This window comes from Streptomyces sp. AHA2, from assembly GCF_036857595.1.
Lineage (GTDB): Bacteria > Actinomycetota > Actinomycetes > Streptomycetales > Streptomycetaceae > Streptomyces.
Map to the genome: position 1 here is coordinate 56873 of NZ_JAUQWJ010000009.1, position 226683 is coordinate 283555.

206 protein-coding genes, 1 tRNA gene and 3 pseudogenes (2 of these 210 only partly in view) are annotated in these 226683 nt (G+C 72.9%); 76 read left to right on the forward strand and 134 right to left on the reverse strand.

Annotated elements, in window-relative coordinates:
* The 9 genes from Q5694_RS19710 to Q5694_RS19750 form a co-directional block, all read right to left on the reverse strand.
* A protein-coding gene (locus Q5694_RS19710) for a TrmH family RNA methyltransferase (RefSeq protein WP_333934485.1) crosses the window boundary here: on the reverse strand, window positions 1-10 show its start. It extends 809 nt beyond the left edge of the window; the window shows 10 of its 819 coding nt (coding positions 1-10); its start codon is at window positions 8-10; its stop codon lies off the left edge, out of view.
* Window positions 11-71: 61 nt separating this feature from the next.
* Window positions 72-1319, reverse strand: coding sequence for a uroporphyrinogen-III C-methyltransferase (gene cobA / locus Q5694_RS19715; RefSeq protein ID WP_333934486.1), 1248 nt, complete (start codon window positions 1317-1319; stop codon window positions 72-74).
* A gap of 157 nt (window positions 1320-1476) precedes the next feature.
* Window positions 1477-5715, reverse strand: a complete 4239-nt coding sequence (gene cobT, locus Q5694_RS19720) for a nicotinate-nucleotide--dimethylbenzimidazole phosphoribosyltransferase (RefSeq protein WP_333934487.1) — start codon at window positions 5713-5715, stop codon at window positions 1477-1479.
* 365 nt (window positions 5716-6080) lie between these two features.
* Complete coding sequence (cbiE, locus tag Q5694_RS19725) at window positions 6081-7301, reverse strand: precorrin-6y C5,15-methyltransferase (decarboxylating) subunit CbiE (RefSeq protein WP_333934488.1); 1221 nt, start codon at window positions 7299-7301, stop codon at window positions 6081-6083.
* Between the two features lie 145 nt (window positions 7302-7446).
* Window positions 7447-8076, reverse strand: a complete 630-nt coding sequence (locus Q5694_RS19730) for a GNAT family N-acetyltransferase (RefSeq protein WP_333934489.1) — start codon at window positions 8074-8076, stop codon at window positions 7447-7449.
* A 140-nt stretch (window positions 8077-8216) separates the two neighbouring features.
* Window positions 8217-9041 (reverse strand): MetQ/NlpA family ABC transporter substrate-binding protein, encoded by an 825-nt coding sequence (locus Q5694_RS19735; protein WP_333934490.1) that lies wholly within the window; start codon window positions 9039-9041, stop codon window positions 8217-8219.
* A gap of 61 nt (window positions 9042-9102) precedes the next feature.
* Entirely contained in the window at window positions 9103-9810 is a 708-nt protein-coding gene (locus Q5694_RS19740; RefSeq protein ID WP_333934491.1) for a methionine ABC transporter permease, read from the reverse strand.
* Window positions 9807-10841, reverse strand: a complete 1035-nt coding sequence (locus Q5694_RS19745) for a methionine ABC transporter ATP-binding protein (protein ID WP_333934492.1) — start codon at window positions 10839-10841, stop codon at window positions 9807-9809. Before Q5694_RS19745 ends, Q5694_RS19740 begins: the two co-directional genes overlap by 4 nt.
* A gap of 384 nt (window positions 10842-11225) precedes the next feature.
* Complete coding sequence (locus tag Q5694_RS19750) at window positions 11226-11876, reverse strand: HAD family hydrolase (RefSeq protein ID WP_333934493.1); 651 nt, start codon at window positions 11874-11876, stop codon at window positions 11226-11228.
* Between the two features lie 68 nt (window positions 11877-11944).
* Between Q5694_RS19750 and Q5694_RS19755 the strand changes: the two genes are divergently transcribed.
* Window positions 11945-12304 carry a hypothetical protein gene (locus tag Q5694_RS19755; RefSeq protein ID WP_333934494.1) on the forward strand — a complete coding sequence of 120 codons (360 nt, stop codon included), beginning with the start codon at window positions 11945-11947 and terminating at the stop codon, window positions 12302-12304.
* Window positions 12285-12716: a hypothetical protein gene (locus Q5694_RS19760; RefSeq protein WP_333934495.1), complete on the forward strand. Its 432-nt coding sequence runs from the start codon at window positions 12285-12287 to the stop codon at window positions 12714-12716. The genes Q5694_RS19755 and Q5694_RS19760 overlap by 20 nt, the downstream gene beginning before the upstream one ends.
* 52 nt (window positions 12717-12768) lie before the next feature.
* On the opposite strand, the gene Q5694_RS19765 is transcribed toward Q5694_RS19760, so the two are convergent.
* From Q5694_RS19765 to Q5694_RS19775, 3 genes are all read right to left on the reverse strand, one after another.
* On the reverse strand, window positions 12769-13266 hold the full coding sequence (locus Q5694_RS19765; protein ID WP_333934496.1) for a GNAT family N-acetyltransferase: 498 nt from the start codon (window positions 13264-13266) through the stop codon (window positions 12769-12771).
* A gap of 57 nt (window positions 13267-13323) precedes the next feature.
* Window positions 13324-13815: a sigma-70 family RNA polymerase sigma factor gene (locus Q5694_RS19770; protein WP_333934497.1), complete on the reverse strand. Its 492-nt coding sequence runs from the start codon at window positions 13813-13815 to the stop codon at window positions 13324-13326.
* A gap of 90 nt (window positions 13816-13905) precedes the next feature.
* Entirely contained in the window at window positions 13906-15072 is a 1167-nt protein-coding gene (locus tag Q5694_RS19775) for a glycerophosphodiester phosphodiesterase (protein WP_333934498.1), read from the reverse strand.
* Between the two features lie 381 nt (window positions 15073-15453).
* Between Q5694_RS19775 and Q5694_RS19780 the strand changes: the two genes are divergently transcribed.
* Window positions 15454-16128, forward strand: a complete 675-nt coding sequence (locus Q5694_RS19780; protein ID WP_333934499.1) for a lysophospholipid acyltransferase family protein — start codon at window positions 15454-15456, stop codon at window positions 16126-16128.
* 82 nt (window positions 16129-16210) lie between these two features.
* Here the strand turns inward: Q5694_RS19780 and Q5694_RS19785 are convergent, their stop codons facing one another.
* From Q5694_RS19785 to argH, 4 genes are all read right to left on the reverse strand, one after another.
* Window positions 16211-17740, reverse strand: coding sequence for an MFS transporter (locus tag Q5694_RS19785; RefSeq protein WP_333934500.1), 1530 nt, complete (start codon window positions 17738-17740; stop codon window positions 16211-16213).
* Window positions 17737-18288, reverse strand: a complete 552-nt coding sequence (locus Q5694_RS19790; RefSeq protein WP_333934501.1) for a TetR/AcrR family transcriptional regulator — start codon at window positions 18286-18288, stop codon at window positions 17737-17739. Before Q5694_RS19790 ends, Q5694_RS19785 begins: the two co-directional genes overlap by 4 nt.
* 89 nt (window positions 18289-18377) lie before the next feature.
* Window positions 18378-19349, reverse strand: a complete 972-nt coding sequence (locus Q5694_RS19795) for an aldo/keto reductase (RefSeq protein ID WP_333934502.1) — start codon at window positions 19347-19349, stop codon at window positions 18378-18380.
* 133 nt (window positions 19350-19482) lie between these two features.
* Window positions 19483-20919 carry an argininosuccinate lyase gene (gene argH, locus Q5694_RS19800; RefSeq protein WP_333934503.1) on the reverse strand — a complete coding sequence of 479 codons (1437 nt, stop codon included), beginning with the start codon at window positions 20917-20919 and terminating at the stop codon, window positions 19483-19485.
* A gap of 342 nt (window positions 20920-21261) precedes the next feature.
* On the opposite strand from argH, the gene Q5694_RS19805 reads away from it, so the two are divergent.
* The 6 genes from Q5694_RS19805 (at window position 21262) to Q5694_RS19830 (ending at window position 26984) form a co-directional block, all read left to right on the forward strand.
* A complete protein-coding gene (locus Q5694_RS19805) occupies window positions 21262-22140 on the forward strand; it encodes a hypothetical protein (RefSeq protein ID WP_333934504.1) in 879 nt (292 codons plus the stop codon).
* 138 nt (window positions 22141-22278) lie between these two features.
* Window positions 22279-22866 carry a pyridoxamine 5'-phosphate oxidase family protein gene (locus tag Q5694_RS19810; protein ID WP_333934505.1) on the forward strand — a complete coding sequence of 196 codons (588 nt, stop codon included), beginning with the start codon at window positions 22279-22281 and terminating at the stop codon, window positions 22864-22866.
* A 3-nt stretch (window positions 22867-22869) separates the two neighbouring features.
* Window positions 22870-23568: a L,D-transpeptidase family protein gene (locus Q5694_RS19815; RefSeq protein WP_333934506.1), complete on the forward strand. Its 699-nt coding sequence runs from the start codon at window positions 22870-22872 to the stop codon at window positions 23566-23568.
* Between the two features lie 126 nt (window positions 23569-23694).
* Window positions 23695-25077, forward strand: a complete 1383-nt coding sequence (locus Q5694_RS19820; protein WP_333934507.1) for a ferredoxin reductase family protein — start codon at window positions 23695-23697, stop codon at window positions 25075-25077.
* A gap of 40 nt (window positions 25078-25117) precedes the next feature.
* The gene (locus Q5694_RS19825) at window positions 25118-26188 is read left to right on the forward strand and encodes an FMN-binding protein (protein WP_333934508.1); all 1071 of its coding nucleotides are present in this window, start codon (window positions 25118-25120) and stop codon (window positions 26186-26188) included.
* Window positions 26181-26984 carry an FAD:protein FMN transferase gene (locus Q5694_RS19830; protein ID WP_333934509.1) on the forward strand — a complete coding sequence of 268 codons (804 nt, stop codon included), beginning with the start codon at window positions 26181-26183 and terminating at the stop codon, window positions 26982-26984. Before Q5694_RS19825 ends, Q5694_RS19830 begins: the two co-directional genes overlap by 8 nt.
* Window positions 26985-27079: 95 nt before the next feature.
* On the opposite strand, the gene Q5694_RS19835 is transcribed toward Q5694_RS19830, so the two are convergent.
* From Q5694_RS19835 to Q5694_RS19860, 6 genes are all read right to left on the reverse strand, one after another.
* Window positions 27080-27625 carry an arginine repressor gene (locus tag Q5694_RS19835; protein ID WP_333934510.1) on the reverse strand — a complete coding sequence of 182 codons (546 nt, stop codon included), beginning with the start codon at window positions 27623-27625 and terminating at the stop codon, window positions 27080-27082.
* 7 nt (window positions 27626-27632) lie between these two features.
* Window positions 27633-28832 carry an acetylornithine transaminase gene (locus Q5694_RS19840; RefSeq protein ID WP_333934511.1) on the reverse strand — a complete coding sequence of 400 codons (1200 nt, stop codon included), beginning with the start codon at window positions 28830-28832 and terminating at the stop codon, window positions 27633-27635.
* Complete coding sequence (gene argB, locus Q5694_RS19845; RefSeq protein WP_333934512.1) at window positions 28829-29740, reverse strand: acetylglutamate kinase; 912 nt, start codon at window positions 29738-29740, stop codon at window positions 28829-28831. Before argB ends, Q5694_RS19840 begins: the two co-directional genes overlap by 4 nt.
* A complete protein-coding gene (gene argJ / locus Q5694_RS19850; protein WP_333934513.1) occupies window positions 29737-30888 on the reverse strand; it encodes a bifunctional glutamate N-acetyltransferase/amino-acid acetyltransferase ArgJ in 1152 nt (383 codons plus the stop codon). The genes argB and argJ overlap by 4 nt, the downstream gene beginning before the upstream one ends.
* Complete coding sequence (argC, locus tag Q5694_RS19855) at window positions 30885-31913, reverse strand: N-acetyl-gamma-glutamyl-phosphate reductase (protein ID WP_333934514.1); 1029 nt, start codon at window positions 31911-31913, stop codon at window positions 30885-30887. The genes argJ and argC overlap by 4 nt, the downstream gene beginning before the upstream one ends.
* Window positions 31914-32371: 458 nt before the next feature.
* A complete protein-coding gene (locus Q5694_RS19860) occupies window positions 32372-34855 on the reverse strand; it encodes an alpha-L-arabinofuranosidase C-terminal domain-containing protein (RefSeq protein WP_333934515.1) in 2484 nt (827 codons plus the stop codon).
* A 128-nt stretch (window positions 34856-34983) separates the two neighbouring features.
* Between Q5694_RS19860 and Q5694_RS19865 the strand changes: the two genes are divergently transcribed.
* A complete protein-coding gene (locus Q5694_RS19865) occupies window positions 34984-35424 on the forward strand; it encodes a DUF6314 family protein (protein WP_333934516.1) in 441 nt (146 codons plus the stop codon).
* On the opposite strand, the gene Q5694_RS19870 is transcribed toward Q5694_RS19865, so the two are convergent.
* The 3 genes from Q5694_RS19870 to Q5694_RS19880 form a co-directional block, all read right to left on the reverse strand.
* Window positions 35406-35999, reverse strand: coding sequence for a histidine phosphatase family protein (locus Q5694_RS19870; protein WP_333934517.1), 594 nt, complete (start codon window positions 35997-35999; stop codon window positions 35406-35408). The genes Q5694_RS19865 and Q5694_RS19870 overlap by 19 nt on opposite strands.
* Window positions 36000-36140: 141 nt before the next feature.
* Entirely contained in the window at window positions 36141-36581 is a 441-nt protein-coding gene (locus tag Q5694_RS19875) for a GNAT family N-acetyltransferase (protein WP_333934518.1), read from the reverse strand.
* Window positions 36582-36621: 40 nt separating this feature from the next.
* Window positions 36622-38058: an aminotransferase-like domain-containing protein gene (locus Q5694_RS19880; RefSeq protein WP_333934519.1), complete on the reverse strand. Its 1437-nt coding sequence runs from the start codon at window positions 38056-38058 to the stop codon at window positions 36622-36624.
* On the opposite strand from Q5694_RS19880, the gene Q5694_RS19885 reads away from it, so the two are divergent.
* Both Q5694_RS19885 and Q5694_RS19890 read left to right on the forward strand, forming a co-directional pair.
* The gene (locus tag Q5694_RS19885; RefSeq protein ID WP_333934520.1) at window positions 38057-39070 is read left to right on the forward strand and encodes a DMT family transporter; all 1014 of its coding nucleotides are present in this window, start codon (window positions 38057-38059) and stop codon (window positions 39068-39070) included. The genes Q5694_RS19880 and Q5694_RS19885 overlap by 2 nt on opposite strands.
* An 89-nt stretch (window positions 39071-39159) precedes the next feature.
* Window positions 39160-39360 (forward strand): DUF1918 domain-containing protein, encoded by a 201-nt coding sequence (locus tag Q5694_RS19890; protein WP_333934521.1) that lies wholly within the window; start codon window positions 39160-39162, stop codon window positions 39358-39360.
* Between the two features lie 9 nt (window positions 39361-39369).
* Here the strand turns inward: Q5694_RS19890 and Q5694_RS19895 are convergent, their stop codons facing one another.
* The gene (locus tag Q5694_RS19895) at window positions 39370-40599 is read right to left on the reverse strand and encodes a glycoside hydrolase family 10 protein (RefSeq protein ID WP_443040904.1); all 1230 of its coding nucleotides are present in this window, start codon (window positions 40597-40599) and stop codon (window positions 39370-39372) included.
* Window positions 40600-40778: 179 nt separating this feature from the next.
* Here Q5694_RS19895 and Q5694_RS19900 point away from each other — a divergent pair, with 179 nt between their 5' ends.
* On the forward strand, window positions 40779-41654 hold the full coding sequence (locus Q5694_RS19900) for a 3-hydroxybutyryl-CoA dehydrogenase (protein ID WP_333934523.1): 876 nt from the start codon (window positions 40779-40781) through the stop codon (window positions 41652-41654).
* Window positions 41655-41894: 240 nt separating this feature from the next.
* A complete protein-coding gene (locus tag Q5694_RS19905) occupies window positions 41895-42152 on the forward strand; it encodes a hypothetical protein (protein ID WP_333934524.1) in 258 nt (85 codons plus the stop codon).
* Between the two features lie 11 nt (window positions 42153-42163).
* Here Q5694_RS19905 and Q5694_RS19910 read toward each other — a convergent pair whose 3' ends face one another.
* From Q5694_RS19910 to infC, 10 genes are all read right to left on the reverse strand, one after another.
* Window positions 42164-42709 (reverse strand): NUDIX hydrolase, encoded by a 546-nt coding sequence (locus tag Q5694_RS19910; RefSeq protein ID WP_333934525.1) that lies wholly within the window; start codon window positions 42707-42709, stop codon window positions 42164-42166.
* Between the two features lie 106 nt (window positions 42710-42815).
* The gene (locus Q5694_RS19915; RefSeq protein WP_333934526.1) at window positions 42816-44156 is read right to left on the reverse strand and encodes a transcriptional regulator; all 1341 of its coding nucleotides are present in this window, start codon (window positions 44154-44156) and stop codon (window positions 42816-42818) included.
* A gap of 253 nt (window positions 44157-44409) precedes the next feature.
* Window positions 44410-45432, reverse strand: a complete 1023-nt coding sequence (locus tag Q5694_RS19920; protein WP_333934527.1) for a PP2C family protein-serine/threonine phosphatase — start codon at window positions 45430-45432, stop codon at window positions 44410-44412.
* A 214-nt stretch (window positions 45433-45646) separates the two neighbouring features.
* Window positions 45647-48160 (reverse strand): phenylalanine--tRNA ligase subunit beta, encoded by a 2514-nt coding sequence (gene pheT, locus Q5694_RS19925; RefSeq protein WP_333934528.1) that lies wholly within the window; start codon window positions 48158-48160, stop codon window positions 45647-45649.
* On the reverse strand, window positions 48160-49281 hold the full coding sequence (gene pheS, locus Q5694_RS19930) for a phenylalanine--tRNA ligase subunit alpha (protein WP_333934529.1): 1122 nt from the start codon (window positions 49279-49281) through the stop codon (window positions 48160-48162). Before pheS ends, pheT begins: the two co-directional genes overlap by 1 nt.
* Before the next feature lie 136 nt (window positions 49282-49417).
* Window positions 49418-50560 (reverse strand): sensor histidine kinase, encoded by a 1143-nt coding sequence (locus tag Q5694_RS19935; protein WP_333934530.1) that lies wholly within the window; start codon window positions 50558-50560, stop codon window positions 49418-49420.
* Between the two features lie 51 nt (window positions 50561-50611).
* Window positions 50612-51475: a TrmH family RNA methyltransferase gene (locus tag Q5694_RS19940; RefSeq protein WP_333934531.1), complete on the reverse strand. Its 864-nt coding sequence runs from the start codon at window positions 51473-51475 to the stop codon at window positions 50612-50614.
* 88 nt (window positions 51476-51563) lie between these two features.
* Entirely contained in the window at window positions 51564-51947 is a 384-nt protein-coding gene (gene rplT, locus Q5694_RS19945) for a 50S ribosomal protein L20 (RefSeq protein WP_003989074.1), read from the reverse strand.
* Between the two features lie 94 nt (window positions 51948-52041).
* Window positions 52042-52236, reverse strand: a complete 195-nt coding sequence (rpmI, locus tag Q5694_RS19950; RefSeq protein WP_003977225.1) for a 50S ribosomal protein L35 — start codon at window positions 52234-52236, stop codon at window positions 52042-52044.
* Between the two features lie 108 nt (window positions 52237-52344).
* Window positions 52345-52983, reverse strand: a complete 639-nt coding sequence (gene infC / locus Q5694_RS19955) for a translation initiation factor IF-3 (protein ID WP_333934710.1) — start codon at window positions 52981-52983, stop codon at window positions 52345-52347.
* A 394-nt stretch (window positions 52984-53377) separates the two neighbouring features.
* Between infC and Q5694_RS19960 the strand changes: the two genes are divergently transcribed.
* The gene (locus Q5694_RS19960; protein ID WP_062925865.1) at window positions 53378-53734 is read left to right on the forward strand and encodes a DUF1844 domain-containing protein; all 357 of its coding nucleotides are present in this window, start codon (window positions 53378-53380) and stop codon (window positions 53732-53734) included.
* Window positions 53735-53756: 22 nt separating this feature from the next.
* Here the strand turns inward: Q5694_RS19960 and Q5694_RS19965 are convergent, their stop codons facing one another.
* The 3 genes from Q5694_RS19965 to Q5694_RS19975 are packed head-to-tail and all read right to left on the reverse strand — an operon-like array spanning window position 53757 to window position 56559.
* The gene (locus Q5694_RS19965; protein ID WP_333934532.1) at window positions 53757-54485 is read right to left on the reverse strand and encodes an SseB family protein; all 729 of its coding nucleotides are present in this window, start codon (window positions 54483-54485) and stop codon (window positions 53757-53759) included.
* Window positions 54486-54529: 44 nt separating this feature from the next.
* A complete protein-coding gene (gene mycP / locus Q5694_RS19970) occupies window positions 54530-55750 on the reverse strand; it encodes a type VII secretion-associated serine protease mycosin (RefSeq protein ID WP_333934533.1) in 1221 nt (406 codons plus the stop codon).
* Complete coding sequence (locus Q5694_RS19975; protein WP_333934534.1) at window positions 55747-56559, reverse strand: hypothetical protein; 813 nt, start codon at window positions 56557-56559, stop codon at window positions 55747-55749. Before Q5694_RS19975 ends, mycP begins: the two co-directional genes overlap by 4 nt.
* A 1314-nt stretch (window positions 56560-57873) precedes the next feature.
* Between Q5694_RS19975 and Q5694_RS19980 the strand changes: the two genes are divergently transcribed.
* The gene (locus Q5694_RS19980; protein ID WP_333934535.1) at window positions 57874-59076 is read left to right on the forward strand and encodes an amino acid deaminase/aldolase; all 1203 of its coding nucleotides are present in this window, start codon (window positions 57874-57876) and stop codon (window positions 59074-59076) included.
* 18 nt (window positions 59077-59094) lie between these two features.
* Here the strand turns inward: Q5694_RS19980 and Q5694_RS19985 are convergent, their stop codons facing one another.
* The 4 genes from Q5694_RS19985 to Q5694_RS20000 are packed head-to-tail and all read right to left on the reverse strand — an operon-like array spanning window position 59095 to window position 63570.
* Window positions 59095-59994: a DUF2510 domain-containing protein gene (locus Q5694_RS19985; RefSeq protein ID WP_333934711.1), complete on the reverse strand. Its 900-nt coding sequence runs from the start codon at window positions 59992-59994 to the stop codon at window positions 59095-59097.
* Window positions 59995-60041: 47 nt separating this feature from the next.
* Window positions 60042-60827, reverse strand: a complete 786-nt coding sequence (locus tag Q5694_RS19990; protein WP_333934536.1) for a 3-oxoacyl-ACP reductase — start codon at window positions 60825-60827, stop codon at window positions 60042-60044.
* On the reverse strand, window positions 60824-62197 hold the full coding sequence (locus Q5694_RS19995) for an aldehyde dehydrogenase family protein (RefSeq protein ID WP_333934537.1): 1374 nt from the start codon (window positions 62195-62197) through the stop codon (window positions 60824-60826). Before Q5694_RS19995 ends, Q5694_RS19990 begins: the two co-directional genes overlap by 4 nt.
* Window positions 62198-62205: 8 nt before the next feature.
* Window positions 62206-63570, reverse strand: a complete 1365-nt coding sequence (locus tag Q5694_RS20000) for a glutamine synthetase family protein (protein ID WP_333934538.1) — start codon at window positions 63568-63570, stop codon at window positions 62206-62208.
* 84 nt (window positions 63571-63654) lie between these two features.
* On the opposite strand from Q5694_RS20000, the gene Q5694_RS20005 reads away from it, so the two are divergent.
* From Q5694_RS20005 to Q5694_RS20015, 3 genes are all read left to right on the forward strand, one after another.
* Window positions 63655-64392: a FadR/GntR family transcriptional regulator gene (locus Q5694_RS20005; protein ID WP_333934539.1), complete on the forward strand. Its 738-nt coding sequence runs from the start codon at window positions 63655-63657 to the stop codon at window positions 64390-64392.
* Window positions 64393-64540: 148 nt separating this feature from the next.
* Window positions 64541-65983, forward strand: a complete 1443-nt coding sequence (gene eat / locus Q5694_RS20010) for an ethanolamine permease (protein ID WP_333934540.1) — start codon at window positions 64541-64543, stop codon at window positions 65981-65983.
* 22 nt (window positions 65984-66005) lie between these two features.
* Window positions 66006-66719 (forward strand): gamma-glutamyl-gamma-aminobutyrate hydrolase family protein, encoded by a 714-nt coding sequence (locus tag Q5694_RS20015; protein WP_333934541.1) that lies wholly within the window; start codon window positions 66006-66008, stop codon window positions 66717-66719.
* Here Q5694_RS20015 and Q5694_RS20020 read toward each other — a convergent pair.
* Entirely contained in the window at window positions 66706-67635 is a 930-nt protein-coding gene (locus Q5694_RS20020; protein WP_333934542.1) for a LysR family transcriptional regulator, read from the reverse strand. The genes Q5694_RS20015 and Q5694_RS20020 overlap by 14 nt on opposite strands.
* 70 nt (window positions 67636-67705) lie before the next feature.
* Between Q5694_RS20020 and Q5694_RS20025 the strand changes: the two genes are divergently transcribed.
* Window positions 67706-68857, forward strand: a complete 1152-nt coding sequence (locus Q5694_RS20025) for a TDT family transporter (protein ID WP_333934543.1) — start codon at window positions 67706-67708, stop codon at window positions 68855-68857.
* On the opposite strand, the gene Q5694_RS20030 is transcribed toward Q5694_RS20025, so the two are convergent.
* From Q5694_RS20030 to Q5694_RS20040, 3 genes are all read right to left on the reverse strand, one after another.
* Entirely contained in the window at window positions 68769-69488 is a 720-nt protein-coding gene (locus tag Q5694_RS20030; RefSeq protein WP_333934544.1) for a helical backbone metal receptor, read from the reverse strand. The two genes, Q5694_RS20025 and Q5694_RS20030, sit on opposite strands and share 89 nt — an antisense overlap.
* Window positions 69485-70054: a helix-turn-helix domain-containing protein gene (locus Q5694_RS20035; RefSeq protein ID WP_333934545.1), complete on the reverse strand. Its 570-nt coding sequence runs from the start codon at window positions 70052-70054 to the stop codon at window positions 69485-69487. The genes Q5694_RS20030 and Q5694_RS20035 overlap by 4 nt, the downstream gene beginning before the upstream one ends.
* A gap of 330 nt (window positions 70055-70384) precedes the next feature.
* On the reverse strand, window positions 70385-70525 hold the full coding sequence (locus Q5694_RS20040; protein WP_333934546.1) for a hypothetical protein: 141 nt from the start codon (window positions 70523-70525) through the stop codon (window positions 70385-70387).
* An 81-nt stretch (window positions 70526-70606) separates the two neighbouring features.
* Here Q5694_RS20040 and Q5694_RS20045 point away from each other — a divergent pair, with 81 nt between their 5' ends.
* The 3 genes from Q5694_RS20045 to Q5694_RS20055 all read left to right on the forward strand — a co-directional run bounded on the left by Q5694_RS20045 (window position 70607) and on the right by Q5694_RS20055 (window position 73610).
* Window positions 70607-71536, forward strand: a complete 930-nt coding sequence (locus Q5694_RS20045) for a 5'-3' exonuclease (RefSeq protein WP_443040909.1) — start codon at window positions 70607-70609, stop codon at window positions 71534-71536.
* Between the two features lie 115 nt (window positions 71537-71651).
* Window positions 71652-72494, forward strand: a complete 843-nt coding sequence (locus tag Q5694_RS20050) for a siderophore-interacting protein (protein ID WP_333934547.1) — start codon at window positions 71652-71654, stop codon at window positions 72492-72494.
* 129 nt (window positions 72495-72623) lie between these two features.
* Complete coding sequence (locus Q5694_RS20055; RefSeq protein ID WP_333934548.1) at window positions 72624-73610, forward strand: RluA family pseudouridine synthase; 987 nt, start codon at window positions 72624-72626, stop codon at window positions 73608-73610.
* Here Q5694_RS20055 and Q5694_RS20060 read toward each other — a convergent pair.
* From Q5694_RS20060 to Q5694_RS20140, 17 genes and pseudogenes are all read right to left on the reverse strand, one after another.
* The gene (locus Q5694_RS20060; protein WP_333934549.1) at window positions 73604-75172 is read right to left on the reverse strand and encodes a cytochrome P450; all 1569 of its coding nucleotides are present in this window, start codon (window positions 75170-75172) and stop codon (window positions 73604-73606) included. The two genes, Q5694_RS20055 and Q5694_RS20060, sit on opposite strands and share 7 nt — an antisense overlap.
* 61 nt (window positions 75173-75233) lie before the next feature.
* A complete protein-coding gene (locus Q5694_RS20065) occupies window positions 75234-75854 on the reverse strand; it encodes a GTP-binding protein (protein ID WP_333934550.1) in 621 nt (206 codons plus the stop codon).
* On the reverse strand, window positions 75835-76233 hold the full coding sequence (locus Q5694_RS20070) for a DUF742 domain-containing protein (protein ID WP_333934551.1): 399 nt from the start codon (window positions 76231-76233) through the stop codon (window positions 75835-75837). Before Q5694_RS20070 ends, Q5694_RS20065 begins: the two co-directional genes overlap by 20 nt.
* Window positions 76230-76637 carry a roadblock/LC7 domain-containing protein gene (locus tag Q5694_RS20075; RefSeq protein WP_333934552.1) on the reverse strand — a complete coding sequence of 136 codons (408 nt, stop codon included), beginning with the start codon at window positions 76635-76637 and terminating at the stop codon, window positions 76230-76232. The genes Q5694_RS20070 and Q5694_RS20075 overlap by 4 nt, the downstream gene beginning before the upstream one ends.
* Window positions 76634-78277 (reverse strand): ATP-binding protein, encoded by a 1644-nt coding sequence (locus tag Q5694_RS20080; RefSeq protein WP_333934553.1) that lies wholly within the window; start codon window positions 78275-78277, stop codon window positions 76634-76636. The genes Q5694_RS20075 and Q5694_RS20080 overlap by 4 nt, the downstream gene beginning before the upstream one ends.
* 348 nt (window positions 78278-78625) lie before the next feature.
* On the reverse strand, window positions 78626-81475 hold the full coding sequence (locus Q5694_RS20085) for a DEAD/DEAH box helicase (protein ID WP_333934554.1): 2850 nt from the start codon (window positions 81473-81475) through the stop codon (window positions 78626-78628).
* A gap of 60 nt (window positions 81476-81535) precedes the next feature.
* Window positions 81536-82378 (reverse strand): annotated as a pseudogene (locus Q5694_RS34845) (sphingosine kinase); the annotation flags it as partial.
* Window positions 82379-82410: 32 nt separating this feature from the next.
* Complete coding sequence (gene tatC, locus Q5694_RS20095) at window positions 82411-83373, reverse strand: twin-arginine translocase subunit TatC (RefSeq protein ID WP_333934556.1); 963 nt, start codon at window positions 83371-83373, stop codon at window positions 82411-82413.
* Between the two features lie 47 nt (window positions 83374-83420).
* Complete coding sequence (gene tatA, locus Q5694_RS20100; protein WP_333934557.1) at window positions 83421-83702, reverse strand: Sec-independent protein translocase subunit TatA; 282 nt, start codon at window positions 83700-83702, stop codon at window positions 83421-83423.
* A gap of 252 nt (window positions 83703-83954) precedes the next feature.
* Window positions 83955-84149 carry a hypothetical protein gene (locus tag Q5694_RS20105; RefSeq protein ID WP_333934558.1) on the reverse strand — a complete coding sequence of 65 codons (195 nt, stop codon included), beginning with the start codon at window positions 84147-84149 and terminating at the stop codon, window positions 83955-83957.
* A 45-nt stretch (window positions 84150-84194) separates the two neighbouring features.
* Complete coding sequence (locus Q5694_RS20110; protein WP_333934713.1) at window positions 84195-84455, reverse strand: hypothetical protein; 261 nt, start codon at window positions 84453-84455, stop codon at window positions 84195-84197.
* 162 nt (window positions 84456-84617) lie between these two features.
* Window positions 84618-85691, reverse strand: coding sequence for a helix-turn-helix transcriptional regulator (locus Q5694_RS20115; RefSeq protein ID WP_333934559.1), 1074 nt, complete (start codon window positions 85689-85691; stop codon window positions 84618-84620).
* A 19-nt stretch (window positions 85692-85710) separates the two neighbouring features.
* On the reverse strand, window positions 85711-86688 hold the full coding sequence (locus Q5694_RS20120) for a helix-turn-helix transcriptional regulator (RefSeq protein WP_333934560.1): 978 nt from the start codon (window positions 86686-86688) through the stop codon (window positions 85711-85713).
* Between the two features lie 127 nt (window positions 86689-86815).
* On the reverse strand, window positions 86816-87187 hold the full coding sequence (locus tag Q5694_RS20125) for an FKBP-type peptidyl-prolyl cis-trans isomerase (RefSeq protein WP_094055282.1): 372 nt from the start codon (window positions 87185-87187) through the stop codon (window positions 86816-86818).
* A gap of 55 nt (window positions 87188-87242) precedes the next feature.
* The gene (locus Q5694_RS20130) at window positions 87243-88223 is read right to left on the reverse strand and encodes an FKBP-type peptidyl-prolyl cis-trans isomerase (RefSeq protein ID WP_333934562.1); all 981 of its coding nucleotides are present in this window, start codon (window positions 88221-88223) and stop codon (window positions 87243-87245) included.
* A 256-nt stretch (window positions 88224-88479) separates the two neighbouring features.
* A complete protein-coding gene (pafA, locus tag Q5694_RS20135) occupies window positions 88480-89841 on the reverse strand; it encodes a Pup--protein ligase (RefSeq protein WP_333934563.1) in 1362 nt (453 codons plus the stop codon).
* A gap of 9 nt (window positions 89842-89850) precedes the next feature.
* Window positions 89851-91110, reverse strand: coding sequence for an MFS transporter (locus Q5694_RS20140; protein WP_333934564.1), 1260 nt, complete (start codon window positions 91108-91110; stop codon window positions 89851-89853).
* Between the two features lie 46 nt (window positions 91111-91156).
* On the opposite strand from Q5694_RS20140, the gene Q5694_RS20145 reads away from it, so the two are divergent.
* Window positions 91157-92215, forward strand: a complete 1059-nt coding sequence (locus tag Q5694_RS20145) for a LacI family DNA-binding transcriptional regulator (protein WP_333934565.1) — start codon at window positions 91157-91159, stop codon at window positions 92213-92215.
* Between the two features lie 82 nt (window positions 92216-92297).
* Here the strand turns inward: Q5694_RS20145 and prcA are convergent, their stop codons facing one another.
* The 5 genes from prcA to arc form a co-directional block, all read right to left on the reverse strand.
* Window positions 92298-93038, reverse strand: coding sequence for a proteasome subunit alpha (gene prcA, locus Q5694_RS20150; RefSeq protein WP_333934566.1), 741 nt, complete (start codon window positions 93036-93038; stop codon window positions 92298-92300).
* Between the two features lie 69 nt (window positions 93039-93107).
* The gene (gene prcB / locus Q5694_RS20155) at window positions 93108-93953 is read right to left on the reverse strand and encodes a proteasome subunit beta (protein WP_333934567.1); all 846 of its coding nucleotides are present in this window, start codon (window positions 93951-93953) and stop codon (window positions 93108-93110) included.
* Between the two features lie 337 nt (window positions 93954-94290).
* Entirely contained in the window at window positions 94291-94509 is a 219-nt protein-coding gene (locus Q5694_RS20160; protein WP_333934568.1) for a ubiquitin-like protein Pup, read from the reverse strand.
* 178 nt (window positions 94510-94687) lie between these two features.
* Window positions 94688-96199, reverse strand: coding sequence for a depupylase/deamidase Dop (gene dop / locus Q5694_RS20165; RefSeq protein WP_443040905.1), 1512 nt, complete (start codon window positions 96197-96199; stop codon window positions 94688-94690).
* A gap of 234 nt (window positions 96200-96433) precedes the next feature.
* Window positions 96434-98200, reverse strand: coding sequence for a proteasome ATPase (arc, locus tag Q5694_RS20170; RefSeq protein ID WP_094055291.1), 1767 nt, complete (start codon window positions 98198-98200; stop codon window positions 96434-96436).
* A gap of 245 nt (window positions 98201-98445) precedes the next feature.
* Here arc and Q5694_RS20175 point away from each other — a divergent pair, with 245 nt between their 5' ends.
* Window positions 98446-98751, forward strand: a complete 306-nt coding sequence (locus Q5694_RS20175) for a ferredoxin (protein WP_333934569.1) — start codon at window positions 98446-98448, stop codon at window positions 98749-98751.
* Window positions 98752-98812: 61 nt separating this feature from the next.
* On the opposite strand, the gene Q5694_RS20180 is transcribed toward Q5694_RS20175, so the two are convergent.
* The 3 genes from Q5694_RS20180 to Q5694_RS20190 all read right to left on the reverse strand — a co-directional run bounded on the left by Q5694_RS20180 (window position 98813) and on the right by Q5694_RS20190 (window position 102307).
* Window positions 98813-99391, reverse strand: coding sequence for a hypothetical protein (locus Q5694_RS20180; protein ID WP_333934570.1), 579 nt, complete (start codon window positions 99389-99391; stop codon window positions 98813-98815).
* 320 nt (window positions 99392-99711) lie between these two features.
* A complete protein-coding gene (locus tag Q5694_RS20185) occupies window positions 99712-100614 on the reverse strand; it encodes a tRNA (adenine-N1)-methyltransferase (protein WP_073933638.1) in 903 nt (300 codons plus the stop codon).
* Between the two features lie 64 nt (window positions 100615-100678).
* A complete protein-coding gene (locus Q5694_RS20190) occupies window positions 100679-102307 on the reverse strand; it encodes a site-2 protease family protein (protein WP_443040910.1) in 1629 nt (542 codons plus the stop codon).
* Between the two features lie 601 nt (window positions 102308-102908).
* On the opposite strand from Q5694_RS20190, the gene Q5694_RS20195 reads away from it, so the two are divergent.
* The gene (locus tag Q5694_RS20195) at window positions 102909-104078 is read left to right on the forward strand and encodes a RecB family exonuclease (RefSeq protein ID WP_443040911.1); all 1170 of its coding nucleotides are present in this window, start codon (window positions 102909-102911) and stop codon (window positions 104076-104078) included.
* A 110-nt stretch (window positions 104079-104188) separates the two neighbouring features.
* On the forward strand, window positions 104189-104860 hold the full coding sequence (locus Q5694_RS20200; protein ID WP_020141342.1) for a response regulator: 672 nt from the start codon (window positions 104189-104191) through the stop codon (window positions 104858-104860).
* 66 nt (window positions 104861-104926) lie between these two features.
* Here the strand turns inward: Q5694_RS20200 and Q5694_RS20205 are convergent, their stop codons facing one another.
* The 4 genes from Q5694_RS20205 to metH all read right to left on the reverse strand — a co-directional run bounded on the left by Q5694_RS20205 (window position 104927) and on the right by metH (window position 113021).
* Window positions 104927-106513, reverse strand: coding sequence for an ABC transporter substrate-binding protein (locus tag Q5694_RS20205; protein ID WP_333934573.1), 1587 nt, complete (start codon window positions 106511-106513; stop codon window positions 104927-104929).
* Window positions 106514-106619: 106 nt separating this feature from the next.
* On the reverse strand, window positions 106620-108224 hold the full coding sequence (locus tag Q5694_RS20210) for an ABC transporter substrate-binding protein (RefSeq protein ID WP_333934574.1): 1605 nt from the start codon (window positions 108222-108224) through the stop codon (window positions 106620-106622).
* 408 nt (window positions 108225-108632) lie between these two features.
* Window positions 108633-109334: an HAD family hydrolase gene (locus Q5694_RS20215; protein ID WP_333934575.1), complete on the reverse strand. Its 702-nt coding sequence runs from the start codon at window positions 109332-109334 to the stop codon at window positions 108633-108635.
* A 171-nt stretch (window positions 109335-109505) separates the two neighbouring features.
* A complete protein-coding gene (gene metH, locus Q5694_RS20220; RefSeq protein ID WP_333934576.1) occupies window positions 109506-113021 on the reverse strand; it encodes a methionine synthase in 3516 nt (1171 codons plus the stop codon).
* A 489-nt stretch (window positions 113022-113510) separates the two neighbouring features.
* Here metH and Q5694_RS20225 point away from each other — a divergent pair, with 489 nt between their 5' ends.
* The 5 genes from Q5694_RS20225 to Q5694_RS20245 all read left to right on the forward strand — a co-directional run bounded on the left by Q5694_RS20225 (window position 113511) and on the right by Q5694_RS20245 (window position 119842).
* The gene (locus tag Q5694_RS20225; RefSeq protein WP_333934577.1) at window positions 113511-114284 is read left to right on the forward strand and encodes an IclR family transcriptional regulator; all 774 of its coding nucleotides are present in this window, start codon (window positions 113511-113513) and stop codon (window positions 114282-114284) included.
* A gap of 266 nt (window positions 114285-114550) precedes the next feature.
* Complete coding sequence (locus Q5694_RS20230) at window positions 114551-115345, forward strand: MIP/aquaporin family protein (RefSeq protein ID WP_333934578.1); 795 nt, start codon at window positions 114551-114553, stop codon at window positions 115343-115345.
* An 81-nt stretch (window positions 115346-115426) separates the two neighbouring features.
* The gene (glpK, locus tag Q5694_RS20235; protein WP_333934579.1) at window positions 115427-116965 is read left to right on the forward strand and encodes a glycerol kinase GlpK; all 1539 of its coding nucleotides are present in this window, start codon (window positions 115427-115429) and stop codon (window positions 116963-116965) included.
* Between the two features lie 6 nt (window positions 116966-116971).
* Window positions 116972-118588, forward strand: a complete 1617-nt coding sequence (locus Q5694_RS20240) for a glycerol-3-phosphate dehydrogenase/oxidase (protein ID WP_333934580.1) — start codon at window positions 116972-116974, stop codon at window positions 118586-118588.
* A gap of 273 nt (window positions 118589-118861) precedes the next feature.
* Window positions 118862-119842, forward strand: coding sequence for a PAC2 family protein (locus Q5694_RS20245; protein ID WP_333934581.1), 981 nt, complete (start codon window positions 118862-118864; stop codon window positions 119840-119842).
* Between the two features lie 73 nt (window positions 119843-119915).
* Here Q5694_RS20245 and mshC read toward each other — a convergent pair whose 3' ends face one another.
* From mshC to Q5694_RS20265, 4 genes are all read right to left on the reverse strand, one after another.
* Window positions 119916-121145: a cysteine--1-D-myo-inosityl 2-amino-2-deoxy-alpha-D-glucopyranoside ligase gene (gene mshC, locus Q5694_RS20250; RefSeq protein WP_333934582.1), complete on the reverse strand. Its 1230-nt coding sequence runs from the start codon at window positions 121143-121145 to the stop codon at window positions 119916-119918.
* Between the two features lie 113 nt (window positions 121146-121258).
* Entirely contained in the window at window positions 121259-122089 is an 831-nt protein-coding gene (locus tag Q5694_RS20255; protein ID WP_333934583.1) for an SCO1664 family protein, read from the reverse strand.
* Window positions 122053-122643 carry a DUF3090 domain-containing protein gene (locus tag Q5694_RS20260; RefSeq protein ID WP_333934584.1) on the reverse strand — a complete coding sequence of 197 codons (591 nt, stop codon included), beginning with the start codon at window positions 122641-122643 and terminating at the stop codon, window positions 122053-122055. The genes Q5694_RS20255 and Q5694_RS20260 overlap by 37 nt, the downstream gene beginning before the upstream one ends.
* A gap of 78 nt (window positions 122644-122721) precedes the next feature.
* A complete protein-coding gene (locus Q5694_RS20265) occupies window positions 122722-123408 on the reverse strand; it encodes a histidine phosphatase family protein (RefSeq protein ID WP_333934585.1) in 687 nt (228 codons plus the stop codon).
* Window positions 123409-123469: 61 nt separating this feature from the next.
* Between Q5694_RS20265 and corA the strand changes: the two genes are divergently transcribed.
* Window positions 123470-124465: a magnesium/cobalt transporter CorA gene (corA, locus tag Q5694_RS20270; protein WP_333934586.1), complete on the forward strand. Its 996-nt coding sequence runs from the start codon at window positions 123470-123472 to the stop codon at window positions 124463-124465.
* Between the two features lie 16 nt (window positions 124466-124481).
* On the opposite strand, the gene Q5694_RS20275 is transcribed toward corA, so the two are convergent.
* Entirely contained in the window at window positions 124482-125270 is a 789-nt protein-coding gene (locus Q5694_RS20275; RefSeq protein WP_333934587.1) for a ferritin-like domain-containing protein, read from the reverse strand.
* 282 nt (window positions 125271-125552) lie between these two features.
* On the reverse strand, window positions 125553-126608 hold the full coding sequence (locus Q5694_RS20280; RefSeq protein ID WP_333934588.1) for an LLM class F420-dependent oxidoreductase: 1056 nt from the start codon (window positions 126606-126608) through the stop codon (window positions 125553-125555).
* A gap of 212 nt (window positions 126609-126820) precedes the next feature.
* Here Q5694_RS20280 and Q5694_RS20285 point away from each other — a divergent pair.
* From Q5694_RS20285 to Q5694_RS20295, 3 genes and pseudogenes are all read left to right on the forward strand, one after another.
* Window positions 126821-127921, forward strand: a pseudogene (locus Q5694_RS20285) (pectate lyase family protein); the annotation flags it as partial.
* 195 nt (window positions 127922-128116) lie between these two features.
* Window positions 128117-129103 (forward strand): aldo/keto reductase, encoded by a 987-nt coding sequence (locus tag Q5694_RS20290; protein ID WP_333934589.1) that lies wholly within the window; start codon window positions 128117-128119, stop codon window positions 129101-129103.
* The gene (locus tag Q5694_RS20295) at window positions 129100-131436 is read left to right on the forward strand and encodes a helix-hairpin-helix domain-containing protein (RefSeq protein ID WP_333934590.1); all 2337 of its coding nucleotides are present in this window, start codon (window positions 129100-129102) and stop codon (window positions 131434-131436) included. The genes Q5694_RS20290 and Q5694_RS20295 overlap by 4 nt, the downstream gene beginning before the upstream one ends.
* 63 nt (window positions 131437-131499) lie before the next feature.
* Here Q5694_RS20295 and Q5694_RS20300 read toward each other — a convergent pair whose 3' ends face one another.
* Window positions 131500-132198, reverse strand: coding sequence for a hypothetical protein (locus Q5694_RS20300; protein ID WP_333934591.1), 699 nt, complete (start codon window positions 132196-132198; stop codon window positions 131500-131502).
* A gap of 47 nt (window positions 132199-132245) precedes the next feature.
* Between Q5694_RS20300 and Q5694_RS20305 the strand changes: the two genes are divergently transcribed.
* Entirely contained in the window at window positions 132246-132434 is a 189-nt protein-coding gene (locus tag Q5694_RS20305) for a DUF5703 family protein (RefSeq protein ID WP_094055315.1), read from the forward strand.
* Between the two features lie 85 nt (window positions 132435-132519).
* On the opposite strand, the gene Q5694_RS20310 is transcribed toward Q5694_RS20305, so the two are convergent.
* From Q5694_RS20310 to Q5694_RS20320, 3 genes are all read right to left on the reverse strand, one after another.
* On the reverse strand, window positions 132520-133407 hold the full coding sequence (locus tag Q5694_RS20310) for a chaplin (protein WP_333934592.1): 888 nt from the start codon (window positions 133405-133407) through the stop codon (window positions 132520-132522).
* A 130-nt stretch (window positions 133408-133537) separates the two neighbouring features.
* The gene (gene chpH / locus Q5694_RS20315; protein ID WP_215122472.1) at window positions 133538-133771 is read right to left on the reverse strand and encodes a chaplin ChpH; all 234 of its coding nucleotides are present in this window, start codon (window positions 133769-133771) and stop codon (window positions 133538-133540) included.
* Between the two features lie 147 nt (window positions 133772-133918).
* On the reverse strand, window positions 133919-135244 hold the full coding sequence (locus Q5694_RS20320) for a M20/M25/M40 family metallo-hydrolase (RefSeq protein WP_333934593.1): 1326 nt from the start codon (window positions 135242-135244) through the stop codon (window positions 133919-133921).
* Between the two features lie 198 nt (window positions 135245-135442).
* On the opposite strand from Q5694_RS20320, the gene Q5694_RS20325 reads away from it, so the two are divergent.
* Both Q5694_RS20325 and Q5694_RS20330 read left to right on the forward strand, forming a co-directional pair.
* Window positions 135443-135527, forward strand: a tRNA-Leu gene (locus Q5694_RS20325).
* 62 nt (window positions 135528-135589) lie between these two features.
* Complete coding sequence (locus Q5694_RS20330) at window positions 135590-135964, forward strand: YchJ family protein (RefSeq protein ID WP_333934594.1); 375 nt, start codon at window positions 135590-135592, stop codon at window positions 135962-135964.
* Window positions 135965-136045: 81 nt separating this feature from the next.
* Here the strand turns inward: Q5694_RS20330 and Q5694_RS20335 are convergent, their stop codons facing one another.
* Window positions 136046-136747, reverse strand: a complete 702-nt coding sequence (locus Q5694_RS20335; RefSeq protein WP_333934595.1) for a FadR/GntR family transcriptional regulator — start codon at window positions 136745-136747, stop codon at window positions 136046-136048.
* Between the two features lie 136 nt (window positions 136748-136883).
* On the opposite strand from Q5694_RS20335, the gene Q5694_RS20340 reads away from it, so the two are divergent.
* Together Q5694_RS20340 and Q5694_RS20345 are read left to right on the forward strand one after the other, a co-directional pair.
* Window positions 136884-137402 carry a gluconokinase gene (locus Q5694_RS20340; RefSeq protein ID WP_333934596.1) on the forward strand — a complete coding sequence of 173 codons (519 nt, stop codon included), beginning with the start codon at window positions 136884-136886 and terminating at the stop codon, window positions 137400-137402.
* 52 nt (window positions 137403-137454) lie between these two features.
* Entirely contained in the window at window positions 137455-138852 is a 1398-nt protein-coding gene (locus Q5694_RS20345) for a GntT/GntP/DsdX family permease (protein ID WP_333934597.1), read from the forward strand.
* 203 nt (window positions 138853-139055) lie between these two features.
* On the opposite strand, the gene Q5694_RS20350 is transcribed toward Q5694_RS20345, so the two are convergent.
* From Q5694_RS20350 to Q5694_RS20365, 4 genes are all read right to left on the reverse strand, one after another.
* Window positions 139056-139679 carry a cytochrome b/b6 domain-containing protein gene (locus tag Q5694_RS20350; protein ID WP_333934598.1) on the reverse strand — a complete coding sequence of 208 codons (624 nt, stop codon included), beginning with the start codon at window positions 139677-139679 and terminating at the stop codon, window positions 139056-139058.
* Window positions 139663-140409 (reverse strand): molybdopterin-dependent oxidoreductase, encoded by a 747-nt coding sequence (locus Q5694_RS20355; protein ID WP_443040906.1) that lies wholly within the window; start codon window positions 140407-140409, stop codon window positions 139663-139665. Before Q5694_RS20355 ends, Q5694_RS20350 begins: the two co-directional genes overlap by 17 nt.
* Window positions 140410-140496: 87 nt before the next feature.
* Window positions 140497-142032, reverse strand: coding sequence for an APC family permease (locus Q5694_RS20360; RefSeq protein WP_333934599.1), 1536 nt, complete (start codon window positions 142030-142032; stop codon window positions 140497-140499).
* 35 nt (window positions 142033-142067) lie between these two features.
* Window positions 142068-143018, reverse strand: a complete 951-nt coding sequence (locus Q5694_RS20365) for a hypothetical protein (RefSeq protein ID WP_333934717.1) — start codon at window positions 143016-143018, stop codon at window positions 142068-142070.
* A gap of 364 nt (window positions 143019-143382) precedes the next feature.
* Between Q5694_RS20365 and Q5694_RS20370 the strand changes: the two genes are divergently transcribed.
* Window positions 143383-144291 (forward strand): DMT family transporter, encoded by a 909-nt coding sequence (locus tag Q5694_RS20370; RefSeq protein ID WP_333934600.1) that lies wholly within the window; start codon window positions 143383-143385, stop codon window positions 144289-144291.
* A gap of 43 nt (window positions 144292-144334) precedes the next feature.
* Entirely contained in the window at window positions 144335-144871 is a 537-nt protein-coding gene (locus tag Q5694_RS20375; protein ID WP_333934602.1) for an NUDIX hydrolase, read from the forward strand.
* Here the strand turns inward: Q5694_RS20375 and Q5694_RS20380 are convergent.
* Window positions 144825-145541: a hypothetical protein gene (locus Q5694_RS20380; protein ID WP_333934603.1), complete on the reverse strand. Its 717-nt coding sequence runs from the start codon at window positions 145539-145541 to the stop codon at window positions 144825-144827. The genes Q5694_RS20375 and Q5694_RS20380 overlap by 47 nt on opposite strands.
* Before the next feature lie 63 nt (window positions 145542-145604).
* Between Q5694_RS20380 and Q5694_RS20385 the strand changes: the two genes are divergently transcribed.
* Window positions 145605-145997, forward strand: coding sequence for a YidH family protein (locus Q5694_RS20385; protein WP_333934604.1), 393 nt, complete (start codon window positions 145605-145607; stop codon window positions 145995-145997).
* Window positions 145985-146329 (forward strand): DUF202 domain-containing protein, encoded by a 345-nt coding sequence (locus Q5694_RS20390; protein ID WP_333934605.1) that lies wholly within the window; start codon window positions 145985-145987, stop codon window positions 146327-146329. Before Q5694_RS20385 ends, Q5694_RS20390 begins: the two co-directional genes overlap by 13 nt.
* Before the next feature lie 121 nt (window positions 146330-146450).
* Here Q5694_RS20390 and Q5694_RS20395 read toward each other — a convergent pair whose 3' ends face one another.
* Entirely contained in the window at window positions 146451-147395 is a 945-nt protein-coding gene (locus tag Q5694_RS20395; RefSeq protein WP_333934606.1) for an NADP-dependent oxidoreductase, read from the reverse strand.
* 200 nt (window positions 147396-147595) lie between these two features.
* Between Q5694_RS20395 and Q5694_RS20400 the strand changes: the two genes are divergently transcribed.
* Window positions 147596-148630 (forward strand): phosphotransferase family protein, encoded by a 1035-nt coding sequence (locus tag Q5694_RS20400; RefSeq protein ID WP_333934607.1) that lies wholly within the window; start codon window positions 147596-147598, stop codon window positions 148628-148630.
* Window positions 148631-148635: 5 nt separating this feature from the next.
* A complete protein-coding gene (locus Q5694_RS20405) occupies window positions 148636-149850 on the forward strand; it encodes an acyl-CoA dehydrogenase family protein (protein WP_333934608.1) in 1215 nt (404 codons plus the stop codon).
* A gap of 100 nt (window positions 149851-149950) precedes the next feature.
* On the opposite strand, the gene Q5694_RS20410 is transcribed toward Q5694_RS20405, so the two are convergent.
* Genes Q5694_RS20410 through Q5694_RS20420 form a run of 3 tightly spaced genes read right to left on the reverse strand, consistent with a single transcriptional unit; the run spans window position 149951 to window position 153007 of the window.
* Window positions 149951-150544, reverse strand: coding sequence for a TetR/AcrR family transcriptional regulator (locus tag Q5694_RS20410; RefSeq protein ID WP_333934609.1), 594 nt, complete (start codon window positions 150542-150544; stop codon window positions 149951-149953).
* 28 nt (window positions 150545-150572) lie between these two features.
* Window positions 150573-152237 carry a class I adenylate-forming enzyme family protein gene (locus Q5694_RS20415; RefSeq protein ID WP_333934610.1) on the reverse strand — a complete coding sequence of 555 codons (1665 nt, stop codon included), beginning with the start codon at window positions 152235-152237 and terminating at the stop codon, window positions 150573-150575.
* The gene (locus Q5694_RS20420) at window positions 152234-153007 is read right to left on the reverse strand and encodes an SDR family oxidoreductase (protein WP_333934611.1); all 774 of its coding nucleotides are present in this window, start codon (window positions 153005-153007) and stop codon (window positions 152234-152236) included. Before Q5694_RS20420 ends, Q5694_RS20415 begins: the two co-directional genes overlap by 4 nt.
* A gap of 218 nt (window positions 153008-153225) precedes the next feature.
* Between Q5694_RS20420 and Q5694_RS20425 the strand changes: the two genes are divergently transcribed.
* Complete coding sequence (locus tag Q5694_RS20425) at window positions 153226-154464, forward strand: exo-beta-N-acetylmuramidase NamZ family protein (RefSeq protein ID WP_333934612.1); 1239 nt, start codon at window positions 153226-153228, stop codon at window positions 154462-154464.
* A gap of 45 nt (window positions 154465-154509) precedes the next feature.
* Here the strand turns inward: Q5694_RS20425 and Q5694_RS20430 are convergent, their stop codons facing one another.
* The gene (locus Q5694_RS20430) at window positions 154510-157308 is read right to left on the reverse strand and encodes a penicillin acylase family protein (RefSeq protein WP_333934613.1); all 2799 of its coding nucleotides are present in this window, start codon (window positions 157306-157308) and stop codon (window positions 154510-154512) included.
* 260 nt (window positions 157309-157568) lie between these two features.
* On the opposite strand from Q5694_RS20430, the gene Q5694_RS20435 reads away from it, so the two are divergent.
* Together Q5694_RS20435 and Q5694_RS20440 are read left to right on the forward strand one after the other, a co-directional pair.
* The gene (locus Q5694_RS20435; protein ID WP_333934614.1) at window positions 157569-158171 is read left to right on the forward strand and encodes a hypothetical protein; all 603 of its coding nucleotides are present in this window, start codon (window positions 157569-157571) and stop codon (window positions 158169-158171) included.
* Window positions 158172-158265: 94 nt separating this feature from the next.
* Window positions 158266-158988 carry a 3-keto-5-aminohexanoate cleavage protein gene (locus Q5694_RS20440; protein ID WP_333934615.1) on the forward strand — a complete coding sequence of 241 codons (723 nt, stop codon included), beginning with the start codon at window positions 158266-158268 and terminating at the stop codon, window positions 158986-158988.
* A 35-nt stretch (window positions 158989-159023) separates the two neighbouring features.
* Here Q5694_RS20440 and soxR read toward each other — a convergent pair whose 3' ends face one another.
* Window positions 159024-159494, reverse strand: a complete 471-nt coding sequence (gene soxR / locus Q5694_RS20445; RefSeq protein WP_333934616.1) for a redox-sensitive transcriptional activator SoxR — start codon at window positions 159492-159494, stop codon at window positions 159024-159026.
* A 118-nt stretch (window positions 159495-159612) separates the two neighbouring features.
* Here soxR and Q5694_RS20450 point away from each other — a divergent pair, with 118 nt between their 5' ends.
* Entirely contained in the window at window positions 159613-160074 is a 462-nt protein-coding gene (locus Q5694_RS20450) for a MaoC family dehydratase (protein ID WP_333934617.1), read from the forward strand.
* Here Q5694_RS20450 and Q5694_RS20455 read toward each other — a convergent pair.
* The 3 genes from Q5694_RS20455 to Q5694_RS20465 form a co-directional block, all read right to left on the reverse strand.
* Entirely contained in the window at window positions 160065-160730 is a 666-nt protein-coding gene (locus tag Q5694_RS20455; RefSeq protein WP_333934618.1) for a TetR/AcrR family transcriptional regulator, read from the reverse strand. The two genes, Q5694_RS20450 and Q5694_RS20455, sit on opposite strands and share 10 nt — an antisense overlap.
* A 94-nt stretch (window positions 160731-160824) precedes the next feature.
* Complete coding sequence (locus Q5694_RS20460) at window positions 160825-161076, reverse strand: YiaA/YiaB family inner membrane protein (protein WP_333934619.1); 252 nt, start codon at window positions 161074-161076, stop codon at window positions 160825-160827.
* 61 nt (window positions 161077-161137) lie between these two features.
* The gene (locus Q5694_RS20465) at window positions 161138-162289 is read right to left on the reverse strand and encodes an acyl-CoA dehydrogenase family protein (RefSeq protein ID WP_333934620.1); all 1152 of its coding nucleotides are present in this window, start codon (window positions 162287-162289) and stop codon (window positions 161138-161140) included.
* Window positions 162290-162366: 77 nt separating this feature from the next.
* Here Q5694_RS20465 and Q5694_RS20470 point away from each other — a divergent pair, with 77 nt between their 5' ends.
* The 3 genes from Q5694_RS20470 (at window position 162367) to Q5694_RS20480 (ending at window position 164944) form a co-directional block, all read left to right on the forward strand.
* Complete coding sequence (locus Q5694_RS20470) at window positions 162367-163041, forward strand: TetR/AcrR family transcriptional regulator (protein ID WP_333934621.1); 675 nt, start codon at window positions 162367-162369, stop codon at window positions 163039-163041.
* 74 nt (window positions 163042-163115) lie between these two features.
* Window positions 163116-163826 (forward strand): ArsR/SmtB family transcription factor, encoded by a 711-nt coding sequence (locus Q5694_RS20475; RefSeq protein WP_333934622.1) that lies wholly within the window; start codon window positions 163116-163118, stop codon window positions 163824-163826.
* A 158-nt stretch (window positions 163827-163984) separates the two neighbouring features.
* Entirely contained in the window at window positions 163985-164944 is a 960-nt protein-coding gene (locus Q5694_RS20480) for a DMT family transporter (protein ID WP_333934623.1), read from the forward strand.
* Here Q5694_RS20480 and Q5694_RS20485 read toward each other — a convergent pair.
* The 13 genes and pseudogenes from Q5694_RS20485 to Q5694_RS20545 form a co-directional block, all read right to left on the reverse strand.
* Window positions 164933-165124, reverse strand: a pseudogene (locus Q5694_RS20485) (MFS transporter); the annotation flags it as partial. The gene Q5694_RS20480 and the pseudogene Q5694_RS20485 sit on opposite strands and share 12 nt — an antisense overlap.
* A 58-nt stretch (window positions 165125-165182) precedes the next feature.
* The gene (locus Q5694_RS20490; RefSeq protein WP_333934624.1) at window positions 165183-166586 is read right to left on the reverse strand and encodes an FG-GAP-like repeat-containing protein; all 1404 of its coding nucleotides are present in this window, start codon (window positions 166584-166586) and stop codon (window positions 165183-165185) included.
* Window positions 166587-167075: 489 nt separating this feature from the next.
* Window positions 167076-167318, reverse strand: coding sequence for a hypothetical protein (locus tag Q5694_RS20495; protein WP_333934625.1), 243 nt, complete (start codon window positions 167316-167318; stop codon window positions 167076-167078).
* A gap of 652 nt (window positions 167319-167970) precedes the next feature.
* A complete protein-coding gene (locus tag Q5694_RS20500) occupies window positions 167971-169053 on the reverse strand; it encodes a Zn-dependent alcohol dehydrogenase (RefSeq protein ID WP_333934626.1) in 1083 nt (360 codons plus the stop codon).
* Window positions 169054-169073: 20 nt separating this feature from the next.
* Complete coding sequence (locus Q5694_RS20505) at window positions 169074-170462, reverse strand: aldehyde dehydrogenase family protein (RefSeq protein ID WP_333934627.1); 1389 nt, start codon at window positions 170460-170462, stop codon at window positions 169074-169076.
* 128 nt (window positions 170463-170590) lie between these two features.
* Window positions 170591-171931, reverse strand: a complete 1341-nt coding sequence (locus Q5694_RS20510) for an ABC transporter ATP-binding protein (protein WP_333934628.1) — start codon at window positions 171929-171931, stop codon at window positions 170591-170593.
* A 189-nt stretch (window positions 171932-172120) separates the two neighbouring features.
* The gene (locus tag Q5694_RS20515; protein WP_333934629.1) at window positions 172121-173095 is read right to left on the reverse strand and encodes a class F sortase; all 975 of its coding nucleotides are present in this window, start codon (window positions 173093-173095) and stop codon (window positions 172121-172123) included.
* 616 nt (window positions 173096-173711) lie between these two features.
* Window positions 173712-174299 (reverse strand): hypothetical protein, encoded by a 588-nt coding sequence (locus tag Q5694_RS20520; RefSeq protein WP_333934630.1) that lies wholly within the window; start codon window positions 174297-174299, stop codon window positions 173712-173714.
* A gap of 98 nt (window positions 174300-174397) precedes the next feature.
* The gene (locus Q5694_RS20525) at window positions 174398-175666 is read right to left on the reverse strand and encodes an MFS transporter (RefSeq protein ID WP_333934631.1); all 1269 of its coding nucleotides are present in this window, start codon (window positions 175664-175666) and stop codon (window positions 174398-174400) included.
* A 22-nt stretch (window positions 175667-175688) separates the two neighbouring features.
* The gene (locus tag Q5694_RS20530; RefSeq protein ID WP_443040907.1) at window positions 175689-177113 is read right to left on the reverse strand and encodes a CitMHS family transporter; all 1425 of its coding nucleotides are present in this window, start codon (window positions 177111-177113) and stop codon (window positions 175689-175691) included.
* 135 nt (window positions 177114-177248) lie between these two features.
* Window positions 177249-179516 carry a molybdopterin oxidoreductase family protein gene (locus Q5694_RS20535; protein WP_333934633.1) on the reverse strand — a complete coding sequence of 756 codons (2268 nt, stop codon included), beginning with the start codon at window positions 179514-179516 and terminating at the stop codon, window positions 177249-177251.
* A 137-nt stretch (window positions 179517-179653) separates the two neighbouring features.
* Window positions 179654-180274, reverse strand: a complete 621-nt coding sequence (locus Q5694_RS20540) for a TetR/AcrR family transcriptional regulator (protein WP_333934718.1) — start codon at window positions 180272-180274, stop codon at window positions 179654-179656.
* A gap of 7 nt (window positions 180275-180281) precedes the next feature.
* A complete protein-coding gene (locus tag Q5694_RS20545) occupies window positions 180282-180998 on the reverse strand; it encodes a hypothetical protein (protein ID WP_333934634.1) in 717 nt (238 codons plus the stop codon).
* A 153-nt stretch (window positions 180999-181151) separates the two neighbouring features.
* On the opposite strand from Q5694_RS20545, the gene hmgA reads away from it, so the two are divergent.
* From hmgA to Q5694_RS20560, 3 genes are all read left to right on the forward strand, one after another.
* On the forward strand, window positions 181152-182504 hold the full coding sequence (gene hmgA, locus Q5694_RS20550; protein ID WP_333934635.1) for a homogentisate 1,2-dioxygenase: 1353 nt from the start codon (window positions 181152-181154) through the stop codon (window positions 182502-182504).
* A 27-nt stretch (window positions 182505-182531) separates the two neighbouring features.
* On the forward strand, window positions 182532-183281 hold the full coding sequence (locus Q5694_RS20555; RefSeq protein WP_333934636.1) for a GntR family transcriptional regulator: 750 nt from the start codon (window positions 182532-182534) through the stop codon (window positions 183279-183281).
* Window positions 183282-183351: 70 nt separating this feature from the next.
* Window positions 183352-184512 carry a type ISP restriction/modification enzyme gene (locus Q5694_RS20560; protein WP_333934637.1) on the forward strand — a complete coding sequence of 387 codons (1161 nt, stop codon included), beginning with the start codon at window positions 183352-183354 and terminating at the stop codon, window positions 184510-184512.
* Here Q5694_RS20560 and Q5694_RS20565 read toward each other — a convergent pair.
* From Q5694_RS20565 to Q5694_RS20580, 4 genes are all read right to left on the reverse strand, one after another.
* Window positions 184509-184955 carry an SRPBCC family protein gene (locus tag Q5694_RS20565; protein ID WP_333934638.1) on the reverse strand — a complete coding sequence of 149 codons (447 nt, stop codon included), beginning with the start codon at window positions 184953-184955 and terminating at the stop codon, window positions 184509-184511. The genes Q5694_RS20560 and Q5694_RS20565 overlap by 4 nt on opposite strands.
* Before the next feature lie 413 nt (window positions 184956-185368).
* The gene (locus tag Q5694_RS20570; protein ID WP_333934639.1) at window positions 185369-185635 is read right to left on the reverse strand and encodes a hypothetical protein; all 267 of its coding nucleotides are present in this window, start codon (window positions 185633-185635) and stop codon (window positions 185369-185371) included.
* 126 nt (window positions 185636-185761) lie between these two features.
* Window positions 185762-186583: an anti-sigma factor gene (locus Q5694_RS20575; RefSeq protein WP_333934640.1), complete on the reverse strand. Its 822-nt coding sequence runs from the start codon at window positions 186581-186583 to the stop codon at window positions 185762-185764.
* Window positions 186580-187122 (reverse strand): sigma-70 family RNA polymerase sigma factor, encoded by a 543-nt coding sequence (locus Q5694_RS20580; protein ID WP_333934641.1) that lies wholly within the window; start codon window positions 187120-187122, stop codon window positions 186580-186582. The genes Q5694_RS20575 and Q5694_RS20580 overlap by 4 nt, the downstream gene beginning before the upstream one ends.
* A gap of 227 nt (window positions 187123-187349) precedes the next feature.
* Here Q5694_RS20580 and Q5694_RS20585 point away from each other — a divergent pair, with 227 nt between their 5' ends.
* The 4 genes from Q5694_RS20585 to Q5694_RS20600 all read left to right on the forward strand — a co-directional run bounded on the left by Q5694_RS20585 (window position 187350) and on the right by Q5694_RS20600 (window position 194209).
* Window positions 187350-188882, forward strand: a complete 1533-nt coding sequence (locus tag Q5694_RS20585; protein WP_333934642.1) for a DUF4331 domain-containing protein — start codon at window positions 187350-187352, stop codon at window positions 188880-188882.
* Window positions 188883-188983: 101 nt separating this feature from the next.
* Window positions 188984-190918: a tetratricopeptide repeat protein gene (locus Q5694_RS20590; protein ID WP_333934643.1), complete on the forward strand. Its 1935-nt coding sequence runs from the start codon at window positions 188984-188986 to the stop codon at window positions 190916-190918.
* Window positions 190915-192501: a nickel transporter gene (locus Q5694_RS20595; RefSeq protein ID WP_333934644.1), complete on the forward strand. Its 1587-nt coding sequence runs from the start codon at window positions 190915-190917 to the stop codon at window positions 192499-192501. Before Q5694_RS20590 ends, Q5694_RS20595 begins: the two co-directional genes overlap by 4 nt.
* 79 nt (window positions 192502-192580) lie before the next feature.
* Entirely contained in the window at window positions 192581-194209 is a 1629-nt protein-coding gene (locus Q5694_RS20600; protein WP_333934645.1) for a serine/threonine-protein kinase, read from the forward strand.
* Window positions 194210-194242: 33 nt separating this feature from the next.
* On the opposite strand, the gene Q5694_RS20605 is transcribed toward Q5694_RS20600, so the two are convergent.
* On the reverse strand, window positions 194243-195049 hold the full coding sequence (locus tag Q5694_RS20605) for an SGNH/GDSL hydrolase family protein (RefSeq protein WP_333934646.1): 807 nt from the start codon (window positions 195047-195049) through the stop codon (window positions 194243-194245).
* Between the two features lie 346 nt (window positions 195050-195395).
* Between Q5694_RS20605 and Q5694_RS20610 the strand changes: the two genes are divergently transcribed.
* The 6 genes from Q5694_RS20610 to Q5694_RS20635 all read left to right on the forward strand — a co-directional run bounded on the left by Q5694_RS20610 (window position 195396) and on the right by Q5694_RS20635 (window position 201756).
* Complete coding sequence (locus tag Q5694_RS20610; protein WP_333934647.1) at window positions 195396-196601, forward strand: S8 family peptidase; 1206 nt, start codon at window positions 195396-195398, stop codon at window positions 196599-196601.
* A 512-nt stretch (window positions 196602-197113) separates the two neighbouring features.
* On the forward strand, window positions 197114-197935 hold the full coding sequence (locus tag Q5694_RS20615; protein ID WP_333934648.1) for a glycosyltransferase family 2 protein: 822 nt from the start codon (window positions 197114-197116) through the stop codon (window positions 197933-197935).
* The gene (locus tag Q5694_RS20620) at window positions 197932-198987 is read left to right on the forward strand and encodes a glycosyltransferase (protein WP_333934649.1); all 1056 of its coding nucleotides are present in this window, start codon (window positions 197932-197934) and stop codon (window positions 198985-198987) included. The genes Q5694_RS20615 and Q5694_RS20620 overlap by 4 nt, the downstream gene beginning before the upstream one ends.
* Complete coding sequence (locus tag Q5694_RS20625; RefSeq protein ID WP_333934650.1) at window positions 198984-199784, forward strand: polysaccharide deacetylase family protein; 801 nt, start codon at window positions 198984-198986, stop codon at window positions 199782-199784. The genes Q5694_RS20620 and Q5694_RS20625 overlap by 4 nt, the downstream gene beginning before the upstream one ends.
* Window positions 199785-199857: 73 nt before the next feature.
* On the forward strand, window positions 199858-200952 hold the full coding sequence (locus tag Q5694_RS20630; RefSeq protein WP_333934651.1) for a DUF5925 domain-containing protein: 1095 nt from the start codon (window positions 199858-199860) through the stop codon (window positions 200950-200952).
* 33 nt (window positions 200953-200985) lie between these two features.
* Window positions 200986-201756 (forward strand): DUF72 domain-containing protein, encoded by a 771-nt coding sequence (locus Q5694_RS20635; protein ID WP_333934652.1) that lies wholly within the window; start codon window positions 200986-200988, stop codon window positions 201754-201756.
* A gap of 25 nt (window positions 201757-201781) precedes the next feature.
* Here Q5694_RS20635 and Q5694_RS20640 read toward each other — a convergent pair whose 3' ends face one another.
* Window positions 201782-202150, reverse strand: a complete 369-nt coding sequence (locus Q5694_RS20640) for a GntR family transcriptional regulator (RefSeq protein WP_333934653.1) — start codon at window positions 202148-202150, stop codon at window positions 201782-201784.
* Between the two features lie 71 nt (window positions 202151-202221).
* Between Q5694_RS20640 and Q5694_RS20645 the strand changes: the two genes are divergently transcribed.
* Both Q5694_RS20645 and Q5694_RS20650 read left to right on the forward strand, forming a co-directional pair.
* Window positions 202222-203151 carry a GNAT family N-acetyltransferase gene (locus tag Q5694_RS20645; RefSeq protein WP_333934654.1) on the forward strand — a complete coding sequence of 310 codons (930 nt, stop codon included), beginning with the start codon at window positions 202222-202224 and terminating at the stop codon, window positions 203149-203151.
* A complete protein-coding gene (locus Q5694_RS20650) occupies window positions 203132-203632 on the forward strand; it encodes a DUF402 domain-containing protein (protein ID WP_333934655.1) in 501 nt (166 codons plus the stop codon). Before Q5694_RS20645 ends, Q5694_RS20650 begins: the two co-directional genes overlap by 20 nt.
* On the opposite strand, the gene Q5694_RS20655 is transcribed toward Q5694_RS20650, so the two are convergent.
* Entirely contained in the window at window positions 203591-204253 is a 663-nt protein-coding gene (locus Q5694_RS20655) for a class I SAM-dependent methyltransferase (RefSeq protein ID WP_333934656.1), read from the reverse strand. The genes Q5694_RS20650 and Q5694_RS20655 overlap by 42 nt on opposite strands.
* Before the next feature lie 139 nt (window positions 204254-204392).
* On the opposite strand from Q5694_RS20655, the gene Q5694_RS20660 reads away from it, so the two are divergent.
* Window positions 204393-204527 (forward strand): hypothetical protein, encoded by a 135-nt coding sequence (locus tag Q5694_RS20660; protein WP_333934657.1) that lies wholly within the window; start codon window positions 204393-204395, stop codon window positions 204525-204527.
* A gap of 30 nt (window positions 204528-204557) precedes the next feature.
* On the opposite strand, the gene Q5694_RS20665 is transcribed toward Q5694_RS20660, so the two are convergent.
* On the reverse strand, window positions 204558-205007 hold the full coding sequence (locus Q5694_RS20665) for a GNAT family N-acetyltransferase (protein WP_333934658.1): 450 nt from the start codon (window positions 205005-205007) through the stop codon (window positions 204558-204560).
* Window positions 205008-205182: 175 nt separating this feature from the next.
* Between Q5694_RS20665 and Q5694_RS20670 the strand changes: the two genes are divergently transcribed.
* Entirely contained in the window at window positions 205183-206262 is a 1080-nt protein-coding gene (locus Q5694_RS20670) for a lytic polysaccharide monooxygenase auxiliary activity family 9 protein (RefSeq protein ID WP_333934659.1), read from the forward strand.
* Between the two features lie 79 nt (window positions 206263-206341).
* On the opposite strand, the gene Q5694_RS20675 is transcribed toward Q5694_RS20670, so the two are convergent.
* Both Q5694_RS20675 and Q5694_RS20680 read right to left on the reverse strand, forming a co-directional pair.
* On the reverse strand, window positions 206342-207202 hold the full coding sequence (locus Q5694_RS20675; RefSeq protein WP_333934660.1) for an esterase/lipase family protein: 861 nt from the start codon (window positions 207200-207202) through the stop codon (window positions 206342-206344).
* A 188-nt stretch (window positions 207203-207390) separates the two neighbouring features.
* Window positions 207391-207837 (reverse strand): MarR family winged helix-turn-helix transcriptional regulator, encoded by a 447-nt coding sequence (locus Q5694_RS20680; protein WP_333934661.1) that lies wholly within the window; start codon window positions 207835-207837, stop codon window positions 207391-207393.
* Between the two features lie 83 nt (window positions 207838-207920).
* Between Q5694_RS20680 and Q5694_RS20685 the strand changes: the two genes are divergently transcribed.
* Window positions 207921-208295, forward strand: a complete 375-nt coding sequence (locus tag Q5694_RS20685) for a cupin domain-containing protein (protein WP_333934662.1) — start codon at window positions 207921-207923, stop codon at window positions 208293-208295.
* Window positions 208296-208310: 15 nt separating this feature from the next.
* Here the strand turns inward: Q5694_RS20685 and Q5694_RS20690 are convergent, their stop codons facing one another.
* Together Q5694_RS20690 and Q5694_RS20695 are read right to left on the reverse strand one after the other, a co-directional pair.
* Window positions 208311-209294 (reverse strand): DNA polymerase Y family protein, encoded by a 984-nt coding sequence (locus tag Q5694_RS20690; protein ID WP_333934663.1) that lies wholly within the window; start codon window positions 209292-209294, stop codon window positions 208311-208313.
* Complete coding sequence (locus Q5694_RS20695) at window positions 209291-212806, reverse strand: DNA polymerase III subunit alpha (RefSeq protein WP_333934664.1); 3516 nt, start codon at window positions 212804-212806, stop codon at window positions 209291-209293. The genes Q5694_RS20690 and Q5694_RS20695 overlap by 4 nt, the downstream gene beginning before the upstream one ends.
* 151 nt (window positions 212807-212957) lie before the next feature.
* Between Q5694_RS20695 and Q5694_RS20700 the strand changes: the two genes are divergently transcribed.
* Window positions 212958-213989 (forward strand): DUF3533 domain-containing protein, encoded by a 1032-nt coding sequence (locus Q5694_RS20700; protein WP_333934665.1) that lies wholly within the window; start codon window positions 212958-212960, stop codon window positions 213987-213989.
* Between the two features lie 62 nt (window positions 213990-214051).
* On the opposite strand, the gene Q5694_RS20705 is transcribed toward Q5694_RS20700, so the two are convergent.
* The 4 genes from Q5694_RS20705 to Q5694_RS20720 form a co-directional block, all read right to left on the reverse strand.
* Window positions 214052-215134, reverse strand: a complete 1083-nt coding sequence (locus Q5694_RS20705) for a S1 family peptidase (protein ID WP_333934666.1) — start codon at window positions 215132-215134, stop codon at window positions 214052-214054.
* A gap of 429 nt (window positions 215135-215563) precedes the next feature.
* The gene (locus Q5694_RS20710; RefSeq protein ID WP_333934667.1) at window positions 215564-216469 is read right to left on the reverse strand and encodes a S1 family peptidase; all 906 of its coding nucleotides are present in this window, start codon (window positions 216467-216469) and stop codon (window positions 215564-215566) included.
* A 211-nt stretch (window positions 216470-216680) separates the two neighbouring features.
* Window positions 216681-217469, reverse strand: a complete 789-nt coding sequence (locus Q5694_RS20715; protein WP_333934668.1) for a DUF1684 domain-containing protein — start codon at window positions 217467-217469, stop codon at window positions 216681-216683.
* A gap of 27 nt (window positions 217470-217496) precedes the next feature.
* Window positions 217497-218729 (reverse strand): DUF5685 family protein, encoded by a 1233-nt coding sequence (locus tag Q5694_RS20720; protein WP_333934669.1) that lies wholly within the window; start codon window positions 218727-218729, stop codon window positions 217497-217499.
* A 290-nt stretch (window positions 218730-219019) separates the two neighbouring features.
* On the opposite strand from Q5694_RS20720, the gene Q5694_RS20725 reads away from it, so the two are divergent.
* The gene (locus Q5694_RS20725; protein WP_333934670.1) at window positions 219020-219457 is read left to right on the forward strand and encodes a cell division protein SepF; all 438 of its coding nucleotides are present in this window, start codon (window positions 219020-219022) and stop codon (window positions 219455-219457) included.
* Between the two features lie 52 nt (window positions 219458-219509).
* Here Q5694_RS20725 and Q5694_RS20730 read toward each other — a convergent pair whose 3' ends face one another.
* Complete coding sequence (locus Q5694_RS20730; RefSeq protein ID WP_333934671.1) at window positions 219510-220700, reverse strand: acyl-CoA dehydrogenase family protein; 1191 nt, start codon at window positions 220698-220700, stop codon at window positions 219510-219512.
* A 146-nt stretch (window positions 220701-220846) separates the two neighbouring features.
* Window positions 220847-222457 (reverse strand): MFS transporter, encoded by a 1611-nt coding sequence (locus Q5694_RS20735; RefSeq protein ID WP_333934672.1) that lies wholly within the window; start codon window positions 222455-222457, stop codon window positions 220847-220849.
* Window positions 222458-222723: 266 nt separating this feature from the next.
* Between Q5694_RS20735 and Q5694_RS20740 the strand changes: the two genes are divergently transcribed.
* Together Q5694_RS20740 and Q5694_RS20745 are read left to right on the forward strand one after the other, a co-directional pair.
* Window positions 222724-223935: a hypothetical protein gene (locus Q5694_RS20740; RefSeq protein ID WP_333934673.1), complete on the forward strand. Its 1212-nt coding sequence runs from the start codon at window positions 222724-222726 to the stop codon at window positions 223933-223935.
* 227 nt (window positions 223936-224162) lie between these two features.
* The gene (locus tag Q5694_RS20745; protein ID WP_333934674.1) at window positions 224163-225158 is read left to right on the forward strand and encodes a phosphatase PAP2 family protein; all 996 of its coding nucleotides are present in this window, start codon (window positions 224163-224165) and stop codon (window positions 225156-225158) included.
* A gap of 76 nt (window positions 225159-225234) precedes the next feature.
* Here Q5694_RS20745 and Q5694_RS20750 read toward each other — a convergent pair whose 3' ends face one another.
* Both Q5694_RS20750 and Q5694_RS20755 read right to left on the reverse strand, forming a co-directional pair.
* Window positions 225235-225450: an I78 family peptidase inhibitor gene (locus Q5694_RS20750; protein WP_333934675.1), complete on the reverse strand. Its 216-nt coding sequence runs from the start codon at window positions 225448-225450 to the stop codon at window positions 225235-225237.
* A gap of 399 nt (window positions 225451-225849) precedes the next feature.
* Window positions 225850-226683 carry the 3' portion of a helix-turn-helix transcriptional regulator gene (locus Q5694_RS20755; RefSeq protein WP_333934676.1) on the reverse strand. 207 nt of this gene lie beyond the right edge of the window, so 834 of the gene's 1041 nt are visible here — the last part of the coding sequence; the start codon falls outside the window, past its right edge; it ends in the stop codon at window positions 225850-225852.

Below are 226683 nucleotides of genomic sequence, written 5' to 3' on the forward strand. Positions count from 1 at the left end.
GTTCGGCCACAGCGGTGTACTGCCTGTCCTGGAAGGGGTGCGAGGGCGCGGGACGGGTGACGTCCCGCTCATCACTGGAGTTGTTCGACGGTCTGGGGGCCGACGGTGACGACCGGTCCGATCACGATCACGGCCGGGGGCTTCACGTTCTCGGTCCGTACGGTCTCCCCGACGGTGGCGAGGGTGGCGTCGACCCGGCGCTGGGCGGCCGTCGTGCCCTCCTGGATGAGAGCGACGGGCGTGTCGGGGGACTTGCCGTGGGCGACGAGCGTCTCGGCGACCTTCCCGATCGTGCCGACGCCCATGAGGATCACGAGCGTGCCGGTGAGCTTCGCGAGCGACGGCCAGTCGACCAGGGACCGCTCGTCGTCGGGGGCGACATGGCCGCTGACCACCGTGAACTCGTGGGCGACCCCGCGGTGGGTGACCGGGATGCCCGCCGCCCCCGGGACCGAGATCGAGCTGGAGATGCCCGGCACGACCGTGCAGGCTATCCCCGCCTCGGCGAGCGCCTGGACCTCCTCCATGCCGCGCCCGTAGACGAACGGGTCACCGCCCTTGAGCCGTACGACGGCCTTGCCCTGCTTGGCGTACTCGATCAGGGCGTTGTTGATGGCCTCCTGCGCCATGAAACGGCCGTACGGCAGCTTCGCCGCGTCGATCACCTCGACGTTGGGGGGCAGCTCGGCGAGCAGGTCGCGCGGGCCGAGGTGATCGGTGATGACCACGTCCGCCCCGGCGAGCAGGCGGCGGCCGCGCACGGTGATCAGGTCCGGGTCGCCGGGGCCGCCGCCGACCAGCGCCACTCCGGGCGTGCGGGTGCGGTGGTGGGGGGCGACGAGCGTGCCGTCGCGCAGGCCCTCGACCACGGCGTCGCGGATGGCGGCGATGTGACGGGGATCGCGCTCGCGCGCGTCGGTGGTGAGGACGGCGACGGTGACGCCCTCGCTCTCGCTGTGCCCGCTGGCCGGTGTCCAGGCCGTGGCCACGTCGGCGTCGTCGGCGCGCACGCACCACACGCGCCGGTGTTCCGCCTCCGCCGAGGCGAGCGTGTTGGCCTGCGGGTCGCTGGTGGCGACGAGGGCGTACCAGGCGCCGTCGAGGTCGCCCTCCTCGTAGCGGCGCCGGTGCCAGGTCAGCTCCCCGGCGTCGGCCATGGCCTGCACCGAGGGGGTGACCTCCGGGGACACCAGGACGAGGTCCGCGCCCGCCGCGATGAGGGCGGGCAGGCGGCGCTGGGCGACCTGGCCACCGCCCAGGACGACCACGCGGCGGCCGGCGAGGCGGAGGCCTACGGGGTAGGCGGGGTGTTCGGCCATGGTGGTGGGGCTCCTGAGGGGGCGGGTTCGGCGGCGGCCCTGACGTGCGGATTTTAAGCCGCGCGGGCCTCCGCGCGGCACGGGTGTCCGGTGGCTGAGCACCCCGGCCGGGCGCAAAGCCACCGGAAACGGTTCGACCCTACTTCTCGGTCATTCCCTACTTCTCGGTCACTCCCGCGGAGTCGAACGTCGCGACCTCGTGCATGGCCCGGGCCGTGCTCTGCACCAGGGGCAGGGCCAGCAGGGCGCCCGTGCCCTCGCCGAGGCGCAGGTCCAGGTCGACCAGGGGGCGCAGACCCAGCTTGTTGAGGGCCGCCACATGGCCCGGCTCGGCACTGCGGTGGCCCGCGATGCACGCGGCCAGGACCTCGGGGGCGATCGCCCGGGCGACCAGGGCGGCGGCACCGGCGCTCACCCCGTCCAGGATCACCGGCGTGCGCAGCGAGGCGCCGCCGAGGAGGAGGCCGACGATGGCGGCGTGCTCGAAGCCGCCGATCGCGGCGAGCGCCCCGATCGGGTCGGCCGGGTCCGGTTGGTGCAGTTCCAGGGCGCGGCGGACGACCTCGGTCTTGCGGGCGAGGGTCTCGTCGTTGATGCCGGTCCCCCGGCCCGTGACCTCGGCCGGGTCGGCGCCCGTGAAGACGGAGATCAGGGCGGCCGACGCGGTCGTGTTGGCGATGCCCATCTCACCGGTGAGCAGGGCCTTGTTCCCGGCGGCGACCAGGTCGCGGGCGGTCTCGATGCCGACCTCGATGGCCTGCCTGGCCTCCTCGCGGCTCATCGCGGGGCCGGTCGTCATGTCGGACGTGCCACCGCGGATCTTGCGGGGCAGCAGCCCCGGGGTGGCCGGGAGGTCGGCGGCGACGCCCACGTCGATGATGCACACCTCGGCGCCCACCTGGGTCGCGAAGGCGTTGCAGACGGCGCCGCCACCGAGGAAGTTGGCCACCATCTGGGCCGTGACCTCCTGCGGCCAGGGGGTGACCCCCTGCGCGTGGACGCCGTGGTCGCCCGCGAAGATCGCCACGGCGGCGGGCTCCGGGATGGGCGGCGGGCACTGGCGGGACAGACCCGACAGCTGCGCGGAGATGATCTCCAGCATGCCGAGCGCTCCGGCCGGCTTGGTCATGCGCTTCTGGCGCTCCCACGCCTCGCCGAGCGCCTTGGCGTCCAGCGGGCGGATCTGCGCCACGGTCTCGGCGAGCAGGTCGTGCGGTTCCTCTCCGGGCAGTGCGCGTCGGCCGTACGTCTCCTCGTGCACGACCCACGACAGCGGGCGGCGCTTGGACCAGCCCGCCTGCAGCAGCTCGGGCTCGTCCGGGAACTCGTCGACGTAACCGACGCACAGATAGGCGATGACCTCGAGGTGCTCGGGCAGCCCGAGCGCGCGCACCATCTCGCGCTCGTCGAAGAAGCTGACCCAGCCGACGCCGAGTCCTTCGGCGCGGGCGGCGAGCCAGAGGTTCTCCACGGCCAGCGCGGCGGAGTACGGGGCCATCTGGGGCTGGGTGTGGCGGCCGAGGGTGTGGCGGCCGCCACGGGTCGGGTCGGCGGTGACGACGATGTTCACCGGCGTGTCGAGGATGGCCTCGATCTTCAGTTCCTTGAACTGCTTGGCCCGGCCCTTGGGGAGGGACTTCGCGTACGCGTCGCGCTGGCGCATGGCCAGTTCGTGCATCGCGCGCCGCGTGTCGGCGGAGCGGATCACGACGAAGTCCCAGGGCTGCGAGTGGCCCACGGAGGGCGCGTGGTGGGCGGCCTCCAGGACGCGCAGCAGCACCTCGTGCGGGATGGGGTCGCTGCGGAAGCCGTTGCGGATGTCGCGGCGTTCGCGCATGACCTTCAGGACGGCCTCGCGCTCGGCGGGGTCGTAGCCCGGGGCGGCGGGGCCGGTGGACGGGCGTGCTTCGGCCACGGCTGCCGCGCTCTCTTCTCTCTGGTTCTCCTGGTCCTCCAGGTCCTCCTGGTCGGCGGCCCGGGTGTCCAGGTCGTCGGCGCTCTGCGCGAGTCCGGCGTCGCCGTCGCCCTCGCGGGGCGCGGGCACCGCGACCACGGCTCCGGGCGTCCCGGGCTGCGACTGCTGCGGTCCCTGCACGGGCTGCGTGCCGTTCCCGTCCGGTACGGGGGCGGGGACGACGACGGTGACGTGCGCGGTGGCCGATACCGTCGGGCCGGCCGGTTCGGGGGCGGGTTCCCCGTCCGCGGGGGCGGGGAATCCGGCGGGTGCCTCGGGCTGCGCCTGCTCGGCTTCGGCGGTCCCCACCGCGCTCGCGTGTTCGGGGGTGGCGGCCGCCTCGACCGGTGCCTCCGGGGCCGCTGCGGTGGGTGCGGGGGCCTCGGAGGTGGCCGGCTGGGGGGCCGTCACCAGCGGTGCCGGCCCGGCTGCTTGGCCGCCGGCCGGTGCTTCGGGCGCAGCGGGGGCCTGAGCGGCCGTCGCCGGCGGTGCCGCGCCGTCGGCCGTCGCGGCCGCGGCCTCCAAAGCACCCTGGGAAACGCCGGCCGGGCCCTCAGCGGCGGCCTCGGGCGGGTTCACGACGGCGGGTTCAGGGGCCAACGGAGCGACGGCTTCCGGGGAGGGGGCGGGCTCGGGAGTCGGGGCGGTCTGCGGGGCCGGGGCGGACTCCGGTGCAGGCGTCGTCTCCGGGGCAGGTGCGGTCTGCGAGGCGGGTGTCACGGCGTCGGAGGTCGCCGTGGCTTCGGGGGCCGCACTGGCCGGCTGGGGCGCGGGAGTCGGCGCCTCGGGAGCCGGGGCCGCCTCGGGAACCGCGGTTGCCGCAGGGGCCGCGGGAGTTGAGGCGTCGGCAGCCGGGGCCGCGGTCTCCGGGACGGGAGTCGTCGCACCGGGAGCGGCAGCCGGGGCTTGTGGAGCTGCGGGCGACGTCTGCCCGGCGGCAGCCGCGGGCTGCTCAACGGCGGTCCGGCCCTGCTCGGCAAGGGCGGGCCCCTGCTCGGCGGCAGCCGCGGGCTGCGCGGCAACGGCAGTGCCCTGGTCGGCGGAAGCCGGGCCCTGGTCGGCGCCGGCAAGGCTCTGCCGGACGCCGGCGAGATCCTCGTGAGCGATCGCCGGGCCCTGGTCGGCAGGGGTCGCGGCCCGGTCGCCCGCCTCGGCGGCAGCGGCGACCGCGCCCGGCTGCACGGCATCCACGGCTCCGGCCACGCCCGCTCCGGCCTGCCCGGTGGCTTCCGCGGCGGCGGCCTGCGACACGACCGGGTCCTGGACGGCCCCGGCTTCCGCGGACGTCACGGCGAACCCGTCCGGACCCCCCTGGGCCGCGTCCGACTCGGGGGCGACGGAGCCGGCTCGGCCCGCCTCGGAAGCGGCCTCAGCACCGGCGGGACCGGCAGCGGCCGGCTGACCGCTCGCCGCGCCGGCCTCCGTGACGGCCGGCCCGGCCGCGTGCGCCCGATCAGCGGCGGCGTCGGCCGCACCGGCGGCGACGGCGTCGTCCGCCGCGGCCCGAGCCGTGTCAGGACCGGTGCTCTCGGCAGCGGCGCCCGCGGGATCGGGCACCTGGCCCGCCTCCCCGGCAGCCGCGTCACCGGTCGTACCGCCCTCCACCGGGCCCACTCCCACCGCGTCGGGGACGTGCCCGGCACCCCGGGCCGTGCCCGCGCCTGCGGGGTCGACGGCCACGGCCTGCGCCGGCACCGGAAGACCCTGCTGAGCGTCGAGGAGCTGGCCCTCCGGCCCACCGGCGACCGGCACCGGCTGCTCCGCGTGCGCGGGCTGTGCGGCCTGAGCCGTGTGCGCGGCCCCGGCCGGCTGCGGTGCCGTGGGGGTCGCGACCGCCTCGACCGTGCCCGCCGGGGCCGTTCCCGGTACAGCGGTTTCCGGAACAGCCGCTTCCGGAACAACCGTTTCCGCAGGCGCCGCCCCGGCAGCCGTCGGGGCCTGGGGCGCGGCCTGCGCACCCCACGGCGCGCCCGCGGGCGTCTCGGCGGCCCGGGGCGCGTCGAGGTACTCGGGGCCCGGGGGCTGGGCGACGGCGGGCTGGCGCACCGGCGCGTCCGCGGGGCCGCGGTCGGCGAGGGAGCGGACCGGGCTGGCGGAGGTGTCGGGCAGGGGCGGGCCGAGGTGGAGCGGCCGGCGCGGGGTGATGGGCGGGATCGGCGGCGGGTCCGGCAGGCGGACGCCGCCGAGGTCCACCGAGCCGCTGTCGCGGCCGGAGAGTTCGTGCGGGCCGGGCTGGTGCACGGTCTCGACGACCGGCTCCGGCGCGGGCGGCGGGACCTCGTTGCCCCACGCGCCCTGGGCACCCGGCAGCAGCAGGTCTTCGTCCTCGGTGGAGTCGTCGGAGAGGTAGGTGTACGGACCGTGCGCGGAGGCGCCCGGCTGCTCCACCATGCCTGCGCTCTCCGGCAGTCCCTCGCCCGGGACCTGGCCGGTGTCGGTCATGCGTACCCCTCGCCCATCGGTTAGTGCTCCTACGACCAGCTCGCCGGAACGGCGCACCGACCGCCCCGCAGTGAAGAACGAGCGTGCGTCCCCAGCGGCACGAACGGCCCGCCGGAAAAGGCGACAAAGCCACTCAGTGGCATTGTTGCGGCCGTACCACCCTCACGGCAGCATGATCCGCGACGGTTCCGCTGTGGACTGCGCCACGTTGCGCGTCCTTCGGTTCTGCCGTACCACACCCCTCCCAAAACGGGCGGGCTTTCCGGACATTGGCCGACGAAGTGCCGGGGGTCCGGGTGCGGTGCAGCGATCGGCCAGCCTACCGCGCGCGGTACGACAAACCGATCACGGGGACGGTCGTCGGGTCAGAGGCCGCGTTTCGGCAGCACGCCGCTGAGCAGGAACGCGACGCTCCGTTCCTTCTCCGTCCAGGCCCGGGTGTCGAGTTCGACGGACTGGAGGAGGGCGCACTCGACGGTGTAGCCGTGCTCGGTCAGGTCGCGGCCGACGAGTTCGGCGGCGTCGCGGGTGGCGGCGTGCGTGACGATGCGCTGGGGGCGGCGGTCGGCGACGGCGGAGACGACGGCCGCTCCCCCGCCGCCGACGCGGACGACGTCCGGCTCGGGAAGGTTCTCCAGGACGTGCGGGGCGGTGCCGTGGACGACCTGGAGCGGGATGCCGAGGCGGCGGGCGGCGGCGTCGGTGCGGGCACAGGCGTCGCGGTCGCTGTCGACGGCGATGACGCCGGCGCCGGCGCGTGCGGCCTCCACGGCGAAGGCGCCGCCGCCGCAGCCGATGTCCCATACGAGGTCGCCGGGGCGCGGTCCCAGGCGGGCGAGTTGGGAGACGCGCAGCAACGGCGTCTCGCCCTCGCCGGGGACGCCGTCGTAGGTGTCGGCGGGCAGGGTCCAGCCGCGCGGTCCGGCGGACGGGTCGCGGCCGGCGATCCAGCCGCCGTTCTCCCCTGCCGTCTCCGGCCGGACGGGGCCGCCCAGGACGATGACGACGTTGGGGTCGCGCCAGGTGTGGTCGGCGGCCTTGTCGGAGGTGACGACGCTGACGCGTTCGCGGTCGGTGCCGAGTTCCTCACAGACGACGAACGAGCGGTGAACTCCTTCGAGGAGCAGGCCGAGTTCGGCGGGTCCGGCGCCGGGTGAGGTGAGGACGGCGACCTTGGTGTGGGCGCGGCATACGTTGACCGCGCGTCGCAGGGTGCGCCGGTGTGCGACGACCACCTGGGCGTCGTCCCAGGGCATTCCGGCCCGGGCGAAGGCGGCGGCCACCGAGGAGACGGCGGGGACGACTTCGACCTCGAGCCCGAACTCCGGTGCGCGCAGGCTGCGTACGACGCCGAAGAAGCCGGGGTCCCCGTCGGCGAGGACGACGGCCGTGCCGCGGTGGGCGGCGATGCGGCGGGCGGCGAGGGCGACGCTGCCGAGGCGGATGCGTTCGGCGCCGGCGGGCACCTCGGGCAGCGCCAAGTGGTGGGCGGCGCCCGCCACGAGCGTGGCGGCGCCGAGGGCGGCGCTCGCCGCGGCGGTCAGCGGCGAACCGTCCCAGCCGATCACCGTGACCCGGTCGGCCATCGTCGTCAGTCTCCAGGGGGTCTCGCAGGTCGTCTGCGTGTCGTCGGGGGAAGCCGCCCGGGGGCGGGCTTGGTGAGGGTACCCGGTGGAGTCGGGGAGGGGGGTGCCGGTGTCGTGGCCGCCGCCCGCCCGTGGGGGGCGGCGTTCAGTTCCAGTCGCCGAACGACGTGAAACCGTCGCGCTGCTCCCCGACGCCTTCGAGGTCCTCCGGGAGCAGGCTCCAGACGATGTAGTCGGTGCGTACGTCGGCCCAGGTGCCGTCCTCGGCCCGGGCGCGGGCTATGCAGGCGTTGCGCAGGACGCCCTCGCTGATGCAGCCGATCTTCTGGGCGACCTGCTGGGAGGCGGTGTTGTCGGCGGCCGTGCGCAGTTCGATGCGTTCGAACTTCTGGTCCGTGAAGAGCCATTGGGCGGTGGCGAGGGCGGCTTCGGAGGCGTAGCCCTCGCCGCGGGCCCAGGGCGCGATGATGTACGACAGTTCGGTGGAGCGCACGTGCCAGTTGGTCTTCCCCAGCTGGACGATGCCGACCAGGCGCTGGGTGAGGAACTCGGTGACGGCGAAGTCGAGGCCGCGTCCCTCGGTGCGGGCGGTGGGGGCGTGCTCGGTGATCCAGGTCCGGGCGCCGGCCTCCGTGAAGGGCTGCGGGACCGAGGTCCAGGCCGCCACCTGCTCGTCGTTCATCATCGCGGCCAGGGCGGGGACGTCGTCCTCGTCGAGGGGACGCAGCACCAACCGCTCCGTGCTGATGGAGACGTTGGGGAAGGTGCTCGTCATGCGCCGCTCCGTAACCTTCGGTGAACCTTCAGGGCCTGCTGAACTGCCCAGCATGCAGCATGAAAGCACTCGTGCGCACCACGGGGCCCCGCCTCGGCCGTGAGGCGGGGCCCCGTGCGCGCGGGTGCCGGGGGCAGGGCTCAGAAGGAGGCGAGCACGGAGCCGGCGTACTTGTCCTGGATGAACTTCTTGACCTCGGGCGAGGTGAGCAGCTTCGCGAGCTTCTTCACGCGCGGGTCGTCCTCGTTGCCCTTCTTCACGGCGAGGAAGTTGCCGTAGGGGTTGTCCTTCGGGGACTCCAGGATCAGGGCGTCCTTCGAGGGCTTGAGGTCGGACTCCAGGGCGTAGTTGCCGTTGACGACGGAGGCGTCCACGTCGTCGAGGGAACGCGGGGTCTGGGCCGCCTCCAGCTCCTTGAACTTGAGGTTCTTGGGGTTCTTGGTGATGTCGGCCGGGGTCGCCGAGTTGCCGACGCCCTCCTTGAGGGTGATCAGCTTGTTGTCCGACAGGAGCTTGAGGGCGCGGGCCTCGTTCACGGTGTCGTTGGGGACGGCGACGGTCGCACCGCTCTTGAGGTCCTCGACCTTGTCGACCTTGTTGGAGTAGAGGCCGAGCGGCTCCAGGTGCACCGTGACGACGGGCACGATGTCGGTGCCGTTCTTCTTGTTGAAGTCGTCGAGGTACGGCTTGTTCTGGAAGTAGTTGGCGCCGACGGAGCCGTCCTGCGTCGCGGTGTTGGGCGTGACGTAGTCGGTGAACTCCTTGACCTCGAGGTCGAGTCCCTCCTTCTTCGCCAGGTTGTCCTTGACGAAGGTGAGGATCTCGGCGTGCGGGGCGGGGCTGGCGGCGACGACGAGGGGCCCGTCGGAGCCGGAACCGGAGTCGCCCGACCCGCACGCGCCGAGCCCGAGGGTGAGGGCTCCGGCGGCGAGGACGGCGGTGGTGATCTTGGCGGTGTTACGCACGAAAAGTGCCTTTCCTTATGACCGTGGGGTGGTGCTGCCCCGTCGTGGGTGGACGGGGAGTTCAGGAGGCGGCTTTGAGGAGCCGCAGTTTCGGGGCGGGACCCGAGCGGGCGCCGCGGCGGTGCAGGGAACGGGCCGCGTAGTCGCCGGCGAACTGGATCAGGGAGATGACGACGGCGAGGATGGCGACGGTGATCCACATCAGCTCGGTCTCGAACCGCTGGTAGCCGTAGCGGATGGCGATGTCGCCGAGGCCGCCGGCGCCGACGGTGCCGGCCATGGCGGAGTAGCCGATGAGGGCGACGACCGTGGTGGTGGTGCTGGCGATCAGCGACGGCAGCGACTCGGGGACGAGGACCTTGCGCACGATGGTCCAGGTGTTGCCGCCCATGGCCTGCACGGCCTCGACCAGGCCGTGGTCCACTTCACGGACGGCCGTCTCGACCAGGCGCGCGAAGAACGGGATGGCGCCGACGGCCAGCGGCACGATGGCGGCCTCCCGGCCGATGGTCGTTCCGGTGATCCACCGGGTGAAGGTCATCAGCGCGACCATCAGGATGATGAACGGCAGCGAGCGGGCGATGTTCACGACCTGCCCGATGACCTTGTTGGCGACGACGTTCTGCAGCAGACCGCCGCGGTCGGTCAGCACCAGCAGGATGCCCAGCGGGAGCCCGCCGACGACGGCGATGAGCGTGGACCAGCCGACCATGTAGAGCGTGTCCCAACACGCCTGGGTCAGCAGGGGCTGCATCTCGGACCAGGTCACTTGGCACCTTCCTTCACCAGTACGGACTCGTGGCCCGGGACGTCGATCTGCAGGCCCTGCTCACGCAGGAAGCCGATCGGCACGACGTTGTCCTCGTAGCGGCCGGGCAGTTCGATGCGCATCCGGCCGACCTGGAGACCGCCGACGGTGTCGATGGCCGCGCCGAGGATCGATATGTCGATGTTGTAGGTGCGGGCGAGCTGCGAGATGACGGGCTGGGTCGCGCTCTCGCCCTGGAAGGTGACGTCGACGACGGTGCGGTCGGCGCCGGAGGCCTCGCCGTCGAGCGGGAACAGCGCGGCGGCCAGCTCGGAGCCGGGGGTGGCCAGCAGCTCGCTGACCGTGCCCGACTCGACGATGCGGCCGTTCTCCATGAGGGCCGCCGAGTCGCAGACCGACTTCACGACGTCCATCTCGTGCGTGATGAGCAGGACGGTGAGGCCGAGCTGCCGGTTCAGGTCGCGCAGCAGTCCCAGGATGGAGCGGGTGGTCTCGGGGTCCAGGGCGCTGGTCGCCTCGTCGGACAGCAGGACCTTGGGGTCGCCGGCGAGGGCGCGGGCGATGCCCACCCGCTGCTTCTGGCCGCCGGACAGCTGGGAGGGGTAGGCGCCCGCCTTGTCGGCGAGGCCGACCAGGTCGAGCAGTTCCAGTGCCTTGCGGGAGCGGTCCCCGCCGGACCGGCCGAGGATCTCCAGCGGCAGCTCGACGTTGTCCTGCACCGTGCGCGAGGACAGCAGGTTGAAGTGCTGGAAGACCATGCCGATCCGGCTGCGCGCCCGCCGCAGTTCCTTTCCGGCGCGGGGTCCGCGGCCCGCCAGGGCGGTCAGGTCCTGCCCGGCGACGGTCACGGTGCCGGAGGTGGGGCGTTCCAGGAGGTTGACGCAGCGGATGAGCGAGGACTTGCCGGCGCCGGACTGGCCGATGACGCCGTACACCTCGCCCTCGCGGACGTGCAGGTCCACACCGTCCAGGGCGGTGACCTCGCGGCCGCGTGAGCGGTAGACCTTGGTGAGGCCCGAAGTGGTGATCACTGGGTTTCCGTCACTGTCGAGTGCGCGGGCGTGGGTGTGCCCGGGCACAGGTGCATTCGGTCAGGGACGCGACACGGTTCTCACGGAAAGGGGAACCGGGGAGAAACATGTGCGCGGGCGGCTTCGCGTCACGCACCGCCCAGGGCGTGCGGACGGGCCGCGGTCTCGCTTCGGGGCGCGAGCTCAGAAGTGGTGCAGGGGCCCTCTAGAAGGCGCACATTCGACACATACAACGAGCACCGGGCGTCGTGGTCGCCTCGGTCGCGGGGATGCGGTCGCTCGTCGTGGTCATGCGGCAAGTAAAACATGTGTACGGTCCTGACCGGCCGCCGCTGTCCGGATGCTGGACACCGATGGACAGCGGCGGTGGACGGGCCGGCCGGGTCAGCCGCGCACGGAGATCTCCACACCCCGGTCGGTGACCAGTGCGGACAAGGCCGACAGGTTCTCCACGACCAGGTCGGCGTGGAGTTCCGCGGCCCGGTGGGTTGTGGCCAACGCCACGGTGGTCATCCCGGCGGCGCGGCCGGAGGCGAGTCCGGCGGGAGCGTCCTCGAAGACGACGCAGTGGGCCGGATCCACGCCGAGTGCGCGGGCGGCCAGCAGGTACGGCTCCGGGTCGGGCTTGCCGCGCGTGATGTCGTCGGCGGCGACCAGCGTCTTGGGGAGGATGCCGACGGCGTCGAGACGGGCCTCGGCCAGGCGCCGGGTCGCGGAGGTGACGACGGCCCAGCGGTCGGCGGGCAGGGCGTCGAGGAAGGTGCGGGTGCCGGGCAGCAGGTGGACGCCGCCGCGCGGCACGTCCTCGACCTCCAGGTCCTCGATCCGCGCCACGGCCCGCGGCACCACCTCGGCGGGCAGCAGGTCGGCGGCTATCTCGGCGGCCGGCCGGCCGTGCAGTTCGACCCGGGCGAACTCCTCCGCCGTGATGCCGTACTCCGCGGCCCACCGTGTCCAGCAGCGGTCCACCGAGGCGAGGGAGGAGACGAGCGTTCCGTCGTTGTCGAAGAGCAGGGCCTGCGCGTGGATCGTCATGCCTCGACCCTACGGTGCAGGCCAGGGCCCGGAGCAGGGGCCCTTTCGGGGCGTAATAAGGTCGCTGCATGCTCACTGTCCTGACGCTGGTGACCGGCGTCGCCGCGCTGCTGCTGGCCGCCTGGTGCGGCTGGGCGGCCTACCGCGACCAGCCGACGAAGGACTGGCACTTCATCGGGATGGCCGTGGTCACCCTGCTGTCGCTGGTCCAGCTCGTCGTGGGGATCGTGCTGCTGGCCCGGGGCGAGAAGCCGGAGCAGGGCACGACGATCTTCGTGGCCTATCTGCTGGGGGCCTTCGCATGCGTCCCGGCGGCGGGGTTCATGTCGCTGGCGGAGCGGACCCGGTGGGGTTCGGTGACGGTGGCGGCCGGTGGTGTGGTGCTGGCGGTGTTGGAGGTGCGGCTCTATGACATCTGGGCGGGCTGAGGCGGGCCGGCGGCGGCTGGCCTCCGGGCCGGGCGCGCTGCTGGTGTGGCTGTACGGCGTGATGGTCGTCGGGGCGGTGTCGCGCTCGGCGTACCAGATCGCCACGGAGTTCGACCGGGCGCCGCTGGCGTACTCGCTGTCGGCGGTGGCCGGGGTGGTGTACGGGTTCATCACGTACACGCTGGTGCGCGGCGGGGAGACGGCGCGCAGGGTCGCGCTGGCGTGCTGTGCCGCCGAGCTGGCCGGGGTGCTGACGGTGGGCACCTGGACCCTGGTCGATCCGTCGGCCTTCCCGGACGCCACGGTGTGGTCGGACTTCGGGATGGGTTACCTCTTCATCCCCGTGCTGCTGCCGCTCACCGCCATCTACTGGCTGCGTGCCTCGCGGGCGCGCGACGGCGACGCCGCCTGAGGTCGCCAGGCGGCGCCGGGCCGTACGGGACGCCTCGCGCCCCCGGGAGGGATCAGGCCGTGGCCGCGTAGGTGGCCGCCGGCTTCTCCAGGACGATCATCGGTACGCCGTCGGCGCCCTGGGAGGTGCCCACCGCCTGGTAGCCGACCTTGCGGTAGAGGCGGAGGGTGCCCTCGCTGCGGTGACCGGTGTGGAGCCGGAAGCGGGTCGCGCCGTGCCGGTCGGTGAGAGCCGCTTCGGCGGCGCGCAGCAGCCGGGCCCCGATGCCGTGGCCCTGCAGGCGCGGGTGGACGCAGAGCTTGCCGATGACGGCGGCGCCGTCCTCGGTGACCGAGCCGCGGACCGAGCCGACGACCTCGTCGCCGAGCCGGGCCACGAAGACGCAGTCGCGGGCGACTTCCTCGCGGACGGAGTCGAGGGTCTGGACGAGCGGGTCGATGCGGTAGTTGCCGTACAGCGCCGCCTCCGGCTGGAAGCACAGGTACTGCAGCCTGAAGATCTGCTCCGCGTCCTGCTCGGTCGCCGCAGAGATGGTCACACTCATGCCCATGTGCGCACGCCTCCCGCTCATCTGATCGCCGGTGGTCCCCCACTCCTATCCCCGTCCTCAGCGGGCCGCAACCTCCGGTGTGAGCAATCTGCGCAGACATCCCAGGCATCTGGAACGTTCTGGCCCAAGACTGCCCTGTGAGATACCCAACTCCCCTGCGATTTCCCGGTAGGTCAGGTCCTCGGGCGCGAGCAGGGCCTCCATCAGCCGGGGGCAGCGACCCGGGAGGCGGCGGACGGCCGCGCGCAGGGCACGCCCACGGGCCGCGGCGAGGGCCAGCTGCTCGGGATCACCGCCGTCGTCCACCGGCTCGGTGGGGTACGGCCGTTCGAGACGGCGCGTGCGACGGGTGCGGCGGGCCTCCGCCCGGACGGCCCGGCGCAGCCACTGCCCGGGGTCGCGCGGGGGCCCGTCGGCGTCCAGGCGCTCCAGCAGGCGAAGCCAGACGGCTTGCTCCAGATCACCCGCCTCGGTTCCGGTGGCATATGCCTCCGCAGCGGCCTCGGCAGTGAGCAGTGGGCGCAGGGCGGTGACCAGGTCGTGCGTCATATGCGGTGCGACGCGGCCGCCCGGGCCGCGGGTTGCCCGGGCGGCGAAAGCTCACCCGACCGGGCGGTGTGAGCCGGGGAGTTGACGAGGTCAGCGGTCGCGGAAGTCCTCGCGCGCCAGCAGCCCGGTGTCGGGCTGGTCGGTGAAGACGCCGTCGATGCCGGTCGCGAAGTAGGCCCGGTAGGCGCCGAAGACGTCACCGTAGGCGTCCGCGTCCGTGCCCTTGCGGAACTCGGCGGGCAGGAAGGGGTTCTCGTTGCGCAAGGTGTAGGGGTGCAGGATCAGGCCCACCCGGTGGGCGTCGGCGACCAGGGTGGTCGGCTGGGTGAGCCTGCCCTGCGCGTCGCGCGGGATGACCAGGTCCAGGGTCGGCCCGATGCCCTGCGCGTACGAGGCGATCTCCCGCAGGCCGGCCGGCTTGACCAGGTCGGCGACGGTGCGCGGGTCGCCGGTCTCGACGAAGTCCCAGGGGCGGGAGCCGGCCGACGACAGCAGCACGACCAGCGGGTTGTCGACGAGCTTGTCGAGCCGCTGGACGCTCGTCGGCTCGAACGACTGCAGGACGACCGGGGAGGTCCGGCGGTCCTTGCGGTGCCGGTGCAGCAGCTTGGCGACGCGCTCCTCCAGCGGCAGGCCCAGCTTGCGGAAGTAGGTGGGGTGCTTGAGTTCGGGGTAGATCCACACCTGCTTGCCGCGCCTGCGGGTCTGTTCGTCCTGCCAGCGCAGGACCTCCTCGAAGGTGGGGATCTCCCAGCGGCCGTCGTAGAGGGTGTTGTGCGGGCGGTTGGCCGGGATGCGCTCGACCGCGCGGAGCCTCTTCAGCTCGGCGAGCGTGAAGTCCTCGGTGAACCATCCGGTGGTGGAGACGCCGTCGAGGACCTTGGTCCTCTTGCGGTCCGCGAACTCCGGGTGGTCGGCGACGTCGGTGGTGCCGCCGATCTCCGGCTCGTGACGGCACACCAGGTGGCCGTCCTTCGTCGGGACCAGGTCGCCCGCCTCGACGATGTCGGCGCCCATGTCGAGGGCCAGCTGGTAGGAGCCGATGGTGTGTTCGGGGCGGTAGCCGCTGGCCCCCCGGTGGCCGATGATCGTCGGCCTGGGCAGGCCGCCCAGTCCCTTGCCGCCGTGCCGGGCCCCTTCGGCTCTCGCCGTTCCGGCCATCCCGAGGACCGCGGTGCCGGTGCCGAGCACCGCCGCGCCGAGCAGCGCCCGCCGTCCGGTGCCGGTCGTTTCCTCGTTCGACTCGCGCGTTCCCATGAGCGCCTCCTGCCGTCGTGCCCGTCAGTGCGGGCCGATCGTAGGGGCGCGTACATGACGGACGGGAGACCGCAGGCGGAACACGCGGGTGACTCGGGATGTCACCGTGGCTGACGGGGCGGGTGAACTGACGGTTCGTAGCATCCGGCCGATTCGTCCGGCCGCTTCCGGGAACGCGAAGGGTGTGCCGCGGGGCGATGTGTGTCACACATTCCGGACGCGCCACGCCCGCACGGTGCTGCTTCACCGCAGGTGAGCCCGTGTCAACAGTGCGTAAGGTCGCGGTCGGGCGTCGTGCCCGATGTGCGCGAGCACGCGCCCCACGAGTATCGTCCTCACCTGCACAGACTCATATCGCATCCCTTGACACCGGAGGGTCCGTTGTCCCGCTTCGCGCTCATCAAGGCAGTGCTCGGCCCGATCATGCGGCTGATGTTCCGCCCCCAGGTGGAGGGCGCGGAGCACATTCCCGGCGACGGTCCGGTCATCCTGGCGGGCAACCACCTCACGTTCATCGACTCGATGATCCTGCCGCTGGTCTGCGACCGGCAGGTCTTCTTCATCGGCAAGGACGAGTACGTGACCGGCAAGGGCTTCAAGGGCCGGCTCATGGCCTGGTTCTTCACCGGCGTCGGCATGATCCCGGTCGACCGCGACGGCGGCCGGGGCGGTGTCGCCGCGCTGATGACCGGGCGCCGCGTGCTGGAGGAGGGCCGGATCTTCGGCATCTACCCGGAGGGCACGCGCTCGCCCGACGGGCGCCTGTACCGCGGGCGGACGGGCATCGCCCGGCTGACGCTGATGACGGGTGCGCCGGTGGTGCCGTTCGCCATGATCGGGACGGACAAGCTCCAGCCGGGCGGGGCCGGCTTGCCCCGGCCGGGCAAGGTCACGGTGCGGTTCGGCGAGGCGATGGAGTTCTCCCGGTACGAGGGGATGGACCGGGACCGGTACGTGCTGCGGGCCGTGACCGACTCGGTGATGACCGAGGTGATGCGGCTGTCCGGGCAGGAGTACGTGGACATGTACGCCAGTAAGGCGAAGGAAGCGGCGTAGTCCGGGCGGCCGTGTTCGCGCGGTTGCCCGCGCCCCCCTGAGGGCGTCTCCCTCGGGGGGGCGGTCGAACGGGGCAGCCGGGTCAGGGGTGGGACGGGGTCGTTTCCAGCTTCTGGTGGCGGAGCAGGAACCACGCCGCCACCGCCGCGGCCAGCAGGACCACCGCGCCGACGCCCGCCGCGAGGGCCAGGCCGTCGACGAAGGACGTGCGGGCCGCGTCCAGCATCACGCCGGCGCTGTGGGGCGGCATGTGCGCCGCCGCCTCCACCGCGCCGCCCAGCGACTCGTGCGCCGCGTCCGGCGTGCCCGCCGGGCCGGTGAAGTCGCGGTAGACGCCCGTCACGATCGAGCCGAGCGCGGCGATGCCCAGGGCGGCGCCGAGTTCGTACGCCGTCTCGGACACGGCCGACGCGGCACCGGCCTGCTCCTTGGGCACGCTGGAGAGGATCACGTCGGCGGTCACGGTGAACGAGAAACCGGCGCCGACACCGACCACCAGCAGCGCGCTGCCGAGCAGCGGGTAGCCGGTGGACTGGCCGATCACGGTCAGGGCGGCCAGCGCGAGGCCGATCGCCGCGAGCCCGCCGGAGACGACGGACCGGACGGAGAAGCGGCGGGCCGCACGGCCGGCGATCAGACCGGCCACCACGGCGCCGACGGCGGCGGGCAGTTCGGCCAGGCCGGCCTCCAACGGGCGCCTGCCCTGCACGAGTTGCAGGTACTGCGACAGGAAGAACACCAGCCCGGACAGGCCGAGGATGGTCAGCAGGTCGGCCAGGACGGCCCCGCTGAAACCGCGGTTGCGGAACAGCCGCATGTCCAGCAGCGGCGCCGGAAGCGTGAGCTGCCGGCGGACGAAGCCGTGGAGGGCGGCGGCGCCCAGCAGGCCGGCGGCCAGAGGGCTCCAGGCGAAGCCGTGCGTCGCGGTCTCCTTGACGGCGTACACCACGCCGATCATGCCGACCAGCGACAGCATGACGCTGACCAGGTCCCAGGGCCCGGGGTTCGCCGTGCGCGACTCGGGCAGCAGCTTGATGCCGACGAGGACCAGGACGGCCATCACGGGCAGGTTGATCAGGAAGACCGAGCCCCACCAGAAGTGCTCCAGCAGGAACCCGCCGACGATCGGGCCGACGGCCGTACCCGCCGAGGCGGTGGCACCCCAGATGCCGACGGCGAGGCTGCGTTCGCGCGGGTCGTGGAAGAGGTTGCGGATCAGGGCGAGCGTGGCCGGCATCAGCGTCGCACCGGCGACACCGAGCAGCGCCCGGGCGGCGATCATCATCTCGGGCGTGGTGGCGTAGGCGTTGACGACGGATATCGCACCGAACGCCGTGGCGCCCACGAGCAGGATCCGCTTGCGGCCGATCCGGTCGCCGAGGCTGCCCATCGAGACGAGCAGGCCGGCGATGACGAACGAGTAGACGTCGCCGATCCACAGCAGCTCCGTGCCGGAGGGCCCGAGGTCCTCGCTGATGTAGGGGGTCGCGAGACCGAGGACGGTCGCGTCGACGGCCACCAGCAGTACGGCGAGCACGAGGACGCCGAGCGCGAGCCACCGGGCCGGACGCTTCACCGCCTCCGTCTCGGCCGCCTGCAGGGTGCTGGTCATGATTCCTCTCTTCTGACTGCGCCGCCGAGCAGCAGCTCGACGATCATGTGCTGGAAGTCCTTGGGCGCGCCCTTGCCGCTCTGCACCAGCCACGCGCCGGAGGCCAGCAGGCCGTAGAGCGCCTCGGTGAGCCAGGCGGGCGTGAGGTCGATGCGGAACTCCCCGCCGAGCTGACCGCGCCGGAACAGGGCGGAGATCCGGTCGTCGATCTCGGTCCAGCCCGCGTTCTGCTCCTCGCCCTCGAACAACTGGTTCTCGGTGTAGAGGAACGCGAGCAGGCCGGCGGCCGGCTCGATCGCGCCGACCAGCCGGCGCACGGCCTCGCTCGCCGTGCCCTCGTCGAGGCGGGCCGCCTTCAGGGCGGCCTCGCACTCGGCGATGCCGAGCGACTCCAGGGCGCGGACCAGGGCGTCGCGTCCGGCGAAGTGCCGGTGCAGGGTGGCGCGGCTGATCCCGGCGGCCTTGGCGACCTCGTCCATGGTCGCGGTGGACTTGCGGGCCAGCAGGGCGGCGGCGGAGCGCAGCACGTGGTCGGGATCGACAGCCATGAGACAACCATACACCGAATGAGACATGAATGTCTCACGCTGGGCGTACGTGACCCAGGCCGGAGGAATCCGTCGGCCGAAAGGAGTGATCAGTGCCAGGGCAGCCGCCCGCGCCGCTCCCAGTACACCCGCGGTTCCTCGGCCAGTGAGGCGAGGCGGTCCAGCTGGTCGTCGTCGAGGTCGACGGCCGCCGCGTGCAGGTTCGAGGCGAGCTGGGCGGTGGTGGCCGCGCCGGACAGCACGACTCCGGCCCAGGGCTGCCGCAGGATCAGCGCCAGCGCGACCGCGTCGCAGCCCAGCCCGGTCCGGCCGGCGATCTCCTTGAGGACGTCCGGCGCCTGTGCGCCCGCGAGGCGGCCGTTGGCCATGCCCTCCTTGACGATCACGGTGAGTCCGGCGGCGTGCGCCTCGGCGAGGGCGGGACCGGCGGAGGTCTCCAGCGCGTTGTAGGTGGACTGCACGGTACGGAACAGGGGCTCGCCGTCGACCGTCACCGCGAGGGCGGCCCGGACGGCGTCGGCCTGGGCGGGCCCGCTGGTGGAGAACCCGACGGTGAGGCCCTGGGCGGCGGCCTCGGCGAGCCTGGCGTGCAGTTCCTTGTCGGTGAGGGCCGGGCTGTCCGGGGTCACCGAGTGGATCTGGTAGAGGTCGAGCCGGTCGCCGAGCAGGGCGTCGCTCTCGGCGCGCTGCCGTTCGTAGGTGGCGAGGGTGTGGTCCTTGACCTCGTGCGTCTCGGCGTCGGTGGACCAGCCGGCGGTGTAGGTGTAGCCCCACTTGCTGCCGATGACGACGTCGTCGACGCCGGGCCGGGCCTGGAGCCAGCCGGCCAGGAACTCCTCGGAGCGGCCGTAGGAGCGGGCGGCGTCGAAGTAGCGGACGCCTTGGGCATAGGCGGCGTCGAGCAGTTCGTGCGTACGGGCGCGGAGCGCTTCGATGCTGCGGTCCTCGCCGAGGTCCTCGTCCCGGCCGAGATTGATGTAGCCGGGGCGCCCGACGGCGGCGAGGCCGAGGCCGATGTGGCAGGTGGGGGTCGTCGCTGTGGCCAGGCGGGCGAAGGGCATCGCGGGGCTCCGTTCGGTCGGCTGCGGCTTTCGACCAACGTAACTCCCGCGATGACCTTCGCTCGTGAGCTCGGGCTCCCTGTGCTGCGGCGACTGCGGGCCGGGTGCGGCTGCTCGCGCAGTTCCCCGGGTCCTACCGGGCGCTGGCCTTGGCCCGGGCCCACTCGTGCTGGGCCGCCACGTCCCGCTTCACCTCGGCCAGCTGGACCGCCACCGCGCTCGGGGCCGTACCGCCCCTGCCGTCGCGGGAGGCCAGGGCGCCCGGGACGTTGAGGACCGTGCGGACCTCCGGGGTGAGGTGGGCGGAGATCTTCGCGAACTGCTCGTCCGTCAGCTCGTCCAGCTCCTTGCCCTCCGCTTCGGCGGCCTTGACGCACTCGCCCGCCACCTCGTGGGCCACCCGGAACGGGACGCCCTGCTTGACCAGCCACTCGGCGATGTCGGTGGCCAGGGAGAAGCCCGCCGGGGCCAGCTCCTCCATGCGCTCGCGGTGGACCGTGAGGGTGGCCATCATGCCGGTGAAGGCGGGCAGGAGGACCTCCAGCTGGTCGATGGAGTCGAAGACGGGCTCCTTGTCCTCCTGCAGGTCGCGGTTGTAGGCGAGCGGGAGGGCCTTGAGCGTGGCCAGCAGACCCGTCAGGTTGCCGATCAGACGGCCGGACTTGCCGCGCGCCAGCTCCGCGATGTCCGGGTTCTTCTTCTGCGGCATGATCGACGAGCCCGTGGAGAAGGCGTCGTGCAGGGTCACGAAGGAGAACTCCTTCGTGTTCCAGATGATGACCTCCTCGGCGATCCGGGAGAGGTTGACCCCGATCATCGCCGTGATGAAGGCGAACTCGGCCACGAAGTCCCGCGAGGCCGTCCCGTCGATGGAGTTGCCGGCGGAGCCGTGCTCGAACCCGAGGTCCTTCGCCACCGCTTCGGGGTCCAGCCCCAGGGAGGAACCGGCCAGGGCGCCCGAGCCGTACGGCGACACGGCCGTACGGGCGTCCCACTGGCGCAGCCGCTCCGCGTCCCGGGAGAGGGACTGCACGTGCGCGAGGACGTGGTGGGCGAACAGGACCGGCTGGGCGTGCTGGAGGTGGGTGCGGCCGGGCATCGCCACGTCGGGGTGCGCCTCGGCCAGGCCGATCAGCGCGTCCTGCAGTTCGGCGATCAGCCCGGCGATGACGCGGGCGTGGTCGCGCAGGTACATGCGGAAGAGGGTGGCGACCTGGTCGTTGCGGGAGCGGCCGGCGCGCAGCTTGCCGCCGAGGTCCGCGCCGAGGCGCTCCAGCAGGCCGCGCTCCAGAGCGGTGTGCACGTCCTCGTCAGCGATCGTGCCGACGAACGCGCCCGACGCGACGTCCGCCTCCAGCCGGTCGAGACCGGCGAGCATGCGCTGCAGCTCGTCCTCGGTCAGCAGGCCCGCCTGGTGCAGGACGCGGGCGTGGGCGCGCGAGCCGGCGATGTCGTAGGGCGCGAGCCGCCAGTCGAAGTGGACGGACGCGGACAGCTTCGCCAGGGCCTCGGCGGGCCCGTCGGCGAAACGGCCGCCCCAGAGCCGGACATCACCGCTGTTGCTGCTCACCTGCTGCGCTCCTCAATGGGTGTCGATGTGCCGCCGCCCCCCGGTTCCGGGGAGGCGGGTCAGCACGCTACTGCGTGCACGAGGTCCCGCCGGTCTCCGCGAGCCGGGGCGGGTGCGCCGCGGATCACGATCCGTATGCATGAGTATGCAGTGCACTGCATGATTCGTCAATCTGCTCCGGAGCGTGCCCGGTGGTCCCGCTCAGGAGCGGGACCACCGGGCACGACTGCCGGAAAATCCGGCGCTCCTTTGAACGCGGGAAACCGCTTACCCGTACCTCTCGCCGGACGCAGGCGCCGCGTCTCCCACACCGACGACACCGACCCCTAGTGAGGCACCCCCATGTCCAGGGCCCTTCCGAAGTACAACAAGCGTCGCGTCGCGTTCATCGGCTCAGCCGCCGCGGTGGCGCTGTCCGGCACGGTGATCGCCGGCTTCGCCCTCGCCGGGGAGACGCCCAGGGGCGACGGGAGCACCGCCCGGACGCTGGCCGGTCCGGGCACGATCACCTGCCCGGACGTGCGCTCGAAGCTCCCCGCCGTGCCCGCCTCCGCCAGGGCAGAGGTCGACCGCAACCTCGCCCTGCTCGACACCCAGCTCCGCGAAGCCGGCACCCGCCTGGCGAACACCGCCGGACAGGGCGGACCGAACTTCGTCCAGAACGCCATCCTCGGCCCCCTGAAGGACAAGCGCGTCGCCACCGTCAACCGCATCGCCACGGCCATCGGCCGCACCGCCGCCAGGCCCCAGGGCCTCGACACCCTGGCCGCCTGCACCCTGAACGGTGCGGGCACCGACGCGGGCAACGGTCGGGCGGGCCGGCCGCAGGCGGGCGGCGGCACACAGAACGCGGGCAACGCCGGCAACGGGGGCAACGCGAACAACGGCGGGAACGGAGGGAACGGCGGCAATGCCGCGAACGGTGGCGCCGGGACCATCACCTGCCCGGACGTGCGCTCGAAGCTCCCCGCCGTGCCCGCCTCCGCCAGGGCAGAGGTCGACCGCAACCTCGCCCTCCTCGACACCCAGCTCCGCGAAGCCGGCACCCGCCTGGCGAACACCGCCGGACAGGGCGGACCGAACTTCGTCCAGAACGCCATCCTCGGCCCCCTGAAGGACAAGCGCGTCGCCACCGTCAACCGCATCGCCACCGCCATCGGCCGCACCGCCGCCAGGCCCCAGGGCCTCGACACCCTGGCCGCCTGCACCCTCACCAAGTGAGGTGACAGGCGCCGTGGCCGCCCCGTGGGAGCGCCGGCCGGGGCGGCCACGGTCGGGGGATCGGCGGGATCCGGCAGAGGTGACCCGATCCCGCAGTTCCTTAGACAGCCGAAACAACCACGCCCATAATGGCTGGACATGGGAAAGACACACGAGCGCATAGACGGCCGGCTCCGCTCGTTCATCGAGGCGCAGCCGGTCTTCTTCACCGCCACCGCTCCCCTGTCCGCCGACGGCACGGTCAACCTCTCCCCCAAGGGCCTCAAGGGCTCGTTCGCGGTGCTGGACGAGCACACCGTGGCCTACCTCGACTTCGCCGGCTCCAACGCCGAGACCATCGCCCATCTGCGGGAGAACGGGCGGATCACCCTGATGTGGTGCGCCTTCCAGGGCCCGCCGAACATCGTCCGGGTGCACGGCCGGGGCGAGCCCGTCTTCCGCGACGACGCCCGTTTCGGGGAACTGCTCGCCCACTTCGCGGACATCGACCCCTCGCGGCACGGGCTGCGGGCGATCATCGTCGTCACCGCCGAACTCGTCCGCGACACCTGCGGCTACGCCGTGCCCTTCATGGCGTACGAGGAGGACCGGGACCTGCACGGCAAGCGGTTCGCCCGTGAGGACGACGCCTCGCTCGACGCCTACTTCACCAAGAAGGAGCACATCGCCACGAGCCTGGACGGACTTCCCGGGCTGCCGCTGCCGCTGCCGCCCTCTACGGTCTGAGGCATGCGCCCCGGTGCCGTCGCCCTCGCCGTCTCCTCCCTCCTCGCCCTGGGCGCCGGGCCGCCCGCCCCCGCTCCGCTGCCGGCCCGGATGGCGGACACCGGCGGCGGCACCCAGCTGATCACCGCCGTGGCCCGGGGCACGGCCTCGACGACGGGCACCGTCACCTGGTGGGACCGCACCGCCGGCGGGCGCTGGGTGCGGGCCGGCTCCGCACCCGCGCGCTTCGGGGCGAACGGCCTCACGGAAGGCGCCTCGCGCAAGCAGGGCACGAACACCACCCCGACCGGGCTGTACGGACTGCCGTACGCGTTCGGCATCGAGGCGGCCCCGCGCGGGACGGGGTACCCCTACCGGCGGGTGCGCCAGGACTCCTGGTGGTGCCAGGACAACGGCTCCCGCTCCTACAACCGCTGGACCGAGCCCCGCCCGGCCGACTGCCGGGCCGCCGAGTCCGAACACCTCGTCACCTACCGCACGCAGTACGCGCACGCGCTCGTCGTCGGCTTCAACTACGACCGTCCCGTGCGGGGCCGCGGGGCGGGCATCTTCCTGCACGTCCACGGGCGCGGGGCGACGGCCGGCTGCGTGTCCGTGCCGAAGGACGCGATGCGCCGGATCCTGCTGTGGGCCGACCCGGCGCGGCGGCCGCACATCGCCGTGGGGACGGTGAGCGGGCCGACGGCGGTCTCCCGCCTGTGACGATCCTGCGGCCGAGCGGGCGTTACCCGCGGTCACAGAGGTGGGCACCCGGCTCCGGGCGCGGCTGAACACTCCCGTGTCCTCGCACGTATCTGTGGGCCAAGGGCCGAGTCCCACGGAGGAACCGTGACCACCACGCTCGCAGGCGGACGTGCCGCCCGCCGCCAGACGATGCGCCGCATCCGCCCGCGCCGCTCCCCGGCCGTCCCGCTGCTGATCGCCCTGTGGGCGGGTGCGGCGGCCGTGCTGTGGCTGTGGTGGGACAACACGCCGTCCCTCGCCGACACCACGAGCAAGATCCTCGCCGCGGGCCGCATCACCGGCCTGCTCGCCGGCTACCTCATGGCGCTGGTGGTGCTCCAGATGGCCCGGGTGCCCGCACTGGAGCGCCGGGTGGGGACGGACCGGGTCGCGCGCTGGCACGCCATGACCGGCCGCTACACGCTCTGCCTGGTCCTCGCCCACGTCTTCCTCATCATGTGGGGCTACGCCCTGCAGGCGGGCAGGGGACTCGGCGACGTCGTCCGGCAGACGACCGACTCCATCGACCAGCTGCCCGACATGGGCAAGGCCGCCATCGGCACGGGTCTGCTGTTCCTCATCGGGATCCTCTCCATCGGCGGGGTGCGCCGGCTGATCGGCTACGACACCTGGTACCACGTGCACCTGCTGACCTACGCGGCCGTCTACCTCACGTTCTGGCACCAGATCACCACCGGCAACGAGTTCGCCGTCGAGCCCGCCGCGAAGACCTTCTGGTACGGGCTGTACGGGGCCGTGGCCGTCCTGGTCGTCTGGTACCGGATCCTCACGCCGATCCGGCTGAACCTGCGGCACCGGATGCGCGTCGAAGCGGTCATCGAGGAGACCCCGGGGATCGTGTCCGTGCTGATCGGCGGCCGCAGGCTGCACCGGATGGGCGCGGAGGCCGGGCATTTCTTCCGCTGGCGGTTCATGGCGCCGGGGATGCGGTTCAGCTCGCACCCGTACTCGCTCTCGGCGGCGCCCCGCCCGGACATGCTGCGGATCACCGTCAAGGCGATCGGCGACCACACCGAGCGGCTGCGGGACCTGACGCCCGGCACCCGGGTGTGGGCGGAGGGCCCCTACGGCGCCATGACCGCGCAGCGCCGCAGCCGCGGCAAGGTGCTGCTGGTCGCGGGCGGCGTGGGCATCACGCCGATGCGGGCCCTGTTCGAGACGCTGCCGGGGGCGTCCGGTGACATCACCCTGCTCTACCGGGCCAACAGCACCCAGGACCTGGCCCTGTGGGGGGAGCTGGCCGCGATCGCCGACGAGCGCGGCGCACGGCTGATGTACGCGGTCAACAGCCCGGACGGGGAGCGCCCCGACATCTCCGCCGAGTCCCTCCAGCGCAAGATCCCGGACATCGGCGAGCACGACGTCTTCATGTGCGGGCCGCCCGGCTTCGCGCAGTCGGTCTACGAGGCACTGCGCGGTGCGGGAGTCCCCGCCCGCCGTATCCATCACGAGTCGTTCGAGATGTGAGCGACGGGACACCAACAGCCCTTCAGGAGTTTGGGAAACCATGAGGAAGAGTCACCCGGTCCGGCGTGCCGTGCTCGCCGGCGCAGCCACCGTCTCCGGGATCGTGCTGCTGCTGTCCCTCAAGCCGGCCACCGACCCGGGTTCCGCCCGGGCGGCAGGCGGGCAGGTCCCCCCGGCCGCCGCCGGGCAGGCCCCGCAGGGCGGGGTCAACGGCGCGGTCACCGGCGACCCGGCGCAGACGCAGTACGGCGCGGTGCAGGTCCGCCTGACCATGAGCAACGGCAAGATCACACAGGCGGAGGCGGTGCAGGCGCCCAAGGGCGGGCGCAGCGACCAGATCACCGCGAGCTCGGTACCGCGCCTGAACCAGGCGGTCGTGGCCGCGCAGAGCGCCGACGTCGACTCCGTCTCCGGAGCGACCTACACCAGCGCCGGGTACAAGAAGTCCCTCCAGTCCGCCCTCGACAAGGCCGAGGCCCAGGGCGGCGCGGGGCAGGGCTCCGGGCAGGCGCGGACGGTCACCGGCGACGTCGCGCAGACCGAGTACGGGCCGGTGCAGGTCCGCATCACCGTCGTGGGCGGGAAGATCGCCAAGGCCGAGGCGGTGCAGGCACCCAAGGGCGGGCGCAGCGACCAGGTCACCTCCTCGTCCGTCCCCCGCCTCAACCAGGCGGCCGTCGCCACCGGCAGCGCCGACATCGACTCCGTCTCCGGAGCGACCTACACCAGCGCCGGGTACAAGCGGTCCCTCCAGTCCGCCCTCGACAAGGCGAAGGCGCAGGGCGGTGCGGGCGGCGGCTCGTCGCAGGCCGCGGGATCGGGGGGCGACCGGGCGCGGACGCAGGTCCTCACCGGCAGCGCCGCGCAGACCGACTACGGGCCGGTGCAGGTCCGGATCACCGTCACCGGTGGGAAGATCACCAAGGCCGAGGCGGTGCAGGCACCCAAGGGCGGGCGCAGCGACCAGATCACCTCCTCCTCCGTCCCCCGCCTCAACCAGGCGGCCGTCGCCACCGGCAGCGCCGCCATCGACTCCGTCTCCGGCGCCACGTACACCAGCGCCGGGTACAAGAAGTCCCTCCAGTCGGCGCTGGACCAGGCCGGTGGCTGACACGGTGGCGGGCTCCGCACAGGCTCCCGCCGCGGTGCGTCACGCCGAGGAGGCGATGGGGACCGTCTTCTCCTTCGACGTCCGCGGCGGGGAACCGGCCGTCGTGGGCGCGGCCCTGGACGAGGCGATCGCCGGGCTGCACCGGGTCGACGAGGTGTTCAGCACGTACCGCGAGGACAGCCAGGTCTCCCGGCTGCGGCGGGACGAGGTGACGGTCGGGGAGTGCGACCCCGAGGTCGCGGAGGTGCTCGCCCTGGCGGCCGAGGCGGAGCGGCTGAGCGACGGCTGGTTCAGTACGACGTACGAGGGCCGGCTCGATCCGACCGGCATCGTCAAGGGCTGGGCCGTCGAGCGGGCGGCGCGGCGGCTGGCCGAGGTGCCCGGGGTGTGCGGCGTGAACCTGAACGGCGGCGGGGACGTGCAGTTGCTCGGTACGCCGGGTGCGCGGCGGCCGTGGCGGGTGGGGGTCGCCGACCCGTTGCGGCCGGGAGGTCTGGCGGCGGTCGTCTCGGCCGCCGGGGCCGAGGAGCTGTCCGTGGCCACCTCGGGCACGGCGGAGCGGGGCGCGCACATCGTCGATCCGCGCACGGGCCGTTCGGCGGTCACGGACCTGGTCGCCGTGACGGTGGTGGCGCCCCGGCTGACCTGGGCGGACTGCTGGGCGACGGCGGCCTTCGCGATGGGCTCGCGCGAGGGTCTGGCCTGGCTGGAGTCCCTGCGGGACGTCGAGGCGCTGCTGATCACGGCCGGGGACGAGGTGCGGTGCACGGGGGGCTTGGCCGCGAGGCTGGGGTGAGGCGAGGCCCGGGGGCGACGCCCTGAGGATGCGGGGAACTGCGCGCCCGGCCACAGCGGACCCGCGCACACCCACTACGCGCCCCCCTGCGGCGCTCAGTGCCCGTTCTGGGCCAGCCTCAGCAGATGGTCGGCCAGGGCCTGCCCGCCCGTCGGCTCCCTGCTGATCAGCAGCAGCGTGTCGTCACCGGCGATCGTGCCCAGGATGTCGTGCAGCTCGGCCTGGTCGATGGCCGAGGCCAGGAACTGGGCGGCCCCCGGCGGGGTGCGCAGGACCACGAGGTTCGCCGAGGCCTCCGCGGAGATCAGCAGCTCCTGCGAGAGCCGCCGCATCCGCTCCTCCTTCGCCGACCCGCCCAGCGGCGCCCGCGGCGTGCGGAAACCGCCCTCGCTGGGCACCGCGTAGATCAGGTCGCCGTCGGTGTTGCGGATCTTCACCGCGTTCAGCTCGTCCAGGTCGCGGCTGAGGGTCGCCTGCGTGACGGTGAGCCCGTCGTCGGCGAGCAGCTTCGCCAGCTGGCTCTGCGAGCGGACCGGCTGCCGGTTGAGGATGTCCACGATCCGGCGGTGGCGTGCGGTGCGGGTCTGCGGCACGGCGGGCCCGTTCGCCCCCGGCTGCTCGTGGTCCTGCGCCTGGCTCATCGTCGTCTCATTCCCCGGATCGTCCGTCCCCGCTGGCTGTCTGCAGGATGCCGGGCAGTGCTCCGAGGAACGCGTCCACCTCGTCGTCGCGCAGGTTCAGCGGCGGCATCAGCCGGACGACGTCGGGGGCGGGCACGTTCACCAGGAATCCGGCCTCCTGAGCCGCCTGGCGCACCTGGGGCGCGAGCGGCTCGGTGAGCACGATACCCAGGAGCAGCCCCGAGCCCCGGACGAAGTCGATCAACCGGTGGCCCAGGCCCTCGATTCCGTCCCGCAACCGCTCGCCCTGCCGCTTGACGTTCTCCAGCAGGCCCTCGTCGTCGATGGTGTCGAGGACGGCGAGCCCGGCCGCGCAGGCCACGGGGTTGCCGCCGAAGGTCGTCCCGTGCTGGCCCGGCTGCAACAGGTCCGCGGCCCGGCCGAAGGCCACGGTCGCGCCGAGCGGCAGCCCGCCGCCGAGCTGCTTGGCGAGGGTGACGACGTCGGGCAGGACGCCCTCGTGGGCCTGGTACTCGAACCAGTGCCCGGTGCGGCCGATGCCGGTCTGCACCTCGTCCAGGACCAGGAGCGCCCCGGTCGCGGCGGTGATGGCCCGGGCGGCCTTGAGGTAGCCGGCGGGCGGGACGACGACACCCAGCTCGCCCTGGATCGGCTCCAGGACGACCAGTGCGGTCTCCTCGGTGACCGCGGCGGCCAGGGCCTGCGCGTCGCCGAACGGCACATGCGTGACGTCGCCCGGCAGCGGCAGGAACGGCTCCCGCTTGCCCTGCTGGCCGGTCAGCGCGAGGGCGCCCATGGTCCGCCCGTGGAAGGCGCCCTCGGTGGCCACGACGTGGGTCCGCCCGGTCAGCCGGCCGATCTTGAAGGCGGCCTCATTGGCCTCGGCGCCGGAGTTGCAGAAGAAGACCTTGCCGTCCCGGCCGAACAGGCGCAGCAGCCGCTCGGCGAGGGCCACGGTGGGTTCGGCCATGAAGAAGTTGGAGATGTGGCCGAGGGAGCCGATCTGCCGGCTGACCGCCTCGACGACCGCCGGGTGGGCGTGGCCGAGGGCGTTGGTGGCGATGCCGCCGACGAAGTCGAGGTACGCGCGGCCGTCGGCGTCCCACACCCGGGTGCCCTCGCCGCGCGCCAGGGGCAGCAGCGGGGTGCCGTAGTTGTTCATGAGGGCGCCCTGCCAGCGCTGGGCGTACTCCTGCCGGGCGGTCATGCGGCGTCCCCCTTCGGCTCGTCGGCCACGACCATCGTGCCGATGCCCTCGTCGGTGAAGATCTCCAGCAGGATCGAGTGCTGGACCCGGCCGTCGATGACGCGGGCGGTGGTGACGCCGCCCCGTACGGCGTGCAGGCAGCCCTCCATCTTCGGCACCATGCCGGAGGACAACTCCGGCAGCAGGCGCTCGAGTTCGGAGGCGGTGAGGCGGCTGATCACCTCGTCGCTGTGCGGCCAGTCCTCGTAGAGTCCCTCGACGTCCGTGAGGACCATGAGGGTTTCGGCGCCCAGTGCAGCAGCGAGTGCCGCAGCCGCCGTATCAGCATTGACGTTGTAGACATGTCCGTCGTCCTGGGAGCGGGCGATCGAGGAGACGACCGGGATGCGGCCGTCGGCGAGCAGGGCCTCGATGGCGCCCGTGTCGATCGCGGTGATCTCGCCGACCCGCCCGATGTCGACCAACTCGCCGTCGATCTCGGGCTGGTGTCTGGTGGCACTGATGGTGTGGGCGTCCTCGCCGGTCAGGCCGACGGCGAGCGGCCCGTGCCGGTTGAGCAGGCCGACCAGCTCGCGCTGCACCTGCCCGGCCAGCACCATGCGGACCACGTCCATGGCGTCCTCGGTGGTCACCCTCAGGCCGGCTTTGAACTCGCTGACGATGCCGTGCCGGTCGAGGGCGGCGCTGATCTGCGGTCCGCCGCCGTGCACGACGACCGGCTTGAGGCCGGCGTGGTGCAGGAAGACGACGTCCTGGGCGAAGGCGGCCTTGAGGTCCTCGTCCACCATGGCGTTGCCGCCGAACTTGATGACGACCGTCTTGCCGTTGTGCCGGACCAGCCAGGGCAGGGCCTCGATGAGGATCTGCGCCTTGGGCAGCGCGGTGTGCTTGCGCGTCGGTGTGCTCATGAGCTGTAGGCGCTGTTCTCGTGGACGTAGTCGGCGGTGAGGTCGTTGGTCCAGATGGTGGCGGTCCGGGACCCGGCGGCCAGGTCGGCGACGATGTGCACCTCGCGGTAGCGCATGTCGACCTTGTCGCGGTCCTCGCCGACACCGCCGTTCTTGCAGACCCAGACGCCGTTGATGGCGACGTTCAGCCGGTCCGGCTCGAAGGCGGCCCGCGTGGTGCCGATCGCGGAGAGCACGCGGCCCCAGTTGGGGTCCTCGCCGTGGACGGCGCACTTGAGGAGGTTGTTGCGGGCGATGGAGCGGCCGACCTCGACGGCGTCGTCCTCGGTCGCGGCGTTGATCACCTCCACCTTGATGTCCTTGCTGGCGCCCTCGGCGTCCCGGATGAGCTGCTGTCCGAGGTCGTCGCAGACCTGCCGTACGGCTTCGGCGAACTCCTCGTGGGCGGGGGTCACCTCGGCGGAGCCGGAGGCCAGGAGCAGGACGGTGTCGTTGGTGGACATGCAGCCGTCGGAGTCCACCCGGTCGAAGGTCGTGCGGGTGGCGGCCCGCAGCGCCTTGTCCAGGCCGGCGTCGTCGACGGCGGCGTCGGTGGTGAGGACGACGAGCATGGTGGCGAGGCCGGGGGCGAGCATGCCCGCGCCCTTGGCCATGCCGCCGACGGTCCAGCCGTCCCGGGTGACGACGGCCGTCTTGTGGACGGTGTCGGTGGTCTTGATGGCGATGGCGGCCTTCTCGCCGCCGTGCTCGGAGAGCTGGGCGGCGGCCGTCTCGACGCCCGGGAGCAGCTTGTCCATGGGCAGCGGCACGCCGATGAGGCCGGTGGAGCAGACGGCGACCTCGACGGCGCCCCGGCCGAGGACCTCGGCGGCCTTCTCGGCGGTGGCGTGGGTGTCCTGGAAGCCCTTGGGTCCGGTACAGGCGTTGGCGCCGCCGGAGTTGAGGACGACGGCGGAGACCTGGCCGCTCTTGAGCACCTGCTCGGACCACAGGACCGGCGCGGCCTTCACACGGTTGGAGGTGAAGACGCCGGCGGCGGCACGGCGGGGCCCGTTGTTGACCACGAGGGCCAGGTCCGGGTTGCCGTTCTCCTTGATCCCGGCGGCGATGCCCGCCGCCGTGAATCCCTTGGCTGCCGTGACGCTCACGGTGCGACTCCGATCGTGGAAAGCCCGGTGGTCTCGTCGAGACCCAGGGCGATGTTCATGCTCTGGACGGCACCGCCCGCGGTGCCCTTGGTGAGGTTGTCGATGGCGCTGATCACGATGATCCGCCCGGCGGCCTCGTCGTGTGCGACCTGCACCTGAACGGCGTTGGAACCGTGGACGGACGCCGTGGCGGGCCATTGCCCCGCGGGCAGCAGGTGCACGAACGGTTCGTCGGCGTAGGCCTTGGCGTACACGGCGCGCAGCGCTTCCTCCGTGACCCCGTCGGCGGCCTTGGCGCTGCAGGTGGCGAGGATGCCGCGGGGCATCGGCGCGAGGGTCGGGGTGAAGGAGACCGTGACCGGCTGCCCGGCGGCCGCGCTGAGGTTCTGGGTGATCTCGGGGGTGTGCCGGTGCACCCCGCCGACCCCGTAGGGGGACATGGAGCCCATGACCTCGCTGCCCAGCAGGTGCGGCTTGGGCGCCTTGCCCGCGCCGGACGTGCCGGACGCGGCGACGATCACCGCCTCGGGCCCGGCGAGCCCGGCGGCGTACGCCGGGAAGAGGGCCAGGGAGACGGCGGTCGGGTAGCAACCGGGTACCGCGATGCGCTTGGACCCCTCCAGCGCGAGGCGGGCACCCGGCAGTTCGGGGAGGCCGTAGGGCCAGGTTCCGGCGTGCGGGGAGCCGTAGAACTTCTCCCAGGCGGCTGCGTCCGTCAGCCGGAAGTCGGCGCCCATGTCGACGACCAGCACGTCGGGGCCGAGCTGCTCGGCGACGGCCGCGGACTGCCCGTGGGGCAGGGCCAGGAAGACGACGTCGTGACCGGCGAGCACCTGCGGAGCGGTCTCCTGGAGCACCCGGTCGGCCAGGGGCAGCAGGTGCGGCTGGAGCGCGCCGAGCCGCTGCCCGGCGTTGGAGTTGCCGGTCAGGGCGCCGATCTCGACCTCGGGGTGTCCCAGCAGCAGACGCAGCAGCTCCCCGCCCGCGTATCCGCTCGCCCCGGCCACTGCCGCTCGTACCGCCATGGATCCTCCTCCTTAGGGAGCATGACTATACGTATTGCCGCAGGTTTATGCAATCCATTCCGGTGATCCCCGTCGATTCCTGCCCGCACGCCCCGGTCCGTACGCTCCGGCCCTGGGCAACGTCTTCCGGACCGGCACACGCCCTGCCCTGTCCGACGGCGGTGCCCAACGGTGGCACCCGAGTCTTCGGCGAGGTGCTGACGCTCGCCGTCGCCCGGTGCGTGCGGCATCGGCCGCCGACGGTGCGCCGCACCGGGAGGGCTGCGTCCGGTGCCACCGGAGGGCACCGGCATGCAACGGGCCGCCTCCGGCCGGGCTCACGCCGGACGTGACCCGGCCGGAGGCGGCCCGCGGGCATCCCTTCCGCCGGGCCGGCCCGGGCGGGACCGGTTCCGGCGGAAGGGCGCCTGACGGCACCGGTCAAGCGGGGACGAGGAGCGCCCCGGCCGGCGCCACGCTCACCTGCGTCCGATCCTCAGGAACGTCACCGAGTTCGGCGGGAAGGTGTGGGTGAACTTGTCGGCCACGCCCCGGAGGGTGGACGTCACCGGGGCCACCGGCGTGTCCGTCTCCGTGTTCGCCGCGTCCTGGTCGGCGGCCAGCATGGTCACTCGGGCCGTGGAGGCGACCCGGGCGCCGCCGAGGTCGACGGCCGTGCGGGCCTCGGCCGGCTGGGCGTTGACGACCTTGACGATCAGGTCACCGGTCCGGTCGTCCCGGGTCACCACCTGACGGAACGGCTCGGCCGGCTTGTCGTCGGTGAAGCGGCCCCACTCCTTGCCGTCGAGGAACAGCGTGACCTGGCGGCCGCGCACCTTGACGTCGACGTCGTAGGCACGGCCCGTCTCGATGGAACCGGGCTTGGTCAGCAGGGTGCTCTTCCCGCCGTCCACGGCCTGCTCGACGGCGGACTGGGTGTTGTTCCAGCCGCCCAGGTTCCACCAGTAGTAGGTGCCGGTGTCCTTGACGCCGAAGGCGATCAGGAAGCCCTCCTTGCCCGACTTCTTGGTGGCCTTGACGTGCAGGTCGTAGTCCTTCCAGGCCGGGTCGCCGGCCGTGACCATGGTGTTCTCGGCGACCGGGTCGGTCTGCACGTACTGGCCGTCCTGGATGCTCCAGCTGCCGGTGCCGTCGTGCCGCCACCGCGAGGCGTCACCGGAGAAGTCCTCGCTCAGCAGGGCCGAGCCGTCGGCCGCGGTGACCTTCACGTCGTCGTACGCGGCGCTGGTCGCCCACGTGGACAGGCCCACGGCGCCGGTGATCGGGCCGCTGACGCCGGGCGTGGCCGTGGCCGCCGACGGCACCACGCGGTCGCCGACGTTGGTCATGAACAGCTTCTGGACCTCGTAGTTGGCCGAGTTCCAGGAGGCGCGGTTGTTGAACCAGATCATGTCGGGGCGCCACTGCACGTAGTCCTCGTTGGCCAGCAGGGGGGCGTACGAGGCGAGCTTGACGACGTCCGCGTTGCGCTCCAGGCCGGTCATGAAGGCCGCTTCAGCGAGGCCGTTCCTCCAGTCGTTGCCCTGGGAGGCGTATTCCCCCAGGAAGACCTTCGGGCCGTTCCTGTCGTAGGAGTCGTAGCGGTCGTTGTTCCGCAGGAACCAGTCCGGGCTGTTGTAGTAGTGCTCGTCGACCATGTCGACCTCGCCCTCGCGGTTGAGCTGCCAGGCGGTGTCGAAGACCGTACCGGCGTCGTCCGGGCCGGAGTTGGAGATGACGGTGATGCCCGGGTGCTTCGCCTCGATGGCGGCCCGGAACCGCTCGAAGCGCGCGAAGAACTCCTTCGGGAGGTTCTCCTCGTTGCCGACGCCGATGTGGGTCAGACGGAAGGGCGCGGGGTGGCCCATCCGCGCACGGACCTTGCCCCACGTCGAGGTCGCCGGGCCGTTGGCGAACTCGATGAGGTCGAGGGTGTCCTGGATGTGCCGCTTCAGCAGGGCGTCGTCGTCGATGGCCTTGTTCTGGCCGCAACCGGTGACCAGGGCGGGGACGACGGGCAGCGGCATGGCGCCGATGTCCTCGGAGAAGCGGAAGTACTCGTAGTAGCCGAGGCCGTAGCTCTGGTTGTAGCCCCAGAAGTTGGCGTTGGTGGCGCGCTCCTCGACCGGCCCGACCGTGTCCTTCCACTGGTAACTGCGCTTGCGCTCCCAGCCGCTCGCCTCGCTGTAGTCCGCCATGGAGCCGGTGTTGACCAGGCAGCCGCCGGGGAAGCGCACGAAGCCGGGCTTCAGCGCGGCGATCTTCTCGGCGAGGTCCTTGCGCAGGCCGTTGGCCTGGTTCTTGTACGTCTCGCGCGGGAAGAGCGACACCATGTCCAGCGCGGCGGCGTTCGAGGCGGCGACGGCGAGGCGGCCGCGGTTGCTGGTGCGGCTCGCGGTGAAGGCGGCCTCGTACTTCGCCCAGCCGCCCCTGACGGCGACCTGCCGGGCGGTGGCCAGGCTGCCCGCGGCGTCCTTCAGGGAGACGGTGAGCGTGCTGCCGCTCCCGGCGCGTGCCCACACGGAGAAGTCGTACCGCTTGCCCTGCTCGACCCGGATCCCGGTGTTGTAGCCCGTGTTGGTGACGGACGAACCGGCGCCCAGGGCGAGGTAGTTGCGGTTGCGTTCGTTGAGCCGGCCCGAGTCGTCGACGACCTCGGCCGTACCGGCGGCCGTCCAGGAGGTCAGGGGCGTGTAGGAGCCGTTGTCGGCCGTGGAGTACTCGAAGGAGCGGTTCTGCACCAGCTCCGCGTACAGGCCGCCGTCGGCGGCGCGGTTGATGTCCTCGAAGAAGACGCCGTACATCGTGTCGTCGATGGCCGCGCCCCGGGCGGAGGGGTCGACGGTGATCGTGTAGTCGGTGACGTCCTCGGCGTGCGCCGGGGCCGGTACGAGGGCTGCTGCCGTCAGGAGGGCGGTGGCCGTGAGGCCCGCTCTCGCTCGCGTGCGGGCGGTGCGTGGCATGGATACTCCGCGGCTCTCGGTGTTCGAAATACCGGACATTGGTCAACACTTCGAACGGCAAGATAGGGAGGGGGCGGAAGCGCGTCAATGGGTCGCGCAGCACCGGACGGGAGGGAGAGCGGTCGGGGATGGGCGAGTTCTGGCCGGTGCCGGACGCACTGGCATATCTGGCCGGGCGGTGGCGGGTGTCGCGGACCGTGCGCGATCTGGCCGGCGGCGCGGAAGGGCAGTTCGCAGGGACCACCGCCTTCGGCGCACTGGAGGGGGGCGGGCTGCTGCATCAGGAGTCCGGCACCTTCACCTGGCAGGGCGTCACCCGGCCCGCGGAGCGGACGCTGCTGTTCCTGCCGGGGCCGGACGGCACGGCACACGTGCGGTTCACGGACGGGCGGCCCTTCCACGACCTCGACCTGAGGCCGGGGCGGCACGTCGCCGACCACCCCTGTTCGGCCGACCTCTACCGCGGCGAGTTCACCGTCCGCGACGCGGACCACTGGCGGACCGTGTGGCGGGTGCGCGGCCCCGCCAAGGACCTGGTGCTGCGTACCGACTACGCGCGCGAGCGCTGAGCCGACGCCCCGTCGAACCGCAGGTTCCAGCGGCCGGCCCGGCCCGCCACGGCCGTCGTCGACAGCGGCCGGACGTCGATGTTCCAGTACGTCGAGGGCGGCGCCTGCAGGACGTACACCAGGGCGGCCCGGATCACGGACGGCTCGGCGACCGCCACCACCCGGCAGCCGTCCTCCACCGGCCGGGTGTCGAGCCAGCCGCCGATCCGGGAGACGAAGTCGACCAGGGACTCCCCGCCGTGCGGTGCGGACCGCGGATCGGTGAGCCACGCGTCGACCGTCTCCGGCTCCCGGGCCATCGCCTCGCCCAGGGTCAGCCCGCGCCAGCGGCCCATGTCGCAGTCGCGCAGCCCCAGTTGGACGAGCGGCGCGTAACCGAGCCCCTCACCCGTCGCCCGGCTGCGCGGGGCAGGTGAGCAGTAGCGCAGGTCGGCGGCGGCGAGGGGCAGCAGCTCCGGGGCCACCCGCTCCACCTCGCCCCAGCCGGCCTGGTCCAGTGGCCGGTCGTCCTCGAAGCGCTCGGCCGGCGGCACGGAGCTGCGCGCGGCGGCGACGAACGTGACCCGAAGTGACATGCGGCGATCGTGAGTGCAGCAAGTGCGCAGGTCAAGAGGTGTTGTCCGCCAGTTACCGAGGGTGCGTAGGCGTTCACGGGGCGACGCCCCTCATCGGGTGAAGGTGGTGATCGCGTGAAGGCCCTGGTGCCGCCGAGGCCGTCATCGGCTGAAGACGAGCGCCATCCAGTGCTCGGGCCGCTCCAGCGGAGCGAAGCCGTGCCGGGCGTACACCTCGTGGGCGTCGTGCGTGGCGAGCAGCACCCGGCGCACGCCGTACTCCCGCGTCTCCTCGCACACGGCACCCACCAGTGCGCCGCCGATGCCCTTCCCGCGCACCGACGGGTCGACGTACACGTCGCAGAGCCAGGCGAAGGTCGCCCGGTCCGTGACGACGCGGGCGTAGGCGACCTGCTCCCCCGACACCGTGTCGTGGACGCCGAAGTTGAGCGACCCCTCGATCGCACGGTCCTGCTTCTCGCGCGGGCGGCCAAGCGCCCAGTACGCGTCGGTGGACAGCCAACGGTGCACCCGCTCGCGGTCGACGCGGGCGGGGTCGGTGGAGATCTCGTAGCCCTCGGGCAGGGGCGGGGTGGCGTTCATGGCGCGATGCTCGCAGGCCGCCCGAGGGCGCGTCGAGAGGTTATCCGAGCACCTCGTCACGGGCGGCCCGCAGCCGCCGGACGCCCTCCGCGATCTCCCCGGTGCCGGCGACGGCGGCGAAGCTGAGCCGCAGGTGGGCGGCCGGGGGCTCGGCACTGAAGTACGGGCGGCCCGGGGTGACCGCGACGCCGGTGCGCAGGGCGGCCGCCACCAGCGCCGGTTCGTCCGTGCCGTCGGGCAGGCGCGGCCACAGGTGGTAACCGCCGGATGGCACGTGCGCCAGGGTCAGTTCGGGCAGGTGCAGGGCGAGCGCGGAGGTCATCGCGTCCCGGCGGGCCTTCAACTCCGCGGAGACGGCCCGCAGGTGGCGGGGCCAGGCGGGCGAGCCGACGAGTTCGAGCGCGGCCTCCTGCAGGGGGCGCGGCACGAAGAACGTGTCGACGACCTGGATGGCCCGCAGCCGTTCCAGCACCGGGCCCCGGGCGGCCAGGGCGCTCACCCGGAAGCTCGGGGAGGTCGCCTTGGTGAGGGAGGAGACGTGGACGACGACGCCGTCGGGGTCGTCGGCCGCCAGCGGGCGCGGCAGCGGCCCGGAGTCCTCGTGCACGAGCCGCCGTACGAAGTCGTCCTCGACGACGAACGCCCCGGCCTCACGGGCGATGCGCAGCACCTCGGCACGCCGCCCGGGCGCGAGGACGGCGCCGGTGGGGTTCTGGAAGAGGGGCTGGCAGACGAAGACCGGGGCGCCGGTGGCCCGGAAGGCGTCGGCCAGCAGCGCCGGGCGGACACCGTCGGCGTCCACCGGGACGGGTACCGGGCGCAGCCCCGCGGCCCGGGCGATGGCGAGCATGCCGGGGTAGGTCGGCGACTCGACCAGGACCGGGGCGCCCGGCGGGGCGAGGGCGCGCAGGGCGGTGGTGAGCGCCGACTGCCCGCCCGAGGTGATCAGCACCTCGGCGGCCGTGACGCAGCCGCCGATGCCGCGCGCGAACCACTCCCGCAGCTCGGGCAGGCCCTCCATGGGCGGCCGGCCCCAGGCCCCCGGGCGGCGGCCGGCCCGCGACAGGGCGGCGGCCATGGCACGCTCGGGCTGCAACGAGGGGTGCAGGTAACCGCCGTTGAACTCGACCACCCCGGGCGGCGGGGCGGCCAGGGACACCAGCACCCCGGAGGCGTCCACCGAGCGCGGCACGAGGTCGGCGGCGCCCTCCGCGCTGAGGGCGACCTCCTGCCAGGAGGTGTCCCCGGCCGGGGCCGGTGCCGTCCTGGCCTGCGCGCGGAACGCCCCGGCGCCGGGGCGGGTGACCACCAGTCCCTCGGCGGCCAGCTGCGCCAGGGCGCGCGAGACGGTCACCGGGCTGACCCGGAACCGCTCCACGAGCGCCCGGCTCGACGGCAGCTTTCCACCGGGTGAGTAGCGGTCGAGCTCCCGTCTGAGCTGTTCCGCCAGTTCGCCTACGCTGCTACGCTCTTGCATGAGAGCACAGAGTAGCGCTACTGCGGGCACCGGGATAGCGGTCGACGCGTCGGCCCCCGGCGCGACGGACGGCGGGGCCACGCCCGGCAGCGGCGTGCGGGACACCGGCCCCGCCGCGGGCGACGGACGGCGAGGGCGGGCTCCGGGTGCGGACCGGGCCGGTTTCGGGACCCTTCAGGCGGCGCTCGGCGTCGTCGCCTTCTCCCTCACCTTCCCCGCCACCGCGTGGGGTCTGGAGGGGTTCGGCCCCTGGTCGCTGGTCGCCGTGCGCAGCGTCCTGGCCGCGGTGATCGCGGGCGGCGCCCTGCTGGCCCTGCGGGTGCCGCCACCCGCCCGCCGCCACTGGCCGGGGCTCGCCGTCGTCGCCGCCGGGGTCGTCCTCGGATTCCCGCTGCTGACCACGCTGGCGCTGCAGACGTCGACCACCGCTCACGCCGCGGTCGTGGTGGGCCTGCTCCCCCTCACCACCGCGGTGTTCTCCGCGTTCCGGGTCGGTGCCCGGCCCTCGCGGACCTTCTGGTGCGCGGCCCTGGCGGGCGCGGCGGCGGTCCTCGCCTTCACCGTGCAGCAGAGCGGCGGTGCCCTGACCACCGCCGACCTGTACCTCTTCGCGGCGCTGCTGGTCTGCGCGGCGGGTTACACCGAGGGCGGCCGGCTGGCCCGGGTCATGCCGGGCTGGCACGTGATCGGATGGGCGCTGGTGCTGTGCCTGCCGCTGACGGTGCCGGTCGCCGCGCTCGCCCTGGCGCGGGAGCCGGTGGACCTCACCGCCCACAGCGTGGCAGGACTGTTGTGGGTCGCGGCCGGTTCCCAGTTCCTCGGGCTGGTCGTCTGGTACCGCGGCATGGGGATCATCGGCATTCCCAAGGCCAGCCAGTTGCAGCTGGCCCAGCCCCTGCTCACACTGGTGTGGTCGGTGCTGCTGCTGGGCGAGCACCTGACGGTGGCCGCCCCGCTGACGGCCGCGGCGGTGCTGGTGTGCATCGCCGTCACACAGCGGGCCCGCGGCTGAGGGACGGCGTCCGGCCCCCGCCCGCGGGGCCCCGCGCCGCGGACTCCAGACCGCGGACCGCCGCTGCAACACCTCGTGAGGAGGTCCCGATGCGCGCAACCGTGGGCGACCGGCTGGTCCAGCACGGCAGGGTGGTCGGTCAGCACGACAAGGTCGGCGAGATCGTCGAAGTCCTCGGCGACGAGGGCAACCCCCCGTACCGCGTCCGGTTCGAGGACGGGCACGAGGGAGTGTGCTCTCCCGGGCCCGACACCGAGATCCGGCACCGGGAGACCACCACCGGCCCCTGACCCGGCGGCTCAGCGCGGAGGGTCGGCCGGCAGCCCGTAGTGGTCGGCCACCACCCTCGCCATCGCCCCGATCCGGTCGGCCGCCACGTCCCTGGCGGCGAAGTAGACGTGCCCGCGCACCGGCGCGTGCTCCGCCGCGAGCGTCAGGTGCCGGGACAGTTCGGCCGGCTGCTGCCAGGCCGCCGGCTGCGCCGGGTCGCCGGCCTTGTACAGCGCCTCCCCCACGTACAGCTGCGTCGAACTGCCGCGCGCGACCTCCGCCCACCAGGGCACCAGCTTGGCGTAGTCGGCGGCGGCGAAGCCGATGTTCCAGTACAGCTGCGGCACGATGTAGTCGATCCAGCCCTCCCGCACCCAGGTGCGGGTGTCCGCGTACAGGTCGTCGTAGGTCTCCACACCGGCCCGGGTGTCCGAACCCGCCGGATCCGTCGAAGCGTTGCGCCACACACCGAAGGGACTGATGCCGAACGCGGTCCCCGGCCGGAGCTCCTTGACCCGGTCCGCCGTCTCGCGCACCAGCCGGTCGATGTTGTCCCGCCGCCACGCGGCCCGGTCCGGGAAACCGCCGCCGTGCTCCTCGTAGGCGTCGTCGTCGTCGAAGTTCTGGCCGGCCACCGGGTACGGGTAGAAGTAGTCGTCGAAGTGGACGCCGTCCACGGGGTACCGGGCCACCGCGTCGAGCATCGCGTCCTCCACGAACGCGCGGACCTCCGGCATCCCCGGGTTGTAGAAGAGCTTCCCGCCGTACGCGACCACCCAGTCGGGGTTCTCCCGTGCCGGATGGGAGGCGACCAGACGGCCGGGATCGGCGTGGGCGGCGACCCGGTACGGGTTGAACCAGGCGTGCAGCTTCAGGCCCCGCGCGTGGGCCTCCTCGACGGCCGTGCCCAGCGGGTCCCAGCCCGGGTCCTTGCCCTGCGTGCCGGTGAGGTACTGCGACCAGGGCTCGTACGGCGAAGGCCACAGGGCGTCCGCGGTGGGCCGGACCTGGAAGAAGACGGTGTTGAGCCGGTTGCGGACGGCCGTGTCGAGGTGGGTGAGCAGCTCGGAGCGCTGCTGCGCGGCGCTGAGGCCGGGCTGGGAGGGCCAGTCCCGGTTGGCCACGGTGGCGAGCCACACCCCGCGCATCTCGATGGCCGGCGCCCCGCCCCTGCGGCCGGACGCGGCCGACGCGGGAGGCATCATCGTGAAAGCCGACAGCGCCGCCACGGCGAACGCCCTGCGTGAGACTCGTCCCATGCGCATGCCCCAAAATGCCGCGGATCCGCACCGTCGCGGATCGCTCCGGGCCCAGCATGCCCGAACCTGAACCGCCCCCGGCGATCGATCATCGATACTTGGCGGTAACGTGCACGAACGGAGCAGGCGCCGGGACCCGGCCGGCCTGCCGGTCGTGGATCAGCAGCGAAAGGGACGATGTGACGGACATCCCAGCGGGAGACATTGCACGCGTCGGAGTCGTGGGCTGCGGTCAGATGGGCGCGGGGATCGCCGAGGTGTGCGCCCGGGCCGGCCTGGACGTCATGGTCGCCGAGACCACCGGCGAAGCCCTGGAGATCGGCCGCACCCGGCTGTTCACCTCCCTGGCCAAGGCAGCCGAGCGCGGCAAGATCACCGAGGAGGAGCAGGAGGCCACGCTGGCCCGCCTGAGCTTCACCACGGACCTCGGCGAGTTCGCCGACCGTGACCTGGTGATCGAGGCGGTCGTGGAGAACGAGCAGGTCAAGACCGAGATCTTCCAGGTCCTGGACCAGGTCGTGACCCGGCCGGACGCCATCTTGGCCTCCAACACCTCCTCCATCCCGCTGGTGAAGCTGGCGGTGGCGACCTCGCGGCCCGACCAGGTCATCGGCATCCACTTCTTCAACCCGGCCCCGGTGCAGAAGCTCGTCGAGCTGATCCCCGCCCTCACCACCTCCGAGGGGACGATCAGCCGCGCCCAGCTGTTCACCGAGAAGCTGCTCGGCAAGCACGCGATCCGTGCCCAGGACCGGTCCGGCTTCGTGGTGAACGCGCTGCTGATCCCGTACCTGCTCTCGGCGATCCGGATGTTCGAGACGGGCATCGCCAGCCGCGAGGACATCGACAACGGCATGGAGATGGGCTGCGCCCACCCCATGGGCCCGCTCAAGCTCTCCGACCTCATCGGCCTGGACACCGTGGCCTCGGTCGCGCAGTCGATGTACGAGGAGTACAAGGAGCCGCTGTACGCCGCTCCGCCGCTGCTGCAGCGCATGGTCGACGCGGGCCGGCTCGGCCGCAAGACGGGCTCGGGCTTCTACACCTACTCCTGAATCCGCGCTCCCGGCCTTCCGCTCCGGAGTCCCGCCCGCGAGGCCGGTTACGGACGGTCAGATTTCGGCCATCCCACGGGCCCGGCACCTCCCTTGGTGCCGGGCCCGCGGCATGCACACACCGTGTGCGCGCCGGGCTCGCATATGCCCTCCGCACACTCTCCCCAGGCGCCCACCAGGGGAGTTGACTCCTCATGCACATGCAAGGGATGGGAAGCGACTACGGAAAGGAGCGGAATCGTGACCGTCGATCCCGAGCATCCCGTCGTCCAAGGAGAACTCGCAGAGTTACGACGCCGCCTCGACGTGGCTTACGCCCGCGTCGAGGGCGGGCTGGCTCTGCTCAGTCACCGCACCGAGGAGACCGCCAAGGAACTCGACGACCTGAACACCCGGATCCACTCGCTCGAACACGCGCGATGGCCGCTGCCGGCGGTCGCCGCCCTCACCTCCGTGGGTGCCCTCGTCGTGACGATCTGGCAGGCGTTCGGGCGCTAGAGCGGGGCGGGTCATGGCAATGTGTCGTGTCCGAGCCTGAGATGGTGCAGCAGGAGTAACGCGGCCGCCATGTTGGCGGCCGGGACCTCGCCGCGGGCGACCATGTCGGGGACGAGTTTGAGGGGCACCCATTCCCGGCGGTCCGACTCGAAGTCGTCCACGGGGTGCCCGACGTACTCGCCCTCGTCGGCCCAGTACACGTGGTGCCGGGCGTCGGTGAGCCCGTTGGACGGCTCCACGCTCATGAGGTGGCGCAGGGGTCCCGGCCGCCAGCCGGTCTCCTCCTCCAGTTCCCTCGCGGCCGCCCGGGCGACGTCCTCGCCGTGCTCGACCACGCCCGCCGCGAGCTCCCACCCCCATGTGTCGGTGATGAAGCGGTGCCGCCACAGCAGCAGCACCTCGTTGGCGTCGTTGACGACCGTGGCCACCGCGACGGGCCTCAGCCGTATGAGGAAGTGGTCCAGATGCCGGCCGTCCGGCAGTTCGACATCCGCGAGATTGACGCTGAACCAACGGTTTGAGTACACAGTTCGTTCGTTGTGTTTCGTCCACTGCACGGTTCTGCCACCTTCCGTCGAGTAAGTGGCAATATCGCAGCAGGGACGGTCCTACAGCAGGCGCACGGGAAGCGGCTCGGAGCGACGCGGGCGGCCGCCGCCCGGGCTACAACGGCACGCGCAGCGCCCCGTCGATCAGTTCGGCCGCCTCGGACGTGCCGGCGCACCCGCTGCGGGCCAGGTGCTCCCGTACCGCGCGCAGCCGGTCGCGCAGCCGCTGGGACTCCATGCCCCTGGCCTGCTCCGCCATCTGCACGGCGATGGCGACGGCCTTGTCGGCGTTGCCCCGGCGCAGCTCGATGGTGCTGAGCATGGCCAGCCGGTGCACCCGGCCGCGGTCGTGCGCCGGGTTGTCGACGGCGGCCGCGGCGTGTTCCCCGGCCGCCGCGATCTCCCCCAGGCTCAGCAGTGCCTCCGCCACCTGGACGTTGACCAGCCCCGGCTGGACATAGCCGGTCTCGTCGGGCTCGTAGCCGCGCCGGATGCGCTCGGCCGCCTGCTCGGCCCGCCGGATGCGGGACAGGGCGCTCGTGCCGTCGCCCAGGTGCGCGTACGCCTTCGCCTGCATCGCGTACAGGTCGGAGGCGAGCGCCGGGGTGATGTGCTTGCCGGCGGCCCGCAGCGCGGCCTCCGCGAAGGCGACGGCCTGCCGGTACTCCCGCATGAACAGCGACTGGTTGACCAGCAGGGCGATGACGTACGCCCCGAGCCCCCGGTCGCCGCTGGCCTTCGCCAGCCGCAGCGCCTGGTGGAAGTAGCGCTGCGCCAGCCCGTGGGCGTCGGAGTCGTAGGCGCAGATGCCGGCGACCGCCACCAAGCCCCCGGTCGCGCGGTGCAGTTGACGGCCCGTCTCGTCGGTGTAGCTGCCGCGCAGCAGCGGCGCGGCCTCGGAGTTGAGGAAGCCGACGATCCGGGCGCGCGTGGCGATGCCGCCGGCCTTGCGGTACATCTGCTCGTAGTGCGTGCGCGCGGCCCGCAGCATCTCCAGGTCGCCGGGGGTGACCCGGTGCCGGCCGCCGCGTGAGACGTCCACGTCCTCGGGCGGGTTCTCCCACTCCCACACCGGCATCACGGCGGGCGTGCCGGTGAGGGCGGGCGCGCCCAGGATGTGGGGCCGTTGCTGCTGGTCGGAGCGCCACAGCGCGGTGGCACGCTCCACGAAGCCGGACAGCGAGCCGGTGTGCGGGGCGGACGGCTCGCCGGGCACGCCGAGCCCGATGTCGTCGAGGGTGACCTGCCGCCGGAGGCGGGCGGCGAGCACCTCGCAGATGAGGTCGGGCACCTGGCCCCGGGGGCGCTGCCCCTTCAGCCAGCGCGCGACCGCGGTGTGCTCGTAACGCAGGGTCAGTCCGCGTGCTCGTCCCGCCTGGTTGACGTGGGCGGCCAGTCCCGCGTGGGAGATGCCGGCCTCGTCCAGGATCGCGTCGAGCAGAGTGTTGGGCTGCATGTGGGCCCCCCGTGTGGCTCGGTGCGGTCAGGTTAGTGGCTCCGGGTTCACACGGGGTGTGAACGGAGTACCCGAATCCGGTCCGTGTGCGCACTGTCGCTCTGCGTCGCGGACCGGTTGACTGAGTTGCCTCGAAAGAGGCCGGCCGGGCCGCCGGCTCCCCCTCGTACAGTGCGGCGGCCCGCTTGAGCCGCCCGCCCCGCCGCCTGCCCGACACTCCGTGGCGGGGCGGGCGGCCTCGCCGGCGCCGTCCTCACCGCGGTGCCAGGGGCGCGTCGCCGGCCGTGGACGCGCGGTCGCCGTTCCCGCTGTCACCGAGGGGTGCGCGCCGGCTGTTGGTGAGGATCAGCAGGGCGATGTCGTCGGCCGGTTCACCCCGGGTGTGGTGGTGCAGGGCGGTGGCGACGCGGGCGAGGACCGAACGCGGGACCGGCGGTTCGTCCCGCGCCGCGCTCTCCAGCACGGCCTGCAGCGGGAAGAACCGGCCACGGGCGTCCCGCGCGTCCTGGGCGCCGTCCGTGTACAGGAACAGTCCGTCGCCGGCGCGCAGCCGCCCCAGGCCGACGGTGGGCAGGTCGGTGCCGGGCAACGGGAACAGCCCCAGGGGCGGGTACGGTTCACCGGCCGCGAGGTGCTCCACCTCGGTGCCGCGCAGCCGGTAGGGCCACGGATGGCCGCAGTTCAGGGCGAGGATCTCGCCGTCGGCCCGGATCTCCACGAGCAGCAGGGTCACGAACTCCTCGAGGTCGCCGGTGGGATGCTCCTGGCGCAGATGCCGCTCCAGGGCGCGCTCCAGCCGGCGCAGCACACCGCCCAGGTCCTTCTCGTCGTGCGCGGCCTCGCGGAAGCAGCCGAGCACGGCGGCGACGGTCCCGAGCGCGCCGATCCCGTGCCCGCGGACGTCGCCCATCACGGCCCTCACGCCGTGCTCGGTGGCGGCGATCTCGTACAGGTCGCCGCCGATCGCCGCACCGCGTTCGGCCGACACCTGGACTGCGGCGACGTCCAGCCCGTCGACGCGGGACGGCGGCGGGCGCAGCAGCGCGTTCTGCGCGGCCCGCGCGACCCGGCGGAGCTGCCGCAGCTCACGCGTCAGCGACCGCCGCGCGTGGAGGATCAGCCCGGCGCCGACCGCGAGGAAGACGGCGCTGGTGAGGATGCGCGCCGGGAGACCGGTCTGCTGGGCGAGCGGACAGGCGAGCTTGTACGTGACGGCTGCCGCGCCCCACACCACCGGCAGTCCGAGGCAACGCACCCGGCCCCTGACGCGGATCATGCCGACGGCCCCCCATCAGGCCCCTGACACACGGAATCGGACCGGCCCGAGAAGGCCGGTCCGATTCTGTGGGACAGTCCGCCCCAAAAGCCGGGATCACCGTGCTCAACCACTCAAACGAGTGAGGTGACCGGTTCCCTTCGACGGGGCGCGGGGAACTGCGCGATCAGCCACGGCGAACCCGCGACCGACACCACCGCACAGCCGTGCGGCGCTAACTCCGCAGTTCGGCCCCCACACGCTCACCCGCGAGGGCGACGGCCGCGTCGCGGGCCGCGGACGCCTCGTCCACGGTCAGCGTCCGGTCGGCGGCCCGGAACCGCAGGGCGTAGGCGAGCGACTTGCGGCCCTCACCGAGCTGCCCGGCGTTCTCGTACACGTCGAACAACCGGACGGACTCCAGGAGTTCACCCGCGCCGTCGCGCAGCGCGGCCTCGACCTCGGCGGCCGGGACGGCCGTGTCGACGACCAGGGCGACGTCCTGCGTGGCCACGGGGAACGTGGAGATCCTCGGCGCCTCCACCGTGGTGTCACCGGCCGCCTGCACCGCGTCGAGGTCGATCTCCATCGCGCAGGCGCGCGCGGGCAGGCCCAGCGCCTTCACGACGCGGGGGTGCAACTCGCCCGCGTGGCCGACCACCCGCTCGGCGCCGTCCACGGTCACCGCCAGTTCGGCGCACCGGCCCGGGTGCCAGGGCCCGTACTGCCCCTTGCGGACGACCAGTTCGGCACCGGCCTCGCGGGCGACGGTCCGGGCCGCCTCCACCGCGTCGGCCCAGTCGGCCGGACGGCCCTTGCCCCACCAGCCGGCCTGCTCGCGCGCTCCGGTGAGGACCACGGCTGCGTGCCGCGGCTGCTCGGGCAGCGCGGCGTTCAGCTCGGCGAGCTCCGCGTCGGACGGACGGCGGTCGACGGGCAGGACGGCGGCGGTGCGCCGCTCCTCGCCGGGCAGGAAGACCAGGCCGGTCTCGAACAGGGCGAGGTCGTGCGAGCCGCGCCCGTCGTTGCGGCGCAGCGCGGCGAGCAGCCCCGGCAGCAGCGAGGTGCGCAGCGCGGGCTCCTCGTCGTTCAGCGGGTTGCTGAGCTTCACGACGCGGCGGGCCGGGTCGTCCGCCTCCAGGCCGAGCTGGTCGAAGACCTGCTCGCTGACGAAGGGGTAGTTCAGCGCCTCGACGTAGCCGGCACCGGCCAGGGCCCTGCCGACGCGGCGGTGCAGCCGCTGCCGGGCCGTCAGGCCGAGGCCGGCCGGCGGCTTGGGCAGCGTGGAGGGCAGGTTCTCGTAGCCCTCCAGCCGGATGACCTCTTCGGCCAGGTCGTTCGGGTCGGTGAGGTCGGGCCGCCAGGACGGCACGGTGACGATGAGCTCGTCCTGCCCGTACACGTCGCAGCCGATCTCCTGGAGCCGCCGGACGACCGTCTCGCGGCCGTAGACGACTCCGGCGACCTTGTCCGGGTGGTCGGCGGGGACGGTGACGGTGTGCGGGGCGCTCGGGGCGAGGACCTCGGTGACACCGGCCTCGGCGGTGCCGCCGGCGAGCAGGACCAGCAGGTCGACGGTGCGCTGCGCGGCCGCGGCGGCGGCCTGCGGGTCGACGCCGCGCTCGAAGCGCCGGGACGCCTCGGACGACAGCTTGTGGCGGCGGGCGGTGCGCGCGATCGACACCGCGTCGAAGTGCGCGGCCTCGATGACCACGTCGGCGGTGGCGTTCTGCACGTCGTCGTGGTCGGCGATCTCCGTGTCGGCACCGCCCATGACACCGGCCAGCCCGATCGGGCCTCGGTCGTCGGTGATCACCAGGTCCTCGGCGTCCAGCGTGCGCTCGACGCCGTCGAGGGTGGTGAGCTTCTCGCCCGGCTCGGCCCGGCGCACCCCGATCGTGCCCTGTACCAGGGAGCGGTCGTAGGCGTGCAGCGGCTGGCCCAGCTCCATCATCACGTAGTTCGTGACGTCGACGGCGAGCGAGATCGGGCGCATGCCGACCTTCTGCAGCCTGCGCCGGAGCCAGATCGGCGAGCGCGCCTCGGGGCTGAGGCCGGTCACCGTGCGGGCGGTGAAGCGGTCGCAGCCGGTGGGCTCGGAGATGCGCACCGGGTAGCCGTACGCGTTCGGCCCGGGCACGTCGATCAGGGCCGGGTCGCGCAGCGGCAGACCGTAGGCGATGGCGGTCTCGCGGGCGACGCCGCGGATGGACAGGCAGTCGCCGCGGTTGGCGGTGACGGCGATGTCGAGGACCTCGTCGACCAGTTCCAGCAGCTCGATGGCGTCGCGGCCGACCTCGGTCTCCGGCGGCAGCACGATGATGCCCTTGGTGCCGTCGTCACCCATGCCCAGCTCGTCGCTGGAGCAGATCATGCCGTGCGAGTTCCGGCCGTAGGTCTTGCGCGCGGAGATGGCGAAGCCGCCCGGCAGGGTGGCGCCGGGCAGGACCACGACGACCTTGTCGCCGACGGCGAAGTTGCGGGCGCCGCAGACGATCTCCTGGGGCTCACCCGTGCCGTTGGCCCGGCCGACGTCGACGGTGCAGAAGCGGATCGGCTTCTTGAAGCCCTCCAGCTCCTCGATGGTCAGCACCCGGCCGACCACCAGGGGGCCCTTGAGGTCGTGGCCGAGCTGCTCGACCGTCTCGACCTCCAGGCCCGCCGAGATCAGCTTGGCCTGGACGTCACGGCCGGTCTCGGTGGCCGGCAGGTCGACGTACTCCCGCAGCCAGGAAAGCGGGACCCGCATCAGATCTCCATCCCGAACGGCCGGGTGAACCGGACGTCACCCTCGACCATGTCTCGCATGTCTTCGACGTTGTGGCGGAACATCAGCATCCGTTCGATGCCGAACCCGAAGGCGAATCCGCTGTACTTCTCGGGGTCGACGCCGCAGGCGCGCAGCACGCGCGGGTTGACCATGCCGCAGCCGCCGAGCTCGATCCAGCCCTCGGAGGAACACGTGCGGCAGGGGCGGTCCGGGTCGCCGACGGACGCGCCGCGGCAGACGTAGCAGACCATGTCCATCTCGGCGGACGGCTCGGTGAAGGGGAAGAAGTTGGGCCGCAGCCGGGTCTTCATGCCCTCGCCGAACAGGGCCTTGACCATGTGGTCCAGCGTGCCCTTGAGGTCCGCCATCGTCAGGCCCTCGTCCACGGCGAGCAGCTCGACCTGGCGGAAGACCGGGGTGTGGGTGGCGTCCAGCTCGTCGGTGCGGTACACGACGCCGGGGCAGATCACGTAGACCGGCAGCTCGCGGTCGAGCAGCGAGCGGATCTGCACGGGCGAGGTGTGGGTGCGCAGGACGACGCCGGAGTCGGGGCCGCCGTCCGGGCCCTGCACGAAGAAGGTGTCCTGCTCGCCGCGGGCCGGGTGGTCGGGGCCGATGTTGAGGGCGTCGAAGTTGAACCACTCGGCCTCGGCCTCGGGCCCCTCGGCGACCTCGTAGCCCATGGCAACGAAGACGTCCTCGATGCGCTCCGACAGCGTGGTCAGCGGGTGGCGGGCACCGGCGGCGACGCGATCGTGGGGCAGGGTGACGTCCACCGCCTCCTCGACCAGTACGCGCGCGTCCCGCTCCGCCTCCAGCTCGGCCTGGCGGGCGGCGAGCCCCTTGTTGACGGCGCCGCGGGCCTGCCCGACGCGCTTGCCGGCGTCGGCCTTGGCGTGCGGGGGCAGGGCGCCGATCTCGCGGTTGGCGAGGGCCAGCGGGGAGGTGCCGCCGGTGTGGGCGACCTTGGCCTTCTGGAGCGCTTCGAGGGAGTCCGCGGCGGCGAAGGCGGCGAGCGCCTCGTCCCGCATGCGCTCGATCTCTTCCGGTTTCAACGCCTCGACCTCTACAGGGTCGTACGACTTATTCGGTGCCGACATCTCTTCCCGTGCTTCCGATTGGCTGGCTGAAGGTCCCCGTCACCGACTCGTGGACGGCTCGTCACGGCTTTCGGGACACAAAGGTGCCAATGGCCGAGTCTAACGGGGTGGAGGTGTACGAATGCGCCCGTGGTCCTCAGGCGAGATACGCCGGAGCCGCCACGGGCAACGTAAAGCGGAACTCCGCCCCGGCGCCCGGGGCGCGGCCGACCGTGATCGTGCCGCCGTGGGCCTCGACGATGCCCTTGACGATGTAGAGCCCGAGGCCCGTGCCACCGCGCTTGCTGCCCCGCCAGAAGCGGGTGAAGACGCGGTTCATGGACTCCTCCGGGATGCCGGGCCCCTCGTCGCTCACCGTGACCGACGTGCCGGTGTCCTCGTCCTCGCGGGGGGACACCGTGGCCGTGATGTCGATCGTGACAGTTCCCTCACCGTGCCGCACGGCGTTTTCCAGCAGGTTGCTGAGGACCTGGTCGATCTTGTCCGGGTCGGCCCACAGGTCGGGCAGCGGTTGCTGGACGCGCAGCAGGAACCGGTCGGCGGGCTGGCCGGAGGCGACGTAGGCCTGGATGTGGCGTCCGACGGCGGCGCCGATGTCGACGGGCTGGCGGCGCACCTCCAGGCGGCCGGAGTCGATGCGCGAGATGTCGAGCAGCTCGGCGATCAGCCGGGTGACGCGGTCGGCGTCGGCGTCGACGGTCTCCAGCATCAGCCGCTTCTGGTCGTCGGTGAAGCGTTCCCACTTGGCGAGCAGGGTGGCGGTGAAGCCCTTCACGGAGGTCAGCGGGGAGCGCAGTTCGTGGGCGACGGTGGCGATCAGCTCGGCGTGGCTGCGCTCGGTGCGGCGGCGGGCCTCGGTGTCGCGCAGGGTGACCACCAGGCGCCGCAGGGGGCCTGTGGGCCGGGTGCGGACGTAGCGCGCGCGGACCAGGACCTCGCGCCCGCCGGGCAGCAGCAGGTTCCGCTCTGGCTGGCCGACGCGGATGGCCAGTCCGCCGTACGGATCGGTCAGCTGCCACCAGCGCCGGCCTTCGAGGTCCTCCAGCGGCAGGGCCTTCTCCAGCGGCTGCCCGAGCACGTCGCGGGCGCGTACGGCGGTGATGCGCTCGGCGGCGGCGTTGAAGCAGACGACGCGGCCCTGTTCGTCGGCGACGACGAGCCCGTCGGGCAGGTGGTCGGGGTCGATGCCGAGGCCCCCGGGGTCACCGGAGGGCAGGGGCGCGGCGGGCGGGCCCCCGGCGCCCCGGGCCCCCGGTGCGCTGCTCGTGCCGACGCTCATCCCCGTACCCCACCTCCAAGGCTCCGCAGAGGGGTCCCCGAGCTGGTCACCCTACTGGTTCCCGGTGACGGAGCGGCACCCTCCGGCGGCACGCTGTGCACGTGCCGACGCATAGAGACATACGGCGGCCGCGGTGGCGAGGTTCAGGCTCTCGGCCTTCCCGTGGATCGGGACGCGCACCACGGCGTCGGTGAGCCTGCGGGTCTCCTCCGGCAGGCCCCAGGCCTCGTTGCCGAACACCCAGGCGGTCGGCCCGCCCATGGTGCCCTTGTCGAGCTCGTCGTCGAGGTCGCGGTCACCGGCCCCGTCGGCGGCCAGCACCCGGACGCCGGCGGCGCGCAGCCGCTCCACGGCGTGCTCCACGGGAACGCCGACGGCGACGGGCAGGTGGAACAGGGAGCCGACGGAGGCGCGGACGGCCTTGGGGTTGTACACGTCGACGGAGGCGTCGGTCAGCACGACGGCCTCGGCGCCGGCGGCGTCGGCGCAGCGCAGGACGGTACCGGCGTTGCCGGGGTCGCGGACGTTGGCGAGGAGGGCGACCAGGCGCGGGCGCGCGGCGAGGACCTCGTCGAAGGGCGTGTCCAGGAACCGGCACACGCCGACGAGTCCCTGGGGGGTGACGGTGGTGGAGATGTCGGCGATGACCTGCTCGGAGGCGAGGTGCACCCGTGCCCCGGCGTCCCGGGCGGCCCCCACGATGTCGGCGTAGCGGTCGGCGGCCTCCGGCGTGGTGAACAGCTCCACCAGCGTGGCCGTGTCCCGGGCCCGGTGCCCGGCCGCCTCCCGCACCGCCTGCGGCCCCTCCGCGAGGAACAGCCGCTCCTTCCCCCGGAAGTTCCGCTTGGCCAGCCGCCGGGCGGCGGAGACGCGGGGCGAACGGGGGGAGATGAGCTCGGGGGTGGCAGGGGACATCCTGTTCGCTTTCTCAGTAGCTGCACAGCAGGACCCGCAGGCCGTTCGGCCTGCGGGTCCTGTCAGTCACATCGGCTCGGAGCCGGCGTCAGGCCGCCTTGGGGGCGTTGACGTCGCTCGGCAGCGCCTTCTGGGCGACCTCGACGAGCGCGGCGAACGCGCCGGCGTCGTTGACGGCCAGCTCGGCCAGGATCTTGCGGTCGACCTCGACGTTCGCGGCCTTCAGACCCTGGATGAAGCGGTTGTAGGTCATGCCGTTGGCGCGGGCAGCGGCGTTGATGCGCTGGATCCACAGCTGACGGAAGTCGCCCTTGCGCTTCTTGCGGTCGTTGTAGTTGTAGACCAGCGAGTGGGTGACCTGCTCCTTGGCCTTGCGGTACAGGCGCGAACGCTGACCGCGGTAGCCGGAGGCCTGCTCGAGGATCGCCCGGCGCTTCTTGTGGGCGTTGACTGCCCGCTTGACGCGTGCCACTTCTTAACTCCTTGTAGCGGGGCCATGGGGGTCCTCACACGGCCCGAAATCGATTGGGTCCCGGTCCTGACGTGCGGCGCTCACGCGCCGGGCGTCACTTGCCGAGAAGCTTCTTGATCTTCGCGGCGTCGCCCGGGGCCATCTCGGCGTTGCCGGTGAGGCGACGCGTCACGCGGGACGACTTGTGCTCGAGCAGGTGGCGCTTGCCGGCGCGCTCGCGCAGCACCTTGCCGGAGCCGGTGATCTTGAAGCGCTTGCTGGCACCGCTGTGCGACTTGTTCTTCGGCATAGCGCCGTTCTCTCCTCGTCGGTGGCGCTCCGGTGCCCGGTCGTGAGAACCGGGCACGGTGGAGCGTCGTCTTGTTTCGGTTGCTTCCTGGGACTCGCGTCCCGGGGGTCACGCCTCGGCGGGCTCCTCGGCCGGCGCCTCGGCGTCCGCGGCGTTCTGCGACTTGCCGGGGTTGGCCTTCGCTTCCGCCTTGCGGGCTTCCTGCGCCTGACGAGCCTCGGCCATCGCCTCGGTCTTCTTCTTGTGCGGACCGAGGACCATGATCATGTTGCGGCCGTCCTGCTTCGGGTTCGACTCGACGAACCCGAGGTCTGCGACGTCCTCCGCGAGGCGCTGCAGCAGTCGGTAGCCCAGCTCGGGCCGGGACTGCTCGCGACCACGGAACATGATCGTGATCTTGACCTTGTCGCCCTGCTTGAGGAACCGGACGACGTGACCCTTCTTGGTGTCATAGTCGTGCGGGTCGATCTTCGGCCGGAGCTTCATCTCCTTGATGACCGTGTGCGCCTGGTTCTTGCGCGCCTCACGGGCCTTCATGGCCGACTCGTACTTGAACTTCCCGTAGTCCATGAGCTTGCACACGGGCGGACGGGCGTTCGCCGCGACCTCGACCAGGTCCAGGTCGTACTCCTGCGCAAGCTCCAGTGCCTTGGCCAGGGGGACGATGCCCACCTGCTCGCCACTGGGACCGACAAGTCGCACCTCGGGAACGCGAATCCGGTCGTTGATGCGGGGCTCGGCGCTGATGGATCCTCCTCGGTAGCACCACGCGACGGTCTGGCGGACGGCCGCGTAACGTCTCTTTTCGACAGACCTAACCGCGCCGAAGCACAAAAAATGCCCCGGACGATTCCCAGGCGGGGCTCCTCGAACTACCGGAGCACCGCCGCGGGATCCGCGGGGCGCGCTTTCGGACGGATCGCCGCCGCAGGGACGGGGCCGTCTGACCGGTGACCCGCCGCCTCGGGGGCGGTCGGGTGGGAGTTCGAAAGCCTCCACTTGTGGGCCGGGCTCGCGGGCCGTGAGGCATGCGGGTCCGACCGGTCGTTACACGAGGTTACCAGCAATGGCCAGGAACGGCTAATTCAGGCGCCCGGGCCCTGGTGCGGCACGCCCCGGTGGTGCGCCTATCGTGTGGGGCATGAGTGAGACCCCTCCTGAGTCCCCCGACTTCGACGCCATGGCCCGCGACATCGCCGAGGTCCCGGCGGTCGAGGTGATCGTGACGGTCGCCGTCAACCTGATGAGCGCCGCGGCCGTCAAGCTCGGTCTGACCGAGGAGGGCGAGAAGCACAAGGACCTGGACGAGGCCCGCAAGCTGGTGCACGCCCTGGCCGGTCTGCTGGACGCCACCGCGACCGAGATCAGCTCCTTCCACGCGGCGCCCCTGCGCGACGGCCTGAAGTCGCTGCAGCTGGCGTTCCGGGAGGCCTCGCTCGTCCCGGACGAGCCGGGCCAGGGCCCGGGTGAGAAGTACACGGGCCCGGTCTACGGCTAGCGGGTCGCTCGGCACACGTCGCTCAGCGTACGAAGAGGGGCTCGCCCGGGGGCGTCGCCTCGGCCGGCAGGAGTGCCAGGTCGAGGCCGCGCACCAGGCGGGCCCTCAGCGTTTCGTCGGCGGCCAGGCGCCCGGCGACGGCGCGGGCGGCTTCGGCGGGGACCGCGGACGGGTCCAGGACCAGGGCCAGGGTGCCGTCGGCCTGCCCGGGGCCGAGGTGGGCGCGCAGCACGGCCGGCTCGGCGGCCACGGCCTCGCGCACGGCGCCGACGACGGCCGGATCGGCGAGCGGGTCGGCCGTGGCGCGGCCCTCGGCGAGGGCCAGCAGCGCGGAGCCGGTCAGCTCGAACGGCACGGGCCCGGCGAGGTCGAGCACGACCGTGTCCGCCTTCTCGTGCGCGGCGGCCTGCAGGGCCTGGTGCAGGGGGACGGCGACGGGCCGGGCGGCGGGGTCCCAACGGGCGAGGGAGTCCGTGGAGGTGAAGGCGGGCAGGGCGGTGCGGTCGCCGGCCTTGAGGGTCGGGACGGCCATGTCGCTGGTCTTCTCGCGGCGCAGCCCGTTCTCGTCCTCCTCGGCCTCGCCGAGCACGGCCACGACGGGCACCAGCAGCCGGGCGCCCCCGAGGGCCTCCAGCACGGGCCCGACGGCGGTGCGGTCCTCGGACCAGGCGGCCAGGGCCGCGCTCAGCCGGGGGTCGGCGGAGCCGTCGTCGTCGGAGAAGCCGGGGTCGGGGATGTTCTTGTTCGCCACGGTCGTCGAGCCTATCGGCCGGACGGCGTGCCGTTCGCGGCGGATCAGCGCTCCGCGCGGCCCGTGCGCCGGCCGCGCCACAGCACGACCGCCGCGACCAGGAGGACGCCCCCCGTGCCGCCCGCGAGGGGACCGGCCCAGGCGGCGGTGGCGACGCCCGGTGCCTCGGCGTCCGGTCCGTCGCCGAAGTACTTCTCGCCGTACGAGGCCGCGCGCAGGCCCTCGGGTTTCAGCCGGGCCGCGGCGCTGATGGCGGCGGCCGGGTCGATGAAGCCGAAGCCGCGCGAGTCGTCGCGGCCGCCCGCCGGGGCGTTGCGGGCGGTCTTCTCCAGCACCGACTTGACCTGGGCGGGGGTCAGGTCCGGGTGGGCCGCCCTGACCAGGGCGGCGGCGCCGGAGACGAAGGCGGCGGCGGCGCTGGTGCCCCAGCCCTCGTAGTACTTGCGGTCCGGGTCGGCGATGACGACGTCGACACCGGGGGCGCTGACGGTGGCGTACCAGCGGCGGGTGGAGAACGAGGCGCGGGTCCCCGCGCGGTCCACGGCGGTGGCGGCGATGACGCCCGGATAGGCGGCCGGGTAGGAGATGTGGTCGCCCTTCTCGCCGCCGTTGCCGGCGGAGGCGACGACCACCACGCCCTTGTCCAGGGCGTACTGGATGGCCTGGTCCTCGGTGGGTTCGGGGTGTGCGGAGGCGGAGTCGTCGCCCAGGGAGAGGTTGATGACGTCGGCGCCGTGGTCGGCGGCCCAGCGGATGCCCTCGGCGAGGGCGTTGCCCCGGGTGGTGCGGGCCTTGGCGCGGGAGGGGTCCCCGTCCTCCAGGATCACGCGGACGGGGAGGATCTTCGCCTCGGGGGCGATGCCGAGGACGCCGTCGGTGTTGCCGGGTCCGTGTCCGTGGCCGGCGATGATCCCGGCCATGGCGGTGCCGTGCCGGGCCCAGGCACGGTCGCCGGGCTTCGCGCCGAAGCCGACCAGGTCCTCGCCGGTGAGGACGTTGCCGGCCAGGTCGGGGTGGTCGGCGTCGACGCCGGTGTCCAGGACGGCGACGGTGACGCCCTCGCCCTTGGTGGTCCGCCAGGCCTCGTCGGTGCGCATGGCCTCCAGGGCCCACTGCTGGGCACGGATGCCGTCGGCGTGCGCCGTGGCCGCGGGCAGGAGGACCAGGGCCGCGGTGAGCAGGGCGCCGAGGGCCGCGGCGCGGCGGTGCCGGGCCGCCCGGGGGACGGGGGCGGTACCCGTCGGCTGCCGGGTCGGGTCCGTCACGACGGCTGCTCCGTGGCCGAGCGGGCGTTCCTGCGCAGGTCGCGTTCGACGCGGTCGGCGAGCCCCTGCGCCTCGTGGCCGAGCCCGGCCTGGCCCGCGGCGGTGCCGGCGTCGGCCGCCATGGCGTCCTCGGCGGGCTGCGGGTCCTCGACGGTGCGGCCGTCGGCCCAGCCGGAGACGGCGTACACGACGACCGGCGCCTCGGTCAGCACGGAGACGGTCCAGGACGCGCGCTGGGCGGCGCCGAAACCGGCGGCGGGGGTGCCCTTCGCCGCGTACGGCAGGGGCATGAGGTCGCTGCGGCGGTCCAGGCGCTCCTTGCGGAAACGGTTCGCGAGAGCGGTCATGCCCGCGGCGTCGGCCGTGGTGAACAGCAGCCCGACGGTGGTCACGTGGCTCTCGGTGGCGTCGGCGTAGGTGGCGCGCAGGAGGCGTTCGCAGCCGGCGGGGGCCAGGGCCTTGCGCAGCAGGGGGTCGAAGGCGTCCTCGCAGCCGCTGTCCGGGGCGACGGCGACGCGGGTCCAGGAGCGGTCGGCTCCGCCGGGACCGGCGCCGCGGCCCCGCACGGTCGGTGGGAACAGCCGGTCGACGGGCACGTTGTGCCACAGACCGGCGGCCGCGCCGAAGGCGCTGCGCGAGCCGGCCGCGTCGGAGTCCCCGACGAGCCAGCTGCCGGTGGCCGCGCCGGAGATGAGACCGAGCCCCAGGACGAGGCACACGGCGGCTGCGGCGGCCTGCGACGCCCCGCGCCGGCGCAACGGCCGGGGCCGCGCGTCCCCGTCGTACCCCTCGGGCTGCCCGAACGACACGACGGGCCGCGTGGCCCCGGGTGCGCCGCCGGGGGTGAGAGGGGCGCTGAAGGACAGGGCGGGGTCGGGGGCGGGCCGGTCTCCGGGGGCGAGGTGCGGATCCTGGGCGGGGTACGGCGGGGTGCCGGTGGGTGTACGGGTGCCGGAACGCGGCGCGCGCGCCGGGCGCGACGCGGCGCCGGCAGCGGTGCGGGGACCGGCATACGACGCGTGGGCGGGACGCGACGGGTCCGTTCCCGTGGTCCGGGGACCCGGGTGCAGCGGCTCGCGGGCGGGGCGCGCGGCGGCCGATTCCGTGGTCCGGGGACCCTGCTGCGGCTCGTGGGCCGGGCGCGGCGGGGCGGACGCGGGGGTGCGGGCGCCCGGACGCGGATCCTGCGCGGGGCGTGGTGGGACGGCAGCGGATGCCGGTACGGCCTCGTCGCGGCGGGGTGACCGCGGTTGCCCGGGGAGAGGGCGCAGGCGCGCGGTGGTTTCGGAGGCGGCCGCGCCGGGGGTGCCGGCGCGGCGGGGCGCGGGGAGGCGGAACGGGCGCGCGGGGGTCTCCACAGGGGCTCCCGCGGGGGCGTCGGGCCGGGCGGGCGGCGCGAGCCGGAACGGCCGCCCGCCCGTCTCCCGACCGCCCGGGACGGCCGAGGCGTCCGGGCGCCCCGCCGTCCCGGACGCCCCCGGGGAGTCCGTACGGTCCGGCTCGGGAAGGCGCCCCGGTCGCGGCGGGACCTGTCCGGGCCGGGTACCGCGACCGGCACCGGGAGGTGAGTCGGGAAAGCGCGCGGAGGCGGGGGGCGGAGGCGGCGAACCCGCCGCGGCCGCCGCATCGCCGCGGCCCGGGCGCGCGGCCGGCGCGCCGCTCGTGTCCGAGGAGCTTGCGCGCGTCGCCCAGGACGGCCGGTGGAGGGCCGGGGTGTCGTCCGGCGGGGTCGTGCCGGGCGGAGCGGTGTCCGGTGCGGGGGATCGCGACGGGGCCGGGGGGTGGGGCTGGCGGGGTGGGGTCGTGGGGCGCGGGGGGAAGGAGGCGCGCTGCGCTTCCGTGCTCATGCACCCCCCGTTTCCTCGTGCCCGGGCCGCTGTCTCGCTCCCGCGGGCCGGTGTCGTCCTGCCCGAGGCCCGGCGCGGACGCGGCCGCCCCGGGCACACCTACCCGTACGGACGGAGCGTCATCCCGGCGCGGATCCCCGGCCGGCCCGGTTCCGCCGTACGTGCGCGTCACTCTACGGCTTGTCGCCGGGCGGGCGGGAACCAGTCCGCGAGGCCGGGGCATCTGCCCGGAACGTCCCCCTACCCTGCGGTAATCCCGTCTGGCAGGCTGCGTTCATGACTGCGCGCGCCGCCGACCGGGCCCGTTACGACCGGGCCACCGCCCATCTCGACGCCCCTCTCGCGATCGTGGACCTGGAGGCGTTCGACGCCAACGCCGACGATCTCGTCCGCCGCGCCGGGGGCAAGCCCATCCGCGTGGCCAGCAAGTCCGTGCGGTGCCGGGCGCTGCTGGAACGCGTCCTGGCCCGGGAGGGCTTCGCGGGGATCATGTCGTTCACCCTGGCCGAGTCGCTGTGGCTGGCGCGGTCCGGGTTCGACGACGTGCTGCTGGCCTACCCGTCCGCCGACCGGGCCGCGTTCGCGGAACTCGCCGGTGATCCGAAGCTGGCCGCGGCCGTGACCGTCATGGTCGACGACGTCGCGCAGCTCGACCTGATCGACGCCTCGCGCGGCGGCGGGCGCGAAGTGGTCCGCGTGTGCCTGGAGTTGGACACCTCGCTGCGGCTTCTCGGGGGGCGCGTGCGGGTCGGGGCGCGGCGTTCGCCGCTGCACTCCCCCGCCGAGGTCGCCGAGACGGCCCGCGCGGTGGCCCGGCGGCCGGGGTTCGAGGTCGTGGGGATCATGGCGTACGAGGGGCACGTCGCCGGGGTCGGGGACGCGGTGGCCGGGCGTCCGCTGCGCTCGCGGGCGATCCGGCTGATGCAGTCGGCCGCCAGGCGCGAACTGGCCGTGCGCCGCGCGGAGGTGGTGCGTGCGGTGCGGGCCGTCGTGCCGGGGCTGGAGTTCGTCAACGGCGGGGGCACCGGGTCGGTGCAGCACACGGCGGCCGAGGACGCGGTGACGGAGATCGCGGCGGGGTCGGGGCTGTACGTGCCGCGCCTGTTCGACAACTACACCTCGTTCCGCGGCCGTCCGGCGGCGCTGTTCGCCCAGCCCGTGGTGCGGCGCCCGGGGGTGGGGGTGGTGACGGTGCTCGGCGGCGGGTATCCCGCGTCGGGCGCGGCCGGGCCCGACCGGTCACCGGTGCCCTATCTGCCCGAGGGGCTGCGCTACGACCCGCAGGAGCAGGCGGGCGAGGTGCAGACGCCGCTGCTCGGTTCCCCCGCGGACGATCTGCTGATCGGCGACAAGGTGTGGTTCCGGCACGCCAAGGCCGGGGAGCTGTGCGAGCGGTTCGACGCGCTGCACCTGATCGAGGGGGACGCGGTGACGGCGACCGTGCCCACCTACCGCGGCGAGGGCCGCACGTTTCTGTAGCGACCGCGCGGCCGGGCGTCAGCCGGACGGGCCGATGCTGCTGCCGACGCCGCCGCTGCCCGCGTCGCCGACCGGGCGGATGCCCTTGGTGATGCGGTCCATGTCGGCGAGCGGCGGTCCGTCGTCGCCGGCGTCGAAGACGTACCGGACGAGGACCGGCGACTCGGTGCCGACGCTCGACGGGAAGACGAGCGACTGGACGTAGCCGCCCGGGCCCTTCGCGGTGTGCACGCGCCAGCGCACGTAGTACCCGGCGCGGCCCGCCACCGCGACCGGCCCGGAGGCGACGGTCTCGTGGGACTCCATGCCGCCGTAGGGCTCGCGGTCGAGCGCGTCGTGGTCGAAGGCGTCCTCGGCCGCGTCGGCGATGTCGCCCTTGGCGAGGGCCTCGGGGGACGTCTCTTCGTTCGCGGTCACCGTGCGGGACACGACCAGGCCGTGGCGGCAGACGCCGCCGTCGCCGGGACAGTCGTAGGTGCCGTCGGTCGTCATGACGACGTCGTCCTCGGCGACGTGCTCGGGGCGGACCCAGCCGTCGAGGAGGGGGAAGGTGATGCCGTTGAGCTGGTCCTCCACGGCGAAAGGGTCGCCGGTGGCCGGCGGGGAGGAGGACTCCCGCGCCGGTTCGGACGGTCCGGGCGCGGTCGGCCCGGACACCGCGGGGGCGGTCCTGGGGCCGGCTTCGTCGTCGCCGGTGCCGAGGACCACGGCTCCGGTGACGATCGCCGCGACCAGCACGGCCACGGTCGCGACGAGGGCGACGGTCCGCCCCCGCCCGGTGCCGCCGCCCGGGGGCGGGGACACCGCCACGGTCGGGGCCCCGGGTGCGCGGCGGTGCTCGGTCCAGGCCGCGCCGTCCCACCAGCGCTCGTGGTGGGGCGGGTGCGGGTCGGGGTACCAGCCGGGCGGGGGCGTCATGCTCATCCCGGCACTGTAGGCCGCCGCCCGGCCCGCGTGGGCACCCCCTACAGCGGTGTGACGTACGCCCCCGAGATGCCGCCGTCGACCAGGAAGTCGGTGGCGTTGACGAAGGAGGAGTCGTCGCTGGCGAGGAAGGCCACGGCGGCGGCGATCTCCTCGGCCTCGGCGAACCGGCCCAGCGGGATGTGCACCAGGCGCCTGGCGGCACGCTCGGGGTCCTTGGCGAACAGCTCCTGCAGCAGCGGGGTGTTGACCGGCCCGGGGCACAGGGCGTTGACGCGGATGCCCTCCCGGGCGAACTGCACGCCCAGTTCCCGGGACATGGCGAGGACGCCGCCCTTGGAGGCCGTGTAGGAGATCTGCGAGGTGGCGGCGCCCATCCGGGCCACGAAGGACGCCGTGTTGATGATCGAGCCCTTGCCCTGGCGCCGCATGTAGGGGATGGCGGCCTTGCAGCACAGGTAGACGGAGGTGAGGTTGACCTCCTGGACGCGCTTCCAGGCCTCCAGGCCGGTGTCCAGGATGGAGTCGTCGTCGGGCGGGGAGATGCCGGCGTTGTTGAAGGCGACGTCGACGCTGCCGTAGGTGTCGTAGGCGGTCCTGAACAGGGCCTCGACCTCCTCGGGGTCGGTCACGTCGACCTTCGCGAAGGTGCCGCCGACCTCCTCGGCGGCGGCCTTGCCGCGGGTCTCGTCGACGTCGCCGCAGACGACGTGCGCGCCTTCGGAGGCGAGCCGGCGGGCGGCGGCGAGTCCGATGCCGCTGCCGGCTCCGGTGACGACGGCGGTGCGGCCGACCAGACGGCGGCAGATGCTTTCCTGGGCAGTCACTGTGCGGGGCCCTCCGTGCTGATGAAGACGTTCTTGGTCTCGGTGAAGGCGGCCAGGGCGTCGGGGCCGAGTTCGCGGCCGACACCGGACTGCTTGTAGCCGCCGAACGGGGTCCAGTAGCGGACGCTGGCGTGGGAGTTGACGGACAGGTTGCCGGCGCGCACGGCCCGGGAGACGCGCAGGGCACGGCCGACGTCGCGGGTCCAGATGGAGCCGGACAGGCCGTAGGGGGTGTCGTTGGCGAGGCGGATCGCGTCCTCCTCGTCCGTGAAGGGGAGCAGGACGGCGACGGGGCCGAAGATCTCCTCGCGTGCCGCGGGCGAGTCGGGCCGCTCCCCGGTGAGGACGGTCGGCGGGAACCAGAAGCCGGGTCCCTCGGGGGCGCCGCCGCGCAGGGCCGGGGCGTCGTCGGGCACGAACCCGCGGACGCGGTCGAGCTGCTGCCGGGAGATCAGCGGGCCCATCTGCGTCTTCTCGTCGGCCGGGTCGCCCACCACCACGGCAGCCAGGGCGTCGGCGAGCAGCGCGCGGACCTCGTCGTACACGGACTCCTGGACGAGGACGCGGGTGCGGGCGCAGCAGTCCTGGCCGGAGTTGTCGAGGAAGGAGAAGGGGTCGACGGCGGTCGGGAGGTCGGCGTCGGCGAAGACGATGTTGGGGCTCTTGCCGCCGAGTTCGAGGGTGACCGGCTTGACCTGCTCGGCGGCGAGTGCGGCGACGCGCGTGCCGGTGCGGGTGGAGCCCGTGAAGACGATCTTGGCGACTCCGGGGTGCCGGACCAGCGCGTCGCCGGTGATGTCGCCGCGGCCCGGCAGGACCTGGAACAGGTGCTCGGGGAGCCCGGCCTCCAGGGCGAGTTCGGCCAGGCGCAGCGCGGTGAGCGGGGTGGTCTCCGCGGGCTTGAGGAGGACCGCGTTGCCGGCCGCGAGCGCCGGGGCGGTGCCCCAGGCGGCGATGGGCAGGGGGAAGTTCCAGGGGGCGATCACGCCGACGACGCCGAGCGGTTCGAGGATCGTGACGTCCAGTCCGCCGGGCACCGGGATCTGCCGGCCGGTGAGCCGCTCCACTCCCCCGGCCGCGTACTCCAGCAGGTCGCGGACGTTGCCGGCCTCCCAGCGGGCGTTGCCGATCAGGTGCCCGGCCTCGCGGACCTCCAGCCCGGCCAGTTCCTCCAGGTGCTCGTCGACGGTGGTGGCGAAGCGGCGCAGCAGCCGGGCGCGGTCGCCGGGGGCGAGGGCGGCCCAGGTGCGGTGCGCCCGCTCGGCGCGGGTCACGGCGTCGTCGACGTCGGCCGGGCCCGCCCCGGTGACGGTGGCGACGACCTCCTCGGTCGCGGGGTTCAGTACGTCCAGCAGGTGCTCGGAAGACAACGGGGGCCTCACAGGCGTTCGAAGGAGCGGCGCAGCTCCCAGTCGGTCACCGCGGCGTCGAAGGCGTCCAGTTCGACGCGCGCCATGTTGCGGTAGTGGTCGACGACCTCGTCGCCGAAGGCGGCCCGGGCGACGGTGCTGTGCTCCCACAGCTCGGCGGCCTCCCGCAGGGTGGTGGGCACGTGGTCGAGACCGGCGGCGTAGGCGTTGCCGGAGCAGGCGTCGGGCAGGTCGAGCTTGTGCTCGATGCCGTGCAGGCCGGCCGCGACCAGTCCGGCGACGGCGAGGTAGGGGTTGACGTCTCCGCCGGGGAGGCGGTTCTCGAAGCGCAGGGAGCGGCCGTGGCCGACGACGCGCAACGCGCAGGTGCGGTTGTCGTGGCCCCAGGCGACGGCGGTCGGGGCGAAGGAGCCGGGCTGGAACCGCTTGTAGGAGTTGATGTTGGGGGCGTAGAGCAGGGAGAACTCGCGCAGGGCGGCGAGCTGGCCGGCGAGGAAGTGCCGCATGACGTCCGACATGCCGTCTTCGCCGTCCCCCGCCATGGCGTTGCCGCCGTCGGCGTCGGCGAGCGAGAGGTGGATGTGGCAGGAGTTGCCCTCGCGCTCGTTGTACTTGGCCATGAAGGTGATCGACATGCCCTCCTGGGCGGCGATCTCCTTGGCGCCGGTCTTGTAGACGGTGTGCTGGTCGCAGGTGACCAGGGCCTCGTCGTAGCGGAAGGCGATCTCGTGCTGGCCGGGGTTGCACTCGCCCTTGGCGGACTCGACGGTCAGGCCGGCACCCGCCATCTCGTTGCGGATGCGGCGCAGCAGGGGCTCGATGCGGCCGGTGCCGAGGACCGAGTAGTCGATGTTGTACTGGTTGGCCGGGGTCAGGCCCTTGTAGCCGGCGTCCCAGGCCTGTTCGTAGGTGTCCTTGAAGACGATGAACTCCAGCTCGGTGCCGACCTGGGCGGTGTAGCCCAGGTCGGCCAGGCGCTCCAGCTGGCGGCGCAGGATCTGGCGGGGCGCGGCGACGACGGGTGAGCCGTCGTGCCAGGCGAGGTCGGCGTGGAGCATGGCCGTGCCCGCGTTCCAGGGGACGCGGCGCAGGGTGGCCGGGTCGGGCACCATGGCGAAGTCGCCGTAGCCGCTCTCCCAGGAGGACATCGCGTAGCCGTCGACGGTGTTCATCTCGGTGTCGACGGCGAGCAGGTAGTTGCAGCCCTCGGTGCCGTTGCGCAGGACCTCGTCGAGGAAGAAGCGCGCGGCGAACCGCTTGCCCTGGAGCCGCCCTTGCATGTCGGGGAAGGCCAGGACGACAGTGTCGATCTCACCGCCCGCGACGAGGGCGTGCAGCTCCTCGACGCTCAGCGGGGGTGTGCGGTCTGCCACGGGAGGGCCTCCTTGGCTCCTTGGGTCCGCCGGGAGCCATAAGGTATTGCGGAGAACCATTGCTTGGGAAGGGGGTACGGCCACATGCCGGAGGAAGACGGCGGCGCCGGGGGGCGGGACGGGCTGACGCCGGTGCTGCGGCCGGTCCGCGCGGGCAACGGTTTCGAGGAGGCCCTGGAGCAGATCCTCCAGGTGGTGCGGCTGGGCCTGGTGCCGGGCGGGGAGCGGCTGCCGGCCGAGCGGGAGCTGGCCGAGCGCCTGGGGATCAGCCGGGTGACGCTGCGCGAGGTGCTGAAGGTCCTCCAGGACCAGGGCCTGGTCGAATCGCGGCGCGGCCGGTACGGCGGCACGTTCGTGCTGCCGCGCCCGGACGCCGGGGGCGAGGACGAGCTGCGGCGCCGGATCGCCGAGGTCGATCTGGAGGACGTGCTGCGCTTCCGCGAGGTGCTGGAGGTGGGCGCGGCCGGGCTGTGCGCGGCACACGGACTGACCGGCCAGCAGGTCGAGCGGCTGCGCGAGGCGCTGACCCGCACGCACGACGCGCCGCTCACGGACTACCGGCGCCTGGACACGCTGCTGCACCTGACCCTCGCCGAGCTGTCCGGCTCCCCCACGCTCACCGCGCAGTACGCGGCCGTGCGCGCGCAGGTCAACGACCTGCTGGACTGCATCCCGCTGCTGGTGCGCAACCTGGATCACTCGCAGCGCCAGCACACGGCGCTGGTGGAGGCCGTGATCGAGGGCGACGCCGACCAGGCGCGGGAGATCATGCGCGAGCACTGCGGGGGCACGGCGGCGCTGCTGAGGGGCTTCCTGGGCTGAGCCGGGACGTGCCGGGGAGCCGCGAGGATTTACGGGCGATTCACGCACGGGTCTTGCCTTCCCCGTTCGGCACCGCAAAGGTATGGGCTCATTCCATTGAGCGCAGCCCGTCCGCCCGTGTTCGCCACCGCCCGTGGGGAGACAGCCCATGTCCCAGGAATCCACTCCGACGCCCGCCCCGGAGGGCGACGACTACCTGGAACGCAGAGCGCTGCGCCGGGGCAGCGCCGGCTGGGTGCTGCTGACCGGTCTCGGCGTCGCCTACGTCGTCTCCGGCGACTACTCGGGCTGGAACTTCGGCCTCGCGGAGGGCGGCTTCGGCGGTCTCGCCATCGCCATGGTGCTCATGGGCACCATGTACGCCTGCATGGTCTTCGCCCTCGCCGAGCTGTCCTCGATCCTGCCGACGGCGGGCGGCGGCTACGGCTTCGCCCGCCGGGCGCTGGGCCCCTGGGGCGGCTTCCTGACCGGTACGGCGATCCTCATCGAGTACGTCCTCGCGCCCGCCGCCATCGTCATCTTCATCGGCGACTACGTCGAGTCGCTGGGCCTGTTCGGCCTGGAGTCCGGCTGGCCGGTGTACCTGGCCTGCTTCGTGATCTTCCTCGGCATCCACCTGTGGGGTGTGGGTGAGGCGCTGCGCTTCAGTTTCGTGGTCACCGGCGTCGCGGTGGCCGCCCTGATCGTGTTCGCGCTGGCCGCGCTGCCCGACTTCTCCTTCGGCTCGCTGGACGACATTCCGGCCGACCCCTCCGCCGCCGGGTCGAGTTCCTGGCTTCCCTTCGGGCTGCTCGGCATCTGGGCGGCGTTCCCCTTCGGCATGTGGTTCTTCCTGGGCGTCGAGGGGGTGCCGCTGGCCGCCGAGGAGACCAGGGAGCCGGCCCGCACACTGCCGAAGGCGATCCGCTGGTCGATGGGCATCCTGGTGGTGCTCGCGGTGGTCACGTTCTTCGCCGCGGCCGGTGCGCGCGGCTCGGCGGCCGTGCAGGAGGCGGGCAACCCGCTGGTGGAGGCGCTGCAGCCGGACGGCGAGGCGACGACCCTCAGCCGGATCGTCAACTATGCGGGCCTGGCCGGCCTGGTGGCTTCCTTCTTCTCCCTGATCTACGCGGGCTCGCGCCAGCTGTTCGCCCTGTCCCGGGCGGGCTACCTGCCGCGCTTCCTGTCCCTGACCAGCCGTCGCAAGGCCCCCTACCTGGGCCTGCTGGTGCCCGGCACGATCGGTTTCCTGCTGGCGGCGGTGACGGGCGACGGGGCGCGGATGCTGAACGTCGCGGTGTTCGGCGCGACCATCTCCTACGCGCTGATGTCCCTGTCCCACATCGTGCTGCGCCGCCGCGAGCCGGAGCTGCCGCGGCCGTACCGCACGCCGGGCGGGGTGCTCACCTCCTCGGTGGCCCTGGTGCTGGCCTGCGCGGCGCTGGTGGCCACGTTCCTGGTGGACGTCACGGCGGCGTGCATCGCGCTGGTGGTGTACGCCGTGGCCGTCGCGTACTTCTGCCTGTACAGCCGCAAGCGGCTGGTGGCGAAGGCGCCGGAGGAGGAGTTCGCGGCGCTGGCGGCGGCCGAGGCGGAGTTGGCGCGGGACTGAACCGCCGAGTGATGAGGGAGTCGTGGTGAGCAGGCCGTTGATCGGGGTCAGCACCTACCTGGAGGCCGGTGCGCGCTGGGGTGTGTGGGAGCTGGAGGCCGCGCTGCTGCCGGTCGGCTACCCGCGCCTGGTGCAGCGGGCGGGCGGCCTGGCCGCGATGCTGCCGCCGGACGACCCGGAACGGGCCGCGGCCACCGTGGCCCGCCTGGACGGGGTGGTCGTCGCGGGCGGACCGGACGTGGAGCCGGTCCGCTACGGCGCGGAGCGCGACCCGCGGACCGGCCCGCCGGCGCCGGAGCGGGACGCCTGGGAGCTGGCGCTGATCGACGCGGCCCTGGCGGCGGGCGTCCCGCTGCTGGGGATCTGCCGGGGCATGCAGCTGCTCAACGTCGCGCTGGGCGGCACGCTGGTGCAGCACATCGACGGGCACGCCGAGGCCGTGGGCGTCTTCGGCGGCCACGCCGTCAAGCCGGTGCCCGGGAGCCTGTACGCCGGGGTCGTACCGGAGGAGACGTTCGTCCCGACGTATCACCACCAGGCCGTGGGCCGGCTGGGCGAGGGCCTGGTGCCGTCGGCGTACGCGGCGGACGGCACGGTGGAGGCCGTGGAACTGCCGTCCGCCCCCTGGGTGCTGGGAGTGCAGTGGCACCCGGAGATGGGGGACGACGCACGGGTGATGCGGGCGCTGGTGGAGGCGGCGGCCGGGCGCCGAGCCCCCGCGGTCACCCCCGGGTGAGCGACAGCAGGTCCCGCGCCGGGCCGGTGGGGCGGTGCCCCGTGGGCCACACCGCCCTCAGGTCGCGGGCCAGGGCGACCCCCTCCACCGGCACCGGGACCAACCGCCGCATACCCAGCTCCTCCCCCACCGCGAGTTCGCTGAGCACCGCCGGCCCGGCCCCGCTCACCGCCGCCGCCTTGACCGCCGTCGTGGACGACAGCTCGATCAGGGGCCGGGCGAGGCCGCCCAGCGCGGCGTCCAGCACCTGCCGCGTCCCCGACCCCTTCTCCCGCAGGATCAGCGGTGTCGAGGCCAGTTCCTCCGCCGCCAGCGCCCGCCGCCGCCGGGCCCAGGTGTGCCCGGGCGCGGTGACCACGATCAGCCGGTCGTGGGCGATGACCACCGAGTCCAGCCCGGTCGGCACGCTGAGGCCCTCGACGAATCCCAGGTCCGCCTCGTCCGCCAGCAGCCGCTGCGCCACCACCGTCGAGTTGCCCGCGTGCAGCGACACCGCCGTGTCCGGCCGCTGCGCCCGCAGCGCGAGCAGCCAGCCCGGCAGCAGGTACTCCGCGATCGTCATGCTCGCCGCCACCCGCAGGCGCGAGTCACGGCGGTCGCGCAGCGCCTGCGCGCCCACGTCGAACGCCTCGGCCGCCTCGACGATCCGTCGCGCCCAGTCCGTGACCAGCGCCCCCGCGTCCGTCAGTCGCGAACCCCGCGGCGAGCGGTCGACCAGCGCCACCCCGAGCTGCCGCTCCATCGACCGGATCCGGCTGCTGGCCGCGGGCTGGGTGATGCCCATCTCCCGCGCGGCCCCGCCGAGGCTGCCGACCCGTGCCACCGCCAGCAGCAGCTCCAGCGCACCGAGGTCCGGGACCCGGTGCGCCAGGGATCCCGCCCCGGAAAGCCCGGCCCGACCGTCTGCGTTGCTCATAAACCCAGCTTATGTCGCCATAGGAACGCACTCCCTGGTGGCCCGGCTCCCCCGCCACCACCGTGGAGGCATGGTCACCGCAGCCCGGCCCCTGGCACTCCGCGTCTCCGTCCGACACCTCGGACCCAACTGGTACGCCACCGTCATGGGCACGGCCGTCGTCGCCACGGCCGGCGCCGGACTGCCGCCGCACGTGCCCGGGTTGCGCGCCGCGCTCACCGCGGTCTGGGTCCTCTCGCTGCTCCTGCTGCTGGTCCTGCTCGGCGCCCGGGCCGCGCACTGGGGCCATCACCGCGACCAGGCGCGCGCCCATCTCCTCGACCCGGCGACGGCTCCCTTCTACGGCTGCCTCGCCATGGCCCTGCTGGCCGTCGGCGCCGGTGCCCTGTCCGTCGGCCGGGACCTCGTCGGCCTGCGGGCCGCGGTCGCCCTGGACGCCGCGCTGTTCACCGCCGGTACGGTGCTCGGAGTGGCCGCCGCCGTCGCCGTCCCGTACCTGATGGCCGTGCGGCACCGGGCGGAGGCGGGGCAGGCCACGCCGGTCTGGTTGCTGCCGCTGGTCGCGCCGATGGTGTCCGCCGCCGTCGGGCCGCACCTGGTGCCGCACCTGCCGGCCGGGCAGCCCCGCCAGACGCTGCTGCTCGTCTGCCTCGCCCTGTTCGGGCTGAGTCTGCTGGCGACCCTGCTGATGCTGCCGCTGGTCTTCGCCCGGCTGCTCACCGGCGGGCCGCTGCCTCTCGCCCTGACCCCGACGCTGTTCCTGGTGCTCGGGCCGCTCGGCCAGTCCACCACCGCCGTCGGCGCGTTCGCGGACGTCGCCCCCGGAGTCGTTCCGGAGCCGTACAGCCAGGGTTTCGGTGTCCTCGCCGTGCTCTACGGGGTGCCCGTCATGGGGTTCGCGCTGCTGTGGTCCTGCCTGGCCGCCGCCCACGTCCGGCGGGCCCGGCGGCAGGGCATGCCGTTCTCCATGACCTGGTGGTCGTTCACCTTCCCGGTCGGCACCTGCGTCACGGGCGCCGAGGCCCTCGGGCGGCACACGGGGCTGGTGGCCTACGCGGGCCCGGCGGTCGTGCTGTACGCGGTGCTGGTGGCGGCGTGGGGCACCGCGGTGGCCGGGACCGTGCGCGGACTGCTCAGCGGCGCGCTGCTCGCAGGGCCCGGCCGAGCACCCGCGGCGCCTCGCACAGTGACGGTCCGTACCACGTCAGGTGCCGTCCGCTGACCAGGGCGCAGGGCAGCGCCGGGAACGCCTCCGGGCCGTCGTCCGCGGTGAAGCGGTAGGGCTCGTCCGGCAGGACCACCAGGTCGGCGCCGCAGTCACGCAGCTCCTCCAGCGGGACGCGCGGGTAGCGGTCGGGATGGTCCGCGTGCACCAGCGCGACGCCCAGGCGGGCCAGGACGTCGCCGGCGAAGGTGTCGCGGCCGAGCACCATCCAGGGGCGCCGCCAGATCGGCACGACCGCCCGCGGCCGGTCCATCGGCACGGGCAGGGCCGCCCAGGTCTCCTCGGCCTCGTCGAGCCAGCGGGGACGGGCCGGCACCCCGCAGGCCTCCAGCACCCGGGCCAGTTCCCGGAAGGCCTGCGGCACGTCCCGCACCTCGGTCACCAGGACGCCGGCACCCGCCGCCCGAAGGGCCTGCAGGTCGGGTGCGCGGTTCTCCTCCTCGTTGGCGATCACCAGGTCCGGTTCGAGGGAGGCGATCAGGTCCACGCGGGGGTTCTTGGTGCCGCCGACGCGGACGGCGTCCAGGGCGGGCGGGTGCGTGCACCAGTCGGTGACGCCCACCAGGACGCCGGGGGCGGAGCGGGCCACGGCCTCGGTCAGTGAGGGGACGAGCGAGACGACCCTCACCGGCGCGGCCGGTCCCGGACCGCCTCGATGTGCTCCGCCACGGCGACGACGATGACGCGGGTGTCCGACTCCGCGGCCCGCCAGCGGTGGCGCACCCCGCCGGTGAGGTACAGGGTGTCGCCGCGCCCGAGGCGGTAGGCGCGGCCCTCCGCCTCGATCTCCACCGCGCCGTCCGCGACGTACATCAACTGGTCGTTGCGGTACTGGAATTCACGACCCGCGTCGTGGTCGCCGGTGAACTCCGAGGCGTGCATCTGGTGGTGCCCGCGCACCAGGGAACGGGTGCGGGGGCGGGGCAGCGGTTCGGGCTCGTCGGCGCGGACCACGTCGACGCTGCACGCGGGGTCGGCCGCGGCGAGGAGTTCCACCGCGGTCGTGCGCAGGGCGTCGGCGACCTTCTCCAGGGAGCTGCGGCTGGGGCGGGCCCGGTCGTTCTCGACCTGGCTGAGGAAGGGGACGGACAGGCCGCTGCGCTCGGCCACGACGGCAAGGGTGAGGTCCAGCGCGCGGCGCCGCCGGCGCACGGCCGCGCCCACCCGAAGGGACTGTTCTTTGTGGTCGCCCATCGCTCCGGCTCCCTCCTTCGCCCGTCGTCCGCTCCCCGTGCCCCGGCGGTCCGGCGCACTCCTTCCGCCGGCCTGTCTGCACCCTACGCATGTTCGGCGGGCCGCATCACGCGCCCGTCGCATCGCCGTCGTACCGGGCGGTGCGCGACCTGACGGTTCGCGCCAGACGATCCGCCGCCCGGGGCGGTGGGGCGGGCGTTCCTCCCGTGGGAGGAACAGGGAGGGGAAAGGGGTTCGGGGGGTGGCGTAGCGCTCTGTGGTTGTCCGGATCCCGCTGGTGGGATCGTGGGGTGGGTGGGACGCGGCGTGTCGCGCGTCCCACCCGGAACCCTACTGCGGCGCCATCCGGTCCACCATCTCCGGGTGCCGCTCCAGCCACGCGGCGACGGCCTGCTTCTCCTTGCCGCGGCCGCGGCCCTCGATCCCGCTGTCCAGGCTGCCGCTTCTCCAGCGCGGGGGGAGGCAGCACACGAGCCGCAGGAGGGCGCTTGTTCGGGCACACGGGCTGCACGGAGGCGACGTGCCGGGTGGCTGTCGGAGCCGTACGGCATGATGCGAGGCGTGACCGGACGACTGATGCTCCTCGACACCGCTTCCCTGTACTTCCGCGCCTACTTCGGGGTGCCCGAGTCGGTCAAGGCACCGGACGGCACGCCGGTGAACGCCGTGCGGGGACTGCTCGACTTCATCGACCGCCTGGTCAAGGACCACCGGCCCGGGCACCTGGTGGCCTGCATGGACGCCGACTGGCGGCCGCACTGGCGCGTGGAGCTGATCCCCTCCTACAAGGCCCACCGCGTCGCCGAGGAGCGCCCGGCCGGCCCGGACGAGGAGGAGGTGCCGGACACCCTGTCGCCGCAGGTGCCGGTCATCGAGGCGGTGCTGGACGCGCTGGGCATCGCGCGCGTGGGCGTCGCGGAGTACGAGGCGGACGACGTGATCGGCACCTTCACCGCGCGGGCGGAGGGTCCGGTCGACATCGTCACGGGCGACCGCGACCTGTACCAGCTGGTGGACGACGCGCGCGGGGTGCGCGTGCTGTACCCGCTCAAGGGCGTGGGCACGCTCCAGCTCACCGATGAGGCGGTGCTGCGTGAGAAGTATGGGGTCGACGGGAAGGGGTACGCGGATCTGGCCCTGCTGCGCGGCGACCCCAGCGACGGGCTGCCGGGCGTGCCGGGCATCGGCGAGAAGACCGCCGCCAAGCTGCTGGCCGAGTTCGGCGACCTGGCCGGGATCATGGCGGCGGTGGAGGACCGGAGGTCGAAGCTGACACCGACGCAGCGCAGGCGGCTGGACGAGGCGCGTCCGTACCTGGCTGTCGCGCCGAAGGTGGTCAGGGTCGCGGACGACGTGCCCCTGCCCGAGGTGGAGACCGCGCTGCCGCGCGGCCCGCGCGATCCGGCGGCCCTCGAGGCCCTGGCGGTCCGCTGGGGTCTGGGCGGATCGCTGGAGCGGCTGCTGGTGACGCTGTCGCAGTGACCGCCGTCGGCCCTCCGGGGCGGGCGGCCTGCCGGAAACCTCGAGCCAGGAGGTGTACGCGGCGGCCGGGGTGCTAACTTAGGTAACCCTAATCGTGCGAGACAGGGAGGTCCTCATGGCAGAGCGACCGGGACGCCAGCCGCGCAGGACGCACTCCGCGCAGGTCGTCCGCACCGAGCGGCTGACCCCGCACATGCAGCGCGTGGTGCTCGGCGGCGAGGGCCTCGCCGACTTCTCGGCGGACACCTGCACCGACCACTATGTGAAGCTGCTGTTCCCGCCGCGGGGCGTGACCTATCCGGAGCCCTTCGACCTCCAGCGCGTCCGTGAGGAACTCCCCCGCGACCAGTGGCCGGTGACCCGTACGTACACGGTGCGCCACTGGGACGCCGAGCACCGCGAGCTGACGCTCGACTTCGTCATCCACGGCGACGAGGGCCTGGCCGGCCCCTGGGCCATGCGCGTCCGGCCGGGCGAGACCGTGCGGTTCATGGGACCCGGCGGGGCGTACACACCCGACCCCGCCGCCGACTGGCATCTGCTCGTCGGTGACGAGAGCGCCCTCCCGGCGATCGCCCGCGCCCTGGAGTCCCTGCCGCCGGGGGCCCGGGCCCACGCCTTCGTGGAGATCTCCGGCCCCGAGGAGGAGCAGAAGATCGACTCCGACGTGGAGGTCGTCTGGTTGCACCGCGGCGGCCGGCCCCAGGGCGAGGCACTGGTCGAGGCCGTGCGGAACCTGGAGTTCCCCGAAGGCCGCGTGCACGCCTTCGTCCACGGCGAGGCGCACTTCGTGAAGGAGCTGCGCAAGCTGCTCCGCGTCGAGCGCGGCGTCCCCCGCGAGGACCTCTCGATCTCCGGCTACTGGCGGCTCGGGCACAACGAGGACGGCTGGCAGGCCTCCAAGCGGGAGTGGAACGCCCGGATCGAGGCCGAGCAGGAGAACGCCCCGGCGGCCTGACCGGTGCCCCGTCGCGCCCGGCCTGCGCCCCACCGGGTCCGGCCCGTGTTCTCGCCCGGGCCCGCCCACCGCCGGCGGTGAACCGGAGCGGTGTCCCGTCTCCCCGCCCGGGCTCGTACGCTGGCGGCGATGAGACGCAAGACCCGCATCCCGCCCTCGCCCCTGCCGCAGCGCCACGGCGTGGACCCGGTGCGCGTGCGGCTGCCCCTCTCGGATGAGTGGCCCACCGTGCGCGACCATCTGGTCGAACGGCTCAGCGGGGCGGGGGACGGCGTCGTCGACGGGATGCTCCGGGCGGGGCTGATCGTGACGGCCGACGGACGGCCGGTCGCCCCGGACGCCCCGTACGCCCCCGGTTCGTTCGTGTGGTTCCACCGGGAGCTGCCCGACGAGGTGCCGGTGCCGTTCCCGCTTCGGGTCGTGCACCGCGACGAGCACATCGTCGTCGTCGACAAGCCGCACTTCCTGGCCACCACCCCGCGCGGCGGTCATGTCGCCGAGACCGCGCTGGCGCGGCTGCGCCGGGAGCTGGACCTCCCCGCGCTCACCGCCGCGCACCGCCTGGACCGGCTCACCGCCGGACTCGTGCTGTTCACGGTGCGCCCCGAGGAGCGCGGCGCCTACCAGACCCTGTTCCGCGACCGGCTGGTCCGCAAGGAGTACGAGGCCGTCGCCCCGTACGACCCCGCGCTCGTCCTGCCCCGGACCGTGCGCAGCCGGATCGTGAAGGAGCGCGGGACGCTCACCGCCCGGGAGGTGCCCGGGGAGCCCAACGCGGTCACCGAGGTGGAACTGCTGCGGCGGCGCCCGGACGGGCCGGACGGGCTCGCCCGGTACCGGCTGCTGCCGCGCACCGGGCAGACGCATCAGCTGCGGGTGCACATGAGCGCGCTGGGCGTGCCGATCCTCGGCGACCCCCTCTATCCCGCGATCACCGCCCCGGCCCCGCCCGGCGACTTCCGGCGCCCCCTGCAACTCCTCGCCCGGGAACTGGAGTTCAAGGACCCCGTCACGGGCCGGGAGCACCGGTTCCGCAGCACCCGGACGCTCGGCGCCTGGACCTCGTACGACCGGTGGGCCGCCGGGACGTACGGCGGCCCGGCGGACGGTCAGTAACCGCGCCACCAGCTGAGGAACCGCTGCCACACCCCCGTGCGGCCGGCCGGTTCTTCTGCCGCCTGCACCGGCGGGACCGGAACCGGCCGGGGCTGCGCCGGGGCCGGCTGCGGCAGCGGTGCGGCGAGTTGCACGGCGACCGGTGCGGGTGCCGCGCCGGCGGCCGCTGCGGGCAGCGGCGCAGCCCCGGCCTGGGCCTGCGGCTGGAGCTGCGGCTGGACGGTACCGATCTGCCAGTCGGAGCGCTGCGCGGGGACCGGCTTGTGGTGGGGCTGCTCGGAGACGTCCTGCGGCGGCTTCGGCGAGAAGGTCACCGGCAGGTCCACCAGGTGGCGGGAGGCGATGGACGCCGTCCAGCGCAGGTCCTCCTCGTCGCAGTCGAGTTCGACGTCCGGCAGCCGCATCAGCAGGGCGTCCACGCCGACGTCGGCGATGGACCGGCCGATGTCCTGCCCCGGGCACTCGTGCGGGCCGCCCCCGAAGGCGAGGTGGGACCGGTTGCCCTGCATGCTGGCCTTCAGGTCCGGCCGCACCCGCGGGTCCACGTTCGCCGGCAGCGGGGCGAAGAGCAGGCCGTCGCCGCGGCGGATGCGCTGGCCGCCCAGTTCGGTCTCCTGCTTGGCGAAGTAGGCGAAGACCGTGCTGAAGGGCGGCTCGTTCCACAGGGACTGCTCCACCGCCTCCGGCACCGTCATCTGGCCGCCGTTGAGCTGTGCCCGGAACCGCGGGTCGATCAGCACCGTCAGCAGCACGTTCGACAGCAGGTTCGTGGTGGCCTCGTAGGCCGCGAACAGCACGAGGCGCAGGTGCTCGCGGACCTCGTCGTCGCTCAGCCGGGCGGGGTGGGTGATCAGGTAGCTGGCGAGGTCCTCCTCCGGCTGGGCGCGGCGCCGGGCGGTGAGCCGGCCGAGGGCGTCCATCACGAAGGCGTGGCTGGCGATCGCGGTCTCGGTGCCCTTGAGCGCGTCCCGGGCGGCCTCCACCAGGCGGTCGCTGTACTCGTCGGGCATGCCGAGGATCTCGCACATCACCGCCATCGGCAGGTGCTCGGTGAACTGGCCCACCAGGTCGGCCTCGCCCACCTCGCAGAACCGGTTGACGATCGCCTGCGTGCTGCGGTTGATGTACCGGCGCAGGCTGCGGAAGTCGATGGTGGAGATGGCACCCATGACGGCACCGCGTAGCCGCTTGTGCTCGTCGCCCTCGGCGTGCGAGGCGATGGGCTGCCAGGCGATGTGCGGCATCAGCGGGTGGTCCGGCTTGACCAGGCCCTCCCGCAGCGGGGTCCAGATCCGGCTGTCCCGGCAGTAGTGCGAGGGCGAGCGCACCATGTGCAGGTTCTCGGCGTGGCCCAGCACGATCCACATCGGCACGTCGTCGTGGAGCAGGACGGGCGCCACGGGGCCGTGCTGCTCCCGCAGTTGCTCGTACAGCGCTCCCAGGTCCTCCGCCTCGTGCAGCCGGTGCAGTCCCCCGGGCCCGAGGCCGTGCGCGGGGCAGCCGGGGGGCGGGCCGGGCCGGGCGTCGTCGGTACCGGTCGGGGCGTGGGATTCAGACGTCACAGTGGTCGCTCCGGAGCTTTCCAGGTGTCACGGGGGGGAGGTGCGGTGCGGTCGCCGCGGATCAGGCGCGCGAGCCCGTCATGGCGAGTGAGTGCAGGAACCGCATGAGGGTCATCAGGACGTCCCGGCTGGAGGCCCGCCGCCGCGCGTCGCACTCCACGATCGGGATGTCCGGTGTCAGGTCGAGGGCCGTGCGCAGCTCCTCGACGGCGTAACGGGGCGCGTCGGGGAAGGAGTTGACGGCGACCACGAACGGCACGCCGCGTTCCTCCAGGCGCCCCATGACGTCGAAGCTGACCTCCAGGCGGCGGGTGTCGACCAGGACGACGGCGCCGAGCGCACCCTCGAACAGGCCGTTCCACAGGAACCAGAAGCGCTGCTGGCCGGGCGTGCCGAAGAGGTACAGCACGAGCTGCTCGGTGATGCTGATGCGGCCGAAGTCCATGGCGACGGTGGTGGCCGTCTTGGACGCGGAGCCGAAGTTGTCGTCGACGCCGATGCCGGCCTGCGTCATGGTCTCCTCGGTGGTCAGCGGGGTGATCTCGCTGACCGAGCCGACCATGGTCGTCTTGCCGACGCCGAAGCCGCCCACGATCACGATCTTGGCCGCGGCCTGCGCCGTCTGGGGCAGCTGGTCCTCGGCCCGGGGGCCCGGGATGGTGTCAGAGCCGTTGAAGTCCATGCATCACCGCTTCGAGGAGGGAACGGTCGGAGCGCGCCTTGCGGACGATCGGGGCGCGCGCCTGCACCAGTTCCGCCGTCAGCAGCTCGGTGAGCAGCGTGCCCATGGCGCTGAACGGCAGGTGGAGGTAGGCCGACAGCTCGGCCACGGACAGGGGGGCGGCGCACAGTCGCAGCAGCGCCGCCTGCTCGGGGGAGGCGGAGGGCGGCGGGTCCGCGGCGCGGGCCACGATCAGCGTCACGAGGTCGAGTTCGGCCCGTTCGCCGTCCGGGCCGGCCACCACGTACATCCGCTCGGGGTTGCGGACCTTGCCCTCACCCTCCTCGGGAGGGGGCGCATCCGGTGCGGGGTCGCGCCTCTGGCGTTGGGGAGGGGTCATACGATCTGCCCGTTCCGCCGGGGCGGGCTGGTGAGGTGCCCGCCGATCCGGACGACCAGGTCGCGCATCATCGCGCTCATCCGGCCGGGTTCGCACCGGACGTCGGAGAGCACCGCGAGGAAGGCGTTGGCGCCGGCGTTCATCAGGTAGAAGTAGCCCCGGTCGATCTCGATCATGACCAGCTTCATCTCCCCGTCGCCGACGGTGAGTTCCTGGCAGATGCTGCTCGCCAGGGACTGCAGGCCGGCGCAGGCCGCGGCGACCCGGTCGGCGGCGTCGGGCTCTCCGCCGTGGCGGGCGATGCGCAGTCCGTCGGCCGAGAGCACCACGATCATCTCGATGCCCGGCACGCCGTCGGCGAGCTGCTTGAGCATCCAGTCGAAGTTGCCTCGCTGCTGGATCACTTGAGGTCCCCCTCGTCATCGGCCTCGGTGGGGGCCGGATCGTTGATCAGGTGCAGGTACTTGGTCGGGTTGCGGATGAAGTCGGTGGGGTGGGTGCCGGGTTCGATGCCCTGCTTGAGTCCCTCCCAGAAGGCCTCCAGGCCCTTGCCGGGGGCGTCGGGCGCGCTCATGTCGCGCAGCGGCTTCTGCTCCGGCTCCTGGATCGTGGCCCAGGGGTTGTACTCGCCGCGCTCCTCGGCCTCCCGGTCGGCCTGCTCGTAGGCGGCCTGCTGGGCCAGGCGTTCGGCGAGCGGCATCTTCACGCGGCTGCGGCGCTGCGGCAGGCCGTTGGCCGTCCACTCGGTGACCTCGGGGACGTCGTCGTCCTCCAGGGAAACCGTGGCGGGGATCTTCGGACTGGTGGGGCGCCGCTTCTTGGGCGTGCGCTTGGGGCCTTCGGGGATGCCGACGGTCATGGGGATGCCGGTGGCGCCGATGCCGTGGGCGAGGCCGACACCGGGCTCGTGGGTGATCATCTCGCTCGGCACGATGAGGATGGCGCGCACGCCGCCGTACGCGGACGCGCGCAGCGAGACCTGCATGTTGTACGCGGTGCACAGACGGCCGACGACGGCGAGGCCCAGTCGCGGGTGCTCACCGATGTCCTGCAGGTCGACGCCCGCCTTGGCGGCCTCCAGCAGGCCCTCGATGCGGGCCCGCGCCTCCTCGTTGAGGTTGACGCCGCCGTCCTCGATCTCGATGCAGACACCGGTCTGCACCTCGGTCGCGGTGACGTGGACCTTGGTCTGCGGCGGCGAGTAGCGCGTGGCGTTGTCGAGGAGTTCGGCGGCGGCGTGGATGACCGGCTCGACGTAGATGCCCTTGACGCTGACCTTGGCGATCGACGACAGCTGGATGCGCCGGTACTCCAGGATGCGGGACATGGCGCCGCGCAGGGTGCTGTAGAGCGACACCGGCTCGGGCCACTGCCGCCCGGGCCGCCCGCCGCCGAGGACGGAGACGGAGTCGGCCAGGCGGCCGATCAGCGCGTTGCCGTGGTCGATGCGCAGCAGGTCGTCGAAGACCTCGGGGTTGCGGCCGTGGTCCTCCTCCATCTCGCGCAGTTCGGCGGCCTGCTGGTGGATGATCGCCTGCACCCGGCGGGCGACACTGACGAAGGAGCGTGCCGCGGCGTCCCGCATGGTCACTTCGCGGTCCACGATCCGCAGCACCGTCAGCAGCGTCTCGACCTGATCCGCGGGGAGGTCGCGGTAGGCCGGGTTGGCGACGCCGAGCTTGCGGATCACCTCCCGTGGCGATTCTCCGGTGCGCAGCAGGTCGAGCGCGGCGGGGATGATCTCCCGGGAGAAGCGGATCAGTTCGTTCTCCAGGGCGGCGACCCGCTGTTCGAGGTACGCGGTGCGCCGGGTGTGCTCGGCGTGCCGGCTGCGCAGCGCACGGCCGCGGCGTACCGCCTCGGCCGCGGTCGCGACCACCAGCACGGTGGCGATGCCACCGCACCAGCCGACGGCGAGCCGGGCCGGTGCCGTCACCAGGGCGACGGCGGCCCCGGTCGCCGCCGCCATCACTATGGCCGGCAGCAACAGGAGGCGCCCGGCGGGCAGTTCACGGCGACCGGGCGGGGACTGGACACTCACCATGTGGGCCTTCTGACAGGAGTCGACTGAGGTTCGCGTGGACGTGCAGAGGGGTAGGTCATCAAACTGTCGGGATCTTCTGCGCATTGGGGAACAAGCGCCCGAATTCACCTCAAGGCGGGGCGCTGCGGGCGAGCTTAGTCCGACCGGATCATCGCCGTGTCATATTCAGCAACTGCCGGAAACCGGTCGCGAAGGGATAGTAGGCTCACGCGGTTGCACGCTGCGACACCGTTCGAATGCAGGGTGTGACGAGGTACAGGCGTACGAAAGCCCGTTCACCGCGACGGGTGAACGGGCCTTCACAGGTCGCCGGTCGGGCCTGCGGGCGTGACCTCGCGGGGCGGGCGATCAGCCCACGGACGAGTAGGCGACCACACCCCGCAGCAGCAGGTCCACGGCCTTGCGCGAGTTCTTCACGACGGACGAACCCTCCGGCGCCGCCGCCGCGATCTGGCCCAGCACGTCGATGACCTGCTTGCACCACCGCACGAAGTCGCCCGCCGGCATCTCGGCCTCGCGCAGCACCTCGTCGAGCCCCTTGTCCGAGGCCCACATGTACGCGGCCCAGGCGAACCCGAGGTCCGGCTCGCGCTGTCCGACCCCTTCGGTCTGGCTGATCCGGAACTCCTCCTCCAGGGCGTCCAGCCGGCCCCAGATCCGCACCATCTCGCCCAGTGCGGCCTTGGCCTTGCCCGTCGGCAGCTTCGGCGCCATCGCGTCGTCGCCGACGCGCGATTCGTACACCAACGCCGAGACGCATCCGGCCAGTTCGGCCGGGCCGAGGCCCTCCCAGACACCCGCGCGCAGGCACTCGCTGGCGAGCAGGTCGAGTTCGCCGTACAGCCGCGCGAGGCGCTTGCCGTGCTCGGTGACCTCGTCACCGCGCAGGTAGTCCAGCTCCGTCAGCAGCGCGACGATCCGGTCGAAGGTCCGCGCGATCGTGTTCGTCCGGCCCTCGATCCGCCGCTCCAGCTGCGAGGTGTCCCGCAGCAGCCGGTGGTAGCGCTCGGCCCAGCGGGCGTGGTCCTCGCGGTCGCTGCACCCGTGGCAGGGGTGGGCCCGCAGGGCGGTCCGCAGCCGGGTGATCTCACGGTCGTCGGCCGCCTGGGAGCGCCGCTTGCGGTGCCGGTCGGCCGGGATGTGCCCCGCCTTGGTGCGCAGCGCGGAGGCGAGGTCCCGGCGGGACTGCGGGGAGCGGGGGTTGAACGACTTCGGGATGCGCATGCGCTCCAGCGGCTCGACCGGCACCGGGAAGTCGATCGACGCCAGCCGCTTGACCTGCCGCTCCGCGGTCAGCACCAGGGGGCGCGGACCGTCGTGGTGCTCGAGGCCGCGATGGCCGTTCGACCGGCCCGCGGGCAGACCCGGGTCCAGCACCAGGGCCAGGCCCGCGTACTTGCCGGTGGGGACGTGGATGACGTCACCGGGCTTGAGCTTCTCCAGCGCGACGGCGGCCTCCGCACGCCGCTGGACGGCGCCCTGGCGGGCCAGCTCGTTCTCCCGGTCCTTCAGCTCGCGGCGCAGCCGCGCGTACTCCTCGAAGTCACCGAGGTGGCAGGTCATGGAGGCCTTGTAGCCCTCCAGGCCCTCCTCGTTGCGCTGCACCTGGCGGGAGATGCCGACGACCGACTTGTCCGCCTGGAACTGCGCGAAGGACGTCTCCAGCAGTTCCCGCGAGCGGTGCCGGCCGAACTGCTCGACCAGGTTGACCGCCATGTTGTACGACGGCTTGAAGCTGGAGCGCAGCGGATACGTGCGTGTGCCGGCCAGGCCCGCGAGGTGCTCGGGGTTCATGCCGCGCTGCCAGAGCACCACGGCGTGGCCCTCGACGTCGATGCCGCGCCGGCCGGCCCGGCCCGTCAGCTGCGTGAACTCGCCCGGGGTGATGTCGGCGTGCTGTTCGCCGTTCCACTTGACGAGCTTCTCCAGCACCACCGAACGGGCGGGCATGTTGATGCCGAGCGCGAGGGTCTCGGTCGCGAAGACGGCCTTGACCAGTCCGCGCACGAACAGCTCCTCGACGACCTCCTTGAAGGTCGGCAGCATGCCCGCGTGGTGGGCGGCGATGCCGCGCTCCAACCCCTCCAGCCACTCGTAGTAGCCGAGGACGTGCAGGTCCTCGCGGGGGATGGACGCCGTGCGCTCCTCGACGAGGGAGCGGACCCTGTGGCGCGCTTCCTCGTCGTTGAGCCGCAGTCCCGCGTACAGGCACTGCTGGACGGCGGCCTCGCAGGCGGCGCGGCTGAAGATGAAGGTGATGGCGGGCAGCAGCCCCTCGGCGTCGAGCCGCTCGATGACCTCGGGCCGGCTCGGTGTCCAGATGCGCGAGCGCTGCCGGCGCTCGCGCTCGCGGTCGGCCTCGCGCATGGACCGCCCGCGCCTGCGGTCCTGGTAGGACGGCCGGCTCGCCTCCATGCGCGCCATGCGCGTGAGGTCGGGGTTGACGGCCTTCTTGTGGCCCTCGCCCTCCTCGAACAGGTCGTACATCCGCCGTCCGGCCAGCACGTGCTGGAACAGCGGCACGGGCCGGTGCTCGGAGACGATCACCTCGGTGTCGCCGCGGACGGTGTCGAGCCAGTCGCCGAACTCCTCGGCGTTCGACACGGTCGCCGACAGCGAGACCAGGGTGACGGACTCGGGGAGGTGGATGATCACCTCTTCCCAGACGGCGCCGCGGAAGCGGTCGGAGAGGTAGTGCACCTCGTCCATGACCACGTAGCCCAGGCCCAGGAGGGTCTGCGAACCGGCGTACAGCATGTTCCGCAGCACCTCGGTGGTCATCACGACCACCGGCGCGTCGGAGTTGACGCTGTTGTCGCCCGTGAGCAGGCCCACCTTGTCCGTGCCGTAGCGGCGGCACAGGTCGGCGTACTTCTGGTTCGACAGGGCCTTGATGGGCGTCGTGTAGAAGCACTTCTTGCCCTGCCGCAGGGCGAGGTGGACGGCGAACTCGCCGACGATCGTCTTGCCGGAGCCGGTGGGCGCGGCGACCAGCACGCCCTTCCCCGCCTCGAGCGCCCGGCAGGCCTCGATCTGGAAGGGGTCGAGGCCGAAGTCGTACATCTCGCGGAAGGAGGCGAGCGCGGTGGCCTGCTCGGCAGCGCGCTTGCGGGCTGCCGCGTACCGCTCGGCCGGTGAGAGGTCCTCTGTCATCGTGCTTTCGAGCGTACCGGGCCGCACTGACAACAGGACGATCATTATCCGGATCCGGGTTTCCCAAACCTCGGATCGGCGCAGCTCAGGGGCCGCCGACGCGCACGCCCCGGGCACGCGGCGCGCACTCGGCGGCAGTGCGCCGAGCGCCTCCCCGTCGGCGTAACCGCCCGCCGCCGCCGGCGGCGATCTCCACGCGGGCCGCACGCAGGACGCTCACCTCCGGGTGCCCGCCGTGGGTCCCGCGGTACACGCCCGGGAAGACGCGCAGCGGCGTCCTGCGGCTGCGGTGCCGGGCCACGGTGACGCCGAGCAGTCCGCCGGTGAGGCCGGCGCCGGGCGGATGCGCACGCCGCCGCCGCAGGAGGGCGGTTGCCGACCGCCACCTGGGTCGTCTCGACGTCCAGGGCCCCGCCGCCGTCGAGCCGGGTCCGGTACGGCACCGGCCGCGGACCGGCCGGGTCGGCGATCGTCGCGAGGCCGTACCGAGGCGGCCGGCGGGCCACCGCACGGGTTGCCCCGGCCGCTGACGCGGGAGCCGAGGCCGGAGGCGAGGACCGCGCCGAACCAGCACTCCCCCAGCCGTCCGAGGCCGATGCCGCGGATCCGGCCGCCCTTGAGCGCGTCGGCCGTCACGCGTCCCGCGGCGGCCGATTGCCCTACGGGCATGCCGAGGACGCGGGCGACGTCGTCGCTCGATCGGCAAGGGCGAGCCACTGAAGGGCCGGTGCAGACGGCGCCCGGGCCCGGTGGGCCCTGTGGGCGGGACGGTTGGCGGCGGGGTGGTGGCGGCGACGGCACGCAGCGCCGGGTCGGCCCTGCCGTCACCGCCGACGGCGGCCGGCGCCCCGGCGCCGCCCGCAACGCGGAAGCGGCCGGCTGCGCCGCGCGGGCGCCCCGGCCGCGGCCCGCGGTGGGGTTGACGAAAGTGGCGATCTCGCTGGTCACGGCAGCGACCGCACGAGTCGTCCGGTGATCCCTCAGGTCACGTCGTCATACCCGTTGACCCGCTCCGCCCGCTCCGCGCCCGCCTGCTCGGGCAGGGCCGCACGGCTGGTGGTCACGGGCTCGATCTCACCGATGTCCTCGGGGGTGAGGTCCAGCTCGGAAGCCTCGTCGTCGGCGGGGCCGAGGGCCTCACGGCGGCTGCGGCGGCGGTCGTTCAGCAGCGAGAAGGCCACGGCGGCGAAGTACAGGATCCAGATCGGCGCCGCCAGCGCGAGCATGGTCAGCGGGTCGGTGCTGGGCGTGGCGATGGCCGCGAACAACGTGATGCCCATGATCATGGCGCGCCACCAGCCGAGCATGCGATTGCCGGTGAGCACCCCGGTGAGGTTGAGCATGACCAGCAGCAGCGGCAGTTCGAAGGAGAGGCCGAAGACGAGCACCATCCGCAGGACCAGGTCGAGCAGGTCGTCCAGCGGGAGCAGGTTGGACGTGCCGCCCGGGGTGAACTCCAGCAGCACCTTCGCCGTGGTGGGCAGGACGGTGTACGCGAAGTAGGCGCCGGCGATGAACAGCGGGGCACCCGTGCCGACGAAGGCGTAGGCGTACTTCTTCTCGTGTCGGTGCAGACCGGGCGCGACGAAGGCCCACAGCTGGTACAGCCAGACCGGCGAGGCCAGGACGACACCGGCCATCAGCGACACCTTCAGGGCCAGCGTGAAGGGGGCGAGCAGACCGTTGATGGTGATCTGTGCACAGGGCTTCGTGCCCGTCTCCGACCTGGCCAGTTCCGCGAAGGTCTTGTCACAGCCGACCGAGTCGAGGATCGGCTTGGTGATCAAGTTGATGATGTCGTTGTAGAAGAAGGCGGCGACGACCGTGACGACGACGATCGCCAGGATGGCCTTGGCGAGCCGGTTGCGGAGCTCGCGAAGGTGCTCCGCGAGGGGCATCCGCCCCTCGGGATCCCTCTCCTGCTTGCGGGCAGACTTCAGCAACCCACGTTCCCATCTCGTGCGGCGGGCCGGAGGTCACCGGCCCTGCGTCAGCGCTTGGTCGTGTCCGTGGGCTCGTTGACCGGGCGCGAGCTGGTCACGTCGCCGGGAGCCGCCTGGATCGTGCGCTGCGAGGGCTCGTCGGTGTTCGGCGGGCCGGCCGGGGTGGTGGACGACTTGTTCTCGTCCTTCATCGCCTTGGCCTCGCTCTTGAGGATGCGGGCGGACTTGCCGAGCGACCGAGCCATGTCCGGAAGCTTCTTCGCGCCGAACAGCAGGATGATGACGACGAGGATGAGAATGATCTCGGGGGCTCCGAGCCTTCCGAACATAAGTCTTTACCTTCTCACCGAGGCGGCTGTGGTGGGGTGCTGTCCGACCGGTCGGACACACGTCCGAACGATCGGGTCGACAGCGATCGTAACGCTCGGGGGTGAACGTGAGGCAATCCCTCTGCGTCCCCTGTGCGTACTCCCGTCCGCGGCCCGCGCCTCGTTAACCGGACCACGATCAGCAGCGTACCTGTCCCGGCCCGCCCGGTGACAGGGCGAACCGGCCCAAAGCGCTCCGCGGGGCCGGACGGTTCACAGGGCGTCGGCCGACCGGGCCGCGCTCTCCGCCGCGCGCTCCAGATCCTCGGCGGCCCGGTTGATCCGGCGCGCCGACTCCGTGACCTGCCTGCCCAGGGCCTGCGCGGCCACGAAGACCCGCACGGCGAACACCGCCAGCACGGCAAGACCCACGAACCCCACGGCAACCGCGAACATCGGCCAGAACATGACGTCGAGCCTAGACCGTCCCGAGGGGCGGAACGTCCCGGCCCGTCAGAGCGTGGAGTGCAGCCGCAGCGTGCGCACCCCGCCGCCGGTGAGCAGTTCCACGATCCGCTCCCCCGCCGGCTTGCGGACCGACGAGCCGCACCGGGGACAGGTGAAGGAGTAGAAGGTGGTGCGGCTGGAGGCGCCGATGGCGAGGCGCAGGGCGCCCGCGGCGAGTTCGAAGCGCTCCCGGCAGTCCGGGCAGCCGGCCCGGAACACCACCGGCGCCACGCTTCTCATCCCGGCGAAGGCGGACTCCACCGTCATGCCCGTCGCTGAGGACGTCACCGACTCGCTCACAGACCTCGCTCCTCTTCCTCGGGTCGTTCGCCTGCGGGGTGCCGCGCCCGGTGCGTCCGGGCGACCCCGCCGGACCGCCGGCTCCCCGGCGGGTCCGGGTCGCCGGGCCGGACCGCCGGCACACCGGGTTCACTCGCCCGCGCCGTCCGGCGCGTCCGCGACCGCGTGCACCGCGTGCGGCCCGGGCGCGGTGCGCTGCGCACCGGCCGCCTCGACCGCCTCGATCCCGTCGTACGCCGCGAGCGCCTCGCGGGCGGCCTGCCGGGCGCTGCCGGCGAGCTCCGGCGGGGACACGATCCGGCCGTCCCGTCCGAGCCGCAGCGCCAGCCGTCTGAGCGACGCGGGTTCGGGGGTCCGCAGGGTGATGCGCAGCCCGCCGTCCGGGAGCTCGTCCGCGCTGTCGTGCGGGTAGTACTCGGCGACCCAGCGGCCGCCGGGTCCGACCTCGATCACGACCTCCGGATCCTCGGCCGCGGGCTGCACCAGCGCCTCGGACAGGTCGCGCAGCTCGATCTCGGGCGGCGCCGACGGCTCGTCGAGAATCTTGATCTCGGCGACCCGGTCGAGCCGGAAGGTACGGCGTGCCTCGGAGCGGCGGCACCACGCCTCGACGTAGGTGTGCCCCACGCTGACCAGCCGGATCGGGTCGATCTCCCGCTCGGTGACCTCGTCCCGGGCGGGCGAGTAGTAGCGGATCCACAGGCGGCGGCGCTCGGCGATCGCCCGGTCGACGTCGGCGAAGACGCCGCCCTCGGACTCGAAGGTCACCGACAGCCGAGAGCTGGCGCCCGCCGCCTCGCCGGCCGCGGTCTCCACCTTGGCCGTGGCCCGCAGCAGCGCCTGCCGGTCGCTCTCGCGCAGTCCGGGCAGGGTGGCCACGGCCCGGGCGGCGACGAGCAGCGCGGTCGCCTCGTCGGCGGCCAGCCTGAGCGGCTCGGCCGCCTCCGCCGCGAGGGCGGCGGGGTTGTGCCACCAGATGCGCTCGCCGTCGGTGTCGATGTCGAGCAGATCGCCCCCGCGGAAGCTGGTGCCGCACATGGGCAGCACGTCCAGGTCGGAGACCAGTTCGTCCTCGGTGATGCCGAAGGCGCGTGCCACGTCCTCGACGCGCGCACCGGGGCGCTCCCGCAGGTACGTCACCAGCGAGAGCATCCGCCGGGTCTGGTCGATGGCGTTCACGGGCCTGACCGGTTTGCCTGCCACTGTCTTGCTCCGCTCCCCCTCAGCCCTTGGCCACGGCACGCAGCCGGTCCACCACGTCGGCCCGCAGCTCGGCGGGCTCCAGGACGACGACGTCGGGCCCGAACTCCACCAGCCAGGCGTCCAGCCCGTGGCCGTACGGAATCTCCAACTCGTCCCAGCCGTCGCCGAGTTCCCGGACCGAGGTGGCCTTCGCCCGAAGGGGGTACCCCGCGTCCGAGCGCAGCCGGATCCGCGCCGAACGGTCGGCGATCTCCCCGGCCCAGCTCGCGACGGTCTCGCGGACGGTGACGACGTCGGGCACGGGGGCCGTGTACCGGCCGCCGCGGGAGCGGACCTTGCCGGTGATCCGGGACAGCCGGAACACCCGCTCCGCGCCCCGGTCGCGGTCCCAGCCCGCCAGGTACCAGTGACCGCGCCAGCACTCCAGCGCCCACGGCTCGACGTGCCGCTGCTCGGGGTGGGCGGCGGTGGCCTTGCGGTAGTCGAAGACGACCGGCCGGCGGTCCCGGCAGGCCAGCATCAGCGGCTCGAACGCCGCCTCGTGCACGGGGATCCGCGGCTCCAGCGCGCCGTGCGACCCGTACGGGTCGACGTCCTCGGGCAGTCCCGCCGCGCGCAGTTTCTGCAGGGCCCCGCTGGCCGCGCCGGCGAGCCGGGCCTGCTGCCACACCTTGGCGGCCAGTCCGAGCGCGGCGGCCTCCTCGGCGTCCAGCGTGATCGGCGGGAGGCGGTTGCTGTCGCGGCGGGCCATGTAGCCCACCTCGCCCTCGAGGCTCTCGACCGTCTCGATCACCAGGCCCAGTTCACGCAGGTCGTCCTTGTCCCGCTCGAACATGCGGTTGAACGAGTCGTCGGAACCGGCCGAGCCGTTGCCCGGCCCGAACGCCTCGACGTAGGCCTCGATGGAGTCGCGCAGCTCGCGCTTGCTGAGCGGCCGCCGGGTCCCGAGCAGACACAGCGCCAGGTTCATCAGCCGCTCGGCCTTGGCAATGGCCATCGACGCGCTTCGCCTCCCTATGGTGCTTACGAGCGATGACCGTACCGCCACACGGTGGTACGGCAAAAGCCGAGGGCCCATGCCGGACAGGCATGGGCCCCAGGTGATCGAGTCTGTCGGCTCGTGATCAGACCCCGAGCAGGTCGACCACGAAGATCAGCGTCTCGCCGGGCTTGATCGCCGGGGTCGGGCTCTGGTTGCCGTAGGCGAGGTGGGCGGGGATGGTCAGCTGGCGGCGGCCGCCGACCTTCATGCCCTGCACGCCCTGGTCCCAGCCCTTGATGACCCGGCCGCCGCCCAGCGGGAAGCGGAAGGGGGTGCCGCGGTTCCAGCTGGCGTCGAACTCCTCGCCGGTGCTGAAGGCGACGCCGACGTAGTGCACGGTGACCGTCTGGCCGGCCTCGGCGACCGGTCCGTCACCCTCCCAGATGTCCTTGATCTCGAGGTCCGCCGGGGGCTCGCCGCCCGGGAAGTCGATCTCGGGCTTGTCGATGCTCACTTCATCTCTCCTTGTCGCGTGACCTGCGTCGGGGACAGTCTCACAGACGGCCGGGTCAGACCGCGCCCAGGATGTCCACGGTGAAGACCAGCGTGTTCTTGGACAGCTCGCTCTGAGGGCTCGCGCCGTAGCCGAGCGACGGCGGGATCACCAGCAGCACCCGGTCGCCGACGTGCTTGCCGACCAGGCCCTTGTCCCAGCCCGCCACCACGGAGCCGTTGCCGATCTGGAAGGCCGTGGCGCCGCCGTGGTCCCAGGAGGAGTCGAACTTCTTGCCGTCCTCCCACTTGACCCCGGTGTACTGGGCGATCAGGCCCTGGCCCGCCTCGACCTTCTTGCCGTCGCCCTTGACCAGCACCTGCTCCTTCAGGTCCTTGGGGGCCTCGACGCCCTTCGGGACGGTGATCGTCGCGGCCTTCTGCGAGGGGGCCTTCACCTCGGGCAGGCCCGACGCGGAGGCCGCCTGCTCGCCCGTGACCTCGTCCTTGACGTCGACGCTCGCCGCGCCGACCGGGTCGACCACCCAGATCAGCACGTCCTTGGCGGCGATGCCGGAGGAGGTGTTCAGGCTCTGGCCGATCAGGTCGCCCGCGGTGCCCTGCACCAGGATCCGGCTGCCGGGCTTCTTGCCCTTCACCGCGTCGAGGACCTTCTCGGGCAGCTGCTGGCTCGGCTTGCCGATCTGCTCGACGGACTGCCGGCGCGGGGCCTTGTCCCCCGCCGCAGCGGCGGCCCAGGTGCCGCCCAGCTCCTTGTCGCCGCCCCACTTCTCGACGGTCCAGTCCAGACGGACGAAGTCGGCGTTCTTGATCGCGCTTCCGCTGCCGGGCGAGAGCGTCTTGACCACGGTCTTCTCGGACGGGTCACCGTCCTTGGGCACGGAGATCTCGGGCTTCGCCCCGACCTTTCCCTTGACCTCGGCGACGCCTGCCGCCGCGTCGCCGTTGTTCCCGTCGTCCGATCCGCACGCGGCGGTGAACAACAGGGCGGGAACGGCCAGCAGCGCGGCCACGAGTCGTTTCGTGTTGTAGTTCATCAGTCCAACTGGGATCGGGGGTGGGGGGCCAATGCCCGCCACTCTACGGCGTGCGCACTCCCGGCCGGGCCCGGCGGACGACACGGCGTCGCCCGGGCCGGTTTCCGGCCCGGGCGAGGTCACCGCGTGTGCGGCTCGGCAGCGGAGGGTCAGGAGCGCCGCCGTCCAGCGAGCGGAACTCGCCGGGGAACTTCCGGCGGTCCACCGGGTCGGCCGGGCCGCCGCCGTACGCCCTTGCGCGCAGGGCGGAACGCGATCACATTCCGGCGATCAGCTTCTCCACCCGGTCGTCCACCGAACGGAACGGGTCCTTGCACAACACGGTGCGCTGCGCCTGGTCGTTGAGCTTCAGGTGCACCCAGTCGACCGTGAAGTCCCGGCGCTGCTCCTGGGCCCGCCGGATGAAGTCGCCGCGCAGCCTGGCCCGAGTGGTCTGCGGCGGCACGGACTTGCCCTCGAAGATCTTCAGGTCGTTGCAGACGCGGGCCGCCTGCCCCTTCTTCTCGAGCAGGTAGTACAGGCCACGACGGCGGTGGATGTCGTGGTAGGCGAGGTCTATCTGCGCGACCCGCGGATGCGACATCGTCATGTTGTGCTTGGCCCGGTAGCGCTCGATGAGCTTGTACTTCATGACCCAGTCGATCTCGGTGCCGATGCGGTCGAGGTCCTCGCTCTCGATCGCGTCCAGCGTGCGGCCCCACAGCTCCAGGACCCGCTCGACCGTGCCGGTGCGCACGCCGCGGCGCTCGCAGAAGTCGAGCGCCTTCTCGTAGTACTCGCGCTGCACCTCCAGGGCGGAGGCCTCACGCCCGCTGGCCAGGCGGACCTTGCGGCGGCCGGTGATGTCGTGGCTGACCTCGCGGATGGCCCGGATGGGGTTCTCCAGCGTGAGGTCCCGCATCACCGTGCCGGCCTCGATCATGCGCAGCACGAGGTCGGTGGCCCCGACCTTGAGCAGGTTGGTGGTCTCGGACATGTTCGAGTCGCCCACGATGACGTGCAGGCGGCGGTAGCGCTCGGCGTCCGCGTGCGGCTCGTCGCGCGTGTTGATGATCGGGCGGGAGCGGGTGGTCGCCGAGGAGACGCCCTCCCAGATGTGCTCGGCCCGCTGGCTGACGCAGTAGACGGCCCCGCGCGGCGTCTGCAGCACCTTCCCCGCTCCGCACAGCAGCTGCCGCGTGACGAGGAACGGGATCAGGATGTCCGCCAGTCGCGAGAACTCCCCGTGCCGCGCCACGAGATAGTTCTCGTGGCATCCGTAGGAGTTGCCCGCCGAGTCGGTGTTGTTCTTGAAGAGGTAGACGTCGCCCGCGATTCCCTCCTCGTGCAGGCGTCGTTCGGCGTCCACCAGGAGTCCTTCGAGAATGCGCTCGCCGGCCTTGTCGTGGGTGACCAGTTCGATCACGTTGTCGCATTCCGGTGTCGCGTATTCCGGATGCGAACCCACGTCGAGATAGAGGCGGGCGCCGTTTCGCAGAAAGACATTGCTGCTGCGGCCCCATGACACGACACGGCGGAAGAGGTACCGCGCCACCTCGTCAGGAGACAGGCGGCGCTGTCCCCTGAACGTGCACGTGACGCCGTACTCGTTCTCCAGCCCGAAAATGCGGCGGTCCATGAGGGAACATTACGCCCGATCCCCGGAACTGAAACGGGGTTCGAGGGCACGGTTCGGATCATTTTCCGAACCGGCCGCAACGACCGCTCCCTGGCCGGGAGCTGCGACCACCCGTCCTGTGGCGGTCAGAACCAGCAGGGACACGCCGCCCGCGGCGGCCGGCACCGCGAAGCCCCACAGGGCCCCGCCCTGCTCGACGACGGGCCCGGCGACACCCGTTCCCACCGAGTGGCCGACGGTGAAGGTGGTGACCAGCCAGGAGAACGCCTCGGTGACCGTGCCCCGCGGGGCGTGCCGGTCGACCAGGACGAACGCGCAGGCGATCGCGGGTGCGAGGAAGACGCCGGCGAGCGCGGTCAGGGCGACCATCGGCACCGCGTCCGGCATCAGCATCAGCGGCAGGTAACACACCACCAGAAGCGCCACCAGCACCCGCAGTCGCCGCGCGGGCTCTCCGGCCCACTGCCGGGCCCCGTACACGGCACCGCCCACCAGTGCGCCGAAGCCCAGCGCCGCCATCAGCCAGCCGTACACGGCGTCACCGCCGTGGTCGTCCGCGTAGGGCACGGAGGCGACCGTGATGGACCCGAGGGCCATCCCGATGAACAGGAACGCCGCGAGCAGCGCCAGCAGGCCCGGCGAGCGCAGGGCGCCCAGCCAGTGCGCCTCGCGGGGCGCCGACCGCCAGGCGCGCGAGGGCTGCGAGACGACGACGGACAGGGCGCCCAGCACCCCGACCACGTTCAGCACGAGCAGCGCGGCCTGGGCCGACCAGAGGGACACGCACAGGGTCACCAGGAGCGGCCCGACGGTGAACATGACCTCCTGGGCCACCGCGTCCATGGCGTACGCCGTGTGCACCTGGTCCTCGCGCCGCAGCACCGACGGCCACAGCGCGCGCAGCCCGCCCTCCAGGGGCGGGGTGAAGAGCCCGGCGGCCGCGACCGCGGCGTAGGCGAGGGGCAGCGACCCGATGCCGGCGAAGGCGAAGGCGGCCATCGCCAGCGCCGACAGCACGGCGGCGGGCAGCTGCACCAGCGGCTGGCCGCGCAGGTCCACGAGCCGTCCCAGGACCGGCTGCCCGACGGCGTTGGCGACGCCGTACACCGCCGCCAGGGCACCGGCCAGGCTGTACGTGCCGCCCTCCGCCCGGACGAACAGCACGACGGCGATGGCGGCCGTGGCGTTGGGCAGCCGCCCGACGAGCGTGCCGACGAGCAGCCGGGCGGCGTGTCGCGCCCGAAGGATCTCCAGGTATCCCGTGGCCATGTCCCCGCCCTAGGTTTTACGTATAACGTCGAGTTCCATACGTACCATGTCCGCTGTTCGCCCGTCCAGACGAAAGCGCAGGCCCACGGTGGCACGAGGCAGCACCCGCCCCACGAGCCGGGACGTCGCCCAGGCCGCCGGGGTCTCCCAGGCGGCGGTCTCCCTGGTCCTCGGGGACAAGTGGCGCGGACGAGTCTCCGCGGCCACGGCGGAGCGGGTCCGGGAAGCCGCCCGCGAGCTGGGCTACCGCCCCAACCTGGCCGCCCGCCACCTGCGTCTGGGCCGCACGCGCACGGTCCTGCTGGTCGTCCCGGCCCTGACCACGGAGTTCTTCGCCGGGGTCTACACGGGCGCGGCCCGGGTCGCCGCCGAGCACGGCTTCGGCGTGGTCTTGTACCCCTCCCCCGAGGGCGTCGGCCCCGCCCGCGACCCCTTCGCCTCCGCGCAGGCGGCCCTGGACGGCGTCATCGCCTCGTCCATGGCGGCGGACGCCCTCAGCGCGATCCGCGGCGAGGCGCTCCCGCTGGTGATGCTGGACAGCGACCCGGCGGGGAGCCTGGGCGCGGCGACGGTGAACCTGGACATCGCCGACGGCGTCCGCCAGATCACCGAGCACCTGCTGTCCCTGGGCCACCGCCGCTTCCTGCACCTGGCGGCGGACGTCCCGTCCTGGACGTTCGAGGTGCGCTCCCGGGAACTGGCGGCCCGGCTCTCGCGGGTTCCGGGCACGTCGGTGCGCACGGCCCGGGCCCCCATCTCCATCGAGGGGGCGCAGACGGCGGCCCACGGCGCGCTCGCCGATCCCGCCGGCCGCCCGACGGCCGTCGTCTGCGACGACGACAAACTGGCCGCGGGAGCGTACAAGGCGGCCCGGCGCCTGGGCCTGCGCATCCCCGACGACGTGTCGGTCACGGGCCTGGACGACCTGGCCCTGGCCACGGCCATCGACCCGGAGCTCACGACGGTCCGCCTGGACGCGGAACTCTTCGGCGAACGCGGCATGCTGGCCCTGCTGGCCGTCCTGGAAGGCCGTGAGGCCGAGAGCGGCGACATCCCCGTCCACCTGGTCGTTCGGGCCTCCACGGCCCCGCCACGCCGCTCCTAGGGGGTCCCTGACCCGTCTGGCGGGACGGCGAAGGGCCCCGGCCGGAGCCGGGGCCCTTCGCGCGTTCGCGTGTGTGCGCCGCCTACTCGGCGTCCTCCGACGCCGCCTCCGGCGTGCCGCCGCCGTCCGCTCCGAGGAGCCGCGACAGCTGCCGCCCGCTGATCCGCCTGAACTTGCGCTTCTGCGGCCGCGTCCGGTCCAGGACCGCCACCTCCAGCCGCTCCGCGGGGATCTCCCGCTCACTGCCGTTCGTGTCGCGCGACAGCGCCTGGACCGCCAGCTTCAGCGCCTCGGCCAGGGTCATGCCGTCCTGGTGCCGCTGGTCCAGATAGCTGCTGATCTGCTCCGCGTTGCCGCCCACCGCGACCGAGCCGTGCTCGTCGACGATGGACCCGTCGTGCGGCAACCGGTAGATCTGGTCGCCCTCCGGGGTCTCTCCGACCTCGGCGACGACCAGCTCCACCTCGTAGGGCTTCTCGGCCGCGCTGGAGAAGATCGTGCCCAGCGTCTGCGCGTACACGTTCGCCAGGCCGCGGGCCGTCACGTCGGCCCGGTCGTAGGTGTAACCGCGCAGGTCGGCGTAGCGGACGCCGCCGATGCGGAGGTTCTCGTACTCGTTGTACTTGCCGGCGGCCGCGAAGCCGATCCGGTCGTAGATCTCGCTGAACTTGTGCAGCGCGCGGGACGGGTTCTCGCCGACGAACACGATGCCGTCGGCGTACTGCAGCACGACCAGGCTGCGGCCACGGGCGATGCCCTTGCGGGCGTACTCCGCCCGGTCGGCCATCGCCTGCTGGGGTGAGACATAGAACGGCGTCGACACCGGTTATCCGTCCCTCTCTTGAAGATTCCGTCGGTTCACTGGACCACCCTCACGAAGACGGCCGGCCGCTCACAGCAGCGCGGCCCGCGGCCCGTCCGGCTGCTCCAGCCGCCGCTGGAGGACGGAGCGCGCGATCTCGGACGTCTCGTCCTCGGTGAGCCGGCGGAAGCCGTCCTCGGTGATCACGGTGACGATGGGATAGATCCGGCGGGCGACATCGGGACCACCGGTCGCCGAGTCGTCGTCTGCCGCGTCGTAGAGCGCCTGGACCACCAGCGTCGTGGCCTCGGACTCGCTCAGGTCGTCCCGGAAGAGCTTCTTCATCGCGCCGCGCGCGAAGATCGATCCGGACCCGGTGGCCGCGTACCCGTGCTCCTCGGAGCGTCCGCCGGTGACGTCGTAGGAGAAGATGCGGCCCTTGTCCCGGTCGACGTCGTACCCGGCGAACAGCGGGACGACGGCCAGGCCCTGCATGGCCATCCCGAGGTTCGAGCGGATCATCGTCGACAGCCGGTTGGCCTTGCCCTCCAGGGACAGCTGGGCGCCCTCGACCTTCTCGAAGTGCTCCAGCTCCAGCTGGAAGAGCTTGACCATCTCCACGGCCAGGCCCGCCGTCCCGGCGATGCCCACCGCCGAGTACTCGTCGGCGGGGAAGACCTTCTCGATGTCCCGCTGCGCGATGACGTTGCCCATGGTGGCCCGCCGGTCACCGGCGAGGACGACACCGCCGGGGAACGTCACGGCCACGATCGTCGTGCCGTGCGGCGCCTCCACAGCACCCTGCACGGGCGGCAACTTCTTGTTGCCCGGCAGCAGTTCCGGCTGGTGATCGGAGAGGAAGTCCATGAAGGAGGAAGAGCCTGGCGTCAGGAAGGCAGCTGGTAGACGCCCGGTGCTGCGAGTGTTGGCTTCCACGCGATTCCTTCCACGTATGCGACAGCCCGCCCTGTGACGTCGGGCCGATCCTTGGTACAACCCCGGTCCGGCTGCGACCGGGGGCGCGGTATGCCTCGGACCCTACCCGTCCTTCGGCGGTGATCCACATGCCCGGCGCAACCAACTGCGCCGGGGTGACGCCGCATTCGCCCGCCGCGTGGAGGCCGGCGGGCCGGCGGGCTCCGGACGCCCCCGGCGCCCGGAGCGCCGCACACGGGAGCACGAGGTCACCCACTGCCCCGTGCGCAGCGCTCCGCGCCCCGCCCGTCCGTCACCCGTGCCCCTCGCCCGCCTGCGGGGCGAGGGATCGGGCCCCTTACTGGCCGCCCTTTTGCACGAAGGACCGCACGAAGTCCTCTGCGTTCTCCTCGAGGACGTCGTCGATCTCGTCGAGGACCGAGTCGACGTCGTCGCTCAGCTTCTCCTGACGCTCCTTGAGGTCCTCGGAGCCCTGCGCCTCCGCAGACTGCTCCTCGACCTCCTCGGTGGACCGGGTGGCCTTCTGCTGTCCGCCGCCGGTGTCCTTGGTCGCCATATCCCTCACCCCGCTCGGTTCGCCCGACACAGTTGCTCGGTCAAGATCAGACCCTACTCGCCGGGTCTGACAACGGCCCCGCAGTTGCTCCAACGTACGGGGGCCATCTCGATGATTCCCGGACCCGGGATTTTCCACCCTGTCCGGCGGGCCCCGCCCGGGTACCCACGCACCGCGCTCATCCCCCCGACAGGACCCTGACCAGGTCTTCCGCGGTGCGGCAGCGGTCCAGGAGCTCCTTGACGTGATTACGCGTTCCGCGAAGCGGTTCCAGGGTTGGAACGCGCTGCAGGGAGTCCCGGCCGGGCAGGTCGAAGATCACCGAGTCCCAGGAGGCCGCCGCGACGTCGTCCGCGTACTGCTCGAGGCAGCGGCCGCGGAAGTAGGCCCGGGTGTCCTCCGGGGGCGAGGTGCGCGCCCGCTCCACGTCCGCCTCGTCCAGCAGCCGCTTCATGCGGCCGCGGGCCACCAGACGGTTGTACAGGCCCTTCTCGGGCCGCACGTCGGCGTACTGGAGGTCGACGAGGTGCAGCCGGGCGGCGTCCCAGTCGAGGCTGTCCCTCCGCCGGTAGCCCTCCATCAGCTCCCGCTTGGCGACCCAGTCCAGCTCGCCGGCCAGACTCATCGGGTCGTGCTCCAGACGGGTGAGGGTGTCCTCCCAGCGCGACAGGACGTCCTTGGTCTGCTCGTCCGCGTCGGCGCCGTAGCGTTCCTCCACGTACTTGCGGGCCAGCTCGTAGTACTCCATCTGGAGCTGGACCGCGGTGAGCGTCCGGCCGCTGCGGAGCGTGACCAGCCGCTTGAGCGACGGGTCGTGCGAGACCTGGTGCAGGGTGCGCACGGGCTGGTCGACGGCCAGGTCGACGGCGATGAAGCCGTCCTCGATCATCGACAGCACCAGCGCGGTCGTGCCCAGCTTCAGATACGTCGAGATCTCGGAGAGGTTCGCGTCGCCGATGATGACGTGCAGCCGCCGGTACCTCTCGGCGTCGGCGTGCGGCTCGTCCCGGGTGTTGATGATCGGGCGCTTGAGCGTGGTCTCCAGGCCGACCTCGACCTCGAAGTAGTCCGCCCGCTGGCTCAGCTGGAAGCCGTGCTCGTGCCCGTCCTGGCCGATGCCGACGCGGCCCGCGCCGGTGACGACCTGGCGGGAGACGAAGAAGGGCGTCAGGTGGCGCACGATGTCCGAGAAGGGGGTCTCCCGCTTCATCAGGTAGTTCTCGTGCGTGCCGTAGGACGCGCCCTTGTTGTCGGTGTTGTTCTTGTACAGGTGGATCGGCTGGGCACCGGGCAGCTGGGCGGCCCGTTCCGCGGCCTCCGCCATGATCCGCTCGCCGGCCTTGTCCCACAGGACCGCGTCCCGCGGACTGGTCACCTCGGGAGAGCTGTACTCGGGGTGGGCGTGATCGACGTAGAGCCGCGCACCGTTGGTGAGGATCACGTTGGCCAGGCCGATGTCCTCGTCGGTGAGCTGGCTGGAGTCGGCGGCCTCACGGGCGAGGTCGAAGCCTCGCGCGTCCCGCAGCGGGTTCTCCTCCTCGAAGTCCCAGCGGGCCCGGCGGGCCCGGTGCATCGCCGCCGCGTAGGCGTTCACGATCTGGGACGAGGTGAGCATGGCATTGGCGTTGGGGTGGCCGGGGACGGAGATCCCGTACTCCGTCTCGATACCCATTACTCGCCGTACGGTCATGCGGCCCTCCTTGCCCGGCGGCACCCTCGGTCGTGGGCGCCACTCAGATACCGCTGGCGCTCGGTTGCGTGTGCGGTGCCCGTCCCCGCACTGCGCGACTCGGCGGTACGGAAGAGCCTAGAACGCCTTTGCGCTGGTGGGGAGATCATTTGCGTCATTGCGTTGCTCCAGCCGTGGCCCGAAAAGCAGTCGGCTGCGGGTACCCGCGAAGGGCACCCGCAGCCGCCCTGCCTTTTACAGGTACTGACCGGTGTTCGCCACCGTGTCGATGGAGCGTCCGGTGTCCGCGCCCTGCTTTCCGGTGATGAGCGTACGGATGTACACGATCCGCTCGCCCTTCTTTCCGGAGATCCGGGCCCAGTCGTCCGGGTTGGTGGTGTTGGGCAGGTCCTCGTTCTCCTTGAACTCGTCCACACAGGCCTGGAGGAGGTGGGAGACGCGCAGACCCTTCTGGTTCTTCTCGAGGAAGTCCTTGATCGCCATCTTCTTGGCACGGCCCACGATGTTCTCGATCATGGCGCCGGAATTGAAGTCCTTGAAGTACAGGACTTCCTTGTCACCGTTGGCGTAGGTGACCTCCAGGAAGCGGTTCTCCTCGGATTCCGCGTACATGTGCTCCACGGCCGTCTGGATCATGTTCTGGACCGTGGCGCCCTTGTCGCCGCCGTGCTCGCCGAGGTCGTCGGAGTGCAGCGGGAGGCGCTCGGTGAGGTACTTGCCGAAGATGTCCTTGGCGGCCTCAGCGTCCGGACGCTCGATCTTGATCTTCACGTCCAGCCGGCCGGGGCGCAGGATGGCCGGGTCGATCATGTCCTCACGGTTGGAGGCACCGATCACGACCACGTTCTGCAGGCCCTCCACACCGTCGATCTCGGCGAGCAGCTGCGGGACGATGGTGTTCTCCACGTCCGAGCTGACACCGGAGCCGCGGGTGCGGAAGAGGGACTCCATCTCGTCGAAGAAGACGATGACGGGCGTGCCCTCGCTGGCCTTCTCACGAGCCCGCTGGAAGACGAGGCGGATCTGCCGCTCCGTCTCACCGACGTACTTGTTGAGCAGCTCGGGGCCCTTGATGTTGAGGAAGAAGCTCTTGCCTGCGGCCTGGCCGGTCACCTCGGCGACCTTCTTGGCCAGCGAGTTCGCCACGGCCTTGGCGATGAGCGTCTTGCCGCATCCGGGGGGCCCGTACAGCAGCACGCCCTTCGGCGGCCGCAGTTCGTGCTCCTTGAACAGGTCCGGGTAGAGGTACGGCAGCTCGACCGCGTCGCGGATGGCCTCGATCTGGCCGCCGAGACCGCCGATCTGCTCGTAGCCGATGTCGGGGACCTCTTCGAGGACGAGCTCCTCGACCTCGCTCTTGGGCACGACCTCGTAGACGTAGCCGGAGCGGGGTTCGAGCAGGAGGGCGTCGCCGGGGCGGATGGTGACGTCCAGCAGCGGCTCGGCGAGCCGCACCACCCGCTCCTCGTCGGTGTGCCCGAGCACCAGGGCCCGCTCGCCGTCCTCGAGGATCTCCTTGAGGGTCACGATGTCACCGACGCGCTCGAACTCCATGGCCTCGACCACGTTGAGCGCTTCGTTCAGCATTACTTCCTGGCCGCGCCGGAGCTCTTCGAGCTCGACGCTGGGACTGACGTTCACCCTGAGCTTGCGGCCGCCGGTGAAGATGTCGGCGGTACCGTCCTCGTTCGCCGTCAGGAAGACACCGAAGCCGGCCGGCGGCTGTGCGAGCCGGTCGACTTCCTCCTTGAGGGCCACGATCTGGTCGCGGGCCTCACGGAGCGTGTTGGCGAGTCGCTCGTTCTGCGCGGACACGCCGGCCAGATTGGTCTGCAGCTCGACGATCCGCTCTTCGAGAATCCTCGTGTGTCGCGGAGAGTCGGCGAGCTTGCGTCGCAGGACGGCGATCTCCTGCTCAAGGTAGGCGATCTGCCCGGCCGGGTCGTCGGACCCGCGTCCCGGGCGGATGCCGCGGTTCATGTCGTCGTCGTGGGCTGCCACGGTCCTCACCTCCTCCAAGGGGAGCTGGACGCTTCCAGACCCTACCTGGGCGGGTGTCGATTGAAACCCCTAGATCACAAAGACGGTCGGGGTGTGTCCGATCTTCACCCTTGCGCTCTCCCTCACGCCAGGGGAATACCCAGCGAACATGATTGGAACCCAGCCCCAGGTAGGGTCGAAGCGTTCAACACCCGTCGGAGCTGGCCGGATTCCCGGTGCGCCACGGCGGAGAAACGGCAGGAGAGATGAGCGTGCAGCAGGAAGCCGACGTCGCCGGGGAGGCGCTGGAGGTCTGGATCGACCAGGACCTGTGCACCGGCGACGGCATCTGCGCCCAGTACGCGCCCGAGGTGTTCGAGCTGGACATCGACGGTCTGGCCTATGTGAAGAGCGCCGAGGACGAGTTGCTCCAGGAGAAGGGGGCGACGACGCCGGTCCCGCTGCCGCTCCTCACCGATGTGATCGACTCGGCGAAGGAGTGTCCGGGCGAGTGCATCCACGTGCGTCGGGTTTCGGACAGGGCGGAAGTCTACGGACCGGACGCAGAGTGACCAGTTCTGCACACTCCGTGACCGCTGTCCTGATTCCTCACACGCTTCCGCCGCCTCGTCCTCACACGCTGCGCGCACCGGCCGGCGTGGAGCGGACGAACGCGCCGTCGTGCCAACGCCATTTCACGTCGCTCTTCTCGTCGGGGCAGCAACGGGGCACGTCCGCCGACGAGTAGCCGAGCAGAGTCGCCGTCACGGCACCGCCGCGCACGGCGAAGTCGCCGACCGTGGTGCCGTCCGCGGGGTCGAGCAGGGTGGCCACCACCCGCGCCTTGCCGCTGCCGGCGTCCCGGGTGAGGACGTACACGCCGTCGGGCGGGGTGCCCATCGGGGAGTCGCAGTGGACGACGGCCACCGTCTCGGGGCGGCCGTCGCCGTCGAGGTCCGCGGACGCCTTCTTCTGCACGACGGCCTTCACCGGACCGCACTCGAGCGGGAACGTCACGGCGGCGGGATCGGGCGGTGCCGCGTACGCCGGGACGCTCCTGGTCCCGGACGCGTCCGGCTGGGCGGCCGTGGCCGCGCCCGGCTGCAGGACCGAGGAGAGGGCCACCACAGCGGCCAGGGCCGTGGCGGTGGCGAGCCAGTGGATGGGGCGGGTGTGCGTGTGGGCGAGCTCCGGAACGGCGGAAGGCTGCACTAGGAGGATCTCCTGAGGGCTGTGCCGGTGGGATGGCCACGATGGTGCCACACGTCACATCCGCAGGGAACGGCGGGGTGTGCGCGTCCTGCGGCGGGGAAGTGAGAAGGGTTGGCTTCCTGCCGCCGTGTCAGAGGTCCGCGCGAGCGCGGCCCTCGGTACGCGGCGCGCTGCGGGCGCTTCGGCCTTCCCCGCGGGTCAACGGTCTTCTCCGCGGATTCACCCGGGGTGGCAACGGAGAGGCGCCGTGGCCGAGTTCCGGTTCGTCATCCCGGAACTCGGCCACGGCGCCCGCGCGTTGGGTGCGGTGACGGGTCGCGTCAGCGGGCGGCGCCGCCGTCGGCGTTGGGGCCGGCGTAGTCCTCGCCGTAGGCGCCCTTGGCGGGGCGGCGGCGGCGCATCGGCGGCTCGACGCCGTCCGCGAGGCGGCGGGCGGTGAGCAGGAAGCCGGTGTGGCCGATCATCCGGTGGTCCGGACGGACGGCCAGGCCCTCGATGTGCCAGTTGCGGATCATGGTCTCCCAGGAGGTCGGCTCGTTGAAGCAGCCGATCTCACGGATGGACTCCACGGTCCGGGCGAGCTGGGTGGTGGTCGCGACGTAGCAGCACAGGATGCCGCCGGGGACCAGCGCCTTGGAGACGGCCTCCAGGCACTCCCAGGGGGCGAGCATGTCGAGGATGACGCGGTCGACGTCGGTGTCGGACAGGTTGTCCTGCAGGTCGCCGACGGTGAGCTGCCAGGCGGGGTGCGGACCGCCGAAGTAGCGCTCCACGTTCTGCCGCGCGATGTCGGCGAAGTCCTCGCGGCGCTCGTAGGAGTGCAGCATGCCCTGGTCGCCGATGGCGCGCAGCAGGAAGCTGCTGAGCGAGCCGGAGCCGACGCCGGCCTCCACGACGCGCGCGCCGGGGAAGATGTCGGCGAAGGCGAGGATCTGCCCCGCGTCCTTCGGGTAGACGACGGCTGCCCCGCGGGGCATGGACAGGACGTAGTCGGGGAGCAGGGGGCGCAGCGCGAGGTAGGCGACGTTTCCCGTGGTGCGGACAACGCTGCCCTCGGGAGCGCCGATCAGTTCGTCGTGCGGGAAGGAACCCTTGTGGGTGTGGAAGTTCTTCCCGGCCTCGAGCGTGAACGTGTAGTGGCGGCCCTTGGGGTCGGTCAGCTGAACCTGGTCCCCGACCTTGAAGGGCCCGCGCCTGCGGGCGGCACCGGTCGGTTCGGACATGTGACCAGCCTACCGGCCCCGGAGGGACCCGCCGACCACCCGTGGGGCCACCGGGCCGCCGGTCCTACGAAGGCCGTGCCATCGCCTTGACGAAGGCCCGCTCGACGTCGGCCGCCGACAGGACGCCGTAGATCTCGCCGGTCTCCTCCACCACCAGGTACTCGGTCGCGGGGGTGGCGCGCAGGGCGTCCAGGAGTTCCTCGCCGGACAGTTCCGCGGAGACGCGCATGCCGTCCGTGAGGTCCTGGGCGAGGCCGCTGACCGCGACCCACGGGCGGCGGTGCTCCGGTACGCCGACGATGGCGGCCTCGCGCACGAGGGAGAGGGGCTGACCGTCGGCGTCGACCACGACCAGGGCGCGGGCCCCGGCGGCGTTGGCGCGGCGCAGGGCCTCCGAAAGCGGGGTGTCGCCCTCGACCGGGACCGCGCGCCGGGTGAGGGTGCGGGCGCGCAGCTCGGGCAGGTGCTCGCGCAGGCGCGCCATGCGCAGGCTGTTGCCGGCGCCGGTCCAGATGATCGCAGCGAGGATCGCGGCGAGCAGGGCGTCCAGGACGGTGTCCATGCCGACGTTGTCCACGGCGTCGGTGCCGAGGGCGCCGGACTGGGTCAGCAGGGGCAGCCCGATCAGCACGGAGACGGCGAGGGCGCGGCCGACCCAGGCGGCGGCGACGGTGCCGGTCATCGGCTTGCCGGTGATCTTCCAGACGACGGCGCGCAGCATCCGGCCGCCGTCGAGGGGCAGGCCCGGCAGCAGGTTGAAGGCGGCCACGATGAGGTTGGAGATCATCAGGCCGGCCAGCAGCACGCCCGGGACGGTGGCCGGCTCCACCACCTGCATGGCGGCGTAGAAGACGCCGGACAGGACGAGGGAGAGCAGCGGTCCGACGAAGGCGAGCACGAACTCCCGGCCGGGGGTCTCGGCCTCCTTCTCGATCTCGGAGACGCCGCCGAAGAACTGGAGCTGGATGCGGCGGACGGGGAGCTTGAAGCGGAGGGCGGCGACCGTGTGGGCCAGTTCGTGCACCAGTACGGAGGCGTAGAAGGCCACGGCGAAGAACAGGGAGACCAGGTAGCGCGAGGCGCCGAGCTCGGGCAGGACGCGCTCGAGCTGACCGCCGAACACCCAGGTGATCAGCGCGGCGACGAGGAACCAGCTGGGCGCGACGTAGACCGGCACCCCGAAGGGCCTGCCCATGAGCAGCCCGCCGCGGGGCTCCGGCCGCTGCGGGGCGGGCCCCTTGCCGTCGCCGGGGCCGCCGTGGTCCCCACCGGCGTAGGCCCGCTCGGGGTGGGCGTCCCTCTCCGGGTGGGCGTCGCCCTCGGGAGGCCGGGGTCCCTGGGACTTGTGGAGGCCGGGTGCCGAGGAGGGGGCGCCGGTCCGGCTGTCGCTCTGCGGCGTACGACGGCCGTCCGCATCGGCAGCGGCGGGGTTCGCCGCGGGGCCGACGGTGCCGGTCCGGTCGTGCGGGTCACCCGGGGGGTGCGCGTCGCCCCGCGGGAGTGCGCCGCCCTGCGGGAGTGCGTCGCCCTGCGGGAGTGCGTCGCCCTGTGGGTCGCGGGTGCCGGGAGCACGGTCGGTGGCGGAGAGGACGCCGGGGGTGGCGCGTTCGCCGGTGGCAGGGGGCGGGGTGACGGCGTCCGGGAAAGCGCCGGCCGCGGACGGGCCGCTCGGCACCTGCCGCCCGGCGGACACCGCTTCGGCGGGCCGCGTCGGCGGCGCGGGGCGGGATGCAGGGCCCTCGTCCTCAACTTGCCGCGGTTCGGGCCGGGCCGGCGGCTGCTCGGTGTCCGCCGGGTCCGGCGCGGAACCGGCCGGCGGGGACGCCTCGGTGGGCTGGTGGGGCCGGGGGCCGACCGCGTGGCCGGCTTCGGGGTGGTCGTCCTCGACGTGCCGTTCGGCCGGGACGCGTTCGTCGGCGGCGGGCCGGTCGGTGGCCCGGGGCGCAAGCCCCGCGTGGCGCTCGGCCGACTCGTCGTTGCCGGACCGCGGCCGCCCGTGCCCGCCGCTCTCGTCCACCGGTGTCCCCTCGTTCGAAGCGTCTCCCGCGCCTGCCGGACGGGAGGGTCTCGAGTCGATGGTATGCGTCAGCCGAGGCGCGTTCCGCCCCGGCACCCCTGTGTTTCCCGTACGTCGACCTCCCCTGCAGGCTTCCCTCACGAACGCCTGTGGGTCGCTGTCGGTGCCGGGCCGTATGGTCTGGGGCATGGAGACGAGCACCGAGGGCGCCGCGCAGCCCGGGACCGGCCCCGGCGCGGCGGCGGACCCACCGGCCCCGGCAGGGCCCGCCGAGCCGATGTCCGCCGCAGTGGCGACCGCCGACGACGCACCGGCCGGACCTGCGGCGACGCGGGCTGACGCCGCGGCCGCGAGCGGGGCGGCGGTCGCGGACGGCGGGCCCGGAACCGCGGCGAACTCCGCAGACGCGTCGGGCACGGCCGAGGTGACTGCCGGCGAGACGGCGGCCGGCACTGCGGCGACGCCCGGGGGTGCGGCGGCCGGCGCCGAGAGGGCGGTCCGGGGCGCGGCCGGCGCGGAGCAGGTCCCGGTGGAGGCCGACGCCGTGCGGACCGTCGCGGAGGCCGCGGCCGAGACCGCGGCCGTCAGCGAGCTGGTGACCGGGTCCGCCGCGCTGCCTCCCGCCTCGCTGTCCCCCTCGCGTGCGAGCGACTTCATGCAGTGCCCGCTGCTCTACCGCTTCCGGGTCATCGACCGGCTGCCGGAGAAGCCGAGCGAGGCCGCGACCCGGGGCACCCTGGTGCACGCGGTCCTGGAGCGCCTGTTCGACGCCCCGGCGGGCGAGCGCACGCCGCCGCGGGCCAAGTCGCTGATCCCCGGCCAGTGGGACCGGCTGCGCGCGTCGCGCCCGGAGGTCGGGGAGCTGTTCGCCGACGATCCCGAGGGCGAGCGGCTGGCGCGCTGGCTGGGCGAGGCCGAGCAGCTCGTCGAGCGCTGGTTCACCCTGGAGGACCCCAGCCGGCTGGAACCGGCCGAGCGGGAGCTGTTCGTCGAGACGGAGCTGGAGTCGGGGCTGCGGCTGCGCGGCATCATCGACCGGGTCGACGTGGCGCCCACGGGCGAGGTCCGGATCGTCGACTACAAGACCGGCAAGGCACCCCGCCCCGAGTACTCCGAGGGCGCCCTGTTCCAGATGAAGTTCTACGCCCTGGTCGTCTGGCGGCTGAAGAACGTGGTGCCGCGCCGGCTCCAGCTGGTGTACCTCGGCAGTGGCCAGGTGCTGACGTACGACCCGGTGCCGGCCGATCTGGAGCGGGTCGAGCGCAAGTTGCTGGCGCTGTGGGACGCGATCCGGCTCGCGACCGAGACGGGCGACTGGCGGCCGCGGCCCACGAAGCTGTGCGGATGGTGCGACCACCAGGCGCACTGCCCGGAGTTCGGGGGCACTCCCCCGCCCTACCCGCTGCCGGTGCGCGCGGCGGAGGTACCGGCACGCCCGCTGCCATGAGGGCGGCACGTCCGCTGCCATGAGGGCGGCACGTCCGCTGCCGTGAGGGCGGCTGAGTCCGGCGGGCCCGCGCAGGGCAGAATGGGGCCGGACTAGCGAAGGAGACTCACGTGGCCATCCGCGTCCTACTCGTCGACGACCAGCCGCTGCTCCGGACGGGCTTCCGGATGATCCTGGAGGCCGAGCAGGACATCGCGGTCGTCGGCGAGGCCGGAGACGGCCTCCAGGCGCTCGACCAGGTGCGGGCCCTGCAGCCCGACGTGGTCCTGATGGACATCCGCATGCCGCGGATGGACGGCGTGGAGGCGACCCGGCAGATCACCGGCCCCGGGCGCGACGGCCCGGCGAAGGTGCTGGTGCTCACCACCTTCGACCTCGACGAGTACGTCGTGGAGGCGCTGCGGGCCGGGGCGAGCGGCTTCCTGCTGAAGGACGCGCCCGCCAACGAGCTGGTGCAGGCCATCCGGGTCGTGGCCGCGGGCGAGGCGATGCTCGCGCCGAGCATCACGCGCCGGCTGCTCGACAAGTACGCCACGCACCTGCCCTCGGGCGACGAGCCGGTGCCGGACACGCTGCACACGCTGACCGACCGGGAGGTCGAGGTGCTGAAGCTGGTGGCGCGCGGGCTGTCCAACGCCGAGATCGCCGCGGACCTGTTCGTCAGCGAGACCACCGTCAAGACGCACGTGGGTCACGTGCTGACCAAGCTGGGTCTGCGCGACCGCGTGCAGGCGGCGGTGTACGCCTACGAGTCCGGGCTGGTGCGCCCCGGGGCACAGTAGCCCGGACCCCAGACACGAAAGGGCCGCCCCCTGCCGGTGCAGGGGGCGGCCCTTTCATGTGTGGGGTCAGGCGTCGTCCTTGCTCAGCTCCCAGAAGCGGAACACGGTGGACGCGTCGAGGCAGTACTCCAGGCCGTAGACGCCGTCGCGGACGACCGCGTACTGCTTGGCCTGCCACACCGGCAGGACGGGGAGTTCGTCGGCGACGATGTCCTGCAGCTCGCCGAACTCCTTGTCGGTCGCACCCCGGTTGGTCAGGGCCGCGGTGCGCGGGACGAGCGAACCGGTGATCGTGCTGTTGTCGTAGTTGTTGTTCAGCACGTTGCCCTTGCCGAAGAAGGGGGCCGTGAAGTTGTCGGCGTCCGGGTAGTCAGGCACCCAGCCCTTGACGTAGACGCCGTACTTGCCTGCGGCGATGTCCTTCTCGTACTGGCCGAAGGGGACCGACTTGACGCTCGCCTCGAACAGGCCGCTCGCGTTGAGCTGGCCGGCGATGGCCTTGAGTTCCTGGTCGGTGGCCGGGCCGTAGCGGACGGGGGTGGACCAGAGGGTGAGCTTCACCTTGCCGGTGATGCCGTCCTCGCGCAGCGCCTCCTTGGCCTTGGCCGTGGAGGGGCGGGCCCCGTACTTGTCGAAGAAGGCCGTGTTGTGGCCGGCGATACCGGCCGGGACGATCGAGTACAGCGGGGTCGCGGTGCCCTGGTAGACGTCCTGGATGAGGGCTTCGCGGTCGATCAGGTGGGCGACGGCCCTGCGGACGCCGAGCTTCCCGGCGACCGGGTGGTCCATGTTGAACACCAGGTGCTGGACCTCGGCGCTGCTGCCCTCGACGACCTCGACGCCGGTGCCGTCGTCGGCCTTCTCCATGTCGGCGATGTCGCCCGCGGTGAGACCGCGGTAGGCGATGTCGACGTCCTCGTCCTGGACGGCCCGCTTGAGGGCGGCCTGGTCACCGTTGAAGAACTTGAGGGTCACGCCGGTGTTCTTCACCTCGGCGGTGCCCTTGTAGTTCTCGTTGACCGCGAAGACGGCCTGCTTGTCGTCGATCGACTCGAGCCGGTACGGGCCGGAGCCGACGGCCTCGCCGTCCTTGCGCAGCGCGTCCGCGTCGTACGAGCGGTGGTCGACGATGGAGCCGGCACCGGAGGCGATCTTGCTCGGGAAGGTGGCGTCGGCCGTGTTGAGCCGGAAGACGACCGTCCTGTCGTCCGGGGTCTCGACCTTCTCCAGCGTGGGGAACATGATCGCGGGCCCGTCGGGGTCGTTGATCTTCAGCATGCGGTCGAAGGAGAACTTGACGTCCTCGGAGGTGAGGGCGTCACCGTTGCTGAACTTGAGGCCGTCCTTGAGCGTGCACTTGTAGACCGTGGTCTGCGTGTCGGTGAAGGCACAGCTCTCGGCGGCCTCCGGCTGGGGCTCGGTGGCGCCCTTGGGGAAGCTCAGCAGCGACTGGAAGACGTTGTTGAACAACAGCCAGGAGCCCGGGTCGTAGCCGGAGGCGGGGTCGGTGGCCAGGACGTCGTCGGACATCCCCACCACCACGTTGGAGCCGTCCCCCGCACTGTCCCCGGTCTCCGTGCCGCAGCCGGTCAGCAGGCCGGAGGCGAGTCCCGCCACGATCGGCAGGACCGGCCACTGGTTGCGTATGTTCACGTGTGTGCCTTGTCGTCGGTTCTCGAGAGCACCCGGAGCATGTCCCCGGCCCCGGGCACGGCTCCCCGGGGCCGCGGTCACAGGCCCCGGGGTTCCGGTGGGTCCGTCAGCCGCTCACGCCTCGGCCGAGCTCCCAGAGCTGCAGCGTGGAGGAGGAGTTGAGGGCGTAGGCGGTACCCGTGATGTCGTCGCGTGCGGCGATGTACTGCTTGCCCTGCCACAGCGGCAGTACGGGTACGTCACCGGCGACGATGTCCTGAATGTCGGTCAGGCTGCCGGAGGCGGACAGCCGGTCCGCCTCGCGGCGGGACTCCGGGATCAGATCGTTGCGGATCCGGCTGTTGGCGTACGGCGAGCCGAGCGTGTTGTCGGCGTCGAGGAACGGCGCGAGGAAGTTGTCGGCGTCGGGGAAGTCCGGGAACCAGCCCATGCCGTAGACGTCGTACTCGCCCTTCTTCTCGGCCGGGCGGAAGGTGTCCCAGGGAGTGCCCTTGATGTCGACCCGGAACAGGCCGCTGGAGTTCAGCTGCTCGCGCAGGACCTCGAACTCCTTCTTGGTGGCCGGGCCGTAGTGGTCGGTGGTGTAGTGCAGCGTCAGCTTCACCGGGGTGGTCACGTCGGCCTGTTGGAGCAGGGTCCGGGCCTTGGTGACGCTGGGCTCGCCGTACTTGTTGAAGAACGAGTTGGAGTGGCCGGTGACGCTGGCCGGGACCAGCGAGTACAGCGGCTCGGCCTGGGAGCCGTAGACCTTGGAGACCAGGGCGCTGCGGTTGACGACCTGGGCCATCGCCTGGCGCACGGCCTTGGACTTGACCGTGGGGGCGTCCGTGTTGAAGCCCAGGTAGCGGATCTCCAGGCCGGGCATCTCGACCAGGTCGATGTCGGAGTCCGTGCCGGCGGAGAGCTTGCGGATCTGGTCGGGCGACATCGTGCGGGTCATCAGGTCGATGTCGGCCTTGTCCAGGGCCTCGCCCATGGAGTCGGTGTCCTTGAAGGAGACCATGTCGACCCTGTCGTTGTTCACCTTCAGACTCCCCTGGTAATCGGGGTTCTTGGTGAACTCGGCCCGCACCAGCTCGTTGTTCTCGACGACGGGCTTGAAGGTGTAGGGGCCGGAGCCCGACAGCTCGAAGCCGTCGCGCAGCTCGCCCTTGGGGTAGTCGTCCGGGTCGAGGATTCCGGCCACCGGCGTCGACAGTTTGTACGGGAAGGTCGCGTCGGCCGTCTTGAGGTGGAAGATGACCTCGCGGTCGCCCTGCGTCTCGACGGTGTCGATCGTGGACAGCAGGGCGAAGACGCCGCTGTCGGCCTTCAGGGAGCGGGCACGGTCGATGGAGTACTTCACGTCGGCCGCGGTGACGGCGTCGCCGTTGGCGAACTTCAGGCCGTCGCGCAGGGTGCAGGCGTAGCGCTCGTTGCCGGTGTCGGTGAAGCCGCAGCGCTCGGCCGCCTCGGGGACCGGCTCGCCCTCGCCGCGCGGCTGGATCATCAGGGTCTGCACGGTCTGGCGGAGGATGTTCCAGGTGCCGACGTCGTAGGAGTACGCCGGGTCCAGGGGCGCCGGGGCCTCCTTCGAGGCGGTGAACCGGTCCGTGGTGCCGACGACGATCGCGTCGCTGTCCCCGCTCCCGCTGTCGGACCCGCCACAGGCGGCGAGCACCGGCGCGAGCAGACCGATCACGGCCGGCAGCACCAAAGTCTTGCGGTTCATGCTCGAGTTTCTCCAGAGCTGTCGACTCCGTGTACCCGGCATGCAGGGGTGGCGCAGCGGATCACGGGATGGGGCGATGTTCTCGCCTTGAGATTAGTCCGGGCCGGCAGGAGGGTTCGCAGCCACCGGAGTTGAGAGCCCATCACGCTGCGGAACCGGGTGTGGACGCACCGAAAACCCGACAGCGGAAGCTTTGGTGCAGCGTCCCACCAATCGGGACACAAGGGCGCGCCGACGACCCCCCGGAGGGGGTGTGCAGCACATGCCCGTCCCACTGTCGACCCCGGCCCGCGTGGGGAACGTCACACCCCGGACCAGGTTCGGTGGTACGCGAATTCGGCCATCCGGAGAGGTTCGAATTCACCTTCGGAATTCCCACCCTAACCCCGTTGCACGCTGGGTGAACACCTAGCGCATTTCCGTCATCAGTCCCTGCAGAAATGCCAGGTCGACCTCTTCCAGGGTGCCGACGACCGTGCGCCGCAGGGCCGGCTGGATCGGGGCGACCGAGGGCACCACCACGACATGGCAGCCGGCGGCCTCGGCCGCGGCGACGCCGGTCGCGGTGTCCTCGATGACGGCGCACCGGGCCGGGTCCGCGCCGAGTCCGGCGGCGGCCGCCAGGTACGGGTCGGGGTGCGGCTTGGTGCGCGGCACCTCGTCACCCGCGACCGTCAGACGGAAGTGGTGGGCTCCGAGGGAGGTGAGCACCCGGTCGATGATGCGCCGGTGGGAGGCGGAGACGAGGGCCGTGGGGATCTCGTACTCGTGCAGCTCGGCCAGCAACCGCCCGGCGCCGGGCATCAGCGGCAGAGTGCTGCCGATGCGCTTCTCGAAGCCGTCGTTGAGCAGGACCGAGAGCTCGTCGAGGGTGATGTCGGCGCCTGTGGCCTCGATCAGGAACCCCGCGCTGCGGGTCATGGGGCCGCCGACCACGACATGGCGCCAGGACTCGTCGAGCGTGTGGCCGAGGGAGGCGAAGACCTCGACCTCGACGTCCCACCAGAAGCCCTCCGTGTCCACCAGGGTGCCGTCCATGTCGAGGAGCACGGCCTGCAGGGCCGACCCTTCGGCCGTCCGGGTGCCGAGCGCGGGGACCGTACTGGTCATCCACCTACCTCCTTGAGGGACGATCAGGCCGGCTCCCACGAAGGGAGCCGGCCTGCAGTGGACCGACCAGTCTACGTCGTGCGCGACGGAAGTGCCTCGTTCGGCGGCTGTGCCCCCGCGCACACGGGCCCCGCAAGGGTTTCTCCCGTGCGCGCCGGGGCCTGGCGGGCGTCAGCGGGCGTTGAAGTACTTCGCCTCCGGGTGGTGGATCACGATGGCGTCCGTGGACTGCTCGGGGTGCAGCTGGAACTCCTCGGACAGCCGGACGCCGATGCGCTCGGGCTCCAGCAGGTCGGCGATCTTCGCCCGATCCTCCAGGTTCGGGCAGGCGCCGTAGCCGAGGGAGAAGCGGGCCCCCCGGTACTTCAGCTCGAACATGCCCTGCATCTCGTCCGGGTCCTCGCCCGCGAAGCCGAGCTCGGAGCGCACGCGTGCGTGCCAGTACTCGGCGAGCGCCTCGGCCAACTGCACGGACAGGCCGTGCAGTTCGAGGTAGTCGCGGTAGGCGTTGGCCTCGAACAGCCGGGCGGTCTCCTCGCCGATGCGCGAGCCGACGGTGACCACCTGCAGGCCGACGACGTCCCTCTCGCCGGACTCCTCCGGGCGGAAGAAGTCGGCCAGGCACAGGCGGCGGCCCCGGCGCTGACGGGGGAAGGTGAAGCGGGTGCGCTCGTTGCCCTGCTCGTCCAGGATGATCAGGTCGTCGTCCTTGGACACACACGGGAAGTAGCCGTAGACCACGGCCGCCTCCAGCAGGTTCTCCGTCTGGAGCCGGTCGAGCAGGCCGCGCAGCCGGGGCCGGCCCTCGCTCTCGACGAGCTCCTCGTAGGACGGCCCCTCGCCGGTGCGGGCCTGCTTCAGGCCCCACTGGCCCTTGAACAGGGCTCCCTCGTCGAGCCAGCTCGCGTACTCCTTGAGCTGGATGCCCTTGATCACTCGGGTGCCGCGGAAGGGCGGGGTGGGCACCGGGTTGTCGGTGGCGACGTCGGAGCGGACGTGCCCCTCCTCGGGCCGCTCCTCCACCTCCACCGAGGCGGTGGCCCGCACCCGGCGCTGCTTCAGTTCGGGCAGCTTCGCGCCCGGTACGCCGCGTTTGACGCCGATGAGCGCGTCCATCAGGCGCAGGCCCTCGAAGGCGTCGCGGGCGTAGCGGACCTCGCCCTGGTAGATCTCGTGCAGGTCCTGCTCGACGTAGGCGCGGGTGAGGGCCGCGCCGCCGAGGATGACGGGGTAGCCGGAGGCCAGACCGCGCTGGTTCAGTTCCTCCAGGTTCTCCTTCATGATCACCGTGGACTTCACCAGCAGTCCGGACATGCCGATCACGTCGGCCTTGTGCTCCTCGGCGGCCTCCAGGATGGCGGAGACCGGCTGCTTGATGCCGAGGTTGACGACGTTGTAGCCGTTGTTGGACAGGATGATGTCGACGAGGTTCTTGCCGATGTCGTGCACGTCGCCGCGCACGGTGGCCAGCACGATGGTGCCCTTGCCGGCCTCGTCGGTCTTCTCCATGTGCGGTTCGAGGTGTGCCACGGCCGTCTTCATGACCTCGGCGGACTGCAGCACGAACGGCAACTGCATCTGGCCCGAGCCGAACAGCTCGCCGACGACCTTCATGCCGTCCAGCAGGGTCTCGTTGACGATCTCGAGGGCGGGGCGGGTCTGCAGGGCCTCGTCCAGGTCGGCCTCGAGGCCGTTGCGCTCGCCGTCGATGATCCGGCGCTTGAGGCGCTCGTCCAGCGGCAGGGCGGCGAGCTCCTCGGCCTTGCCGGCCTTGAGGGACTTGGCGGTGGCGCCCTCGAAGAGCTGCATCAGCTTCTGCAGCGGGTCGTAGCCCTCGGCGCGGCGGTCGTAGATCAGATCCAGAGCCGTCCGGACTTCTTCGTCGCTGAAGCGGGCGATGGGCAGGATTTTGCTCGCGTGGACGATCGCCGAGTCCAGGCCCGCCTTGACGCACTCGTCGAGGAAGACGGAGTTCAGCAGGATGCGGGCGGCCGGGTTCAGGCCGAAGGAGATGTTGGACAGGCCCAGCGTGGTCTGCACCTTCGGGTGGCGGCGCTTCAGCTCGCGGATGCCCTCGATGGTGGCGACGCCGTCCTTGCGGGATTCCTCCTGGCCGGTGCAGATGGTGAAGGTCAGGCAGTCCACGAGGATGTCCTCCTCGCGGATGCCCCAGTTCCCGGTCAGGTCGCCGATCAGCCGCTCGGCGATCTCGACCTTCTTCTCCGCGGTGCGGGCCTGGCCCTCCTCGTCGATGGTCAGCGCGATCAGGGCCGCGCCGTGCTCCTTGGCCAGGGCCGTGACCTTGGCGAAGCGGGACTCGGGGCCGTCGCCGTCCTCGTAGTTCACCGAGTTGATCACCGCACGGCCGCCGAGCTTCTCCAGGCCGGCCCGGATGACGTCGACCTCGGTGGAGTCCAGCACGACCGGCAGCGTGGAGGCGGTGGCGAAGCGGCCGGCCAGCTCCTCCATGTCCGCCACACCGTCCCGGCCCACGTAGTCCACGCACAGGTCGAGCATGTGCGCGCCCTCGCGGATCTGGTCGCGGGCCATCTCCACGCAGTCGTCCCAGCGGCCCTCCAGCATGGCCTCGCGGAACTTCTTCGAACCGTTGGCGTTGGTTCGCTCTCCGATGGCCAGGTAGGAGGTGTCCTGCCGGAACGGGACCGACTGGTAGAGGGAGGCCGCGCCCGGCTCGGGCTGCGGGGAACGCTCGGTGGGCGCGGTCTCCCGCACCCGCTCGACCAGCTGACGCAGGTGCTCGGGAGTGGTGCCGCAGCAGCCGCCGACCAGGGAGAGGCCGTAGTCGCGGACGAAGGTGCTCTGGGCGTCGGCCAGCTCGGGCGCGGTCAGCGGGTAGTGCGCGCCGTCCTTGGTGAGCACCGGGAGGCCGGCGTTGGGCATGCAGGACAGCGGGACGCGCGAGTGCCGGGACAGGTAGCGCAGGTGCTCGCTCATCTCGGCCGGGCCGGTGGCACAGTTCAGGCCGATCATGTCGATGCCGAGCGGCTCCAGCGCGGTCAGGGCGGCACCGATCTCCGAGCCCAGCAGCATGGTGCCGGTGGTCTCGACCGTCACCGACACGATCAGCGGGACGGTGTGGCCGGTGGCCTCCATGGCCCGGCGGGCCGCGATGACGGAGGCCTTGGTCTGCAGCAGGTCCTGGGTGGTCTCCACCAGCAGCGCGTCGGCGCCGCCCGCGAGCAGGCCCTCGGCGTTCTGCTGGTACGCGTCGCGGATGGCGCCGAACGTGGTGTGGCCGAGCGTGGGCAGCTTGGTGCCGGGACCCATGGAGCCGAGCACCCAGCGCTGCCGTCCCGTGGTCCGGGTGTACTCGTCGGCCGTCTCGCGGGCGATCCGGGCCCCGGCCTCGGACAGCTCGGCGACGCGCTCGGGAATGTCGTACTCGCCGAGGGCGGTGAGGTTGGCGCCGAAGGTGTTGGTCTCCACGCAGTCCACGCCGGCGTCGAAGTACTCCGCGTGGACCGACCGGACGATGTCGGGCCGCGTCACGTTGAGGATCTCGTTGCAGCCCTCGAGGTTCTGGAAGTCCTCCAGGGTCGGGTCCTGCGCCTGGAGCATGGTGCCCATGGCCCCGTCGGCCACGACCACACGGCTGGCCAGAGCCTCTCGGAGGGCGGACACGCGGGTCCGGCTGTCTGCGGAAGGGGACGGCGGCAACGAGGCCATGTGAAGGGCTCCCTCGGGTGCGACGGCTGTCGGCTTGCGGCTGCCCGGCCCCCCGGAGGGACTCCGGGGACGGGCGCACCGCGCCAGCGTAACCGCCCGTGGCCCCGGATGGGCAGTGCGTCCACGGGACGGACGCCGATGCCGCCGGGACGGCTCACCAGGGCCCGTCTGACAATTCCCGCCGTCGCCCGGAGGGCGGCCTCGCGGCGTCAGGTGCGTGCTCTCGGCGTGCCGGGCGTAGAGCGTCGTACGGGATGTACTCGGCTCTGCGCCCGGTGCGGCGAGAGCGCGTGCATGGCGTCGCGAGGCACGAGGGCGTTGTCAGACCGGCCCTGGCGACGTGGTGGCGGCGGATCGGCCGCCCGTGACAGAACTGGGGGCGACCGGGCATTAGCGAGAGGTCGGCAACGACCGGTAGTGTTCGGCATTGCCGAACGAGGGCTGAAGTGCCGCTCGTCGGCGGTCGATGGGGACGGAGGCAGTACGGCGATGGGACGGAACATCCAGTCGCTCGAACGGGCGGCCGCGATGCTGCGGCTGCTCGCGGGCGGCGAGCGGCGGCTCGGCCTGTCGGACATCGCCTCGTCGCTGGGCCTGGCCAAGGGCACCGCGCACGGCATCCTGCGCACCCTCCAGCAGGAGGGCTTCGTCGAGCAGGACGACGCCTCCGGTCGCTACCAGCTGGGTGCGGAGCTGCTGCGCCTGGGCACCACCTACCTCGACGTCCACGAGCTGCGGGCGCGCGCCCTGGTGTGGACGGACGACCTGGCCCGCTCCAGCGGCGAGAGCGTCTACCTGGGCGTCCTGCACCAGCAGGGCGTACTGATCGTCCACCACGTGTTCCGGCCCGACGACAGCCGGCAGGTGCTGGAGATAGGGGCCATGCAGCCGCTGCACTCCACGGCGCTGGGCAAGGTGCTGTCGGCCTACGACCCGGTGGCGCACAGCGAGGCGCTGGAGGCCGACCGCAAGGCGTTCACGGACCGGACGGTGTGCGAGCCGGAAGGATTCGAACACATCCTGGACCTGACCCGCGCGCGCGGGTACGCGGCGGACGTGGAGGAGACCTGGGAGGGCGTGGCCTCGCTGGCCGCCCCCATCCACGACCGGCGGCGCATGCCCGTCGGGGCGGTCGGCATCACGGGCGCCGTGGAGCGGCTGTGCCGGCCGGACGAGGACGGGGCGCTGCGGCCCGAGCTGATCGCCGCCGTGCGGGACTGCGCCCGCGCGGTCTCGCGGGACCTGGGCGCCGGGCGCTTCTGACGTCACAGGAGGAGGACCGGGGCGCCGCGGGGCGCTCCGGTCTCCGGCATGTCCGCGCTCGTCCGCGGCAAAGATCCCTGTGTCAGGGTCGATCAGTAACGATCGTGTTTTCGCCAACAGAGCTCTTGACGTGTTCGTAACGCCGAAGCAAGACTCCCGTCCATCGGTCGACATTGTCGAACAGCTACCGGCAATACGCGCTAGAGTGTGACAACGCCAGGCCGGTAACGCACTTCACCCCTGGACGAAGGACAAAGGAGTCGCGGGTGTCCAGCTCCGACATCTTCATCGGCGAGACCATCGGTACCGCCATACTCATCCTGCTCGGCGGCGGAGTCTGCGCCGCCGTCACGCTCAAGGCCTCCAAGGCCCGCAACGCCGGCTGGCTCGCCATCACCTTCGGGTGGGGCTTCGCGGTGCTCACGGCCGTCTACACCACGGCGCCCCTGTCCGGCGCCCACCTGAACCCGGCCGTCACCCTCGCCATCGCGATCAAGGACGGCGACTGGAAGAACGTCCCGGTCTACTGGGCCGGACAGGTCCTCGGCGCCATGATCGGCGCCGCCCTGGTCTGGATCGCCTACTACGGCCAGTTCCACGCCCACCTCACCGACCGGGAGATCGTCGGCGGTCCGGGCGCGCAGGACACCGCCACCAAGGCCGTCGAGGCCCAGGAGAAGGGCGCCGGCCCGGTGCTGGGCGTCTTCTCCACCGGCCCCGAGGTCCGCGTCGCCTGGCAGAACGTCGCCACGGAGGTCATCGGCACGGTCGTGCTGGTGCTCGCGGTGCTCACCCAGGGCCTGAACGACAAGGGCAACGGCCTGGGCACGCTCGGCGCCCTGATCACCGCGCTCGTGGTGGTCTCGATCGGCCTCTCCCTCGGCGGTCCGACGGGCTACGCGATCAACCCGGCCCGTGACCTCGGACCGCGCATCGTGCACGCCCTGCTGCCGCTGCCCAACAAGGGCGGCTCCGACTGGGGCTACGCCTGGGTGCCCGTGGTGGGCCCGCTGATCGGCGGTGCCGTCGCGGCAGGCATCTACAACGTCGCGTTCGCCTAGGCGCGATGCGGCGCCCGACGCGAAACTTCCAGCACGCGCCGTACGTAAAGCCCCTTAAACCGGACTGACCAGGAGCACACAGTGACCGACGCGCACACCGCCGGCCCCTTCATCGCCGCCATCGACCAGGGCACCACCTCCAGCCGCTGCATCGTCTTCGACCGGGACGGCCGCATCGTCTCCGTGGACCAGAAGGAGCACGAGCAGATCTTCCCGAAGCCGGGCTGGGTCGAGCACGACGCCAACGAGATCTGGACCAACGTCCAGGAGGTCGTCGCCGGAGCCGTCCAGAAGGCCGGCATCACCCAGGACGACATCAAGGCCATCGGCATCACCAACCAGCGCGAGACGACCGTGCTGTGGGACAGGAACACCGGTGAGCCCGTCCACAACGCCATCGTCTGGCAGGACACCCGCACCGACGCCCTGTGCCGCGAGCTGGGCCGCAACGTGGGCCAGGACCGCTTCCGCCGCGAGACCGGCCTGCCGCTGGCCTCCTACTTCGCCGGCCCGAAGGCGCGCTGGCTGCTCGACAACGTCGAGGGACTCAAGGATCGGGCCGAGGCCGGAGACATTCTTTTCGGCACGATGGACACCTGGGTCATCTGGAACCTCACCGGTGGGGTCGACGGCGGCAAGCACGTCACCGACGTCACCAACGCATCGCGCACCATGCTGATGAACCTGCACACCATGGAGTGGGACGAGCGGATCTGCGAGTCGATCGGCGTCCCCCGGCAGGTCCTGCCCGAGATCCGCTCCTCGGCCGAGGTCTACGGCGAGATCACGGGCGGCAAGCTGGGCGACCTGCTCGGCGGGATCCCCGTCGCCTCGGCGCTCGGCGACCAGCAGGCGGCCCTGTTCGGCCAGACCTGCTTCTCCGAGGGCGAGACCAAGTCGACCTACGGCACCGGCACCTTCATGGTGATGAACACCGGTGACAAGATCATCAACTCCTACAGCGGCCTGCTCACCACCGTCGGCTACAAGATCGGCGACCAGAAGACGGTCTACGCCCTGGAAGGCTCGATCGCGGTCACCGGCTCGCTGGTGCAGTGGATGCGCGACCAGATGGGCCTGATCTCCACCGCGGCCGAGATCGAGACCCTCGCCCTGTCGGTCGAGGACAACGGCGGCGCCTACTTCGTGCCGGCGTTCTCCGGACTGTTCGCCCCCTACTGGCGCTCCGACGCCCGAGGTGTCATCGCGGGCCTGACCCGGTACGTCACCAAGGCGCACCTCGCGCGTGCCGTGCTGGAGGCCACCGCCTGGCAGACGCGGGAGATCGCCGACGCCATGACGAAGGACTCCGGCGTCGAGCTGACCGCCCTCAAGGTCGACGGCGGCATGACCTCCAACAACCTGCTGATGCAGACCCTCTCGGACTTCCTGGACGCCCCCGTGGTGCGCCCCATGGTCGCCGAGACCACCTGCCTCGGCGCCGCCTACGCCGCCGGCCTCGCCGTCGGCTTCTGGAACAGCACCGACGACCTGCGCGCCAACTGGCGCCGGGCCGCCGAGTGGACCCCCCGCATGGCCGCGGAGACCCGCGACCGTGAGTACAAGAACTGGCTCAAGGCCGTCGAGCGGACCATGGGCTGGCTCGAGGACGAGGAGTAAGAGAGCATGACCACCAAGTCCACCCTGCAGTCCGTGCCTGCCCTGGGGACGCACCCGGCCTCCGGCTCGAACCCGAGCCGAGCCGAGACCAGGGAGCAGCTTTCCAAGGCGTCGTACGACCTTCTCGTGATCGGCGGCGGCATCCTGGGCATCTCCACCGCCTGGCACGCCGCGCAGTCCGGCCTCAGGGTGGCTCTGGTGGATGCCGGCGACTTCGCCGGCGCCACGTCCTCCGCCTCCTCCAAGCTGCTCCACGGCGGCCTGCGCTACCTGCAGACCGGAGCGGTGAAGCTGGTGGCGGAGAACCACTTCGAGCGCCGTGCGGTCTCCCGTCAGGTGGCACCGCACCTGGCGAACCCGCTCACCTTCTACCTCCCCGTGTACAAGGGCGGGCCGCACGGCGCGGCGAAGCTCGGGGCGGGCGTCTTCGCCTACTCCGCGCTCTCCGCCTTCGGCGACGGCGTGGGACACCTGCTCTCCCCCGCCAAGGCCGCGCAGGACGTGCCGGAGCTGCGCACCGAGAACCTCAAGGCCGTGGCCGTGTACGGCGACGACCAGATGAACGACGCGCGCATGGCCCTGATGACGGTCCGCGCTGCCGTCGAGGCGGGCGCGGTCGTCCTCAACCACGCCGAGGTGACCGGCCTGCGCTTCACCCAGGGCCGCGTCACCGGCGCCGAGCTGAAGGACCGGCTGTCCGGTGACGAGTTCGGCGTGAACGCCCGGCTGGTGCTGAACGCCACCGGCCCGTGGGTCGACCACCTGCGCCGGATGGAGAACCCGAACGCGGCGCCGTCCATCCGCCTGTCGAAGGGCGCGCACCTGGTCCTCAAGCGCACCTCCCCCTGGAAGGCGGCGCTCGCGACCCCGATCGACAAGTACCGCATCACCTTCGCCCTCCCCTGGGAGGACATGCTGCTGCTCGGCACCACCGACGAGGAGTACGAGGGCGACCCGGCGGACGTGTCGGTCACCGAGAAGGACATAGCCCAAATCCTCGACGAGGCCGCCTTCTCGGTCCGCGACCAGCAGCTGGACCGCGACCTCATCACCTACGCCTTCGCCGGCCTGCGGGTGCTGCCGGGCGGCCCCGGCGACACCTCCAAGGCCAAGCGCGAGACGGTCGTGACCGAGGGCCGGGGCGGCATGCTGTCCGTCGCGGGCGGCAAGTGGACCACCTTCCGCCACATCGGCCGCACGATCATGAAGAAGCTGGAGTCGCTGCCGGGCCACCCCCTGGGCGACGACTTCGAGCCCATCGGCGCGCTGCCGAAGAAGCTCCCGCTGCCGGGCATCGCCAACCCGCGCGCGGTGGCCCACCGGCTGCTGACCGACCGCCCGGCGCCCGGCCCGCGCATGGCCGCCGACACGGCCAGGCACCTGGCCACGCACTACGGCTCGCTGGCGTTCGACATCGCCCGCCTGGCCAACGAGAGCCCCGAGCTGGCCGAGCGCGTCCACCCGGACGCCCCGGAGATCTGGGCGCAGGTCGTCTGGGCCCGCGACCACGAGTGGGCCGAGACGCAGGACGACGTGCTGCGCCGCCGGACCACGCTGACGATCCGCGGCCTGGCCACCGACGAGATCCGCGCCAAGGTGCAGGACGTGCTCGACAAGAAGTAGGCACCACCCCGGGTGACCCCGGCCGCAGGGGCGGCTCCACGCCGACGGAGCCGCCCCTGCCGCGTGCCCGCCCCCGCGGCGGAGTGCCGCGCCCGGTGGTGTCCCGGAGGACCTCGCGGGCCTTCCCCGGCGCCCCCGTCCGTGCCCGGGGTGTCCGGGCGCGGATCACGGGGCAGTGATGGGGCACTCCCCCTGCGAGGGGGCTGCGGGCGCCCCCGCCGCACGCCGTAAGGTTGGGTGGTCAGGCGAGGGCACGTCGGAAGGAGGCGCTGGGTGATCGAGCTCGAGGGGGTTCCCGAGCTGATCGACCCGGTCATGGTGGCCGCGTTCGAGGGCTGGAACGATGCGGGCGACGCCGCCTCCACCGCGGTCGCGCATCTGGACCGGGAGTGGAAGGGCGAGGTGTTCGCGGCGCTGGACGCCGAGGACTACTACGACTTCCAGGTCAACCGCCCCACGGTGTTCATGGAGGCCGGCGTCCGCAAGATCACCTGGCCGACGACGCGGTTGTCGGTCGTCCGGGTCGGCGGTGAGAAGCCGCGGGACCTGGTCCTGGTGCGGGGCATCGAACCGTCCATGCGGTGGCGCTCGTTCTGCAACGAACTGCTCGGCTTCGCACACGAACTCGGCGTGGAGCTGGTGGTCGTCCTGGGCGCCCTGCTGGGCGACACCCCGCACACCCGGCCGGTGCCGATCAGCGGGACGACGTCCGACCCGGACCTGGCCCGCCGCATGGACCTGGAGGAGACCAAGTACGAGGGCCCCACGGGCATCGTCGGGGTCCTGCAGGAAGCCTGCACCCACGCGGGCGTGCCGGCCGTCTCGCTGTGGGCGGCGGTGCCGCACTACGTGTCGCAGCCGCCGAACCCGAAGGCGACGCTGGCCCTGCTGAACCGCCTGGAGGACCTGATCGACGTGCGCATCCCGCTGGGCGAGCTGCCCGAGGACGCGCGTGCCTGGCAGGTCGGGGTGGACCAGCTGGCCGCCGAGGACAGCGAGGTCGCCGAGTACGTGCAGTCGCTGGAGGAGGCCCGGGACACCGCCGAGCTGCCGGAGGCCTCCGGCGAGGCGATCGCCCGCGAGTTCGAGCGCTACCTGCGCCGCCGCGACGGCGGCGGGCCGACCGCCTCCGGCGGCCACGCCACGGACGGCGGCGACGGCACGCCGTACCTGCGGGACAACCCCAGCGGCCGGACCAGGCCGCCCAAGCCGCCGAAGCCGGGCACGGACGACGAGGACTCGTCGGAGGACTGACGGGCGCGGCCGGCACACGCGTGAGGGGCGCCTCCCGGCGGGGAGGCGCCCCTCACGTATGTGTGCCGTGCGGCTAGAGGGCCACCCCCAGCAGCGCGTCCACGGCCCGGGAGACCACCCCGGGCGCGCCGGTGTCGGTGCCGCCGTCCCGCTCCTGCCCGGCCACCCAGCGGTCGACCGCGGCGAGGGCGGCCGGCGCGTCCAGGTCGTCGGCGAGGGCCGCGCGGATCTCCTCCACCAGTGCCTCGGCGGGCGGCCCGTCGGGCCGGGAGACCGCGGCCCGCCAGCGGTCCAGCCGCGCCACGGCGTCGGCCAGGACCCGGTCGGTCCACTCCCAGTCGGCGCGGTAGTGGTGGGCGAGCAGCGCGAGACGGATGGCGGCGGGGTCGACGCCGTCCCGGCGGAGCCGGGAGACGAAGACCAGGTTGCCCCTGGACTTGGACATCTTCTCGCCGTCGAGCGCGACCATGCCGGCGTGCACATACGCCTTGGCCATGGGGAACTCGCCGGTGAGCACCTGGGCGTGCGAGGCGCCCATCTCGTGGTGCGGGAAGGCGAGGTCGGAACCGCCGCCCTGGATGTCGAAGCCCATGCCGAGGTGGTCCAGGGCGATGGCCACGCACTCGATGTGCCAGCCGGGCCGTCCGCGGCCCAGTGATCCGCCGTCCCAGCTGGGCTCGCCCTCGCGGGCCGCCATCCACAGCATCGGGTCGAGCGGGTTCTTCTTGCCCGGCCGGTCCGGGTCGCCGCCGCGTTCCGCGGACAGCAGCCGCATCGCCGCGGCGTCGAGGTTCGAGACCTTGCCGAAGTGCGGGTCGGACTCGACGGAGAAGTACACGTCGCCGTCGAGCTCGTAGGCCGCGCCGGCGTCCCGGAGCCGCTCGACGAGCGGGACGATGCCGGGTATGGCCTCGACGGCGCCTATGTACTGCCGGGGCGGAAGCATCCGCAGGGCCGTCATGTCCTCGCGGAAGAGGGCCGTCTCCCGCTCGGCGAGGGCGGCCCAGTCGAGTCCGTCACGCTGGGCCCGCTCCAGGAGGGGGTCGTCGACGTCGGTGACGTTCTGGACGTAGTGAACCTGCCGCTTGGTGTCGAGCCACACGCGCTGCACGAGGTCGAACGCGTTGTAGGTCGCCGCGTGTCCGATGTGGGTGGCGTCGTACGGGGTGATGCCGCAGACGTAGATACGGGCTACGGGACCGGGGTCGAGGGTGACCGGACCGCCGGTGGCGGTGTCGTGGATCCTCAGGTCGCGGCCCTGACCAGGCAGGGCGGGGACCTCGGAAGCGGGCCAGGCATGCATGCCCTGAGCCTAACCGGACTGGAGTTCCCTCTACGAACGGGAGCGGGCCGGACGGCCGAGAAGGCGCTCTTGCGGTGCGCCGGACACTGTGCTGCCGGGGGCGCGCCGCCCCGTTACACGGGTGGCCAGGGGATCGCGGGCCATTCCCCGCCCGGCTCGGGGTGTGTGCCCGAGGCCAGCAGTGCGCCGACCCGGGCCCGCGTGGCCTCGATCTCGGCGCCGGTGATCAGCGGCGCCAGCCGCTCGGCCAGCTCCCCGCCCGGCGCCAGGTCCTTCCTGAGGCCCTCAAGGACGTCCAGCGCCTCCGGGGTGAGCGGCTCGCCGGCCCACCCCCACAGCAGGGTGCGCAGCTTGTTCTCCACGTTGAAGGTGACGCCGTGGTCGATTCCGTACAGCCGCCCCTCGCCGGTGGGCAGCAGGTGACCGCCCTTGCGGTCGGCGTTGTTGAGCACGGCGTCCAGCACGGCGAGCCGCCGCAGCCGCTCGTCGTCGGCGTGCACCAGCAGGGCCGTGCGCCCCTCGCCGACCTCGGCGAGACCGATCGCCCTCCAGCCCGGTCCGGGCTCCTCCCCGTCGACCAGGGCGAGCAGCTCGGCGCCGGGGGCCGCCTCGATCCACAGCTGGCACATGCCCTCGCCGTAGGGCCCGTCGCGCAGCACGGTGGGCGGCACGAGCCCCCAGCCGGTCGCCTCGGAGACGGCGTACGCGGCGACCTCCCGCCCGGCGAGGGTTCCGTCGGGGAAGTCCCACAGCGGCCGCTCCCCCGCGACCGGCTTGTACACGCAGGCCACTTCGGCGCCCCCGTGGGTCACCGTGCAGTACAGTGCCGCGTTGGAGGCCTCACGGATGCGTCCGCGCACGGTCAGTTCGCCCGCGGCGAGCAGCCCGGCGACGTCCTCGGGAGGCGTCACGCTCCGCGGCGGTATCCGTTCTGGCGCGGACATACGTGTCCTTCCGGGTCGAGCGGGAGGCTGCACAGCGGGCACGGCGGCCGCCCGGCGTTGACGACGTCCAGGGCGCGCTTGGCGAAGGCCCGGGCCTGCGCGCCGGTGAGCCTGACCCGCAGCATCGGAGGGCCGTTCTCCTCGTCCTGCAGCAGTCGCTCCTCCGCCTCGGCGAGGTCCTCCTCGGACTCGGCGTCGAGTTCAACGAGTGCCTGGGCCTCGACGATCATCAGCTGCTCGTCGCCGTCCCAGGCGAGCGCCATCGTGCCGACCCGGAACTCCTCCTCGATGGGGGTGTCCAGCGGGGCGGTGTCGGTGATCTCCGACGGCGCGACGGCGGGGACGGAGGCACTGCCGCCGCTACGGCGCACGACCTCGTCGAGCAGTTCTTCCATGCGTTCGGCGAGCGCGGCGACCTGGGTCTTCTCCAGGGCCACGCTCGTCACCCGGGTGCCGGCGGAGGCCTGGAGGAAGAACGAACGGCGCCCGGGCAGTCCGACCGTACCGGCCACGAAACGCTCCGGATGGTCGTAGAGGAACACCTGACGGGACACGTCCTGTCTCCATGGGAATCGTGGGAACCGTGTGACCACGGCACTGCTGCGACCGCTTCACCCTACTGCGGCCGACGATCACGGTGCGCCCGCACCACCCCCGACGGCGGCGTCGTCGCCCGGCGGCTCCTCGCGGGGCACCAGGGAGGCGAAGTCGCCGGTGTCGCCGAGCCGGACGAGGTACGGGCGCAGCCGGGTGTAGCGGATCGCCGTGACGGAACACGGTTCGACGGAGATCCGCTGGAAGAGGTCGAGATGCAGTCCCAGCGCGTCCGCGACGAGCGACTTGATGATGTCGCCGTGCGAGCACATGAGGTAGACGGCGTCGGCGCCGTGGTCGCGCTCCACGCGCGCGTTCCACTCGCGCACGGCCTCGGCGGCGCGGGTCTGCATGGCCCGCATGGACTCGCCGCCGGGGAAGGCGGCCGCCGAGGGGTGCGCCTGCACGACCTCCATCAGCGGCTCGTCCTTGAGTTCGGCGAGCTTGCGCCCCGACCAGTCGCCGTAGTGGCACTCGCCGATGCGTTCGTCGATGTGCGCGCTCAGCCCGGGGCGGGCCCGGAGCAGGGGCCGGATCGTCTCCTGGCAGCGCTGGAGCGGGCTGGCGACGACTTCGGCGAGGGGCAGTGCGGCGAGGCGCCCGGGCAGCGCGGCGGCCTGCGCGGCCCCGCGCTCGTCGAGGGCGACGCCGGGCGTCCAGCCGGCGAGCAGGCCCTCGGTGTTTGCGGTGGACCGTCCGTGTCTGACCAGGATCAGCGTGGGCATGCGCTCCAGCGTAGGCGCACACGCGCGTGCCGTGTCGTTCGAGTGACGGGAGACTCGCTTCGTGATCGTCGACTGTGCCATCTACCGCGACGGGCAGCGGACGGAGGGGTCCGAGGACTTCTCGGACGCCCTGGGCGAGGCCCGGGACGCGGGCGGGTTCGTGTGGATCGGGCTGCACGAGCCGACGGAGCGCGAGTTCGAGCACGTCACCCGGGAGTTCGGCCTGCATCCGCTGGCCGTCGAGGACGCGCTCAAGGCCCATCAGCGGCCCAAGCTGGAGATCTACGACGACTCGCTGTTCGTGGTGCTCAAGCCCGTGCACTACGAGCCGCAGAGTGACACCGTCTCCACCGAGGAGCTGATGATCTTCCTGGGCGACTCGTTCGTGGTGACCGTGCGGCACGGCGAGAGCGCGCCCCTCAAGGCCGTCCGCCATCGCCTGGAGCAGGAGCCGGACCTGCTGTGCAACGGGCCGACGTCCGTGCTGTACGCGGTCGCCGACGCCGCGGTCGACCACTACCTGGACGTCGCCACCGAGCTGCAGGCCGACCTGGAGGGCCTGGAGGCGGAGGTCTTCTCCCCCGACGGCGGCGGTTCGCGCAACACCGCGTCCCGCATCTACGACTTCAAGCGCCAGATCCTGGAGTTCCGCCGGGCGACCGGGCCGCTGGCCCTGCCGATGAGCCGGCTGGCGGGCACGGCGCCCTACGGCGTGGCGGTGCCGTTCGTGGACGACGGGGCCCGGCCGTTCTTCCGGGACGTCAGCGACCACCTGACGCGGGTCAACGAGTCCGTCGAGAACCTGGACCGGCTGGTGTCGGACATCCTGTCGGCGCACCTGGCCCAGATGAGCGTCCGGCAGAACGACGACATGCGCAAGATCTCCGCGTGGGCGGCCATGGCCGCGATTCCCACGATGCTCGCCGGTATTTACGGCATGAACTTCGATCACATGCCCGAGCTGCGCTGGGTGTGGTCGTACCCGGCGCTGATGGCCCTGATGGCCGCCCTGGAGTTCATGGTGTTCCGGCTGTTCAAGCGCCGCGGCTGGCTGTAGGGCGGCCGGAGCCGGTTCAGGCGAACTCGGGTTCGGGCGTGGCGGGGCCGCCGAGGGCGTTGCGGCGCTCGGGCGTCCTGAGCGACACCATCCGGCGCCAGCCGCCCAGCCGCTCGTAGGCGTACCGGGCGTGGATGCCGGCCGCGAGCACCGCCGACTTCGCCCGGGACCAGCCGAGGATGCGGCCCATGCGCGCCATGACGGCGAGGCTGACGTCCCGGTGGACGCGGATCTCGGCGAGCGCGCACGCGCGCAGGGTCCGCTGGATGGCCCGGCCGTGTCCGGCGCGGGCGAAGCGCAGCAGTTCCTCGTGGCAGTAGGCGAGGTGGTTGTCCTCGTCGTCGGAGATCTGCCGTACGGCCCGGCCGATGTCGGGGTGGTCGGCGAAGTGCTTGCGCAGCAGCTGCATCTGTTCGGAGGCGCGCTGCTCGGTGACCCGGCTGTGCGAGAGGTAGGTGACGATGTCCTGGACCGTGAGCCGCTCGTCGCGCCGCAGTTGCTCGTGCGCGAGGCCGATGCCGTTCCTCTCCAGGAGCATGGTGTAGTCGGTGTCCGGCGGGACCGGGACGGGGTCGAGGCCGCGCTTCCTCATCAGGGCGTTGAAGATGCGGCCGTGCTTGTCCTCGTCGGCGCCGTGCCGGCTGATCCTGGGGGCGAGCGCCTGTTCGGTGCCGGGCACCAGCGCGGCGATGCGGGCGTTCTCCCAGCCGCCCTGGGACTCGCCGCTCGCGGCGATGGAGCAGAACAGGGCGAAGGACTCGTCGTTGGCGAGGATCTCCTGGAACAGACTCTTAGCCGAAAGCATCCTGAGCACCTCTCCCGCGCACCCGTGCGCGTGCTGACGATCCGCAGGTCTCCGCGAAGAACGAGTCAAGTGCGGGGTGCAGGGCGCTGCAACAGGTGTGGGGGACGGCTCCGCCGAACGGTGGACGTACGGGGCGCCACGCCGGGCGGACCGGTGACGGCGTAACCGAGCCGGGCCCGGCGCGTTGTTCCGCGTGACGGCCGTGGCGGGGAAGACCCCCGAGCCCCCACCACGGCCGCAGGAATGCGAGAGGCCCGCCGGGCGGGCCCGTCGAGGCAGGGCTCAGGCGAGTCCGGCGCGCTCCAGGGCCTCGGTGCCGGCGCGCAGGGAGGCGAGCCGCTCGTCGAGCGTGAAGCCCGCCGGCGCGAGGGACAGGGTGGTGACCCCGGCCGCGGCGTACGCCTTCATGCGGTCGGCGATCCGGTCGACGGAGCCGAGCAGGGTCGTCCTGTCGATCAGGTCGTGCGGCACGGCGGCCGCGGCGCCCTGCTTGTCGCCGGAGAGGTACCTGCTCTGGATCTCGGCGGCTTCCCGCTCGTAGCCCATGCGCTGGGCGAGCTGGTTGTAGAAGTTCTGCTTGGGGCTGCCCATGCCGCCGACGTACAGCGCGGTGTAGGGGCGGAAGGTGTCGGCGAGCGCGGCCACGTCCTTGTCGTCGCCGACCGCGAGCGGCAGGGTCGGGCACACGTCGAACCCGTCGAGCGTCTTGCCGGCCTTCTCCCGCCCGGCGCGCAGGTGCCTGATCGTGGTGTCCTCGAGGTGCTCGGCGGACGGGAAGATCAGCAGGGCCCCGTCGGCGATCTCACCGGTCTGCTCGAGGTTCCTGGGGCCGATCGCGGCGATGTACAGCGGGATGTGCTCGCGCTGCGGGTGCACGGTCAGCTTGATGGGCTTGCCGGGGCCGCCGGGCAGGGGCAGGGTCCAGTGCTGTCCCTCGTACGTCAGCCGTTCGCGGGTCATCGCCTTGCGGACGATCTCGACGTACTCCCGGGTGCGGGCGAGCGGCTTGTCGAACTTCACGCCGTACCAGCCCTCGGAGACCTGCGGGCCGGAGACGCCGAGGCCGAGGCGGAAGCGGCCGCCGGACAGGGAGTCGAGGGTGGCGGCGGTCATCGCGGTCATCGCGGGCTGCCGGGCCGGGATCTGGAAGATGGCGGAGCCCACGTCGATGCGCTCGGTCTGGGCGGCGACCCAGCTCAGCACGGTCGCGGCGTCGGATCCGTAGGCCTCGGCGGCCCAGCAGACGGCGTAGCCGAGCCGGTCGGCCTCCTGGGCGACGGCCAGGTTGTCCGCGTCCATTCCGGCACCCCAGTAGCCGAGGTTGATACCGAGCTGCATGCCGATTCCCCTTACTGATCAGTAACGTGCCTTGTGCGCCGACCTTAGCGCGGGGCCGCCGCACGGGACAGCGGTACAGCCACCACCTTTCAGGTGTGTGAACAAGGATCAAGTACGCGACCATTGACGCGTGCACACCAGGTTCCCTACCGTCTCGTCGAGAAAGCGCTTTCTAACCCCACCCGCACTCCGCACGGAACGGAGAGGCACGGATGAAGCGAGCAGCCCCACTGCGACTCGGCGCGACCCTGGCGACCCTGGCCCTGGCCGCCACCACCGCAACGCTGGTGACGACACCTCAGGCGTCGGCCGCGACCGGTGGCGTCACCGGCTACGCGACCCAGAACGGCGGGACCACCGGCGGCGCCGGCGGGCAGACGGTCCGGGCGACGACCGGTACCGCGATCCACGCCGCCCTGTGCGGCCGGGCGAGCAGCAGCACGCCCCTCACCATCGAGGTCACCGGGACCATCACCCACGCCAACACCAAGAAGGTCTCCGGCAGCAGCTGCGACACCGCCGACGGCGTGATCGAGCTCAAGAAGATCAGCAACGTGACCCTGGTCGGCGTCGGCGGCGGTGCCGTCTTCGACCAAGTGGGCATCCACATCCGCGAATCGCGGAACATCGTCATCCAGAACGTGACCGTGCGGAACGTCAAGAAGTCCGGCTCCCCCACGTCCAACGGCGGCGACGCCATCGGCATGGAGAGCAACGTCCGCAACGTCTGGGTCGACCACACCACGCTGGAGGCCTCGGGCGGCGAGTCGGAGGGCTACGACGGCCTGTTCGACATGAAGAACAACACCCAGTACGTGACGCTGTCCTACAGCGTCCTGCGCAACTCCGGCCGCGGCGGCCTGGTCGGCAGCAGCGAGAGCGACCGGTCGAACGGGTTCATCACCTACCACCACAACCGCTACGAGAACATCGACTCCCGCGCCCCGCTGCTGCGCGGCGGCATCGCACACATGTACAACAACCACTACGTGCGCCTCAACGAATCCGGCATCAACTCCCGGGCGGGCGCCCGCGCCAGGGTCGACAACAACTACTTCGAGGACTCCAAGGACGTCCTCGGCACCTTCTACACCGACGAGGCCGGCTACTGGCAGGTCGCCGGCAACGTGTTCGACAACGTGACGTGGTCCCGGCCGGGCAGCGAGAACCGGCCGGCCGGTCCCGACCCGACCTCGAACACCACGGTCTCCATCCCTTACTCCCACCGCCTCGACGCGGCCGGCTGCGTCCCGGCCGTCGTGAACCGCACGGCGGGCGCGAACAAGGGTCTTCAGGTGTCGGACGGCAGCTGCTGACCTCGGGGGGCGGGCTGCGGCGGCCGGGCGGCGCACGGCGCCGGCCGCGCACCCGGCTGTGGGGGCCGCGCGCCGAACCGCGGCGGTCGCGCGGCCGCTTGCGGCGGGCCCGGGAAGCCCACCGTCCGCCCCCGGAAATCGGTCGTCCACAGCCACCCACACGGTAGGTTCTGGCCAGTAATCTCGGCGTTCATGGAGCAGAGGCATCTCGGCCGCACCGGCCTGCGCGTGTCCCGCATCGGGCTCGGCACCCTGACCTGGGGGCGGGACACCGACGAGCACGACGCCGCGGACCTCGTGAAGACGTTCTGGGAGGCGGGCGGCACCCTCGTCGACACGGCCGACGTGTACGGCGACGGTGAGGCCGAGTACCTGCTGGGCAGGCTGATGGACGGCCTCGTTCCCCGCCGGGACCTGATCGTCTCGACCAAGGCCGGGAGCGTGCCCGACCCCGACCGCCGCGTCGACGGCTCCCGCGGCCATCTGCTCTCCGCGCTCGACGCCTCGCTCGCCCGGCTCGGCACCGACTACGTCGACGTGTGGCACGTGCACGCCTACGACCCGGAGACCCCCCTGGAGGAGACCCTCCAGGCACTCGACGTCGCGGTCGCCAGCGGGCGGGCCCGCTACGCGGCGGTCTCCAACTTCTGCGGCTGGCAACTGGCCAAGGCCGGCACCTGGCAGCTGGCCGCGCCCGGCACCCGGACCCGGCTGGCCGCCACGCAGCTCGAGTACTCGCTGCTCCAGCGGGGCGTCGAGCGCGAGGTGCTGCCGGCCGCGCTCGACCTGGGCATCGGGCTGCTGCCGTCGTCGCCGCTGGGGCGCGGGGTGCTGACGGGCAAGTACCGGGGTGACGCCACCCCGCCGGACTCCCGCGGTGCCTCGGAGCACCTCGCGCCCTTCGTCGCGCCGTACCTGGACGACACGGCGAGCCGCATCGTGGACGCCGTGTCGACCGCCGCCGACGGGCTGGCGGTGACGCCACTGCAGGTGGCCCTGGCCTGGGTCCGCGACCGGCCCGGCGTGGCAGCGCCGATCGTCGGCGCGCGCAACGCGCAGCAGCTCAGGGCCGCGTTGTCAGTGGAGACCCTTAGTCTTCCTGACGAGATCTGCCGGGCGCTGGACGATGTGTCGGCGCCCGTGCACCGCTATCCCGATCACGACTGGAGCACGCTGTGAGCACGGAGCCCGAGACCACGGAGGACACCGAGCCGGGGACGCCGGGCACGGAGAGCACCGCGGGCGGTGGCACCGGGGCCGGGGAGATCGGCGAGGGCGCGGTTGCCGGAACCGGGCGCGGGCAAGGGCCCGAGGACTTCGGCGCCGGGGAGGCCTCCGAGGGTGACGGCGGTGACGCCGGGTCGGGGCCGACGTCCGGGAGCGACAGCGGTGACGCGGGCGCCGGGCAGGTGTCCGAGGCCGAGGCGGAGCTGCGGGCGCAGCGGGCCGAGCGGGAGCGCATCGAGCAGCGCAAGGCCGAGAAGAAGGCGCCCATCGAGGCCGGTACCAAGCTGAGCGGAAAGGCCGCCGATCTGCTCGCGGCCGTCCGTGCCGTGGAGAGCGGCGACAAGCCGGTGGCCACCGTGTTCGAGGATCCCGCGCCCGCTCCCCGCCGCACCCCCGCCGAGCCCGTCCGGCGGCCCCAGCCCCTGGCGGCCGAGACTCTCACCGCGGCCGCGGTTCCCGCCCCGGCGCCCGAGGTCGTGCAGACGGTGCGGCGGGTGCTGGCGGAGGGCGGTGCCCCCGAGGCGCTCGCCCCGCAGGTGGCCGCCGCTCTCGGCGACGGCGCGGACGAGCTGCTGCGCACCGACCCCTGGCAGTTGCTGCGGGTCGCCGGGGTGCGGCCCGAGCAGGCCGACGGGTTCGCGCGGGCACTGCTGGGCGAAGCGTGCGGCCCGGACGACGAGCGGCGGGGCCGGGCCCTGACCGTGTGGCTTCTGGACCAGGCGGCCCTGGCCGGGCACACCGCGCTGGAGATGCCCGTCCTGCTCGCGGCCCTGGCCCAGCGGGGTGTGCCGGACGCCGACAGCGCGGTGCAGGACGCGATCGCGGAGGGCGAGGCCCTGGTGTTCCAGGACGCCCTGACGGAGCCCGGCGCTCCGGCCGGCGCGGCCGGCGAGGAGTCGGAGGAGGACGAGGAGCGCCCGGTCCGCGTCCTGGTCGGCCTGGAGCGGTACGCGCTGGCGGAGGAGAGCCTGGCCGACGGACTGGCCCGGTTGGTCAACTCGACCCCCGAGCAGGACGGTTCGGCCGGGGCGTGGGAAGGGGCCGCAGCCGGTGCCCAGGGGTCCGCGGCCGAGCTGCTGCGTGCGGTCGCCGGTCACGGCCTGGTGCTGCACACCGGCGCCGAGGCGTCCCTGCTCGAGCCGGCGGTCCTGCTGAACGCGGCGCGCGGCCTGGGGCTGCGGGCCTGGGCGGCGACGCACAGCCCGGTCGGCCGGGACCGTTTCGCGGCCCTGGTGCGGCAAACGGGCGGTGCCGGGGCGGCGGAGCCGTCGGGGGACGCCGCCGACGGCCCGGGCGGCCCCTCCCCCGCCGCCCCGATCGCCGGTGCGGACGTCCCCGTCGCGACCGTGCCGGGGCTGCTGGCCGGGGTGGAGGGCCCCGGCCGCGATGGCGACGGTGCCTTCGACCTCGATCTGCTGGTGGTGCTCGACGCGCCGCAGCTGGACGTCGAGACGGCGGCCCTGCTGACGGAATCGCTGCCGGACGGGGCGCGGCTGGTGCTGGCCGGGGATCCCGGCGTGCTGTGGTCGGTGGGTCCCGGCCGGGTCTTCGCCGACCTGCTCGCCGCGCGGATCTGCCCGCAGGTCGCCTCGCGCCTCCCGGACCCCGGGCCGCTGGGTGAGCTGGTCTCGGGCATCGGCGTGGGTGAGCTGCACCAGGTCGAGGCGCCCGGCAAGGAGGTCGTGATCGTGCCCGTGCGGGACGCCGGCGAGGCGGTGCACCGGACGGTGCAGCTCGTCGTGGACTCGGTGCCGCGGGCGATCGGCGTACCGGCCGAGGAGACCCAGGTGATCACGCCGGGGCACGGCGGAGCGGTCGGCACGCGCGCGCTCAACGCCGCGCTGAAGGAACGGCTGAATCCCGGCCCCGGCCGCTTCGGCGGCTTCGACCCGGGTGACCGGATCGTCCACTCCCCCGTCCCGGGCCGTGCCGTGACCGGACGCGTGGTGAAGGCGGACGCCGAGGGGCTGCACCTGTCGTGCGCGGGTGAGGCCGTGGTGGTGCCGAAGGAGCGGGTGGATCAGACCGTGCGGCACGGCTGGGCGCTGACCGCGCACCAGGCGGTGGGGAGCCGCTGGCCCGCCGTGGTCGTCGTCCTGCCCGGGGACGCGGCGCAGGCGCTCAGCCGGCCGTGGGTGTACACGGCGTTCGGGCGGGCCGACCGCCATCTGTCGGTGGTGCACGGCGTGGAGCAGGCTCTGCCCCGGGCCGTCGCCGAGGTCCCGGCGAAGCCGCGGACGACGCGGCTCCCGGCGCTGCTCGCACCCCAGGTCGCCGGGATGTGACGAGGGCGGTGGCCAGGGGCCGGGCCCCTGGCCACCGCCCCGGTGACCGCTCTCGTACGCGCCTCAGCGGCGGTCCGCGTCCAGCGGTTCCAGGTCGTCGTCCTCGTCCAGATCGGTGTCCAGCTCGTCCTCGATGTCGTCCTCGTCATCGGCGTCGTCGTCCATGTCGTCGAAGACGGCGCTGACGTCGAAGCGGCAGACCACCTGCTGCGGGTCCACCTGCTCGAACGGCGCCTCCAGCCACTCGCCGGGCTCGGCCGGTTCGTCCGCGGCCGTCACCCAGAGCGTGGAGTCGCCCTCCTCCAGCCCGAACTCCTTGTGCCGCGAGGCGATCTCGTCGGGTTCGAACTCGCCGAACAGCAGACCGAGCGCGCCGTGCACCGTGCCGGACGCCGACGGACCGTCGTCGCCGTCCGCGGCCTCGATCCGCTGTGCGTGCGCCAGCAGCCGCTGCGGTTCGGCGACGGCGTAGTCGCGGCGGATCAGCACGCTCACCGCGCTCGGTTCCTCGGGGCCCGTGTACGGGGGCAGCGCGTCCTCCGCACCGGGGATCTCGAAGGGGGTGACCTCGTCGTAGCGGTCGTAGAGCAGTTCGTCGTACACCTCTGCGGCCGCGGCCAGCTGGTTGAACGCCTCGTAGACGGCCGGGTCGTCCTCTCCCGACCTGCGTTCGACCGCGGCCAGGTGGCGGTCGAGCGCGGTCTTGACCGCCTCGGCGGCGGCGCGTACCTCGGCAGCGGTGGGCTGCGCAGCATCAGACATAGTGCAGACGCTATCCGTACCAGGCCCCAGCCCGCACAATAGATGCGATGCCGGAATACGAATTTGTCGACGTGTACGTGCCGCGCGGGGTGTCCCGCAAGGAGACGGCGCGTCTGCTGACGGACCATGCGGAGTACGGACACTGGGAGTTGCACCGTCTGAGCCTGCTGCGCGACGGCAGCCGCAGGGTGCGGTTGCGCCGGCGGATCATCCGCCAGGTGCGGGCCACGTGGTGAGCTGGGACGGCGTACGGAAAGAAGGCACATGACGGAGCGGGCCCCGCATCGGCGGGGCCCGCTCCGTTGTGCGGGGTGGGGGGTGTCAGGCCGAGGCGCGGGCCTTGCGGTAGAGGATCGCGCCCGCGAGCAGCGCGCCCGCGCCGGCCGGCAGGGCGAAGCCGAGGGGCAGGTCGCTGCCGGTGCTGGCGAGCTGGGCGTCGCCCTCGGGCTGGAGGACGAACTGGCTGCCCGGCTCGTTGCCGCCGCCGGAGCCCCGGGCTCCCGGACCTTCGCCGCCCGGCCCCTCTTCGCCGGTGCCGGGGGTCGTGCCCGGGTTGCCGGGGCCGTCGGGTCCGCCGGGGCCGTCCGGGCCGCCGGGCTGGCCGGGGCCACCCGGGTGGCCGGGGTGACCAGGGGTTCCCGGACCACCGGGCTCACCCGGACCCCCGGGGTCACCGGGACCACCCGGGCTCCCGGGACCACCCGGGCCACCCGGCTGGCCGGGGTTCTCGTGGCCGCCGCCGGGCGGGGTGCCGTGGTGGCCGCCGCCGTTGCCGCAGTCGTTGCCCGCGCTGGGGTTGGCGATGCCGATGACGTCGACGCTGTTGCCGCACACGTTCACCGGAACGTGGATCGGCACCTGGACGTGGTTGCCCGAGCCGACGCCGGGCGAGTCGGTGGCGTGTCCGCCCGCGTGCGAACCGCCGTGGTCGCGTGAGTCGCCGTATCCCCCCGACGACGATCCACCGCCCTTGTCGGCGCAGGAGTTGCCGACCGACGGGTTGAGCACGCCGATGACATTGACCGTGTTGCCGCAGACGTTGACCGGCGCGTGCACCGGCACCTGCACCGAGTTCCCGGACAGCACGCCCGGCGAGCCCGAGGCGGAGCCCTGCGCGCCCGAGTCGGCGTGCGCCGAGCCGCCCGCGGCGGCGATCACACCGGTCGCGGCCGCCACGGTCATCAGACCCTTGCGGGTGACCTGTCGCATTGCTGAATACCTGCCTTCGACCCTTTATCGAATTCTTCTCGAATTCACCTGCGGAAGCGTTCGGTCCCGGAGCGCATGGCACGCGCTCCGGGACCGATGGCTTTGGACTCCCTCTACGGAGGGGGAAGCGTCACTTGTTGACGCAGGTGTTGCCGAAGGCGGGGTTCAGCAGACCGATCACGGAGACCGTGTTGCCGCAGACGTTCACCGGGACGTGAACGGGCACCTGAACGACGTTGCCGGACAGGACGCCCGGGGAGTGCACCGCGGCACCCTGAGCACCCGAGTCGGCGACGGCGAGGCCCGCGCCCGCGAGAACCAGCCCACCGGTGGCAGCCGCAGCAGCGACGACCTTCTTGATCATTATTCCTCCTAGTTGGCAAAGCGACCCATCGTGCGATCGCATTACCTGTAACGAGGCTGGAGTAATGAGGCTACGAGCTGATCGTCGCATTCACTCTTCCCAGTCGATCTCGCACGCCCGACCGATTAGCGGAATCCGGCAGCCCCTTCAGGAGGCGTCGATGAAGCGGTCGAGGACCCGCACGCCGAACTTCAGGCCGTCGACCGGCACCCGCTCGTCCACGCCGTGGAACATGCCCGCGAAGTCCAGCTCCGGCGGCAGCTTCAACGGCGCGAAGCCGAAGCCCCGGATGCCCAGGTCGTCGAAGGACTTGGCGTCCGTGCCGCCGGACAGCATGTAGGGGACGGCCTTGGCGGTCGGGTCCTCGGCCAGCAGCGAGGACTGCATGGCCTCCACGAGCGCCCCGTCGAAGGTGGTCTCGACGGCCTTGTCCGCGTGCACGTCCTCGCGCCGCACCTTCGGGCCGAGGATCCGGTCGAGGTCGGCGAGGAACTCGTCCTCGAACCCGGGCAGGAAGCGGCCGTCGACGTGGGCGGTGGCCTCGCCCGGGATGACGTTGACCTTGTAGCCGGCCCCGAGCTGGGTGGGGTTGGCCGTGTTGCTCAGGGTCGCGCCGATCAGCTTGGCGATGCCGCCGAGCCTGGCGAGGGTCGACTCCATGTCCTCCGGGTCGAGCTCGGTGCCGAGCGCGTCACCGAGTTCGTCGAGGAAGGCGCGGGTGGTCTTGGTCACCCGTACCGGGAACGTGTGCCGGCCCAGCCTCGCGACGGCCTCCGACAGCTCCGTGATCGCGTTGTCCCGGTGGATCATCGACCCGTGGCCCGCCGTGCCGGCCACGGTGAGCTTCATCCAGTGCATGCCCTTCTCGGCCGTCTGGATCAGGTACAGCCGACGCTCCTCGCTCACGGTGAAGGAGAAGCCGCCGACCTCGCTGATCGCCTCGGTGACGCCGTCGAAGAGGTCCCGGTGGTGGTCGACGAGGTAGCGGGCCCCGTACGTGCCGCCGGCCTCCTCGTCCGCGAGGAACGCGAGGACGATGTCGCGCGGCGGCTTGCGCCCGCTGCGCAGCCGGTCGCGGACGACCGCGAGGGTCATCGCGTCCATGTCCTTCATGTCGACCGCCCCGCGGCCCCACACGCAGCCGTCGGCGACCTCGCCGGAGAAGGGGTGGTGGGTCCAGTCGTCCGCGTTGGCCGGTACGACGTCGGTGTGGCCGTGGATGAGCAGCGCGGGCCGGGAGGGATCCTCGCCCTCGATGCGGGCCACGGTGGAGGCGCGGCCCGGGTGCGACTCGAAGATCCGCGGTTCGAGCCCGACCTCGGCGAGCTTCTCGGCGACGTACTCGGCCGCCTTGCGCTCGCCCGGTCCCGAGTGGTCGCCGTAGTTGCTGGTGTCGATCTGGATCAGCTCGCGGCAGAGGTCCACGACCTCGTCCTCGCCGGTGACGTTCCTGGCCGTGTCCGTCTCGCTCACGTGCTTCCTCCCGGTGTCTCTGCTGGTGGGTCCCCTTCATCCTCTCTCTGTCCGGCCCGCTCCCCAAGAGGCCTCCCGGCCCGTCACACGGCGTTCAGCCCCCGCCCGGGGGCCGGGCGGGGGGTGATCGGGCCACCCGGGAAAGCCTGGTAATGTTTACGTCGTCGCCGCGGGGAAAGCCCACGCGACAGACACCTTGTCCGGGTGGCGGAATGGCAGACGCGCTAGCTTGAGGTGCTAGTGCCCTTTATCGGGCGTGGGGGTTCAAGTCCCCCCTCGGACACTTGCATCGAGGGCCGTGACCGCGAGGTCGCGGCCCTCGGTCGTTCGCGCGAGAGAGGTGCCATGACCAGGCGTTCCTGCCCCTGCGGACTTCCCCAGGACTACGCGGCCTGCTGCGGCCGGTACCACCGCGGGACCGCCGCGGCACCCACCGCGGAAGCCCTGATGCGGTCGCGCTACAGCGCCTTCGTGCACGGCGACGCCGGGTACCTGCTGCGGACGTGGCACCCGCGGACCCGGCCCGGGACGCTGGAGCTCGACCCGGGCACGCGCTGGACCGGCCTGGAGATCCTGGGCACGGATGACGGATCGGCGTTCCACTCGGCCGGGACCGTGGAGTTCCGGGCGTCCCACCGCGGCGGGTCGCTGCACGAGCGGAGCCGGTTCGAGCGGGTCGACGGGGCCTGGGTGTACGTCGACGGCGACTTCCTGCCGTAACGGCGTCGGGGCGCCGGGATGCCGGACCCCGGGGCAGCGGATCCCGCACGCCGGACGTGGGTTTCTGGACGGCAGCGGGCGTCAGGGCGCCAGGATGTCCAGTTCCTGGAGGGCGCCGACGGTGATCTCGCGGGTCAGTTCCTCGGCGCGGGCGGCGTCGCGCGCGCGGACGGCCTCGGCGACCCGGACGTGCAGGGTGACGGCGGCCGGATCGGGGTCCTCGAACATCACGTCGTGATGGGTGCGGCCGGCCAGCACCTCGGCGACGACGTCGCCGAGGCGGGCGAACATCTCGTTGCCCGAGGCCTCGAGGATGACGCGGTGGAAGGCCACGTCGTGCAGGAGGTACCCCTCCAGCCTGTGACCGCGTGAGTGGGCGACCATGCCCAGGGCCCGCTCGGTGAGTTCGGCGCACTGCTCGGGCGTGGCGTGCCGGGCGGCGAGGCCGGCCGCGACCGGCTCGATCGCCGAGCGCAGCACCGTGAGCGAGCGCAGCTGCCGCGGGCGGTCGGCGCCGGCCAGACGCCAGCGGATCACCTGCGGGTCGTAGACGTTCCACTCGGACCTGGCGCGCACCGTGACGCCGACGCGGCGGCGGGACTCGACCAGGTGCATGGACTCCAGGACGCGGACCGCCTCGCGCATCACGGAGCGCGACACGTCGAAACGCTGGGCGAGTTCGTCGGTGCGCAGCACACTGCCCGGCGGGTACTCGCCCCCCGTGATCTCGGGGCCGAGGGTGTCCAGTACACGACCGTGCAGCCCCCGGTCCGGTGTGGTCATGCACTCAGCGTACGGGGTAGATCACGGAGCCAAAAAGTCAGACTTATTCGTCACGACCTCTTGAATTAGTCGTACCTATGGGTTTCAGTTGCGTCGACATCACGTGTCGACGAAGACAGCAGACAGTGAGGCAGCGATGAACACCCCCCACGTCGTCGTGGTCATGGGCGTCGCCGGCACCGGCAAGACCACCATCGGTCCCCTGCTCGCGGCCCGGCTCGGCGTCCCGTACGCCGAGGGCGACGACTTCCACCCGCCGGCCAACATCGACAAGATGTCGGCCGGTACGCCGCTCACCGACGAGGACCGCGGTCCCTGGCTGGACGCCATCGGCGACTGGGCGCAGGGGCGGGCCGGGCTCGGCGGGGTGGTCAGCTGCTCGGCACTGAAGCGGTCGTACCGCGACCGGCTGCGGGCCGCCGCACCCGGCGTGGTCTTCGTGCACCTCACCGGCGACCGCGCGCTGATCGAGGACCGGATGTCGCACCGGAAGGGGCACTTCATGCCCACGGCGCTGCTCGACTCCCAGTTCGCCACGCTCCAGCCCCTGGAGGCGGACGAGGCGGGGGTCGGTGTGGACGTCTCGGGCAGCCCGGCGGAGATCACCGAGCGGGCGGCCGCCGCCCTCGACTCGCTCCCCGAGCCCATCCCGTAGTCCCTTCCGGCTCCCTCCTCCCCCCTCTCCAACGCAAAGGGACTTCCCCACCGTGACCAGACTCAGCGTCGAGATGCTGGCAGCGGACGCACCCGAGCCGATCACCTCGGCCGGCCACGCTCAGCTGGGCATCGCCGTCCTGGCGGGCATCGCCGTCATCGTCCTGCTCATCACCAAGTTCAAGCTGCACGCCTTCCTGGCGCTGACCATCGGGTCGCTGGCGCTCGGCGCGATCGCCGGGGCACCCCTGGACAAGGTCCTCACCAGCTTCAGCGCCGGCCTCGGCTCCACGGTCGCCGGTGTCGGCGTGCTGATCGCCCTCGGCGCGATCCTCGGCAAGATGCTCGCCGACTCCGGTGGCGCCGACCAGATCGTCGACACCATCCTGGCCCGGGCCGGCGGGCGGTCGATGCCGTGGGCGATGGTGCTGATCGCGTCGGTGATCGGGCTGCCGTTGTTCTTCGAGGTCGGCATCGTGCTGCTGATCCCGGTGGTGCTGATGGTGGCCAAGCGCGGCAACTACTCGCTGATGCGCATCGGCATCCCGGCCCTCGCGGGCCTGTCCGTGATGCACGGCCTGGTGCCGCCGCACCCCGGCCCGCTGGTCGCCGTCGACGCCGTCGGGGCCGACCTCGGCGTGACCCTGGCGCTCGGTGTCCTCGTCGCCGTCCCGACGGTGATCATCGCCGGTCCGGTGTTCTCCAGGTACGCGGCCCGCTGGGTCGACGTGCCGGCCCCCGAGAAGATGATCCCGCAACGGGCTTCCGAGGAGCTGGAGAAGCGTCCGGGCTTCGGGGCCACTCTCTTCACCGTGCTGCTGCCGGTGATCCTGATGCTCGCCAAGGCGCTGGTCGACATCGTCGTGGACGATCCCGAGCAGCCGGTGCAGCGTGTCTTCGACGTCATCGGCGCCCCGATGATCGCCCTGCTCGCCTCGGTGCTGGTCGGCATCTTCACGTTGCTGCGGCCCGCCGGGTTCTCCAAGGAGCGGATCTCCCCGCTCGTGGAGAAGAGCCTCATGCCGATCGCGGGCATCCTGCTGATCGTCGGCGCGGGCGGCGGCTTCAAGCAGACGCTGATCGACACGGGCGTGGGGCGGATGGTCCTGGACATCTCCGAGGACTGGTCCATCCCGGCGCTGCTGCTGGCCTGGCTCATCGCGGTGGTGATCCGGCTCGCGACCGGCTCGGCGACGGTGGCCACGGTGTCGGCCGCCGGTCTGGTCGCCCCGCTGGCGGCGGACATGTCGACCACGCACGCCGCCCTGCTGGTCCTGGCCATCGGTGCCGGCTCGCTGTTCTTCAGCCACGTCAACGACGCCGGGTTCTGGATGGTGAAGGAGTACTTCGGGCTCACCGTCGGCCAGAACATCAAGACCTGGTCGGTGATGGAGACGATCATCTCGGTGGTCGCGGGCGGTCTGGTGCTGCTGTTGTCCCTGGTGCTGTAGGAGCGCCGCGGCACGGACGGCTCATCCCTTCTCCGGCATGGAGGCGGCCTGTCGGCCGCCGGGGCCGGGCAGGGGGTGGGCCGTCCGGCGTTCCCGCCGGCGCGGTGCCGTGGCCGTGAGCGCCGTGAGCCGTTCGGCCGTCGCGCGTCCGCGGGTGCGTCGTGGCTCGCCGCGCAGTTCCCCGCGCCCCCGGGGTGCGCGGGCTACGGGCGCCACAGTGGGTGCTCACGGTCCGCCCAGTGCCGGCTCACCCTGCCGGTGCGCAGGCCCCGGCGGGATTCCGGGTCCGCCAGGGCCATGCCGATGTGACCGGCCAGGACGATGCCGATGGTGAGGGCCAGCCAGTCGTGGACGAAGGTGGCGCTGGTGCGCCACAGCAGCGGGGTGAGGTGGGTGAACCACATCATCAGGCCGGTGCCGAGCATCACGAGGGTGGCTCCGGCGATCCAGGACGCGTAGAGCTTCTGCCCGGCGTTGAACTTGCCCGCGGGCCGGGACTCCGGGCGTCCGTCGCGGTGCAGGACGGCACGCAGCCAGACGCGGTCGTGCGGGCCGAAGCGGTTGAGGCGGCCGAGGTCGGCGCGGAAGGCGCGGGAGGCCAGACCGGCCAGCACCGGCACGGGCAGGGCCAGGCCCGCCCACTGGTGCAGCGTGACGACCAGGGCGCGGCGGCCGGCGAGTTCGGCGAGCTGGGGGATGTAGAGGCAGGCCGCCGTGACCACGCAGACGCCCATCAGCGCGGCCGTGGCGCGGTGGATCCAGCGCTGCGGTGCGGTGAAGCGGCGCACGTCGGTCGTGGCGGGGGCCGTGTCAGTTCGTGGGCTCATCGTCCCGTCCGTTCGAGCGGCCCACCCAGGCGTCGACGTCGTAGCCGCGCTCCTCCCAGTAGCCGGGCCGGACCTCGTCGGTGACGGTGATGCCGGACAGCCACTTGGCGGACTTGTAGAAGTACATGGGCGCCACGTAGAGGCGGACCGGGCCGCCGTGGGAGTGGTCGAGGTCCTCGTCCCGCATGCGCAGGGCGACCAGGACGTCCGCGCGGCGGGCCTGCTCCAGGGTGAGGCTCTCGGTGTAGGTGCCGTCGAAGCAGGTGAAGCGGACGGCCCCGGCGGTGGGGCGGACTCCGGCCGCGTCCAGGAGGCGGGAGAGGCGTACGCCCTCGAAGGGGGTGGCGGGGACGCGCCAGCCGGTGACGCACTGGACGTCGCGGACCGTGCGGGTCTGCGGGAGGGCTCTGAGGTCGGACAGGGTGTAGGTAGTGGGGTGGTCGACCAGGCCGTCGACGGTGAGGCGGTAGGTGGCGGCGTTCTTGCGCGGGACCGAGGAGGCGACGGAGTAGTAGCGGAAGCCGCCGCCGTTCGGCAGCAGGCCGGTCAGGCCCGTGGGGTCCTTGTCCGCCGCCCGGCCCAGGAGGCCCTCCAGGCCGCGTTGCAGCGGCGGTGCGGCGGCCACGCCGGCGGCGCCCAGGGCGAGGGTGCCGAGGAAGACGCGGCGGCCGATCGGGGTGCCCCGCTCGGGGCCTTCTTCGTCCACCCTCTCGGGTACGTGCTCGTTCACGTCGTCATTCGAGCACCCGCGGCCCGGACGGGACAGGGCTCGCGGGTGTTCGTCAGACTTCCGTAAGCGGGACTCGTGCGGGCGGGGTCAGGAGGAGGCCGCCTTGTCCAGCTGGAACGCCTCGTTGCCCAGCCCGATGCGGGCGTGCTTCTCGGGGGCGCGGGCGCGCAGCACCAGGCCGAGGACGAGCCCGGCGGCCAGGGCGAGGCCGATGATGCCGGGCAGCACCCAGCTCAGCGAGGAGTCCGGCCCGGCACCGACCAGCACCTCGAAGTCCTTGACCGTGTAGCCGGCGATGACCAGCAGGGCGATGCCGGCGAGCGCGGAGGTGAGCAGCCGCCAGGACTGGGCGCCCGCGGCGCCGCGGCGGACGAAGAACACCACGACCGACAGGGAGGCCGCGGCCATCAGCAGGATCACGCCGAGCGCTCCGATGTTGCCGCACCAGGTGAACAGGTGCAGGACGGGTGCGGTCGGGTCGCCGACCGGCTTGTCGTCGGCGACGGCGAAGCCGATCACGACCACGGCGGCGACGGCGGTCTGGAGCAGCGAGCCGGTGCCGGGGGCGCCGCTGCTGCCGCTGGTGCGGCCGAAGGCGGCGGGCAGCAGGCCCTCGCGGCCCATGGCGAAGGCGTACCGGGCGACGACGTTGTGGAAGCTGAGCAATGCGGCGAACATGCCGGTGACGAACAGGATGTGCAGGACGTCGGTGAAGGTGCCGCCGAGGCGCGACTCGGTGAGGAAGAACAGCAGGCCGGCGCTCTGCTTCTGGGCGGTGCCGACGATGGCCGAGGGGCCGGTGGCGACGGTGAGGGCCCAGCTGCTCAGCGCGAAGAACACGGCGACCCCGCCGACGGCCAGGAACATCACGCGCGGGACGAGGACGTGCGGGCGGCTGGTCTCCTCGGCGTAGACGGGGGCCTGCTCGAAGCCGAGGAACGCGGCGATGCAGAAGCACAGCGCGGTGCCGACACCGGCGCCGGTCAGGGTGTCCGGGTCGAAGGCGTGCAGCGACAGGCCCTCCTTGGCCGGGTCGGTGATCGCGGCGACGTCGAAGATCACGACTAGGAGGACCTCGATGACCAGCAGGACGCCGAGCACGCGCGCGTTGACGTCGATCTTCAGCCAGCCGAGCAGGCCGACCGCGAGCACCGCCAGCAGGGCCGGTATCCACCAGGCGACCTCCAGGTCGGCGTAGGTGGCGAGCAGTCCGGAGACCTCGAAGCCGAAGATGCCGTAGATGCCGACCTGGAGGGCGTTGTAGGCGACCAGCGCGACGAGGGCCGCGCCCGCCCCGGCGGTGCCGCCGAGGCCGCGGGAGATGTAGGCGTAGAAGGCGCCCGCGTTGTGGACGTGCCGGCTCATCTCGGCGTAGCCCACGCTGAACAGGATCAGGACGACGCCCAGGACGACGAAGAGCAGCGGCTGGCCGACGATGCCCATCACCGCGTATGTGGTGGGCATGACACCCGCGACGACCATGAGCGGGGCGGTCGCGGCGAGGACGGAGAGCAGCAGGCCGCCGGTGCCGAGCCGGTCGGCGCGCAGAGCGCGCTCCTGGCCCTTGAACGTACTGATGCCGCCGGGGGCGGAAGTGTTCGTCCTCGAACTGTCCGTGGTCATCGGGAGGGCGTCCTCACTGTGGGATACGGGGGGTGTCACGCCGTGCCGAGCGCCCCGGCCCGGGCGGTGGCGAAGGCGGTGTGCGGGTCGCGGTCGGGGTACGACCAGGGCGCCGGGGTGGCGTGCCGGCCGATGCGGTGGAAGAGGGCGGCGGCCTCGGCGCCCCGGCCCTCGCAGTACTTGGCGTGGGCGAGGAAGTTGAGGTCGACGAGCCGGCGCGGATGGCCCTCCAGCTCCCACTCCAGCCACCAGTCGAAGGCGGCCTTCATCACCTGCCGGGCCCGGCGGCCGGTCCAGTGGCCCGAGGCGACCGGGTCGGCCGGCTCGTGCCCGGCGGCGGCCAGGGCGCGGTAGCGCTCGGCGTGCGCGATGACGGGCAGGATCGCCAGGGGGGAGTCGGCGGGTGCCTGTTCGGCGGCCCAGTTGGCGAAGTCGTAGACCTCGTGCAGCGGGTCGGGGCCCATGTCGATACGGCGTGCGGCCAGCCGGGCGACCATGAGGTGGTGCGCGTGGTGGTGGTCGGGGTAGCGGGCGCGGACCTGTTCGAAGGTGCGCACCGCGTCGTGGTCGGTGCCGACCGCGCACTCCAGCATGAGGACGCCGAGCCAGGGGGTCGGGTCGGCGGGGGCGAGGGCGGCGGCCTTCTCGCAGGCTTCCCGGGCCCGGACCGGCTTGCCCTTGCCGTGCAGCACGCGGCGGACCTGGGCGATCGCCAGCAGGACCGAGGCGTCGGCGGACTCCGGCTCGGCGAGCAGCCACTCCCGGGCCCAGGCGGCGGTGTAGGGCTCACGGGCGAGGACCGTGATCCGGTGGCCGCGCCGGTCCCAGTCGTCGCCGGTGTGGACCAGCAGGGAACGGGCGTTCTGCCAGCGGCCCTGCGCCAGTGCGGCGCGCGCGGTCACGAGCTCGGCGTCGTCGAGGGCCTCGTCGAAGGCCTGCGCCGCGCGTTTGCGGCCGCGGCCGAGGGGAGGCGGGGGTGGGGACACCGCGAACTTCCTCACGCGCTCTTCTTGTGTTCCGGCTCACGGCGGTCGGTCGGGCGCGCGGACGCGCACTGCCATGAATCGATCACGGAAAGCAAACCCCCCGCCAAGGGTTGGCGTCAAGGGCCGATGGTGCGTTACACGCGTCAACTGGTGGGAATCGTGAGGTTCTTGTGATCGCAGTGACCCACGCGGCCGCCGACACCAAGATCCGATTTTCCCGTTTCGCCCTTTTGTGGCGCAGCTCATAGCGTCACCGGTGAGCGCCCCCGACGATGGCGGGGCGTGGGGGCGTGCCGGGCACAGCCGGCCGGTGCCTTCGGCCCCCACGCCATCGTGACCCGACCTGACGATCGAGGTGCACCGCGTGTCGGTTTCCGTTCTGGCGCTCGCTCTCGGCGCCGCCTGCTGTCTGGGCTTCGGCTTCGTCCTGCAGCAGAACGCGGCCCAGCGGGCTCCGCTGGGCGACTTCCTCTCCTTCCGGCTGCTGATCGACCTGGTGAAGGTGAGGCGCTGGCTCGGCGGCATCGCCCTGATGGTGGCCGGCACGGGTCTGGGCGCGGCGGCGCTGGGCCGGGGCGAGCTGTCGCTCGTGGAACCGCTGCTGGCCACGAACCTGCTCTTCGCGCTCGCGTTGTCGCGCCGGCAGACGCGGCAGCCGCTGGGTCGCCAGGGGTGGTCGGGCCTGCTGCTGCTGGCGGGCGGTGTGACGGCGTTCATCGTGGCGGGCCGGCCGGAGGGCGGCACCGCGACGGCCGACCCGCTGCGGCAGTGGCTGATCATCGGGATCATGACCGGGCTCGCCCTGCTGCTCACGGCCCGCGGCAAACGGTCCCCGATGGGCTCCGGGCCGGTGCTGCTCGCGCTCGCGGCCGGGCTGCTGTACGGGGTGCAGGACGCGCTGACCCGGGTGAGCGGGCAGAGGTTCTCCGACGGCGGCTTCGCCGGGCTGATGACGGGCTGGCAGCCGTACGCCGTCCTCGTGCTCGGCGTCACGGGGCTGCTGCTGGTGCAGAGCGCCTTCGAGACGGCGTCCCTGCGCAAGTCGCTGCCCGCCCTCACGGCGGCCCAGCCGCTCGCCGGCATCGTCTGCGGCGTCGGCTTCCTCGGCGACCGGCTGCGCACGGACGCGGCCGCACTGGGCTGGGAGGCGGGCGGCCTGCTGGCCGTGTTCGCCGGGATCGTCCTGCTGGGCCTGCACCCCGCGATGCCGGCCGGCGCGGCGGGGGAACGGGCCCGGGCCGGCTCGGCCGCCGTCAGCCCGGCCTCGCCCTGAGGTACCGGGCGCCGGACGTCACCGGGCCTGCTTGGATGAGGGCATGAGCGCTGCTGACGAGATCCTCGACGTCGTGGACGAGCGGGACCGGGTCGTCGGACGGTCCCCGCGCGGCGAGGTCTACGCCCGGGGCCTGCGGCACCGCTGCGTGTTCGTCCAGGTCCGGGACGCCGCCGGGCGGATCTTCGTGCACCGGCGCACCCCGCAGAAACTGGTCTTCCCCTCCCTGTACGACATGTTCGTCGGCGGCGTGGTCGGCGCCGGCGAGTCCTACGACGGGGCGGCCCTGCGCGAGGCCGAGGAGGAACTGGGCGTGACCGGCCTGCCGGCCCCCCGGTACCTGTTCAAGTTCCTCTACGACGACGGCGCCGGCCGCACCTGGTGGTCGGCGGTGTACGAGGTGACCTGCGACCTGCCCGTCGACCCGCAGGCCGAGGAGGTGGCCTGGCACGACTTCCTCCCCGAGAGCGAGGTCGAGCGCCGCCTGGGCGACTGGACCTGGGTCCCGGACGGCCTGGCGGCGTACGCACGGCTCAGGCGGTTCCGCTCGCCGGGGCGGCCGGGTCCGGCGCGGGGCTGAACAGGGCCGCGCCCGCCGGGCCGTGTCCGCCGCCACCGCCGCTCAGCGGACTGTCCTGCGGGCCCGACCACACGGTGCCGCCCCGGTACGGGTCGTCGAGCAACCCCTCCGCCACTGCGGCGGCCTCCCCGGCCGCCACGCCGACGGCCGTGAGCGCTGCCCCGACCCGCCGCACCGCCTCCTCGGCCGGCGTGAGGGCGTCGCCGAACGCCGGGAGCAGCAGGAGCAGCCGGACGTCCGGGTCCCGCACCCCCTCGGCGCCGGGCGGTACCGCGCCGGCGGCGCCGAGCAGGTCCGGCCGGGAGAAGCCGGGGCCTCGGTGGTGGCCGTCGAGCGAGGCCAGGGACACCTCCCCGGGCAGGTCCGGCCGCGTGAGCACGAAGTCCGTGCCCGCGCCGTCCGGATGGTCGCGGTGCACGACCCACACCACGGCGCCTGCCGGCAGGGGCACGCGGTACGCCGGCCAGGGTTCGGTGGCCCCGTACAGCGCCTCGGCCGCCGCGTCGACGTCCGCAGCGTCGGCCCCGAACACCTCGGGCCGGCGCGCGTACCCGTCCCACAGCGGCCCGAGGTAGGCGGGCCAGAACCCGGGCAGGCCGAGCAGGTGCTCGGCGGGGGCGATGGCGTACCCGGGCATCGCGCAGCCGGTCGCAGGCGTGGGCACGTCCATGCCCGGCACCGTAGCGGCGCCCGGCGGCGGCCCGGTGGGTGGGGCACGGGTAGGGTCGCGCGTGTGATCGAGTTTGTGCGGAACGTCCGGTTCTGGTTCGTGCCCGCGGAAGTCCGGGAGGACGGTGAGACGCCCGACTACCGCTTCTCGCTGGCCAACGAGCGCACCTTCCTCGCCTGGCTGCGCACCGCGCTCGCGCTGATCGGCGGAGGTTTCGCCGTGGACCAGTTCCTGCCGGACCTGCGCTGGGGATGGCGGGTCGGGCTCGCGCTCGCGCTGCTCGCCGCGGGCGTGCTGTGCTCGCTGCGGGCCGTCAACCACTGGGTGCGCTGCGAGCGGGCCATGCGCCGGGGCGAGGACCTGCCCGTCTCCCGGTTCCCGGCCCTGCTGAGCCTCGTCGTCGCGGTCGTGGCCGTCGCCATGGTCGTCGTGGTGCTCGTGGGATGGGAGGGGTGAGCGCCCCGGCCGGGCGGGGCGGGCTCGCCGGCCGTGATCCCGGGCTGCAGCCGGAGCGGACCCGGCTCGCGTGGCGGCGTACGACGCTGTCCGGGACGGTGGCCGCCGTCCTCGGCGTCAGGACCGCGCTGCACGGCGGCGCCCCGGCGCCCGGGATCGTCGCGGCCGCCCTGTGCTGCGGGCTCTGGCTGGTCCTCCTCGCCGTAGCGCACCGCCGGATCCGGGCCCTCGCGGCCGGTCCGGGCCGCGTGCCCTTCACGCCCCGGCACGCCGCCGCGGCGGCACTGTGCACCGTGGCGATGGCGGTGTGCGGCGCCGCCCTGGTCCTCTAGGGCCACTCGTCCGGGCCGGACGACGGGCCCGGTGGCGCCGGCGGGCCGGACGGCGGACGCCGTGGAACCGGCCCCCTCATCCACCCACGCCCCTCACCAGCGGCGCCTCACCACCGGTCTCTCACCCGCCGTCGCCCTCCCACTCCACGGTGACCACGATCTTGCCCCGCGTACGCCCCTCCTGGCTCCGCCGGTGCGCGTCCGCCGCCCGCTCCAGCGGGAACGTCTCGTCCACGTGCACGCTCACCACGCCCTGCTCCGCCAGTTCGGACAGGTGCAGCAGGTCGGCGGCGTCGGGACGGACGAAGTAGTAGCGGCCGCCGTAGGTGACGACGTCGTTGTCGGCGATCGACACCAGGCGGCCCTCGGGGGCCAGCAGGTTCGCCGAGACCTTCATCGCGTCCCCGCCGACGGTGTCGAACACCGCGTCCACCCCTTCCGGCGCCAGCCCGCGCACCCGCTCCCCCAGGCCCTCGCCGTACGTCACCGGCTCGCCGCCGAGGCCGCGGACGAAGTCGTGGTTGCGCTCACTCGCCGTCCCGATCACCCGGGCGCCGAGGTGGGTGCCGAGCTGCACCGCGAGGGAGCCGACGCCGCCGGCCGCGGCGTGCACCAGGACGGTCTCGCCCCGCCTGACCTCCAGCACCTTGTGCAGCACCTGGAGGGCGGTGAGCCCGGCCAGGGGCAGTCCGGCCGCCTCCTCCCAGGTCAGGTTGCGCGGCTTGCGCGCCAGGGTGCGCAGGGGCGCGGCCACGTACTCGGCGAAGGTGCCCCGGGAGAGGAAGTCCTCGCGCACGTACCCGATGACCTCGTCACCGACGTCGAACTCCGACACCGCCACACCGGGACGCACCACGACGCCCGAGACGTCCCAGCCGGGCACCACCGGGAAGACGGGGGCGAGGATGCCGTCGAGGTGGCCCTCGCGGGCCTTCCAGTCGACGGGGTTCACGGCCGCCGCCCGCACCTTCACCAGCACCGAGTCGGGGCCGACCTTCGGGTCCCGGACCTCCCCGAACGCGAGCGCGTCGGGTCCGCCGTACCGTGAGTAGCTGATCGCCTTCATGGCTCCGACCTTCCGGGCTCGCCGGGCGGCCCGCAAGCCGGATGGCGCGAACGAACCGGCCCGGACCTGCCCGGCCGGCACCCGCCCGCCCGCCGTCGGCCTATCGTGGCTCCGATCACGTTTCGGCCCCCCTCTGGACGACATACCGACCGGTCGGCATCATGGGTCGGGAACACTCCGCCTGCCCGTAGGAGCCACGTATGAGCCCCGATCACCCGCCCGGTCTCGACCTCGACCGGTTGCGCGCCCTGCTCGACCGCGAGCGGCCCGGCCTGGTGGACGGACCGCTGTCGGGACGGCTCATCGAGGGCGGGCGGTCGAACCTCACCTACGCCGTGTCCGACGACACCTCCCGCTGGGTCGTCCGGCGGCCCCCGCTCGGCCACGTCCTGGCCACCGCTCACGACATGAGGCGCGAGCACCGGGTGATCAGCGCGCTGCACCCCACCGCCGTCCCGGTGCCCCGGCCGGTGCTGCTGTGCGAGGACGAGGAGGTGCTCGGGGCGCCCTTCTACGTCATGGAGTTCGTCGAGGGCACGCCCTACCGCACCGCCGACCAGCTCGCTCCGCTCGGCGCGGAGCGGACCCGGGGAGCGGTGCTGAACCTGGTCGACACGCTGGTCGAGCTGCACGCGGTCGATCCGCAGGCGGTGGGACTCGGCGACTTCGGCCGGCCCGAGGGCTTCCTCGACCGGCAGCTGCGGCGCTGGGGCAAGCAGCTGGACGCCTCCCGCAACCGCGACCTGGACGGCATCGACGAACTGCACGCCGCGCTCGGCCGCGAGCTGCCCGACTCCCCCGCACCGGCCGTCGTGCACGGCGACTACCGCCTCGACAACGTGCTGATCGGCGAGGACGACTCGATCCGGGCCGTCCTCGACTGGGAGATGTCGACCCTGGGCGACCCGCTCACCGACCTGGGCCTGCTGGTCATGTACAGCATGCCGCTCGGCATGCCCGGCTCCCCCGTCTCCACGACCGCCGAGGCCCCCGGGCACCCGGCGCCGTCCGAACTCATCGAGCGGTACGCCGCGCGCTCGGGGCGCGACGTCCGCGCCGTCTCCTGGTACACGGCCTTCGCCTGGTTCAAGCTCGCCGTGATCCTCGAGGGCATCCACTACCGCTACACGCTGGGCCGGACGGTCGGCCGCGGCTTCGACCGCATCGGCGACCTCGTCCCCGTCTTCGTCCGCCACGGACTGACGACGCTTCACGAAGGCCTACAGGAGGGCTGATCCGCATGGACTTCGCTTTCGACGCGCGCACCGAGGAACTGCGCGGCAGGCTCCTCGCCTTCATGGACGAGTACGTCTACCCGGCGGAAGCCGTCGCGCACGAGCAGCGCGCGCGACTCGCCTCGCCGTGGGAGACGGTTCCGGTGGTGGAGGAGCTGAAGGCCGAGGCGCGCAGGCAGGGCCTGTGGAACCTGTTCCTGCCGGACTCCGAGTACGGCGCCGGGCTCACCAACCTGCAGTACGCGCCGCTCGCCGAGATCACGGGCCGCTCGCCGCAGCTGGCGCCGACCGTGACGAACTGCGCCGCCCCCGACACCGGGAACATGGAGGTGCTCACCCAGTTCGGCGACGAGCAGCAGCGCAAGCAGTGGCTGGAGCCGCTGCTCGCCGGTGAGATCCGCTCGGCGTTCGCGATGACCGAGCCGGACGTGGCCTCCTCGGACGCCACGAACATCACCACGCACATCCGGCGGGACGGCGACGAGTACGTCGTCACCGGCCGCAAGTGGTACATCTCCGGGGCGATGCACCCCGACTGCAAGATCTTCATCGTCATGGGCAAGACGGACCCGGACGGGGCGGACATCCGCCGCCAGCAGTCCATGGTGCTGGTGCCGCGCGACACCCCGGGCGTGCGGATCGAGCGCGCGATGCAGGTCTTCGGGTACGAGGACCACTACCACGGCGGCCACGCCGAGGTGATCTTCGACGAGGCGCGCGTGCCGGTGTCGAACCTGGTCGGCGAGGAGGGCGGCGGCTTCGCCATCGCGCAGGCCCGGCTCGGGCCCGGCCGCATCCACCACTGCATGCGGCTGATCGGCATGGCCGAGCGGGCGATCGAGCTGATGTGCCGGCGGGCCGTCTCCCGCAACGCCTTCGGCAAGGCACTGGCGCAGCAGGGCGTCGTGCACAACTGGATCGCCGACGCGCGGGTGACCGTGGAGCAGCTGCGGCTGCTGGTGCTGAAGACGGCGTGGCTGATGGACACGGTGGGCAACCGCGGGGCGCACACCGAGATCCAGGCCATCAAGATCGCCACGCCGCGCGCGGTGGTGGGGATCCTCGACAGGGCGATCCAGTTGCACGGGGCGGGTGGCGTGAGTCAGGACTTCCCGCTCGCGGAGCTGTACGCGGGGGCGCGGACGCTGATGATCGCGGACGGGCCGGACGAGGTGCACCAGCGGTCGCTGGCGCGCCGGGAACTGAAGCAGTACCTGTGAACGCAGGGGGCGGTGGGGGCTCCCCGGCCCCGCCGCCCCCGCCCGTCCCGTCCCGTCCTCCGGGAGCTTCGCCCCTGCGGCCCCTGCGGCCCCGGGGGGCCTACGGGCGCAGGGCGCGGACGAGGAGGTCGGCGAGGTGGTCGGCCACCTCCTGGGGGCTGAGCGGGCCGTCCGGGCGGTACCAGGTCGACAGGTGGTGGACCGAGCCGAAGTGGTAGTCCACGACCAGGTCCGCCGGGGTCGCCTTCGAGAAGACGCCCGCCTCCTGGCCCTCCTCGACGAGCGCGCGGAAGCGCTCGTGGTAGCGGCGGCGCTCCGCGCGCACCTGCTTGTTCTTCTCGGGGCTCAGGTGGTGCATCGACCGCCAGAAGATCATCGCGTCGTCGAGGTTGTCGATGGTGGTCACGACGACGTCCGCCGCCGCGGCCCGCAGCCGCTTCTCGACCGGCTCGTCGGCGCCCGCGACGGCGTCCAGCCGTTCCTGCTGGATGCGCAGCACGCGCGCGTACACCTCGTGCAGCAGGTCGTCCTTGGAGCCGAAGTAGTGGTAGAGCGCGCCCTTGGTGACACCGGCCGCCTCGACGATCTCCTGCACCGAGGTGCGGTCGTAGCCCTGCTCCGCGAAGAGCCGGGTGGCGGCGGCCAGGAGCCGCTGAGGGACGGGAGTGCCGTCCGAGTCCGTGGTCCTGGGCACTGCCGCCACCTGCCTTTCCGTTCTGCTGTCAGTTGCCTTGCGTGCGGGAACGCAGTTCCCGACGGAGGATCTTCCCACTGGCCGTCTTCGGCAAGTCCGGCAGGATCTCCACCTGACGCGGGTACTTGTAGGCGGCCAGTCTCTCCTTGCAGTAGGCGGCGAGCGCGTCCGGGTCCGCCGCGGCGTCCGGGCGGAGGCTGATGTAGGCCTTGACGGTCTCCCCGCGGTATCCGTCGGGCACGCCGACGACCGCGGCCTCGCGCACGGCGGGATGGGTGTAGAGCACGTCCTCGACCTCGCGCGGCCACACCTTGAACCCGGACGCGTTGATCATGTCCTTCTTGCGGTCGACGACGTACAGCCAGCCCTGCTCGTCCATGAAACCGATGTCGCCGGTGCGCAGTTCGCCGCCGGGGAAGGTGTCGGCGGTCGCGTCGGGGCGGCGCCAGTAGCCGGGCACGACCTGGGGGCCGCCGACGACGATCTCGCCGTGCTCGCCGAAGGGCACCTCGTGGCCGTGGTCGTCGACGATCCGGACGACCGTGTCCGGCCCGGGCAGGCCCACGGCGAGGGTCCCGGAGACGGGGTCGACGGGCGCCTCGAGGCCGGGCGGCACGGAGGCGCAGGGCGCGGTGCACTCGGTCAGCCCGTAGCCGTTGCGGATGTACGGGCCGAAGCCGGCCCGGAACCTCTCCACCAGGGCGGGCGGCAGCGGGGCCCCGCCGGAGGAGATCACCCGGAAGGAGGAGAAGTGGTCGCGGGTGACGCCGGGGTGGGCAGCCAGGGCCATGAAGGCCGTGGACGGGCCGACGGTGTAGTGCGGCCGGTGCTCGGCGAACGCGTCGAGCACGACGCCCGCCTCGAAGCGGTAGGCCAGCACCAGCGTGCCGCCGCTGTTCAGGCAGGCGCCCAGCTGGCAGACCATGCCGGTGATGTGGAACAGCGGCGCCAGCGCGAAGTAGACCGGCCGCTGCGGAAGCCCGAGACCGGTGCGCTGCCGCTCGGCGTTGTACATGATGTTGCCGTGGGTGTTGGTGGCGCCCTTGGGGGTGCCGCTGGTGCCCGAGGTGTAGCTGATCAGCGCGATGTCCGGCGGGCCGGGGTCGCGGTCGCCGGGCGCCTTGTGGCCGGTCCGGGCCGCGGTCGCCAGGTCGTCGGCGTCGGGGGCCTGCGGCAGGCGGTCGAAGGTGAGCACGCGCGCGTCGCCGCGGGTCTGGAAGTCCAGCTCGCACCCGGTGAGCACGATCCGCACGGACGAGTCCGCCGCCGTTTCGCGCAGGTACGCCTCCCAGGCGCGGTCGGAGCAGATCAGCGCGGCCACCTCGCCGTCCCTCAGGACGTGCGCGACCTCGCCCGACTTGTACATGGGGTTGACGGGCACGACGACCGCGCCCGCCTTCCAGGCGCCGAGCACGGCGAGGACGAACAGGGGGGAGTTCTGCAGCAGCACCGCGACCCGGTCGCCGCGTTCCAGCCCGCGCGCCGCGAGGTGCCCGGCGACCGAGTCGGTCAGCTCGTCGGCGTCCCGGTAGGTCAGGCGGCCGTCGAAGTAGGCCAGGAAGTCGCGCTCCGGCGTCTGTGCGGCGGCCCGGCGCAGGGCGTGCACCAGGGAGCCGACGGGGTCGATCGCTGCCTTCTGGGCCTCGCTGAGCAGGGCGAGCCAGGGCCTGGCGGCGTAACGGGACTCGGTCAACGGGTCGCCTCCCACTGCTGCTGGATGCGGTTCATGCCGGACAGCCACCGGTCGGGCTCACCGGCCCGGGCCTGGTAGTACCCGGCGACCTCCGGGTGCGGCAGGATCAGGAAGCGGTCCTCCTCGACGCCCCGCATCAGGGCGTCCGCCACCGCCTCCGGTTCGATGGCCGTCGGCTGGAGCACCAGGTCGCCGGCGCTGCCGGTGGCGGCCAGCATGTCGGTGCGCACGCCCTGCGGGCAGATGGCGTGGACCTTCACGCCCCGGTGCCGGTAGGTCAGCGACAGCCACTCGGCGAAGGCGAGCGCCCCGTGCTTGGTGACGGCGTAGGGCGCGGCTCCGATCATGGTGAGCAGTCCGGCGGCGGACACGGTGGAGACGAACCGCCCGCTCCCGCGCTCCAGCCAGTCCGGCAGCAGGGCGTGGGCGGCGCGGACGTGGGCCATGACGTTGACGTCCCAGGAGGCGGCCCAGGCGGTCTCGTCCAGCGGCCCGTCCGCGCTGCCGCCCCCGAAGGCGACACCGGCGTTGGCGCAGTAGACGTCCACGGTCCCGTCGAGGGCGTCCCGGGCATCGGCGACGATCGCCGAGGCGTCGCCGGGCACGGCGGTCCCGCCGATCTCCTCCGCGACGCCCTTGGCCCGCTCGGCGTCCAGGTCGTTGACGACGACCCGGGCCCCCTCGGTGGCGAAGCGCCGGGCGAGCGCGGCTCCGATGCCGCCGCCCGCTCCCGTGACGACAACCCCGGCCCCTTGAAAGGCTCCCACCATCGGTCTCCTCAGTCGCGGATCGGCAATGGCGTCAGACTAACCGGTCGGTATGTACCTGGGAAGAGGTCGCCGGCGCCACCCGGAGAGCGCGCGGGACGGTGCCGAGACACGGCTGCGCCCGGGGCCACGACAAGCCGTCGGCGGTCCGTGGCCTCCCCACGGCCCGCCGGAGCACATACCGTGCCCATGCCGACCGTCCCCACCCCAGGAGGTCCCGCATGCGCCCTTCCAGACGAGCCGTCATCACCGCGGCCACGGCGGCAGCGGCCGTCGCCGCCGCACCCCCCACGGCCGCGGCCCGGCCGCACCGCCCCCTGCGCACCGGCTTCGAGCGCCTGGCGCGGGACGGTTACGCCCTGCTCGACGGCCAGAAGGTCGGCGTCGTCACCAACCCGACCGGCATCACCCGCGACGCCCGCCACATCGTCGACGTCATGTACGCGGACGACCGCGTGCGGCTCACCGCCGTCTTCGGCCCCGAGCACGGCTTCCGCGGCACCGCGCAGGCGGGCGGCTCCGAGGGCCGCCACGACGACCCGGCCACCGGGCTGCCCGTCTACGACACGTACCTCAAGAGCGGGCGCCCGCTCGCGGACGTGTTCACCGCCTCCGGCGTCGACACGGTCGTCTTCGACATCCAGGACGTCGGCGCCCGCTTCTACACGTACATCTGGACGCTGTACGACTGCATGGAGGCCGCGCAGCTCGCCGGCAAGCGGTTCGTCGTCCTGGACCGGCCCAACCCGGTCACCGGCCGGGCGGCTCTGGGACCCGTGCTGCACAAGGAGTTCGCGACCTTCATCGGGCGGCAGCCCATCGCCCAGGCGCACGGCATGACCGTCGCCGAGCTGGCCCGGCTGTTCAACGGCGAGTTCCTCACCGAGCCGGTGCCGCTGGAGACGGTCGCCATGTCGGGCTGGGACCGCTCCGACTTCCACGACGCCTCGGGGCTGCCCTGGGTGCCGCCGAGCCCGAACATGCCGACGCCGGAGACGGCCCTGGTGTACTCGGGCACCTGCCTGTTCGAGGGCACCAACCTGTCGGAGGGGCGCGGCACGACCCGGCCGTTCGAACTGCTGGGCGCGGAGGGCGTCGACCGGCACTGGGCCGAGGCCGCCAACGAACTGGCCCTGCCCGGAGTGCGGTTCAGGGAGGCCTACTTCGCGCCCGCCTTCTCCAAGTTCCAGGGCAGGACGGTCGGCGGGGTGCAGGTCCACGTGCACGACCGGGCCGCCTTCGACCCCGTGCGCACGGGCGTCGGCCTGCTGGTGACCGCCAAGCGGTCCTGGAGCGGCTTCGCCTGGCGTCCCGACAACTGGATCGACAAGCTGACCGGATCCACGCGCGTGCGCACGATGATCGACGCGGGCGCCGGCACCGACGAGGTCGTGGCAGGCTGGCAGGCTGACCTGGCCGCCTTCCGCAGGGTGCGGCGCGCCTACCTGCTGTACCGCTGAGCCACGGGCGGCGGGCCCGGGCCGGGTCCCGCCGCCCGCCGTGCCTCACCGGTGCGAGGTGAACTCCACGACCTGCTGGTAGGTCGGCCGGTTCTGCCAGCCGATCGCGGGGTGCCTGATGCCGCCCAGGGTCCGGTGGTCGATCGAGTCGGCGCACCACTGGTCGCCCGCCGCGCACACGTCGTCGCCGGGGTAGACCTGGGCCGGGGTCCTGGCGGCCGCCTGCTTCAGGGTGGCGAGGAGGACGTCCCGGCAGGCGCCGAGACCGCCCCCACCGCAGTAGGAGCGGGCCAGGGGACCCTTCACCTCCTCGCCGAGCACCGCCCGCAGGTCCTTGTCGACATAGCTCCACCAGCCGTACTGGAAGGCGCTTCCGGCGTGCGAGCCGGTGGGGCCGTGCGCGGCCGACGGGGACTCGTCGACCGGCAGGTTCGCCGTCATCGCCTCGTACAGCTCTGCGCCGAGGCCCGGTTCGAACTCCGCCCTGACCAGCAGCGGCCACCAGGCGTCCAGGATGCGGATCGCGTCGGCGTCGGCGTACTTCCCGGAACCGGCCGCCGTCTCCGTGCGCTTGCCGCCGGCTGCTGCCCAGGCCTGGAGCCTGCTGACGGCGGCCGCGGCGGCCGGGTCGGTGACCGGCGAGCTGGTGACGACCTGCAGCAGCCGGGGCAGCACGTCCTCGGCCCGCAGGTCGGCCAGGCCCGCGTCGGCCATGGCCCGCACGAGCGACGCCCGGGTCACCCCGCCCTGCCGGACCAGCTTCTCGACCCGGTCGTCGAGGAGGTTGCCGCGGTGCACGGAGCCGTTGCCCCAGGGCGCCGTGGTGTAGTCCCTGGCCTGCTTGTTGTTCCAGGACACGTAGTAGTCCTGGTCGACGGAGCGGGGGTGCGCGGAGGGCGGGGTGTAGTCGGCGGTGTTGGCGGCCGGGTCCCAGCCGCGCCACTCGTACGCCGGCCGCGCCCACGCGGGGAACTCGGGGTCGACGCCGTTCGCGCGCACCGGGTTGTCGCCGCTGTTGTAGTACGCGGTGTGCTCGGAGTCGGCGTAGAACCAGTTGAAGGTGTAGTTGATGTGCTGCACCGCCCGCTGGAAGGACTCGGGGCCGCGGACGTGGCCGGGGTCGTTGAGCATCTGGAAGCCGATGATGGAGTCGGCCTCGTGCAGGTAGGAGGAGCGCAGGGTGGTGTAGGCGACCTTCTTGCCGCCGACCGTGGCGCGGTACTGGACGGGCCCGTACTTCGTGCGCCACACCCGCATCGTGTACGAGCCGGCGGCGGTGCCGTCGGCGACGGTGGGCTTCCAGGCGTTCCTCTGCTCGACCTTCTCCATCGGCGTGCAGGTGCCGCGGTGGAGGTAGTGGTGGTCGTCCTGGCAGAGCTCGACGGCGTAGGTGTCGATGATGTCCTGGCCGGAGGTGGTGGCGCTCCAGGCGTAGTCCTGGCCGCGGCCGAGTTCGACGTACATGCTCAGGCCCGCGAAGGAGGCGCCGCGGGCGCTGATGCCGGGGCCCTGGATCTCCTGGAGCAGCAGCAACTGCGGGGCGAAGTAGCCGGTCTGCGGTCCGAAGACGGCCACGGGGTGCCCGCTCGCGGTGTGCTTGCCGCTGACCACGAGGGCGTTGGACATCCCGCGCCGGGCGGACGACAGGGCGGTGGCGGCCGCCTCCTTCGAGGCGCCGGTGGCACCGGCGCCGGCGGCGCTGCCGGTGCGGTCGTACACGAGCGGCTCGGGCCGCACCGAGCCGGGGTCCGGCAGGGCCATGCCCTGCGGGTCCTCCGGCCGGGTCGCGTAGGGGAAGCTGCCGTCGTGGACGGTGAGCACGGCCTCGGGGTCGTTGCGCTGCCGGAAGGACTCCCAGACCTCGGTTCCCTCCACCACGCCGTACTTCTCCTGCGCGGCGAGCAGCGACAGGGCGTTGTTCACCTCGCCGCCCCCGCCGGACCCGAACAGGGCGCCGACCACGGAGCCGAGCGCGACCAGGTCGGTGATCGTGAAGTGCTCGATCTTCCCCGCGTTGGTGATCGAGTCCTTGTGGCCGGTCAGTACGTACTCACCGGGGAAGAAGCGCCCGCCGTCCGAGGCGTCGATGTAGGCGTTGATGCCGTCGAGGTAGGCGTCGGCGTCGGCGCGGGCCAGTTCGCCCCGCTCGCCGTGGCGGGCGACGACGTCGTCGATCTGCGCCTGCAGGTCGGCCTCGGTGTACGGGGCGTGCCGCCAGAACTGTTGTTCCAGGCCCTGGTTGGAGGGGGCACCGCCCGCGAAGGAGGTCAGTTGTCCGCGTCCGACGTGCCGGAAGACGTCCATGAGCCACAGCCGGTCCTGGGCGGCCGCGTATCCGGCTCCGAACTCGGTGCCGTAGCGCGTGGTGCCGGTGATGTGCGGCACACCGGTCTTCTTGTCCCGGACGATCGTCACGTCACCGCGCCCGGCGGGCCGGACGGTGGAGGCGACCTGGTCGGCGGGCACCCCGAAGGACGCGTCGTTGAAGAAGGCGCTGATCTTGTCGTCGGTGAGCCCGCCGTACCCCTTGGCGAGTGCGGCGTACGGCGCGAGCTGGTCCTCGGCGTGCTCGGGCTGGGTGCCGAAGGCCTGGTTCAGGAGGATCTGGGCGAGGGTGGCGTTGCCGTTCTGACCGGGCGGAAGGATGTCCGAACACCGCGCGCCGCAGTGGTCGTTCACCGCGGCCGTGGTCCGGGGGGTTTCCGTTTCCGATGCCGCCGCCGGGGCAAACGGCGACAAAAGACCTGCGATCAGGGCGCATACGGATGCCGTCTTCAGGAACCCGGGGATTCCGCCGGGAGTTCTCAGTCTGTCGGGAGCGGTGCGTGGGACACGCCGTGGCATGGGGGCTCCTCCCGTGGGGTGGGCCGGATGTTACCGCCGGTATCCCCCCAGCAGAAGATGAACAAGCGTCACTTCCCGGTGACGGCACAGCAGACGCACGGACCACGGCGGGCGACCGGCGAACCCCTTCGGACCGCTGATGGAGGGCATTCGACATCGGATGGAGCCGATTCGCTTGTCGATACGTCTATTCGGCGACGTCCGTACGACGACGCCGAAGTGACCGACTACAGGTGCAGGTGTGACGGAGGTGCAGGACGATGGCCGGTTTCCGAAGTCTGGCGAGACAGGTCCGCGATCCGCGGTGCGATCTGGCCTTGCGGCGCTACTCGCTGCGCAAGTGCCTTGAGAGGTTCGCCCCCTACGGGCACAGGGCCACCTGGGACCATCTGTGCTCCCGGGCGGGTTTCGGGCCCGAGGACCGCTCCCCCGACCCGGTGCGGCTCGTGGCCGCGCTGGAGGAGCTGGAGGAGGCGCGGGCGGTCTGGCTGGCCTACGAGGTCGAGTTCGCCGAACGCCGCAGGAAGGAGAAGCACGACGGGCTGCGCAGGCCCGGCAGTGTGGACGACTGGCACCGCATGACCTGGGGCGGTTTCGGTGTGGCGTGGTGCGACGATCCGGCGGTCCATCCCCGTGAACCGCTGGCCGAGGTGCTGCGCCGGCTGATCGCCGCGCTGGAGCGCGAGCCGGGCGCGGAGTGCCCGGTCTGCGGCGGGCGGCACCTCTCGTGGAGGTACGGCCTGGACCACGAGCCCTCCTCGGGCCCGGTGTGCGCGGACTGCGGGATCCTGGTGCCGCGTCCCGTGCTCACGCCCGAGGCCCTGGCGGACGCCGAGCGGGCGAGGCTGCTGGTGTCGGCCTGACGGATGCGGGTGCGCGGGGGGTGCGCCGGGGATGCCGCACCCCCACTGTCGCCGGCGGGACCGCCTGTCAGTGGCGACTGGCACCATCGGGTGCATGGTGCAGGTGTGTCTGAACGGGGCGCGGACCGCGGCCGACGGTGCGGCGGTGCCGCTGACGCCCGAGGCGATGGCCGCGTCGGCCGCCGACGCCGTGGCGGCCGGGGCCACCGACGTCCACGTCCACCCCAAGACGCCCTGCGGGCGCGACTCGCTGTCCCCCGGGGTGCTGGCGCGGACACTGCCGGCGATCCGGGCGCGGGTGGCGGTGCCGGTCGGGGTGACCACGGGCGCGTGGGCGGAGCCGGACCCGGGGGTGAGGCTCGAGCGGATCCGCGGCTGGACCGTGCTGCCCGACCACGCCTCGGTGAACTGGCACGAGCCGGGGGCCGAGGAGATCGCCGCGCTGCTGATCGAGCGCGGGGTCGGCGTGGAGGCCGGCATCTGGTCGGGCACGGACGCGGCCCGGCGTCTCGCCACCTCGCCGCTCGGCCCGAAGGTGCTGCGCGTGCTGGCCGAGGTGACCGACCCGGACCCGTCGACCGCCGAGGCCTCGGCCCGGGCCCTGCTGTCCGGCCTCGGCAGCACGTACGGCCGCCCCGTCCTGCTGCACGGGGAGGACGGGGGCGCGTGGCCGGTGCTGCGGCTCGCGGGCCGGCTGGGCCTGGCGACACGGATCGGCCTGGAGGACACCCTGCGCCTGCCGGACGGCCGGCCGGCCGGATCCAACGCGGAGTTGGTGACGGCGGGGCTCGCGCAGTACGCGCCGTGCACGCCCTGAGCCGGGCGCATCCGGATGCCTCCCCGGGCGCGCGCCTATGCCTCGCCCGGCTTTCGTTCGACCATCAGCCGGGATCCCGCCCGGCGTTCGCCGAACACGTCGCCCGGGTTGGACAGGACGCAGGTGTCCAGGGAGAGGCAGCCGCAGCCGATGCAGTCCGTCAGGTGGTCCCGCAGGCGGTTCAGCTGCTGGATGCGCTCGTCCAGCTCCGTGCGCCACGCCTCGGACAGGTGCGCCCAGTCCTCGCGCGTCGGCGTGCGTTCCTCGGGGAGTTGGGCCAGCGCCTCGCGGATCGTGGCCAGCGGGATGCCGACCCGCTGGGCGGCGCGGATGAACGCGACCCGGCGCAGCGTGTCCCGCGTGTACCGGCGCTGATTGCCCGCGGTCCGGCGACTGCTGATCAGGCCCTTGGACTCGTAGAAGTGCAGTGCGGACACCGCGGCCCCGCTGCGCGCCGAGAGCTGGCCGACGGTGAGCTCGTGGATCTTCTCTGAAATCTGAGGCACCCCTCGAACCCTACCGAGTCCGTTGACACAGCCTTTCCGGCCGACCATGCTAAGCAGTCGCTTAGACATACGGTACTGAGCGACCGCGCGGACCCCGTACACGAGAGGCCTGGACGACATGGCAGAGCCGAGGATCTTCACGTCCGTCGACGAGCTGAAGTCGGCGGTGGGTGAACAACTGGGTCACACCGACTGGCTCGACATCGACCAGAAGCGGATCGACCTGTTCGCCGAGGCGACCGGCGACCACCAGTGGATCCACGTCGACCCCGGGAAGGCCGCCGCGGGCCCCTTCGGCACCACCATCGCGCACGGCTACCTGACCCTGTCGCTGCTGCCCCTCTTCGGTCCGCAGCTGATCGCCGTCGAGGGCGTGAAGATGGGCGTCAACTACGGGACGAACAAGGTCCGTTTCCCCGCCCCCGTGCCCGTCGGCTCCCGGCTGCGCGCCACCGCGCAGATCACCGGCGTGGAGGACGTGCCGGGCGGCGTCCAGGTGTCCGTGGCGTTCACCGTGGAACGCGAGGGCGGCGACAAGCCCGTCTGCGTCGCCGAGTCGGTCTCGCGCTACTACGTCTGAGAGTCCGCCCGGGCGTCGGCGGCCCCGCCGGAGCCGGCCGCACCCACCATCCGCAGCACGAGGTCGGCGTACAGCTCGCCGACCTCCTCCGGCGTCCGCGGTCCGCCGACCTTGAACCAGCGGGCCACGTCGATGCACAGCGACAGCACGGCCAGCGTCGTCCCGTGCACGTCGATGACGTCGAACTCACCGGAGCGCACGCCCTCTTCGACGATGCCGCGGATCTCCGCGTCGACCAGCCGCCGCAGGGCGAGGATCTCGGCGCGGGCGTCGGGGCCGAGCGAGTCCAGTTCGTACTGCACGACCCGCGCGGTGGTCCGGCCGCCCGCGTGCCAGCGCACGAAGGAGCTGACCGCGTCGGCGAGCCGTTCGGTCGGGCTGCCCTCGCGCCGGGAGGCGGTGCGCAGGATCTCCAGGGCCTTCTCGTGGCCGATCCTGCTGATGCGGTGCAGCAGTTCTTCCTTGGTCTTGTAGTGGATGTAGAGCGCCGCGGGGCTCATCCCGGCCCGGCCCGCGATGTCACGGGTGGTCGTCGCGTGGTAGCCCCGCTCGGCGAAGGCCTCCACCGCGGCGATCAGCAGCCGCCGCGCCGCGTCGGGCGTGACCTCGCCCCACGCCTGCGTCTCGCCGCCGGCCGTGTCCTCCGCCGTACTCATCACTCGCCCCTCTCCACTGACAGGGGCACCACCATACCGCCGAAGGTGAGCGGGCGCTTAGTGCGGCCGCTCGGCGGGTGCTCGGTACGGCCGCTCAGCGCTTCTCGAAGGGCGCGTAGGCGGGCGCCGGGGGCGCTCCCTCCTGCCGGTCGCGGATGACCTTGGCCAGGGTGAAGGAGGAGGTGACGAGGTACAGGACGGCGATGGCGAGGAAGCCGCGCACCCAGGCGTCGGCGCTCAGCTGGTAGATGCCGACGGCGGTGGCCGCCATGGCGACGGCGAAGGAGGCGACGGCCTGGCCGTAGAACGCGGCCGTGTTCTGCTGCTTGCCCGGTGTCTCACTCATGCGGCCAGCTTGCGCGAGCCGTGGCCCGCGCCACATCCGCCGACGTACTCAGGTGCGCTACTCAGAACGCGGAGACCCCCGTCAGCGCCCGCCCGATGACCAGCTTCTGGATCTGGCTGGTGCCCTCGTAGAGGGTCATCACCCGGGCGTCGCGCAGCAGCTTGCCCGCCGGGTACTCGTCGATGTAGCCGTATCCGCCGAAGACCTGCAGGGCGTTGTTCGCGGCGCGCACGGCGGCCTCGGAGGCGAACAGCTTGGCCTTGGACGACTCGACGGCGAAGGGCTGCCCCCGGTCGACCAGGTCGGCGACCCGCCAGGTCAGCAGCCGGGCGGCGTCCACGTCCACCGCGATGTCGCTGATCAGCTCCTGGACGAGCTGGTGGCGGGCGATGGACTTGCCGAACTGCTCGCGCTCACCGGCGTACCGCACGGCCGAGTCCAGGGCGGCCTGGGCTATGCCGACACACCCGGCGGCCACGGACATCCGGCCCTTGGCGAGGGCGGACATGGCGACGGAGAACCCCTTGCCCTCCTCCCCCAGCAGCGCGGAGGCCGGCACGCGCACGTCCTCGAGGACGAGCTCGGCGGTGGCCTGGCCGCGCAGCCCGAGCTTGCCGTGGATCGTCCGCCGGGTCAGCCCGGGGGTGTCCGCCGGGACGAGGAAGGCGGAGACGCCCTTGTGGCCGGGGGCGTCCGTGGAGCGGGCGAACAGCAGGACGACGTCGGCCCAGGTGCCGTTGGTGATGAACATCTTCGTGCCGTTGATGACGTAGTCGCCGCCGTCGCGCACGGCCCGGGTCCGCAGGCTGCCCGCGTCGGATCCGGTGCCGGGCTCGGTCAGACCGAAGCAGCCGACCGACTCGCCGGAGGTCAGCCCGGGCAGCCAGCGCCGCTTCTGCTCCTGGCTGCCCCAGGCGGCGACGGTCTTGGCGACCAGCCCCAGCGAGACGGAGACGATGCCGCGCACGGACGAGTCGCCCCGGCCCAGCTCCTCGGTGACCAGGCAGTAGGCGAGGTGGTCACCGCCGCTGCCGCCGAACTCCTCGTCGACCGTCAGACCGAGGAACCCGACCTCGCCGAGCTTCTTGACGATCGACCGGTCGACCTCCTCCGCGCGGTCCCAGGCGACCACGTTCGGGGCGATCTCACGCTCCACGAAGTCCCGCGCGAGCTGCCGTACCGCGCTCTGCTCCTCGCTGAGCTCCAGGTTCACCACGAGTCACCCCACTCGAAAACCATACATTTAAATTAGCACTGCTAGTTTCCATCGGCAGCCCTACTATGTGCGCCATGGCCCGACCGCGCAAGCCCCTGCTCAGCACCGACCGGATCGTCGAGACGGCCCGGGCGCTCGTGGACGCGGAGGGCCTCGCGGCCGTCTCCACCCGGCGGCTCGCCGCCGAACTGGGGGTCAGCGGCCCCTCGCTGTACAACCACTTCCGCACCAAGGACGAGATCCTGGAGGCGGTCGCCGACTCCGTGAGCGGCCAGGTGGACCTGTCGATGTTCCAGGACGGCCGCGACTGGCGGGCCGCGCTGCACGACTGGGCCGTGTCCTACCGGGCCGCCCTGCGCGACCACCCCAACATCGTCCCGGTGCTGGCCCGCGGCCCCGGCCGCCGCCCGGCCGGGCTGCGCCTGGCGGACGCCGTCTACGGCGCGATGGTCGAGGCGGGCTGGCCCCCGGCGCAGGCCACCTCCATCGGCGCGCTGATGCGGTACTTCGTCATGGGCTCCGCACTCGGCTCCTTCGCCGGCGGCTTCGTCGACGACGCCAGCGCCTACGACCCGGCCGACTACCCCCACCTGCAGCAGGCCCACCGCCTCGCCGAGCAGCAGGAGAAGATCGACGAGCGCGCCTTCGAGACCGGGCTGACCGCGCTGCTGGACGGCCTGGCCGGGCAGTACGAACGGATCCGGCGCAGCGCCCAGTCCCGTCGTGCGGATCAGATCGCGGGGAAGTGACGGTGCGCCTCAGCCAGGGCGCCCCGGCCGGTGCTTCGGCGTGGGCCGAACGGTCCGTGCGCGATGCTGGGGGCATGACCACGAGGGACCCCCGGGCCACGGCACTGGCGCGCCTCGCCGCGCTGTTCGCCGACGAGACGCGGGCCGCGTGCCTGCTGGCGCTGCTCGACGGCCGGGCCTGGACCGCGGGCGAGCTGGCCCGGCACGCGGGGGTCGCCGCGTCGACGCTGAGCGAGCACCTGGGCCGGCTGGTGGCGGGCGGGCTGGTCGCCGAGGAGCGCCAGGGCCGCCACCGCTACGTCCGGCTGGCCGGCGCGCGGACCGCTCAGCTGGTGGAGGACCTGGCCGCACAGGTCTCCCCCGGCCCGGCCGTCCGGCCGCGCAGCCTGCGGGAGTCGAGCGCCGGTTCGGCGATGGCCCGGGGCCGCACCTGCTACGACCATCTCGCCGGGCGGCTCGGCATCGCCGTCACCGACGCCCTGACGCGGCGCCGGCTGCTGCTGCAGGACACCGGTTTCGCGCTCACCGAGGCGGGACTGGCCTGGTTCGCGTCGGCCGGGATCGGCCTGGCACCGCACGGCCGGCGACCGCTGGCCCGGGCCTGCCTCGACTGGACCGAACGCCGGCCCCACCTGGCGGGCGCGGCGGGCGCGGCCCTGTGCCGGCACGCCCTGGACTCCGGGTGGTGCGTGCGCATCGGGTCCGAGCGGGCGGTGAAGGTGACGGCGGCCGGTGAGCGGGCCCTGTCCGACCTGCTGGGCGTCGAGCCCGCCGACCTGCGCTAGGGCCTGACGATGCCCGCCGTCGTCCGGAAGGCGGCCTCGCGGCGTCAGGTGCGTGCTCTCGGCGTGCCGGGCGTAGACAACCCTGCGGGTCGATACACCTAGCCGCCCGTCCGAAACCCGCGAGCGTTTCGCCCTCTCCCCCTCCTAGCCTCAGGAGCATGATGAACGACTCCCCTCCCCGCCCCGCCCGCAGGGCCGAGCTTCTGGCCGCCGGGGCGGCCGCGGTCACCGTCGTGCTGTGGGCGTCCGCCTTCGTCTCGATCCGCAGCGCGGGCGGCGCCTACTCGCCCGGTGCCCTGGCGCTGGGGCGGCTGCTGGCCGGGGCGCTGACGCTGGGCGTGATCTGCCTGGTGCGGCGGGAGACGTGGCCGCCGCGCTCCGCCTGGCGCGGGATCGCGATATCGGGGGTGCTGTGGTTCGGCTTCTACATGGTGGCCCTCAACTGGGGTGAGCAGCAGGTCGACGCGGGGACGGCCGCCCTGGTGGTGAACACCGGGCCCATCCTGATCGCGCTGCTGGGCTCCCGGCTGCTCGGCGATCCGATGCCGCCGCGGCTGCTGGCGGGCATGGCGGTGTCGTTCGCCGGTGCGGTCACCGTGGGGCTGTCGATGTCCGGCGAGGGCGGCTCCTCGGTGCTGGGCGTGGTGCTGTGTCTGCTCGCGGCGATCGCGTACGCCGGTGGTGTCGTGGCGCAGAAGCCGGCCCTGGGCACGGCGAACCCGCTGCAGGTGACGACGTTCGGCTGCCTGGTCGGCGCGGTGGTGTGCCTGCCGTTCGCGGGGCAGCTCGTGCAGGAGGCCGCCCGTGCGCCCGCGTCCGCGACGCTCAACATGGTGTACCTGGGCGTCTTCCCCACCGCCCTGGCGTTCACGACGTGGGCGTACGCCCTGTCCCGGACGACCGCGAGCCGGATGGGCGCGACGACGTACGCGGCACCGGCCCTGGTCGTGCTGATGTCCTGGCTGTTCCTCGGCGAGGTGCCGGGACCGCTCACGCTGGCCGGCGGTGCGCTGTGCCTGGCGGGCGTGGCGGTGTCCCGGTCGCGGTCGGCCCGGGCGAAGGATCAGGGGACGGCGGTGGAGCCTTCGCCCGAGCGGACCCGGGACTCAGCCCGCTGAGGCGTCCTCGGACCCGGCCGCGGTCTGCGGCTCCGCGGAACGGGCCCGGCCGGCGAGGACCTTGATGGAGAGCAGGGCGATCACCGACAGGGCGACGACGTGGCCCGACACGGCCATCGAGAAGCCCGGCGCCTCCAGCAGCAGCACCATGACGAAGGGGGCGAGCCCGCCGCCCGCGACGGTCCGGCGAGGCCCCAGACGTCGGCGGGCGCGCCGCCCGCCCCATGGGGCCGGCCGATCAGCGGGCGAGCCGCTGTCCGAACAGCGCCTCCTTCTGCGGCGCGCCGAGCGAACCGGGGTTGAACGTGGCGACGTTGGTGGTCGTCGCGCCCGCCTTCGAGCCGCGCAGCACCCAGACCGCTCCGGAGTCCTTGTAGGTGCCGTCTTCCAGCGGCGCGGCAGCGACGAGGTCGGCTCGTCTGTTGGCATTGACGTCGACGAGCAGGACCGTACGGCCGAAATTGTCGCTCGCCTCGGACACGCCGGGGACACCGGAGGTGGACTGGTTGAAGGCCTGGGCGCCGGAACCGGTGAGGCCGGACGGGCCGCCCTTGAGCAGGACCACCGCGCCCGCCTCCCGGATCGAGCCGATGTCCTCACCGGGCACGCCGACCGCGATGTCCGGGTAGCCGTCGCCGGTCACGTCACCCGCGGCCAGCGAGTAGCCGAACTGGTCGCCGAAGTTGCGGTAGTTGTCGCCCGCCTCGTCGGTGCCGGGGACGCCGGCCGTGTTCTGCGTGATTCTGGTGGTGCGCGTGGAGGGCCCGTTCGCCGAGCCGTAGACGACGCGGACCGCGCCCGCGTCGTAATCCATCATCTCCGACACGTGGTCGACTTGACGGGCCACGAAGTCCCCGTAGCCGTCCTGGTTCACGTCGGCGACGACACCGCCGACGGTGTAGAAGCCGGTGCTCTTGAAGGCCGAGTTGAGCCCTGTCGACGTCCCCTTGTAGTAGCGGGACTGGAACTGCATCTCCTCGAAGCCGTTCGTGGTGAGGACGTCGTCCTTGCCGTCACCGTTCATGTCCCCGACGGCCATGTCCGTGGGACCGGACTCGTCCGCTATCTCGAGCGTGTCCGTCCGGGCGGGAACCCCGGCCCGGGTGAAGGGGCCGAAGCGGACCTCCAGATTGCCGTTGCCGTTGGCGATGACGTCGGCGTGGCCGTCACCGTTGATGTCGCCGGCCGCCACGCGATAGGCGGCATCGCCGAGCGGGGAGCCTTCGCCCAGGCCACGCGCGGAGCCCCACAGCACCATCGGCGTGTAGTAGCTGCCGACGACCAGGTCGGTGTACCCGTCACCGTCGAGGTCGCGGGCAGCCGTACTGGTGCCGAAGGTTCCGTACTCCATGAGGTCGCCGGGCACACCGTCGGTGGCCTGCGTGATCAGCTGCGGACGGGCACTGTCGGTCCCGGCCGAGGAGCCGTACACGACGGACACGAATCCGGCCTGGTGGACGCCCGACACGGTGGCGAAGGGGGCACTGACCGCGAGGTCGGCGAAGCCGTCGCCGTTGAAGTCCACCACGGGGGTCTTCGGCGCGGCGGCGGCCGGACCGGCCGACAGGACCAAAGGCGCGGTGAGCAGGGCGGCCAGCGCCGCGCACCGTGCGACGCCGCGACGGCTCTTGGGATGAGGCACGAATGACTCCGAACGTTGGGACCGGAAAGGTCTGTCGTTCATCTGGACCCGCGAAGGACCCGAACGGTTGTGGTGCAGTGACCGATCCTGCCCCTGAACGGACCCCTTGCCGCTCGAGCACGAGCCGGGCGCCCGGTACCCGGCGTGGGCCCTCGGTGACCCTCGTCCGGGACACCACTTGGGCACGGATCGCGCACCTGGCGCGCCGCTCGGCACGGGCTGGACCACACGCATGTCGACGCGGTGCACACTGGCGGCTGAGGGGCGGTCGCCAAGACCGGGCAGTGCCGCCCGGCGTCCCGCGAGCAGGCTGTCTGCAGGGTGTGAGCCCGCTGACGAACATCAGCATCAGGGGAACGTCGATGACCATGCAAGCTCGTCGTGGTTCACGTATCCGTTGGGGGTATGGGTCCGGATCGCTGGCCGGTTGGCTTGGCACCTACGAGCGCCACGAGGCCCTCCGAGAGGTCGGAGGGCCTCGTGGAACCGTTACGCGAAGGCGGCGAGCCACTCCCAGTCGCCGGGCCTGGACCGCAAGCGACTGATCGCCTGTTCGAGACAGTCACTCAGGCTGCGAGATTCAGCGCGGATGAGTCCCTGCTCGCCCAGTCCGGGACCCGACATCACCAGCGTCCAGGGCTCGCCTCCTTCCGCCATCCTCTCGTCGTCCACCTTGAGGATCACGCTGACCCCCGAACGGCCCAGCCTCTCCATGAGCTGCTCGATATCCATGCCTTTTTCTCCCATCAAAACCTCTCAACGCCGCCGAGCTGTCGGGTGCTGCGCGGTCCGCCTGGCAGTTTCTTCCCACCCGGCCGGACAGTACGGTGACGTGGGTCGCGATCCGGATGGCCGGGCTGTGGTGCGACCCGCCGGCGGGGAGCCGAACGCGCCGGGAGTCCCGAGGCATTCCTGACCGAGGAGTACAACCGGGTCCTCCGGCTGGACGAGGGTGGACGCGCGGGGGTGAACCGCCGGTGGACGGGAACGACTCCCCCGGTCGACGCAGGAGCGGCGATGACCGATACGGAAAGGGCGGGTCGGGGCAGGTGACCGCGCCCAGCGTGAGGCGACCTGGGGCCCGGACCACCCGGACACGCTCACCGCCCTCGAGGATCCGGCCCTCGTCGTGCTCCGATCCACCCGGCGGCGGTTGCCGACGGCGGGTGCGGTGGTGGGGGTGCGAGCGGAGCGACTTCTGCCGGTACCGGGCAGGCAGTCGGCCGGGGGCGCGGACACGGCGAAGGCCCCGGTCTCGCGGGGGGACCGGGGCGCGGGGGCGTACGGGGCTAGGTCCTGTCTGACAATTCCCTCCTGCCTCGCGACGCCATGCAGGCACTCTCGCCGCCCGCTCCGGGCGACGGCGGGAACTGTCGGACAGGCCCTAGAAGACGACCAGGGCGCGGCCGCCCTTGCCCGCCAGCATGTTCTCGAAGGCCGCCGGGATGCCGTCGAGAGGGATGCGCTCCGTCACGAGGGCGGAGAGGTCCAGTCGGCCCGCCCGGACGTGTCCGGCCAGCACGGGCAGGTCGCGGGCGGGGTCGGAGTTGCCGTAGACGCAGCCGGAGAGGGTGCGGCCCCAGTGGAAGATCTCCAGGGCGTTGAAGGTGACCTGCTGGTCCTTGCCGCCGATGCCGACCACGGTGGTGCGGCCGCCGCGGCGGGTGGAGTCCCAGGCCGTGCGGATGGTGACCGCGCGTCCGGCGCACTCCACGGCGACGTCGACGCCCTGCTTGCCGGTCAGGCCGCGGATCTCCCGGGCGGTGGTGTCGGAGGCGACGAGGTAGTCGGTGGCGCCGGCCGCGCGGGCCAGGTCCTCCTTCGCGGGGGAGACGTCCACGGCGACGATCTTCGAGGCCCCGGCGATACGGGCCGCCTGGATCGCGGCGAGCCCCACTCCCCCGGCCCCGAACACCGCGACCGTCTCGCCCTGACGGACCCGGGCCGAGTGGTGGACGGCGCCGTAGCCCGTGAGGACCGCGCAGCCGAGGAGGGCGGCGTCGATGAGCGGAACGCCGTCCGGGACGGGCAGGACGCAGCCGGCGGGCACGACGGTCTCCTCGGCGAACGCGGCGACGTTCAGGCCGGGATGGAGGTCGGTGCCCTCGGCCGTGCGGGCGTGGACGCGGGCGGCGCCGCTCAGGGCGTCGGCGCACAGCCAGACCTCGCCGAGCGAGCAGGCGTGGCAGGAGCCGCAGGACGGGGCCCAGTTGAGGACGGCCCCGTCGCCGGGCGCGACGTGGGTGACGCCCTCGCCGACGGCGACGACCGTGCCGGCGCCCTCGTGCCCGAGGACGGCCGGGACGGGCAGGCGCATGGTGCCGTTGGTCAGGGACAGGTCGGAGTGGCAGACCCCGGCGGCGGCGAGCCGGACGCGGACCTGGCCGGGTCCGGGGTCGGGCAGTTCGATGCCGGTGATCTCCAGCGGGGAGCCGACGGCGGGCAGGACGGCGGCGCGGACAGCCATGACGGAACGCACTCCCCTGACTAGAACTGGAGGGACTTGGTCTGGAGGTACTCGGCCAGGCCGTGCACGCCGAGTTCGCGGCCCACACCGGACTGCTTGTAGCCGCCGAAGGGGGCGAGGGGGTTGAAACGGCCGCCGTTGATGTCGACCTGGCCGGTCTCCATCCTGCGGGCGAAGGCCACCGCCTCGGCCTCGTCCCCGGCCCAGACGGCGCCGGCCAGGCCGTAGACCGTGCCGTTGGCGATGCGCAGGGCGTCCTCCTCGTCCGCGTAGGAGAGGACCGACAGGACCGGGCCGAAGATCTCCTCCTGCGCGATGGTCATGTCCTCGGTGACGTCGGCGAAGACGGTCGGGCTGACGAAGTAGCCCCTCTCGCGCGGGGACTCGGGGCCGCCGGCGACCAGGCGGGCGCCCTCGGCGACGCCCTTCTCGATGTAGCCGCGCACCCGGTCGCGCTGCTTGGCGTTGACCACCGGGCCGATGCGCTCGCCGTACTTGGCCGCGGCCGTGGCGGCGAGGCCGACCGCCTCGTCGTACCGGTCGCGGTGGACCAGCATCCGGGTCCAGGCGCTGCACGTCTGACCGGAGTTGGACATGACGTTGGCGACGCCGACGTTGACGGCCTTGGCGAGGTCGGCGCTCGGCAGGATCACGTTGGCGGACTTGCCGCCGAGTTCGAGGGCGACCCTCTTGACCTGCCCGGCGGCGATCGCGGCGATGCGGCGGCCGACGGCGGTGGAGCCGGTGAAGGAGACCAGGTCGACGCCGGGATGCTCGGCCAGGGCCTGGCCGGCGACCGGGCCGAGGCCGGTGACCAGGTTGAAGACGCCCGCGGGCACACCGGCCTCGTGCACGGCGTCGGCGAAGAGGCGGGCGACCAGCGGGGTGTCCTCGGCGGGCTTCACCACGACCGTGCAGCCGGCGGCCAGCGCCGGGGCGACCTTGGCGACGATCTGGTGCAGCGGGTAGTTCCAGGGGGTGATCGCGGCCACGACGCCGATCGGCTCGTGGTGCACGACGGAGTTGCCGGTCTTCTCCTCGAAGGAGTACGTCGCGGCCAGCTCCGCGTAGGACCCCGCGACCGCGACCGGCACGGCCGCGTGGACGGCCTGGGAGAACTTCAGCGGCGAGCCGAGTTCGGCCGTGACGGTCTCGGCGATCTCGTCGGCGCGGGCCGCGAGCACGTCACGCAGGGCGGACAGGCGCGCCGCGCGCTCGGCGGGCGGGGTGGCGGCCCAGGCCGGCAGGGCGGCGCGGGCGGCCCGTACGGCGGCGTCGACGTCCTCGGCCGTGCCGGCCGGGACGGTGCCGATGACCTGCTCGTCGACCGGGTTCACGACCTCGATCACGTCCTGGCCGGCGGCCGGGCGCCAGGCACCCCCGATGTACATGCCGTCGTATGCCTTCATCGCGCTTCCTCCGGGGCGGGGCGTCGTCGTCCGGAACATAAACTAGCGACGATAGTTTTCCGGCGCCAGACGTCCCGGGGTCCGGCTCATCACAGCACGGCCGGGGCCCCGCCGGGGTGTGCCGCCGCTCACTCCTCCAGGTCGGGCAGACGTGCCGGGTTGGGGCAGATCCGGTCGCCGTGCTGGTCGAAGACGAACAGGTGGGCGAGGTCGACCAGGAGCGGGACCTGCATGCCGTGGCGCAGGGCGAGGTCCGGCGTGGTCCGCACGATCAGGTCGCCGGGCAGGCGCGGCTCGGCGGACCCCTGTCCGGTTCCGGTGTCCTGGGGCTCGTCCGGGGCGACCACCGGCCCGGCGCGTCCGGCCAGGGCCCGCTCCCGCAGCCGGGTGAGGACCGAGACCTCGCGCCGGCGCCGCCGCATCTGGCGGCCGGGACGCGGACGCGGAGCCTCCAGTTCGGGCACGACGGCGGGGCTGGAGCCGGTGTCGAAGTGCACCAGGATCTCGTGCCCCTGGAACTCCACGTGCTCGACCAGACCGGTCAGCGGTACCTCGCCGGGACGGGCCGCACTGTGCTTGGCGATCCGCACCGCCTCCGAGCGCAGGCCCACGATCACTTCCCGGCCCTGCTGCACGCGGAGCAACTGGTGGTCCAGGGACAGCGGTTCGGGCAGGCGCAGGAACTGCTTGCCCAGGCTGATGGTCATCGCCCCGTCCAGCGGGGCACGCACCAGACCGCGCAGCAGATTGATGCGCGGGGTGCCGACGAACGCGGCGACGAAGACGTTGTTCGGCAGCGCGTACACCTCCCGGGGGGTGCCGACCTGCTGGAGGACCCCGCCGCGCAGCACCGCGACCCGGTCGCCGAGCGACATCGCCTCGGACTGGTCGTGGGTGACGTACACGGTGGTGACGCCGAGTTCCTGGGTCAGCCGGAAGATCTCGGCGCGCAGGTGGGTGCGGAGCTTGGCGTCGAGGTTGGACAGCGGCTCGTCCATGAGGAAGGCCGACGGGTGGCGGGAGATGGCCCGGCCCATGGCGACGCGCTGGCGCTCCCCGCCGGACAGCTGCCCGGGCAGGCGGTCCAGGAGGTCCTCGATGCCCAGCATGCGCGCGGTGGCGTCCACGCGGGGACGGTGGTCCGCGCCCGGGGCCTCGATGCGCAGCGGGAAGCCGATGTTGTCCCGGCTGGTCATGTTCGGGTACAGGGCGAAGTTCTGGAAGACCATCGCCATGTCCCGGCCGGAGGGCGTCAGATCGTTGGCGTACTCGCCGTCGAGCAGCAGCACGCCCTCGTCGATCTCCTCCAGGCCGGCGATCATTCTGAGCACGGTCGACTTGCCGCAGCCGGAGGGGCCGAGCAGCACGAGGAACTCGCCCGGGGCGATGTCCAGCGACAGCCGGTCCACCACGCGGGCGCCCCGTGTGTAGGTCTTGCTGACGTCGTGCAGGGAGATGGCGCGTGTCATGAGGGGCCCCCGAGGGGTCATCAGGGCGCTGGTGCTCCGCGGTCGGAAGCCCCGCACGGGCCGTACGGGGCTGTGGGTCACGGAAGTTAACGGAATGTGTGCGGCGGGGGGAAGACACCGGGCGGGATCGGGTGCTCCCGTCCATCTGGTGAGAAGGCGGGCGGCCCGCTCCGGCCGGGCCGCCCCGGGTCACCGGACGGCGGTGAGGTGGGCGAAGACGACGACGTTGCCGGAGTAGCCCTTCCTGCGGTCGTAGCTGCCGCCGCAGGTGATCAGCCGCAGCTCGGGGCGGCCGCGAGTGCCGTACACCTCCTGACTCGGGAAGTGCGCCTTCTCGTAGGACCTGACCTTGTCCACGGTGTAGACGGCCGTCCGGCCGTCGGCGCGGCGGACCTTGACGATCCGGCCCTTCTTCAGCTCGGGCAGTCCCGCGAAGACGGCCGGGCCGCTGTCGGTGTCCAGGTGCCCGACGGCCACGGCGGTGCCCTGCCCGCCGGGTGCGGCGCCCTGCTCGTACCAGCCGACGAGTTTCGGGTCGTCGTCCGGCGGTGCGGTCAGCCGGTGGTCGCGGTCGAGCCCCAGGGACATGACCGGGGCGTCGATCCGCAGGTAGGGGACGAGCAGCCGCGTGGCACGGGAGTGGGGCAGGGGGCGCAGCCTGGGGCGGGGCCGGGGCTTGCGGGCGGCGGGGGCCGGGGGGCGCGCCCGGGCGGAGCGGGCTGCCGTGGGCCGCACGGGGCGTGCCGGGTGGTCGTCGGCTCGGGACGCGGGGGCGGAGGCTGAGCGCCCCGGGGGCCCCGTGGTCCGGGCGCCGGGCTCACGGGCAGGGACCGCCGCGGGCCCGGTGCGGCGGGGCGCGGCCGTACGGGCGCCGGGTGCCGGGGTGGGCGGGGCGGTGGCGGAGCGGCGGGCGGGGGCACCGGGGAGTGCTGGGGCGGAACGGTCCGACACGCCGGGCACGGCGACGGCGCCGGTCCCGGAGCCGTGCGGTGGCGCGTCCACGCCGGTTCCGGTACCGGACGCGGGGGTGGCCGGCCCGGTCCCGGAGCCGTCGGGCAGACCGGCGGCGGCCCGGGCGGAGTCGGACGGGAGGGCCGCGACCGCGTCGCCCGTATCGCCGCCCCGATCCCAGGAGAGGCCCATGACCAGCACGGACACTCCCACCAGAACGGTCCGCGCCAGCCGGAAGGCCCTGGTCCGGTACCAGGGCCGCCGTGCACACGGTCCTCCGTACGGCTCGCCGGAAGCGGTGGGGCGCCCCCGTGCCGGGCCGGCGGAACGGGCGGTGGGTGCGCGGCGTCCGGCAGGTGGGTCGCCCGCGTACGCGCCGGCACGCCGTACACCGGCGCCGCCGTGCCCGGCGTCCCGCCGGCGGCCCGGCGGAACCGTGGAGCGGTTGCCGGCGACCCGGCCGGTTCCCGGGGCAGGGGTGATGCGGCGGGGGCCGGTCCGGCCGGAGGCCACCGCGGGAACCGCCGTCTCCCGCCACTCCGGCGACGAGGGCCCGGTCCCGCGCCACTCCGGCGACGAGCGCCCGGTACCACGCCGCCCCGGCGACGAGGGCCCGGTACCACGCCGCTGCGGGGACACCGGGTCGGGCCCGCGCCACCCCGGCGAGAGGGGGCCGGGTCCGCGCCACCCCCGCGGGGCGGGGCCGGGCCCGCGCCACGCCGGCGAGACGGGGTCGGGCCGGCGCCACCCCGCCGGGGCCTGGCCGGGCTGCGGTCCGGCCGGGCCCCTGCCCCGTTCCACCCGAGCGGAGCGATCCGCGGAGCCGGTCCTACGCGGCGCCATCGGGGCGGCGACGGAGCCGGAACCAGACCGTCCCGGCGACGGCGGCCAGGCCGACCGCCGCCGCGCCCGCGACCGGGGTGAAGGCCTCGCCGCGGGCGATGCCGCCACCGCCCGCCGGCGGTCCGCCCACCGGCGTCGTCGGCTTGGAGGTCGGGCAGTCGACCTTGAAGACCTTGAACTTGCCCGCCCCGTTGGCCTGGTCGGTCAGCCAGGTGAGCTTGTACTGCCCGTTGGGCAGGTCGACGGCCTTGCTGCGGGCCCGCCCGGTCGGGTCGGCGGTGACCGTGCCGCTGCGGGTCGCCCCGCCGGGGACCTCCGGCTCGGTCTGGATGGTCCAGTTGACCTTCTCGCCCGCGTCGAAGTTGAACGCGGCGAGGTAGAAGTCGCAGACCTTCGGGTCGTTGCGCTGGTTGTCCGCGGCCGTCGTGGTGGCGTGGACCTTGACGTCTCCGTTGTCCCCCGGGATCGGAGCGGCGACGGCGGGCACCCCGCTCAGGGTGATCCCTGCGAGGGTGAGGGCGGCGAGGACGGCGGACCGGGTGCCGGCACGGCGCGCGAGGGGTACGACGGGCATGAAGATGCCTCCAAGTCAGATGATTTTCATACAAACACCGTCACCTGACTCTCTGTCACCTGACCGCCGATTCGCGCGCAACCCCGCCCTGCGACACGTCAGATATCGCTCTTACGGCGCAGTGGCACACCGCGCCGACGGCTCCCGCGCCCCCCGCGAGGCCCACCGTCGCCGCCCGCCCCGGCCGCCCCGCCCCGCGGTTCCTCCGGCGACCGCACGGCGACCCCCGCGGACAGCAGCAACAGCACTGCGAGCATCAGGAACGGTGCCGCCACGCCCGCGGCCCCGGCGACGAGCCCGGCCGCGGCGGGGGCGGCGACCTGCCCGAGCCGGTTGCCGGTCAGCCGCAGCGCCAGGGCCGTGGAACGGGCGTCGTCGGGGGCGGCCTGGACGACCGTCGTCATGGACAGCGGTTGCCCGACGCCTAGGCAGAAGCCGAGCGCGATCAGCAGCAGGCCGAGCCCCCACACGGGCACCGGCAGGGCGATGCCCGCGCAGAGCAGGGCCGCCAGCGAACACGTCACGGTGAGCAGCACGGTCCGGCCCAGCAGCCGCAGCAGCGGCGCCAGCACCAGGCGGCAGGCGATGGTGGCCGCCGCGCGCAGGCTGAGCAGGACGCCGATCACGGTGGGCGCGATGCCCCGGTGTTCGCCGACGACCGGCAGGTAGGCGGTGAGGATGTCGGTCGCGGACAGCACGGCGAGGCTGACGAGGATGCCCGCCGGGACGCCCCGGGTGCGCAGGATGCGCCCGACGGGCACGCGCTCCCCCGAGCGGCCGCGGGACGCCGAATCCGTGCGGCGGTGCTCGATGCGCCACAGCGACGTGAACGCGACGGCCGCGGTCGCGCCCGCCGCGATCAGGGCGAGGGCGCTGGTGCCGGCCATGTCCTCGCCGCCGATCAGGGCGCCCGCGGCGACGGGGCCGACGAGCTGGCCCAGCGCGGCCCCGATGGTGAAGTGACCGAAGTTGCGGTCCTGTTCGTCCGGGGCCGACTGGCGGGCGACGAGGGACTGCGCGCCGATGACGAAGCAGAGGTGCCCGAGGCCCATCACCCCGCTCCACAGGGCCATCGTCCACAGCGAGCCGGCGACGCCGCTGAGCGCGCAGCCGCCGGAGATCAGCACCACGCCGAGGGGCAGCAGGGGCGCGCACCGGCCGTGGTCGGTACGGCGGCCCAGGGGCACGGCGGCGAACAGGGGCAGCAGCGCGTACACCCCGGCGATCACGCCGACGGCCCGCTCGTCCGCGCCGAGCGCGAGGGCCCGGTAGGAGACGGCGGGCCGGGCCATCGACACCGCCCCCTGCGCGAAGCCGAAGGCGATGACGAGGCGGAGCAGCCAGCCGCGGTTCCCACCGGGCCTCACGATGACGTCCTCCATACGGGCTTCAGACGATCCCGAAGAGCATGCCCGCCGCGAGGATGGCGAGACAGGTGAGGGCGGCCCACTTCACGACGAACCTGGTGTGGTCGCCGAACTCCACCTTCGCCATGCCGACCAGGACGTACACGGCCGGGACGAGCGGGCTGGACATGTGCAGCGGTTGGCCGACCAGGGAGGCGCGGGCCATCTCCAGCGGCGAGACCCCGTGCGCCGCGCCCGCCTCGGCGAGGACGGGCAGGACGCCGAAGTAGAAGCCGTCGTTGGACATGAAGTAGGTGAGCGGCAGGCTCAGGACCCCGGTGACGAGGGCCATGTGCGGGCCCATCCCGGCGGGGATGACGTCGACCATCCACGTGGCCATGTGGTCGACCATGCCGGTGCCCTGCAGGACGCCGGTGAAGACGGCGGCGGCGAAGACCATGCCGGAGACGTTCAGGACGTTGTCGGCGTGTGCGGCGAGCCGGGCCTTCTGGTCGGGGATGTTGGGGAAGTTCACCGACAGGGCGAGCGCGGCGCCGAGCAGGAACAGCACCGGGATCGGCAGCAGCTCCATGATCATGGCGGTCAGCAGGGCGACCGTGAGCAGCGCATTGAACCAGTAGAGCCTGGGGCGCAGGGTGGGGCGGTTCGGGTCGAGGCCCTGGAACCCGTCGTCCTCGGCGGGGCCGTCGGCGGGCTCGGGGGCGTCGGCACCTGAGCCGGCGCCGCCCGGGCCGGTCTTGCGCAGGGAGACCGTGCCCTCGCCGGAGCCGCCGGCGCCGACCAGGACCGTCTCGGTCGCCTTGTCCTCCTCCAGCACCTGCTCCAGCGTCAGCACGCCCAGCCGCCTGCGCTCGCGCACGCCGAGGACGTAGGAGAGGCCGAGGACGAAGAGCAGACCCACCGCGAGCGCCGGGATCATCGGGACGAAGATGTCGCTGGCGTCGAGCTTGAGAGCGGTCGCGGCGCGGGCGGTCGGGCCGCCCCAGGGCAGGGTGTTCATCACGCCGTTGGCCATGGCGGCGACCCCGGTCATCACGACCAGGCTCATCTTCAGGCGCTTGTACAGCGGGTACATCGCCGAGACGGTGATCATGAAGGTGGTGGAGCCGTCGCCGTCCAGGGACACGATCGCGGCGAGCACGGCGGTGCCGACGACGATCCTCATGGGGTCGGCTTTGCAGAACCTGAGGATGCCGCGGACGATCGGGTCGAAGAGACCGACGTCGATCATCACGCCGAAGTAGACGATCGCGAACATGAGCATCGCCGCGGTGGGGGCGAGGCTGGTCACGCCGTCGATGACGTAGTCGCCGAGGTGGGCGCCCTTGCCGACGAACACGCAGAACAGCGCGGGGATCAGCACGAGCGCCGCGATCGGCGACATCTTCTTCATCATGATCAGGACCAGGAAGGTCGCGATCATGGCGAAGCCGAGGATGGTCAGCATGTGTGGATACCTAACGTTCGCCCTTGAACATCCCACCAGGGCCGGCGGTGTCCGCGACGTTAGGTGCCGTCGAGCAGCGTTAACAAGACGTTGACGTGCGAGCAATAAGCGCAAAACTGCTGGTCACAGCTTTGCTCAGGTCAGCGCGGTGAGCTTTTGCGCCCCAGGTGCGGCGTCCGGGGCCGTCCCGGGGGCCACCTCGACGGGCACGCCGTTGAGGACCGCGTTGCCCGACAGCGGGTCGAGGAGACGGCCGTCGAGGAGCTGGTTGACGTTGACGCCGGGGTTCTTCGCGGCGTGGCCGAGGCGGGTTCCCGGACGGTCGTGGCCCCAGCCGTGCGGCAGGCTCACCACTCCCCTGCGAACCGTGTCGGTGACCTCGGCGGGGGCGGTGACCTCTCCCCCGGCGCCCCTCACCCGCACCGGCGCCCCGTCGGCGACGCCGAGCCGTTCGGCGTCCTCGGGGTGGATGTGCAGGGTGCAGCGGTTCGATCCGCCGGTCAGGGCGGGCACGTTGTGCATCCAGCTGTTGTTGGAGCGCAGATGGCGGCGGCCGACCAGGACGAGCCCCTCGGGGCGGTCGGCCAGGGCCGCGCGCAGGCGGGGCAGATCGGCGGCGATCGGGCCGGGCAGCAGCTCCACCTTGCCGCTGGTGGTCTTCAGCGGCTGCGGCAGGCGCGGGCGCAGGGGGCCGAGGTCGATGCCGTGCGGACGGTCGAGCAGCTTCTCGAGGGTCAGTCCGTCCGGGTTCGCGCCGAAGCCGTCGCCGTACGGGCCGAGGCGCAGCATCATGTCCAGGCGCCGTTCGGGGCCGTCGGCGCCGGTGAGCAGGGCGGCCAGCTCACGGGGGTCGCGGCCGTGCACGGGCGAGTGGGGTTCCCTGACCGCCTTGCCGAGGGTCTGGCCGATGACCGTCTCGTCGACGGCCCCCGGGTCGGCCCCGTGCATGCCCGTCACGGCGAGGATCAGCCGGGCCAGGATCTCCGTCTCGGCCATGCGGCCCGGCTCCAGCTCGATCGCGGGGCGGGTGTAGCGGACCTGGTTGCGCACGGCGAGGGTGTTGAAGGCGAAGTCGTGGTGCGGGCTGCGGGAGGGCGGGGGCGGGGGCAGCACCACGTGGGCGTGGCGCGAGGTCTCGTTGAGGTACGGGTCGACGCTGACCATGAAGTCGAGTGCGTCGAGGGCCCGGTCGAGCCGGTCGCCGTCGGGCGCGGACAGCACCGGGTTGGCGGCGACGGCGATCAGCGCGCGCACCGGCTCGCCCTCCTCGGTGGCGGTGTCGATCTCCTCCGCCAGGGCCGACAGGGGCAGTTCGCCCTTGGCCTCGGGGTGGCGGCTCACGCGGGAGTGCCAGCGTCCGAGGGCGAAGCCGCGGCCGGGCCCGGCCGGGCGCGGGGTCCTGTCGGTGGCCGCCTGCGGGAAGAGCGCGCCCCCGGGCCGGTCGAGGTTGCCGGTGAGGACGTTCAGGACGTCGACGAGCCAGCTGGCGAGGGTGCCGTGCGGGACGGTGCAGCTGCCGATGCGCCCGTAGACGGCGGCGGTGGGGGCGGCGGCGAGGTCGCGGGCCAGGGTGCGGATGAGGCCGGCCTCCACGTCGCAGGCCTGCGCGACGGCCTCCGGGGTGAAGTCCCGCAGGGCTGCGGAGAGTTCGTCGAGGCCCTGGACGTGCGGGGTCGGGTCGAGGAGGTTCTCGTCGAAGAGCACGCGGGCCATCGCCGCCAGCAGCAGGGCGTCGGTGCCCGGCCGGACGGCGATGTGCCGGTCGGCGAGGGCGGCGGTACGGGTGCGCCGCGGATCGATCACGACGAGGGTGCCGCCGCGGGCCTTGAGGGCCTTGAGCCGGCCGGGGAAGTCGGGTGCGGTGCACAGACTGCCGTTGGACTCCAGCGGGTTGGCGCCGATGAGGACAAGGTGGTCGGTGCGGTCGAGGTCGGGTACGGGGATGGCGTTCGCGTCGCCGAAGAGCAGGCCGCTGGAGACGTGCTTGGGCATCTGGTCGACCGTGGAGGCGGTGAAGACGCTGCGGGTGCCGAGTCCGGCGAGCAGCACGGGCGGGTAGAGGGCACCGGCCATGGTGTGCACGTTGGGATTGCCGAGGACGACACCGACCGCGTTCGCTCCGTGCCGCTCGACGATCGGGCGGATCCCGGCGGCGACGGCGTCGAAGGCCTCCTCCCAGGTGGCCTCGCGCAGTTCGCCGTCACGGCGGACCAGCGGGGTGCTCAGCCGGTCGGGGTCGGCGTCGACGGCTCCGAAGGAGGCTCCCTTGGGGCAGATGAACCCCCGGCTGAACACGTCGTCGCGGTCGCCGCGGGCACCGGTGACGCGCGTCCCCTCGACGGTGAGGGTCAGGCCGCAGGTGGCCTCGCACAGGGGGCAGATACGCAGGGCGGTGCGGGACACGGGTCCTCCCGGGGGCGGCGGCTACGGTGACGCACTGACCCGCCTGAGCATACCGACCGGTATGCACGGAGGGGAGGTCCTTCCCGGCATCCGTCCGCGACGACGGGACGGGGGGCCACCGTCTTTGCGGGGGGGGCTCAGTCGAGCACGCGGGCGAGGTACGCGCGCAGCATCTGCCGGGCCTCCTCGATGACCAGCGGGTCACCGTCCGGCGCGACCCGGAAGGCCAGGTGCACCAGGGTGTCGGCGGTCTCGACGGCCACGAGGAACACCCGGCGCAGGTCCTCGTCCGGCGTCCGGCCGAGGTGGCCGGCCAGCAACTCGGTGAGGCGGTCGGCGACGCGGTGGTTCGGTTCGGCCTGGCGGGCGCCGACCGGGATCTGGTTGCCGAAGTCGACCAGGGAGAAACCGGGGGCGGTCCGCTTCATCTCCAGGTACTCGTCGAGCACGGCGTCCATGGCCCCGCGCCACCCGCCCTCGGCACCGGCGCCCTCCAGCCGCTGGGCGATGCGCACGGTGTAGCGTTCGAGGTTGCGCTGCGCCAGCGCGTCGGCCATCTGGCGCTTGTTCCCGAAGAAGCGGTAGACCGAGCCGATGGGCACGCCGGCGCGCTGCGCGACGGCACGGGTGCTCAGGGCGTCGTAGCCGACCTCGTCGAGGAGGTCGGCGCAGGCGTCGAGGATCCGGGTCAGGCGTTCCGCGCTGCGCCGCTGCACGGGCGCACGACGCAGAGGTGTCGTGGGGGGCACGCGTTTCATCATGCCCCTACCGCCCGGCCGGGTGAACGACGCCCCCGCCCGGTGACGGGACCACCGCCGAGAGCACCGGCACGAGGGTGCGGTCCGCGGCGGTCGGGGTCTGCTCCCGCCAGGCCCGGTCCGCGGCGGTCGGGGCCGGCCCCTGTCCCCCGCCCGGGGCGGCCCGCCCATCGGTCGCGCCCCGGGATGTCCGCCCGCCCCCGTCGCCGGGGGACGGTTCGACCGGTTCCGGACGGGACGCCGTGATGTCGGCCGTGCTCTCCACCGGCTCGCCGTCGACCGCCCACACCGTGCCGTCGTCGGCGTGGAGGCGGGCCGTGACGTGATGCGTGCCGCGTGGGACGAGGTCGGCGGCCAGGCGGTACTCCGGGGCGCGGAGCCGCGCGACCGGGCGGCCGTCGACGTAGAGGTGCGCGAGGCCGCGGCCCGCGGCCGCCCGGGGCGCGGTACCGGCCGGCGAGAAGCGGAAGTTCCGCACGGTCAGCCGTACCGCCCAGGCGCCCGCCGCGTCGGGCTGCACCTCGACGCCGACGTCGGGCGCGCCCTCCGGTTCCACCTCGCGGTAGGCCCGCCCCTGCTGGTCCCGGTCGTCCAGCAGCCGGCCCACGGGGGCGGGCGAGCCCTTCCGCTCCCCGTCATCACCGCCGGAGCCGCAGCCCGCGGGTCCGGCCGTCACGAGGACACCGACCGCGAGCACGGCGAGAGGTCCACGTGTCCACGACATGCCCGGGAGCGTAGAACACACGTCCGGAGCGGCGGATCGTCCTCAAGTCGGGTTCCGGTCATCCGTGAAGAGGAGGGGCGCGTCCCCCTTGCGCCTGGGAAATCGCAATCCTACGGTGACCCATAGGAATCGATTGGCGAGGGAGCAGCACACATGGGCGATGGGGGCACCACCCGCGCGGGCGCAGTCGAGCGCGGGGAAGCGCGGAAGACCGCCGAAGGACTGACCTACCTCTCCGGCTTCGGCAACGAGCACAGCTCCGAAGCCGTCCCGGGCGCGCTGCCCGAGGGCCGCAACTCGCCCCAGCGAGCGCCGCTGGGGCTGTACGCGGAGCAGCTGAGCGGCACGGCCTTCACCGAGCCGCGGGCCCACAACCGCCGCTCCTGGCTGTACCGGATCCGCCCCTCGGCGGCGCACCCGGCGTTCACCCGCGTCCACAACGGCTCCCTGCGCACCGCCCCCTTCACCCAGACCGTCCCCGACCCCAACCGCCTGCGGTGGAACCCGCTGCCGGACCCCGCGCCCGGCACCGACTGGCTGGCGGGCCTGTGGACCCTGGGCGGCAACGGCGACGCCACCCAGCGCACCGGCATCGCGGTCCACCTGTACGCGGCCGACGCGTCCATGGACCGGGTGTTCAGCGACGCCGACGGCGAACTGCTGATCGTGCCGGAGCGCGGCGGGCTGCTGCTGCGCACGGAGTTCGGCCTGCTGCATGTGGAGCCGGGCCATGTGGCGCTGATCCCGCGTGGTGTCCGCTTCCGTGTGGAGCTGCTGGACGATTCCGCCCGCGGCTATGTGTGCGAAAACTACGGCGCTCCGTTCCGCCTGCCCGACCTCGGCCCGATCGGCGCGAACGGCCTGGCCAATCCCCGGGACTTCCGCGCCCCCGTGGCCGCCTACGAGGACGTCGAGGGGCCGGTGGAGGTGGTGAACAAGTTCTGCGGCAACCTCTGGACGGCCACCTACGACCACTCCCCCCTCGATGTCGTCGCCTGGCACGGCAACCATGTGCCCTACGTCTACGACCTGCGCCGGTTCAATGTGCTCGGCACCATCACCTACGACCACCCGGACCCGTCGATCTTCACCGTCCTGACGTCCCCGTCGGACACCCCGGGCCTGGCGGGCGTCGACTTCGTGGTGTTCGCGCCGCGCTGGCTGGTCGGCGAGGACACCTTCCGGCCGCCGTACTTCCACCGGAACGTGATGAGCGAGTACATGGGCCTGATCGAGGGCGCCTACGACGCCAAGGCGGAGGGATTCGTGCCGGGCGGCGGCTCGCTGCACAACATGATGTCGGCGCACGGCCCGGACCGGGAGACCTTCGACCGGGCGAGCGCCGCCGAGCTGAAGCCGCAGAAGATCGACGACGGCCTGGCGTTCATGTTCGAGACGCGCTGGCCGCTGACCCTCACCCCCCACGCGGCGAGGGCGGAGCACCTCCAGCAGCGCTACGACGACGTGTGGCAGGGCCTCGAGCGGCACTTCCGCCCCTTGCACTGATCATTTGCTGACGGTACGGATGGCCCCGTGACCTCCTTCGCCCCGGACTCGATCGTCCTGAACCGCAAGTTGCCGCTCTGGTACCAGGTGTCGCAGTCGCTGCGCGCCTCCATCCTCGGCCGCTCGCCCCAGGACCCGCTGCGCCTGCCCACCGAGGAGCAGCTGGCCGGGCACTACGGCGTGAGCGTGCTGACCATGCGGCAGGCGCTGAAGGAGCTGGAGGACGAGGGGCTGATCTCCCGCCACCGCCGCCGGGGCACGTTCATCGAGCCGGACGCCCGCCGGGGTTCCCCGGTGCGGCTGCTCGGCTCGGTGGACGCGATCGTGGCCCAGCAGTCCGGGATGACGACCGAACTGCTGGCACACGGCACGGTCCCCGTCCCGGGGGACCTGGCCGAGTTCTTCCCGGACCTGGCGGAGGTGTCGACGTACCACCGGCTGCGCAGCGACGAGAAGACCGGGGAGCCGACCAATCACGCCCGCAACCACGTGCGTCCCGAACTCGCCGCGCGGATCGACCTGGACGACCTCGTGCGGTGGCCGATGACGAAGGTGCTGCGGGACGTGGTGGGCGCGGACATCAGCCGGATCACGGACACGGTGGAGGCGCGGCTGGCCGATCCGGAGACCGCCCGGCTGCTGCGCGTGCCCCTGCTGAGCCCGATCCTGCACTACACCGGCGTGACGTACGACGCCGACGGGCGGGCCCTGGACGTGGCCGTCATCCACTACCGGGGTGACCGGTTCTCGTTCACCGTGACCCTGGACGCGACCTGAGCGCCGCGGACCGGGAAGGGCGTGCGGGGCGGTTGCCCGCGCCCCCTGGCGGGCCGGCACACGTCGTACGATGCGGGGCGTGACGCACGACGACGCTCCGCCGCTGGCGGACCTCATGCCGTGGTCCGTCGCACCGCCGCGGCTCGGCCGGGGGTGGCCGGCGGGCCCCGACGCGGCCTGTGTGAAAGCCCGTTGGGACGCGCTGATGAAGGCCGAGGGACCCGACCGGGAGGCGCTGTTCGAGCCGACGCGCTCGCGCACCCTGCACACGGCGGTCGGCCGGCTGCCGGGCCGGACCGGAGCCGGCACGGAACGGCTGGCGCGTGCGTCCGGCCCCTGCCCGGAGCCGGTGCGGGTCCTGCTCGCCCCCTTCGACGAGCAGTGGCTCATCCCCGACCAGCGGCTGATCGACGCCGCACGCCCGGAGCTGTGGCGGGTCGCCGACGAGAAGCAGGTCTTCGTCGTGGAGGCCCCGGGGACGCTCGACTCCCCGCTGCTGTTCACCTCGTTGCTCCCCCTGCTGCGCCCCGGCCGCGTCCGCCCGCTGTTCCGCCGCCCCGGCGGCCGGGAGCCGAACCTGGCGCCCGGACTGGCGCAGCACCTGGGCCGGCGCCTCGGTGCGGCTCCGTCTCCGCTCGACGTCCTGGCGTGGATCGCGGCCGCCGTCCGGCCGGACCTCACCGTCCCGCTCACCGGGGACCGGGAGACCTGGGAGCGGGGGCTGGAGCACGGGCACCGGCTGCTGTGGCTGATGCGCCGGGACGGGGAGCGTCCCAAACTGCCCGGCGGCCGCCGCCCCTACGTCCGCGCCCCGCTGCCCTCCCGCCCCCTGACCCTGCGCTACGACCGCGAGGAGGAGGCGCTCTTCGTGGACGAGGGCCGCATCTCCCCCGTGCCGCCGCAGGCGTGGGACGTCGAGGCGGGCGGGGTGCGGGTGCTGGAGCAGTGGTTCGCGGCGCGCGTCTTCGAGCCCGAACCGGGCACCCTCGCGGCGATCCGCCCGACCGTGTGGCCGCAGACCTGGACCTCGGAACTGCTGGAGCTGATCACGGTCCTGGCGCTGCTCGCCGACCTGCGGCCGCCGGAGGGCGGACCGGAGGTGCCCGACCCGGTCACCGCGACGGAGCTGACCGAGGCGGGTGTCCTCCCCGCACCGGCAGCGGCCCGCCGTCCCGCCTCCGTCCTGGACGGCCCGGAGGAAGGCCCGGAGGGCCAACTCGCGCTGCTCTAGCTCTCTTTGCCCAGGAAGGCTTCGAGGCTGTCGAGGAGCATGGTGCTGCCCTGCTCGGCCATGTCGCGCTCCTCGGCGGTGTCGCACGTCTGGTGCAGCTCGATCCGGGTCCGCCGGTCGCCCTCCGGGTGGAGTCCCAGGGTCATCACGGCGGGCTCCGGGCGGCCGGGGACGTCCATGCCGATGACCAGGCGCCGGTTCTCGACGGCTTCCAGGTAGGAGCCGGTCAGCGGGACCTGCCCGCCGTCGGGGGTGACCACCGTGGCCTTCCACGCACCGCCGGTCCGGACGTCCATCTCGACCGACCCCTCGGCGGCGTACGCCCAGCGTGAGTACTGGGCGGGGGTGGTCCACGCCCGCCACACCGCGTCCGCGGGAGCGTCCAGCGTGCGGGTCAGCGTGTAGGCGAAGCCGCCGGTGGCGGCGGTCTGTGCAGAGCTCATGTCGGTCTCCTGCGTCTCGGTCCCGGTGGGGTCGTCGTTGCTCCTGTAGACGACCGGGGAGGCGAGAACTCATCGGTGGACCGGCCGGCACCGCGCCGCGCAGGCGGGGACAGCGGGCTCCTGCAGGCCGGCGACTCGGCGCCGGGCCGGCTGCGGGCCGTCGCCCGATGGGATCCGATCAGCGCGGTGGCGAGTGGAGGCACCGCCGCGCCCGCGCGCGGGGAGCGGTGAGCGGGCGCGCTGGGGCGTCGGAGCCGGGTGCGGCCCCCGGTCGCGGCCGGGCGGGGAGAGGACGTCGACGGGGGCGTGCCGCGCTCGGGAACGCACCCGGTGCCTGCTGCGTGCCGTGGGGATGACGGACGACGAGTGCGCAGCGGACGCCGGGGGCGGTGTGACCGCCCGAGCGCGGGACCCTACCTGCCGCCGAACAGTGAGCGGCGCAGTCGGCGCAGCGGTGCGAAGAGGGAGACGCGGCGTACGCGCGCGCCCCTGCCGTTGCGGTCGTGCGGCCGACGCGCGGTCAGTTCGCGCATCAGCGAGGTGGCCTCGACCGTCTCGCGCTGGGGGACGGCGGGGCCGCCCAGCACCGCGAGGTGGCGGTCGAGACGCGAACTGGTCGCGCTGCTCCCGCAGGTGATCGCAGGGACCCTGGCCCTGCTGCGCACTGTTATCTGTTCCATGTCACTCCCCACCCGTACGAGTCCACCCGGCCCGGGCAGGTTAACCCTATCGTCCCGACCGGGCACACGTGTATCGCGGTCACAGGATTCACCTTCCCCGTAAGGGGGTTGACGATGTGTCTTCGATTACTCTCCGAATCCGAGACTTTTCAGGGCGAGTTGGACGACTGGCTGGCTGGTGGGCTGTGGCGACCCGCCCGCGGGCTCGACGGTCACGGCCAGTGACGTCGCGGAGGGGCCCAAACCCGTTGCGACCAGGGGCGTGTCGCCCTCGAACAGCCCCAGCGAGCGAGGTTGTGCGCCCGGGCGCATGAGCCACAACTGGTGCACGCGGCCGCCCGCCGGGGTGCCGTGTCCGCCGAGGGTGACGACCGCGCTCCCCTCCGTGGCGGAAGCGATCACTCCGATCGTGCGGCCCCGGGCGTCCCGCCCACTGCTCGCACGGGCGTCCGGAGCGGCGAGAACGTGGGCGATCTCACGCGAGCGGTCCCGTTCGGCGGCCAGTTCCCCCTGCGTGCGGTGCGCCTGCACCGCGAACAGGGAGGCCACGACGAGGGCCGCGGCGGCGGTGGCCGTGGCGAAGGGAACGAACAGCGGGACCCGGCGCCGCGTCCGCTGCCGCTGCCGCTGCGGTGGCCGGACGCCCCGGACGTGCGGCGGCAGCTGCGGGGCGTGCGGCCGCGCCGCCTCGCGCCTCCCCTGCGGTGCGGGCTCCTGCGGGGTGGCGCGTACGGCGGCCATGACCCGGTCCCGCATCGCGGGCGGAGCCGGGGCCGCGGTGGACCAGGCGAGGCGGACGGCGTCCTCGGACAGGGCGCGCACCTCGGCGGTGCACCGGTCGCAGCCGGCGAGGTGCTTCTCGAAGCGGACCCGCTCGGCGGGTTCCAGGGCGTCGAGCGCGTAGGGCGCGGCCAGGGAGTGCGGGTCCCCGCGTCGGAACAGGCTCATGCCACCCCTCCCAGGCACTGGCGCATACGGGTCAGCCCGTCGCGCATCCGCGTCTTGACGGTCCCCAGCGGCAGGGACAACTGTTCGGCCACCTCACGGTAGGTGTAGCCCTCGTAGTAGGCGAGGGTGACCGACTGGCGCTGCAGCACCGTGAGCCGGTCCAGGCAGCGGCGCACCCACTCGCGTTCCAGCCCGGCCTCGACCTCCTCCGTGACGTGGTCGAAGGCGGGCTGGTTCGCGCGCAGGGCCTCGCGCTGCTCGCGTTCCCCGGCGGCGCGGGCGCTGCGCACCCGGTCGACGGCCCGGCGGTGGGCGAGGGTGAGGATCCAGGACATCGCACTGCCCCGGCCGGGATCGAACCGCGCGGCGGACCGCCACGTCTCCAGCAGCACTTCCTGAGCCACCTCCTCCGACTGGGCGGGGTCGCGCACCACACGCCGTACGAGTCCGAACACGGGGCCGGACACCAGCCCGTAGAGCTTCTCGAAGGCCTTGTGGTCCCCGCCTGCCACGAGCAGCAGCAGCTCGTCCGCCTCCACTCGGTCCCCCTCTCCGAGGCCGCACCGGGCCTGTCCCCTCACACGAGGCATTCGCAACGCACACACCTCCGGACCGTGTTACGGATCCGGACGGCGAAAACGCGGGTCACGCGGCGATGAAACAAGATCCGGGACCGGCCGTAAGAACGGTTGAGATTCGACCAATCCGCTTCGCCGGCCGCTCCGAATGGCGTGTGTCAGGCAAGTTGGCACGGAGGACGGACGGCATGACACCTATCTCCAGGAACGGTGCGGGACGCAGGAGCATCGCGACCGCGGTGTGCGGCGCGCTGGCCGCCGGCGGGCTCGCGGCCGCCGGTGCGACCGCGCTGGAACCTGAGGCGGCCTCCGCCTCCAGCCACCGCGAGGCCCCCCTGATCTCGGGGACTCCGCAGTACGACAACACCGACGTGTACGCGTTCGTCAGTCCGGACAAGCCGGACACGACGACCATCGTCGCGAACTGGGTCCCGTTCGAGGAGCCCGCCGGCGGGCCGAACTTCTTCACCTTCGCCGAGGACGCCCAGTACGACCTGCGCGTCGACCGGGACGGGGACGCCCAGGAGGACCTGGTCTTCCGCTACACGTTCAGGACGCACACCAAGAACAAGAAGACGTTCCTCTACAACACCGGTCCCGTCGAGAGCCTCGACGATCCCGACCTCAACGTCACGCAGACCTACGACATCGAGCTGATCAAGCTGCGCCACCTGAAGGCCGTGTCGAAGACCAAGGTCGCCGACGACGTGCCCGTGGCCCCCTCCAACGTGGGCAAGGCCTCGATGCCGGACTACGCCGCACTGCACGAACAGGCCGTGCACCAACTCGCCGGCGGCGCCCGGACGTTCGCCGGCCAGGCCGACGACCCGTTCTTCCTGGACCTGCGCGTCTTCGACCTGCTCTACGGCGGGAACCTCTCCGAGGTCGGCAACGACACACTCAAGGGCTACAACGTCAACTCCATAGCCCTGCAGGTCCCCAGCAGCCTCATCGCCGAGTCGCACGAGCAGCCCGTGGTCGGCATCTGGTCGACGACCCAGCGCAAGAACGCCCGGGGCTACTTCACGCAGGTCTCGCGCCTGGGCAACCCGCTGGTCAACGAGGTCGTCAACCCGCTGAAGGACAAGGACAGGTTCAACGCGTCCACGCCCCGCGACGACGCGAGATTCCTGAAGAACGTCACCAACCCGGAGCTGCCCAGGCTCATCGAGGCCGTCTACAAGATCCCGGCGCCCGCCGAGCCGCGCAACGACCTGGTCGACGTGTTCCTCAAGGGCGTGAAGGACCTCAACCAGCCGCCCCGGGTGACACCTTCGGAGCAGTTGCGCCTGAACACCTCGATCAAGCCGGCCGCCGAACCCGAGCGGCTCGGTGTCCTCGACGGGGACACCGCCGGCTTCCCCAACGGCCGCCGCCTCACCGACGACGTGATCGACGCGGCGCTGCAGGTCGTCGAGGGCGAGCTGGTGGGTTCGAAGAACGACCTGGGCGATGCGGTGGACGAGAACGACAAAAAGTTCGAGACGTCCTTCCCGTACGTCGCCCTGCCGACGGAGGGCTCGCGCGGCCCGCTCGCGAAGGGCGTGGACGGCGGCAACGACGTCCGCAGCCAGCTCGGCGACGCCCTCCGGCCGGCCGGTGCGCAGGGCTCGGACGACACGCGCCTGATCGCCGCGTCCGCCGGGGCCGGGGCGGGCGGCATCGTCCTGATCGGCGCGGCCCTCATGTGGTGGCGCCGCATGCGGAACCGGGCGTACTGAGCCCGTCCGCCCCGCAGCCAGGCGCGGCCCGTTCCCCACCTCCACGGCGCGGGCCGCGCCGCCGACTTCCGCCCCGCACAGCAGACCGACCGAGGTAATCCATGCCTGCCCACACGACCGACAGCACACCGCAACGGCCGGACGGCACCGACCTGGCGGACGCCGGCGACCCGGCCGACGCCGACGACCTGACGGACGCCAGCGGCACGGTGAAGGCCAGCGCCCCGGCCGGCGCCGGCGAACCGACGGACTCCGACGGCCCGGCCGACGCCGGCGACCTGACGGACGTCAACGGCACGGTGAAGGCCAGCGCCCCGGCCGACGCCGGCGAACCGACGGACTCCGACGCCCCGGCCGACGCCGGCGAACCGACGGACTCCGACGCCCCGGCCGACGCCGGCGAACCGACGGACTCCGACGACCCGGCCGACGCCGGCGAACCGACGGACTCCGACGACCCGGCCGACGCCGGCGACCTGACGGACGTCAACGGCACGGTGAAGGCCAGCGCCCCGGCCGACGCCGGCGACGCGACAGACGCCGGCTACGCGGTGAGCGGCCCTGGCAGTACCGGTGGTTCCGAGGCGACGGCCGTTCACGCCGGGCCGCCGCCCCCCGGTCCCGGCGGCGGGGTCGGGGGCGGAGGCGTCGATGCGGCACGGCGCGTGGCCGTGCTGCGGCGGGCCGCCGACGGGGGGCGGCGGTGGCGGGGACCGCGTCTCGCCGGGTGCGCCGCCCTGCTGGCCGTGGCGCTGACCGGCGGCGTCATCGCCCTCGGCGGTGCCCGGGACGGCCGGACGGAGGCTGCCGCCGTGTCCGCAGCCGGGGCGCTGTCACCCGGCGATCTCGCCCGGGGCGACCTCGGTACGGCGATCGGTTCCCTGCAGCGTCACCTGCGGGCCCAGCCGAAGGACTTCGGCAGCTGGGCCACGCTCGGGCTCGCCTACGTGGAGCAGGCCCGTACCGGGGGCGACCCCTCCCGGTACCCGCAGGCCGACCGCGCACTGCGGCGCTCCCTCGCGCTCCGGCCGGGCAACGACCAAGCCCTCGCGGGCCGTGCCGCCCTGGCCGCCGCCCGGCACGACTTCACCGGCGCCCTCACGCACGCCGACCGGGCCCTGGAGCGGAACCCCTACAACGAACGCGCCCTGTGCACCCGTGTCGACGCGCTCGTCGAACTGGGCCGCTACGACGACGCCGCCGAGGCCGCCCGGACCGCGGACGACCGGCGTCCCGGCGTGCCGGTCTTCACCCGGTACGCCTACGTGCACGAGTTGCGCGGCGACGTGCGCACGGCGCGCGAGGTACTGCACCGCGCCCTGGACTCGGCCCGCTCCCCCGCGGACGTCGCCTACGTGGCCACGGCGCTGGGTCAACTGGCCTGGAACCAGGGCGAGTACGAGGAGGCCCTGGCCCACTACGCCCGCGCGCTCGCCGCCGACGACGCCTACCTCCCCGCACTGGAGGGCCGGGCCCGCGCCCAGGCGGCGAACGGTGACCGCGCGGCGGCGGTGCAGGGGCTGGAGCGGGTCGTGGCCCGCTCCCCGCTGCCCGGCCCGCTCGTCGCCCTCGGCGAGCTGTACGAGGACCGCGGCGCCGACGGCGACCGGGCGAAGGCCGGCGACCAGTACGCCCTCGTCGACGCCTGGACGGCCCTGGCCCGCGCGGGCGGGGTGAACGCCGACCTCGACACGGCCATGGCCGCCGCCGACCACGGAGACAAGGAGCAAGCCCTGCGCGCGGCCCGCGCCGAGTGGGACCGCCGGCACAGCGTGCACACCGCCGACGCCCTCGCCTGGGCCCTGCACGTCAACGGCCGTGACGAGGAGGCCCTCCCCTACGCCCGCCGGGCGACCGCCACCGGCTACCGCAACGCCGCCTTCCTCCACCACCTCGGGGTCATCGAGTACGCCACCGGCGACCGGCGGGCGGCCCGTACGCACCTGAGGGCCGCCCTGGAACTGAACCCCGGCTTCTCGCCGCTCGGCGCACGCGAGGCCCGCGCCGCACTCGAGGACCTGGAGGGGAACCGGTGATCCTGCGCCGGCTGTCCGCGTCCGGCGCCGCCGTCCTCACGGCCGCCTGTGCGCTCACCCTGCTGCCCGCCGCCACGGCGAGCGCCCACCCGCTGGGCAACTTCACGGTCAACCGCTACGACGGCCTGGTCGCCGCCCCGGGTGAGCTCCGGGTCCACCACGTCGAGGACCTCGCGGAGATCCCGGCGACCCAGGCGAAGCCCGACGTCGAGCGGCTCGGCCTGCGCACGTGGGCGCGTGAGCGGTGCACCGCGGCCGCGGCGGACAGCAGGCTCACGGTCGACGGACGCCGTGCGGCCCTCACCGTCGAACGCGGCCACGCGCGCGTGCGGCCGGGCCAGGCGGGGCTGGACACGCTCCGCGTGGAGTGCGAGCTGACCGCCCCGCTGCCGTCGGGGACGAACTCCGCGGAGAGGACCGCGTCCCTGGCCTTCCGGGGCGCGGGCGCCTCCTCCGGGCCCGGCTGGCGGGAGATCACGGCCCGGGGCGACCGGATGACGCTCACCGCGTCCGACGTGCCGGAGACGTCGCTGTCGCGGGAACTGACCCGGTATCCGGAGGAGTTGCTCTCCTCCCCGGCCGACACCGCGTCCGCCGCCCTGCGCGTGCGCCCGGGCGGACCGGCCCTGGCCGAGCAGGAGCGGGACGCCCCGGCGGCCTCGGTGCTGCCGCGCGGTGCCGACCGCTGGACGCGCGCCCTGGACGAACTGGTCGCCCGGCACGACCTCACCGCCGGGTTCGCCGCACTGGCCCTCGGCATCGCCGTCGTCCTGGGCGCCGCGCACGCGCTCGCGCCGGGGCACGGCAAGACCATCATGGCCGCGACGGCGGCGGCCCGGGGCGGACGGGCCCGGATGAAGGACGTCCTGCCCATGGCCGCCTCCGTGACGGTCACCCACACGCTGGGCGTGGTCGCCCTCGGCCTGCTGGTCACGGCCGGTTCGGCGGCGGCCCCCTCGGTGATCGCCTGGCTCGGCGTCGCCAGCGGGCTGCTGGTGACACTGGCGGGCGCCGGCCTGCTCCGCCGCGCCCTGCGCAACCGCCCGCACGCCCACACGCACGGCGCCCACGACCACGGCCACGACCACGGCCACCCGCACGGGGACGGCGGCCACCACGGCCACGGACACGAGCACAGCCACGCCGGCTCCCCCGGCCACGGACACGAGCACAGCCACAGCCACAGCCACAGCGTCGTGCACACCCACGGCGGGTTCACCCACTCCCACCCCGTCGCCCCCACCCTGCGCGGCACGATCCTCATGGGTTTCGCCGGAGGCCTCGTGCCCAGTCCGTCCGCCGTCGTGGTGCTGGTCGGCGCCGCCGCCCTGGGTCAGGCCTGGTTCGGTCTGCTCCTGGTGGCCGCCTACGGCGTGGGCCTCGCACTCACCCTCACCGCCGCCGGGTACGCCGTCGTCAAGGCGGGCAGCGGCGTGACCCGGCTGCTGGACCGGCGCCCGCGCTGGACGGCGGGTCCCGTGGCGGCCCTGGTCCGCCGCGCCGCCCCGCTCGGCTCGGCCTTCGCCGTCGTCGTCCTCGGAGCCGGACTGGTGTTCAAGGGGGCCGCATCCGCACTGGGCTGAGTCACGTTCGTGAGGGAATCCGGCGTGGCGGGGAAGACAGACCTCGTAGGGATTCCGCCCGGCTGCGAATGGGGGCACCGTGTCCGAAGAACCGGGCCGTGAACGGGTGATCGCGGGCCGCTACCGGCTGCTGTCGCCGCTCGGCGAGGGCGGCATGGGGACGGTGTGGCGCGCCCGTGACGAGGTGCTGCAGCGTGAGGTCGCCGTCAAGGAGGTGCGGGCCCCCGCCGGTCTCGCGGCCGGCGACGTGCAGCGCATGTACGCCCGGCTGGAGCGGGAGGCCTGGGCGGCGGCCAGAGTGGCCGACCGCAATGTGGTCACGGTGTACGACGTGGCGACGGACGAGGGCCGGCCCTGGATCGTCATGGAGCTGGTCCGCGGCCTGTCCCTGGCCGAGGTGCTGGACGCCGAGGGCCCCATGCCGCCGCAGCGGGCCGCGCACATCGGCGCCGAGGTGCTGGCCGCGCTGCGCTCCGCCCACGAGGCGGGCGTGCTGCACCGGGACGTGAAGCCGGCCAACGTGCTGATCGCGAACGACGGCCGCGTCGTGCTCACCGACTTCGGCATCGCCACGGTCGAGGGCAGCTCCGCGCTGACCATGACCGGCGAGGTCATCGGCTCGCCGGAGTTCCTCGCTCCGGAGCGGGCGCTGGGCCGCACGCCCGGCCCGGAGTCGGATCTGTGGTCGCTCGGTGTGCTGCTGTACGCGGCGGTCGAGGGCTACTCCCCGTTCCGGCACGACACCCCGCTGAGCACCCTGCGCGCCATCGTGGACGAGGAGTTGCCGCCGCCGTACCGGGCGGGTCCGCTCGCCCCGGTCATCGCGGGACTGCTGCGCAAGGACCCCGGGCAGCGGCTGCCGGCCGAGCGGGCGGAGCAGGATCTGCGGGTCGTGGCGGCGGGCGGTACGCCCCGCGCGGACTCGGCCGGGACGGTGGCGCTCGCGCCGACGGTGGCGGTCCACCCCGAGCCCTCCCCCGCCCCGCCGGTGCCGTTGCGCGGGGGTACGGGGGCGACGGGCCCCGACTCGACGACCGCGACCGGGCCGGACCGGGGGCGCGACCGCAGGACGGGGCGGGTGCTGGCCGCGGGCGTGATCGCGCTGGCGCTCGCCGTGGGCGGGCTGACCTACGCACTGCTGAACGACGAAGGCGGCGACGGGAAGGCCGACCGAGGCGGCGGGGCCGGTACGCCCGCCGGAACCGAGGGCCCGGAGAAGGGCACCGGGGACGGGAAGCCGAGCCCGTCCCCCACGCCGAGCGAGCGGGAGAGCGAGCGGAGCAGCCCACCCCCGCAGTCGGTGCGGGTCGCACTGGACGGAACGCGCACGGACTACACGGGCACGTGTCCGCCGCCCGCCGTCCGCGCGCCGCGCTTCACCGCGACGCTGACGGTGGGGACGCTGCCGGCCGAGGTGCGCTACCGCTGGAGGACCGGCGACGGCCAGGTGCTCGACGGGGGCTGGAAGACGCTGTCGTTCCCGGAGGGCGGCGCCCGCACGAAACGGGACACGGTGACCGTGACGACGGACGAGGAGTCCGGGAGGTTCGAGAACGAGATCGTCGTCGAGGTGCGGGAGCCGGTGCGCACGACGTCCGACACGGTGCCGTTCTCCCTCACCTGTGAGACGGAGACCCCGACGGGCGGGGCCTCCCCTTCTCCTTCGGTCACGGGCGGGAGCACGGAGCCGGATTCGGGCTCCGGCTGACCGCCCGGGATCGGGGCGGCCGGTGGTGGGTGGTCAGTCGTTGGCGTTCAGGACCGGCAGGTAACCTCCCGACTGGCCGGGGGCCTTGGGGTGGTAGGACTCGCCGATGTTGAGCCAGTTGACGCTGTGCAGCCAGGAGTCGCCGGAGCAGATCTCGTGACCGGTGAAGGTGGGGCGGACGTCCCCGAAGGCGAAGCCGTGGGCAGCGGCGCGCTTGCCGATGGTGGTGTTGAGGTGGTCCGAGGCGTCGTTGATGGCCTTGCGCTTGGCCTCGGACAGGCCGAGGCAGGTGGTGCCGAGCTTGTAGAAGCGGGGGTAGCCGAGGACGACGACCTTGGCGCCCGGCGCTTTGGAGCGGATCGCCGAGTACACGTCGTCGAGCTTGCCGGGGAGCGTGGAGTCGACGTAGGCGCGGGCGGTGTTGATGCGGGAGAGGCAGGAGCTGTCGGACTGGGTCACACAGGTCGTCATGACGTCGGCGAAGCCGGCGTCGTTGCCGCCGATGCTGATGGACACGAGCGCGGTGGTGCTGTTCAGCGGGCCGAGCTGTCCGGACAGAACATCACCCGTTCGGGCGCCGGAACAGGCCGTGAAGTCGAACGCCGAGGGTGAGTTGGCGGCGGCCCAGAGGTAGGGGTAGGCCTTCGTGCTGCGCTTGCAGTCGCCGCTGGAACCGATGTAGCTGCCGGCGCCCACTCCCGAGGAGTAGGAGTCACCGAGCGCTGCGTACGGGCCTGTTGCGGCGAGTGCGGACGCCTGCGCCGTGGCTGCCCCGGTGAGGGCGGTGCCGGCGGCGAGGAGGAGCGAGCTCACGAAGACGACAAGTCGGGAACGTCTCATGGAACCTCCCTTTAGCAGGATCTCTGCCACAACCGTGGTAGCAGCTACGCGTGTTGACAGGAAGTGTCCATGCCAAGTTCTTTTCGTTCTCTTCACGGCACGCGGCGTGTTTCCGGCGCCGAACGAGGGCCTGCCGAGGGCCTGCGGACACCCTTGTTGCGTGCTCATGACAGGTTTGTTGAGGGGTCCTCAACTCCCTTGTGTGTCAAGCGAGTCCGGCCGAGGCTGTTGCCGGGCCGGGAGCGGGACATCACGCCCCCGGTCCGTGTGCGCGAGCACGCGCGCACCCCCCACATGACGCGCGCCCCACCCGGGCGCGTGCCGCCCGGAGGAGGACTCCCCCGTCATGGCACAACCGCGAAGCAAGAGATTCGGGCTCGCCGCGCTCACCTCGCTGGCGACCGCCGCCCTCGTGGGCGGTCTCACCGCCCTGCCCGCCCAGGCCGCCCCGGCCGAGGGCCGGGTGCTGGCCGCGGACTCACCGGCCGCGGTGAAGAACAGCTACATCGTGACGCTGCACAGGAGCACCGGCCTGAAGGCGTCCTCGGCCGCGGCCAAGAACCTCGTCGAGGGCTACGGCGGCTCGGTGGAACGGACGTTCGGTTCCGCGCTCAACGGTTACTCCGCCACCCTCTCGGCCACCGAGGCCCGGCGGCTGGCCGCCGACCCCGCGGTGGCCTCGGTGGAGCAGAACCAGCGCGTCTCGCTCGCCGCCACCCAGACTTCCGCTCCCTGGGGCCTGGACCGGATCGACCAGCCCTCCCTTCCGCTGTCCGGCACCTACACCTACCCGGACGGCGCGGGCAGCGGTGTCACCGTCTACGTGGTCGACACCGGGGTGCGCGTCACCCACCAGCAGATCAGCGGCCGGGCCGCACACGGCTACGACGCCGTCGACGGCGACAACGACGCCTCCGACGGCAACGGTCACGGCACCCACGTGGCCACCACGGTCGCGGGCACCACCTACGGCGTCGCCAAGAAGGCGAGGATCGTGGGCGTGCGGGTGCTGAACAACAGCGGGTCCGGCACCACGGCCGGGGTGATCGCGGGCATCGACTGGGTCACGCGCAACCACTCCGGCCCCTCGGTCGCCAACCTGTCCCTGGGCGGCGGGGCGTCCACCGCCCTGGACACGGCGGTGCGCAACTCCATAGCGAGTGGCGTCACGTACGCCGTGGCCGCGGGCAACAGCAACACCACCGCCTCCTCGTCCTCCCCGGCCCGGGTCTCCGAGGCCATCACGGTCGGTGCCACCACCAGCACCGACGCCCGGGCGAGCTACTCCAACCACGGCTCGGCCCTGGACGTCTTCGCGCCCGGCTCCTCCATCACGGCGGGCTGGCACACGAGCGACACCGCCACCAACACCATCTCCGGCACCTCGATGGCCACTCCGCACGTGGCGGGCGCGGCGGCGGTCTACCTGGCGGGCCACACCTCCGCCACCCCCGCACAGGTGGCCTCGGCCCTGGTGGCCGGCGCCGCCACCGGCAAGGTGACCGGCGCGGGTTCGGGGTCGCCGAACCGGCTGCTGCAACTCGTCCGGTGACGTCCCCGTCAGCCGACGTGACGAGGGCGAACGCCTGAACAACCGTTCCCCGGAGGCCCTGGTCGCCTCCGGGGAACGGCTCTTCATACGACGGGAAACGGTCAACTTGTGTCCCACCGGGCACGCGGAACGACGGCCAAACCAACAAAAACGGGAGTGGCCGTTCCAGGTCTTGCCATACGGGTTCAATCGTCAATACCGTCATACATCTCACCCGCATCGGTCCGTCAGTACGCGGCTCCAGGGGAGGGCTCAAGGACCGCGACGAACCGGCGCGGGGCGCGGTAGGGGGGTGCCGTGCTCGGTGACCGCAGTGGTCTCCGGGCCGTGCCGCGCGGTCGGCTGCCGTTTTTCGCGGCCGACCAGGTTTGCCAGCTCACCCGGCGGGCCGGAGCTCCATTCCGGCGCGCCGCGCCGTCCCGGCGTGCCTCGGGTGAGAACCCCCCTTTCGAACCGGACTGGATCCGGACTGCCCTGGGGGGGCGGTCCACCGGACGAGAGGGACCAGACTCATGAGCTCAGTTCTGCAGCCGGCCGTGACGGAGGATCATCCGCCGACCGCAGCCAAGTACCGGCCCGTCTCCTCGCACCTGGCCATCGCGCCGCCCGTGAGCGTGGTCATCCCGGCGATGAACGAGGCGGAGAACCTTCCGTACGTCTTCAAGACCCTGCCCGACTGGATCCACGAGGTGGTCCTGGTCGACGGCAACTCCACCGACGACACCGTCGCGGTGGCCCGTGACCTGTGGCCCGGCGTCAAGGTCGTCGAGCAGCGCGGCAAGGGCAAGGGCGACGCCCTGATCACCGGCTTCCAGGCGTGCACCGGCGACATCATCGTGATGGTCGACGCGGACGGCTCGGCCGACGGCAACGAGATCGTGTCGTACGTCTCCGCCCTGGTCTCCGGCGCGGACTTCGCCAAGGGCTCCCGCTTCGCCAACGGCGGCGGCACCGACGACATGACCTTCATCCGCAAGCTCGGCAACTGGGCGCTGTGCACGGCCGTCAACCGCAAGTTCGGCGCCCGGTACACCGACCTGTGCTACGGCTACAACGCCTTCTGGCGGCACTGCCTCGACAAGATCGACCTGGACTGCACCGGCTTCGAGGTCGAGACCCTGATGAACATCCGAGTGGTGAAGGCCGGGCTCAAGGTGCAGGAGATCCCGAGCCACGAGTATCTGCGCATCCACGGAACGAGCAACCTGCGGGCCGTGCGGGACGGTCTGCGCGTGCTGCGGGTGATTCTCCGGGAGCGCTCCAACCGGCGTGCGCTGCGGCGCCGTTCGTCCCGGTCGTCGGTGCCGGCGGCGGTGCGGGGAGAGGTGTCTTGAGCGGTCCCGACGTCTCCGTCGTGATCTGCGCGTACACCGAGGACCGCTGGGAGGACATCCTCGCGGCGGTCTCCTCGGTGCGGGCGCAGTCCCGGCCCGCACGGGAGACGCTGCTGGTCGTCGACCACAACGACACGCTCCGGGACCGGCTGGAGCGGGAGTACAAGGAGGCGGGTGAGGTGCGGGTGCTCGCCAACGCGGGCCCCCGCGGCCTGTCCGCCGGCCGCAACACCGGTATCGCCGCGGCCCGCGGCGAGATCGTGGCCTTCCTCGACGACGACGCCGTGGCCGAGCGCGACTGGCTGCGGTACTTCGCGGAGGCGTACGCCGACTCGCGGGTGACGGCGGTCGGCGGACGCACGGTGCCGGTCTGGGCGTCGGGGCGGCGGCCGGACTGGTTCCCGGAGGAGTTCGACTGGGTGGTGGGCTGCAGCTACCGCGGCCTGCCGCCCGGCCGGGTCCGGGTGCGCAACGTGCTGGGCGGCAACGCCTCGTTCCGCCGCAGCGCCTTCGACGCGGCAGGCGGCTTCGCCACCGGGATCGGCCGGGACGGGGACAAGCGCCCGCTCGGGTGCGAGGAGACGGAACTGTGCATCCGTCTGTCCCGGGCCCGGCCCGACGCGGTGCTGCTGATCGATGACCGGGCGGTCATCCACCACCGCGTGCCCGAGGCGCGCGAGCGCTTCCGCTACTTCCGCACCCGCACCTATGCCGAGGGCCTGTCCAAGGCACTGGTGGCCCGCAGCGTCGGCACGGACAAGGGCCTGGAGTCCGAACGCCGCTACGCCACCCGGGTCCTGCCGGCCGGGGTGGCCCGGGGACTGCGGGACGCCCTGCTGGCCCGGCCGGGCGGTGCGGGCAGGGCGGGCGCGATCGTCGCCGGGGTCCTCACGGCGGCGTGCGGCTACCTCGTCGGCACCGTCCGCGCCCGCCGGGGCGGCACCACGTTCCGGGTGCCCGAGGTGACGACGGGCGCCGGGGCGCCCCGGGGGGAGGCTCGGGCCGGGACCGGCCGCGGGCCGCGGGCCGTACCGGAAGGGGCCGGTTCGTGACCGACGCGCGGGTGCCGATCCTGATGTACCACGCGGTCGCCACCGACCCGAACGAGGCGACGCGCGCCCTGTCGGTGACCCCGAAGGCGTTCGCCGAGCAGATGGCGGTGCTCGCCGACCGGGGCCGCACGCCGCTCACCACGGCCGGACTCGCCGCGTGCTGGCGCTCCGGCCGGCCGCTGCCCGACCGGCCGGTGCTCGTCACCTTCGACGACGGCTACGAGGGCGTGCACCGGCACGCCCTGCCGGCCCTGGCCGAGCACGGCTTCCCGGCGACCCTGTTCGTCACGACCGGGTGGCTGCGCGGACCGTACGACACCGGGGGCGGCCTGGACACCATGCTGGACTGGGACCAGGTCCGGGCGCTGGCGTCGGCCGGCGTCGAGATCGGCGGGCACAGTCACAGCCACCCGCAGCTCGACCAGGTCTCCGAGGCCACTCTGCGGTTCGAGCTGATCCACTGCAAGGAGATCATCTCCGACCAGCTGGGCTCCGTGCCGGCCTCGTTCGCCTACCCCTACGGCTACTCCGACCGGCGGGTCCGGCAGGCGGTGCGCGAGACGGGGTACGCCCAGGCCCTCGCCGTCGGCAACGGCCTCGCGCACCGGGCGCAGGGGCCGTACGCCCTGCGGCGGGTGACGGTGCGCCGCGACACCGGCATCGACCAGTTCGAGCGGATGGTCGAGGGCCGGGCGATCGCCCGGACGTTCGCCGGGGACCGCGCCCTCACCAAGGGGTACGCGGTGGTCCGCCGGGCGCGGCGGGCGGTCCGCACCCTCGCCGGCTCCGGCGGCTGACCCGGCCGGGCGGGGTCGCCGCGTGCACCGGAAAACGGGTGCACGCGGCGGCCCCGTGCCGGATCATGGCGGCATGTCTGGAAACCCGCACGAAACGCTGCCGATCCGGCTCAACGTCGACGACTCCGACTCCCCGTCCGACGTCGTCGACGCGCTGTTCCTCGGCCGTTTCGCGACGGGCGAGCAGCCGTACTCCCACGCGGCGAACATCGACCGCGTCCGCTCCGGCGCGACACTGATGCCGCCCGGTGCGCGCGTCCTGCGCGTGGCCCGGGACGACGACCGCAGCGCCACCCTCGCCGAGGGCGACGGCTGGACGCTGCTGATCTCCCGCTGGAACCGCGGCGCCGACGTCACGGTGACGGCGACCAGCGCGGAGCTGGCACAGAAGATCCTCGACCAGGCCACGGACGGGGCGGCGGACGAACCCGAACCGCAGCCGGAGAACGTCACGATGGGCTTCTGGTACGTCTCCCCGCGCCGCGGCCCGCACCGCACGACCCGTCAGATCGCGGCGGGCACCTGGGACGAGATCCGGGTCAACTACACGGCGCCCGTGGCGGACGCCATGGACCGGCTGATGAAGACCACGCCCGAGGACATCGCGGGCCGGCTGCTGCTGCTGCACGGCCCGCCCGGCACCGGCAAGACGTCCGCGCTGCGCACCCTGGCCCGGTCCTGGCGCGACTGGTGCCAGGTGGACTGCGTCCTGGACCCCGAGCGGCTGTTCTCCGACGTCGGCTACCTCATGGACATCGCCATCGGCGAGGACGACGCCACGGGCAAGGGCCGCTGGCGGCTGCTGCTCCTGGAGGACTGCGACGAGCTGATCCGCGGCGAGGCCAAGCACACCGCGGGCCAGGCGCTGTCCCGGCTGCTGAACCTGACCGACGGACTGCTCGGCCAGGGGCGCAACGTGCTGGTGGGCGTCACCACCAACGAGGACCTGGAGCGCCTGCACCCCGCCGTGGTGCGGCCGGGGCGCTGCCTGGCCCGCATCGAGGTGGGCCCGCTGACCCGCGCGGAGGCGGTGGGCTGGCTGGGCCGCGAGGAGGGCGTCGGCCGCGAGGGCGCCACGCTGGCCGAGCTGTACGCACTGCGCCGGGGCACGTCCCCGACGTCCCTGCCGGAGCCGCGCGGCGACGCCGACGCGGGCCTGTATCTGTAGGAGGTCCGTGCGCGCCGGTGTTTTGATGGGGCTATGACCCTCTTCGTGGGCACGTCCGGCTGGCAGTACAAGGACTGGCGGGACGTGCTGTACCCGTCCGGGCTCCCGGTGCGGCTCTGGCTGGAGGAGTACGCGGCGCACTTCGCCACGGTCGAGATCAACAACGCCTTCTACCGGCTGCCGTCGCGGGAGACCTTCGAGGGCTGGCGGGAGCGGGTCCCCGGGGACTTCGTGGTGGCCGTGAAGGCGAGCCGCTACCTGACCCACATCAAGCGGCTCAAGGAGCCCGAGGAACCGGTGGACCGGCTGATGAGCCACGCGGCGGGCCTCGGCGACCGGCTCGGCCCGGTGCTGCTCCAGCTCCCGCCCACCCTGCGCGCCGACCCGGGCCTGCTGGACGCCTGCCTGGCCCGGTTCCCCGCCGCCACCCGGGTCGCGGTGGAGCCCCGCCACGACTCGTGGTGGACCCCGCAGGTCCGCGCGGTGCTCCAGGCCCGGGGCGCCGCCCTGTGCTGGGCCGACGTCCTGGCCCGCCCGGCGACCCCGCTGTGGCGCACCGCCGACTGGGGCTACGTCCGCTTCCACCAGGGGCGGGCCCGGCCCTGGCCCCGCTACGGCCGCCGCTCGCTGGCCACCTGGCTGGACCGCATCGCCACCACCTGGCCCGCCGGCGAGGACGTCTACGCGTACTTCAACAACGATCCGGGCGGCGCGGCGGTGGAGGACGCCATGGCCTTCGCGCGCATCGGGCGGTCGGCGGGCCTGGACCCCACCCGGACACCGGAGCACCTGGTCCGCACGTGAGGGGCCGCGGTGCCGGGGCCGGGTCTCAACTCCCGTAGGCCGCCCGCAGGGCGTCGCGGACGGCGGCCAGCGCGGCGTCCTCGTCCAGCCCGAGCCGGCGGGCCCGCTCGGCGTACGCCTGCGCGGCCGACGCCAGTTCCCGGTCGGCGGCCGCACCGGCGGCGGCCACGAACGTGCCGTTGCGCCCCCGCGTCTCGATCACCCCGTCCGCCTCCAGCGCCCGGTAGGCCTTGGCGACCGTGTTCGCGGCGAGCCCCAGCGACTCGGCCAGGCCCCGCACGGTCGGCAGCCGGTACCCCACCGGCAGCGCACCGGAGCGCGCCTGTTCGGAGATCTGCGCCCGCACCTGCTCGTACGGCGGGGCACTGTCGTCGATGTCGATCTTCAGGCTCACGGGCCGATTGTCCCGCACCCCGCGGAAAATGAGAGGCACCCCCGAGGGATGCCCGCGTAACGTCCGCCCCCATGACCGTGATCGTGCGCGACCTGCGACCCGATGTCCGAGCCGACGCCGAGGGGTTCTCCGCCACCCGCCGCCTGGCCCTGCCCTACATGCTGTCCACGCCCGATGCGGTGCTGCACACCCTGACGCACGCCCACCCCGACGCCCACTTCGGTCAGCTGATCGCCGAGGAGGACGGCGAGGTCATCGGCACGGCGCAGATCAGTGTCGCCCACGACAGCCCGGAGCCCGGGCAGGGTTCGGCCAACATCTACGTGCGTCCCGGGCGCAGGGGGCGCGGTGCCGGCTCCCTGCTGCTGCGTACCGCCGAGGAGCGGCTGGCGGCGCTCGGGGTCCGCAGGCTGTTCGCCTGGGTGCTGGACGAGCCGGAGAACCGGGCGTTCGCCGAGCGGAGGGGCTTCGCCGCCAGCCGCTCCGCCTACTTCCTGCGGCTCGATCTGGCGGCGGGCACGCTGCCGCCCCGCCAGGACCCGCCGTCCGGCGTCGAGCTGCGCACCGCCGCGGACTTCGCCGGCGATCCGCGTCCCCTGTTCGAGCTGGACGCGGCCACGTCCTCGGACGAACCGAGCGACATCGACGTCGAGTTCACGGACTACGAAGCCTGGGTCGAGGAGAACTTCGAGCATCCGCTGCTCGACACGGACCTGACCACGGTCGCGGTCGTCGACGGACGGCCCGCCGCCTTCACCGTCGCCTACACCGACGGCGAGGGCCGCTACGGCACGGCCATGACCGGTACGGCCCGGGAGTTCCGCGGCCGGGGCCTGGCCAAGCTCGTCAAGAACGACTCCCTGCACCGCGCCCGCGCCGCGGGCTGCCGGGAGGCGTTCACCGGCAACGACACGGGCAACGAGCCCATGATCGCCGTCAACCGGTGGTTCGGTTACGAGGTGTGCGCGACGGAGGTCAGGTATGTCCGCGAACTCGGCTGACCGGCCCGCCTCGCTGGAGGTCGTGCTCGTCAAGGCGGGCCGCACGAAGATCCGTTACACCGGCGAGCTGCTGTCCGACGACGGCACGCGGATCGCGGTGCGCGCCCCGTGGGCGGGTGAGGGCGTGCGCGACTTCGGCTTCGTCCGCTTCGAGCCCGGGGACGTCTTCACCGAGTACTACTGGCGGGACCGCTGGTACGCGGTGAAGGAGGTCCGCTCCGCCGCCGGCACCCTGAAGGGCTGGTACTGCGACGTCACGCGCCCGGCGCGCCGCTCGGGAGCGGAGCTGGTCGTCGAGGACCTCGACCTGGACCTGTGGTGCGGCGCGGACGGCACGGACGTACGGCGCCTGGACGAGGACGAGTTCGCCGAGAGCTCCCTGGCCGTGACGGACCCGGCGGCGGCCGCAGCCGCCCTGGCCGCGCTCGACGAACTGGAGTCACTGGCCCGCGGCGGGCGGCTCACCGCGCTGCCGTCCTGACACCCGGCTCGTCGCCACCACCGCGTACCGCTCGTCCGTCACCTCCTTGCCCCACAGCAGCGGATCGCCCGACAGACGCTCCAGGCGGGTCCGCCCGGCGACCGGGGCGAGCAGGGCGAGGAGCCGCTCGGCCGGTATGCCGACGGGGTCGATGCCGCCCCAGACGCCCTCGACGAGGACGAGCCGCCCGCCGGGTCGCAGCAGCCCCAGCCAGTGCCGCAGGACCCGGGCGGGCTCCGGCAGGGCCCACAGGACATGCCGGACGAGCACGGTGTCGAAGCGCCCCTCCGCGACAGGCGGTGACGCAGCGTCCCCCACGAGGAACACCGCGTCACACCCGGTGAGCTTCCGCCGCGCCAGCGCCACCATCGCCGGGGACCGGTCCACGCCGGTCACCCGGTGCCCCTGCTCGCACGCGAGCAGTGACAGGCTGCCGGTGCCGCAGCCGACATCGAGGACGTCACCGGGCGGTCCGGGCAGCCAGTCGCGCAGCCGGGCGGCCCAGGCGCGGCGCACCGCGGGGTCGCGCAGGCCGTGGTCCGGCTCCTCGTCGAAGGAGGCCGCCCGCGCGTCCCAGTCGACGTCGGCGCAGGTCACAGGTTCGCTTTCAGGCGTCGTCATGGCCCCGACAGTGACGCCCGCCACTGACAACCCGAGCGTGACTGCCGCCACTGACAGATCAGGAGCGATGAGCAACCCTCCCCCGAAAGGTCTACCTCCGTGAGAACGCGGAACCCGGTGGACACGTAAGGAGGCAGCCATGCGCCGTACGACCGTGCAGAAGCCCCTGAAGAAGACGGACGCCCGCCGGGTCCGCGAGGAGGCGGACGAGCGCCCCGCCGGGCGCCCGGAGATCCGCAAGGACATCGCCCGCACCTGGTGGCCGGAGGCATGAGCGGCCGGTGCCGGCCGTGAGACGCGCGCGTCAGAGCAGCCGCTTGCGGTAGTGGAGGCGGTCGCAGGGCCCCTGCGGGCGCCGCTCCACGAGTTCGTAGCCGTACCTCGCATAGATCTTCTGGTTCTCCCACATCAGCACGTTCGTGCAGAGCCTGACCTCGGGCAGGCCCAGGGCGCGCGCGTGGGCCTCGGTGAAGCGCAGCAGCCGTCGCCCGATGCCGGTGCCGTGCGCGGCGGGGTGGACGGCGACCGTGTCGAGGTACAGGTGGTCCTCGCGCGCCTCGACCACGACGAGCCCCGTCACGGGGTCGCCCGTCACGAACACCTTGCCCGCGGCCACGTCCGCCGCGTGGTCCGCCCGCATGGGCTGCGGTTCCCCGCCGATGCGCTCGGCGTAGGGGCGGAAGGCCGCGTCGACCACGGCCGTGACGGCCGGTACGTCGGCGGCGACGGCCGGCCGGATGTCCTCGTGCGCCATGCCGCGACGGTACCTACCTGATGCCAGGCTGAGCACTTCCTTAAGCGGGCCATAAGGATCTCCTCCCCCCGTCCTCAGCAGGCGATTTCCCGGTCCTGTGGGGCTAGCTTCGGATCACCCCACGGGATCCGGCCCGATCGGGCCCGGCCCACGCACCGTTTCGAGGAGTTCCCGCATGTCCGCACGCCGCAAGGCCGCCGCCGTCGCCGCCCTCGGCGGCCTCCCGCTCGCCCTGACCGCGCTGGGCACCGCCCCCGCGGCGGCGCACGGTTCCATGGGCGACCCGGTCAGCCGGGTCGCGCAGTGCTTCGCCGAGGGTCCGGAGAGCCCGAAGTCGGCCGCGTGCAGGGCGGCGGTGGCGGCGGGCGGCACCCAGGCCCTCTACGACTGGAACGGCATCCGCATCGGCGACGCGGCCGGCCGCCACCAGCAGCTCATACCCGACGGCAAGCTGTGCAGCGCGAACAACGAGCAGTTCAAGGGGCTCGACCTGGCCCGCGCGGACTGGCCCGCGACCGGCGTCAAGAGCGGCACGTACACCTTCAAGTACCGGGTGACGGCCCCGCACAAGGGCACGTTCAAGGTGTACATCACCAAGCCCGGCTACGACGCGGCCGGACCGCTCGCCTGGAGCGACCTGGACCTGCGGAACCCGGTGGCGACGTCCACCGACCCGGCGGCGTCGGGCGGCTTCTACACCTTCTCCGGCACGCTGCCCCAGCGCTCGGGCAAGCACCTGCTGTACGCGGTCTGGCAGCGGTCGGACAGCCCGGAGGCGTTCTACTCCTGCTCGGACGTCAGTTTCGGCGGCGGCTCGGGCGGCGGAACGGCCGGCGGTGGGACGGCCGGCGGTGGGACGGCGGGCGGCGGGACCGCCGGCGCGGCCCCGGCGCCGTCCGCCTCGGCCCCGACCGAGGAGCAGATCGAGGACGGCAACGGCAAGTCGACCGTCGAGAACCACGGGCACGGCGACCACGACGCCCGCACCTCGGCGGAGCCCGCCGCGGCCCCGAAGCGCGACGGCGAGGGCGGTTCGGGCGGGGCCGAACCCGCCGCCGGGCGGACGGCGGCGGCCGCCGCCGCGCCCAACCGGCCCCAGGCGGCCGGTGCCACGGAGGACCTGGCCGAGACTGGCGGTGACAGCAGCACCCCGTACGTCGCGGTCGGCGGCGCCGCCGCCCTGGCGCTCGGGGCGTCCGCCCTGTTCCTGTCGGCCCGGCGCCGAACGGCGACGGGCGGCCGGCACGGCCGGTGATCCGGTCCACCGCCCCATGACTCGGGGCCTGTCCGGCGGCTCAGGCCGGACAGGCCCCGAAACGTCTCGCTGACACGTGTCAGCCGAACGCCGAAGCACAGGTGGTCGGTGTGGCCCGGGCCGGATCGAGGGCGTTGGCCACCTCGTGGAAGGCGATGCGGTCCATCAGCCCGATCGCCACGTGCCCGGAGACGTCGACCGGGCACAGGTCCTGCAGCAGGACGTTGCGCACGCCGGGCCCGCTCAGGTACTGACTGCGCCAGGGCGTGACCACCTCGTCGTACCTGGTGGCGATGACGGTGTAGCGCACGCCGGGCACGGTGTCGCCGCCCGCGTTGAGCCGGCGGAGGAAGTCGGAGCCGGCGATCTGGTCGGCGAGGGCGGGGGTGTTCCTCGACAGCAGGTGCTCGGCGCCGGGGAAGTAGGGCAGCAGCCTGGTGAAGCCGTTCAGGTCGGTGCCGTGGTTGCTGGGCGCGATGCCCACCAGGGCGTTGACCTTGTCGGCTCCGCCGAGGAACCGCAGGTACCAGCGGGGCATCATGCCGCCCTGCGAGTGGCCGACCACGTCGGTCTCGGCGGCGCCGGTGGCGGCGAGCACGCGGTCGACGAAGTCCCTCAGTTGGAGGGCCGACTTCTCGACCGGCCCCAGGCCGTGGAAGAAGGGGACGCCCTCCAACCGGCCGTAGTCCAGGGAGAAGACGCAGTAGCCGCGGATCTGGAGGTAGGGCGCGAGACCCAGCCAGTTGTCGACCGAGTTGCCGAGGGTGCCGTGGACGAGGACCACGGGGCGGGGATGGGCGGCGGACGGCTTGCAGGAGTAGTCGTTCCAGCCGGAGTCCGCAGCCCCGGCGGCCTGGGCGGCTGAGGCGGGGACGGTGACGGCCGCGGCGGTCAGCAGCAGCGCGGCCAGGGGTCTGAGCAGTCGTTTCCAGGGCAGCATCGAGTGATCTCCTTGCGGCTCAAGGGAGGTGCGACGGCACGACGCCTGTGATCCGGATCACGAGGATGCTGTTCACTCGTCAAGTTACGGGCGAGTAGTCGAAGTGGGAAGTTACGCGTCGGTAAAAACTCCCGGTGACCACCGCCCCCGAGCGCCCCTCTCCCCCGCGAGGACGCACTGACACCCCCTCACCAGACGGGCCGCAGCGGCCCATCGGGGGCGATTCGCAGCAACTGACGGCACAGCACCCGGAGTTCGGCCTCCCCTACCAGGTCCCCCCACTCCCGCACGGCCTCCGCGGCCGCCTCCTCCGCCGCCCGTGTGCACTCCCACCCGCGCCCGGTCAGCACGATCAGGCGTGCCCGCGCGTCCCCGGGGTGCGGCCGTCGCTCGGCATAGCCCTTGCGGACCATTTCGTCGACGAGCTGGCTCGCCGCCTGCTTGGTCACCCCGAGGTGGGCGGCCAGGTCGGTGACCGTCGCGCCGTCCGAGGCGAGCCGGGCGAAGGCGAAGCCGTGCGCGGGCCGCACCCCCTCGAAGCCGCGCGCGACCACACCCTCGTGGATGCGCTGGGTGAGCCCGCCGGCGGCGGCGAGCAGGGCGGCGGACAGGGCCATGGCCTCGGAGGTGTGCACGGACGCATTGAAACACCCTTGACGAAACGGTCAAGCAGCTTGACCATATAGTCAAGTAACTTGACCATATAGAGGAGACCGTCATGCCCGTCGTCCGTGCGTCCGAGGCCGTCACCCACGAGATCCACGGCGCCCGTTTCGTCTCGTACGCCGCGCCCCGCAGCGGCAGCAGGGAGCTGTGCGCCTGGCGTGGGGAGATACCGCCCGGTCTCAGGGCACCGGCGCACACCGTCAGCCGGGAGGAGATCTTCCACCTGCTCGACGGCGAACTGCTGGTCACCCTCGACGGCCGCAATGAGCGGATCGTCGCGGGCGACACGGTGATCGTCGGTGCCGGCGCCACTCTGGCCGTGGAGAACCCCACCGACCGGACCGCGCACTCCTGGGTCACCACCTCCGTGGGCTTGGAGGCGACACTGGCCGACGGCACCCGTCTGGTACCGCCGTGGGCCAACTGAGTCAGGCGGACGGCTCTACGCCGCCGCCCCGCCCAATCCCCCGGGCATCACCGCCCGCGGGCCGAACTTCGCCCGGGCGCGGTCCGCGACCTCCTCGATACGGCGGACCTTCTCGTCCACCGGGTCGAAGGTGAGCTGGTGGCAGGCCCGGTCGGCGGAGTCGAGCCCCTCGGCGCGCAGGGCGATCGCCCGCACCCGGGCCCGCTGCAGCCCGAGCGCCTCGTACAGGGCGTACGCGGTCGCGGTCAGCGCCGGGGAGTGCGCGGTCGGTTCGGTCAGTGTCCGGCTGCGGGTGGTGGCGGAGCGGTCGGCGTAGCGCACGGTGAGGGTGAGGGTGCGGCAGACCTTCTCCAGGGCGCGCAGCCGGGCCCCGATCTCCTCGGCGGCCGACAGCAGGGCCCGGCGGTGCCGGTCCGGGTTCAGCTCGTCGCGCCCGAAGGGGCGTTCCGTGGCGAGGGAGCGGGAGACGGCGTTCGGCACGACCCGGCCGCGGTCGACGCCGTTCGCCTTCTCACGCAGTTCGCGCCCGGCCTTCGCGCCGATCAGCCGCTGGAGTGTGGACAGCGGCGCGGCCGCGACCCGGCCCAGGGTGTCGAGCCCGTAGTCGGTGAGGGTGCGGGAGGTGGCGGCGCCCACGCCGGGCAGCGCGGTGACGGGCTTGTCCGCGAGATAGCGCGCGACGGCGTCCGGCTCCCCGGGCACCGCGTGCGTCCGCCCGGGCCGGGCGTCGTCCAGCGCCATGCGCGCCAGCATCGGCCCGGGCCCGGCACCGATCACGCAGTCGACGCCGTGCAGGGCGAGCGAGCGGACCCGGATCACCGAGGCCAGTTCGACGGCGTCCCGCCCGAAGTACCGCTCGGCGCCCCGCAGGTCGGCCAGCGCCCCGTCCGGCGGCAGGGCCTGGACGACCGGTGTGAACTCCTCGAGCATCCCGAGCAGATGGGGCAGGTCGGCCTCGCTCGCCGGAGGCGGCTGGAAACGTACGCAGAGGATGGTCATCCCGCACTCCCCGGACTCTGGTGCCACAACTTCCTTCCCACCGCGGGCCCTTCACCCGCGGGACGCAGATCGGCCCAGGGGTGCATCTCGTACCCCGTGGCCATGCGGATCTTCCGCCGTTCCATCGGGTCCTCGGCCGCGGACCCCGCCGGCGCGGGCAGTCCGTCCGACCCGGCGAGCCGCCGGCGCGCGGCGCCCTGGCCGTCGTCGCCGGACCCGTCGGACCCGTCGGACCCGTCGGGACCGCCTGCGCCGGCCAGCCGGGCGGCGACCCCCTCCAGCCCCTCCTCCCGGCGCACCTCGAGCAGGTCCGCGAGGTTCCAGACCGCTGCACCCACCACGCTGAAACTGCGCGGGCCGCGCCACTGCACCACCCCGCGCACCAGCAGCAGCCAGGAGTGGAAGACGGTGTGGGCGCAGGTGTCGTGCGAGTCGTCGAAGAAGGCCAGGTCGACCAGGCCCGTGCCGTCGTCCAGGGTGGTGAAGATGACCCTCCGGCCGGAGCGGATCGGGGGTGTCTGGGTGGCCGCCTTGGCGCCCGCGACCAGCACCGTCTCCCCGTTGCGGACCTCGCGCAGCCGCCGGGCCGGCACCACGCCCAGCTCGTCGAGGAACTCCCGGTGGTCGTCCATCAGATGGTGCGTGGCGTCCATGGAGAGCACGCCCAGCTCGGCGCTGAGCCGCTCGGAGGAGGTGAGGTCGGGCAGCCCGGCCGGGGCGGTCTTCCGTCCCCCGGCCAGCGGCAGCTGCCCTCCGCCGCCGCCCCGTGCTCCCCGGTGCAGCTCGGTCAGGTGCAGTTGCAGGTCACGGCGGTTGGCGCCGAACGCGTCCAGCGCGCCCACCTGGGCGAGGCGTTGCGCCAGCGGACGGCTGGGCCGGCCCCGCTCCCAGAAGTCGACCAGTGAGGCGTACGGCTGCCCTTCGGCGATCCGCGCCGCCTCGGCCTCGCTGATGCCGTGCACGTCCGAAAGGGCCAGCCGCAGACCCCATTTACCGGACACCAGTTCGATACGGTGTGCGACTCCCGACTTGTTCACGTCCAGCGGCAGCACGGGCACCCCGCGCCGCCGCGCGTCCGCCAGCAGCAGCCGCTTCGGGTACATGCCGGGGTCGTGCGTGAGCAACCCGGCGTAGAACGCGGCCGGGTGATGCGCCTTCAGCCACGCCGACTGGTAGGTCGGCACGGCGAAGGCGACCGCGTGCGCCTTGCAGAAGCCGTAGCTGCCGAAGGCCTCGACGATCTCCCAGGTCCGCTGAATCGTTTCCGCGTCGTAGCCCTTCGCCGCCGCGTGCTGGGCGAACCAGACCTTGATCCGCGCCTGCGACTCCGGGTCGGACAGCCCGCGGCGCACCCGGTCGGCCTCGCCGCGCCCGCAGCCGGTCATGCGGGCGACGATGTCGATGATCTGCTCGTGGAAGACGACGACCCCGTACGTCTCCTTCAGCGGCTCCTCCAGATCGGGGTGCGGGTAGCGGACCGGCGCCCGGCCGTGCCGTGCCTCGATGAACGGCCGCACCATGTCGGCGGCGACCGGTCCGGGCCGGAACAGCGAGATGTCGACGACCAGGTCGTGGAAACCGGCGGGCTGGAGCCGCCCGACCAGGTCCCGCTGCCCGGGCGACTCGATCTGGAAGCAGCCGAGCGTCTCGGTGGACTGGATCAGCCGGTACGTCGCGGGGTCCTCCGGCGGGAGGGCGTCCAGCTCCACCCGCTCCCCCGACACCCGCTCCACCTCCTGCACCGCGTGCGCCATCGCCGACTGCATGCGCACCCCGAGCACGTCCAGCTTCAGCAGCCCGAGGTCCTCGACGTCGTCCTTGTCGAACTGCGACATCGGAAAGCCCTCGCCGCTGGTCGGCATGACCGGCGTGCGCGACAGCAGCGAGGCGTCGGACAGCAGCACCCCGCACGGGTGCATGGCCACCCCGCGCGGCAGGGCGTCCAGCGCCTCGACCAGTTCCCACAGCTTCCCGTACGCGTCCTTCTCCCCCGCCAGCGCGCGCAGCTCGGGCAGTTCCTCCAGGGCGGCGCGGGCGTCGCGGGCCCGGATGTGCGGGAAGGCCTTGGCGATCCGGTCGATCTCGGCCGGGTCCATGGACAGGGCGGCCCCCACGTCCCGGATGGCGTGCCGCACGCGGTACGTCTCCGGCATCGCGACCGTCGCCACCCGCTCGGTGCCGAACCGGTCGATGATCGCGCGGTAGACCTCCAGCCGGCGGGCGGACTCGACGTCGATGTCGATGTCGGGCAGCACGACCCGCTCCTTGGACAGGAACCGCTCCATCAGCAGCCGGTGCTCGACCGGGTCGGCGTGCGCGATGCCGAGCAGGTGGTTGACCAGCGATCCGGCCCCGGACCCGCGGGCGGCCACCCGGATCCCCATGGCCCGTACGTCGTCGACCACCTGGGCGACGGTGAGGAAGTAGGAGGCGAACCCGTGGTGGGCGATGATGTCCAGCTCGTGGTGCATCCGCTCCCAGTACGCGCGCCGCCGGTCGTAGCCGCGCAGCACCATCCCGGCCGCGGCCCGTGAGGCCAGGGTCCGCTGGGCGCCGCGGCGCCCGGCGCCGACCAGATGCGGTTCGGGGAAATGGACGGTGCCGATCCCGAGGTCGCCCTCGGGATCGACCCGGCACTCGGCGGCGGTGGCCTCGGTCTGCTCCAGCAGCCGGTGGGCGGTGCCCCGCCGGAACCCCGCGGCCTCCATGATCCGCTCGGCGGCGTGCGCCATCTCCCCCGGCCCCTTGAGCCAGGCCTCACCGGAGTCCAGTTCCCCGGCCGGGTCGACGGGCACCAGCCGCCGGGCGGCGTCCAGGACGTCGGCGACCGGACCCAGCCCGGGGTCGGCGTAGCGCACGGCGTTGGTGAGCACGGGCCGGATCCGCTGCTCGGCGGCGAATCCCACGGTTCGGGCGGCCAGCCGCAGCGAGCCGGGGCCGGTGCCCTGCCGGCCGTGCCAGACGGCCTCCAGCCGCAGGTCGTCGCCGTAGACCTCGCGCCAGGGCACGAGCAGGCGCGCCGCCCGGTCGGGACGGCCCGCGGCCAGGGCCCGTCCGACGTCGGAGCCGGGCCCGAGCAGCACGGTCAGCCCTTCGCCGTGGTGGCGCTCCCAGGGCAGCAGAGGTGTGCCCCCGCTCTCGTGGGCGGCCGAGACGAGCCGGCACAGCCCGGCCCAGCCGCGGGCCCCGTCCCGGGCGAGGAAGGTGACGCGGGGAGCCGATTCGTCGACGAAGGCCCCGCCCCGCACCGGGGTGCGGCGTCGCCCCCGCGGGCCGGTCCCGTCGGGCGGCTCCGCCGTCGCGACCGCCAGGTCCGCGCCGAACAGCGGGCGGACCCCCGCCTTGGCGCATGCCTTCGAGAACCGGACCGCTCCGGCGAGGGTGTCGCGGTCCGTCAGCGCCAGGGCGTCCATGCCCCGCTCCACGGCGCGCTCGGCCAGCCGCTCCGGGTGCGAGGCTCCGTGACGCAGCGAGAACCCGGAGACGGTGTGCAGATGCGTGAACCCCGGCACACGCACCTCCCGCACTCGTGAGCAACCGCTCTCGAACATCTGTTCCCAGCTACCTCACCCCCACCATAAACCAATTCTCGAATAAGTGTGCGACATCCGTTCGGCCCCGCCCCACCTGCGGAAACACCGGGTGTCCCCTGACCGTGGAGGCATGCCGCACCGCTCGTTCCGCACCGAGGTGACAGACGCCGTAACCCCCCGGGCGACCCTGCTCGTCGTGGGGGTGGTCGCGCTCCAGCTGCTGTTCATCGCCTCGTACGTGGGAGCGCTCCACGACCCCCGGCCCAAGGACGTGCCCTTCGGCGTGGTGGCCCCGCAGGCCGCGGCCGAGCAGGCGAGGACCCGCCTGGAACGACTTCCCGGCACTCCGCTGGACCCCCGCGTGCTGCCTGACGAGGCGACGGCCCGGGAGCGGATCGAAAGCCGCGACATCGACGCCGCCCTGGTCGTCGACCCGCGCGGCACCACCGACATCCTCCTGGTCGCCTCCGGCGGCGGCAGGGTCCTCTCCACCACCCTGACGAGCCTCGTCACCACCCTGGAGAAGTCCGAGCGGCGCACGATCCGCACGGTCGACGTGGTCCCGTCCGCGCGCCACGACCCCAACGGGCTGTCGTCCTTCTACCTGGTGATCGGCTGGTGCGTCGGCGGCTACCTGGGCGCGGCGGCCCTGGCCATCAGTGCGGGGGCGAAGCCCTCGAACGTCTCCCGCGCCGCCATCCGCCTGGCCGTGATGGCCCTGGTCGCGATCGCCGGCGGTCTCGGCGGGGCCCTCATCACCGGCCCGGCCCTGGACGCCCTGCCCGGCGGCACGACCGCCCTGTGGGGGCTGGGCACCCTGGTCATCTTCGCCGTGGGAGCGGCCACCCTGGCCCTGCAGGGCCTGTTCGGCACGGTCGGCATCGGGCTGGTCATCCTGCTGGTGGTGATCCTCGGCAATCCGAGCGCGGGCGGCGCCCTGCCCCCGCCGCTGCTGCCGCCCTTCTGGAAGGCGATCGGCCCGGCACTGCCCCCGGGCGCCGGCACCTGGTCGGCCCGCTCCATCGCCTACTTCGACAACAACGCCCTGACCGGCCCGATGCTGGTCCTGGCGGCGTGGGCGGTGGCGGGAACCGCGATCACCCTGGCGGCGGCAGCCCTGCGGCACCGCAGGAACGGCTCCCCCGGGACAGGAACGGCATAGGGACGGGGGAAGGCCCCGCCCCCGGAAGGGGCGGGGCCTCACGCATCGGGCACGCTCGCGCGTCAGCCGATCTGCGTCCCGGTCGCGGACAGCGCCTCGGTCACCGGCTGGAAGAACGTCTCCCCGCCCGAGGTGCAGTCGCCGCTGCCGCCGGACGTGAGGCCGACGGCCTTGTCACCGGAGAACAGCGCGCCGCCGCTGTCGCCCGGCTCGGCGCACACGTCGGTCTGGATCAGGCCGTTCACGATGTCGCCGTTGCCGTAGTTCACGGTGGCGTCCAGCCCGGTGACCTTGCCGTCGTGCACCTGGGTCGTCGAACCGCTGCGCGTGACCTGCATGCCGACGGTGGCGTCCGCGGCGCCCGAGATCTTCTGGGTGGACCCGTTGTACAGGTTCACCTCGCTCGGGTGGTCCACCTCGGCGGTGTACTCGACCAGCCCGTAGTCGTCGTCCGGGAAGCTGGAGTCGGCGTTGGTGCCGATCTCCCGGCCGCTGGAGTCCGACCAGGTGGAGATGCCCTCGGTGCAGTGACCGGCGGTCAGGAAGAACGGCTCGCCGCCCTTGACCACGTTGAAGCCGAGCGAGCAGCGGCCGCTGCCGCCGGTGATCGCGTCGCCGCCGGCGATGAAGGGCTTGTACTCCCCCTTCGTGCGCTTCAGTTCGGCCTTGGCGCCGAGCCCGTCGACGACCTCGGTCAGCTTCGCCCACTCGGCCTCGGAGACCGTGCGGTCGGCGGTCACGACGACCTTGTTCGTCGTCGGGTCGGTCACCCAGGAGGTGCCGGGGATCGTCGCGTCCTGCTTCAGGGTGCCGCGTGCGCTCTGCAGCTCGGCGAGCGAGTTCGCCACGACTCTCGCCTCGGCGCCCGCCTCCTCGACGGTCCGCGCGGCGGCCTCGTCGAGCACGTTCACCACCAGGCTCTTGGCCTTCGCGTCGTAGTACGTGCCGGCCGCGTCGCCGCCCAGGTCCTGCGCCAGCGTCGAGGCGAGCTTTCCGGCCGCCGCGACCGACAGGGTCCGGGGTGCGGACGGCTGAGGGCTCTCACTGGCGTTCGCGGTCTGGAACGTCACTCCCGCGGCCACCAGCGCGGCGATGCCCGCACCTGCCACGGCTGCACGCCGCCTGGGTATGCGTCGGTGCTTCAACTTCTGTCCTCCTGTGGGGGGTCGGCCCGAGGAGGTTGTGGGGACCTCGGCAGGCCGGAAGGCTTCGTTGACGAGCGCCCACTATTCCGAGATCAACGCGGAGCACACAAGGTCGAGTTCGAGTCGCGCACGGGCGGCGGTGCGCGCGCCCCCTCATTTTGACCGCACGCGGTCAAACCGGACCCAATCAACTCCCGTTCACAGTGCAAACATTACGCGCGAGTAATGCGTGCCCACTCTGCGAGGTTCGGCCATGGCCGAAAACCACCCCTCGACTCCTCCCGAACGGGCGTCCCAAAAAGTACATTGATAAACCATCGCACCGTCTCCACACAACCCCCACCGAACACGGCACCGCACGGCAGGGGAAAGCCCCCGCACGCGATGCGTGCGGGGGCCGGAACGCCGTGAACTGCTGCCCGTCAGGGCCTAGTAGACGCTGACGCCGTAGGCGCTCAGGGCCTCCGTGACGGGCTGGAAGAACGTGGTGCCACCCGAGGAGCAGTTGCCGCTGCCGCCGGAGGTCAGACCGTAGGCGGTGCCGTTGCTGCCGTAGAGCGGACCGCCCGAGTCGCCCGGCTCGGCGCAGACGGTGGTCTGGATCAGGCCGGAGACGATGTCGCCGCCGCCGTAGTTGACGGTGGCGTTGAGGGCGGTGACCCGGCCGCTGTGCGTGCCGGTGGTGGAGCCGTCACGGATGACGGTGGTGCCCACGGCCGGGGTGGCCGCGCGCGTGATGTCCACGCCGTTCGCGGTGCCGGGCCGGCTGACGGAGCCCGAGTACCGGACGATGCCGTAGTCGTTGCCCGGGAAGCTGGAGCCGGTGGTCGAGCCGATCACCGTGGTGCGGCCCGAGTTGGAGTACCAGGTGCCCGCGCCGTCGGTGCAGTGGCCGGCGGTCAGGAAGAACTGCTGACCGCTGCTGTTCTGCACGTTGAAGCCGAGGGAGCAGCGCCAGCTGCTCGCGTAGATGGCGTCGCCGCCCTGGATCAGCTTGTTGAACGTGCCGGGCGTGCGCTTGATCGTGAGCGCGTCGGCGTTGCCGCCGGCCTGCTGCTTGATCTTCGCGATCTCGGCCTGGGTGACCGTGCTGTCCACGGTGACGAGCACCCGGTTGGTCTTGCTGTCGACCGCCCAGGCGGTGCCCGGGATGTCGGCCTTCAGTATGGAGCCGCTGGCGCTCTTGAGCTCGGCGGCACTGAAGGTGGTGGGGGCGTCGGACGCGTTCGCGCTGGGGATCGCGATCGCGGCGGCGGCGACGAGGCCGGTGGAGACGGCGATCAGCCGGGTCCGTCTCGAGATGCCGCTGCTGGGGGTGGTGCGCTTGATCCTCACTTGTCGTTCCTCCACAAAGGAAGTCGGGGGCCCTCGTGGGGTTTCGGGCCCGTGAGGCGCAGCCGGGGGCCGACCGTCCGGATTCCGAACACGCCGTGCCCCTGACAAGCGCTGAGGGGGAGTATTCGGCCGAACGGCCGGTCGGCGCAAGGGTGCCTTTCGGCCGTCAACTTTTGAACGATCTTCCCTCGGGCCCCTCGGCGCCCAGCCGTCACACGAGTACGCGCTCCCCGGCGGCAATTGCGACATCAAGGGTGTTCCCCGGCGGCGGGAAGGGGCAGACGAAGTGGTCGGCGAAGGCGCACGGCGGCAGGAGCGCCCGGTTGAAGTCGACCGCCGTACGCCCCTCGGCGTCCGGTGCGCCGGGCTCGAGGAACCGGAAGCGGTAGCTACCGTTCCCGCTGGTGGCGTCGGCGAACACGGCCCACAGCGACCCGTCCCGCCGCACCGTCACCTGGAGCCTCAGCTCCCGGCCGTCCAGCTCGAAGGCCAGCTCCCCGTCGAGCCCGAGCCCCCGCTCCCGCCCGTCGGCGTTCGGCACCCGAACGCTACGGCCGCCTGCGTCGTAGGGTGTGAACCGCCCCGGCACCGCCCAGCGCGGGTCGTACGGCGTGACGCGCAGACCGCTGAAAGCCCGGCGCGCGGGGGACTCGGGGTCGTAGTCCCGTACGCCCCACGCCCCCTCGCGCACCAGGACGACCAGGCGTCTTCGCCCGTACGCCACGCGTGCCCGGGCGGCCGGTCCCGGGTCGGCCGTGAGCCGCGCCTCACCGGCGAACGGCTGTCCGTCCACCGTGAGACCGTCCGTTTCGGCGGCGATCAGCACCACGGCGTCACCGTCGGCCCGCCACCGCCCGGGGATGTCCGGAAGTCGACCGTCCGGATAGTCCTCGATCCAGTGCGTGCCGATGAGCGCCGGCGGCCCGTAGGGCGCCGCGACCGTCTCCACGCGCCGCTCGTGCCACCGCTGCCAGTCCCGGAACGCGCCGCTGCTCGTCATACGGGCGACCCTGCCACATGCGCCGGATCAGCCGTCGCAGGGGCAGCAGCAGTCGCACCCGTCGCAGTCGCAGTCCCGGCAGACGCCCTCGCGCTTCTTGCGGGACCACGGCCCCTCGTACTCCTTGGCGCAGCACATCTTGCACGTGCAGCACAGCAGCCAGAACATCCCGCAGCCCGCCCAGAACCCGCGCCGGCGAGGCGGCTGGGGCACCGGGGCTCCGCCGCCGAAGCCGCCGCCCCCGAACCCGCCCCCGCCGTAGGGGTTTCCGCCCCCGCCCGCGTACGGGTGCTGCGGGGAACCGCCGTGGGGCCCCTGCTGCCCGTAGGGACCCTGCTGCCCGTACGGCCCTTGCGGCGGCTGCTGCCCGTACGGTCCGCCGCCCCGGTGCGAGGCGCACACCGGCACCGTGCCGAACGCCCGGTCCACCGAACGCCGCAGTTCGTGCACGAGGAGCAGGTGCACCAGTCTGCCGTCGGTGAACTCGGCGTCGTCCAGCGCCAGCCGCACCCCGTGCACCGCGTCGTCGGCGAGCCGCCGCGCCTGCGCCAGGGACGTGCCGGTCGCGGCGATCGGGTTCCAGGCACCCGCCGCCGCGTCCGCGTGCAGGTCCTCCACGGCGTCCAGCAGGTGGGCGAGGCGACCGAAGAGCCGTCCGGCCTCCGCGAGCGGCGCCGCGTTCTCCGGCCGCCCGGCGAGGACCGCCGTGTGCGCGAAGGCCGCGGCCGTGGCGGTCTCGGTCGGCTCGGTGACCGTCAGCAGCGGCGTTCCGGGCCCGGCCAGCGCCTCGACGCCGGCCTGCCGGTCCACCGCGTCGAGCAGGAGCGCGGTGTCGAAGCCCACGGCGGTGCCGGTGCGGGCGCCGGCCGCGTCCCAGCTCGCGGCGACCCGGCGCGCGGCCCGGGCGACCGGCCGGCGGGCCAGCAGCCCGTCGCCGTCGCCGATGTGGTCCCGGACCTTAGCCGAGGCCAGCACCAGGGAGACGGCCGCGGCCAGGCGGGCCCCCTCGCCGTGCGCGACGGAGGCGGTGCGCATGCCCCGCAGCGCGCAGGGACCGGCCGTACGGCGCCCGCTCCCGTCCTGCCCGGCCTGAGCCTCCGTCAGAACCGAAACGAGGAGTCCGTCATAGTTCGTCACGATGCGGGCGAACTGTCCGTGGTCGCCGCGAAGTGCGAGGCAGAGCCCGCACAAATGCGCCATCCACTGACCGGCGAGCTTCTCCCCCAGCCGGTGTCTGCAAGGCCTGACGATTCCGAACACGACGTTCCCCCGAGGTTCGTTGCGACGTTGAGCTGCGGCATCGTATCGGCACTCGCATTCACCCGTACGCCCCGGCCGTCACCCGTACGCCGTGAAGAATCATATTTCACTCACAGTCAGCAGCCGTTTGGGAAACGACCCTTGGGACATACGGACTCTCGACGGATTCGCTGTGCACCAGTACCGTCACAAACCCCCCGCGCGGCGTCTATCCACTTGGCGCGCCATCCGCATCATGGACGACCATAGGGATGCGGAAAGCAGAAAGACCGCTGTGAGAGGAGGCGTCCATGGGATCGGTACGCAAGGCAAGTGCCTGGCTTGGCCTCGTCGACGACAACGAAGACGAGCGTTACTACGACGACGACTACTCCGACGGGACCGAGACCGGGGAGGCCTGGGTCACAGATCCGCGCGTCAAGGTGGCCTCGGACGTCGCCGAGGAGAAGGGCCGCCGCATCGGCACGGTCACCCCGGACAGCTTCCGGGACGCCCGCGCCATCGGCGAGCTGTTCCGCGAGGGTGTGCCGGTCATCATGAACCTGACGGCCATGGAGGCCGCCGACGCCAAGCGCGTGGTCGACTTCGCGGCCGGGCTGATCTTCGGTCTGCGCGGTTCGATCGAGCGGGTGTCGACCCGGGTGTTCCTGCTCACGCCCGCCCACACCGAGATCGTCAACGGCGACCCGGCCGCCCACCGCGCGGACGGATTCTTCAACCAGAGCTGAGGCAGGGCCGCTCACCGGCCCTGCCCCCCGCGCGGGGTGCGACCGGACACGCCTACCGGAAGGCGTCGAGTCCGGTGAGGGCCTTGCCGAGCACGAGCTGGTGCATCTCGACGGTGCCCTCGTAGGTGAGCACCGACTCGAGGTTGGTCGCGTGCCGCATCACGGGGTATTCGAGCGAGATGCCGTTGGCCCCGAGGATCGTGCGGGCCGTGCGGCAGATCTCGATGGCCTCCCGCACGTTGTTGAGCTTGCCGAAGCTGACCTGCTCGGGACGCAGGCGGCCGGCGTCCATCCGCCGCCCCAGATGATGGGCGAGCAGAATCCCCTTGTGCAGTTCGACCGCCATGTCGGCGAGTTTGGCCTGGGTGAGCTGGAAGCCCCCGATGGGCCGGCCGAACTGCTCCCGTGACTTCGCGTAGTCGACCGCGGCCTGGAAACAGCTGCGGGCCGCGCCCATGGCGCCCCAGACGATCCCGTACCGGGCGTGGGACAGACAGCTGAGCGGTCCGCGCAGCCCGGTGACCCCGGGCAGGACGGCGTCGGCGGGCAGCCGTACGTCGTCCATGACCAGCTCGCTGGTGACGGAGGCGCGCAGGGACCACTTGTGCGTGATCTCCGGCGCGGAGAAGCCGTCGCTATCGGTGGGCACGGCGAAACCGCGGATGCCGTCCTCGGTCTGGGCCCACACGACGGCCACCCCGGCGACCGAGCCGTTGGTGATCCACATCTTGCGTCCGTTGAGGATCCAGTCCGTGCCGTCGCGCTTGGCGTAGGTGCGCATGGACGCGGGGTCGGAGCCGTGGTCGGGCTCGGTGAGGCCGAAGCAGCCGATGACCTCGCCGGCGGCCATCCGGGGCAGCCAGTGGCGCTTCTGCTCCTCGCTGCCGAAGCGGTGGATCGCGTACATGGCGAGGGAGCCCTGCACGGAGACGAGCGAGCGGATGCCGGAGTCGGCGGCCTCCAGTTCCAGGCAGGCGAGCCCGTACTGAACGGCACTCGCGCCGGCGCACCCGTAGCCCTCCAGGGACATGCCGAGGGCTCCGATCCCGCCCAGCTCACGGGCCAGTTCCCGGATCTCGGGCAGCTCGCCCTTCTCGTACCACCCGGCGACGTTCGGCAGCACCCGGTCCGCGGCCCAGGCCCGGACGGTGTCCCTGACGCCGAGGTCCTCCGGCTCCAGCAGGTCGTCCACGCCGAGCGGGTCGGCCGGGTCGAAGGGAGGCAGCTTGGACGAACCGGACATGATCGACACCCTCCGAGACTCTTTAACTAGCACCGCTAGCCAAGAAGCTACGGCCTCCCCCACCCCCGGCACCACCCCGCCACGGGCTCCCGGGCCGCAACGACGCCCGTCCAGGTTCTCGGCGGACGGGCGGCGGAGGGCGGCGGTCACACCGAGACGCGGGACTCCGCCGCGTCCCGTTGCGCGGGGACCTCGACCGGGCCCGGCGGCGCCGCTTCGCACTGCATCGCCCGCGGCAGCCGCAGTGCCATCGCCGCGCCCAGGAGCAACAGGCCCGCGCTCACGAGCAGCGTCACGTGCAGCCCGTGCACGAAGGCGTCGCGGGCCGCCTGCCGCAGGGCGGCACCGGCGGAACCGCCGAGCTGCGCGGCGACCTCGTACGCCTCCCCCAGCGAATGCCCCGCGGCGGAGGACGCACTCTGCGGCACCCCGGGCACGCCCGACAGCCCCGGCGCGTACGCCGCGTTCATCACCGTCCCGAGCAGGGCGATGCCGATGCCCGCGCCCAGCTGGTACGACGTCTCCCCGATCGCCGCCGCCCCACCGGCCTGCTCCTGCGGAGCCTCGCTCAGCATCGACTCGTACGCGCCGAACAGCGTCGTCTCCAGGCCGAACCCCAGCAGCACGAACCCGCCCAGCATCAACGCGCACTCGTCGGTGCGGCCCAGCCCGGTCAGCAGGACCACCGCGAACGCGGTCAGGCAGAAGCCGGTGCACACCATCCGCCGCGGCCCGAACCGCCGCAGCATGCGCGCCCCGGCCAGCCCGGCCGCCATCGCGGCGAACGTCAGCGGCAGCAGCCGCAACCCGGTCTCCAGCGGTGACAGACCCAGCACCAACTGGAGATACTGCGCGGCGATCAGTTCCAGGCCCACCAGCGCGAGCATCGCCAGCACGATGCAGCCGACGGACGTGCTGAACGCCGGGCGGGCGAACATCCGCAGGTCGACCAGCGGGTGCGTCCGCCGCCGCTGACGCCGTACGAACCCGGTCAGCAGGGCCGCGCCGGCCACCAGCGGCAGCACGGTGAGCAGGCTCCCGACGGACTCGCCGCTGCCGAGCCTCTTCACGCCGAGGACGACGCCGAACAGCCCGGCCGCCGCCATCAGCGCCCCGACCACGTCCCAGGGGCCCGTGCCGTCGCCCTTCGACTCGGGCAGCAGCAGCCGCCCCACCGGGAGACTGACCAGCATCAGCGGGATGTTGACGAGGAAGACCGAGCCCCACCAGAAGTGCTCCAGCAGGAAACCGCCGAGCAGCGGCCCGACCGCGGCGCCCACCGCTGCCACGGCGCTCCAGATGCCGATGGCCAGCGCCCGCTCGCGCCGGTCGGGGAAGACCTGCCGCAGGATCGACAGGGTGGCGGGCATGATCATCGCGCCGCCGACACCGAGCAGCGCCCGCGCCACGATCAGGACCTGGGCGTCGTCGGCCAGGGCCGCGAGGCCGGAGGCCACACCGAACAGGGCGTACCCGAGGAGCAGGACCCGTCTGCGGCCGACGCGGTCGCCCAGCGTGCCGAACAGGATCAGCAGCGAGGCGCAGACCAGCGGGTAGACGTCGACGATCCAGAGCAGCTCCATGCCGCCGGGCCTGAGGTCCTCGGTGACGGCGGGAACCGCCACGTGCAGCACGGTGGCGTCGACCGCGACCAGCAGCAGGCTGACGCAGAGGACGACGAGGACCACCCAGCGGTTGGCACCGGCCCCGGCCGCCCGACGGCGCAGCGCAGCGGCGGCCGTGGTCGTCCCGGACATGTACGTACCTCCCAGATGTTCCCTCGCGATCGGCGGGCTCACGGGGTGGGGGACGCCCCCGCGACTCGGCCGGAGAGGAGCGGTGGGTCTCCGGCCCGCGCAAACGAAAAGCGAGTGACACGTCAGCGTACGCGAGTCCTCGCCGGAGCCCAGTGGCGGACCTCTCACGACTTCGGCGGAACGATGTGGCGTACGCCACTGCCCTCGCCGTCGACAACGCCCCGGCCGGTCCGGCCGGTTCCCTCCGGGGGCCGATAATCGGGCCCGTGACCGATCTGCAGACGCGCACGGCCCCGCCGCGCGCCGGGGCGCTGCGCCGAGCGGCCCCGGCCCTCCTCGGGTACGCGGCCGTCCGCGCCCTGGGCCTGCTCGTGCTCGTGCTGTGGAGCGCGGCACGGGACAAGAGCGCGTACACGCTGCTCACCGCCCGCTGGGACGCGCTCTGGTACGTCCGGGTCGCCGAACTCGGTTACGGCTACGAGGTGCGGCTGCCCAACGGCGACGTCCACTCCAACCTGGCGTTCTTCCCGCTGCTGCCCTGGCTGGAGCGGCTGGTGGCGGCGGTGTCGCCGCTGTCGTACGCGGACGGCGGGTTCGTCGTGAGCCTGGTCGCCTCCCTCGCCGCGGCCTGGGGGATCTTCGCGGTGGCGGACCACGTGTACGGCCGCCGGGCCGGGGTGTGCGCGGTGCTGCTGTGGGCGGTCCTGCCGGTCGGGATCGTGCAGTCGATGGCGTACAGCGAGTCGCTGTTCACGGCTCTGGCCGCGTGGTCCCTGTACGCGGTCCTGACCGGCCGCTGGGTGACGGCGGGGGCGCTCGCGCTGGCGGCGGGGCTGACGCGCCCGGTGGGCACGGCCGTGGTCGCGGCGGTCTGGGCGGCGGCGATCGCCTCCTTCGTCGCGGAGCGGCGTGCGCTCTCCGCCGGCCGGGCGGACAGCGGGGCGGGGGCACCGGGCGGGCCGGCCGGCCGGGCCCCCTCGCCGGCCGGCCGGGTCACGGGCATGCTCCTCGCGCCCCTCGGCACCGCCGGATACGTGCTGTGGGTCGGTCACCGCACGGGTACGGGCCCGCTCGGCTATCTCGACGTACAGGCCGGCTGGCGCAACGGCTTCGACGGCGGCCGCGCGTTCGCCGGGTTCGTCGCCGACAAGTTCACGTCGTTCCCGTCGGCCCTGGCCGGTGCGGGGCTGGTCCTGGGAGTCGCGTCAGTCGTCTGGCTGTACGCGGTCGGGGTTCGTCAGCGCCAGCCGCTTCCGCTGCTCGTCCACAGCGGGGTCGTGACCCTCCTCGCGCTGTGCGCGTCGAGCTACTTCGGCTCGAAACCGCGGCTGCTGATGCCCGCGTTCCCGCTGCTGCTGCCCCTCGCACTCCTCCTGGCGCGGGCGCGTCCTCGCAGGTCAGCCGGGGTACTGGGGTTCCTCGCGGTGGTCGGTGCGGTGTACGGGGCGTTCTGGCTGAACGGCTCGGGTCCCCCCTGACCCGCTGTGAGCGCCGGGAGAATTCCGCCCCATGCGGGGGTGAACGAATTCAAAAGCGGGATAAAACCCGGCTCCGGAATGATCAAAGGAATTGAAGGCCGCAGCGGGCGGCGATAACAGAATCGCTGGAAATAAACCCCCTGTTGAGAGGAATCCCACATCACATCGTCATCACAAAGCCGTTGATTCGACCGGGATCTCAGCTCACTCGCTGTAACGTCGATCGGGTGCGTACCGAACCGAAGCTCACCCGTCTGGACCGGGTGTTCGCCCGGCTGGACCGTGAGCCGGAACGACCGGCCCACATCGATGAGCCGAAGATGAGCAGGCACCGCGTCGTGCTCCTCGCGGCGACGCTCGCCTTCTACGGCGCGATCGTGTGGGCCGTGGTGATCACGTCCTGGCTGGTCCGGCTCGACTGGCAGGTCATGTTCTTCCGGCCCTACCAGCAGTGGTCGGAGATCCACTGGTTCGTCGACTACTACGTGGTCCTCGGCCAGCGCGGCCCCACGGCCGTGATGGTCGCGGCCTGGCTGGGCTGGCGCTCCTGGCGGCAGCACACCCTGCGTCCGCTGCTCGCCCTGGGCGTCTCGCTGCTGCTGCTGAACGTCACGGTCGGCGCGGCCAAGTACGGCATGGGCCGCCTGGGACCGCACTACGCGACCGTGATCGGCTCGAACGAGATGTGGCGCGGCGGCGATATATTTCCGAGCGGTCACACCGCGAACGCCGTGGTGACCTGGGGAATCCTGGCCTACATGGCCTCCACCCCCAGAGCGCGCCGCTGGCTGTCCGCCGTGTCGGCGGTGACCTCCCTGGGCGTCGGCATGGCCACCGTCTACCTCGGTACGCACTGGCTGAGCGACGTCCTCCTCGGGTGGGCCGCGGGCCTGCTGATCCTGCTCGCCCTGCCCTGGTTCGAGCCGCTCATCGCCCGCTCCGAGGCCCGCATCTTCGAGTTGCGCGACCGGGTCCGGGCGCGTCGCCGCCGCCCCGCCGCCGTGCCGGCGGGCGTACCGCCCCTGGTCGTCACGCCGCTGCCCGCCGAGCGGGACGACGTGGCGGCCCGCTCGCCGCGAACCCCGGTCTACCTGGCGCCGGGGCCGCACACGAGCCGCGCGGAGCGCACTCCGACCACCCCGGCCGGCAGCCGCAGGCCGCAGCACCCGGAGCGTCACCCCCGCGGTTCCGCCTCCTCGGCCCGGCCCGTGGCGGGCGGCTGACCCCTGCTCACCGGCCCGCTGGGCGCCGGCACGGCGAAGGCCCCGGTTCCTCGTGAACCGGGGCCTTCGGCCGGTCTCAGCCCTTCCAGGCGCGGGCCACCCGGCCGCCCTTCACCTCGAAGTTCAGCCGGCCCACGCGGTACTCCATGGTGATGATCGCGCCCGGTGGCAACGAGCGCACCGTCGCCCAGCCGCGCTCGCGCGCGAGGTGCTCGGCCGGGCCGGCCTCCAGGCCGACGTAGGTGTCCGGGCTGTCGTCGGGTTCCGCGGAAGGTGTCGGAGTCGGTGCCATGCCGCCACGCTATGTCCTGCCCGGCGGCCGCGGAAGCCCGGGCCCGGCCTCCCGGTCACCGTCCGCGCCCGGTCACGCTTGTGTCACAAGATCACGACAGGTGTTCCGGAGGTCACCCGTCACACGCACGAGCGGTTCCGCGCCGCTTCCGCGGGCATGGGGACGCAATTCCCCGCCTGCCCGCGAGCCGCGGGAAAGGCCCGCCGCAATGCGAATGGGTGACGTGCTCCGGGCGCTTTCCGCATTCCGCCGCCGGGCCGGCCGGGCGACGCCGCGCCGCCGGCGAATACGGGCCCGGGAAGGACGGCGGCGCCTACGCCGGGCAGGCGCGCGGACGGGCCCGGTACCCGCCCTGCGGGGACGCCCGACGACGCGAGCATGCTCACGTGAGCGCGGGCTTCAGGACGCTGCCCCGGACCCGTTCGGGGGCGGCGGCGTTCGGCCCGCGCCGCCCGCCGTGCCCGGCGGTGACTGCCCCGCCCGGGTCAGAGCGCGATCGAGCCGGTCCCGCGTCCGTCCGATCGCGTCGACCAGCCCGGCCGGCTCCAGCACCTCGAAGTCGAAGCCCAGCATGACGACGTGGATGACCATCACGTCGAGGCTGCCGGCACCGCAGCGCAGCAGGCAGGTGTCGGGTCCCTCGGCCTCCAGCACCCCGGCGGAGGGCGAGATGTGCTCCCGGGCCTCGGCCAGGGGCGCGAAGAGCCGCACGACGGCGTGGGTGGCGTACACACGTGTGGAGACGCCCTGGGAGACGTAGGCCGCCAGGTCCTCGGCGGGCGGGTCACGGGGCACGAAGCGCGGGCCGTGCGGCGGCTTGGGCGTGATGCGGTCGACGCGGAAGGTGCGCCAGTCCTGCCGGTCGAGGTCCCAGGCGACGAGGTACCAGCGCCGCTCGGTGCACACCAGGCGGTGCGGTTCGACGCTGCGGCGGGACGGGGTGCCGTCGTGGCCTTCGTACGCGAAGCGGAGCCTTTCGGCGTCCCGGCACAGGTGGGCGAGTTCGGTGAGCACGGCCGGGTCCACGGAGGAGGGCAGCGAGCCGCGCAGCATCGGCACGGTGAAGGCGTTGAGGGCGCTCACGCGGCGGCGCAGCCGGGCCGGCAGGACCTGCTCCAGTTTGGCGAGGGCGCGCACCGAGGTCTCCCCGATGCCGTCGATGCCCTGGCCCGCGGCCGTGCGCAGCCCGACGGCCACGGCGACGGCCTCGTCGTCGTCCAGGAGCAGCGGGGG

Excerpts from the sequence above, each read along its gene's own strand:
- Q5694_RS20215 (WP_333934575.1), bottom strand. The coding sequence starts at position 109,334 with ATGACCAGTACGGTCCCCGCGCTCGGCACCCGGACGGCCGAAGGGTCG.
- Q5694_RS20405 (WP_333934608.1), top strand. The coding sequence starts at position 148,636 with ATGGACTTCGCTTTCGACGCGCGCACCGAGGAACTGCGCGGCAGGCTC.
- Q5694_RS19940 (WP_333934531.1), bottom strand. The coding sequence starts at position 51,475 with ATGTCCCCTGCCACCCCCGAGCTCATCTCCCCCCGTTCGCCCCGCGTC.
- Q5694_RS20520 (WP_333934630.1), bottom strand. The coding sequence starts at position 174,299 with ATGCCCGTCGTACCCCTCGCGCGCCGTGCCGGCACCCGGTCCGCCGTC.
- Q5694_RS20280 (WP_333934588.1), bottom strand. The coding sequence starts at position 126,608 with ATGCAGCTCGGTATCAACCTCGGCTACTGGGGTGCCGGAATGGACGCG.
- Q5694_RS19810 (WP_333934505.1), top strand. The coding sequence starts at position 22,279 with ATGGGAAAGACACACGAGCGCATAGACGGCCGGCTCCGCTCGTTCATC.
- Q5694_RS20045 (WP_443040909.1), top strand. The coding sequence starts at position 70,607 with ATGCGAGGCGTGACCGGACGACTGATGCTCCTCGACACCGCTTCCCTG.
- Q5694_RS20425 (WP_333934612.1), top strand. The coding sequence starts at position 153,226 with ATGCGCCCTTCCAGACGAGCCGTCATCACCGCGGCCACGGCGGCAGCG.
- Q5694_RS20360 (WP_333934599.1), bottom strand. The coding sequence starts at position 142,032 with ATGACCACGGACAGTTCGAGGACGAACACTTCCGCCCCCGGCGGCATC.
- Q5694_RS19935 (WP_333934530.1), bottom strand. The coding sequence starts at position 50,560 with ATGAGCGTCGGCACGAGCAGCGCACCGGGGGCCCGGGGCGCCGGGGGC.
- Q5694_RS20400 (WP_333934607.1), top strand. The coding sequence starts at position 147,596 with ATGAGCCCCGATCACCCGCCCGGTCTCGACCTCGACCGGTTGCGCGCC.
- Q5694_RS19890 (WP_333934521.1), top strand. The coding sequence starts at position 39,160 with ATGCGCGCAACCGTGGGCGACCGGCTGGTCCAGCACGGCAGGGTGGTC.
- Q5694_RS20275 (WP_333934587.1), bottom strand. The coding sequence starts at position 125,270 with ATGCTTTCGGCTAAGAGTCTGTTCCAGGAGATCCTCGCCAACGACGAG.
- Q5694_RS20440 (WP_333934615.1), top strand. The coding sequence starts at position 158,266 with ATGGTGCAGGTGTGTCTGAACGGGGCGCGGACCGCGGCCGACGGTGCG.
- Q5694_RS20675 (WP_333934660.1), bottom strand. The coding sequence starts at position 207,202 with ATGCTGCCCTGGAAACGACTGCTCAGACCCCTGGCCGCGCTGCTGCTG.
- argB (WP_333934512.1), bottom strand. The coding sequence starts at position 29,740 with ATGAGCACACCGACGCGCAAGCACACCGCGCTGCCCAAGGCGCAGATC.
- Q5694_RS20305 (WP_094055315.1), top strand. The coding sequence starts at position 132,246 with ATGCCGGAATACGAATTTGTCGACGTGTACGTGCCGCGCGGGGTGTCC.
- Q5694_RS19875 (WP_333934518.1), bottom strand. The coding sequence starts at position 36,581 with ATGAACGCCACCCCGCCCCTGCCCGAGGGCTACGAGATCTCCACCGAC.
- Q5694_RS20650 (WP_333934655.1), top strand. The coding sequence starts at position 203,132 with ATGTCCGCGAACTCGGCTGACCGGCCCGCCTCGCTGGAGGTCGTGCTC.
- Q5694_RS20420 (WP_333934611.1), bottom strand. The coding sequence starts at position 153,007 with ATGGTGGGAGCCTTTCAAGGGGCCGGGGTTGTCGTCACGGGAGCGGGC.
- Q5694_RS19980 (WP_333934535.1), top strand. The coding sequence starts at position 57,874 with ATGACTGCGCGCGCCGCCGACCGGGCCCGTTACGACCGGGCCACCGCC.
- Q5694_RS19805 (WP_333934504.1), top strand. The coding sequence starts at position 21,262 with ATGTCCAGGGCCCTTCCGAAGTACAACAAGCGTCGCGTCGCGTTCATC.
- Q5694_RS20210 (WP_333934574.1), bottom strand. The coding sequence starts at position 108,224 with ATGAACCGCAAGACTTTGGTGCTGCCGGCCGTGATCGGTCTGCTCGCG.
- Q5694_RS20085 (WP_333934554.1), bottom strand. The coding sequence starts at position 81,475 with ATGATCGTCCTGTTGTCAGTGCGGCCCGGTACGCTCGAAAGCACGATG.
- Q5694_RS20470 (WP_333934621.1), top strand. The coding sequence starts at position 162,367 with ATGGCCCGACCGCGCAAGCCCCTGCTCAGCACCGACCGGATCGTCGAG.
- Q5694_RS19760 (WP_333934495.1), top strand. The coding sequence starts at position 12,285 with ATGACATCTGGGCGGGCTGAGGCGGGCCGGCGGCGGCTGGCCTCCGGG.
- Q5694_RS19825 (WP_333934508.1), top strand. The coding sequence starts at position 25,118 with ATGAGGAAGAGTCACCCGGTCCGGCGTGCCGTGCTCGCCGGCGCAGCC.
- Q5694_RS20375 (WP_333934602.1), top strand. The coding sequence starts at position 144,335 with ATGAGCGCTGCTGACGAGATCCTCGACGTCGTGGACGAGCGGGACCGG.
- Q5694_RS20065 (WP_333934550.1), bottom strand. The coding sequence starts at position 75,854 with ATGGACTTCAACGGCTCTGACACCATCCCGGGCCCCCGGGCCGAGGAC.
- Q5694_RS20070 (WP_333934551.1), bottom strand. The coding sequence starts at position 76,233 with ATGACCCCTCCCCAACGCCAGAGGCGCGACCCCGCACCGGATGCGCCC.
- Q5694_RS20110 (WP_333934713.1), bottom strand. The coding sequence starts at position 84,455 with ATGACGGTGGAGTCCGCCTTCGCCGGGATGAGAAGCGTGGCGCCGGTG.
- pheT (WP_333934528.1), bottom strand. The coding sequence starts at position 48,160 with ATGCGGGTCCCGCTTTCCTGGCTGCGGGAGTACGTCGACCTGCCGGCC.
- Q5694_RS19895 (WP_443040904.1), bottom strand. The coding sequence starts at position 40,599 with ATGGGACGAGTCTCACGCAGGGCGTTCGCCGTGGCGGCGCTGTCGGCT.
- Q5694_RS20725 (WP_333934670.1), top strand. The coding sequence starts at position 219,020 with ATGGGATCGGTACGCAAGGCAAGTGCCTGGCTTGGCCTCGTCGACGAC.
- Q5694_RS20530 (WP_443040907.1), bottom strand. The coding sequence starts at position 177,113 with ATGCTGACCATCCTCGGCTTCGCCATGATCGCGACCTTCCTGGTCCTG.
- Q5694_RS20240 (WP_333934580.1), top strand. The coding sequence starts at position 116,972 with ATGACCACCAAGTCCACCCTGCAGTCCGTGCCTGCCCTGGGGACGCAC.
- Q5694_RS20505 (WP_333934627.1), bottom strand. The coding sequence starts at position 170,462 with ATGAAGGCATACGACGGCATGTACATCGGGGGTGCCTGGCGCCCGGCC.
- Q5694_RS20635 (WP_333934652.1), top strand. The coding sequence starts at position 200,986 with ATGACCCTCTTCGTGGGCACGTCCGGCTGGCAGTACAAGGACTGGCGG.
- Q5694_RS20665 (WP_333934658.1), bottom strand. The coding sequence starts at position 205,007 with ATGGCGCACGAGGACATCCGGCCGGCCGTCGCCGCCGACGTACCGGCC.
- dop (WP_443040905.1), bottom strand. The coding sequence starts at position 96,199 with ATGACCGTACGGCGAGTAATGGGTATCGAGACGGAGTACGGGATCTCC.
- Q5694_RS20080 (WP_333934553.1), bottom strand. The coding sequence starts at position 78,277 with ATGGTGAGTGTCCAGTCCCCGCCCGGTCGCCGTGAACTGCCCGCCGGG.
- pheS (WP_333934529.1), bottom strand. The coding sequence starts at position 49,281 with ATGTCGGCACCGAATAAGTCGTACGACCCTGTAGAGGTCGAGGCGTTG.
- Q5694_RS19860 (WP_333934515.1), bottom strand. The coding sequence starts at position 34,855 with ATGCCACGCACCGCCCGCACGCGAGCGAGAGCGGGCCTCACGGCCACC.
- mshC (WP_333934582.1), bottom strand. The coding sequence starts at position 121,145 with ATGCATGCCTGGCCCGCTTCCGAGGTCCCCGCCCTGCCTGGTCAGGGC.
- Q5694_RS19920 (WP_333934527.1), bottom strand. The coding sequence starts at position 45,432 with ATGATCCGCGTCAGGGGCCGGGTGCGTTGCCTCGGACTGCCGGTGGTG.
- Q5694_RS20300 (WP_333934591.1), bottom strand. The coding sequence starts at position 132,198 with ATGTCTGATGCTGCGCAGCCCACCGCTGCCGAGGTACGCGCCGCCGCC.
- Q5694_RS20610 (WP_333934647.1), top strand. The coding sequence starts at position 195,396 with ATGGCACAACCGCGAAGCAAGAGATTCGGGCTCGCCGCGCTCACCTCG.
- eat (WP_333934540.1), top strand. The coding sequence starts at position 64,541 with ATGTCCCAGGAATCCACTCCGACGCCCGCCCCGGAGGGCGACGACTAC.
- Q5694_RS19915 (WP_333934526.1), bottom strand. The coding sequence starts at position 44,156 with ATGCAGCCCAACACTCTGCTCGACGCGATCCTGGACGAGGCCGGCATC.
- Q5694_RS20145 (WP_333934565.1), top strand. The coding sequence starts at position 91,157 with ATGTCCGCTGTTCGCCCGTCCAGACGAAAGCGCAGGCCCACGGTGGCA.
- Q5694_RS20430 (WP_333934613.1), bottom strand. The coding sequence starts at position 157,308 with ATGCCACGGCGTGTCCCACGCACCGCTCCCGACAGACTGAGAACTCCC.
- Q5694_RS19880 (WP_333934519.1), bottom strand. The coding sequence starts at position 38,058 with ATGCAAGAGCGTAGCAGCGTAGGCGAACTGGCGGAACAGCTCAGACGG.
- chpH (WP_215122472.1), bottom strand. The coding sequence starts at position 133,771 with ATGATCAAGAAGGTCGTCGCTGCTGCGGCTGCCACCGGTGGGCTGGTT.
- Q5694_RS20055 (WP_333934548.1), top strand. The coding sequence starts at position 72,624 with ATGAGACGCAAGACCCGCATCCCGCCCTCGCCCCTGCCGCAGCGCCAC.
- Q5694_RS20585 (WP_333934642.1), top strand. The coding sequence starts at position 187,350 with ATGACACCTATCTCCAGGAACGGTGCGGGACGCAGGAGCATCGCGACC.
- Q5694_RS20265 (WP_333934585.1), bottom strand. The coding sequence starts at position 123,408 with ATGCCCACGCTGATCCTGGTCAGACACGGACGGTCCACCGCAAACACC.
- Q5694_RS20460 (WP_333934619.1), bottom strand. The coding sequence starts at position 161,076 with ATGAGTGAGACACCGGGCAAGCAGCAGAACACGGCCGCGTTCTACGGC.
- Q5694_RS20020 (WP_333934542.1), bottom strand. The coding sequence starts at position 67,635 with ATGAGCAACGCAGACGGTCGGGCCGGGCTTTCCGGGGCGGGATCCCTG.
- rpmI (WP_003977225.1), bottom strand. The coding sequence starts at position 52,236 with ATGCCGAAGAACAAGTCGCACAGCGGTGCCAGCAAGCGCTTCAAGATC.
- Q5694_RS20630 (WP_333934651.1), top strand. The coding sequence starts at position 199,858 with ATGTCTGGAAACCCGCACGAAACGCTGCCGATCCGGCTCAACGTCGAC.
- Q5694_RS20255 (WP_333934583.1), bottom strand. The coding sequence starts at position 122,089 with ATGTCCGCGCCAGAACGGATACCGCCGCGGAGCGTGACGCCTCCCGAG.
- Q5694_RS20005 (WP_333934539.1), top strand. The coding sequence starts at position 63,655 with ATGCCGGAGGAAGACGGCGGCGCCGGGGGGCGGGACGGGCTGACGCCG.
- Q5694_RS19730 (WP_333934489.1), bottom strand. The coding sequence starts at position 8,076 with ATGACGAGCACCTTCCCCAACGTCTCCATCAGCACGGAGCGGTTGGTG.
- hmgA (WP_333934635.1), top strand. The coding sequence starts at position 181,152 with ATGGGCGATGGGGGCACCACCCGCGCGGGCGCAGTCGAGCGCGGGGAA.
- Q5694_RS20435 (WP_333934614.1), top strand. The coding sequence starts at position 157,569 with ATGGCCGGTTTCCGAAGTCTGGCGAGACAGGTCCGCGATCCGCGGTGC.
- Q5694_RS20715 (WP_333934668.1), bottom strand. The coding sequence starts at position 217,469 with ATGACGAGCAGCGGCGCGTTCCGGGACTGGCAGCGGTGGCACGAGCGG.
- Q5694_RS20510 (WP_333934628.1), bottom strand. The coding sequence starts at position 171,931 with ATGACACGCGCCATCTCCCTGCACGACGTCAGCAAGACCTACACACGG.
- Q5694_RS19775 (WP_333934498.1), bottom strand. The coding sequence starts at position 15,072 with ATGGGAACGCGCGAGTCGAACGAGGAAACGACCGGCACCGGACGGCGG.
- Q5694_RS20645 (WP_333934654.1), top strand. The coding sequence starts at position 202,222 with ATGACCGTGATCGTGCGCGACCTGCGACCCGATGTCCGAGCCGACGCC.
- Q5694_RS19785 (WP_333934500.1), bottom strand. The coding sequence starts at position 17,740 with ATGACCAGCACCCTGCAGGCGGCCGAGACGGAGGCGGTGAAGCGTCCG.
- Q5694_RS20175 (WP_333934569.1), top strand. The coding sequence starts at position 98,446 with ATGAGCGTGCAGCAGGAAGCCGACGTCGCCGGGGAGGCGCTGGAGGTC.
- Q5694_RS20570 (WP_333934639.1), bottom strand. The coding sequence starts at position 185,635 with ATGGAACAGATAACAGTGCGCAGCAGGGCCAGGGTCCCTGCGATCACC.
- Q5694_RS20350 (WP_333934598.1), bottom strand. The coding sequence starts at position 139,679 with ATGAGCCCACGAACTGACACGGCCCCCGCCACGACCGACGTGCGCCGC.
- Q5694_RS20395 (WP_333934606.1), bottom strand. The coding sequence starts at position 147,395 with ATGAAGGCGATCAGCTACTCACGGTACGGCGGACCCGACGCGCTCGCG.
- tatA (WP_333934557.1), bottom strand. The coding sequence starts at position 83,702 with ATGTTCGGAAGGCTCGGAGCCCCCGAGATCATTCTCATCCTCGTCGTC.
- Q5694_RS20495 (WP_333934625.1), bottom strand. The coding sequence starts at position 167,318 with ATGGATATCGAGCAGCTCATGGAGAGGCTGGGCCGTTCGGGGGTCAGC.
- Q5694_RS20035 (WP_333934545.1), bottom strand. The coding sequence starts at position 70,054 with ATGGGCGACCACAAAGAACAGTCCCTTCGGGTGGGCGCGGCCGTGCGC.
- Q5694_RS20335 (WP_333934595.1), bottom strand. The coding sequence starts at position 136,747 with ATGACCACACCGGACCGGGGGCTGCACGGTCGTGTACTGGACACCCTC.
- Q5694_RS20340 (WP_333934596.1), top strand. The coding sequence starts at position 136,884 with ATGAACACCCCCCACGTCGTCGTGGTCATGGGCGTCGCCGGCACCGGC.
- Q5694_RS20560 (WP_333934637.1), top strand. The coding sequence starts at position 183,352 with ATGCGGGGCGTGACGCACGACGACGCTCCGCCGCTGGCGGACCTCATG.
- Q5694_RS20735 (WP_333934672.1), bottom strand. The coding sequence starts at position 222,457 with ATGTCCGGGACGACCACGGCCGCCGCTGCGCTGCGCCGTCGGGCGGCC.
- Q5694_RS19755 (WP_333934494.1), top strand. The coding sequence starts at position 11,945 with ATGCTCACTGTCCTGACGCTGGTGACCGGCGTCGCCGCGCTGCTGCTG.
- Q5694_RS20105 (WP_333934558.1), bottom strand. The coding sequence starts at position 84,149 with ATGTTCTGGCCGATGTTCGCGGTTGCCGTGGGGTTCGTGGGTCTTGCC.
- Q5694_RS20575 (WP_333934640.1), bottom strand. The coding sequence starts at position 186,583 with ATGAGCCTGTTCCGACGCGGGGACCCGCACTCCCTGGCCGCGCCCTAC.
- cobT (WP_333934487.1), bottom strand. The coding sequence starts at position 5,715 with ATGACCGACACCGGCCAGGTCCCGGGCGAGGGACTGCCGGAGAGCGCA.
- Q5694_RS19865 (WP_333934516.1), top strand. The coding sequence starts at position 34,984 with ATGGGCGAGTTCTGGCCGGTGCCGGACGCACTGGCATATCTGGCCGGG.
- argC (WP_333934514.1), bottom strand. The coding sequence starts at position 31,913 with ATGGCGGTACGAGCGGCAGTGGCCGGGGCGAGCGGATACGCGGGCGGG.
- Q5694_RS20670 (WP_333934659.1), top strand. The coding sequence starts at position 205,183 with ATGTCCGCACGCCGCAAGGCCGCCGCCGTCGCCGCCCTCGGCGGCCTC.
- Q5694_RS20540 (WP_333934718.1), bottom strand. The coding sequence starts at position 180,274 with ATGAAACGCGTGCCCCCCACGACACCTCTGCGTCGTGCGCCCGTGCAG.
- Q5694_RS19765 (WP_333934496.1), bottom strand. The coding sequence starts at position 13,266 with ATGGGCATGAGTGTGACCATCTCTGCGGCGACCGAGCAGGACGCGGAG.
- Q5694_RS20195 (WP_443040911.1), top strand. The coding sequence starts at position 102,909 with ATGTCCGCCGCAGTGGCGACCGCCGACGACGCACCGGCCGGACCTGCG.
- Q5694_RS20140 (WP_333934564.1), bottom strand. The coding sequence starts at position 91,110 with ATGGCCACGGGATACCTGGAGATCCTTCGGGCGCGACACGCCGCCCGG.
- Q5694_RS20685 (WP_333934662.1), top strand. The coding sequence starts at position 207,921 with ATGCCCGTCGTCCGTGCGTCCGAGGCCGTCACCCACGAGATCCACGGC.
- Q5694_RS20120 (WP_333934560.1), bottom strand. The coding sequence starts at position 86,688 with ATGGCCATTGCCAAGGCCGAGCGGCTGATGAACCTGGCGCTGTGTCTG.
- Q5694_RS20475 (WP_333934622.1), top strand. The coding sequence starts at position 163,116 with ATGACCACGAGGGACCCCCGGGCCACGGCACTGGCGCGCCTCGCCGCG.
- Q5694_RS20450 (WP_333934617.1), top strand. The coding sequence starts at position 159,613 with ATGGCAGAGCCGAGGATCTTCACGTCCGTCGACGAGCTGAAGTCGGCG.
- Q5694_RS20185 (WP_073933638.1), bottom strand. The coding sequence starts at position 100,614 with ATGTCCGAACCGACCGGTGCCGCCCGCAGGCGCGGGCCCTTCAAGGTC.
- Q5694_RS20160 (WP_333934568.1), bottom strand. The coding sequence starts at position 94,509 with ATGGCGACCAAGGACACCGGCGGCGGACAGCAGAAGGCCACCCGGTCC.
- metH (WP_333934576.1), bottom strand. The coding sequence starts at position 113,021 with ATGGCCTCGTTGCCGCCGTCCCCTTCCGCAGACAGCCGGACCCGCGTG.
- Q5694_RS19870 (WP_333934517.1), bottom strand. The coding sequence starts at position 35,999 with ATGTCACTTCGGGTCACGTTCGTCGCCGCCGCGCGCAGCTCCGTGCCG.
- Q5694_RS20290 (WP_333934589.1), top strand. The coding sequence starts at position 128,117 with ATGGAGCAGAGGCATCTCGGCCGCACCGGCCTGCGCGTGTCCCGCATC.
- Q5694_RS20590 (WP_333934643.1), top strand. The coding sequence starts at position 188,984 with ATGCCTGCCCACACGACCGACAGCACACCGCAACGGCCGGACGGCACC.
- Q5694_RS19840 (WP_333934511.1), bottom strand. The coding sequence starts at position 28,832 with ATGACCGCCCGGCAGGAGTACGCCCAGCGCTGGCAGGGCGCCCTCATG.
- Q5694_RS19795 (WP_333934502.1), bottom strand. The coding sequence starts at position 19,349 with ATGCCCTTCGCCCGCCTGGCCACAGCGACGACCCCCACCTGCCACATC.
- Q5694_RS20615 (WP_333934648.1), top strand. The coding sequence starts at position 197,114 with ATGAGCTCAGTTCTGCAGCCGGCCGTGACGGAGGATCATCCGCCGACC.
- Q5694_RS20380 (WP_333934603.1), bottom strand. The coding sequence starts at position 145,541 with ATGGACGTGCCCACGCCTGCGACCGGCTGCGCGATGCCCGGGTACGCC.
- Q5694_RS20480 (WP_333934623.1), top strand. The coding sequence starts at position 163,985 with ATGATGAACGACTCCCCTCCCCGCCCCGCCCGCAGGGCCGAGCTTCTG.
- Q5694_RS20455 (WP_333934618.1), bottom strand. The coding sequence starts at position 160,730 with ATGAGTACGGCGGAGGACACGGCCGGCGGCGAGACGCAGGCGTGGGGC.
- Q5694_RS20655 (WP_333934656.1), bottom strand. The coding sequence starts at position 204,253 with ATGACGACGCCTGAAAGCGAACCTGTGACCTGCGCCGACGTCGACTGG.
- Q5694_RS20225 (WP_333934577.1), top strand. The coding sequence starts at position 113,511 with ATGGGACGGAACATCCAGTCGCTCGAACGGGCGGCCGCGATGCTGCGG.
- Q5694_RS19960 (WP_062925865.1), top strand. The coding sequence starts at position 53,378 with ATGAGTGAGACCCCTCCTGAGTCCCCCGACTTCGACGCCATGGCCCGC.
- Q5694_RS20730 (WP_333934671.1), bottom strand. The coding sequence starts at position 220,700 with ATGTCCGGTTCGTCCAAGCTGCCTCCCTTCGACCCGGCCGACCCGCTC.
- Q5694_RS20565 (WP_333934638.1), bottom strand. The coding sequence starts at position 184,955 with ATGAGCTCTGCACAGACCGCCGCCACCGGCGGCTTCGCCTACACGCTG.
- Q5694_RS20130 (WP_333934562.1), bottom strand. The coding sequence starts at position 88,223 with ATGAACTACAACACGAAACGACTCGTGGCCGCGCTGCTGGCCGTTCCC.
- Q5694_RS19770 (WP_333934497.1), bottom strand. The coding sequence starts at position 13,815 with ATGACGCACGACCTGGTCACCGCCCTGCGCCCACTGCTCACTGCCGAG.
- Q5694_RS20330 (WP_333934594.1), top strand. The coding sequence starts at position 135,590 with ATGACCAGGCGTTCCTGCCCCTGCGGACTTCCCCAGGACTACGCGGCC.
- Q5694_RS19790 (WP_333934501.1), bottom strand. The coding sequence starts at position 18,288 with ATGGCTGTCGATCCCGACCACGTGCTGCGCTCCGCCGCCGCCCTGCTG.
- Q5694_RS19985 (WP_333934711.1), bottom strand. The coding sequence starts at position 59,994 with ATGACGCCCCCGCCCGGCTGGTACCCCGACCCGCACCCGCCCCACCAC.
- Q5694_RS19750 (WP_333934493.1), bottom strand. The coding sequence starts at position 11,876 with ATGACGATCCACGCGCAGGCCCTGCTCTTCGACAACGACGGAACGCTC.
- Q5694_RS20500 (WP_333934626.1), bottom strand. The coding sequence starts at position 169,053 with ATGGCTGTCCGCGCCGCCGTCCTGCCCGCCGTCGGCTCCCCGCTGGAG.
- Q5694_RS20700 (WP_333934665.1), top strand. The coding sequence starts at position 212,958 with ATGCCGCACCGCTCGTTCCGCACCGAGGTGACAGACGCCGTAACCCCC.
- Q5694_RS19835 (WP_333934510.1), bottom strand. The coding sequence starts at position 27,625 with ATGAGCCAGGCGCAGGACCACGAGCAGCCGGGGGCGAACGGGCCCGCC.
- cobA (WP_333934486.1), bottom strand. The coding sequence starts at position 1,319 with ATGGCCGAACACCCCGCCTACCCCGTAGGCCTCCGCCTCGCCGGCCGC.
- Q5694_RS20025 (WP_333934543.1), top strand. The coding sequence starts at position 67,706 with ATGGTCACCGCAGCCCGGCCCCTGGCACTCCGCGTCTCCGTCCGACAC.
- Q5694_RS20545 (WP_333934634.1), bottom strand. The coding sequence starts at position 180,998 with ATGTCGTGGACACGTGGACCTCTCGCCGTGCTCGCGGTCGGTGTCCTC.
- Q5694_RS20750 (WP_333934675.1), bottom strand. The coding sequence starts at position 225,450 with ATGGCACCGACTCCGACACCTTCCGCGGAACCCGACGACAGCCCGGAC.
- cbiE (WP_333934488.1), bottom strand. The coding sequence starts at position 7,301 with ATGGCCGACCGGGTCACGGTGATCGGCTGGGACGGTTCGCCGCTGACC.
- Q5694_RS19885 (WP_333934520.1), top strand. The coding sequence starts at position 38,057 with ATGAGAGCACAGAGTAGCGCTACTGCGGGCACCGGGATAGCGGTCGAC.
- pafA (WP_333934563.1), bottom strand. The coding sequence starts at position 89,841 with ATGGACCGCCGCATTTTCGGGCTGGAGAACGAGTACGGCGTCACGTGC.
- Q5694_RS19815 (WP_333934506.1), top strand. The coding sequence starts at position 22,870 with ATGCGCCCCGGTGCCGTCGCCCTCGCCGTCTCCTCCCTCCTCGCCCTG.
- Q5694_RS20660 (WP_333934657.1), top strand. The coding sequence starts at position 204,393 with ATGCGCCGTACGACCGTGCAGAAGCCCCTGAAGAAGACGGACGCCCGC.
- Q5694_RS20390 (WP_333934605.1), top strand. The coding sequence starts at position 145,985 with ATGGGAGGGGTGAGCGCCCCGGCCGGGCGGGGCGGGCTCGCCGGCCGT.
- Q5694_RS20605 (WP_333934646.1), bottom strand. The coding sequence starts at position 195,049 with ATGAGACGTTCCCGACTTGTCGTCTTCGTGAGCTCGCTCCTCCTCGCC.
- Q5694_RS20690 (WP_333934663.1), bottom strand. The coding sequence starts at position 209,294 with ATGACCATCCTCTGCGTACGTTTCCAGCCGCCTCCGGCGAGCGAGGCC.
- Q5694_RS20310 (WP_333934592.1), bottom strand. The coding sequence starts at position 133,407 with ATGCGACAGGTCACCCGCAAGGGTCTGATGACCGTGGCGGCCGCGACC.
- Q5694_RS20050 (WP_333934547.1), top strand. The coding sequence starts at position 71,652 with ATGGCAGAGCGACCGGGACGCCAGCCGCGCAGGACGCACTCCGCGCAG.